This is a genomic window from Streptomyces sp. NPDC001156 (assembly GCF_053598275.1).
The window spans coordinates 1-189,844 of record NZ_JBSFJX010000004.1; the positions used below are offsets into that span (position 1 = coordinate 1).

163 protein-coding genes, 8 tRNA genes and 3 pseudogenes are annotated in these 189,844 nt (G+C 69.1%); 78 read left to right on the forward strand and 96 right to left on the reverse strand.

Annotated features, from left to right (window positions below; translation table 11 throughout):
- Positions 1-827: pseudogene (locus ACWDA7_RS03235) on the reverse strand (hypothetical protein); the annotation flags it as partial.
- Positions 828-1,768: 941 nt separating this feature from the next.
- Positions 1,769-1,855: transfer RNA gene (locus ACWDA7_RS03240), tRNA-Leu, on the reverse strand.
- A gap of 709 nt (positions 1,856-2,564) precedes the next feature.
- Here ACWDA7_RS03240 and ACWDA7_RS03245 point away from each other — a divergent pair.
- The 6 genes from ACWDA7_RS03245 (at position 2,565) to pknB (ending at position 10,691) form a co-directional block, all read left to right on the forward strand.
- Positions 2,565-3,413: an FhaA domain-containing protein gene (locus ACWDA7_RS03245; RefSeq protein ID WP_450602512.1), complete on the forward strand. Its 849-nt coding sequence runs from the start codon at positions 2,565-2,567 to the stop codon at positions 3,411-3,413.
- A gap of 10 nt (positions 3,414-3,423) precedes the next feature.
- Complete coding sequence (locus tag ACWDA7_RS03250; RefSeq protein WP_450602513.1) at positions 3,424-3,936, forward strand: FHA domain-containing protein FhaB/FipA; 513 nt, start codon at positions 3,424-3,426, stop codon at positions 3,934-3,936.
- Between the two features lie 121 nt (positions 3,937-4,057).
- Positions 4,058-5,575: a Stp1/IreP family PP2C-type Ser/Thr phosphatase gene (locus ACWDA7_RS03255; RefSeq protein ID WP_450602514.1), complete on the forward strand. Its 1,518-nt coding sequence runs from the start codon at positions 4,058-4,060 to the stop codon at positions 5,573-5,575.
- Positions 5,576-5,602: 27 nt separating this feature from the next.
- Complete coding sequence (locus ACWDA7_RS03260; protein WP_450602515.1) at positions 5,603-7,048, forward strand: FtsW/RodA/SpoVE family cell cycle protein; 1,446 nt, start codon at positions 5,603-5,605, stop codon at positions 7,046-7,048.
- A complete protein-coding gene (locus ACWDA7_RS03265; RefSeq protein ID WP_450602516.1) occupies positions 7,045-8,532 on the forward strand; it encodes a peptidoglycan D,D-transpeptidase FtsI family protein in 1,488 nt (495 codons plus the stop codon). Before ACWDA7_RS03260 ends, ACWDA7_RS03265 begins: the two co-directional genes overlap by 4 nt.
- 170 nt (positions 8,533-8,702) lie before the next feature.
- Positions 8,703-10,691: a Stk1 family PASTA domain-containing Ser/Thr kinase gene (gene pknB, locus ACWDA7_RS03270; protein WP_450602517.1), complete on the forward strand. Its 1,989-nt coding sequence runs from the start codon at positions 8,703-8,705 to the stop codon at positions 10,689-10,691.
- A gap of 81 nt (positions 10,692-10,772) precedes the next feature.
- Here the strand turns inward: pknB and ACWDA7_RS03275 are convergent, their stop codons facing one another.
- The 6 genes from ACWDA7_RS03275 to ACWDA7_RS03300 all read right to left on the reverse strand — a co-directional run bounded on the left by ACWDA7_RS03275 (position 10,773) and on the right by ACWDA7_RS03300 (position 15,164).
- Positions 10,773-11,495, reverse strand: coding sequence for a class E sortase (locus tag ACWDA7_RS03275; protein ID WP_450602642.1), 723 nt, complete (start codon positions 11,493-11,495; stop codon positions 10,773-10,775).
- 101 nt (positions 11,496-11,596) lie between these two features.
- Positions 11,597-12,781 (reverse strand): class E sortase, encoded by a 1,185-nt coding sequence (locus ACWDA7_RS03280; RefSeq protein ID WP_450602518.1) that lies wholly within the window; start codon positions 12,779-12,781, stop codon positions 11,597-11,599.
- Entirely contained in the window at positions 12,778-13,416 is a 639-nt protein-coding gene (locus ACWDA7_RS03285; protein WP_450602519.1) for an aminodeoxychorismate/anthranilate synthase component II, read from the reverse strand. Before ACWDA7_RS03285 ends, ACWDA7_RS03280 begins: the two co-directional genes overlap by 4 nt.
- Positions 13,413-13,574, reverse strand: coding sequence for a hypothetical protein (locus ACWDA7_RS03290; protein ID WP_359390432.1), 162 nt, complete (start codon positions 13,572-13,574; stop codon positions 13,413-13,415). The genes ACWDA7_RS03285 and ACWDA7_RS03290 overlap by 4 nt, the downstream gene beginning before the upstream one ends.
- Positions 13,575-13,626: 52 nt before the next feature.
- Positions 13,627-14,313: a class E sortase gene (locus ACWDA7_RS03295; protein WP_450602520.1), complete on the reverse strand. Its 687-nt coding sequence runs from the start codon at positions 14,311-14,313 to the stop codon at positions 13,627-13,629.
- Positions 14,314-14,351: 38 nt separating this feature from the next.
- The gene (locus ACWDA7_RS03300; RefSeq protein WP_450602521.1) at positions 14,352-15,164 is read right to left on the reverse strand and encodes a DUF881 domain-containing protein; all 813 of its coding nucleotides are present in this window, start codon (positions 15,162-15,164) and stop codon (positions 14,352-14,354) included.
- A gap of 142 nt (positions 15,165-15,306) precedes the next feature.
- On the opposite strand from ACWDA7_RS03300, the gene crgA reads away from it, so the two are divergent.
- Positions 15,307-15,561: a cell division protein CrgA gene (gene crgA / locus ACWDA7_RS03305; RefSeq protein ID WP_450602522.1), complete on the forward strand. Its 255-nt coding sequence runs from the start codon at positions 15,307-15,309 to the stop codon at positions 15,559-15,561.
- Between the two features lie 302 nt (positions 15,562-15,863).
- Here crgA and ACWDA7_RS03310 read toward each other — a convergent pair whose 3' ends face one another.
- Both ACWDA7_RS03310 and ACWDA7_RS03315 read right to left on the reverse strand, forming a co-directional pair.
- Positions 15,864-16,778: a rhomboid family intramembrane serine protease gene (locus tag ACWDA7_RS03310; protein WP_450602523.1), complete on the reverse strand. Its 915-nt coding sequence runs from the start codon at positions 16,776-16,778 to the stop codon at positions 15,864-15,866.
- Positions 16,779-16,874: 96 nt separating this feature from the next.
- Positions 16,875-17,408, reverse strand: coding sequence for a peptidylprolyl isomerase (locus ACWDA7_RS03315; protein WP_359390448.1), 534 nt, complete (start codon positions 17,406-17,408; stop codon positions 16,875-16,877).
- 449 nt (positions 17,409-17,857) lie between these two features.
- On the opposite strand from ACWDA7_RS03315, the gene ACWDA7_RS03320 reads away from it, so the two are divergent.
- Positions 17,858-18,568, forward strand: coding sequence for a DUF5324 family protein (locus ACWDA7_RS03320; RefSeq protein ID WP_450602524.1), 711 nt, complete (start codon positions 17,858-17,860; stop codon positions 18,566-18,568).
- Positions 18,569-18,686: 118 nt separating this feature from the next.
- On the opposite strand, the gene ACWDA7_RS03325 is transcribed toward ACWDA7_RS03320, so the two are convergent.
- The gene (locus ACWDA7_RS03325; protein WP_450602525.1) at positions 18,687-18,902 is read right to left on the reverse strand and encodes an acyl-CoA carboxylase subunit epsilon; all 216 of its coding nucleotides are present in this window, start codon (positions 18,900-18,902) and stop codon (positions 18,687-18,689) included.
- A gap of 880 nt (positions 18,903-19,782) precedes the next feature.
- A tRNA-Ala gene (locus ACWDA7_RS03330) sits at positions 19,783-19,855 on the reverse strand.
- A 181-nt stretch (positions 19,856-20,036) separates the two neighbouring features.
- Here ACWDA7_RS03330 and ACWDA7_RS03335 point away from each other — a divergent pair.
- Together ACWDA7_RS03335 and ACWDA7_RS03340 are read left to right on the forward strand one after the other, a co-directional pair.
- Positions 20,037-20,585, forward strand: coding sequence for a helix-turn-helix domain-containing protein (locus ACWDA7_RS03335; protein WP_359390457.1), 549 nt, complete (start codon positions 20,037-20,039; stop codon positions 20,583-20,585).
- Between the two features lie 84 nt (positions 20,586-20,669).
- Entirely contained in the window at positions 20,670-22,397 is a 1,728-nt protein-coding gene (locus tag ACWDA7_RS03340; RefSeq protein WP_450602526.1) for a protein kinase domain-containing protein, read from the forward strand.
- A 7-nt stretch (positions 22,398-22,404) separates the two neighbouring features.
- On the opposite strand, the gene ACWDA7_RS03345 is transcribed toward ACWDA7_RS03340, so the two are convergent.
- Together ACWDA7_RS03345 and ACWDA7_RS03350 are read right to left on the reverse strand one after the other, a co-directional pair.
- Positions 22,405-23,889 (reverse strand): hypothetical protein, encoded by a 1,485-nt coding sequence (locus ACWDA7_RS03345; protein WP_450602527.1) that lies wholly within the window; start codon positions 23,887-23,889, stop codon positions 22,405-22,407.
- A 189-nt stretch (positions 23,890-24,078) separates the two neighbouring features.
- The gene (locus ACWDA7_RS03350; protein ID WP_003999697.1) at positions 24,079-24,207 is read right to left on the reverse strand and encodes a DLW-39 family protein; all 129 of its coding nucleotides are present in this window, start codon (positions 24,205-24,207) and stop codon (positions 24,079-24,081) included.
- A gap of 336 nt (positions 24,208-24,543) precedes the next feature.
- On the opposite strand from ACWDA7_RS03350, the gene ACWDA7_RS03355 reads away from it, so the two are divergent.
- Positions 24,544-24,936, forward strand: coding sequence for a DUF6344 domain-containing protein (locus ACWDA7_RS03355; RefSeq protein ID WP_450602528.1), 393 nt, complete (start codon positions 24,544-24,546; stop codon positions 24,934-24,936).
- 662 nt (positions 24,937-25,598) lie between these two features.
- Here ACWDA7_RS03355 and ACWDA7_RS03360 read toward each other — a convergent pair.
- From ACWDA7_RS03360 to dnaA, 12 genes are all read right to left on the reverse strand, one after another.
- Positions 25,599-25,832 (reverse strand): hypothetical protein, encoded by a 234-nt coding sequence (locus tag ACWDA7_RS03360; protein WP_450602529.1) that lies wholly within the window; start codon positions 25,830-25,832, stop codon positions 25,599-25,601.
- Complete coding sequence (locus ACWDA7_RS03365; protein WP_450602530.1) at positions 25,829-26,506, reverse strand: hypothetical protein; 678 nt, start codon at positions 26,504-26,506, stop codon at positions 25,829-25,831. The genes ACWDA7_RS03360 and ACWDA7_RS03365 overlap by 4 nt, the downstream gene beginning before the upstream one ends.
- A 575-nt stretch (positions 26,507-27,081) precedes the next feature.
- Positions 27,082-27,435 carry a VOC family protein gene (locus ACWDA7_RS03370; protein WP_031224050.1) on the reverse strand — a complete coding sequence of 118 codons (354 nt, stop codon included), beginning with the start codon at positions 27,433-27,435 and terminating at the stop codon, positions 27,082-27,084.
- Positions 27,436-27,773: 338 nt separating this feature from the next.
- Positions 27,774-27,850 (reverse strand) — tRNA-Ile (locus ACWDA7_RS03375).
- Positions 27,851-28,153: 303 nt separating this feature from the next.
- Positions 28,154-28,888: a DUF3566 domain-containing protein gene (locus tag ACWDA7_RS03380; RefSeq protein ID WP_450602531.1), complete on the reverse strand. Its 735-nt coding sequence runs from the start codon at positions 28,886-28,888 to the stop codon at positions 28,154-28,156.
- An 18-nt stretch (positions 28,889-28,906) separates the two neighbouring features.
- On the reverse strand, positions 28,907-31,501 hold the full coding sequence (gyrA, locus tag ACWDA7_RS03385; protein WP_359390479.1) for a DNA gyrase subunit A: 2,595 nt from the start codon (positions 31,499-31,501) through the stop codon (positions 28,907-28,909).
- Positions 31,502-31,543: 42 nt separating this feature from the next.
- Positions 31,544-33,628, reverse strand: a complete 2,085-nt coding sequence (gyrB, locus tag ACWDA7_RS03390; protein WP_450602532.1) for a DNA topoisomerase (ATP-hydrolyzing) subunit B — start codon at positions 33,626-33,628, stop codon at positions 31,544-31,546.
- A gap of 362 nt (positions 33,629-33,990) precedes the next feature.
- On the reverse strand, positions 33,991-34,524 hold the full coding sequence (locus ACWDA7_RS03395; protein WP_359390486.1) for a DUF721 domain-containing protein: 534 nt from the start codon (positions 34,522-34,524) through the stop codon (positions 33,991-33,993).
- Entirely contained in the window at positions 34,521-35,642 is a 1,122-nt protein-coding gene (gene recF, locus ACWDA7_RS03400) for a DNA replication/repair protein RecF (RefSeq protein WP_450602533.1), read from the reverse strand. Before recF ends, ACWDA7_RS03395 begins: the two co-directional genes overlap by 4 nt.
- Before the next feature lie 52 nt (positions 35,643-35,694).
- On the reverse strand, positions 35,695-36,570 hold the full coding sequence (gene gnd, locus ACWDA7_RS03405; RefSeq protein ID WP_450602534.1) for a phosphogluconate dehydrogenase (NAD(+)-dependent, decarboxylating): 876 nt from the start codon (positions 36,568-36,570) through the stop codon (positions 35,695-35,697).
- Between the two features lie 183 nt (positions 36,571-36,753).
- Positions 36,754-37,884: a DNA polymerase III subunit beta gene (gene dnaN / locus ACWDA7_RS03410; RefSeq protein ID WP_359390495.1), complete on the reverse strand. Its 1,131-nt coding sequence runs from the start codon at positions 37,882-37,884 to the stop codon at positions 36,754-36,756.
- 1,164 nt (positions 37,885-39,048) lie between these two features.
- Entirely contained in the window at positions 39,049-40,914 is a 1,866-nt protein-coding gene (gene dnaA, locus ACWDA7_RS03415) for a chromosomal replication initiator protein DnaA (RefSeq protein ID WP_450602535.1), read from the reverse strand.
- Between the two features lie 414 nt (positions 40,915-41,328).
- On the opposite strand from dnaA, the gene rpmH reads away from it, so the two are divergent.
- The 9 genes from rpmH (at position 41,329) to ACWDA7_RS03460 (ending at position 48,536) form a co-directional block, all read left to right on the forward strand.
- On the forward strand, positions 41,329-41,466 hold the full coding sequence (gene rpmH / locus ACWDA7_RS03420) for a 50S ribosomal protein L34 (protein WP_003956500.1): 138 nt from the start codon (positions 41,329-41,331) through the stop codon (positions 41,464-41,466).
- Positions 41,467-41,484: 18 nt separating this feature from the next.
- On the forward strand, positions 41,485-41,859 hold the full coding sequence (rnpA, locus tag ACWDA7_RS03425) for a ribonuclease P protein component (RefSeq protein WP_450602536.1): 375 nt from the start codon (positions 41,485-41,487) through the stop codon (positions 41,857-41,859).
- Positions 41,856-42,209: a membrane protein insertion efficiency factor YidD gene (yidD, locus tag ACWDA7_RS03430; RefSeq protein ID WP_450602537.1), complete on the forward strand. Its 354-nt coding sequence runs from the start codon at positions 41,856-41,858 to the stop codon at positions 42,207-42,209. Before rnpA ends, yidD begins: the two co-directional genes overlap by 4 nt.
- A 3-nt stretch (positions 42,210-42,212) precedes the next feature.
- The gene (gene yidC, locus ACWDA7_RS03435; protein ID WP_450602538.1) at positions 42,213-43,550 is read left to right on the forward strand and encodes a membrane protein insertase YidC; all 1,338 of its coding nucleotides are present in this window, start codon (positions 42,213-42,215) and stop codon (positions 43,548-43,550) included.
- Positions 43,551-43,565: 15 nt separating this feature from the next.
- A complete protein-coding gene (locus ACWDA7_RS03440; RefSeq protein ID WP_359390510.1) occupies positions 43,566-44,078 on the forward strand; it encodes a Jag family protein in 513 nt (170 codons plus the stop codon).
- Between the two features lie 164 nt (positions 44,079-44,242).
- Positions 44,243-44,959: a 16S rRNA (guanine(527)-N(7))-methyltransferase RsmG gene (gene rsmG / locus ACWDA7_RS03445; protein ID WP_450602539.1), complete on the forward strand. Its 717-nt coding sequence runs from the start codon at positions 44,243-44,245 to the stop codon at positions 44,957-44,959.
- 416 nt (positions 44,960-45,375) lie between these two features.
- On the forward strand, positions 45,376-46,449 hold the full coding sequence (locus tag ACWDA7_RS03450; protein WP_450602643.1) for a ParA family protein: 1,074 nt from the start codon (positions 45,376-45,378) through the stop codon (positions 46,447-46,449).
- Entirely contained in the window at positions 46,446-47,597 is a 1,152-nt protein-coding gene (locus tag ACWDA7_RS03455; RefSeq protein ID WP_450602540.1) for a ParB/RepB/Spo0J family partition protein, read from the forward strand. The genes ACWDA7_RS03450 and ACWDA7_RS03455 overlap by 4 nt, the downstream gene beginning before the upstream one ends.
- Before the next feature lie 321 nt (positions 47,598-47,918).
- On the forward strand, positions 47,919-48,536 hold the full coding sequence (locus tag ACWDA7_RS03460) for a GNAT family N-acetyltransferase (protein WP_450602541.1): 618 nt from the start codon (positions 47,919-47,921) through the stop codon (positions 48,534-48,536).
- A 128-nt stretch (positions 48,537-48,664) separates the two neighbouring features.
- Here the strand turns inward: ACWDA7_RS03460 and trxA are convergent, their stop codons facing one another.
- The 7 genes from trxA to ACWDA7_RS03495 form a co-directional block, all read right to left on the reverse strand.
- Positions 48,665-48,997 (reverse strand): thioredoxin, encoded by a 333-nt coding sequence (gene trxA, locus ACWDA7_RS03465; protein WP_359390522.1) that lies wholly within the window; start codon positions 48,995-48,997, stop codon positions 48,665-48,667.
- A 42-nt stretch (positions 48,998-49,039) separates the two neighbouring features.
- Positions 49,040-50,011: a thioredoxin-disulfide reductase gene (gene trxB / locus ACWDA7_RS03470; protein WP_450602542.1), complete on the reverse strand. Its 972-nt coding sequence runs from the start codon at positions 50,009-50,011 to the stop codon at positions 49,040-49,042.
- Positions 50,012-50,222: 211 nt separating this feature from the next.
- The gene (locus ACWDA7_RS03475) at positions 50,223-50,705 is read right to left on the reverse strand and encodes a hypothetical protein (RefSeq protein ID WP_450602543.1); all 483 of its coding nucleotides are present in this window, start codon (positions 50,703-50,705) and stop codon (positions 50,223-50,225) included.
- A gap of 446 nt (positions 50,706-51,151) precedes the next feature.
- The gene (gene sigM, locus ACWDA7_RS03480; RefSeq protein WP_450602544.1) at positions 51,152-51,865 is read right to left on the reverse strand and encodes an RNA polymerase sigma factor SigM; all 714 of its coding nucleotides are present in this window, start codon (positions 51,863-51,865) and stop codon (positions 51,152-51,154) included.
- Between the two features lie 283 nt (positions 51,866-52,148).
- Positions 52,149-53,873, reverse strand: coding sequence for a protein kinase family protein (locus ACWDA7_RS03485; protein ID WP_450602546.1), 1,725 nt, complete (start codon positions 53,871-53,873; stop codon positions 52,149-52,151).
- A gap of 118 nt (positions 53,874-53,991) precedes the next feature.
- On the reverse strand, positions 53,992-56,307 hold the full coding sequence (gene murJ, locus ACWDA7_RS03490) for a murein biosynthesis integral membrane protein MurJ (RefSeq protein ID WP_450602547.1): 2,316 nt from the start codon (positions 56,305-56,307) through the stop codon (positions 53,992-53,994).
- Between the two features lie 46 nt (positions 56,308-56,353).
- The gene (locus ACWDA7_RS03495; protein WP_450602548.1) at positions 56,354-58,792 is read right to left on the reverse strand and encodes a DUF6049 family protein; all 2,439 of its coding nucleotides are present in this window, start codon (positions 58,790-58,792) and stop codon (positions 56,354-56,356) included.
- A 221-nt stretch (positions 58,793-59,013) separates the two neighbouring features.
- Between ACWDA7_RS03495 and ACWDA7_RS03500 the strand changes: the two genes are divergently transcribed.
- Complete coding sequence (locus ACWDA7_RS03500; protein ID WP_450602549.1) at positions 59,014-60,456, forward strand: CCA tRNA nucleotidyltransferase; 1,443 nt, start codon at positions 59,014-59,016, stop codon at positions 60,454-60,456.
- Positions 60,457-60,561: 105 nt separating this feature from the next.
- Here the strand turns inward: ACWDA7_RS03500 and ACWDA7_RS03505 are convergent, their stop codons facing one another.
- The 4 genes from ACWDA7_RS03505 to ACWDA7_RS03520 form a co-directional block, all read right to left on the reverse strand.
- Positions 60,562-61,089, reverse strand: a complete 528-nt coding sequence (locus ACWDA7_RS03505) for an LppU/SCO3897 family protein (protein WP_450602550.1) — start codon at positions 61,087-61,089, stop codon at positions 60,562-60,564.
- Between the two features lie 116 nt (positions 61,090-61,205).
- Positions 61,206-62,468, reverse strand: a complete 1,263-nt coding sequence (locus ACWDA7_RS03510; RefSeq protein ID WP_450602551.1) for an MFS transporter — start codon at positions 62,466-62,468, stop codon at positions 61,206-61,208.
- 97 nt (positions 62,469-62,565) lie between these two features.
- Positions 62,566-63,648, reverse strand: coding sequence for an inositol-3-phosphate synthase (locus ACWDA7_RS03515; protein ID WP_359390550.1), 1,083 nt, complete (start codon positions 63,646-63,648; stop codon positions 62,566-62,568).
- A gap of 44 nt (positions 63,649-63,692) precedes the next feature.
- Entirely contained in the window at positions 63,693-64,373 is a 681-nt protein-coding gene (locus tag ACWDA7_RS03520; protein ID WP_360990962.1) for a PadR family transcriptional regulator, read from the reverse strand.
- Between the two features lie 374 nt (positions 64,374-64,747).
- Between ACWDA7_RS03520 and ACWDA7_RS03525 the strand changes: the two genes are divergently transcribed.
- Entirely contained in the window at positions 64,748-67,405 is a 2,658-nt protein-coding gene (locus tag ACWDA7_RS03525; RefSeq protein WP_450602552.1) for a transglycosylase domain-containing protein, read from the forward strand.
- A 128-nt stretch (positions 67,406-67,533) separates the two neighbouring features.
- Entirely contained in the window at positions 67,534-69,042 is a 1,509-nt protein-coding gene (locus ACWDA7_RS03530; RefSeq protein ID WP_450602553.1) for a glycosyltransferase family 87 protein, read from the forward strand.
- Positions 69,043-69,135: 93 nt separating this feature from the next.
- On the opposite strand, the gene ACWDA7_RS03535 is transcribed toward ACWDA7_RS03530, so the two are convergent.
- The 3 genes from ACWDA7_RS03535 to ACWDA7_RS03545 form a co-directional block, all read right to left on the reverse strand.
- Positions 69,136-70,167, reverse strand: coding sequence for an alanine racemase (locus ACWDA7_RS03535; RefSeq protein ID WP_359390562.1), 1,032 nt, complete (start codon positions 70,165-70,167; stop codon positions 69,136-69,138).
- 127 nt (positions 70,168-70,294) lie between these two features.
- The gene (gene femX, locus ACWDA7_RS03540; protein ID WP_450602554.1) at positions 70,295-71,413 is read right to left on the reverse strand and encodes a peptidoglycan bridge formation glycyltransferase FemX; all 1,119 of its coding nucleotides are present in this window, start codon (positions 71,411-71,413) and stop codon (positions 70,295-70,297) included.
- Positions 71,414-71,576: 163 nt separating this feature from the next.
- Positions 71,577-71,894 (reverse strand): hypothetical protein, encoded by a 318-nt coding sequence (locus ACWDA7_RS03545; protein WP_359390568.1) that lies wholly within the window; start codon positions 71,892-71,894, stop codon positions 71,577-71,579.
- Positions 71,895-72,157: 263 nt separating this feature from the next.
- Between ACWDA7_RS03545 and rpsF the strand changes: the two genes are divergently transcribed.
- The 4 genes from rpsF (at position 72,158) to rplI (ending at position 73,905) form a co-directional block, all read left to right on the forward strand.
- A complete protein-coding gene (gene rpsF, locus ACWDA7_RS03550) occupies positions 72,158-72,448 on the forward strand; it encodes a 30S ribosomal protein S6 (protein ID WP_359390571.1) in 291 nt (96 codons plus the stop codon).
- Between the two features lie 77 nt (positions 72,449-72,525).
- Positions 72,526-73,122 carry a single-stranded DNA-binding protein gene (locus ACWDA7_RS03555; protein WP_450602555.1) on the forward strand — a complete coding sequence of 199 codons (597 nt, stop codon included), beginning with the start codon at positions 72,526-72,528 and terminating at the stop codon, positions 73,120-73,122.
- 81 nt (positions 73,123-73,203) lie between these two features.
- The gene (gene rpsR, locus ACWDA7_RS03560) at positions 73,204-73,440 is read left to right on the forward strand and encodes a 30S ribosomal protein S18 (RefSeq protein WP_003949403.1); all 237 of its coding nucleotides are present in this window, start codon (positions 73,204-73,206) and stop codon (positions 73,438-73,440) included.
- Between the two features lie 18 nt (positions 73,441-73,458).
- Complete coding sequence (rplI, locus tag ACWDA7_RS03565; RefSeq protein ID WP_359390577.1) at positions 73,459-73,905, forward strand: 50S ribosomal protein L9; 447 nt, start codon at positions 73,459-73,461, stop codon at positions 73,903-73,905.
- A gap of 156 nt (positions 73,906-74,061) precedes the next feature.
- Here the strand turns inward: rplI and ACWDA7_RS03570 are convergent, their stop codons facing one another.
- Positions 74,062-75,399, reverse strand: a complete 1,338-nt coding sequence (locus tag ACWDA7_RS03570; protein ID WP_450602556.1) for an MATE family efflux transporter — start codon at positions 75,397-75,399, stop codon at positions 74,062-74,064.
- A 458-nt stretch (positions 75,400-75,857) separates the two neighbouring features.
- Between ACWDA7_RS03570 and dnaB the strand changes: the two genes are divergently transcribed.
- A complete protein-coding gene (dnaB, locus tag ACWDA7_RS03575) occupies positions 75,858-77,327 on the forward strand; it encodes a replicative DNA helicase (protein WP_450602557.1) in 1,470 nt (489 codons plus the stop codon).
- A gap of 72 nt (positions 77,328-77,399) precedes the next feature.
- Positions 77,400-78,785 carry a serine hydrolase domain-containing protein gene (locus ACWDA7_RS03580; protein ID WP_450602558.1) on the forward strand — a complete coding sequence of 462 codons (1,386 nt, stop codon included), beginning with the start codon at positions 77,400-77,402 and terminating at the stop codon, positions 78,783-78,785.
- Positions 78,786-78,851: 66 nt separating this feature from the next.
- Here the strand turns inward: ACWDA7_RS03580 and ACWDA7_RS03585 are convergent, their stop codons facing one another.
- On the reverse strand, positions 78,852-79,304 hold the full coding sequence (locus ACWDA7_RS03585; protein ID WP_450602559.1) for an N-acetyltransferase family protein: 453 nt from the start codon (positions 79,302-79,304) through the stop codon (positions 78,852-78,854).
- Positions 79,305-79,359: 55 nt separating this feature from the next.
- Positions 79,360-79,818, reverse strand: a complete 459-nt coding sequence (locus ACWDA7_RS03590) for a MarR family winged helix-turn-helix transcriptional regulator (protein ID WP_450602560.1) — start codon at positions 79,816-79,818, stop codon at positions 79,360-79,362.
- A gap of 163 nt (positions 79,819-79,981) precedes the next feature.
- Here ACWDA7_RS03590 and ACWDA7_RS03595 point away from each other — a divergent pair, with 163 nt between their 5' ends.
- Entirely contained in the window at positions 79,982-81,193 is a 1,212-nt protein-coding gene (locus ACWDA7_RS03595) for an MFS transporter (RefSeq protein ID WP_450602561.1), read from the forward strand.
- A gap of 76 nt (positions 81,194-81,269) precedes the next feature.
- Here the strand turns inward: ACWDA7_RS03595 and ACWDA7_RS03600 are convergent, their stop codons facing one another.
- Entirely contained in the window at positions 81,270-82,139 is an 870-nt protein-coding gene (locus tag ACWDA7_RS03600) for a GNAT family N-acetyltransferase (protein WP_450602562.1), read from the reverse strand.
- 723 nt (positions 82,140-82,862) lie between these two features.
- Here ACWDA7_RS03600 and ACWDA7_RS03605 point away from each other — a divergent pair.
- Positions 82,863-84,284 carry a globin domain-containing protein gene (locus ACWDA7_RS03605; protein WP_450602563.1) on the forward strand — a complete coding sequence of 474 codons (1,422 nt, stop codon included), beginning with the start codon at positions 82,863-82,865 and terminating at the stop codon, positions 84,282-84,284.
- Positions 84,285-84,318: 34 nt separating this feature from the next.
- On the opposite strand, the gene ACWDA7_RS03610 is transcribed toward ACWDA7_RS03605, so the two are convergent.
- From ACWDA7_RS03610 to ACWDA7_RS03630, 5 genes are all read right to left on the reverse strand, one after another.
- Positions 84,319-84,801 (reverse strand): NUDIX domain-containing protein, encoded by a 483-nt coding sequence (locus tag ACWDA7_RS03610; RefSeq protein WP_450602565.1) that lies wholly within the window; start codon positions 84,799-84,801, stop codon positions 84,319-84,321.
- A 163-nt stretch (positions 84,802-84,964) separates the two neighbouring features.
- On the reverse strand, positions 84,965-85,870 hold the full coding sequence (locus ACWDA7_RS03615; protein WP_450602566.1) for a LysR family transcriptional regulator: 906 nt from the start codon (positions 85,868-85,870) through the stop codon (positions 84,965-84,967).
- Between the two features lie 258 nt (positions 85,871-86,128).
- Positions 86,129-87,283 carry a cystathionine gamma-lyase gene (locus ACWDA7_RS03620; protein WP_450602567.1) on the reverse strand — a complete coding sequence of 385 codons (1,155 nt, stop codon included), beginning with the start codon at positions 87,281-87,283 and terminating at the stop codon, positions 86,129-86,131.
- A complete protein-coding gene (locus ACWDA7_RS03625) occupies positions 87,280-87,771 on the reverse strand; it encodes a low molecular weight protein-tyrosine-phosphatase (protein ID WP_450602568.1) in 492 nt (163 codons plus the stop codon). The genes ACWDA7_RS03620 and ACWDA7_RS03625 overlap by 4 nt, the downstream gene beginning before the upstream one ends.
- Before the next feature lie 9 nt (positions 87,772-87,780).
- The gene (locus tag ACWDA7_RS03630) at positions 87,781-88,158 is read right to left on the reverse strand and encodes a phage holin family protein (RefSeq protein ID WP_450602569.1); all 378 of its coding nucleotides are present in this window, start codon (positions 88,156-88,158) and stop codon (positions 87,781-87,783) included.
- Between the two features lie 59 nt (positions 88,159-88,217).
- Between ACWDA7_RS03630 and ACWDA7_RS03635 the strand changes: the two genes are divergently transcribed.
- The 4 genes and pseudogenes from ACWDA7_RS03635 to ACWDA7_RS03650 all read left to right on the forward strand — a co-directional run bounded on the left by ACWDA7_RS03635 (position 88,218) and on the right by ACWDA7_RS03650 (position 90,570).
- Positions 88,218-88,535 carry a cupin domain-containing protein gene (locus ACWDA7_RS03635; RefSeq protein WP_432930033.1) on the forward strand — a complete coding sequence of 106 codons (318 nt, stop codon included), beginning with the start codon at positions 88,218-88,220 and terminating at the stop codon, positions 88,533-88,535.
- Between the two features lie 165 nt (positions 88,536-88,700).
- Entirely contained in the window at positions 88,701-88,913 is a 213-nt protein-coding gene (locus tag ACWDA7_RS03640) for a DUF5326 family protein (RefSeq protein WP_450602570.1), read from the forward strand.
- 396 nt (positions 88,914-89,309) lie between these two features.
- Positions 89,310-90,032: pseudogene (locus tag ACWDA7_RS03645) on the forward strand (IclR family transcriptional regulator).
- 100 nt (positions 90,033-90,132) lie between these two features.
- Positions 90,133-90,570, forward strand: a complete 438-nt coding sequence (locus ACWDA7_RS03650) for an SsgA family sporulation/cell division regulator (protein WP_450602571.1) — start codon at positions 90,133-90,135, stop codon at positions 90,568-90,570.
- A gap of 185 nt (positions 90,571-90,755) precedes the next feature.
- Here ACWDA7_RS03650 and ACWDA7_RS03655 read toward each other — a convergent pair whose 3' ends face one another.
- A complete protein-coding gene (locus ACWDA7_RS03655) occupies positions 90,756-92,198 on the reverse strand; it encodes a YibE/F family protein (protein ID WP_450602644.1) in 1,443 nt (480 codons plus the stop codon).
- 229 nt (positions 92,199-92,427) lie between these two features.
- Between ACWDA7_RS03655 and thiC the strand changes: the two genes are divergently transcribed.
- Positions 92,428-94,230 carry a phosphomethylpyrimidine synthase ThiC gene (gene thiC / locus ACWDA7_RS03660; RefSeq protein ID WP_450602572.1) on the forward strand — a complete coding sequence of 601 codons (1,803 nt, stop codon included), beginning with the start codon at positions 92,428-92,430 and terminating at the stop codon, positions 94,228-94,230.
- 150 nt (positions 94,231-94,380) lie between these two features.
- On the opposite strand, the gene ACWDA7_RS03665 is transcribed toward thiC, so the two are convergent.
- The 3 genes from ACWDA7_RS03665 to ACWDA7_RS03675 form a co-directional block, all read right to left on the reverse strand.
- Complete coding sequence (locus ACWDA7_RS03665; protein ID WP_450602573.1) at positions 94,381-95,247, reverse strand: hypothetical protein; 867 nt, start codon at positions 95,245-95,247, stop codon at positions 94,381-94,383.
- 192 nt (positions 95,248-95,439) lie between these two features.
- Complete coding sequence (locus tag ACWDA7_RS03670; RefSeq protein WP_450602574.1) at positions 95,440-96,546, reverse strand: metallophosphoesterase; 1,107 nt, start codon at positions 96,544-96,546, stop codon at positions 95,440-95,442.
- A gap of 229 nt (positions 96,547-96,775) precedes the next feature.
- Entirely contained in the window at positions 96,776-97,888 is a 1,113-nt protein-coding gene (locus tag ACWDA7_RS03675; protein ID WP_450602575.1) for a LacI family DNA-binding transcriptional regulator, read from the reverse strand.
- 456 nt (positions 97,889-98,344) lie between these two features.
- Between ACWDA7_RS03675 and hisC the strand changes: the two genes are divergently transcribed.
- From hisC to ACWDA7_RS03700, 5 genes are all read left to right on the forward strand, one after another.
- A complete protein-coding gene (gene hisC / locus ACWDA7_RS03680; RefSeq protein WP_450602576.1) occupies positions 98,345-99,424 on the forward strand; it encodes a histidinol-phosphate transaminase in 1,080 nt (359 codons plus the stop codon).
- A gap of 300 nt (positions 99,425-99,724) precedes the next feature.
- Positions 99,725-101,233 carry a cytochrome ubiquinol oxidase subunit I gene (locus ACWDA7_RS03685; RefSeq protein ID WP_450602577.1) on the forward strand — a complete coding sequence of 503 codons (1,509 nt, stop codon included), beginning with the start codon at positions 99,725-99,727 and terminating at the stop codon, positions 101,231-101,233.
- A gap of 20 nt (positions 101,234-101,253) precedes the next feature.
- A complete protein-coding gene (gene cydB, locus ACWDA7_RS03690; RefSeq protein WP_450602578.1) occupies positions 101,254-102,270 on the forward strand; it encodes a cytochrome d ubiquinol oxidase subunit II in 1,017 nt (338 codons plus the stop codon).
- A gap of 55 nt (positions 102,271-102,325) precedes the next feature.
- Entirely contained in the window at positions 102,326-105,868 is a 3,543-nt protein-coding gene (gene cydD, locus ACWDA7_RS03695; protein WP_450602645.1) for a thiol reductant ABC exporter subunit CydD, read from the forward strand.
- A gap of 293 nt (positions 105,869-106,161) precedes the next feature.
- The gene (locus ACWDA7_RS03700; protein ID WP_450602579.1) at positions 106,162-107,118 is read left to right on the forward strand and encodes a peptidoglycan DD-metalloendopeptidase family protein; all 957 of its coding nucleotides are present in this window, start codon (positions 106,162-106,164) and stop codon (positions 107,116-107,118) included.
- A gap of 56 nt (positions 107,119-107,174) precedes the next feature.
- Here ACWDA7_RS03700 and ACWDA7_RS03705 read toward each other — a convergent pair whose 3' ends face one another.
- From ACWDA7_RS03705 to ACWDA7_RS03720, 4 genes are all read right to left on the reverse strand, one after another.
- Positions 107,175-108,074, reverse strand: a complete 900-nt coding sequence (locus ACWDA7_RS03705; RefSeq protein WP_450602580.1) for a Cof-type HAD-IIB family hydrolase — start codon at positions 108,072-108,074, stop codon at positions 107,175-107,177.
- Positions 108,075-108,168: 94 nt separating this feature from the next.
- Positions 108,169-109,071 carry an LLM class flavin-dependent oxidoreductase gene (locus tag ACWDA7_RS03710; protein WP_450602581.1) on the reverse strand — a complete coding sequence of 301 codons (903 nt, stop codon included), beginning with the start codon at positions 109,069-109,071 and terminating at the stop codon, positions 108,169-108,171.
- Positions 109,072-109,149: 78 nt separating this feature from the next.
- Positions 109,150-109,710: an RNA 2'-phosphotransferase gene (locus tag ACWDA7_RS03715; RefSeq protein WP_450602582.1), complete on the reverse strand. Its 561-nt coding sequence runs from the start codon at positions 109,708-109,710 to the stop codon at positions 109,150-109,152.
- 546 nt (positions 109,711-110,256) lie between these two features.
- A complete protein-coding gene (locus ACWDA7_RS03720; protein ID WP_450602583.1) occupies positions 110,257-112,011 on the reverse strand; it encodes an SDR family oxidoreductase in 1,755 nt (584 codons plus the stop codon).
- A gap of 377 nt (positions 112,012-112,388) precedes the next feature.
- On the opposite strand from ACWDA7_RS03720, the gene ACWDA7_RS03725 reads away from it, so the two are divergent.
- The 6 genes from ACWDA7_RS03725 to ACWDA7_RS03750 all read left to right on the forward strand — a co-directional run bounded on the left by ACWDA7_RS03725 (position 112,389) and on the right by ACWDA7_RS03750 (position 116,699).
- Entirely contained in the window at positions 112,389-113,351 is a 963-nt protein-coding gene (locus ACWDA7_RS03725; protein ID WP_450602646.1) for an ABC transporter ATP-binding protein, read from the forward strand.
- Positions 113,341-114,249 carry an ABC transporter permease gene (locus tag ACWDA7_RS03730; RefSeq protein WP_450602585.1) on the forward strand — a complete coding sequence of 303 codons (909 nt, stop codon included), beginning with the start codon at positions 113,341-113,343 and terminating at the stop codon, positions 114,247-114,249. The genes ACWDA7_RS03725 and ACWDA7_RS03730 overlap by 11 nt, the downstream gene beginning before the upstream one ends.
- Positions 114,246-115,157: an ABC transporter ATP-binding protein gene (locus ACWDA7_RS03735; RefSeq protein WP_450602586.1), complete on the forward strand. Its 912-nt coding sequence runs from the start codon at positions 114,246-114,248 to the stop codon at positions 115,155-115,157. Before ACWDA7_RS03730 ends, ACWDA7_RS03735 begins: the two co-directional genes overlap by 4 nt.
- Positions 115,158-115,167: 10 nt before the next feature.
- Positions 115,168-115,887, forward strand: coding sequence for an ABC transporter permease subunit (locus ACWDA7_RS03740; RefSeq protein WP_450602587.1), 720 nt, complete (start codon positions 115,168-115,170; stop codon positions 115,885-115,887).
- Between the two features lie 212 nt (positions 115,888-116,099).
- The gene (locus ACWDA7_RS03745; RefSeq protein WP_432929999.1) at positions 116,100-116,339 is read left to right on the forward strand and encodes an SGM_3592 family protein; all 240 of its coding nucleotides are present in this window, start codon (positions 116,100-116,102) and stop codon (positions 116,337-116,339) included.
- Between the two features lie 274 nt (positions 116,340-116,613).
- Positions 116,614-116,699, forward strand: a tRNA-Ser gene (locus ACWDA7_RS03750).
- A gap of 213 nt (positions 116,700-116,912) precedes the next feature.
- Here the strand turns inward: ACWDA7_RS03750 and ACWDA7_RS03755 are convergent.
- The 9 genes from ACWDA7_RS03755 to ACWDA7_RS03795 form a co-directional block, all read right to left on the reverse strand.
- Positions 116,913-117,731: an HAD family hydrolase gene (locus ACWDA7_RS03755; protein WP_450602588.1), complete on the reverse strand. Its 819-nt coding sequence runs from the start codon at positions 117,729-117,731 to the stop codon at positions 116,913-116,915.
- Positions 117,728-119,005, reverse strand: a complete 1,278-nt coding sequence (gene serS, locus ACWDA7_RS03760; protein ID WP_432929995.1) for a serine--tRNA ligase — start codon at positions 119,003-119,005, stop codon at positions 117,728-117,730. The genes ACWDA7_RS03755 and serS overlap by 4 nt, the downstream gene beginning before the upstream one ends.
- 533 nt (positions 119,006-119,538) lie before the next feature.
- Positions 119,539-120,471, reverse strand: a complete 933-nt coding sequence (gene pheA, locus ACWDA7_RS03765; RefSeq protein ID WP_450602589.1) for a prephenate dehydratase — start codon at positions 120,469-120,471, stop codon at positions 119,539-119,541.
- A gap of 147 nt (positions 120,472-120,618) precedes the next feature.
- Entirely contained in the window at positions 120,619-121,983 is a 1,365-nt protein-coding gene (gene efeB / locus ACWDA7_RS03770; protein ID WP_450602590.1) for an iron uptake transporter deferrochelatase/peroxidase subunit, read from the reverse strand.
- Between the two features lie 8 nt (positions 121,984-121,991).
- Positions 121,992-124,037 (reverse strand): copper resistance CopC/CopD family protein, encoded by a 2,046-nt coding sequence (locus ACWDA7_RS03775; RefSeq protein WP_450602647.1) that lies wholly within the window; start codon positions 124,035-124,037, stop codon positions 121,992-121,994.
- Positions 124,038-124,122: 85 nt separating this feature from the next.
- Positions 124,123-124,575, reverse strand: coding sequence for a copper chaperone PCu(A)C (locus ACWDA7_RS03780; RefSeq protein ID WP_450602591.1), 453 nt, complete (start codon positions 124,573-124,575; stop codon positions 124,123-124,125).
- A complete protein-coding gene (locus ACWDA7_RS03785; RefSeq protein WP_450602592.1) occupies positions 124,572-125,246 on the reverse strand; it encodes an SCO family protein in 675 nt (224 codons plus the stop codon). The genes ACWDA7_RS03780 and ACWDA7_RS03785 overlap by 4 nt, the downstream gene beginning before the upstream one ends.
- 104 nt (positions 125,247-125,350) lie before the next feature.
- Complete coding sequence (locus ACWDA7_RS03790; protein WP_450602593.1) at positions 125,351-126,100, reverse strand: YcnI family copper-binding membrane protein; 750 nt, start codon at positions 126,098-126,100, stop codon at positions 125,351-125,353.
- Between the two features lie 146 nt (positions 126,101-126,246).
- Positions 126,247-127,053, reverse strand: a complete 807-nt coding sequence (locus ACWDA7_RS03795; protein WP_450602594.1) for a hypothetical protein — start codon at positions 127,051-127,053, stop codon at positions 126,247-126,249.
- A gap of 243 nt (positions 127,054-127,296) precedes the next feature.
- Between ACWDA7_RS03795 and ACWDA7_RS03800 the strand changes: the two genes are divergently transcribed.
- On the forward strand, positions 127,297-127,752 hold the full coding sequence (locus ACWDA7_RS03800; protein ID WP_432929981.1) for an ATP-binding protein: 456 nt from the start codon (positions 127,297-127,299) through the stop codon (positions 127,750-127,752).
- A 283-nt stretch (positions 127,753-128,035) separates the two neighbouring features.
- On the opposite strand, the gene ACWDA7_RS03805 is transcribed toward ACWDA7_RS03800, so the two are convergent.
- Both ACWDA7_RS03805 and ACWDA7_RS03810 read right to left on the reverse strand, forming a co-directional pair.
- Positions 128,036-129,493 (reverse strand): aminopeptidase P family protein, encoded by a 1,458-nt coding sequence (locus ACWDA7_RS03805; RefSeq protein WP_450602595.1) that lies wholly within the window; start codon positions 129,491-129,493, stop codon positions 128,036-128,038.
- A gap of 101 nt (positions 129,494-129,594) precedes the next feature.
- Complete coding sequence (locus ACWDA7_RS03810) at positions 129,595-131,112, reverse strand: PP2C family protein-serine/threonine phosphatase (protein WP_450602596.1); 1,518 nt, start codon at positions 131,110-131,112, stop codon at positions 129,595-129,597.
- 481 nt (positions 131,113-131,593) lie between these two features.
- Here ACWDA7_RS03810 and ACWDA7_RS03815 point away from each other — a divergent pair, with 481 nt between their 5' ends.
- Together ACWDA7_RS03815 and ACWDA7_RS03820 are read left to right on the forward strand one after the other, a co-directional pair.
- A complete protein-coding gene (locus tag ACWDA7_RS03815) occupies positions 131,594-132,259 on the forward strand; it encodes a bifunctional DNA primase/polymerase (RefSeq protein ID WP_450602597.1) in 666 nt (221 codons plus the stop codon).
- Positions 132,260-132,315: 56 nt separating this feature from the next.
- Positions 132,316-132,804, forward strand: coding sequence for a hypothetical protein (locus ACWDA7_RS03820; RefSeq protein WP_450602598.1), 489 nt, complete (start codon positions 132,316-132,318; stop codon positions 132,802-132,804).
- A 366-nt stretch (positions 132,805-133,170) separates the two neighbouring features.
- Here the strand turns inward: ACWDA7_RS03820 and ACWDA7_RS03825 are convergent, their stop codons facing one another.
- The 3 genes from ACWDA7_RS03825 to ACWDA7_RS03835 form a co-directional block, all read right to left on the reverse strand.
- Positions 133,171-134,136, reverse strand: coding sequence for a DUF5926 family protein (locus ACWDA7_RS03825; protein WP_450602600.1), 966 nt, complete (start codon positions 134,134-134,136; stop codon positions 133,171-133,173).
- 560 nt (positions 134,137-134,696) lie between these two features.
- Positions 134,697-135,239, reverse strand: a complete 543-nt coding sequence (locus ACWDA7_RS03830) for an ATP-binding protein (protein WP_359390716.1) — start codon at positions 135,237-135,239, stop codon at positions 134,697-134,699.
- Between the two features lie 193 nt (positions 135,240-135,432).
- On the reverse strand, positions 135,433-136,242 hold the full coding sequence (locus ACWDA7_RS03835; RefSeq protein WP_360990842.1) for a glycerophosphodiester phosphodiesterase: 810 nt from the start codon (positions 136,240-136,242) through the stop codon (positions 135,433-135,435).
- A gap of 277 nt (positions 136,243-136,519) precedes the next feature.
- On the opposite strand from ACWDA7_RS03835, the gene ACWDA7_RS03840 reads away from it, so the two are divergent.
- From ACWDA7_RS03840 to ACWDA7_RS03855, 4 genes and pseudogenes are all read left to right on the forward strand, one after another.
- Positions 136,520-137,992, forward strand: a complete 1,473-nt coding sequence (locus ACWDA7_RS03840; protein WP_450602601.1) for a S1C family serine protease — start codon at positions 136,520-136,522, stop codon at positions 137,990-137,992.
- Positions 137,993-138,087: 95 nt separating this feature from the next.
- Positions 138,088-138,172, forward strand: a tRNA-Ser gene (locus ACWDA7_RS03845).
- A gap of 471 nt (positions 138,173-138,643) precedes the next feature.
- Entirely contained in the window at positions 138,644-139,198 is a 555-nt protein-coding gene (locus ACWDA7_RS03850) for a hypothetical protein (protein ID WP_450602602.1), read from the forward strand.
- Positions 139,199-139,266: 68 nt separating this feature from the next.
- Positions 139,267-139,980 (forward strand): annotated as a pseudogene (locus ACWDA7_RS03855) (aldo/keto reductase); the annotation flags it as partial.
- Between the two features lie 220 nt (positions 139,981-140,200).
- Here the strand turns inward: ACWDA7_RS03855 and ACWDA7_RS03860 are convergent.
- Positions 140,201-140,404 carry a hypothetical protein gene (locus ACWDA7_RS03860; RefSeq protein ID WP_450602603.1) on the reverse strand — a complete coding sequence of 68 codons (204 nt, stop codon included), beginning with the start codon at positions 140,402-140,404 and terminating at the stop codon, positions 140,201-140,203.
- 475 nt (positions 140,405-140,879) lie between these two features.
- On the opposite strand from ACWDA7_RS03860, the gene ACWDA7_RS03865 reads away from it, so the two are divergent.
- The 3 genes from ACWDA7_RS03865 (at position 140,880) to ACWDA7_RS03875 (ending at position 144,254) form a co-directional block, all read left to right on the forward strand.
- A complete protein-coding gene (locus ACWDA7_RS03865; protein WP_450602604.1) occupies positions 140,880-142,172 on the forward strand; it encodes an alkaline phosphatase in 1,293 nt (430 codons plus the stop codon).
- A gap of 277 nt (positions 142,173-142,449) precedes the next feature.
- Positions 142,450-142,680: a hypothetical protein gene (locus tag ACWDA7_RS03870; RefSeq protein ID WP_450602605.1), complete on the forward strand. Its 231-nt coding sequence runs from the start codon at positions 142,450-142,452 to the stop codon at positions 142,678-142,680.
- Between the two features lie 611 nt (positions 142,681-143,291).
- Complete coding sequence (locus ACWDA7_RS03875; protein WP_450602606.1) at positions 143,292-144,254, forward strand: DUF5996 family protein; 963 nt, start codon at positions 143,292-143,294, stop codon at positions 144,252-144,254.
- Between the two features lie 211 nt (positions 144,255-144,465).
- On the opposite strand, the gene ACWDA7_RS03880 is transcribed toward ACWDA7_RS03875, so the two are convergent.
- Complete coding sequence (locus ACWDA7_RS03880; protein ID WP_450602607.1) at positions 144,466-145,335, reverse strand: bifunctional DNA primase/polymerase; 870 nt, start codon at positions 145,333-145,335, stop codon at positions 144,466-144,468.
- A gap of 281 nt (positions 145,336-145,616) precedes the next feature.
- On the opposite strand from ACWDA7_RS03880, the gene ACWDA7_RS03885 reads away from it, so the two are divergent.
- The 6 genes from ACWDA7_RS03885 to ACWDA7_RS03910 all read left to right on the forward strand — a co-directional run bounded on the left by ACWDA7_RS03885 (position 145,617) and on the right by ACWDA7_RS03910 (position 151,362).
- Complete coding sequence (locus ACWDA7_RS03885; protein ID WP_450602608.1) at positions 145,617-145,928, forward strand: hypothetical protein; 312 nt, start codon at positions 145,617-145,619, stop codon at positions 145,926-145,928.
- Between the two features lie 235 nt (positions 145,929-146,163).
- Positions 146,164-147,186, forward strand: a complete 1,023-nt coding sequence (locus tag ACWDA7_RS03890; protein WP_450602609.1) for a bifunctional MaoC family dehydratase N-terminal/OB-fold nucleic acid binding domain-containing protein — start codon at positions 146,164-146,166, stop codon at positions 147,184-147,186.
- Positions 147,183-147,608 carry a MaoC family dehydratase gene (locus ACWDA7_RS03895; RefSeq protein ID WP_450602610.1) on the forward strand — a complete coding sequence of 142 codons (426 nt, stop codon included), beginning with the start codon at positions 147,183-147,185 and terminating at the stop codon, positions 147,606-147,608. Before ACWDA7_RS03890 ends, ACWDA7_RS03895 begins: the two co-directional genes overlap by 4 nt.
- On the forward strand, positions 147,605-148,771 hold the full coding sequence (locus ACWDA7_RS03900) for a lipid-transfer protein (RefSeq protein WP_450602611.1): 1,167 nt from the start codon (positions 147,605-147,607) through the stop codon (positions 148,769-148,771). Before ACWDA7_RS03895 ends, ACWDA7_RS03900 begins: the two co-directional genes overlap by 4 nt.
- Positions 148,772-149,031: 260 nt before the next feature.
- Positions 149,032-149,607: a SigE family RNA polymerase sigma factor gene (locus tag ACWDA7_RS03905; RefSeq protein WP_450602612.1), complete on the forward strand. Its 576-nt coding sequence runs from the start codon at positions 149,032-149,034 to the stop codon at positions 149,605-149,607.
- A 99-nt stretch (positions 149,608-149,706) separates the two neighbouring features.
- Entirely contained in the window at positions 149,707-151,362 is a 1,656-nt protein-coding gene (locus tag ACWDA7_RS03910) for a long-chain fatty acid--CoA ligase (RefSeq protein WP_450602613.1), read from the forward strand.
- 85 nt (positions 151,363-151,447) lie between these two features.
- On the opposite strand, the gene ACWDA7_RS03915 is transcribed toward ACWDA7_RS03910, so the two are convergent.
- Positions 151,448-155,632, reverse strand: coding sequence for a PAS domain-containing protein (locus tag ACWDA7_RS03915; RefSeq protein WP_450602614.1), 4,185 nt, complete (start codon positions 155,630-155,632; stop codon positions 151,448-151,450).
- A 187-nt stretch (positions 155,633-155,819) separates the two neighbouring features.
- Complete coding sequence (locus tag ACWDA7_RS03920; RefSeq protein ID WP_450602615.1) at positions 155,820-156,308, reverse strand: SSI family serine proteinase inhibitor; 489 nt, start codon at positions 156,306-156,308, stop codon at positions 155,820-155,822.
- 313 nt (positions 156,309-156,621) lie between these two features.
- Between ACWDA7_RS03920 and ACWDA7_RS03925 the strand changes: the two genes are divergently transcribed.
- Together ACWDA7_RS03925 and ACWDA7_RS03930 are read left to right on the forward strand one after the other, a co-directional pair.
- Positions 156,622-156,712 (forward strand) — tRNA-Ser (locus ACWDA7_RS03925).
- A 217-nt stretch (positions 156,713-156,929) separates the two neighbouring features.
- Positions 156,930-157,002: transfer RNA gene (locus ACWDA7_RS03930), tRNA-Arg, on the forward strand.
- Between the two features lie 80 nt (positions 157,003-157,082).
- Here ACWDA7_RS03930 and ACWDA7_RS03935 read toward each other — a convergent pair.
- Both ACWDA7_RS03935 and ACWDA7_RS03940 read right to left on the reverse strand, forming a co-directional pair.
- Entirely contained in the window at positions 157,083-157,247 is a 165-nt protein-coding gene (locus ACWDA7_RS03935) for a tyrosine-type recombinase/integrase (RefSeq protein ID WP_450602616.1), read from the reverse strand.
- Between the two features lie 184 nt (positions 157,248-157,431).
- A complete protein-coding gene (locus tag ACWDA7_RS03940; protein ID WP_450602617.1) occupies positions 157,432-158,157 on the reverse strand; it encodes a hypothetical protein in 726 nt (241 codons plus the stop codon).
- Positions 158,158-158,564: 407 nt separating this feature from the next.
- Here ACWDA7_RS03940 and ACWDA7_RS03945 point away from each other — a divergent pair, with 407 nt between their 5' ends.
- The 4 genes from ACWDA7_RS03945 to ACWDA7_RS03960 all read left to right on the forward strand — a co-directional run bounded on the left by ACWDA7_RS03945 (position 158,565) and on the right by ACWDA7_RS03960 (position 161,327).
- On the forward strand, positions 158,565-158,780 hold the full coding sequence (locus tag ACWDA7_RS03945; protein WP_450602618.1) for a hypothetical protein: 216 nt from the start codon (positions 158,565-158,567) through the stop codon (positions 158,778-158,780).
- A gap of 800 nt (positions 158,781-159,580) precedes the next feature.
- Positions 159,581-160,267: a TNT domain-containing protein gene (locus ACWDA7_RS03950; RefSeq protein WP_450602619.1), complete on the forward strand. Its 687-nt coding sequence runs from the start codon at positions 159,581-159,583 to the stop codon at positions 160,265-160,267.
- A gap of 72 nt (positions 160,268-160,339) precedes the next feature.
- Positions 160,340-160,693 (forward strand): hypothetical protein, encoded by a 354-nt coding sequence (locus ACWDA7_RS03955; RefSeq protein WP_450602620.1) that lies wholly within the window; start codon positions 160,340-160,342, stop codon positions 160,691-160,693.
- Between the two features lie 202 nt (positions 160,694-160,895).
- Positions 160,896-161,327, forward strand: coding sequence for a DUF5959 family protein (locus ACWDA7_RS03960; protein WP_450602622.1), 432 nt, complete (start codon positions 160,896-160,898; stop codon positions 161,325-161,327).
- Between the two features lie 110 nt (positions 161,328-161,437).
- Here the strand turns inward: ACWDA7_RS03960 and ACWDA7_RS03965 are convergent, their stop codons facing one another.
- Positions 161,438-163,885 (reverse strand): hypothetical protein, encoded by a 2,448-nt coding sequence (locus tag ACWDA7_RS03965; protein WP_450602623.1) that lies wholly within the window; start codon positions 163,883-163,885, stop codon positions 161,438-161,440.
- A 363-nt stretch (positions 163,886-164,248) separates the two neighbouring features.
- Here ACWDA7_RS03965 and ACWDA7_RS03970 point away from each other — a divergent pair, with 363 nt between their 5' ends.
- From ACWDA7_RS03970 to ACWDA7_RS03995, 6 genes are all read left to right on the forward strand, one after another.
- Positions 164,249-165,115 (forward strand): DUF2797 domain-containing protein, encoded by an 867-nt coding sequence (locus ACWDA7_RS03970; protein WP_450602624.1) that lies wholly within the window; start codon positions 164,249-164,251, stop codon positions 165,113-165,115.
- 531 nt (positions 165,116-165,646) lie between these two features.
- The gene (locus ACWDA7_RS03975) at positions 165,647-166,387 is read left to right on the forward strand and encodes a response regulator (RefSeq protein ID WP_433131552.1); all 741 of its coding nucleotides are present in this window, start codon (positions 165,647-165,649) and stop codon (positions 166,385-166,387) included.
- Positions 166,384-168,045: a sensor histidine kinase gene (locus tag ACWDA7_RS03980; protein ID WP_450602625.1), complete on the forward strand. Its 1,662-nt coding sequence runs from the start codon at positions 166,384-166,386 to the stop codon at positions 168,043-168,045. Before ACWDA7_RS03975 ends, ACWDA7_RS03980 begins: the two co-directional genes overlap by 4 nt.
- A 14-nt stretch (positions 168,046-168,059) precedes the next feature.
- Positions 168,060-169,577, forward strand: coding sequence for a glycosyltransferase (locus ACWDA7_RS03985; protein ID WP_450602626.1), 1,518 nt, complete (start codon positions 168,060-168,062; stop codon positions 169,575-169,577).
- Positions 169,574-171,832 carry a glycosyltransferase family 39 protein gene (locus ACWDA7_RS03990; protein ID WP_450602627.1) on the forward strand — a complete coding sequence of 753 codons (2,259 nt, stop codon included), beginning with the start codon at positions 169,574-169,576 and terminating at the stop codon, positions 171,830-171,832. The genes ACWDA7_RS03985 and ACWDA7_RS03990 overlap by 4 nt, the downstream gene beginning before the upstream one ends.
- A gap of 250 nt (positions 171,833-172,082) precedes the next feature.
- Positions 172,083-172,862 carry a TetR/AcrR family transcriptional regulator gene (locus tag ACWDA7_RS03995; protein WP_450602628.1) on the forward strand — a complete coding sequence of 260 codons (780 nt, stop codon included), beginning with the start codon at positions 172,083-172,085 and terminating at the stop codon, positions 172,860-172,862.
- 15 nt (positions 172,863-172,877) lie between these two features.
- Here ACWDA7_RS03995 and ACWDA7_RS04000 read toward each other — a convergent pair whose 3' ends face one another.
- From ACWDA7_RS04000 to ACWDA7_RS04015, 4 genes are all read right to left on the reverse strand, one after another.
- A complete protein-coding gene (locus ACWDA7_RS04000; protein ID WP_450602629.1) occupies positions 172,878-173,351 on the reverse strand; it encodes a PPOX class F420-dependent oxidoreductase in 474 nt (157 codons plus the stop codon).
- A 49-nt stretch (positions 173,352-173,400) separates the two neighbouring features.
- On the reverse strand, positions 173,401-174,222 hold the full coding sequence (locus ACWDA7_RS04005; protein WP_450602630.1) for a YceI family protein: 822 nt from the start codon (positions 174,220-174,222) through the stop codon (positions 173,401-173,403).
- 107 nt (positions 174,223-174,329) lie between these two features.
- On the reverse strand, positions 174,330-176,852 hold the full coding sequence (locus ACWDA7_RS04010) for an MFS transporter (protein ID WP_450602631.1): 2,523 nt from the start codon (positions 176,850-176,852) through the stop codon (positions 174,330-174,332).
- Positions 176,853-176,874: 22 nt separating this feature from the next.
- On the reverse strand, positions 176,875-177,375 hold the full coding sequence (locus ACWDA7_RS04015) for a MarR family winged helix-turn-helix transcriptional regulator (RefSeq protein WP_450602632.1): 501 nt from the start codon (positions 177,373-177,375) through the stop codon (positions 176,875-176,877).
- Between the two features lie 243 nt (positions 177,376-177,618).
- Here ACWDA7_RS04015 and ACWDA7_RS04020 point away from each other — a divergent pair, with 243 nt between their 5' ends.
- Positions 177,619-177,813, forward strand: coding sequence for a hypothetical protein (locus ACWDA7_RS04020; protein WP_360990757.1), 195 nt, complete (start codon positions 177,619-177,621; stop codon positions 177,811-177,813).
- Between the two features lie 44 nt (positions 177,814-177,857).
- Here ACWDA7_RS04020 and ACWDA7_RS04025 read toward each other — a convergent pair whose 3' ends face one another.
- The 7 genes from ACWDA7_RS04025 to ACWDA7_RS04055 form a co-directional block, all read right to left on the reverse strand.
- Complete coding sequence (locus tag ACWDA7_RS04025) at positions 177,858-178,613, reverse strand: hypothetical protein (protein ID WP_450602633.1); 756 nt, start codon at positions 178,611-178,613, stop codon at positions 177,858-177,860.
- Between the two features lie 87 nt (positions 178,614-178,700).
- Positions 178,701-179,612, reverse strand: a complete 912-nt coding sequence (locus ACWDA7_RS04030; protein WP_359404825.1) for an RNA polymerase sigma factor SigF — start codon at positions 179,610-179,612, stop codon at positions 178,701-178,703.
- A 245-nt stretch (positions 179,613-179,857) separates the two neighbouring features.
- A complete protein-coding gene (locus tag ACWDA7_RS04035; RefSeq protein ID WP_450602648.1) occupies positions 179,858-180,751 on the reverse strand; it encodes an RNA polymerase sigma factor SigF in 894 nt (297 codons plus the stop codon).
- 199 nt (positions 180,752-180,950) lie between these two features.
- Positions 180,951-181,244: a Dabb family protein gene (locus ACWDA7_RS04040; protein ID WP_359404828.1), complete on the reverse strand. Its 294-nt coding sequence runs from the start codon at positions 181,242-181,244 to the stop codon at positions 180,951-180,953.
- 49 nt (positions 181,245-181,293) lie between these two features.
- Positions 181,294-181,470, reverse strand: a complete 177-nt coding sequence (locus ACWDA7_RS04045; protein ID WP_450602634.1) for a hypothetical protein — start codon at positions 181,468-181,470, stop codon at positions 181,294-181,296.
- A 304-nt stretch (positions 181,471-181,774) separates the two neighbouring features.
- Entirely contained in the window at positions 181,775-182,122 is a 348-nt protein-coding gene (locus ACWDA7_RS04050; protein ID WP_450602635.1) for a hypothetical protein, read from the reverse strand.
- Positions 182,123-182,517: 395 nt separating this feature from the next.
- The gene (locus tag ACWDA7_RS04055; RefSeq protein ID WP_450602636.1) at positions 182,518-183,027 is read right to left on the reverse strand and encodes a hypothetical protein; all 510 of its coding nucleotides are present in this window, start codon (positions 183,025-183,027) and stop codon (positions 182,518-182,520) included.
- 304 nt (positions 183,028-183,331) lie between these two features.
- Between ACWDA7_RS04055 and ACWDA7_RS04060 the strand changes: the two genes are divergently transcribed.
- Positions 183,332-184,105 carry an enoyl-CoA hydratase-related protein gene (locus ACWDA7_RS04060; protein ID WP_450602637.1) on the forward strand — a complete coding sequence of 258 codons (774 nt, stop codon included), beginning with the start codon at positions 183,332-183,334 and terminating at the stop codon, positions 184,103-184,105.
- Positions 184,106-184,248: 143 nt separating this feature from the next.
- Here the strand turns inward: ACWDA7_RS04060 and ACWDA7_RS04065 are convergent, their stop codons facing one another.
- The 5 genes from ACWDA7_RS04065 to ACWDA7_RS04085 all read right to left on the reverse strand — a co-directional run bounded on the left by ACWDA7_RS04065 (position 184,249) and on the right by ACWDA7_RS04085 (position 187,314).
- Positions 184,249-185,403 carry an NAD(P)-binding domain-containing protein gene (locus ACWDA7_RS04065; protein ID WP_450602638.1) on the reverse strand — a complete coding sequence of 385 codons (1,155 nt, stop codon included), beginning with the start codon at positions 185,401-185,403 and terminating at the stop codon, positions 184,249-184,251.
- Between the two features lie 271 nt (positions 185,404-185,674).
- A tRNA-Ser gene (locus tag ACWDA7_RS04070) sits at positions 185,675-185,759 on the reverse strand.
- A gap of 66 nt (positions 185,760-185,825) precedes the next feature.
- Positions 185,826-186,254, reverse strand: a complete 429-nt coding sequence (tadA, locus tag ACWDA7_RS04075) for a tRNA adenosine(34) deaminase TadA (protein ID WP_359404861.1) — start codon at positions 186,252-186,254, stop codon at positions 185,826-185,828.
- A 66-nt stretch (positions 186,255-186,320) separates the two neighbouring features.
- Positions 186,321-186,854 carry a tRNA adenosine deaminase-associated protein gene (locus tag ACWDA7_RS04080; RefSeq protein ID WP_359404864.1) on the reverse strand — a complete coding sequence of 178 codons (534 nt, stop codon included), beginning with the start codon at positions 186,852-186,854 and terminating at the stop codon, positions 186,321-186,323.
- Between the two features lie 274 nt (positions 186,855-187,128).
- Positions 187,129-187,314, reverse strand: a complete 186-nt coding sequence (locus ACWDA7_RS04085; RefSeq protein WP_450602639.1) for a hypothetical protein — start codon at positions 187,312-187,314, stop codon at positions 187,129-187,131.
- 160 nt (positions 187,315-187,474) lie between these two features.
- Between ACWDA7_RS04085 and upp the strand changes: the two genes are divergently transcribed.
- Entirely contained in the window at positions 187,475-188,110 is a 636-nt protein-coding gene (upp, locus tag ACWDA7_RS04090) for a uracil phosphoribosyltransferase (RefSeq protein WP_450602640.1), read from the forward strand.
- Between the two features lie 145 nt (positions 188,111-188,255).
- Here the strand turns inward: upp and ACWDA7_RS04095 are convergent, their stop codons facing one another.
- Complete coding sequence (locus ACWDA7_RS04095) at positions 188,256-188,903, reverse strand: LytR C-terminal domain-containing protein (protein ID WP_450602641.1); 648 nt, start codon at positions 188,901-188,903, stop codon at positions 188,256-188,258.
- Positions 188,904-189,097: 194 nt separating this feature from the next.
- Positions 189,098-189,394: a type II toxin-antitoxin system VapB family antitoxin gene (locus tag ACWDA7_RS04100; RefSeq protein WP_004943146.1), complete on the reverse strand. Its 297-nt coding sequence runs from the start codon at positions 189,392-189,394 to the stop codon at positions 189,098-189,100.
- Positions 189,395-189,844: the final 450 nt, after the last annotated feature.

Consider the following 189,844-nt stretch of genomic DNA (forward strand, 5'->3'; position numbering starts at 1 on the left):
GGGGGCGGGAGCTGCCACGGAACCGTGAACGTGTACGCAGCCGGCTCCTGCGTCCGGTTCCCGGCCACATCGACCCCGATGACGTAAAGGGTGTGCACTCCCCAGGACAGGGCGGTCGTCAGAGTGCCGTTGCCCTCCGCGTCGGCGGGAACCCGGGCGGCACCGATGCCCGGTTCCTGGTCCAGGGCGTACTCGAAGTGGTCCAAGCCGCTGGCCTGACAGTCCGGGGCCCCCGCCTCGGCGCACCCGCTGGGCAGGGGATCGCTGGTGGAGCTGAAGCTGAACGTGGTGGGCTGCCCGGCAGCCTTCGTGGGCGTTCCCGGGCTGCCCACCGGAGGGAAGTCCGGGTTGGTGACAACCGGGGTGAGGGGCGGGCTCCCGTCCACCCTGAAGTAGCAGGGCTCGGTCGGGTTCGAGTACGCCGTCCCGTCGTACGTCGACGCGTGCCAGCCGTAAGTGTGCCCGTCCGCCAGGGGCAGCGGGACGTACACGGACTGGACGAGCACGGGCTGCCCGGAGACAGACCCGTCGGCCGCCTGCGAACCGTCCACGTCCCACGCGTGGACGACCCCCTGGTACGTCACCCCGTTCACCGTGGGCCGCGGTACGCCGATGGAGACGGTCATTCCCGCGGGAGGTGGACTGGACACGGTCCGCCAGGTCGGGCTGCTGTCGCTGCCGCAGTCCGCTCCGGCCGGCAATGTGGGCGCCGGCAGTGCCGGGTCGATCGGGGTCTCGTCGGCGGCGGCTGCCGCCGGAAACGCTGCCACGATCGCGCCGGCCAGCAGCAGCGCGAGCCTGCCGCGCTGGTGCGCGGTTCGATTCACAGGTGTCTTCCTTCCGGGCCGTGCCCGTACGTCAGTGCCGAATGCCTGCGCTCTCGCGGGGGCAGCGCCCGGGGGCCAGGTTGCGCGCACGGCGATTGCCAGGGCGGCATGCGTCTCCCCACGCACGCGGCCTTCCACCCCCGCTGCTGCGGTACGGGACCGCAGAGCACCCGGACGCTAACACCGCCTCGGAGGACCCCACCGTCCCTTGATCAACTATTTACGGGGCACCGACGAAACGTCCCGATCAGCGGTTGACATCCTGCCCGTGAAGATCGCTTCCTGCCGCCACCGAGATCATTTCCCACACAGCAGATCACGCCACGTGGACCGCGGAGATCACACTCCAGGGCCCTGTCGTCACATTGGCGCCGGTCGCCCGCAGGGCCGCCCCCGCAGCGTCTGCTGCGGTGCATCGCAAGGCGGAAGTCGTCCTCGTAGTGGGCGAGTCGGACGATTCGACGACGCAGCGAGGTGCCATAACGGCTACGCCAAGAACCCTCTGGCCGAAGGGATCGAGTCCGCGGGTTCCCGCCGCATCCGCGGCATCGCGGCGCCGACAATCCTGCTCGCCTACCAGCTGACCCACGCCAACCGCCGCAAAATCAAGAAGTGGTTGGACACCCTGGCACTGAACAGCGAACGACCACGCCGTCGTACCCATCACCGCCGGAAGACCGAAGAACCGAGGTCCTGGACCCCAGCCGGCTACCTGGTCCCGGCGGCGTAGACCGCGCTGACCGGACCGGCCGCCGAAGTGCAAACATTAGGACAAAGAAGCAGGGCCTCGCCGTGAGATGCTTCACATATCGGTGCCCTGACGACGTCTCAGCTCGAGCCGTGCGATGTCTCACATTTTCGACAGAACCCGGCAGAACAACGAGAAACGGGCCTCGTCGTGACATCTGCCACTGACTGAGACCCGTTTCGTCGGTACCTCGTGGTGCGCGAGGGGGGAGTTGAACCCCCACGCCCTTGCGGGCACTGGAACCTGAATCCAGCGCGTCTGCCTATTCCGCCACCCGCGCATTGGGTGTGTCTTCCGGCTCCTGGCTCCTTAGGGTGCCACCGCCTTCCGACATCCAGAACATTAGCACGCTGGAGAGGGTGGGTTCACATCCCTTTCCCGCAGGCCCCCTGGCACCGGACACCATGGCCCGCCCGGCCCGGCCCCGCGTGGAGGCGGACCCATCGGGCGCCTACCCGGCCGTCGCCTCGCACCCTCCGCCCTTCGCCCTGAGCGGCCCGCACCCCGTCCCCGTCCGCTCCGCCGTGCGACACCGGACGGCCCGCGGCCGGCGCCGTCCGCGGACCCGCGGGAGGACCCGTCACCTCCGTGACCGATGGCACTCCCGAACGCGGCCGACCGTCCACTTCCCGGGCCGGCCGGCCCATATCCCCCACGGCGTCCCACAACGTCTCAACGCGACTCTGTTCACGTATCAACCTCGTACCGGTCCCACCCATCTATCCAGGAGGGGACAGGGTCCACAGTCAGGTGCGGGACACTGGTCTACAGCCACCTCTACGATCCATGCCAGGACTACTCCGCGCCGTACGTGCAAGGAGTACGTCCGGGACTGGTTCGAAGAGGTCGTCCCACGGGAACTCCCGAGGCGTCGGCATCGTCGACAGGGCCGTTAGGGGGAACCAGCCGATTTTCCGGCGCGTGGATACGATCAGTAAGCAGTACCAGGTAAGCAGGACGCAGGACGGCAACGACGGAGGAGGTGCCCCATGGGAGTCCTGAAGAAGTTCGAGCAACGTCTCGAAGGTCTGGTCAACGGCACCTTCGCCAAGGTGTTCAAGTCCGAGGTCCAGCCCGTGGAGATCGCCGGTGCGCTGCAGCGGGAGTGCGACAACAACGCGACCATCTGGAACCGCGACCGGACCGTCGTCCCCAACGACTTCATCGTGGAGCTGAGCACGCCGGACTACGAGCGCCTCAGCCCCTACTCCGGCCAGCTCGGCGACGAGCTCGCCGGCATGGTGCGGGACTACGCCAAGCAGCAGCGGTACACGTTCATGGGCCCGATCAAGGTCCACCTGGAGAAGGCCGACGACCTCGACACCGGTCTGTACCGGGTGCGCAGCCGAACGCTCGCCTCCTCCACGGACCAGCAGGCGCCCGCGGCCGCCCCGGCCGGACGGCAGGGCCCTGGTGGGTACGGCTACCCGCAGCCCGCGGCTCCCGCGGGAGTGCCCCCGATGCCGTCCGCGCCGCCGCCCGGCGGGCGCGGCGGCGGATACGGCTACCCGCATCCCGCGGGCCAGCGCCCTGGTGCCGCCCCGGCCTCCGGCGGGCGCACCCGCTACTGGATCGAGATCAACGGCGCCCGCCATCAGATCTCCCGTGCGACGCTCGTGCTGGGCCGCAGCACCGACGCCGACGTGCGGATCGACGACCCCGGCGTCTCGCGCCGGCACTGTGAGATCCGGACCGGAACGCCCTCGACGATCCAGGATCTCGGGTCCACCAACGGCATCGTGGTGGACGGGCAGCACACCACCCGCGCTACGCTCCGCGACGGCTCGCGGATCGTCGTGGGCAGCACCACCATCATTTACCGGCAAGCCGAAGGGTGAAGCGGGGGCAATGTCAGAGCTGACCCTCACGGTCATGCGGCTGGGTTTCCTGGCCGTACTGTGGCTGTTCGTGATCGTGGCCGTGCAGGTCATCCGCAGCGACCTGTTCGGTACGCGTGTCACACAGCGCGGCTCGCGCCGGGACGGCGGACGGCCCCAGCAGGCCGCCCGCCAGACGGCGCCCCCGCCACAGCGCCAGCAGCCCAGCGGCGGCCGGCAGCGCCGTGGTGCCCCCACCAAGCTGGTCGTCTCCGAGGGTTCCCTGACCGGTACGACAGTCGCGCTGCAGGGCCAGACGATCACGCTCGGCCGCGCCCACGACAGCACGATCGTGCTGGACGACGACTACGCTTCCAGTCGGCACGCCAGGATCTACCCCGACCGGGATGGTCAGTGGATCGTCGAGGACCTCGGGTCCACCAACGGCACCTATCTGGACCGGGCCCGGTTGACGACTCCCACACCGATTCCGCTGGGCGCGCCGATCCGCATCGGCAAGACCGTCATCGAGCTGCGGAAGTAGTACGAAAAATGAGCGAGCGGAGCGAGCACGCAGCGGTGGCCCACACCACGGGCCCCGGCGCGCTCCCGACCGGAGGGTGGGCACCGTGCGGATGTACCCGGAGCCGACAGGCGAGGTGCGCATGAGTCTGTCACTGCGCTTCGCCGCCGGATCGCACAAAGGCATGATCCGCGAGGGCAACGAGGACTCCGGCTACGCCGGACCGCGCCTGCTCGCGATCGCCGACGGAATGGGCGGCCAGGCCGCCGGTGAGGTCGCCTCCTCCGAGGTGATCTCCACCATCGTCGCGCTCGACGACGACATCCCCGGCTCCGACATCCTCACCTCGCTCGGCGCGGCGGTGCAGCGCGCCAACGACCAGCTGCGCGCCATGGTGGAGGAGGACCCGCAGCTCGAGGGCATGGGGACGACGCTCACCGCCCTGCTGTGGACCGGTCAGCGGCTCGGCCTCGTCCACGTCGGCGACTCGCGCGCGTATCTGCTGCGGGACGGCGTCCTGACGCAGATCACCCAGGACCACACCTGGGTGCAGCGGCTCGTCGACGAGGGCCGCATCACGGAGGAAGAGGCCACCACCCACCCGCAGCGCTCCCTCCTGATGCGCGCGCTGGGCAGCGGCGACCATGTCGAGCCCGACCTGTCCGTCCGTGAGGTGCGGGCCGGCGACCGGTACCTGATCTGCTCCGACGGGCTGTCCGGGGTGGTCTCCCACCAGACGATGGAGGAGACCCTCGCCAGCTACCAGGGCCCCCAGGAGACCGTGCAGGAGCTGATCCAGCTCGCGCTACGCGGCGGCGGCCCCGACAACATCACGGTCATCGTGGCCGACGTCCTCGACCTGGACACCGGGGACACCCTCGCGGCGCAGCTCTCCGACACCCCGATCGTGGTGGGCGCGGTCGCCGAGAACCAGCATCATCTGCACGACAACGGCATCATGCAGACGCCCGCCGGCCGCGCCTCCGGCCTCGGCCGCCAGGTGCCCGGGCAGGGCGGCGGCCAGTTCGGGCCGCCCGGCAGCGGCGACACCACCGGCTACGTCCCGGCGGGCAGCTTCGACGACTACACCGACGAGGACTTCGTCAAGCCGCGCAAGGGCCGCAAGTGGCTGAAGAGATCCTTCTACACGGTCCTCGCGCTCGGCATCCTCGGCGGCGGGTCCTACGGCGCCTACCAGTGGACGCAGACGCAGTACTACGTCGGCGCCAACGGCGAGCATGTCGCGCTGTACCGCGGCATCAGCCAGGACCTGGCGTGGGTGTCGCTGTCGAAGGTCGAGAAGGACCACCCCGAGATCGAACTCAAGTACCTGCCGCCGTACCAGCAGAAGCAGGTCAAGGCGACCATCGCCGAGGGCGGTCTCCCGGCGGCCCAGTCGAAGGTGTCCGAACTGGCCGTGCAGGCGTCCGCGTGCAAGAAGGAGAACGAGCGCCAGCAGGCCGAGAGTGCGAGCGGCGCCAAGGCCGGCAAGGGCGGGGACACCACGGGAACCACGACCACCTCCCTGACGTCCAAGGCCACGCCGACTCCGAATCCCTCGGCCTCGGCGACCAAGACCCCAACCGCACCCACACCCACACCCGGCCCCACCCTCTCGGAGGAAGAGCAGAAGGTCGTCTCACTGTGCGGTAAGCAGTAAGCAAGCCGTGAGGGGCCCTGTCACACCATGAGCAGCAGTACGAACACGTCGACCCACCACACGTCCACGATCGGCTCGATCGGGGCGCCGAGCCGGCGCAACACCGAACTGGCGCTGCTGATCTTCGCCGTCGCCATCCCGGTGTTCGCCTACGCCAACGTAGGCCTGGCCATCAACGGTTCGGTGCCCGCCGGACTGCTCAGCTACGGCATCGGCCTGGGTCTGCTGGCCGGGGTCGGCCACCTCGTCGTCCGCAAGTTCGCGCCGTACGCGGACCCGTTGCTGCTGCCGCTGGCCACGCTGCTCAACGGACTCGGCCTGGTCGTCATCTGGCGGCTCGACCAGTCCAAGCTGCTGCAGTCGATCCACGTGGCCGGGGGCAAGGCGACCAACCAGCTGATCTACACGGCGATGGGCATCGCGCTCTTCGTCGGCGTACTGGTCTTCCTCAAGGACCACCGGGTCCTGCAGCGCTACACCTACATCTCCATGGTCGTCGCGCTGGTCCTGCTGCTGCTCCCGCTGGTCCCGGGCCTCGGTGCCAACGTCTACGGCGCCAAGATCTGGATCCAGGTGGGCAGCTTCACCATCCAGCCCGGTGAGTTCGCCAAGATCGTGCTGGCGGTGTTCTTCGCCGGGTACCTGATGGTGAAGCGTGACGCGCTGGCCCTGGCCAGCCGCCGTTTCATGGGGCTCTACCTGCCGCGCGGCCGTGACCTCGGCCCGATCCTGGTCGTCTGGGCGATCTCGATCCTCATCCTGGTCTTCGAGACCGACCTCGGCACATCGCTGCTGTTCTTCGGAATGTTCGTCATCATGCTGTACGTCGCCACCGAGCGGACCAGCTGGATCGTCTTCGGTCTGCTGATGTCCGCGGTGGGCGCCGTCGGCGTCGCGAGCTTCGAGCCGCACATCCAGACGCGTGTGCAGGCCTGGCTCGACCCCTTTCACGAGTACCAGCTCAGCCGCGCCGGGACCCAGGACGGCATCGTCCACTCCGAGCAGGCCATGCAGGCCTTGTGGGCGTTCGGCTCCGGCGGCACCCTCGGCAGCGGCCTGGGCCAGGGCCACTCCGACCTGATCCGCTTCGCCGCGAACTCCGACTTCATCCTGGCCACGTTCGGCGAGGAGCTGGGGCTGGCGGGCATCATGGCGATCCTGCTGATCTACGGCCTCATCGTGGAGCGCGGCGTCCGCACCGCCCTCGCGGCCCGCGACCCGTTCGGCAAGCTGCTCGCCGTGGGTCTCTCCGGCGCCTTCGCGCTGCAGGTCTTCGTCGTCGCCGGCGGGGTGATGGGCCTCATCCCGCTGACCGGTATGACCATGCCCTTCCTCGCGTACGGCGGTTCGTCCGTCATCGCCAACTGGGCACTGATCGGCATCCTGATCCGCATCAGCGACACCGCGCGCCGTCCCGCACCGTCCCCCGCACCGAACCCCGACGCCGAGATGACCCAGGTGGTCCGCCCGTGAACAAGCCCCTGCGCCGGATCGCGATCTTCTGCGGGCTGCTCGTCCTCGCGCTGCTCATCCGCGACAACTGGCTCCAGTACGTCCAGGCCGACAAGCTGCGCACCGACCCGGACAACCGCCGTGTCCTGATCGCCCGGTACTCCAAGCCCCGCGGCGACATAATCGTCGACGGCAACCCGATCACCGGGTCCAAGAAGACGTCCACCGACAGCCTCAACGACTTCGCGTACAAGCGGACGTACAAGGACGGCCCGATGTGGGCGCCGGTCACCGGCTACGCGTCCCAGGCGTTCGGCGCCACGCAGCTGGAGTCCATCGAGGACGGCATCCTCACCGGTGACGACGACCGGCTGTTCTTCCGCAACACGCTCAACATGCTGACGGGCAAGGAGCAGGAGGGCGGCAACGTCGTCACCACGCTGAACGGGGCCGCGCAGAAGGCCGCGTTCGACGGGCTCAAGAACGTCGGCGGCAAGGGCGCCGCGGTGGCGCTCGACCCGCAGACCGGGGCGATCCTGGCGCTGGCCTCCTACCCGTCGTACGACCCGTCGTCGTTCGCGGGCAACTCCACCTCGGTGGACTCCAAGGCCTGGACGGGACTGCAGAAGAAGAACAACCCGAGCGACCCGATGCTGAACCGGGCGCTGCGCGAGACCTACCCGCCGGGCTCCACCTTCAAGGTGGTCACCGCGGCCGCCGCGCTGGAGAACGGGCTGTACTCCGACGCCGACCAGAAGACCAACTCGCCGCTGCCCTTCATTCTGCCGAACACCAGGACCGAGCTGAAGAACGAGGGGAACATCCCCTGCAAGGACGCGACCATGCGGATCGCGCTGCAGTTCTCCTGCAACACGGTCTTCGGCAAGATCGGCGCGGACCTCGGCAAGGACAAGATGCTGGCGGAGGCGAAGAAGTTCGGGTTCGACTCCGAGCAGTTCACGCCGGTGCGCGCCAACGCCTCCAACTTCCCGGAGAAGATGGACGCGCCGCAGACCGCGCTCAGCTCGATCGGCCAGTTCGAGACCGCCGCGACGCCGCTGCAGATGGCGATGGTCGCCTCGGCGGTCGCCAACGACGGCAAGCTGATGAAGCCGTACATGGTCGACAAGCTGGAGGCGTCGAGCATCGACACCCTGGTGCAGACCCAGCCGCAGGAGCTGAGCCGGCCGCTGTCCGAGAAGAACGCCCAGATCCTTCAGTCGATGATGGAGACGGTCGTCCAGAAGGGCACCGGTACCAATGCGCGGATCCCGGGCGCCACGGTGGGCGGTAAGACCGGTACCGCCCAGCACGGTCTGAACAACAGCGAGAAGCCGTACGCCTGGTTCATCTCGTACGCCAAGCTCAGTGACGGCAGCTCACCGGTGGCCGTCGCCGTGGTCGTCGAGGACGACAAGGCCAACCGCGACGACATCTCCGGTGGCGGCCTCGCCGCTCCCATCGCGAAGAACGTCATGGAGGCGGTCATCAACAGCAAGAAGTGACCCCCGTCACGTTCCCTTCACATCGGTGCACGTTGCGATACCGGTCCTGTATCGGGTGGCGGATGTGACCAGGTCACTCACAGCGAGCCGGGTACCGTATGCCCGGACAGCACACCGCCGGATCACACGCGGGTGTGGTCGGGACCGACGGAGAGGGCTGGTAGGAAGCTATGGAAGAGCCGCGTCGCCTCGGCGGCCGGTACGAGCTGGGCCAGGTGCTCGGCCGTGGTGGCATGGCCGAGGTCTACCTCGCGCATGACACCCGGCTCGGCCGCACCGTGGCGGTGAAGACGCTGCGGGCGGACCTCGCACGCGATCCGTCGTTCCAGGCCCGGTTCCGCCGGGAGGCCCAGTCGGCCGCCTCGCTCAACCATCCCGCGATCGTCGCGGTGTACGACACGGGCGAGGACTACATCGACGGGGTCTCGATCCCGTACATCGTGATGGAGTACGTCGACGGGTCCACACTGCGTGAGCTTCTTCACAGCGGCCGCAAGCTGCTGCCGGAGCGGGCCATGGAGATGACCATCGGCATCCTCCAGGGCCTCGAGTACGCCCATCGCAACGGCATCGTCCACCGTGACATCAAGCCCGCGAACGTCATGCTGACGCGCAACGGCCAGGTCAAGGTGATGGACTTCGGCATCGCCCGCGCCATGGGCGACTCCGGTATGACGATGACGCAGACGGCCGCGGTGATCGGTACGGCCCAGTACCTCTCGCCGGAGCAGGCGAAGGGCGAGCAGGTCGACTCCCGGTCGGACCTGTATTCGACGGGTTGCCTGCTCTACGAGCTGCTGACCGTCCGCCCGCCGTTCGTGGGCGACTCCCCGGTCGCCGTCGCCTACCAGCACGTCCGCGAGGAACCCCAGCCGCCGAGCGTCTTCGACCCGGAGATCACGCCGGCGATGGACGCGATCGTGCTGCGGGCGCTGGTCAAGGACCCGGACTACCGCTACCAGAGCGCCGACGAGATGCGGCAGGACATCGAGGCGTGCCTCGACGGCCAGCCGGTCGCGGCGACGGCCGCGCTGGGCGCGGTCGGCTACGGCGGCTATCCCGACGACCAGCCGACGACGGCCCTGCGCTCCGACCCGGCCGGCGGCGCCACGACCATGCTGCCGCCCATGAACCCGGACGACGGCGGCTTCGGCTACGAGGACCGCCCCGACCGCCGCCGCCAGAAGAAGTCGAACACCTCGACGATCCTGCTCGTCGTCGCGGGTGTGCTGGTCCTGATCGGCGCGATCCTCATCGGCAAGTGGATGTTCAGCGGCGGGGGCGTGGGCAACGACAAGGTGGCCACGCCCAACTTCGTCGGCCAGTCCAAGGCCGATGCGCAGCAACTGGCGAACAACGCCGAGCTGAAGCTGTCCTTCTCGCAGAAGCCCTGTGAGGACCAGAAGAAGGGCAACATCTGCCACCAAGACCCCACGCCGAACACCGAGGTCGAGAAGAACTCCACGGTCGACCTGGTGGTCTCCACGGGCGCGCCCAAGGTGGCGGTGCCCAACGTGATCAGCAAGGACGTGAACCCGGCCACGCAGCAGCTCGAGAGCAAGGGCTTCCAGGTCAAGACCAAGCAGACGGAGTCCAGTCAGGCCGCGGGCACGGTCCTCAGCCAGAACCCCGACCCGGGTACCGAGCTGGAAAAGGGCTCGACGGTGACCCTCGAGGTCGCCAAGGCGGCGGAGACGGCGACCGTGCCCGATGTGACGGGCCAGACCTGTGACCAGGCCAAGCAGCAGATTCAGGCGAACAACCTGACGCCGGGCGACTGCACCGACGTGGACACCGCCGACCCGAACCTGATCGGCAAGGTCGTCCAGACCTCTCCGGCGAAGGGCAGCACGGTCAAGAAGGGCACCACGGTCGCGATCCAGATCGGCAGGCAGGCCCAGAACGAGCAGACGACGGTTCCGAACATCCAGGGCCAGAAGCTCAAGGACGTCAAGCAGATGCTGCAGGACGCGGGCCTGCAGGTCGGCCAGATCTCCGGCGCCCAGGACGACAACGCCACGGTCGTCGGCTCGAACCCGGCCCCGGGCCAGCAGGTCCAGAAGGGCACCGCGGTGAACCTCGTCGCCATCGACCAGGGCGGCAACGGGAACAACGGCGGCACGAACTTCTTCGGTGGAATCACCGGCAGGAGGAACTGACCCGCCCGGTACGACGACTGAGCCCCGGCTCCCTCGCGAGGGGGCCGGGGCTCAGTCGTGTGTCCGGGGGAAGTACGGCGCTCAGCCCAGTTCCTTCGGCGGGGTCCGCTTGCTGTCGACCTTCTGCACGCGCTCCAGTTCGCCCCACACGATGTAGCGGTACTCCGACGTGTAGACCGGAGTGCACGTCGTCAGGGTGATGTAGTGGCCCGGCTTCTTCACGCCCGCCTGCTTGGGGACGGCGCCGAGGACCTTCACGTCGTACTTCGACGTCTGCGGCAGGATCGAGAAGACCTTGTAGACGTACCAGTTGTCCTTCGTCTCGAAGACGATCGGGTCGCCCTTCCTCACCTTGTCGATGTTGTGGAACTTCGCCCCGTGTCCGTCGCGGTGCGCGGCCAGCGCGAAGTTGCCGGTCTTGCCCGTCATCGGCAGCGTCGCCTTGACGGGGTCGATGTAGTAGCCGGCGACGCCGTTGTTCAGGACGTCCGTCGACGTGCCCTTCTCGACCAGCACATCGCCGTTCTTCATCGACGGCACGTGCAGGAAGCCGATGCCGTCCTTGGTGTCCAGCGCACCCGGCCCGGCGTCCTTCCCGGCCGCCCAGTGGTCGCGCACCTTGTTGCCCTGCTGGTCGGCCTTGCGGTCCGCCAGCACGTTCGTCCACCACAGCGAGTACACGACGAACAGGCCGAGGACCAGGCCCGCCGTGATGAGCAGTTCTCCGAAGACGCTGACGGCCGCGGCCACCCTGCCGCGCCCGTCCTGCCGCGGTCCGGACGGGAAGCCGGCGCCCGGCGACATCGCGCCGGTCTGCTCGTCCTGGTCGGTCGTCACTCCCACTGCATCTGCCCCGTCTTTTCCACGTGCCTGTGAGCCCGCGTGCCCTGCCGAGTCCGCGTGTCCTACGAAATGAGCGCGTCCGGCTTGCCCTTGCTGCGCGGCCGTTCCTCGACCATCTTGCCCCACACGATCAACCGGTACGTGCTGGTGAACTCCGGAGTACAGGTGGTCAGCGTGATGTAGCGGCCCGGCTGCGTGAAACCGGAGCCCTTCGGTACGGGGGCGAGGACGCCGGTGTTCGAGGGCGACGTCACCGGAAGGGTGGACGTCATCTTGTAGACGTAGTACGCGTCCTGCGTCTCCACCACGATCGAGTCACCCGGCCGCAGGCGGTTGATGTACCGGAACGGCTCGCCGTGTGTGTTCCGGTGTCCCGCGAGCCCGAAGTTGCCCGTCTTGGCGTCCGGCATCGCCGTCTTCAGGCTGCCCTCGCCGTAGTGCCCGACCATGCCCTTGTCGAGCACCTTCGTCTTGCTGGTGCCCTCCGCGATCGGCGCGACCACGTCCAGCTTCGGGATGTGCAACAGGGCGAAGCCCTGCCCGGGCGCGAACTCGCCCGGTTCCCGCTTGCCGGTGGCCCAGTCCTGTTGCAGGTGCTGCGCGGTGCTGCCCGCCTCCTGGTGCGCCCGCACATTCGACCACCACAGCTGGTACGTCACGAACAGCAGCATCACCACACCGGTAGTGATGAACAGCTCGCCCACCACACGGCTCACCAGAACGCCCGTGCTGGGCTTCTGGGCCCGTGCGGCCCGCCGGGCCTCCAGACGGGATCTGGGGGCCTCTGCGGGCGTCCCAGCGGCCGTCTCGGCCGTCTCGGCCGTCTGGGGACCGTTCCCACGTCGTCCGTGCCGCCGCGCCGCCTTGCGCCGCGCGGCGCGGCCGCCGGACGGGAGTGCGTCACCGGCGCCACCGATGCGGTCCGCGGCCCGCCGGGCCTCCTCCATGTCCGCGGAGCGCAGCGCGACCGTCTCACTGTCCACGGGCGCCGGTGCGCCGTAGGAGGGGGCGCTCACGGGCTCGCCGTAGGAGGGCGGGGCCCCGGTGGGGTCGTACGCCTGCTGGGGCGCCTGCTGCCCGTACGACGGGTCCGCGTACGCCTGGTCGCCGTAGCCCGCGCTGCCGTGCCACTCCTGCCCCTGCCACGCTCCGGCGTCCCCGTACGGCTGCTGCGCGTACGGGGGTCCCGGTTCCGCGGCGCCGCCGTAGGGGGCGCCGGTCTCGCGCTCGGGGCGCAGGGCGGTCACGCCGTGGCCCTGCCCACCACCGGGGCGAGCCCCGTCGATCTCGCCACGGCTCCCTGGTCACCGCACTCCACCAGCCAGTTGGCCAGCATCCGGTGGCCGTGCTCGGTCAGCACCGACTCGGGATGGAACTGCACGCCCTCCACAGGGAGTTCGCGGTGCCTGAGACCCATGATGATCCCGTCGTGGGTGCGCGCCGTGACCTCCAGCTCGTCCGGCACCGTCTCCGGCTCGGCGGCCAGGGAGTGGTAGCGGGTCGCGGTGAAGGGGGACGGCAGCCCGGCGAAGACACCCTTGCCCTCATGCTCGACCAGCGAGGTCTTGCCGTGCAGGAGTTCCGGCGCACGGTCGACGACACCGCCGTAGGCCACCTGCATCGACTGCATTCCCAGGCAGACACCGAAGACGGGGACGCCGGTCGCGGCACAGTGCCGCACCATCTCCACGCAGACACCCGCCTGCTCAGGGGTGCCGGGGCCGGGGGACAACAGCACGCCGTCGAAGCCGTCCTGGGCGTGTCCCGTCGAGACCTCGTCGTTGCGCAGCACCTCGCACTCGGCGCCCAGCTGGTACAGGTACTGCACCAGGTTGAAGACGAAGCTGTCGTAGTTGTCGACGACGAGGATGCGGGCGCTCACTGGTTGTCCACCGTCACATCGTTGAAGGGCAACAGCGGTTCTGCCCACGGGAAGACGTATTGGAACAGGGCGTAGACCACAGCCAGGACCAGCACGAGGGAGATCAGTGCCTTCAGCCATGCGTTGCCCGGCAGATGCCGCCAGATCCAGCCGTACATGCCGTCCCTTCCGTCTCTCCACGGCACCAGACTCACGCCGTACGCCACCAGACTAACGGCGCAGAGCCGCCGGTTTCCCTGCCTCCACAGGCTGTGTGGAATCGAGGTGCGCCCAGACGATCAGCCGGTGACTGTGCCCCCATTCGGGATCGCACGTGGTCAGCGTCAGATACCGGCCCGGACGCTTGTAACCCGATTTACGTGGTACAGGGTCGATTACTTCAACGTCCGTGGGCACGGTTTTGTATGGGCCTTTGTCGATCCGATACGTGAACCAGGTTGTGCCGTCGGTGAGGACGACGGCGTCACCGGACCGCAGCCTGGGGAAGTCCTTGAAGGGGTCGCCGTAGGTGCGCCGGTGGCCGGCGACCGCGAAGTTGCCCTCCTGGCCGAGCTGGGCCGAGCCCGTGTAGTGGCCGAGCCCCTTCTTCAGGGTGTCCACGGCCGTGTCCTCGAGCACGGGCTTGTTCCACGTGAAACCGAGCCGTGGGATGTACATGACGGCGAACGGCCGGCCGGGGACGTACGGCGCCGGTTTCCGCGGGCTCGCCGGGCCGCCGGCCGCCGTCGTCGGCCGCACCGTCCCCGTCGACCACTGCCGTAGCAACTGGTCGACCTGCTCGTTCATCGCACTGTCGGCCTTCACACCGGTCCAGAACAGCACATAGACGACGAAGAGGACGATGAGGGTGCCGGCGGTGATGCACAGTTCGCTGACGGTCCGGACGATCACGCGCACCGACACAGGTTTCCCCCAGCGGCAGCTGTTCCCGGGCTCTACTCCACGGGCTTCGCGTAGTGCAGATCCACTGTGCCCGAGTAGCCGGGGAGAGTCACCGGCCCGTCCTCGGTGACTTTCCAGCCGAGGCCGTAGACGTTGACGTACACCATGTAGTTCTGGATCGCGGGCGAGGCGGCGACCGCCTTCTGCAGCTTGTCCGGGTCCCCGACGGCGGTGATCTTGTACGGAGGCGAGTAGACCCGGCCCTGGAGGATCAGGGTGTTGCCCACGCACCGCACGGCGCTGGTGGAGATCAGCCGCTGGTCCATGACCTTGATGCCCTGTGCGCCGCCCTGCCACAGGGCGTTCACCACGGCCTGGAGGTCCTGCTGGTGGATGACCAGGTAGTCGGGCTGCGGCTCGGGGTAGCCGGGGAGCTTGGCCGTGGCGTTCGGCGGGGCGTCGTTGAGGGTGACCGTGACGGCCCTGCCGGTGAGCTTCTCGGTGCCCGCGTTCTTCTCCAGCGCCGCGAGCCGGGCCTCCTCGGCCTTGCTGGTGCTGCCGCCCGTGCGCTTGGCCAGGGTGTCCACGTCGTCCCGCAGTGTGGCGTTGGACTCATCGAGCAGGGCGTTCTTGTGGCTGCGGTCGTGGATGAGGTCGGACAGCTTCAGCAGCGAGGAGTCCGTGCGGATGTTGGTGCCCCTGGCCGTGTTGAAGCTGGTGAAGAAGAGCAGGCCGGCGAGCGCGAAGACGCCCACGGTCAGGACGCGCACGGGCCTCAGTCGGCGTGTGCGCGGGGAGGCGGACCCCGTGGACCCCGTTTCCGGGGAGTCGGAACCCGGCTGGGCGGAGTCGGCAGTATTGCTCAACGTACCCTTATCTCCTTCGGCGCCGCGGAAGCACTACGCTAACGGACGCCCGGGGGAGCGCTCAGTGTCCCCTTGTACGCTGCCCCGGAGCCCGCCCCAGTTCCCTGCGCGGCCACGCAGCGCATCGACAGGAGAGACCCTCGTGCCGAAGTCACGTATCCGCAAGAAGGCCGACTACACGCCGCCGCCATCCAAGCAAGCCACGGCTATCAAGCTGAACAGCCGTGGCTGGGTGGCGCCGGTCATGCTGGCCATGTTCCTCATCGGTCTCGCCTGGATCGTCGTTTTCTACGTGACCGACGGCTCACTGCCGATCCACGCCCTCCGCAACTGGAACATCGTGGTGGGCTTCGGATTCATCGCGGCGGGGTTCGGCGTCTCCACGCAGTGGAAGTAGCGGCTCACGCCCGCTCGCGGCCGGCTCTGCCCATGGCTGTGCGCTGAGTTATCCACAGCCTTGTCCACAGAGTCCGCGACCAGTGGAAAAAGAACGACCATCTGTGGATAACCGTTCGGGCGTTGACACCGGTATGACGGAATCACCAGCTCCCGCAAAACTGTTCGCCCCCTGTCCGACCTGGGAAAACTCCGGTCAGTGACAGGGGGCGCGGTCGTTCCCCACCAGGTGCACAAGATCCGCCACAGACTGTGGACAACACTGGGTACAACCTCGGGCTACGGCCCGTGCACATCGGCTGTTCAGGTGAGCTGGGCAGTCCTGAGGACCGTCATGAGGACCACGGCGGCCAGCACCAGCGCGCACACCCCGTACTGCACGAGGGCCCTCCTCTGACGCGGGGCGTGGACCATGGCGTAGCCGACCACCACACCGCCGACGAGTCCCCCGATGTGGGCCTGCCATGCAATATTGCTCCACCCGAACGTGAAGATCAGGTTGATCACCAGGAGCGCGATCACGGGCCGCATGTCGTAGCGGAGCCGGCGCATCAGCACGGCCGTGGCGCCGAAGAGCCCGAAGATCGCGCCGGAGGCACCGAGCGAGGGCTGGTTCGGGGCGGCGATCAGATAGGTGAGCGCACTGCCGGCCAGCCCGGCGGAGAAGTAGAGCGCGAAGTAGCGGGCACGGCCGAGAGCCGCTTCCAGCGGGCCGCCGATCCACCACAGGCTGAGCATGTTGAACAGGATGTGGATAAAGTTGCCGTGCAGGAACATCGCCGTCAGGAGGCGGTACCACTGGCCCTGCGCGATGCCCTCGACCGAGCCGAGCAGCGGGACGTAGGCCTGGCCGAGGAGCTCGAACCGGTCCGTGAAGCGGTCGCCCACCGACAGCTGCACCAGGAAGACCGCCAGATTGATCCCGATCAGGAGCTTGGTGAGCAGCCGGGGGTCGGCGGTGACGGTTCCGCCCGCGAGCGTGCGGGGCGCCGAGGCGGCAGGGGCGTGCCCCGTGCCGGAGCCGCTGCGCACGCAGTCCGGGCACTGAAAGCCGACCGAGGCGTTGACCATGCACTCCGGGCAGATCGGGCGCTCACAGCGGGTACAGCGGATACCCGTCTCACGGTCCGGGTGCCGGTAGCAGACCGGCAGTTCCCGTGCTCCGTGCGGCCCCTGGTGCGGCGGGCCCTGCGGTGGGCTGCCTGGCGCCTGGTCCATGGGTCCCTCACTCTCCGCGTACGACGGGGTGCCCCGCCCTTCCTTCTACGGACGGGCGGGGCGTTTTTGTTCCCTCGTGCGGTGTGCCCCTCGGGCTCAGCCCTCGCGGGACTCGACGACGACCGACTCGATGACGACGTCGTTGACCGGGCGGTCCGTGCGCGGGTTGGTCTGAGTGGTGGCGATGGAGTCCACGACCTTCTGGCTGGCCGCGTCGGTGACCTCGCCGAAGATGGTGTGCTTCCGGGTCAGCCAAGCCGTCGGCGAGACGGTGATGAAGAACTGCGAGCCGTTGGTGCCCGGGCCGGCGTTGGCCATGGCCAGCAGGTACGGCTTGTCGAACGCGAGGTCCGGGTGGAACTCGTCCTCGAACTGGTACCCGGGGCCGCCGGTGCCGTTGCCCAGCGGGTCGCCGCCCTGGATCATGAAACCGCTGATCACCCGGTGGAAGACCGTGCCGTCGTAGAGCTTCTTGGCGGACTTCTCGCCGGTGGCGGGGTGGGTCCACTCACGCTCGCCCTTGGCGAGCTCGACGAAGTTCCGGACCGTCTTGGGCGCGTGGTTCGGCAGAAGCCGGACCTGGATGTCGCCGTGGTTGGTCTTCAGGGTGGCGTAAAGCTGCTCAGCCACGATCTGCCTTCCGTTGTCCTCTGTGACTCCCTGATCCTCGCACGGTATCGCCCCGCGTCGCCCGGCCCCACCTCTGTGTGGACATCCGCGCGTCGCTCCACCGTCATCTGGGGGTGCCGGAGCGGTCGCGGGCGGCTCGGGGGCCCCGGCCCGTGCTCCGGGTGCTTGGAAAACAAGCCGAGTCGTCCCGTCGCGGGGGCGCAGAGCGGCGATCCGTGGCATTGTCGTCGTCAAGCTCCTGTTGCCCGTATTCATCCGCTATTGCATGTGATCGGCCGATGCGCATGATCATTCCCCTCGTCACCGACCCCGGACGCGGACCGGGGCCGTCCGCTATGAGTCCCATGACCCGGATGCCCCTGCTCGCATGCCCGGCGGCTCTTCGAGAGGCATGATCCGTAAAAGGCTGGAAAGTCGAATTACCGTACGCCACCGAGGAGGAGGAACCCGTGACCCGCATCGACAGCGTGCGCGCCGCGACCGGTTCGGCGAAGGACAGCGTGCTGCATGCCGCGGAAGTGGTGGCGCCCTACGCCGACACGGCCAAGGACAAGGCCGCGCACTACGCACACGAGGCGCGCGTCCGACTCGCGCCGAAGGTGTCGCAGGCGGCCGGACAGGCCCGCGTCCAGTACGACGCCTATCTTGCCCCGCGCCTGGAACAAGCCCTGGAACAGGCCCGCACCCATGTGCCGCCCAAGGTCGACCAGGCCGCACAGGATGCCGCGGCCTACACCCGCAAGGCTGCTCGGCAGGCCGCCGACTACTCCCGTCCCCGGCTCGAGCAGGCGGTCGCCGCGGCAGGCCCGGCACGGGACGAGGCAGCGGCCCGCAGTGTTGCGGCGCTGGCCGCGCTGCGCGGTCAGATCTCACCGCGGCAGATCCAGAAGCTGGTGCGCAAGCAGCAGCGGCGGGCGAAGGCCGGCCGCATCGCCAAGGGTCTGGCGGTGCTGGGCGTACTGGCCGGCGGCGCCTTCGCCGCCTGGAAGTGGTGGGACAGGCAGGCGAACCCCGACTGGCTCGTCGAGCCGCCCGCCGCGACCGAGGTCCCGCAGAGCGACCGTCTGACATCGGTGGACGGCAGCGGACCGAGCGTGCTGGACCCCGAGGTGGAGGCGAAGCAGGCCGAGGAGGACTCGGACAACGACGACCGACGCTGACACCGCCTGTCCAACCAGGCGGCAACAGCACCGTGGGGCAGGAGACTTGAGGGTCTCCTGCCCCACGGTGGCGTTTCACGTGAAACGCCACCGTGGGGGCCTCGGCTTCGTGGCGGCCTCAACTCCGCCAACTATGGGGTGCCGAGAATCCATGGGAGCGCTCCGGGCGGCGCCAGCCGGCTTTGCTCCGGCCCCTGTGGGCCGGAGCCCACGTGGACGACCGGGCCGCGGCACGAGCCAGCAGGACGGCCGTGATGGCGGCCACTTCCTCGGGCTCGGCATGGCCCTTCTCTATACGGAGGACGTCGAGGAGGTCTTCGGAGGCAGAGGTCATGGATCGTCCCATCCAGTGGTGGTCCCCGTGGGGGGTGGTCTCCGCAGGATGTGGATCGCGGCTTGCTGCGGTGCTGGTCGTGCAGTAGGCGTTCGGCAGCTTCGCGCCGCGGCGCATGACCCCCGCCATGCCCCTGGTCGGCGCCGGGCGGGAACCCCGGAAGGATCCGGAAGACTTTCCTACGGAATGCTAAAAAGCGTTACATACTCGGACAAAGCACGCAGCTTTTCCGACGCCCGATGCTTGCCCCACGGAACCGATCCGAGCACGTCACGGCACCACTGCCCGGCGCCCCGCCGACCCTGGTGGATGCGGCCCTCGGCGCTACCGCGCTGGTCAGCCGCGCCGCCTAGGAACTGCCGCCGGCGTTCGTCGCCAACGGATCCGCGGATGACCTGATGGTCCGCCAAATGGGTCTGTCGGTCCTCCGAGCCGGGGCGCGGCAGGACCAGCACCAGCACTCAGGGGTGTAGGGACCGGGGGCGCGGGGCGCCGGGCACCGAGTGCGGGGCGCCGGTCGCCGGTCGCCGGTCGCCGAACATCGGAACGAAGCGTGGAGTCGCCGTCGGAGCGTTTACGCCTTCCCCGTTCCATGACGTTTGCAACGCACCATCTGTGCAAGTTCCGTGGAGACTCCCCTCACCGAGCGCACCCCTCCACTCAGCCACGTTTGGGCATCACGCCGGGATGAGTCGGTCCATATCACCTCATGCTGCCAAGCAGCCCGAGTCGCCACCCGGGCAGAAGCCACTGAACCCGTGCCCCTTGCAGGTGTTTGCGCAAAGAAATGCAATGAGTGCAAATCCGCAGGTGTGGCGCGACTCACCCTCACAACAGAACCGGCCAGCCGCCGCGAGGGGCGTCTGGCCGGTCCGAGGTGTGGAGCCTAGGGGAGTCGAACCCCTGACATCTGCCATGCAAAGACAGCGCTCTACCAACTGAGCTAAGGCCCCGGAGGAGGCGCGTCCGACCAGTACAAACTGACACCGGCGGGCGCTGCGGACCAGCGTACCGGGTCACCCCCCGTATCTCACAAAAAGATGGGGCTCCCCGTGGACAACCACTCTCCGTAAGATGCTCGTCGTGGTTCGCGACAGCGAACCACGGTACTTGGGGAAGCGATGGGGAGACGCAATGGACGCCGCACAGCAGGAAGCCACCGCAAGAGCGCGGGAGCTGCAGCGGAACTGGTACGGAGAGCCGCTGGGGGCGCTCTTCCGTAAGCTCATCGACGATCTCGGGCTCAACCAGGCGCGTCTCGCCGGCGTGCTGGGGCTGTCCGCGCCGATGCTGTCACAGCTGATGAGCGGTCAGCGCGCCAAGATCGGAAATCCCGCGGTGGTCCAGCGGGTGCAGCTGCTTCGGGACCTGGCGGGGCAGGTCGCCGACGGCACCGTGAGCGCCGCCGAGGCGACCGAGCGGATGGACGAGATCAAGAAGTCGCAGGGGGGTTCCGTGCTCAACAACACGACACAGACGACGAACAGTTCGGGCGTGCCCACGGTCAAGCGCGTGGTCCGCGAGATCCAGTCGCTGCTGCGCTCGGTGGCGGCGGCCGGGGACATCATCGAGGCCGCGGAGACCCTCGCACCGACCCACCCGGAACTGGCAGAGTTCCTCCGGGTGTACGGCGCCGGCCGCACCTCCGACGCGGTCGCGCACTACCAGTCCCACCAGAACTGAGCGACACCTGCACTGCCGGGGACTCTCGCGCCGGGGGGCGCGGGAGTCCTGACCACTGTCCGGAAGGGGGCACGACGCACGACCATGGGTGAGGTCTTCGCCGGACGGTACGAGCTGGTCGATCCCATCGGACGCGGGGGAGTCGGTGCGGTCTGGCGCGCCTGGGACCAGCGCCGGCGCCGCTATGTGGCCGCCAAGGTCCTGCAGCAGAGCGACGCCCATGCGCTGCTGCGGTTCGTGCGCGAGCAGGCGCTGCGTATCGACCATCCCCATGTGCTCGCTCCCGCCAGCTGGGCCGCGGACGACGACAAGGTCCTGTTCACCATGGATCTCGTCGCCGGAGGCTCGCTGGTCCACCTCGTCGGGGACTACGGCCCGCTGCCCCCGGCCCTTGTCTGCACCCTGCTGGACCAGTTGCTGTCCGGACTCGCCGCCGTGCACGCGGAGAAAGTGGTGCACCGGGACGTCAAGCCCGCCAACGTACTTCTCGAAGCCACCGGCACCGCCCGGCCCCGGCTGCGGCTTTCCGACTTCGGCATCGCCATGCGCCTGGGGGAGCCGCGGCTGACGGAGACCGACTATGTGGTGGGTACGCCCGGCTATCTCGCACCCGAGCAGATGATGGGCGCCGACCCGGACTTCACGGCCGACCTGTTCGGCGTCGGTCTGGTAGCGCTGTATCTGCTGGAAGGCGCCAAGCCGGACACCAGGGCGCTGATCGAGCACTTCATGGCACACGGCACACCGGGAGCGCCCCGCGGTGTCCCCGCGCCCTTGTGGGAGGTCGTGGCGACGCTGTTGCAGCCGGACCCTGCCGCCCGGTTCCGTACCGCCACGGGAGCACGCAAGGCCCTGGCCGCCGCCGCGGAGCTGCTGCCCGAACCCGGACCGGGCGACGAGCAGGTCGAGATCTTCGACCAACTCGGTCCGCTGCCGAAGGGATTCGGGCCTGAGGGACCGCAGCCGGAGGAGAGCGGATCCGCCGGGGTGAACGGCTCCGCCACGTCCCGGCCGCCCACAGCCCCCGCGACGGGCAGCGGCCCCGCGCGGCTCATGTCCGGCGCGATACCGCCGCGGCCGACCGCCGCGCCCAGCGCTTCCGGCACCGGTAGGTCCGCCGCCGCATCGGCAGGGTTCGGTACGTCCACGGCCGGAGGCCCCCGCACCGGCCCGTCCACGCCGCCACCTCCCGGCACCGGCACGTCGTCATCCGTCGCTCCCCACAACGGCCTGCCCACAGCCGACGGCACCAGCAGCGCCGCGACCGCACAACCCGGCACCAGTACGTCCGCACCGGCTGCGCCTGCCGGCACCCCCGCACCGTCGGCGGCTCCCGGGACCCCTTCCTCCGCCGTACAGCCCGGTTCGCCCGAATCCCCCGCCGTGCCCCCCGAGGCCGCACACCTGGCCGTACCGCCCCGCCCCACGGTCGATCCGACGCCGTCCCAGCGGCCCCCGACGATGTCGGACACCGGGAGCTTCCATCTACCGCCTCCGCTGCCGCGAGAGGCGCTCCGGACGGTGCCGCGCCCACCCGAGCAGCCGCCGGTGCCTCCCGCGGCGGCCCACGCATCGCACCCCGAGCCCACACATGTGCCCTCCGGCCCTTCCGCGGCCCCGGTGCTGCGCCGGCCCGCCTACGCGTATGCCGTCCAGTCCCCGCACGCCGCCACGCGGCCGCAGGAGATCGCACGTCACGGCGGAAAACCGGCTGCCCGGCGCCCGGGCCCACCGGCGAAGGTCGCCGTACCGGTTCTGTTGCTCGCGCTCGTCTGCTTCGCGGTGGGGTTCTGGGCCCTGACGCACATCTGAGCGTCGGTCACCCGGCCCACCGGCCGCGCGCCCGCCACCGGGCGACCACCGTCCACAGCGCGAGCCACAGGACCAGGGCGCTGCCGGTGCCGATCCCGCCCATGGCCACCAGCCTCATCGTCCCGGAGCTCTCGTCCTTTCCACCGTCCCCGGCGCCGTTCCGGCCCGGTCCGCCGGAGCCTGCCGCCGCACCCCCTTTGGGTTCACCGGATTCCGCGGAGCCGCCCGGCCCGCCGGAACCGGTGGCATCGCCGCCCGAACCGGCCCCCTCGGACACCCCCGCCGCAGCTTCCTCCCGGTCCGCCGCCGTCACCGTGAACACATCGGGGGGTGCGGACGTCCCTGCGTACGCCGGCCCGGACTTCGGCGCCCCGCTCACCCGCACGCGCAGTGTCAGCCCGAACGGGCCGTCCCCGAACCTGTCCGTCACGGACGCCGCGAGGTGCACGGCGAGGTAGTACCAGCCCGCGAACCGCATCGCGCCCGTATGGTCGCCGACGGCGCGGCGGTTGGCATAGTCGACGGGCGCAGACGGGTCGAGCGCGGCCGAGGTCTGGGCGCCGCTGTAACCGGCGTCGGCGTCGTCGACATGGGCCCGCACGGGGTTGTACAGGGACATGGCGAGCGCGGTGCCGACATAGCCGTCGCCCCCGGTGGAGCTGCCCAGCTCGGCAGTGGCGGAGAGCTGCTGCCCCCAGTCGACGGGCACCTTGTAGAAGAGGGTCTGCCCGGGCTGGATCGCGTCCTGCCAGACCCCCTGGCCCACGGCGCTCGCGTCGGCGAATCCGGCCCCGCCCGCACGCCGCGTGGCGTCCCCGAGGACGGCCTCGGGCGGCGCGGAGTTCCAGCCTCCGGGCGGGGTCGTCGCACCGGGCTGCCGCGGGGCGGGCTCGGAGACGTAGTCGAGCTCCAGGTCCCAGTCACCGGACGAGGGCGCGGTCGGGGTCAGACCACGCCGTTCGATCACGACGTAGTAGACGCCCGATCTCCCGCATCCGTACGTACCGGGACCGGTCTCGCGCGAGGCCGAGGCGGTGATCGGGTGCGGGCTCTGGGTGGGGCCGAAGTGCGCGGTCCCGGTGGAGCAGGTGGTGCCGTCGGCGTCCTGGACGGACAGCTTGAGACCGTCGGAGGAGGAGACCTGTGCTCCCGTCCCGGGGATCGCCGTCGCGGAGACATAGGCGTCGGCCGCGGAGTCGAGTTCCAGGCGGTAGTAGCGCTTGCCGGCGGCGGGCAGGGTGCTCCTGTACGTCTGCCCGGGATCCAGCCGTAGCGCGTCCGTGGTGCCGTCGGCGCCCTCGACCGTCCGGGCGTCACGGGCGAAGGCGTACGGGGTCCTGGTTCCGTCCGCGGTCGCGGAGGCCGGAGCGGAATGCACCGAAAGCGCCGGCGTCGTCAGCGCGAGCGCCGTGGCGCACAGGGTCACCGCCGCCCGCGCCGGTGGCCGCCCGTACGCGAGCGCCCCGCATACCGCACCCGTGCGCCACCCCATCACGCGCCCCCTCGCCGTAGCCGCCCGAACCGCCGCCCATCCTGCCCCGTGGGCCACGGCGGCACCCGTCCCTTGCGCAGGACCGGCCGAAACGATCCGCTCGCGATCCGGCGCCTCACCTCTTCACAACACAAAGCCCCGACCGCTCCGGCGGTCGGGGCCTGCTCCGAATCTGTTGTCTGTCGGACCTCACGAACCCGTGGGCACGGAGTCAGTCGCCTCCGTCCACAGATCCTGCTCGGCGCGATCCGCCTGGATCTGGCGGTACACGAGGAGCCCGCCGATGGCGGCCAGTGCGACCAGGAGAAGCTTCTTCACCGCGCGACCTCGTCTTTCCTTGACGTAGGGGACCTCTGGCGCCCGACTATACACACCGACCGATATCGGTCGGCGACCTGAGTCGCTCCTCAACTCGGGCCCGGGGTACCGCAGTACGGCGTGCCCACCCGTTCCCTGCCTCCACGTGACCATATGTCGCAGACCGCGACCTTCACTGCCGTCCCCGCCTTTCCCGAACTTTACGGACGTCTTGCGCCCATCCGGGTGGTGTTCATCCGAAGAACGACGCGCCACGGCTGTCGGTCCACCACTTCGCGACCTCCTTACACATCATGAGGAAAGTACGCAAATCGCCCGACCCGAAAGTGAGGGGACATGACCGGGAACAAGGTCATGAAGCTGTGGACCGCCATCGTCACCGCCTTCCTGGCACTGTGCACCGCGCTCGGACTGACCACCAGGACCGCCGCCGCGGCGGTACCCCAGGCCCACCCGGAGCGCAACAGCAACGGCGACTGCGACAGCGCCGGCACCAGCGCCGACGAGATGCTGCCAAGACAGTCCACCGCCGGCTGGTCCCACAAACGGTCACTACCCCCCACGATGAAGCAACGCATCAGGGCCGAGGCCCACGGCTCCTCCCCGTCCTGCCGACACCGCCCGCTCACGGACGCCAGCCCGGCCATCCCCCTCGCCCGCTCGGCCCTGGAGTCCCGCTTCGACCCCCTCGTGGCCTCCGCCGAGCTTCCCGCGCACCTCGCGCACTGACCCTCTCCCCGCCGCACCACCACCGCCCACGACGCATCGTGGGCCCACAGGCGAATTGCGTACGCCTCAGGCAGGCTGCCCGGCACCCGCTCCCAGGTGCCGGGCCTTGCGGCCATCTCCGGACAGCATTGACCACGACCCTCCATGCGAGAACCCGCCATGGCCGACAAGGGCGTGCCCGTGCTGTTCACGGCGGCATCGCACCTACGGCCATGGCTCATGGCCACGCGGTTACGGAGACGCGATCTTCGGCCGATGTCAGCCGTAGATGCAAGAACCCCCGATCCTGCTGGATCGGGGGTCTATTCACTGGTGGGGCCAACAGGATTTGAATCCTCCCCCAGCTGAAGCAGGGGGATTCCTGGCTCACGTTGGCTGCGGGTCAGCGACCAGCAGCTCTTACACGATCAACACCAGCCGGGTTGAAACCAGCCCGGTTTTGTACGGCAAAGCTTGGAGGTGCGCGTGCCGTCTTGGTTCTCGATCGGCACGGTGCGCGCTTGGTTCTCGCAACGCACGCACACCTTACCCGATCATGTGGGCGGTCTTTCGCCCTGGGGGCGAAACCCCCGTTTCCTGCCCTGCTCCGCAGGGGTCCCATTCCTCCCCGGCCTGAAGGCCGGGGCGTCCTCGGAGGCATTTGGTGAACCTTTGGCCGCCCGTCATCGCCTTGTCCGGCCCTGCTTGATGCTCTGCTGCTGCGCGACGGCCTTCTTCAGCTGCTCGGTGACATCACCGGTCTGTGCGGCGGGCGGGGCCTTGATCGCGGCCGTGGCGCCGAACTTCTCGAAGTCCATCGTCACCGTCACACTGCCGAACCGCTGCTTCATCCGGACCGGGAAGCCCTTGGCACCGACCCAGATGTCCATGGTGATCGAGTCACCATGGCCGGTCATCGCACCGAAGAGTTCGGGTCGCCATAGACCTTCTTGAACGTGCCCATGTGCTCCTTGTCGACCACGGCCCGGTAGTGGGTCGCACTCTGCCCGTCGACGGTCTCCTTGCCGAGGTCGTCGACATTGTTGGCGTACTTCAGGCCCTTCATCGCGAACGCGGGGCTGCCCGCGGCGGAGTTCCCCTGAAACGCCTGGGCGCCCTTGTCGCCGAACACCGCCGACGCGTCGATCTTCATCCATTCCTTGCCCTTGAGTGGGCCGGAAGGCCGCGGGCCGATGTCGTAGTAGTAGGCGCCGTCCACGAACACCGTGTGGGTCTTGGCGGCGGCGGGCCGGCCCCCGGGCGCCCGCACGGCCTTGGTGTCCATCATGACGTCGAACGCGAGGCCCTGACCCCAGGAGTACGTGCCGTCCAGGCTGATCGGGCCGGACCCCGACCTCTCGGTCGTCATCCTGACCTGGGCGGACCCCACGTTCTCGGTCCGATCGGTCGCCCGCGCCAGCGCCGCCACGGTCATGTCGGCGTTGTCGACGGCCTTGGCGGCCGTCTTCGCGCCCTCCGTGTGTCGGCGGCGGCTGTTTTCACCCGTCGCCGACACCGTGCTGCACGCGGACGTCAGCATCAGCGCCGCCACCGTCACCCCTGCCCAGGCCGCGGTGTGCCGCAGTCTCATCTGTCCCACCCCACTGCTGTGACTCTGCTGTGGACGCCGACTCTAGCGACACCTCTCCTGAGGATTTCCGGGGTAACTCACGCGGCCGGCACCGCCCGCGGCCAGCGTCTCGGCGGCCACGACACGGCACCCGGCTTTTCGCCCTCGGGCGCGGAGGACCTGGCCCGCGTAGTCCGCGGCCGCGTGGGTGTGGATCCGCCCGGAAGCCCGCCCGTCCCGCGAGGTCAGGGGTTGGGTTGCCCAATGGCTTTCAGTTGCCATCCACTGCCCCTGCACCCCTCGGCCAACGGCGGAAAGCGCTCGCGCACGCCGGTGTGGTACTTGTGGCGCTGCCCACAGTCGCATTCGTACATTCCGAGTGCGGGAACGATCTCCCCGGGGTGATAGACCTTCTCAGCCTCTTCGCCCATGGAGCCTGCCTACGCCACCCCCTGGGGTACCGCACGCCACTGGGCGGCGACCGGGTGGATCTCGCAGGCCCTCATATGCGGAAGCCCGGTAGACGCTGATGGTCTACCGGGCTTCTGACCTGGCAATGAGCCCGCCAGGCTGAACACGCGGGCTCTCAGGGGTTCTCACTGACGCCGTTGACCCAGGACACAGAACTCGTTGCCTTCGGGGTCTGCCATGACAACCCACGACTGGTCGCCCTGGCCGATGTCGACACGCTTGGCGCCATGAGCCTCGAGGCGAGCCACCTCGGCGTCCTGGTCATCGGGCCTGAAGTCGAGATGCAGCCGGCTCTTGACCTTCTTACTCTCATCAAGCCGGACGAAGTCCAACCCTGGCAGGCGATCCGGCTCCGGGCGGATCTCGAACTCCTCATCGGAGGAGTGGACCACAACCCAACCAAGAGCCTCGGCCCACCACTGCCCCAAGGCCACCGGATCCACCGAGTGAACAATTACCTGTTCCCATTCCAAGGTCATCTGCCGAGTCTAGGCGTACCGGGGCTTCGGAAACAGGCGCTTGAAACGCTTGGAGGGAGGCCACGCAGGGGCTGACCGGCGCCCCGAGCGGAGCCGGGAAGGCTGCCCGGCAGAGCGGAGCGCAGCCGAGGCCTGATCTTCTCCTTCGAGCACGGCGGCATGATCGATCCGTTGGGTTTCTCCCGAACCTTCGATCGGCTCGTCAAGCGGGCCGGCGTCCACCAGGTCACGGGAAGCGGTCGCGATGCTCACTGAGCTTCGGGAAGATCCGCACATCGGCTGATGTCAGCCGTAGATGTCAAAGACCCCCAACCACAATCGGTCGGGGGTCTTTTCGCTGGTGGGGCTAACAGGATTTGAACCTGTGGCCTCATCCTTATCAGGGATGCGCTCTAACCAACTGAGCTATAGCCCCGCCGCGCTTTGCGGTGTGTGTCCCGCGCGCTGACCCCTGAAGATTAGCGCACGAGGTGGGAAGTCCCAAAATCGATACCGGGGCCCCGCTCCGCCCGCCTCCCAGGGCCCAGCCGGGGCGGCTCGCACGGTGGCCCCGCCCGGAAACAGAAGAGCGCATCCCGTCCGGGATGCGCTCTCACCGCCGAGGCAGCCGACGTGGTGTGTCGACGGCCGGGCGCCGACAAGGACGCCCGTAGCGGTGCGGCGAACGTCCGGTAGGAAAGGCGCGCGCCGTTGACGCCGCGGGCGTTGCGGAGGGCGCCTACTCGTCTTCCGCCAGCGTCAGCTCGACACCGCCCACGAAGCCCGCGGAAACGTTGTAGATGAACGCGCCCAGTGTGGCGAGGGCGGTCGCCAGGACGACATCGATGACCGCGATGATCGTCGTGAACATCAGGACGTGCGGCAGGGACAGGAACGACTGCAGATCGAAACCGTTCGACTCGGTCGAGCCGGTGGCCTCCGAGATCGTGCCGCCGACCGTCGAGAAGACGCCCATCGCGTTCATGACCATCCACAGCACCGCCGCTGCCACGATGGTGCAGATGCCGAGCGCGATGGAGAGCAGGAAGCTGACCTTCATCACGGACCACGGATCGGCCTTCGCCACCCTCAGACGCGCCTTGCGGGTGCGCGGAGTGGTGCTCGCGCCCGTGCGCGGCCGGCGCATGGCGCCCGTCGGCGGCTGTGCCTGATAGGCGTGCGGCGGATGGTAGGGCCCCGCCTGCTGCTGGGTCCGGCGCTCCCCCGGCAGGGGAGACGCGGGCGGCGCGGTGGCCCCCGGCGCAGCGGTCGGCGGCGCTGCCGGCGCGGGCGGTGTGGCGCCGGGAGCGGCCGGGCCCGCTCCAGCCGGCTGCTGGGTCTGCGGGCCTCGGGTGTCCGTCACAGTTCCCCCCTGGGATCCATGAGACTCATGGGAGTAGGTCGATTCCGCGGCGGAGCCACGGCCGCCGTCCGTTTCCGCACCGGTCGATCCGGGGCCGGTGGCTCCGCTCACGCTGACTCACTCCTCGTGCTACTCGGCCGAGGGCGCTTCGCCCTCGTCCGTGCCGGTGATCGCGGCATCCTCGGCGATCTCGTCCACGGCCTCGCCGCCGTCGACTTCCTCCGCCTCGCGCCCCGCCTCGGCGTTACGTGCGATACCGACCACGGCATCGCGCTTGCCCAGATTGATCAGTTGGACGCCCATGGTGTCACGGCCCGTCTCCCTGACCTCGTTGACTCGCGTGCGAATCACACCGCCCGACAGCGTGATGGCGAGGATCTCGTCGGTCTCCTCGACCACCAGCGCACCGACGAGCGAGCCGCGGTCCTCAACGATCTTGGCGGCCTTGATACCGAGGCCACCGCGACCCTGGACGCGGTACTCGTCGACAGCGGTCCGCTTCGCGTACCCGCCGTCTGTGGCAGTGAACACGAACGTACCGGGTCGAACAACATTCATCGAGAGAAGCTCGTCGCCCCCACGGAAACTCATGCCCTTGACGCCCGAGGTGGCGCGGCCCATTGGGCGCAGGGACTCGTCGGTCGCCGTGAACCGGATCGACTGTGCCTTCTTGCTGATCAGAAGCAGATCGTCGTCCGGTGAAACGAGCTCGGCCCCAATCAGTTCGTCGTCGGATCCGTCCGCCGTCTCCCGGAGATTGATCGCGATGACACCGCCGGAACGCGGCGAATCGTAATCCTTCAGAGGCGTCTTCTTGACCAGACCGCCCTTGGTGGCGAGCACCAGGTAGGGCGCGGCCTCGTAGTCGCGGATGGCCAGGATCTCGGCGATCGACTCGTCCGGCTGGAAGGCCAGCAGGTTCGCGACGTGCTGACCGCGCGCGTCCCGGCCGGCGTCCGGCAGCTCATAGGCCTTCGCGCGGTAGACGCGGCCCTTGTTGGTGAAGAACAGCAGCCAGTGGTGCGTCGTGGACACGAAGAAGTGGTCGACGATGTCGTCTTCCTTCAGCTTCGTGCCGCGCACGCCCTTGCCGCCGCGCTTCTGGGCCCGGTAGTCGTCGGTCTTGGTGCGCTTGATGTAGCCGCCGCGGGTCACCGTGACGACGATGTCCTCCTCGGCGATGAGGTCCTCGATGGACATGTCGCCGTCGAAGGGCACCAGCTGGCTGCGGCGTTCGTCGCTGTACTTCTCGACGATCGCGGCGAGCTCCTCGCTGATGATGCCGCGCTGGCGGACGGGCGAGGCCAGGATCTCGTTGTACTCCTGGATCTTCGCCTGCAGCTCGTCGTGCTCCTGGACGATCTTCCGACGCTCCAGGGCCGCGAGTCGGCGCAGCTGCATCTCGAGGATGGCGTTCGCCTGGATCTCGTCGATCTCCAGGAGGCGCATCAGGCCGTCCCGCGCGATCTCGACGGTGTCGCTGCGCCGGATCAGCGCGATGACCTCGTCGATGGCGTCCAGGGCCTTCAGCAGACCGCGCAGGATGTGCGCACGCTCCTCGGCCTTGCGCAGCCGGAAGCGCGTACGGCGGACGACGACCTCGATCTGGTGCGTCACCCAGTGGCGGATGAACGCGTCCAGGGACAGGGTGCGCGGCACGCCGTCCACGAGCGCCAGCATGTTGGCGCCGAAGTTCGTCTGCAGGTCGGTGTGCTTGTAGAGGTTGTTCAGGACGACCTTGGCGACCGCGTCCCTCTTGAGGACGATGACCAGGCGCTGGCCGGTGCGCGACGACGTCTCGTCGCGGACGTCCGCGATGCCGCCGATCTTGCCGTCCTTCACCAGGTCGGCGATCTTCTGCGCAAGGTTGTCGGGGTTGACCTGGTACGGCAGCTCGGTGACCACCAGGCACTGGCGGTTCTGGATCTCCTCGACCTCGACGACCGCGCGCATGGTGATCGAGCCGCGGCCGGTGCGGTACGCCTCCTCGATGCCCTTGCGGCCCACCACGAGGGCACCCGTCGGGAAGTCGGGGCCCTTGATGCGCTCGACGAGGGCGTCGAGCAGCTCCTCGTGCGAGGCCTCCGGGTTCTCCAGGTACCACTGGGCGCCGGCCGCGACCTCGCGGAGGTTGTGCGGCGGGATGTTGGTCGCCATGCCGACCGCGATACCGGCCGAGCCGTTGATCAGCAGGTTCGGGAAACGGGACGGCAGGACCGTCGGCTCCTGGGAGCGGCCGTCGTAGTTGTCCGTGAAGTCGACGGTCTCCTCGTCGATGTCCCGGACCATCTCCATGGACAGCGGCGCCATCTTGCACTCGGTGTAGCGCATGGCGGCCGCGGGGTCGTTGCCCGGGGAGCCGAAGTTGCCGTTGGAATCCACCAGCGGCATCCGCATCGACCACGGCTGCGCAAGACGCACCAGAGCGTCGTAGATGGAGGAGTCGCCGTGCGGGTGGTAGTTGCCCATCACGTCGCCGACGACGCGGGCGCACTTGTAGAAGCCGCGCTCGGGCCGGTACCCGCCGTCGTACATCGCGTACAGGACGCGGCGGTGCACGGGCTTCAGACCGTCCCGCACGTCGGGCAGCGCACGCGAGACGATGACGGACATCGCGTAGTCGAGGTACGAGCGCTGCATCTCCGTCTCGAGCCCGACGGGCTCGATGCGCACAGTGGTGTCGCCGGCCTCTTCAGGCGTCACGGGAGTGTTCTCGTCGGCCATTGCTGGTGAAGATCCTTCCTGGTGCGGTCAGCGGGGACCGACTCAGATGTCGAGGAAGCGGACGTCCTTGGCGTTGCGCTGAATGAACGCGCGGCGTGCCTCCACGTCCTCGCCCATGAGGACCGAGAAGAGGTCGTCGGCCTGGGCTGCGTCGTCGAGGGTGACCTGGCCGAGGACGCGGTGGTCGATGTCCATGGTCGTCACGCGCAGCTCCTCGGCGTTCATCTCGCCGAGACCCTTGAAGCGCTGGATCGAGTCCTCCCGAACCCGCTTGCCGCGCTGGCGGCCCATCTCCAGCAGTGCGTCGCGCTCGCGGTCGGAGTACGCGTACTCGACCTCGTCCCGACCCCACTTGATCTTGTAGAGCGGGGGACGCGAGAGGAACACGTGCCCGGCCTCGACCAGCGGCCGCATGAAGCGGAAGAGGAACGTCAGCAGCAGAGTGTTGATGTGCTGGCCGTCGACGTCGGCGTCCGCCATCAGGATGATCTTGTGATAGCGAAGCTTCTCGAGGTCGAAGTCCTCGTGCACGCCGGTGCCGAACGCGGAGATCAGCGCCTGGATCTCCTGGTTCTGCAGGATCTTGTCGATCCGCGCCTTCTCGACGTTGAGGATCTTTCCTCGGATCGGGAGGATCGCCTGGTACTGCGGGTTGCGGCCGGACTTGGCCGAGCCGCCCGCGGAGTCACCCTCGACGATGAAGATCTCGCACTTGGTCGGGTCGTTGGACTGGCAGTCCGAGAGCTTGCCCGGCAGGGACGCGCTCTCCAGCAGGCCCTTGCGGCGGGTGAGGTCACGCGCCTTGCGCGCCGCAACGCGCGCGGTGGCTGCCTGGATGCCCTTGCGGATGATGTCCGCCGCCTCGTTCGGGTTGCGGTCCAGCCAGTCGTTGAGGTGCTCGTAGACAGCCTTCTGGACGAACGTCTTCGCCTCGGTGTTGCCCAGCTTGGTCTTGGTCTGGCCCTCGAACTGCGGCTCGCTCAGCTTGACCGAGATGATCGCCGTCAGGCCCTCGCGGATGTCGTCGCCCGTGAGGTTGTCGTCCTTCTCGCGGAGCATCTTCTTATCGCGCGCGTACTTGTTGATCAGCGAGGTCAGCGCCGCACGGAAGCCCTCCTCGTGCGTACCGCCCTCGTGGGTGTGGATGATGTTGGCGAAGGAGTACACGCCCTCGCTGTAGCCGCTGTTCCACTGCATCGCGACCTCGAGGGACAGGCTCTTGTCCCTGTCCTCGGCGTCCAGGTCGATCACCGTCGGGTGCACCACGTCTCCCTTGCGGGAGTTCAGGTACTTCACGAAGTCGACGATGCCGCCCTCGTAGTGGTACGTGACGGCCTTGACCTCGTCCTTCTCGTCGGCACCGGCCTCGTCCGCCCCTGCGGTGGCCTTCGCCGACTCCCGTTCGTCGGTGAGCCTGATCGTCAGGCCCTTGTTGAGGAACGCCATCTCCTGGAAGCGCCGCGAGAGCGTCTCGAAGGAGTACTCGGTGGTCTCGAAGATGTCCGGGTCGGCCCAGAAAGTGACCGAGGTGCCGGTGTCGCCGGTCTCCTCGTGCTGGGCGAGCGGGGCCGTCGGGACGCCCATCTTGTAGTCCTGCGTCCAACGGTGGCCGTCGGTCCTGACCTCGACCGACACCTTGCTGGACAGGGCGTTCACGACGGAGACGCCCACGCCGTGCAGACCGCCGGAGACCGCGTAGCCGCCGCCGCCGAACTTGCCGCCCGCGTGCAGAACGGTCAGCACGACCTCGATGGCCGGCTTGCCCTCGGAGGGGACGATGCCCACGGGGATGCCGCGGCCGTTGTCGACGACGCGCACGCCGCCGTCGGCCAGGATCGTCACGTCGATCGTGTCCGCGTGTCCGGCCAGAGCCTCGTCGACGGAGTTGTCCACGACCTCGTACACGAGGTGGTGCAGACCGCGCTCACCGGTCGAGCCGATGTACATGCCGGGTCGCTTGCGGACCGCGTCCAGTCCCTCGAGGACGGTGATGGCGCTCGCGTCGTACGAGGCGGTGACCTCGCCGTTCGAGGAGGTACCCGCGCCGCTCAGGCCGGCGTCGGTGGACGGGATGTTCTCGTTGGGGTTGCCGGAATCGGCCACGAAGCGCCCTTTCTGGCACAGCACGAGCCAGGCTCGTCGGCGGGTTGCCGGAGCGGCTGCGGCATGTTGCGTTGGTAAGCCTTGATCAGCGTTGCTCAGCTTTTCCCGGACGGTCCCCACGTATGGGGCGGGATTGTCTTCCAGTCTACCGGTAGCGCCGACAGTGATGGGGGTTTGCCGGTACCTGAGTCCGCATGTGCCGCCCTCAACCGGTCTCGCCCGACTCCCCATATGCGGAGCGGGGCTCCAAGAGGCTCTACGAGGCACTCAGCGCTTCCGGCTGTCAACCCTTGGCTACTTGAGAGTCAGGTCGGTGTTCGCAACCGCGTGCGGGTATGGCAAAACAACCGCCGGCACCTGCTCCGAGCGGCTTCGAGTGATGTCGGTCACCCGTAGGTGTCACCGGGTCCCGTGCTGCCGGGGGCGCGCAGGGGACCGTAGCGGCGGACGGGACCGCCGGGACCGTGGACCTTGAGCAACCGGACCGTGCCATGGCCGAGGTCCTCGTTCAGGCGTGCGACCAGCTGAGGGGCCAGCAGCCGCAGCTGGGTCGCCCACGCCGTGGAGTCGCAGCCGACGGTCAGCACCCGCTCGTCCTCGTCGTAACGTTCCGGCACACAGTGCTTGGCGAGGTCCTCGCCGACGATCTGGGGCCAGCGGCCCATCACACCGCCCACCGCGGCCGGGGTCTCCCAGCCGCGCTCGGTGATCAGCCGGTTGATCGCGGCGCCGAGGGCCATGGGGTCACGCCCGTCGGCGCGGGCGCCGGAGCGCAGTCCGCCTCGCCGCGCCTGCTTCTTCTGCTGCGCCGCGTCCCCCCGCGCGCGTGCCTGTTCCTTGGCGGCCCTGAGCGCCACGCGCGCGAGGTCCACGCCCGAGAGCTCGGGGGTCTTCTCCGGCAGAGGGTCGTCGGTGCTCATGCGCGCTCCACTGTGCCGTCGGACACGGTGTACCGCGCCCCCGTCAGTACGTGCGGTACGTCGTCGTCGACCGCCGCGGTCACCAGGACCTGCTCGCCGGGCGCCACCAGTTCGGCCAGGCGCTCGCGACGACGGGTGTCCAGTTCGGCGAAGACGTCGTCGAGGACGAGAACCGGCTCGTTGCCCTCGGCGCGAAGGAGGTCGTACGACGCCAGGCGCAGTGCCAGCGCGTAGGACCAGGACTCGCCGTGGGAGGCGTATCCCTTGGCTGGCAGCTGCCCGAGTTTGAGAAGAAGATCGTCCCGGTGGGGTCCCACCAGGGTGACGCCGCGCTCGATCTCCTGTTTGCGGGCCTCGGCGAGGGCGGCTGTCAGCTGCTCGTACAGGGCCTCGCGCGTGTGGGCCTCACCAGGCGCGGACGGCCGGTACTCCAGAGCGGTCGGACCGCCGCCGGGTGCCAGCTGCTCGTACGCCTTGTCGGCGAGGGGCTGGATCGCGGCGACAAGGTCGAGACGCTGGGCGAGCAGCTCGGCGCCGGCGCGCGCGAGGTGCTGGTCCCAGACGTCGAGGGTCGACAGGTCCATGGAGCGACCACCGTGGCGGCGGGCCAGTGCAGCCGTCTTGAGCAGGGTGTTGCGCTGCTTGAGGACCCGGTCGTAGTCGGAGCGGACGCCCGCCATCCGCGGGGAGCGCGCGGTGATCAGCTCGTCGAGGAATCGGCGCCGCTCGCCGGGGTCGCCCTTGACCAGCGCGAGGTCCTCGGGCGCGAACAGCACGGTCCGTACGATGCCGAGCACATCACGCGGTCTGACCTGCGAGGACCTGTTGATTCGGGCACGGTTGGCCTTGCCGGGGTTCAGCTCCAGCTCCACCAGCTGCTGCCGCTCGCCCTGCCTGACCTGCGCCCGGATGATCGCACGCTCGGCGCCCATGCGGACGAGGGGCGCGTCGGAGGAGACGCGGTGGCTGCCGAGGGTCGCCAGATAGCCGACCGCCTCGACGAGATTCGTCTTGCCCTGTCCGTTGGGGCCGACGAACGCGGTGACGCCCAGGTCGAGCGGGACGTCGACCCGGGCGTACGAGCGGAAGTCGGCCAGCGACAGATGCGTGACGTGCATGGTCGTTCACCGACCTCCCCCAGGGTTGTGGACCGCCGGGCGGTCCTGTGGATTACTTCTTCTCGACCGCGTGGCCACCGAACTGGTTGCGCAGCGCCGCGATCATCTTCATCTGCGGCGAGTCGTCCTGCCGCGAGCTGAAGCGGGCGAACAGCGACGCCGTGATCGCCGGGAGCGGCACGGCGTTGTCGATGGCGGCCTCGACGGTCCAGCGGCCCTCGCCGGAGTCGGCCGCCCAGCCGCGCAGCCTGTCCAGGTGCTCGTCCTCGTCCAGGGCGTTGACCGCGAGGTCCAGCAGCCAGGAGCGGATGACCGTGCCCTCCTGCCAGGAGCGGAACACCTCGCGGACGTTCTCCACGGAGTCCGCCTTCTCCAGCAGCTCCCAGCCCTCGGCGTAGGCCTGCATCATCGCGTACTCGATGCCGTTGTGGACCATCTTCGCGAAGTGGCCGGCGCCGACCTTGCCCGCGTGCACGGAACCGAACTCGCCCTCGGGCTTGAGTGCGTCGAAGATCGGCTGCACCTTGGCGACGTTCACGGCGTCGCCGCCGTACATCAGCGCGTAGCCGTTCTCCAGGCCCCAGACGCCGCCGGAGACGCCGCAGTCCACGAAACCTATGCCCTTGACCGCGAGCTCCGCGGCGTGCTTCTCGTCGTCCGTCCAGCGGGAGTTGCCGCCGTCCACGACGACGTCACCGGGCTCCAGGAGCTCGGCGAGCTCGTCGATCGTGGACTGGGTCGGTCGGCCGGCCGGGACCATCACCCACACCACGCGCGGGCCCTCGAGCTTGCCCACAAGCTCTTCGAGGCTGTGGACATCGGCGAGGTCCGGGTTGCGGTCGTATCCGATGACGGTGTGGCCTGCGCGGCGTATCCGCTCGCGCATGTTGCCGCCCATCTTGCCGAGGCCGACGAGACCGAGCTCCATCAGTTGTTCCTTAGGTTGCGGTGTGGCAGGAGGGCACTTCCGTGCCTGCGTCCGAGCCTAGACCCGGGCTCTCCTGCACACTCGGGGGCCTACGCGCTCACCCGTAGGCCCCCGACCTGCGGCTTCGTCCGGCGGACCCGGTGATCCACCGGGTCGATCGGGGCTGTGGACGGCGATCGGCGCTCAGCCGCTGAGCCGCACCGGCATGATCAGGTACTTGTACGCGTCGTCCGCCTCGGCGTCCACAGCCGGCTTGCCGCCGAGCAGCGCGGGCTTCGTGGACGTCGTGAAGGACAACTGGGCCACCGGGGAGTCGATCGCGCTCAGACCGTCCAGCAGGAAGGTCGGGTTGAAGGCGATCGAGATGTCGTCGCCCTCCAGGTTCGCGTCGACCCTTTCCACAGCCTGTGCGTCGTCGCTGGAACCGGCCTCCAGGATCAGCACGCCCTGCTCGAAGCTCAGCCGCACCGGGGTGTTGCGTTCGGCGACCAGGGCCACGCGCTTGACGGCCTCCACGAAGGGGGCGGTCTCGATGGTGGCGACGGAGTTGAACTCCGTCGGGAACAGCGTGCGGTACTTGGGGAGGTCGCCCTCGAGGAGGCGGGTGGTCGTCCGGCGGCCGGCACCCTCGAAACCGATCAGGCCCTCGCCCGCGCCCGAGCCGGACAGCGCCAGGATCACGCTGTCACCGCTGGTCAGCGCCTTGGCGGTGTCCAGGAGGGTCTTGGCGGGCACCAGGGCGACCGCGGACGCCTCCGGGTTCTCCGGCTTCCACAGGAACTCGCGGACCGCGAAGCGGTAGCGGTCGGTGGAGGCCAGCGTGACCGTGTCGCCCTCGATCTCGATGCGCACACCGGTGAGGACGGGCAGCGTGTCGTCGCGGCCCGCGGCGATGGCCACCTGCTGGACCGCGGAGGCGAAGACCTCGCCCGGGACGGTGCCCGTCGCGTTCGGCATCTGCGGCAGAGCCGGGTACTCCTCCACAGGCAGTGTGTGGAGGGTGAACCGGGAGGAGCCACAGACGACCGTCGCCCGTACACCGTCTGTGGAAATCTCCACCGGGCGGTTGGGGAGGGCGCGGGAGATGTCGGCGAGGAGTCGGCCGGAGACGAGGACCGTGCCCTCCTCCTCGACCTCGGCCTCCACGGACACCCGCGCGGAGACCTCGTAGTCGAAGCTGGACAGGCTCAGCTGGCCGTCCTCGGCCTTCAGCAGCAGGCCGGCGAGGACAGGCGCCGGCGGACGGGCCGGGAGGCTGCGTGCCGCCCAGGCAACTGCCTCCGCGAGTACGTCGCGTTCCACCCGGATCTTCACCGTAAGCCGCCTCCTGCTGTTGCCGGCGTTCTCGCCCTGCCTGGCCTTCGTCGTCTGACTCGGTGTCGCGGACCTCTGTGAGGGGAAGGACACCGGGGAACAGTCTGACGCACCGCACCGACAGTAGGTGCCGCTCGGGGTCAAGTCGTGACGAGGGGCAGTCGGAGGCCGGAGAGCGAGTTGTGCACAGCACCCGCTTCGAAGCGAATTCCAGGGTCTCTCTAGTTAGGAGTAGTAGTAGGGGCTGTGGATACCGTGGATAACCGCGTTGTCGCAGGTCAGACGCGAGATTTTGTCCACGGGCCCTGTGGGCACAGCCGGTGGACAACCAGGTGTCTCTGTGGAGAACGGAAAGTTCTGCACACCCCGTGCACAGCTCCAGGGCACTTCTCCCCAGTGCCGTCCCCAGCTTTACCCGTCTTTCCCACAGGCCAACCCAGCCCCTTGGTGTGACGCCTTTCACTCGGGCCGGTGAGAAGACGTGCCGCGTTGCCGAACAGTGGACAGGGATGTGGAGAAGGGTCGGATCACTGGGGACAACCGGCCGCAGCCTGTGGGCCGACGGTGGACAACTCTGCCCACAGCTTGTGGATCTTCAAGTCGTCCACAGTCTGTGGAGATCGTTCGTCCACCAATCCACAGGTGGCTGAGCTGGCCTGATCGTCATTCCACAGCACTGCCTGTGGACGCGGTCTGGACAACTTCGCAGTCCCCAGGATGTGGACGGAAGAAAGTCGCCTGATCTGTGGAGAGTGGCCGTAACCCGGCAGGTATTCGAACAACGGGTGTCATGCACGCGGCCTGCGGGACGGTCCTGCATACGGTCCGCGGGATGGCGGACGCCGGCGTCCTCGCATCGCCGGGCAGGACCCCTGGCCGCCCCCGCACGCGGCTGTCGGGCCCTGGGCCGCCCCGAGTGCCCGCCCCCGGCCGCGACGGACTGAGCCCTGCGACACGTGGCCGTGAGGCTGAACCCTCCGGTACGCGGCCGTGAGGCTGAACCCTCCGGTACGCGGCCGTGAGGCTGAACCCTCCGGTACGCGGCCGAGGCGCTGCGCCTTTCGACGCATGGGAGAAGAGCGACGCAGGGCAAGCGCACAGAAACGCGGAAGGCGCCCTCGGGGAAAGTCCCGGGGCGCCCTCGGTGCCGTGTGCGAGCGGCGGTCAGCCGTTCTTGATGCGGTTCGTCAGCTCGGTCACCTGGTTGTAGATGGAACGCCGCTCGGCCATCAGCGCGCGGATCTTGCGGTCGGCGTGCATCACCGTCGTGTGGTCGCGACCGCCGAACTGCGCCCCGATCTTCGGCAGCGACAGGTCGGTGAGCTCACGGCACAGGTACATCGCGATCTGGCGGGCGGTCACCAGGGCGCGGCCGCGCGAGGTGCCGCACAGGTCCTCCACCGTCAGCCCGAAGTAGTCCGCGGTGGCCGCCATGATGGCGGTCGTGGTGATCTCGGGGGCGGTGTCCTCGCCGCCGGGGATCAGGTCCTTGAGGACGATCTCCGTCAGACCGAGGTCCACGGGCTGCCGGTTGAGCGACGCGAACGCCGTCACCCGGATCAACGCGCCCTCCAGCTCGCGGATGTTGCGCGAGATACGGGAGGCGATGAACTCCAGTACCTCCGGCGGGGCGTTGAGCTGTTCCTGCACCGCCTTCTTGCGCAGGATCGCGATGCGCGTCTCGAGCTCTGGCGGCTGGACGTCGGTGATCAGACCCCACTCGAAGCGGTTCCGCAGCCGGTCCTCCAGGGTCACCAGCTGCTTGGGCGGCCGGTCCGAGGACAGCACGATCTGCTTGTTGGCGTTGTGGAGCGTGTTGAAGGTGTGGAAGAACTCCTCCTGCGTCGACTCCTTCTGCGCCAGGAACTGGATGTCGTCGACCAGCAGGATGTCCATGTCGCGGTAGCGCTTGCGAAACGCGTCCGCCTTGCCGTCGCGGATGGAGTTGATGAACTCGTTGGTGAACTCCTCGGAGCTCACGTAGCGCACCCGGGTGCCCGGGTAGAGGCTGCGGGCGTAGTGGCCGATCGCATGCAGCAGATGGGTCTTGCCGAGCCCCGACTCCCCATAGATGAAGAGGGGGTTGTACGCCTTTGCGGGCGCCTCGGCGACCGCGACCGCGGCCGCGTGCGCGAAGCGGTTGGAGGCGCCGATGACGAACGTGTCGAAGAGGTACTTCGGATTCAGGCGCGCGGTGGGTTCGCCCGGACCGGTCGCCGGCGCAGGCTGCGCGGCCAGCGGGCCGGGCGCGCCGGTGGTCGGGAGGACGGGGCCCACCGGACCGCCCCGGTGCACATGGCCGCCGCCGGAGGGCGGCTCCGGGAGCTCGCGCCGGTCCGGGCGCTGCTGGTCGAAGTCGGCGCGTGCGCTCTCGTACTCCTGGCGCTGCTGCTCGTAGGGCGACCGCTCCATCGACTGCGTGCGGTAGTCGTGACCCGGCGTCGCGTACGGGTCGCGCTCGGGGAAGCCGAGGCGCTGCTGCTGCCAGCCGTAGTCGTCCTGGGCCGGGCGAGGCCAGGCTCCGGGCTCGGGACGCTGGTACTCGCCCGGGTAGGCGGGGCGGGCGGTGGGCAGTTGGTCACCGGGGTTGGTGGGGAGCTGGTCGGGCCTGACGGCACGGTGGTCGTCCGCCCGGTGGCGGCCGTATCCCTCGTAGCCGCGCTGGCCGTCGTAGACATCGCGGCCCTGCGCGGGCGGAAGCTCGGGCTCCTCATAGCGCGGTGGTACGGGCTGGGCCGGTACCGGCGGCTCGCCGGCCGAGTCGTCTACGGTGATCGCGATACGGATCGGGCGGCCGCACTCGCGGCTCAGGGTGTCGCTGACGATCGGCGCGAGCCGGCCTTCCAGCACGCCCTTCGCGAATTCGTTCGGTACGGCGAGCAGCGCGGTGTCCGCCACCAGCGCCAGTGGCTGGCAGCGCTTGATCCAGTGCTCGTCCTTGGCCTCGACACCAGGCCCGCGGCCCTCACCGAGAAGCTGCTCGAGTACTCGTGGCCATACTGCGGCAAGATCGGCAGGTACGTCAGCCACAGGGCACGCTCTCTCACGGGTCCCACGAACGTGTGGTTGTAGGACGGGTCGGGATGTAACTCGGGTCGGTCGGGGGCAGCCCTGCTGGAGCAGGGGAACGAATCGGAGTCCAGCCACGGTAGTCAGGGCGGCCGGTGTGGTTCAAGTTGCTGTCCCCAGCCTGTGGACAAGTGTCTCTCGCGGGTCGTTGGTTTGACCGGATGGCGTAGCCCCGCGTACCGTAACCAGGTCGAGTTGTCGATGGCTGCTGCCGCCTGCCTCCGATGGGCACAGATCACGCACCAGTGTCCTGACCAGGACACATTTCGGTGATCGGAAAGCGGTGCACTCGGGCGTAATGCGAGCTACTCGTGGGCGCACGGTGACAGCTAGGCGACACCCCGCCAACCATCGAATCATTACTGGAGCCCCCGAGTGAGCAAGCGCACCTTCCAGCCGAACAACCGTCGTCGCGCGAAGACCCACGGCTTCCGGCTGCGTATGCGCACCCGTGCCGGCCGCGCCATCCTGGCGTCCCGCCGCAGCAAGGGTCGCGCCCGCCTGTCCGCCTGATCGCGTACAGGTCGTGTCGTGCTGCCTACCGAGCATCGGCTGAGGCGGCGCGAGGACTTCGCGGCCGCGGTACGCCGAGGACGCCGGGCCGGACGCCCGCTTCTCGTCGTCCACCTTCGTAGCGGTGCCACGGACCCGCATGCGCCTGGGGAGAGCGCTCCCCCGACGCGTGCGGGTTTCGTCGTGAGCAAGGCTGTGGGCGGAGCGGTCGTACGCAACAAGGTGAAGCGCAGGCTTCGCCATCTGATACGTGACCGAGTCGCGCTGCTGCCCCCCGGTAGCCTGGTAGTCGTACGAGCGCTACCCGGTGCGGGTGACGCCGACCAAGCACAGCTGGCCCGAGACCTGGATGCCGCCCTCGAGCGGCTGCTGGGAGGAGGGGGCGCGCGATGAAATACCCACTGCTCGCTCTGATCAAGCTCTACCAGTGGACCATCAGCCCACTGCTCGGGCCGGTGTGCAAGTACTACCCGTCGTGTTCCCACTACGGCTACACGGCCATAGACCGGCACGGTGCGATCAAGGGCACGGCACTCACTGCCTGGCGCATCCTGCGGTGCAATCCGTGGTCGCTGGGCGGTGTGGACCATGTCCCCCCGCGCAAGCGTCCGCGGTGGCACGAAATGCTGCGCGACGCTTGGCGTGCACGCAAGGGCGGGCCCTCCGCCGCCGAACCGGCCATCGATGGGTCGATCTCCTCGAGCCCGGCCGCAGAGACCTCGTCCCATGCCCAAGGAGCATGATTAGTGGACACGATTGCCAGCCTCTTCAGTTTCATCACGACACCTGTCTCCTGGGTCATCGTCCAGTTCCACAAGGTGTACGGCGCGCTCTTCGGCGCTGACACGGGCTGGGCCTGGGGCCTGTCCATCGTGTCCTTGGTGATCCTGATCCGTATCTGCCTGGTCCCGCTCTTCGTGAAGCAGATCAAGGCGACCCGGGCGATGCAGACGCTGCAGCCCGAGATGAAGAAGATCCAGGAGCGCTACAAGAACGACAAACAGCGCCAGTCCGAAGAGATGATGAAGCTGTACAAGGAGTCGGGTACCAACCCGCTCTCCTCGTGCCTTCCCATCCTGGCGCAGTCCCCGTTCTTCTTTGCCCTCTACCACGTGCTCAACGGCATCGCGACGGCCAAGCCGATCGGCGTCATCAACGAGCCGCTGCTCGCCAGTGCCCGTAAGGCGCACATCTTCGGCGCACCGCTGGCCGCGAAGTTCACCGACAGCGGGGACAAGGTCGCGGCGCTCGGCGCCTCGCTGACCGACGTCCGGGTCGTCACCGCGATCATGATCGTCCTGATGTCGGCGTCGCAGTTCTACACGCAGCGCCAGCTGATGACGAAGAACGTCGACACCACGGTGAAGACGCCGTTCATGCAGCAGCAGAAGATGCTGATGTACGTCTTCCCGGTCATGTTCGCCGTCTTCGGTATCAACTTCCCGGTGGGTGTCCTCGTCTACTGGCTGACCACCAACGTGTGGACCATGGGCCAGCAGATGTACGTCATCCACAACAACCCGACCCCGGGTTCCAAGGCCCAGGCCGCCTACCTTGAGCGTCTGACCAAGCACGTCACGCACCACGGCAGGATCCGCCGGCGGAGCGAGAAGGCCATCGTCAAGGCGATCGTCGCCAAGGGCCGTGAGCGCAATGAGTTCGAGCGCAAGTTCATCAACGGTCTGAGCAAGGCGGGCCTCGCGGCTCAGGCTGACGGAACCGTGGCGAAGAGTGAAGCCGTGGCGTCCGTCGCCACCCTCGAGGACGGTGTGACGGCCGCCGGTGCCCCGAAGCGCCAGCAGCCCAAGCGGCAGAGCAAGGCCCAGCGCCAGTCGGGCGGTCCGAAGGCCGCGGGCGAGTCCGGCTCCTCCTCCCCGTCGTTGAGCAAGTCCGACGACCTTGAGGATGCCAAGCCTGAGGATGACAAGCCTGAGGATGACAAGCCTGAGGATGACAAGCCTGAGGCCGCCAAGCCGGGCGGAGCTGCCAAGAAGGCGACGTCGCAGCCGGGCAACAGCAGCCGCAGTAGGGCTCAGTCCGGCCGCAAGGGTCCGCAGCGGCCCAAGTCCCCGACCAAGAAGTAAGAAGGAGTCCATCCCGTGACGGAAGGCACCACCTCCGCCGCTGCCGAGGGTGCAGACACCCTGACCCGCCTGGAGCAGGAGGGCGAGATCGCGGCGGACTACCTCGAGGGCCTGCTGGACATCGCCGATCTCGACGGCGACATCGACATGGACGTTGAGGCCGACCGTGCGTCCGTGTCGATCATCAGCGATGCGGGCAGCCGCGAGCTGCAGAAGCTGGTCGGCCGCGACGGTGAGGTGCTGGAAGCGCTCCAGGAGCTCACGCGCCTGGCCGTGCACCGGGAGACCGGGGACCGTAGCCGGCTGATGCTGGACATCGCGGGCTACCGCGCCCAGAAGCGTGCGGAACTCCTGGAGATCGGTGCCAAGGCGGCGGCGGAGGCCAAGAGCAGCGGGGAGCCCGTGAAGCTCAAGCCGATGACGCCGTTCGAGCGCAAGGTCGTGCACGACGCGGTGAAGGCCGCCGGCTTGAGCAGCGAGTCGGAGGGCGAGGAGCCCGAGCGCTTCGTCGTCGTGCTGCCCGCCTGATTCGGTCCGTACGTCTCCCCGGCCCCGTCTGTTACGCAGACGGGGCCGAACTTTGTCAGCCTTGTAGTCCCTCACGGCTGCGCTTGAGGCAGCCGGTAGGTAGTTCCCTGATAGTCCTGGTGGACGGCGCCCAGTGCGCTCATGCGGTACGGAAGGACGGTCCCGTGACGGAGGCAGCAGAGCTTCCCCCTGTGCCCGAGCAGGCACGGGAGGTGTTCGGTGATCGCTTCGCGGACGCGGTCCGCTACGCGGAGCTGCTCGCCGAGGCGGGTGTGCAGCGCGGTCTGATCGGCCCACGGGAAGTGCCGCGGCTGTGGGAGCGACACCTGCTGAACTGTGCGGTGCTCTCGGAGGTCGTGCCCGAGGGGGTGACCGTGTGCGATGTGGGCTCCGGCGCCGGACTGCCCGGTATCCCCCTTGCCCTCGTACGGGACGACCTGAAGATCACTCTGCTTGAGCCGTTGCTGCGGCGGACCAATTTCCTCACGGAGGTCGTCGAACTCCTGGGCCTAGATCATGTGACCGTTGTCCGCGGCCGGGCCGAGGAGGTCATGGGTAAGCTGCCGCCGGTTCATGTGGTGACGGCGCGCGCCGTGGCCCCACTGGACCGACTGGCCACCTGGGGCATTCCGCTGCTGCGTCCCTACGGGGAGATGCTCGCACTCAAGGGCGATACCGCGGAGGAGGAGTTGAAGAGCGCGTCCACGGCGCTGAGCAAGCTCGGCGCCGTGGAGACGTCGATCCTGCATGTCGGTGAGGGTGTGGTGGATCCCCCGTCGACTGTGGTGCGGGTGGAGGTCGGAGAGAGCCCTGGTGGCGTTCGGTTCGCGGCCAAGCGGGCTAAGGCCGCACGCACGGGACGCACCCGACGGCGCCGCTGACGGCGCTGCGTCGCACATAGAGCCGGAGGTGCCCTCCCCGCGATGGGAGGGCACCTCCGGCTCCGCCTATGGGCCCTTTACGTGGCTTCTAGGGGCATCCGGCGGGAGAGGGGAGCGGGCCGCCCCCAGTGCCGCAGGTGACGAACGCCCTCCTCAAGAGGGGTTCCTCGGCGGAGTGTCGCTCACAAAAAGGGCAAATTGTTGTCATCGTGTTTCACGTGAAACGTCGCTCACTGCTGCACGGCATCATCAGTCGCGGTCGGGCCGCGGCCGAGCCCCGGGACCGCAAGCCCCTTGGGTCCCTCAGTAAATCGCCCACAAACGGCATTTCGTCCACCGTGGAGGGCGTGGCGTTGTCCACAGAGGTGGATTTCTCCACAGAAGACCAGACCTCACTGGTTCACGACCCCGAAGGCATGGGAGGCTCTGTTCATAGCGAGCCTGAAGTCGAGGAGAGTGAATCCTTGCGGTCCGACGCCAACATCGCGGGACCGATGACCGATCCGGTCCCTGGTCCCCGTACCGAGTCGATGGGGGAGGATGTTTCACGTGAAACACCGCCCCCGATGGACGACACTCCCATCGGCCGTGCTGCCCAACTTGCGGTGGAGGCACTAGGGCGCGCCGGCGAGGGACTACCGCGGCCCGAACAGACCCGGGTCATCGTGGTTGCCAACCAGAAGGGTGGGGTGGGCAAGACCACGACGACGGTCAATCTCGCCGCTTCTCTCGCCCTGCACGGCGGCCGCGTCCTGGTGATCGATCTCGATCCTCAGGGCAATGCCTCCACGGCGCTGGGGATCGACCATCACGCCGAAGTTCCCTCCATCTATGACGTATTGGTCGAGAGCAAGCCGCTCTCGGAGGTCGTCCAGCCAGTCCCCGATGTCGAGGGTCTCTTCTGTGCACCCGCCACGATCGATCTCGCCGGTGCGGAGATCGAGCTGGTGTCCCTGGTGGCCCGGGAGAGCCGGCTGGAGCGAGCGATTCAGTCCTACGAGCAGCCACTGGACTACGTCCTCATCGACTGCCCGCCCTCGCTCGGTCTTCTGACTGTCAATGCGCTGGTCGCCGGACAGGAAGTGCTCATCCCGATCCAGTGCGAGTACTACGCACTGGAGGGCCTGGGCCAACTGCTGCGCAACGTCGACCTGGTACGGGGTCATCTGAACCCGGCCTTGCATGTGTCGACCATCCTGCTCACCATGTACGACGGACGGACACGCCTTGCGTCCCAGGTAGCGGAAGAGGTGCGCACCCACTTCGGTGATGAGGTGCTGAGGACGAGTATTCCGCGCTCGGTCCGCATCTCCGAGGCGCCTAGCTACGGACAGACGGTGTTGACCTACGATCCAGGTTCGAGCGGTGCCCTCTCCTATCTTGAGGCGGCACGTGAGATCGCGCTGAGGGGTGTGGGCATCCACTACGACGCGCAGCAGGCCCATGTCGGCACCCAGACGGAACAGAACATGGTGGAGGGGATCCAGTGAGCGAGCGACGGAGGGGGTTGGGTCGTGGTCTCGGTGCACTGATCCCGGCTGCCCCGACCCCGGCAGGGGAGAAGACGGTGGCTCCGGGCGGTGCACCCAGCTCCCCCGCAACGTCCCCCGTGCTGACGACGGATCGAGGGGTGGCAGCCGCAAGGCTGGCCACACTTCCGGCGGTTTCACAGGAGACCGAGGAACAGCCGACGAGCGAGGTCATGGAGACGCCCGCGACTCCGCTTGGCGCCCACTTCGCCGAGCTGCCCCTGGACTTCATCAGCCCGAACCCGCGGCAGCCCCGTGAAGTGTTCGACGAAGATGCGCTCGCCGAACTCATCACTTCCATCCAGGAAGTGGGGCTCCTCCAGCCCATCGTGGTGCGGCAGACCGGCCCGTCACGCTATGAGCTCATCATGGGCGAGCGGCGCTGGAGGGCCTGCCGGGAAGCCGGTCTTGACCTCATCCCGGCGATCGTGCGAGCCACGGACGACGATAAGCTCCTCCTGGACGCCCTCCTGGAGAACCTGCACCGTGCCCAGCTGAATCCGCTGGAAGAGGCAGCCGCCTACGACCAGCTCCTCAAGGACTTCAACTGCACCCACGATCAGCTGGCGGACCGTATCGGCCGGTCCCGCCCTCAGGTCTCCAACACTCTTCGACTGCTGAAGCTGTCGCCGGCGGTCCAGCGGCGGGTTGCCGCCGGGGTACTGTCCGCAGGGCATGCGCGCGCCCTGCTGTCCGTCGAGGACTCGGAGGAGCAGGACCGGCTGGCCCACCGGATCGTGGCGGAGGGGCTGTCCGTGCGAGCCGTCGAGGAGATCGTCACCCTCATGGGATCACGGCCGCAGAGCGCCCCACGCTCCAAGGGACCGCGCGCCGGCACTCGGGTCTCTCCGGCGCTCAGTGAGCTGGCGACCCGGCTCTCGGACCGCTTCGAGACCCGGGTGAAGGTCGACCTCGGACAGAAGAAGGGCAAGATCACCGTCGAGTTCGCGTCAATAGACGACCTCGAGCGGATCCTGGGCACGCTTGCACCGGGCGAAGGACCGGTCTTCCAGCCGAACCATGTGGACGGTGACTCCGAGTTCGCCGAGGACTCCGACGAAACTGAGCACTCCGAGGACCTCGAGCACGCCGAGGTGCCGGAGAGCTGAGGCGCCGGATGACGAGATAGGAAGCGCCCGACCATCAGAGCGGGCCGTGTCCGGTGTGTACCGGACACGGCCCGCTCTTTGCTTTCAGGCGGTATCGATGGAATCGCATCATGGATACGATGCGTTCGGGTATGGCGCATCCACCTGGCGACACCTTCATCGGGGAGGCGGGGTCATGCGAACCATGAGCCGCACCGGACTGATGACCGCAGGCCTGGGCCTGGGAGCGGTCGGCGGGTTCGTCGGCAGCCTGCTCATGGAGCGGGGCACTCTGACAGCCGCCCGCGGCGCTGCGGGCGAAGGAAGCGAGGAACAGGCTTCATGGGCCGTCGGCTCGTACCGCTCACGCTGGACAACCTTCAGGACCTTCCCAACCGCTGCCGGTCGTGCGTCTTCTGGGAACTCGACCCCGTCAGTGGTGAAGCCGCGGTAAGGACCGGGACGTCCGCGCTCGAGAAGGAAGCGTGGATCTCCGCCGTCCTGCTGGACTGGGGGTCGTGCGGCCGAGTGGTGTACGTGGACGAGGTACCCGTGGGTTTTGTGCTGTACGCGCCACCGGCCTACGTCCCACGTTCCTCCGCTTTCCCCACCAGCCCTGTGTCGCCGGATGCGGTCCAGCTGATCACCGCCTTCATCATGCCCGGCTACCAGGGCCAGGGCCTGGGCCGTGTGATGGTCCAGACAGTCGCCAAGGATCTGCTGCGGCGTGGCTTCAAGGCGATCGAGGCGTTCGGCGATGCCCGCTGGAAGGAGCCGGCCTGTCTTCTGCCTGCCGACCATCTCCTGGCGGTGGGCTTCAAGACGGTGCGTCCGCATCCGACGTACCCCCGGCTTCGGCTGGAGCTGCGCACGACGCTGTCGTGGAAGGAAGATGTGGAGCTGGCACTGGACCGCCTTCTGGGAGCCGTTCAGAAGGAGCCGGCCCTGCGGCCGCTGTGACCGACGCTGCTCCTCCTCTGCTTCAACATCCTTGTACCTGCGCCATGCGAATGGGCCAGCCCCGGAGGGCTGGCCCATTCGTGTTTCACGTGAAACATCGCCGCTCTGGTTCAGCGGCGCCCGCCGTCTTACTCGGCGATGAAGTCCTCAAGGTCGCGGACGAGCGCGGCCTTCGGCTTGGCGCCGACGATCGTCTTGGCGACCTCGCCGCCCTGGTAGACGTTCAGGGTCGGGATCGACATGACACCGTACTTGGCGGCAGTGGCCGGGTTCTCGTCGATGTTGAGCTTGACGACCTCGATCTTGTCGCCGTACTCGGCGGCGATCGACTCGAGCGACGGCGCGATCTGGCGGCAGGGACCGCACCAGGCGGCCCAGAAGTCCACCAGGACGGGCTTGTCGCTCTTGAGGACGTCCTGGTCGAAGGAGTCGTCGGTCACATTCTTCAGGGTGCCGGCCACGGCGGGCTCCTTAACTTGGTGATGCGGTGGGGCGGAAGGGGGTCAGACGGTGGTCTTCTCAGGCTCGGCCTGCTGCTCGCTGTCCGCCAGAGCGGAGAGGAAGCGCTCGGCGTCGAGGGCGGCGGAGCAACCGGTACCGGCCGCCGTGATCGCCTGGCGGTAGGTGTGGTCGACTACGTCGCCGGCGCCGAAGACACCGGTCAGGTTGGTCCGGGTAGAGGGGGCGTCCACCTTGAGGTAGCCCTCCTCGTCAAGGTTGAGCTGGCCCTTGAAGAGTTCAGTGCGAGGGTCGTGCCCGATCGCGATGAACAGACCGGTCACCGGCAGCTCGCTGAGTTCTCCGGTCTTCAGGTTGCGCAGCGTCAGGCTTTCCAGCTTCGGGTCGCCCTTGATCTCGGCGACCTCGCTGTCCCAGACAAACTTGATCTTCGGGTCAGCGAAGGCACGGTCCTGCATCGCCTTGGACGCCCGCAGGGTGTCCCGACGGTGGACGATCGTCACGGACTTGGCGAATCGGGAGAGGAAGGTGGCCTCCTCCATGGCGGTGTCGCCGCCGCCGATCACGGCGATGTCCTGGTCCTTGAAGAAGAAGCCGTCACAGGTGGCGCACCAGGAGACGCCGCGCCCGGAGAGGGCGTCCTCGTTCGGCAGACCCAGCTTGCGGTGCTGAGAGCCGGTGGCGACGATGACGGACTTTGCCTTGTGCACCGTACCGGCGGTGTCCGTGACGGTCTTGATCTCACCGCTGAGGTCGACGGAGACAACGTCGTCCGGGACGAGTTCGGCACCGAAGCGCTCGGCCTGCGCGCGCATGTTGTCCATGAGCTCAGGGCCCATGATGCCGTCCTGGAAGCCGGGGAAGTTCTCCACGTCGGTGGTGTTCATCAGCGCACCGCCGGCAGTGACAGCGCCCTCGAACACCAGGGGCTTCAGCGACGCACGGGCGGTGTAGAGCGCCGCCGTATAGCCGGCGGGCCCAGAGCCGATGATGATCACGTTACGGACGTCGCTCACGGCTTGGTTCCTCGTCTCTCGAGACTGCTGCTACTCGTGGAGGCTCTCTCAGTACTCTCACCCCACCCAACGGATCCTAAGGGGCCCGCATTCCCGGTGTGCCCGGGCACACGAGGAGAGGGCTCCGCACACAGATGCCAAGCGGTACCTGGGCTCCGGCCAGGCGGCCGGAACGCCTCAGGAGCGGGCGGGCGAGCGAGACGGCAAGAGCTCAGGAGCGGGCGTAGGAGTGGGACAGCAGCACCTTGCCGGGCGACACAGGCACCTGCTTCACGCACGCGGCGTCGACGATGTACGCAGTGACCTTGTCGCTGTCGGTGGCGTTGGGAGTGACCACGAGATAGACCGCGATGCCCTGGAAGACACCCGTGTCGGCGGCGAGCACGGCCAGATTCGTCGGTACGGCCCGCTCGATGCACTCCGGGACGCTGACGGTGGTGTCCTGGAGCGTCGTGTTCGGCTGCATGCCGGACGACTCCGTCATGCCGCCGTCGGACTCGAGGCCGAACGGCTTGGAGCTGCCGGACCGGCCGTCTCTCGTCTTCTTCCTCCCGGCGAGCATGTTCGCCACCTGGCTCTGCAGGGTGCCCTCGGCGTAGGTATGTGCCGCGTCGGTGTGCGCCTGAGGGGTCGCCTGCGGAACCTTTCCGGAGTCGTCGAACAGCGTCTGCACCAGTAGGGTCCCCAGTCCCACAGCGGCCGCTGTGAAGACGGCTGCCAGAGCCACAGTCCTGGGGCGGCCGCGACGAGAGCGCTTGATGCGACCGGGCCCGGTGGTGGCACGACCGTGACCCGGCGGACGGGCGGTCCGGGAAGAGGCCGATGTTTCACGTGAAACATCAGCGTCGGCAGTATCTGGAGAGGGACCCTCCGTGGTGTCGGGCGCCGTCGCGTCGAGCAGAGCCTCCGCGGCGAGTGCCGCGTCAATGCGCCCAGCCACGTCGTCCGGCATCCGCTCGGGTCCGGGCAACGTGCCCAGGAGACCGCGGATCTCCTCGAGGGAGGCGTACACGTCGCGGCAGAGGGCGCAGTCGTTGAGGTGCCGCCGTACGTCCGCGCTCCTGGAAGGCGGGAGAACACCTTCACTGAGGTCGGAAAGCTCTTCGACTTCCGGGTGTCCGGCTGTGCCGGTCGTGGATGTCACGCTCGCCCACCTCCGCCCTTCACAGCAGCTGAATCGCTTGGCCCTGCATCCTGTGGTTCTGCTGCGGGTGGGACGGACGTCCCCTCCGCGCGGTTCCGTCCACCGGCCGACTTCTTGCCGGCCCCGCCGCCACTCTCCGCCCGGAGATGGGTGAGCAGCGGCAGCAGTCTGGCTCTGCCGCGGGCGCAGCGGCTCTTCACCGTCCCGGTCGGCACATCGAGGATGCGGGCGGCCTCCGCGACCGGATACCCCTGCATGTCCACCAGGACAAGCGCAGCCCGCTGATCTGCCGGCAGGGTCCCCAGGGCTTCCAGCAGCTCGCGGTGCAGATCATTGCGCTCGGCCGGAGCGGACGCCGATTCATGCGGTTCCAGGAGCTGCTCCAGCCGCTCTGTGTCATCGACCGGCGAGGTCTTCCTGGAGGCCGCCTTGCGGGCGCGATCGAGGCAGGCGTTCACCGTGATCCGGTGCAGCCACGTGGTGACGGCCGACTGGCCGCGAAAAGTGTGGGCGGCCCGGTAGGCGGAGACGAGGGCGTCCTGAACGGCGTCGGCGGCTTCCTCGCGGTCCCCGAGCGTCCTCAGAGCGACGGCCCAGAGTCGGTCGCGGTGCCGGCGCACGAGCTCGCCGAAGGCGTCGGGATCGCCGTCGACATGACGGGCGAGGAGATCGGAATCTGAGAGATCGGCTTGGCCCCGCCCGCTATCCACGCATTTCCCCCGACTCCCTAGGGGAGGCAACCGTGACGCTGTTACCCGACTCGGAAACTGACCAACAGGATGCCACAGAGTCAGGACGGTCAACGCGGTGGTGCCGGATCTTCCCGACTATGCCCCCGACGCCTCCATGAATTGGCTGAGGGCCTACCGAAACCTCGGCGAGCCCTCCAAGCCGTGCGGTACCGGTCGCGCCCCTGGGTGTCCTGCGAGACCACCCAGGAGCCGAGTCTCGGGCAACAGAGGCGTTGATCGCTCCCTGCCTTCGACGTGGGCGTCAGCCCGTGAACTTCACTTCGGTGATGGCCTGCTTGTAGCCCGGGTCGCTGTAGGCGCTCGCATCCCTTCCCGAGTACGGCACAGCGGTGATCCAGACGAGGACGTACCGCGTCTTCGCCGATGCGGCGACCTTCACCGTGGCGGTGGTGCCGCTCGTCGTGACGGAACCGATCTTCCGCATCGAGTCCATCGAGGCCGGTGTCAGCGAGTCGGCTGTGTACAGGTCGACCGTCGTGTGATCGCCTGCGTAGCGGAGCCCGATGGTCGCCTTGGCGGGTTCCTGAGCCGAGCCGAGGTCGTAGACGATGCCCACGCCCGGCTTGTACGGAGCGAGCGCGGGACCTTCTATGAAGGTGTTGCTCTTCCAGTACGTCGAGCTGTCGCCGTCGTACGTCTTGCCGACGTCCTGGGGGTGCTGGGCGTCGCCCTTGGCCACGAACTCCTGAGCGCCTTGGATCTTGAGAGTCCTGACCGGCTTGGCCGGGCTGCCGCCGTTCTTGTCGTTCCCGTCCGTCGTCTGCGTCTGGTGCGTGTCGTTGGACTTCTCGCCGTGGTCCATGAGCGCTTCCGCCAGCTGCCAGCTCCCCAGCCCCAAGGCGGCGATCAGCAAGGCGGACACGACCCACTTGAGCGCCTTGCCGGTGGGGCTCTGCAGCGGGGGCGGCGGGGCCGGAACGGGTGCGGTGGCGCCCGGATGCGTCGAGGGGCGGCCGTAGGTGCCCTGCTGGTACGTCGTGCGCTGGTACTCGGGCGGCGCGGTGAACGCCGGCTCCGGTGGCCGGATGCGGGGCATCTCGCCGATCGCCTTCACCAGCTCCTCCGGCGTGGTGCACGGAGACTCGTGCCGGGAGGCGGTGGCACCGTCATTGACCAGCGCACGCATGGAGAGCTCGGACAGACCGCGGTGTACGCCTGCGCGCACCTGGTCGGGCGCGATCAGGCCAACGCCCTTGGGCAGCCCGGACAGTCCGTAGGCGTCGTCCTCGTAGGGCCAGCGCTGGGTGAGGGCGGCGTACAGGAGCGCGCCGATGGCCTCGGTGTCGGTGCGCTGCGGGGTGTCGGAGCCGATGCCGCGCAGCGCCGCGTTCACCGCGAGACCGCGGATGCGCCACTGGCCGGAGGAGGTCCGCAGGATGGTGCCCGGGTTCAGGCGCAGATGAGCCAGGCCCTCACGGTGGGCGGCGGCCATCGCCTGGGTGACCTGCGTGACCATCTGGTAGGCGTCGTGCGCTTCCAGTGGCCCGGAGGCGAGCAGGGTGGTCAGCTCGGCGGCGTCGGGCAGCCACTCGTGCACGACATAGACGACGTCGTTCTCCTCGACGGCGTCCAGGACCTGCACAAAGCGGGGGTCGCCGAGCAGTGCTGAGGAGCGTGCCGCGGCCAGCACGGAACGCGCCCGTACGTGGTCCGCCGGCAGGATGTGAACGCCGACAGCACGCCGGAGTTTCTCGTCCACCGCACGCCAACTACTGAATCCGTCCAGACGGGTGACGCACTCTTCGAGGCGGTAGCGTCTGGCGAGTTTGTGGCCGCTGTGCAACTCGGGAGACGAAGCCTTTCCGGGACCCTCGGTCCCGCCACTCCCCTGTGCCTCGTCGCCGTCCGTATCCCGCTCCCGGTCCTGGGCCACCCCGTCGGACGTGGTCTGGTCCGCCTTGGCGGTCAGCGGCTCGTCACCGCTGTTGTCTGCCACGTCGACGGCAGCCGTGCTCCGTTCCGCCACCGTCGTTCCTGCCTCCCCATCCGTTGCGCGCTGACCGACGCAGAAACCAATTGTGCCCACACTCCGTCGCTATGCACGACACACAGCAGCGGGCGATGGTTGTGCGCCTACCCCCGCCTCAGCGCCCGAGACGCCCGCGGATCATGCCGACCATTGAGTTGAGTTCCTCGATGCGCATCTTCCGTGCGGCGACGTAGAAGACACCGAGAAGCAGTGCGCCACCGCACACCAGGGCGGCGAGCGAGCCGCCCACGCCCTGGCCCAGCGTGTGGCCGATTTCGTAGCAGGCCGCACCGCTCAGCAGAGCGGCCGGCACCGAGGCGATCCCCAGCCGTGCGTACGTACGCACCACCCGCGAGCCGTCCAGGTCGCCGTCCAGTCGGTTGCGCAGCCGGGCCCAGGCGACGCCGACACCGATCGCGTACGCCAGGCCGTAGGAGGCCGCCATCCCGACCACGGCCCAGCGGGCCGGGAGCACGAAGTAGCAGACCGCCGAGGCGCCTGCGTTCACGACGGCCACGATGACCGTGTTGTAGAAGGGGGTCCGGGTGTCCTCGTACGCGTAGAAGGCGCGGAGCACGACGTACTGCACGGAGTACGGGATCAGGCCGAGTCCGAAGGCCATCAGCATGAAGCCCATGTTGGTCGCGTCGTTGATACCGGAGGAACCGAAGATCAAGGTGCACATGGGGATGCCGAGCGCGAGGAACCCGAAGGCGATGGGCACGATCGCGACGGCGGTGGTGCGCAGTCCCTGGGAGATGTCGTCCCGGACGGCCCCGTCGTCGCCCTCGGCGGCCGAGCGCGAGATCCGCGGCAGCAGAGCGGCCATCAGGGACACGGTGATGATCGCCTGAGGGAGGCCCCAGATCAGCTGGGCGTTGGCGTAGGCGGCGAAGCCGGTGCCCTTGACGGGGGAAGCCTTGCCCGAAGCCGTGGACAGCTGGGTGACGACCATGGCGCCCGCCTGGTTGGCGAGGACGAACAGGACCGTCCACTTGGCGAGCATCGCGGCCTTGCCTAGGCCGTGGCCCCTCCAGTCGAAGCGCAGCCGGAGCCGGAAGCCGGTCTCGCGGAGGTACGGGATCATCGCCAGGGCCTGGACGACCAGTCCCAGCAGGACACCGATGCCCAGGAGCCGCTCGCCCTCCGGCGGGATGGTGTGGACGGTCATCCCGGAGTCCGCGGCAGTGCCGTAGACCCAGATGAACGCGCCGAGCGTCACGATGATGACGATGTTGTTGAGGACCGGGGTCCACATCATCGCGCCGAACTTCCCGCGCGCGTTGAGAATCTGCCCCATCACCACATGGATGCCCATGAAGAAGATCGACGGCAGGAAGTAGCGGGTGAAGGTGACGGCGACGTCGTTGGCGGCCGGGTCGTTGGCCACGGGGACGGACAGGAACCGGACCAGGAGGGGTGCGCCGAGCATCGCCAGTGCGGTCAGCACGCCCAGTGCCACCATGACGAGCGTCAGCAGGCGGTTGGCGTACGCCTCGCCTCCGTCCTCGTCCTCCTTCATCGCACGGACGAGCTGGGGCACGAAGACGGAGTTGAGACCGCCGCCGACGGTGAGGATGTAGATCATCGTCGGGAGCTGGTAGGAGACCTGGAACGAGTCGCCCAGGAGCCCGAGGCCCAGCGCCGACACGATCAGCGCGGAGCGGATGAAGCCGGTGAGGCGGGAGACCATGGTGCCCGCGGCCATGACGGCGCTGGACTTCAGCAGGCCTGAGGCCCGTCCGCCCTTCGGCGCGGCCACGGGTGCCGGTGCCGGGGCAGGTGCCGCCACCGGCGCGGCGGCCGAGGGAGGCACGGGAGCGTATGCCCGGGCGTCCTGGGCCGGCGGAGCGTACGAGGGCCCCGGGTACTGTCCCGCCGGGCTGTGGTGGGCGGACTGCGCCGGAGCCGGGCCGGGCACGGACGGCTGCTCCATGTAGGGATGGGCGGGATGGCCGCCACCCTGCTGCTGGTCACGGAAGAGATGAGCGAAGGCGTCCGGCTCGTGATGTTCCTCGCCGGCTCGGGTGACCAGGTCGTCGACTCCCACGAACTGCGTCGTGCGGGGGTCGTCGCCGTACGGAAGGTACTGCGAGGGCCCCTCGGGTTCCGGTGTGGGCGGCTGGGCCCACACGCGCGAGTCGGGGGCGTACTGCGGTGGCGACGGCTGTGCGTACAGGGGCTGCTGCGGTTGGTAGCTGCCGGGGGGCGGCGGGGGGTGCGCGGCGCGGTCGTAGAGCGCTTCGGTCACCGGGTCCTGGGCGGCGAGGTCCTGTGCGCGGTAGGGGTCCTGGTCGTAGGCGTCCTGGAGGTACATGTCCGCCGGCGGCTGCGAGGGCATCTGGCCGGGCTCGTGCGGCGGCGGACCCTCGGGGTGGCCCTGGCTGCCCGCGGCACTCTGGCCGCGGTCACCGTCGTACGGCGCGTTCATGGTTACCCCACCTCATTGTCACCAGGCCCACCGGCCACGACATCGCTCAACGGTCCACTCTCTCACCCGCGCCGGACGGGTCGGCGCTTTCCGGTGCGGTGTCCGGTGTCGGGTCACTCGGCTGCTCCGGGGCGTCTGCCCCGGTCTCAGCGTCCGACTCCTGTTCGGGCGCCATGGCGGAACTGTCGGTGTCCCCAGTGTCTACGGGGCCGTCCGCACCCCTGTTCAGACCCCCCTGTTCCGAGTCGGCGTCCGGCCCCTGCGGGCCGCCCTCGGGCTCCTCCTCGGCCTGGCGCGCGGCGATCCGCTTGCGCTGGGTGTACATGCGGAATCCGGCGAGCACCAGCAGGAGGACACCGCCGGCGATGACCAGCATCACCGTGGGCGTGATCTCCGTGACGTTCACATCGAAGGTGATGGGGGGCCCGTACGCCTGCCCGTCCTGTGTGAAGAGCTGGGCGACCACGGCGGCCCGGCCGTTGGCGTTGGCCGTGGTGGTGAACTTCACGGACTGGCTGTGGCCGCCCGAGACGGTGATGCGCTGCTCGGAGTATGGGCCGTTGCCGACCTTCAGGCGGGTCGGCTGCTGCGAGGTGAGCCGCAGCACCAGGTGGTCGACCCCCTGCATCAGGTTGTTCTGCACGGTCACGGGGATCGTGGCGCTGCGGCCCGAGAGCTTGGTCTCAGACTTGTCGATCAGCCGGACCTGGTTGGTGAGCAGCTCGAGGTAGGACCCCACGTCCAGGCGGAACACGGACGCTTGGGTGGAGTGCCCGCGCCATGAGGTGGACGTGGCGCGATCTATGGCGCGGCCGAAGGGAGTGACGACCCGCGAGGGGTCGCTGAGGATCACCTTGAAGTTGTCGAGTTTGTCCTGGGTGTCCTCGATCTGCTGGAAGGTCGACTGCGGAAGCTCGGCCTTGCGTAGTGAGGAGGGGTAGCGGTACGCGGACGGCACCTTTGTCGTGGCGCTCGGATCCGGCCTGACCTTGGCCGCTTCGGACAGCCCGGCGGACTGCGACCAGCGGCTGCTCTGGAGGGCCGTGAGCGCCTGTGCCATCGACTGCGCCTGGCTGCCGGACGGCATCCGCTGCGGCGCCACGACGATGCTGCGTTCCTTGTCCGGCTCCTGCAGGTTGATCATCAGGTTCTGGGCCAGGAACTTTTGTACGGCGAGCGTGGAGCCACCGGCAGAGGTCATGTCGCCCTCGAACGCCGTGGAGAGGCCGGCGTCCGCGACCACGGCCGTCGTCCCGCCGCCGATGGGGCGAGCTGCGGTGGGCGTGTAGGACAGCTGGTTGTCCTGGAGGCTGTCGCTGCGGGCGATCACCTTGTCGGCGCCCGCAGAGGTGGCGACCTTGACGATGGACGGGTCGATCGCGCCGTCCACGGGCCAGGCGAAGTCCGTCTCGGGTTTCACGTGGAGGATGGTCCCCACAGTGCTCCCCGCGACGTCCGTGGCGTCCTTGAGATGACTCAGGGAGCCGGTGACGTTCTTGCCGTCGTGCGCGAACGAGGCGAGGTCGGGGTCGGCGAAGGGGAGAGCGACGACCTCTTTGTTCTGGACCGCCTTCTCCAGGTCGGCGAGCCACTGTTTGGCGACCCCCTGGTTCTTGCCCGGCGTGACGCTGCCGTTTTCGCCCTTGACGCTGTAGGTGCCGGTCATCGCGTCGACGGAGGCAAGAAGATCGGGGTCGATCACCCAGGTGACGTCGAGGCCACTGCCCTGCGACAGGAGCTGGGAGAGACGGCCGCCCGGAGAGAGCTCCTGGGCCAGGTCGTCGTTCTGGAACACGGGTGTCTGCTGCTGGTTGGGCAGCGTCTCGGCGGTCATGTGGACCGGGGAGATCAGCGGCCACAAGTACGTCGTCTTCGTCCTCACGGCGGCGCCGTCGGGCTGCCAGGGCAGGAAGGTCCGCTGGATGCCGAGTACCTGCTCGTACGGCTCCGCGGAGGTCTGGCCGGAAAGCGAGACGCCGAGCTGGTAGACCCCGTCGGAGCCGAGATCCAGATCTTTGACCGGCACGGAGATGTTGAAGGCCTGTGCGATGCCCGGGGGGAGCTTGTCGAACTTCTCGGTGTACTTGTCGCCGATCTCGGCACCGTCGGCGCTCTGCTGGAAGCCGGTGCGGCCGGCGGCGTCGTCGATGGCCGAGCGGCTGGTCAGACGCGTCGGGCTGACCCGTAGTCCCACATGGGCCCCTGTGACGGCCTGCTTGCTGTTGTTGGTGACCGTGCCCGAGACGGTCAGCGTGTCGCCGTCGCTCGGCGCGCTCGGGGTGAGCGAGTCGAGGGAGACACTGACCATACGGGAACCGCCGGCATCCGTCGGGGAGCCCTTCTCCGCGGCGTGCGCCATCGGGCCGGCGGGCAGCTGCAACAGGCCGGCCAGCAGAGGCGCGCCCGCGATCAGCGCTCCGGTACGCCGGAGCCACCGACGGGCAGGTGAGGGACTCATCCCCTGAAAGTCTGCCGCCTCGGCCACGCGCTCGCCCGTCCCTCGTCGTCGTCAGTGGTCGTCGAATGTGCGTCCCCGCATGGTAACGAGATGCGAGGAACGGAAGTGCCGCGGTCCATGCTCGAAGATCGAGACCTGACGTTGATATGTCCCAAACGTTCCCCTATTCAGGGAAGTGTGATGCCGGGCACTTGTGCACGTTTAATGGAGGCGTCCGTCCGGGCCAAGGCCACGTACCCTTTTCTGCTGTGCCGAATGCCAATGAAGACAATCCCAGTGCCCTGAGTCAGGTGCAGCGCCGCGCGGTCAGTGAACTGCTGCGGGTGTCCCCTGTCGCCGACGACCTCGCCCGCCGATTCCACGCGGCCGGGTTCTCACTCGCCCTGGTCGGCGGCTCGGTGCGGGATGCCCTCCTCGGCCGGCTCGGCAATGATCTGGACTTCACGACCGACGCCCGCCCCGAGGACGTTCTGAAGATCGTCCGGCCGTGGGCGGATGCCACCTGGGACGTCGGCATCGCCTTCGGAACGGTCGGCGCGCAGAAGGACGGCTACCAGATCGAGGTGACGACCTACCGGTCGGAGTCCTACGACCGGACTTCACGCAAACCGGAGGTGTCCTACGGCGAGTCCATCGAGGAGGACCTCGTCCGTCGCGACTTCACGGTCAACGCGATGGCCGTCGCTCTGCCGGAGAAGGAGTTCGTCGACCCCCATGGCGGGCTCGAAGACCTCGCCGCCCGTGTGCTGCGCACCCCCGGCACCCCTGAGGACTCGTTCTCGGACGATCCGCTGCGAATGATGCGGGCCGCGCGCTTCGCGGCTCAGCTCGACTTCGAGGTCGCTCCCGAGGTCGTGGCGGCCATGAAGGAGATGGCCGGACGGATCGAGATCGTGTCCGCCGAACGCGTCCGCGACGAGCTGAACAAGCTGATCCTGTCCTCGCACCCCCGCAAGGGACTGAGGCTGGTGGTCGAGACCGGGCTGGCCGACCATGTCCTCCCGGAGCTTCCCGCGCTGCGACTGGAACGTGACGAGCACCATCGGCACAAGGACGTCTACGACCACACGTTGATCGTGCTGGAACAGGCGATGGCACTCGAGAAGGACGGTCCGGACCTCACCCTGCGGCTCGCGGCTCTGCTGCACGACATCGGGAAGCCGAAGACCAGGCGGTTCGAGCAGGACGGCCGGGTCTCCTTCCACCACCACGAGATGGTGGGCGCCAAGATGACCAAGAAGCGGATGACGGAGCTGAAGTACTCCAACGACCTGGTGAAGGACGTCTCACGCCTGGTCGAGCTTCATCTGCGCTTCCATGGCTATGGCACCGGTGAGTGGACGGACTCCGCGGTACGCCGTTATGTGCGCGACGCGGGCCCTCTCCTCGACCGCCTCCACAAGCTCACCAGGTCGGATTGCACGACCCGCAACAAGCGCAAGGCGGCCGCGCTGTCCAGTGCGTACGACGGCCTGGAGCGGCGCATCGCCGAGCTCCAGGAGCAGGAGGAGCTGGACTCGATCCGCCCCGACCTCGACGGCAACGAGATCATGGAGATCCTGGGTGTCGGTCCCGGCCCGGTCGTCGGCCGGGCGTACAAGCACATGCTGGAGCTCCGTCTGGAGCACGGCCCCATGGAGCGCGACGCTGCGGTCTCCGCACTCAAGGAGTGGTGGGCCGAGCAGGGCTGAGACATGGGAGCGGGGTCATGTTTCACGTGAAACATGACCCCGTGGACATGCGAAGGGGCGATGTTTCACGTGAAACATCGCCCCTTCACCGTCTAGGTCGACGTATTACTTGGTTTCCTGCAGGCACAGCACGACGTCGTGGCCGCCGCCGGACTGAATGTAGGAGATCGACGCGTCCTTGACGTTCTGGCACTTGTTCTCGTCGCTGCTGCCGTCAAACTTCTGGACGACCTTGTACTGGGCATCGCTGGAGGAGCAGTCGACTTCCTTGAGGTCGGCGTTGTTGTCCGTACCGTCGTTGTGCATGCATGAGCCGACCGACGTCGTCTCCGCGTCGGTCTCGCTGAACCAGAAGCCGATGCCGAACTTGACGGCGGCGCCGATGACGATGACAGCTATGATCCCGACGATCCGGAGCGCCTTCTTGCCCCCACGCTTGCTGGGGCCGGCCTGCGGCGGTATCGGGGCCGGAGCTCCCTGGTTCGGGAACGGGGCGTACGGGGCACCCTGCGGGGGGACTCCGGGGTAGCCGGCCTGCTGCGGCGGAAAACTCGGCTGGCCAGGCTGCTGCCCCATGGGCGCCGTGGGCTGCTGAGCGTACGGATTCGGGCCCTGGGGCGGCGGAGTAGTCACTTTGGGGGTCCCCCTCGAACGTGAATGCGCATGGCGCGAAGTAAGACGCCCGTAAGTTACCGGTCCGCAGTGTCAACTCTGAAGTTGGATGGGGCTCCGTAGCCTTCATGTGACACTCACTGGCGTTCAAAGCGGTACATAGCCACAGCAACGGCTGCGTAGACCACGGCAACCGTGACCACCAAGGCGACTGAGCGACCGTCAGGAGGCAGCATCAGGGCGGCTACCGCTGCCGCACCGACGAAGGCGACGTTGAAGAGCACGTCGTAGACGGAGAAGACCCGACCGCGGAAGCCGTCGTCGACCGTGTGCTGGACGATCGTGTCCGTGGAGATCTTCGCGCCCTGCGTGATCAGCCCCAGGACGAAGGCGGCTACCAGCACGGGGCCGGTGGCGAACGGAAGGCCGAGCGCGGGCTCCAGCACCGCGGCGGCCGCGGCACACACGGCGATCCAGCCGCCGGGGCCCAGCCGTCCCGCCGCCCACGGGGTCACCACGGCGGCAGCGAAGAACCCGGCGCCGGAGATCCCCAATGCCAGCCCCAGCAGGGTCAGTCCGTGGTCGGCGTCCGAGGACAGGGCGTACCGGCACAGCATCAGCACCAGGACGAGAAGCGCGCCGTAGCAGAACCGCATCAGCGACATCGCGACTAGCGCCCGGGCAGCCTCCCGGCGCTGTGGTGCCGCGAGGTGCCGCACACCGGCCACCAGGTCGCGTGTGGCGTCGGCGAGAGCCGTACCGAGCCTCGGCGGCACCGACTCCCGGTCGGGGCCCAGCCGTTCCGGCGCCAGGCTCAGCGAGGCCACGGCCGACCCCAGATACAGGGCTGCGCCCAGAAGCACCACCGCCGCGTCGGAGTCCGCGGCCACCAGACGGACGAGGAAGGCGAGTCCGCCGCCCGCCGTCGCGGCGAGCGTGCCGGCCGTCGGGGAGAGCGAGTTGGCCATCACCAGTCGCTCGTCGTCGACCACGCGGGGCAGTGCCGCGGACAGTCCCGCGAGGATGAAACGGTTGACCGCGGTGACGCAGAGCGCGGAGACGTAGAACAGCCAGTCGGGGACACCGTCCAGCATCAGAACGGCCGTCACACAGGCCATCAGGGTCCGCAGGAGATTGCCGTAGAGGAACACCTGGCGGCGCCGCCAGCGATCCAGCAGCACGCCTGCGAAGGGGCCGACGAGGGAGTACGGCAGGAGCAGCACGGCCATGGCGGCGGCGATCGCTCCGGCGGAGGTCTGCTTCTCAGGGGAGAAGACCACATAGGTGGCGAGTGCGACCTGGTAGACGCCATCGGCGCCTTGAGACAGCAGACGCACGGCGAGAAGGCGTCTGAAGTCCCTGAAGCGCAGGAGGACGCGCAGGTCGCGCACGACGGACATGGTGCACAGCCTCACACACGCGTCGGTCCCCGGGCACATGGCCCGGGGACCCGAAGAGGACCGGTGGTGCGGTCCGGACGCGGGGGTGGCGCCGTCGTCAGCGCTCGACCTCGCCCCTGATGAACTTCTCGACGTTCTCCCGGGCCTGGTCGTCGAAGTACTGGACCGGCGGGGACTTCATGAAGTACGAGGACGCGGAGAGGATCGGGCCGCCGATACCGCGGTCCTTGGCGATCTTCGCGGCGCGCAGGGCGTCGATGATGACACCCGCGGAGTTCGGGGAGTCCCAGACCTCGAGCTTGTACTCCAGGTTCAGCGGAACGTCGCCGAAGGCGCGGCCCTCGAGACGGACGTACGCCCACTTGCGGTCGTCGAGCCAGGCCACGTAGTCGGACGGGCCGATGTGGACGTTCTTCTCGCCGAGATCCCGGTCGGGGATCTGAGAGGTGACGGCCTGCGTCTTGGAGATCTTCTTGGACTCCAGGCGCTCGCGCTCGAGCATGTTCTTGAAGTCCATGTTGCCGCCGACGTTCAGCTGCATCGTGCGGTCGAGGATGACACCCCGGTCCTCGAACAGCTTCGCCATGACGCGGTGCGTGATGGTGGCGCCGACCTGGGACTTGATGTCGTCACCGACGATCGGGACACCCGCCTCGGTGAACTTGTCGGCCCACTCCTTGGTGCCGGCGATGAAGACCGGAAGGGCGTTGACGAAGGCGACCTTGGCGTCGATGGCGCACTGGGCGTAGAACTTCGCGGCGGCCTCGGAGCCGACCGGCAGGTAGCAGACGAGGACGTCGACCTGCTTGTCCTTGAGGACCTGAACGATGTCGACCGGGGCCTCGGCGGACTCCTCGATGGTGGCGCGGTAGTACTTGCCGAGACCGTCGAGGGTGTGGCCGCGCTGGACCGTCACACCGGTGGACGGCACGTCGCAGATCTTGATGGTGTTGTTCTCCGAGGCGCCGATGGCGTCCGCCAGGTCGAGACCGACCTTCTTGGCGTCCACGTCGAAAGCGGCGACGAACTCGACGTCACGGACGTGGTAGTCGCCGAACTGGACGTGCATCAGACCCGGGACCTTGGACGCCGGGTCGGCGTCCTTGTAGTACTCGACTCCCTGCACCAGCGACGCGGCGCAGTTGCCCACGCCGACGATGGCTACGCGAACCGAACCCATTCCGGTTGCTCCCTGTGTGTACTGGGTGAAGCCCCGAATGGACCTCACGTGGTGGTGTCGTCGGACGGATCCGGCCGGGTGCTGTCCCCGTGCCGGGGCAGGCCGCCCGTCTCTCCCGATGTGCTGTTCGGAGCAGAGCCGTCGGCAGCGGAACCCCTGAGGTCCCGGCCGGCCCGCTCGCTCTCGATGAGCTCGTTCAGCCAGCGCACTTCGCGCTCCACGGACTCCATTCCGTGGCGCTGGAGCTCAAGGGTGTAGTCGTCGAGGCGCTCCCGGGTGCGTGCCAGCGAGGCGCGCATCTTCTCCAGGCGCTCCTCCAGTCGGCTGCGGCGGCCCTCGAGGACGCGCATGCGCACGTCACGGGAGGTCTGTCCGAAGAAGGCGAAACGAGCGGCGAAGTGCTCGTCTTCGTATGCGTCGGGACCCGTCTGCGAGAGCAGTTCCTCGAAGTGCTCCTTACCTTGCGCCGTCAACCGGTAGACGATCTTGGCGCGGCGCCCCGCGAGCGGAGCGCCGAGGGCGTCGTCGGGGCCGCCGCCCGACTCCTCGATCAACCAGCCGTTGGCGACCAGCGTCTTGAGGCACGGGTAGAGCGTCCCGTAGCTGAACGCGCGGAATACGCCCAGTGACGTATTGAGTCGCTTGCGCAGCTCGTAGCCGTGCATTGGGGACTCGCGGAGCAGACCGAGAACGGCGAACTCGAGGATTCCGGAACGCCGGCTCATCCGCGTCTCCTCTCGGTCACTGTCTCGTCCACACGGCCTCTATGTCGAGCTGATGTATCGGCTCGATACATCAAGACGATAGAACGCGCCTCGCGATGCGACAAGAGGGGGCACGGTGAACGGGGTCACATCACTAATTCGCAGGAGGTAAGTTGCCTGTTTTGGGATGAACTTCGGAGCTAGGGGGGTTTTGGCGGTGCGTAGTCTGTGCGGCATGCACATCACCGGGAACCGAGTGACGCCGGGGGACGTCCTCGTCCTTGGTGCAGTACGGGTGAATGACAAAACGACCGCATCCGTACTTCGGGGGGACCGGAAACCAGCCGCCGTTTCCAGGCGCGTCAGGATGCGCCTGCCCGAGGAGTAATCGTTCGATGAGCGAGCACCGTCGCAAACCGCAGCAGCCGCAGGGAGGCGGACGTGCCGCGGCCCGACGCGGCCAGCCGGCGCCCTCCAGCCGCCGCGCGGCACCGCGAGGCGCCACCGGGTCCCCCTCCGACTCCTATGGAGCGGGGGGTGAAGAACGCCCGTACGGTGGCCGTGCCGAGGCCCGGCGGGCGGCACAGAGAAGTGGTGGGGGTGGTCGGCGCAGAGCGCCCGACGGTCCCGGACGTGGCCCCGGCGGCCCGAACGGGCCCGGCCGCGGCAGAGGGCGGGCTTCCGTCCCCGCCAAGAAGCGCATCATCGACTACCCGCGGGCGGGCAAGTACGGAGCCGCGCGCTGGGTGCCGTCGTGGAAGCTGGTGACCGGGATGTTCATCGGCTTCATAGGGGGCCTGGTGGCGGTCGCCGGCATCGGGTACGCGATGGTGAGCGTCCCGAACGTCGCGCAGACCGCGACCGCGCAGAACAACGTCTACTACTGGTCCGACGGCTCCCAGATGGTGGCTACGGGCGGTGAGACGAACCGCCAGATCGTCAACCTCTCGCAGATCCCCCAGGCGATGCGGTACGCGGTCATCTCCCAGGAGAACAAGACCTTCTACACCGACAGCGGCATCGACCCGAAGGGCATCGCGCGCGCGGTCTTCAACATGGCCACGGGCGGTCAGACCCAGGGCGGCTCCACCATCACCCAGCAGTACGTGAAGAACGCGAGGCTGGACGACCAGTCGCAGACGATCACCCGGAAGTTCAAGGAGATCTTCATCTCCATCAAGGTGGGCGCCACCGTCAAGAAGGACGACATCCTGGCCGGCTACCTGAACTCCGCGTACTACGGCCGGAACGCCTACGGCATCGAGGCGGCCGCGCACGCGTACTTCAACAAGCGGGCCATTCAGCTGAACCCGGGCGAGTGCGCCTTCCTCGCGGCGATGCTGAAGGGCGCCACGTACTACGACCCGGCGGGTAACCCATCCATCGACCCGTCCGCGAATGCTGAGGCCAACCAGCGGCGGGCCACGCTGCAAATGCAGGACACCCTCGACAAGATGGTTCAGTACGGCCATCTGAGTGCCACGGACCGGGCCAAGTACAAGACCTTGCCCCATGTCGACAACCCGCGGTCAAACACCCGTCTGAGCGGTCAGACGGGATACCTCGTTGACCTGGCCAACAGCTACCTGGTCACCCACAGCGACCAGACCCACATCACCCAGCAGAAGCTGCAGCAGGGCGGACTCCAGATCTACACGACCTTCGACAAGACGAAGGTCAAGGAGCTCCACGACGCGGTCAAGAACGTCCAGGACAAGAACATCAAACCGAAGGAGCGCCCGAAGACGGACACCTTTGTCCAGTTCGGCGGCGCTTCCGTGGATCCCGCCTCCGGCGCCATCAAGGCGATCTACGGCGGTGAGGACGCGACCAAGCACTTCACCAACAATGCCGACTCGACCGGCGCCCAGGTGGGTTCGACGTTCAAGCCCTTCGTGCTGGCGGCCGCGATGGAGTGGGGGGTGCGCAACAAGAATCTCGGAGAGGAGCAGGCGCAGGACGAGCGCACAGTCGCCTCTCCGAAGAGCCTGTACAGCGGCAAGAACAAGCTCAAGATCAAGAAATACGACGGGACGGTCTGGACTGACAGGGACAACAAGGAGTGGCTGCAGGCCAACGACGGCAACCTGTCGGTCGGAAATCCGCCGGACTACAAGATCGACCTGCGTGAGGCGATGCAGTACTCGGTCAACTCCGTCTACGTCCAGCTCGGCATGGACGTCGGCCTGGACAAGGTCGAGCAGTCGGCCCTGGACGCCGGCATCCTGAAGTCCAGCCTGGCCAGTTCCAACTTCCCCTCGTTCTCCATCGGTACCTCTGACCCGAGCGCGATCCGTATGGCAGGTGCGTACGCGACCTTCGCGGCCAGCGGTCAGCAGAACGACCCCTACTCGGTCGACAAGGTCAGCAGCAAGGACGGAACGGTCTTCCAGCACGTCAAGAAGACCAAGGACGCCTTCACTTCGAAGGTCGCCGACAACGTGACCGACGTTTTGAAGACCGTGGTCGACAAGGGCACTGGTACGGCGGCGCGGCTTGCCGGCCGCGACGTGGCCGGCAAGACCGGTACGACAGACGACAACAAGTCCGCCTGGTTCGTGGGGTACACCCCGCAGCTGTCGACCGCGATCGGCATGTACCGCATGGACGACAACGCGGCGAACAAGAACCGAACCTTCCTGAAGATGTATGGAACGGGCGGTCAGAAGGAAATCCACGGTGCCTCGTTCCCGGCCCAGATCTGGCACGACTACATGGAGCAGGCGCTCCAGGGGCAGGACCCGGTGAAGTTCCCGACCCCCGAGCCCATCGGTGAGGTCATCAACGACACCCCGAGCCCGAGCGTGACCCCGTCGCCCACGCAGAGCGTCACGGACAGCCCGACGCCGACCCCGACGCCGAGTGAGTCGCTGATCTCGCCCTCGCCGACGCCGAGCGACACCTGCCGCAAATTCGACTGGACGTGTGGCAGCAACGGCGGCACCGCCGGCGGCAGCACGGGTGGAGTGACCTCCTCGCCGACCGAGAGCTCCAGCAGCGGAAACTCCCGGGGCAACGGCAACGGCGGTCTCTTCGCAGGACCGAACGGCTAGTCGTCACCGCATGTGTTTCACGTGAAACGCTCCGTTTCACGTGAAACATCGGCCGGAGAGGGCCGTCACACCGAGCAGGTGTGGCGGCCCTCGTCGTTTTCCCAGCCGGATGCGGCAGGATGAGCCCCATGCCCAGTGCAGAGACGACGCGAGCCAGCGTCCACGAGCCGGAGGTCGTGCGGCCGACCCGGGAGGACGCGGTCGCCGCGGCCGGCAGCGAGCTGATCGGCGGTCCTATCGGACGGCGCGCACTGCTCGGGACGTCCTGGTGGACTCCCGTGCGGGTCGTGGCGCTCGTCATGATCGGCATGTTCGCCCTCGGTATGGTCCAGAAGCTGCCCTGCTACGACAGCGGCTGGTTCTTCGGCGCCAGTTCGCAGTACACCCACGCCTGCTACTCGGACATCCCGCACCTCTACCAGGGGCGTGGTTTCGCCGATGGGCTCGTGCCCTACTTCGACAAGCTTCCCGGCGACATGAGCTACCTCGAGTACCCGGTGCTCACCGGTGTGTTCATGGAGGTCGCTTCATGGCTGACCCCGGGCAGCGGCGCCCTGCAGGCCCGGGAGCAGACCTACTGGATGGTCAATGCGGGGATGCTCATGGTGTGCGCCGTGGTCATCGCCGTGTGCACTGCGCGTATTCACCGGCGCCGTCCCTGGGACGGCCTCATGGTGGCCCTCGCGCCCGCCTTCGCGTTGACGGCCACCATCAACTGGGATCTGCTCGCCGTGGCCCTGCTGGCCGCCGCGATGCTGATGTGGTCGCGGGGCCGGGCGCTGGCTTTCGGAGTTCTGGTCGGTCTCGCCACGGCAGCCAAGTTCTATCCGTTCCTGGTGCTCGGGCCGCTCCTTCTGCTGTGCTGGCGAGCGGGCAAGTGGCGTGAGTACGCGACCGCCGCGCTGGGGGCCGTGGGGGCATGGCTCGTGGTCAACCTGCCGGTGATGTTCCTGGCTCCCGAGGGCTGGTTGAAGTTCTACAGCTTCAGCCGTGAGCGCGGCGTCGACTTCGGTTCCGTCTTCCTGTTCATCTCGCGCTGGCTGAACATCGAGATCACCAAGGACACGGCCAACACCAGCGCGATGATCACGATGCTGTTGGCCTGTGCGGGTATCACCGCGATGACGCTCACGGCCCCGCGTCGCCCGCGTTTCGCGCAGCTTGCCTTCCTTATCGTCGCGGCGTTCATCCTCACCAACAAGGTCTACTCGCCCCAGTACGTACTGTGGCTGGTCCCCCTCGCCGTACTGGCCCGCCCGCGCTGGCGCGACTTCCTGATCTGGCAGGCCTGCGAGGTGGCGTACTTTCTCGGGATCTGGACATACCTCGCATACACCACCAGTGGAGATGCCCATAAGGGTCTACCGACGGACGGGTACCAAGTGGCCATCGCCGTCCATCTGCTGGGGACGCTCTACCTGTGCGCCGTCGTCGTCCGCGACATCTTCATGCCGGAACGGGACGTTGTGCGCAAGGCTGGCGACGACGACCCGTCGGGCGGTGTCCTGGACGGAGCGCCGGATGCATTCGTACTGGGAGCCGCCGCTCATCCGCCGCGGCACGCGGCGCACTTCGACGGGCCGCACGTGGAGTGGGGCAGCCAGTCTGTCGAGCCCACGGGCAAGAGTTCGCCCTGAGCGAACGGGACGCAGAGGTGCTACGACAGGGGCCGCACACGGAATCCGTGTGCGGCCCCTGTCGTAGCTGCTGGGCGCTTCAGGCTGTGCCGCTCAGCGGTCGACGAGCCGGTCGAACTGCGTGGTGGTGTGCCGCAGATGCGCCACCAGCTCGTCACCGACCTTGGGCTCCGTCGCATCCGCGGGAACGAACAGGATCGAGACCTGCATGTGCGGGGGCTCGGCGAACCAGCGCTGCTTGCCCGCCCAGACGAAGGGCGAGAGGTTCCGGTTCACCGTCGCGAGGCCGGCGCGGGCGACGCCCTTGGCGCGCGGCATGACGCCGTGCAGGGCCTTGGGGGCCTCCAGACCCACACCGTGCGACGTTCCCCCCGCTACGACGACCAGGTAGCCGTCCGAGGCCGCTTTCTGCTGCCGGTACCCGAAGCGCTCGCCCTTGGAGACGCGTGTGACGTCCAGGACCGCCCCGCGGTACTCGGTGGCCTCGTGGTCCCCCAGCCACAGCCGGGTGCCGATACGGGCCCGGAAGCGCGTCTGCGGGAACTGCTGCTGCAGACGGACCAGCTCCTCGGCCTTGAGGTGGCTGACGAACATCGTGTGCAGCGGCAGCCGGGCCGCGCGCAGCCGGTCCATCCAGCCGATGACCTCCTCGACGGCGTCGGAGCCGTCGGTGCGGTCGAGCGGGAGGTGGATGGCGAAGCCCTCGAGGCGGACGTTCTCGATGGCGGAGTGCAGCTGCGGCAGATCCTGCTCGCTGACTCCGTGCCGCTTCATCGAGGACATCACCTCGATCACCACACGGGCGCCCACGAGCCCGTACACGCCGTCGACGGACGACACCGAGCGGATGACCCGGTCGGGCAGCGGTACGGGCTCCTCGCCCCGCCGGAAGGGCGTCAGCACCAGCAGGTCACCGCCGAACCAGTCCTTGATCCGGGCCGCCTCGTACGTCGTGCCCACGGCGAGCACGTCGGAGCCCAGCCGCGTGGCCTCCTCCGCCAGCCGCTCGTGGCCGAAGCCGTAGCCGTTGCCCTTGCAGACGGGGACGAGCCCCGGGAACTGCTCCTGCACGTGCTTGTGGTGTGCCCGCCAGCGCGCGGTGTCGACGTAGAGCGTGAGCGCCATGGCCGGTCCCGGAACCTTTCTCGTGGCTGGGGTGTGTCAGAGGTCTGAAAGGGAATTGTGACGGATCCGCCGGACCGACGGGGATCGTGCCGGGCCGCACGGGCGTCCCGGCACGGGAACTCCGGCGTCAGCGGCGCGACATGTAGATGTCGAGCGCCTTGTGCAGCAGCTTGTTGAGGGGGAAATCCCACTCGCCGAGGTACTCGGCCGCCTGACCGCCGGTGCCCACCTTGAACTGGATGAGACCGAAGAGGTGGTCGGTCTCGTCCAGCGAGTCGGAGATGCCGCGCAGGTCGTAGACGGTGGCACCGAGCGCATAGGCGTCGCGGAGCATCCGCCACTGCATCGCGTTCGAGGGACGGACCTCACGGCCGATGTTGTCGGACGCCCCGTAGGAGTACCAGACGTGCCCGCCGACGATCAGCATCGTCGCCGCCGAGAGGTTCACGCCGTTGTGCCGCGCGAAGTAGAGCCGCATGCGGTTGGGGTCCTCGGTGTTGAGGGCCGTCCACATGCGCTGGAAGTACGACAGCGGGCGGGGCCGGAAGTGGTCGCGCACGGCCGTGATCTCGTAGAGCCGCTGCCATTCCTCGAGGTCGTGGTAACCGCCCTGGACGACCTCGACACCGGCCTTCTCGGCCTTCTTGATGTTGCGGCGCCACAGCTGGTTGAAGTTCTTGTGGACCTCTTCCAGGGAACGGTTGGCGAGCGGCACCTGGAAGACGTAGCGGGGCTGCACGTCGCCGAAGCCGGCGCCGCCGTCCTCGCCCTGCTGCCAGCCCATACGGCGCAGCTTGTCGGCCACCTCGAAGGCGCGGGGTTCGATGAAGTCCGCCTCGATGTCGCGCAGGCGCTTCACGTCCGGGTCCTGGATGCCCTGCTTGATGGAGGTGGCCTCCCAGCGCCGGATGATGACCGGCGGGCCCATCTTCACCGAGAAGGCGCCCTGCTGCTTGAGGTGGGCCAGCATCGGCCGGATCCAGTCGTCCAGATTCGGCGCGAACCAGTTGATGACCGGACCCTCGGGCAGGTACGCGAGGTAGCGCTTGAGCTTCGGCAACTGGCGGTAGAGCACCAGTCCCGCGCCCACCAGTTCGCCGCTCTTGTCGAACCAGCCGAGGTTCTCCGACCGCCACTCCGCCTTGACGTCTGCCCAGGCCGGGACCTGCATGTGGCTCGCCGACGGCAGGCTCTGGATGTACGCCAGATGCTGCTCGCGGCTGATCGTCCTCAGGGTCAGGCTCATTCGGGGCGCTCCTCGGGCTGGTGTGTCCCCATGGGTACAGGGGCTCCGGCTCTCGCGCCGAAGCCTACTGCGCCCCGTCGCCGCCCCGAATGGCCGTACGGAACCTGTGGGCCCATCGGGACCGTCCGACGGCCCTGCCGGGAGCCGTCGGACGGTCCCGCGCTCAACCGCCGACGATCCCGCCGAAGAGCCCGCCGTGGGCCATGCCGAGGAAGAATCCGATGGCCGAGGCCCCGAGGCCCAGGATCAGCCCGAAGCGCTGCCGGGTCGTGATGGAGACGAACTGTCCGTAGGCACCGGTGATGATCCCCACCAGGCCGGTCCAGGAGCTGATCAGATGCAGGCTGTGGAACATCGCCGTGACGAAGGCCGTGATACCGAGCACCAGGGTCACCACAAGAAGCGTGTCCTGGAGGGGATGGGCCTTTCCGTCCGTGGCGAAGAGAGAACCGGTCGTGTTGGGTCGCAATACCTGTGCCATGGGGCACCTCCTGCGGAAGGCGGCGCATCGTAGCGCCTTACACACCCGATGTGTACAGATTGACGGGCTACGCGGTCGGATTTCAACCGGAAGCTCGTGTGCGGGTACTCTGTACCGTCTGCACCGGTGTCTGCCCAGGCGGAGCCGGGTCAACCGTCGACTGGCCCCGATTGTCAGTGGCGGCCGATACCGTTGCGTACGCATCACAACCCTCCTGCCACGGAACGACCGTGGCCGCTGAGTCCAAAGGAGGTGGGTTCCACATGCGTCACTACGAGGTGATGGTCATCCTCGACCCCGATCTCGAGGAGCGCGCTGTCTCCCCGCTGATCGAGAACTTCCTCTCCGTCGTCCGTGACGGTGGCGGAAAGGTCGAGAAGGTCGACACCTGGGGTCGTCGCCGTCTCGCCTACGAGATCAAGAAGAAGCCCGAGGGCATCTACTCGGTCCTCGACCTGCAGGCCGAGCCTGCGGTCGTCAAGGAGCTCGACCGCCAGATGAACCTGAACGAGTCGGTCCTCCGGACCAAGGTCCTCCGTCCCGAGACCCACTGAGCCTCCCGCTCAGTTGATCCCGGGATTCGAGTAGCAGCACAAGCAGCCAGCAGCAAACCCGCCGAGAGGTTCCCCCAATGGCAGGCGAGACCGTCATCACGGTCGTCGGCAACCTTGTCGATGACCCCGAGCTGCGCTTCACCCCGTCCGGTGCGGCGGTCGCGAAGTTCCGCGTCGCGTCCACTCCCCGCACCTTCGACCGCCAGACGAACGAGTGGAAGGACGGCGAAAGCCTGTTCCTGACCTGCTCGGTCTGGCGTCAGGCGGCGGAGAACGTCGCCGAGTCGCTCCAGCGAGGCATGCGCGTCATCGTGCAGGGCCGGCTGAAGCAGCGGTCCTACGAGGACCGTGAGGGCGTCAAGCGCACGGTCTACGAGCTCGACGTCGACGAGGTCGGCGCGAGCCTGCGCAACGCGACGGCCAAGGTCACCAAGACCGCCGCCGGCCGCGGTGGCCAGGGTGGCCAGGGTGGTTACGGCGGCGGTGGCGGCCAGGGTGGCGGCGGCTGGGGCGGTGGCCCCGGCGGCGGTCAGCAGGGCGGCGCTCCGGCCGACGACCCGTGGGCGACCGGCGCTCCTGCCGGTGGCCAGGGCGGTGGCGGCTGGGGCGGCGGCTCCGGCGGCTCCGGCGGCTCCGGCGGCGGTGGCGGCTACTCGGACGAGCCCCCCTTCTAGGCCTTGGCTCCGGGTCCCCGGACCTGGACCGGTCGAGGGTGGGCCGTACCCCACACTTCTTGATCACACAGGAGAAACACCATGGCGAAGCCGCCTGTGCGCAAGCCGAAGAAGAAGGTCTGCGCTTTCTGCAAGGACAAGGTCACGTACGTGGACTACAAGGACACGAACATGCTGCGGAAGTTCATTTCCGACCGCGGCAAGATCCGCGCCCGCCGCGTGACCGGCAACTGCACGCAGCACCAGCGTGACGTCGCCACGGCCGTCAAGAACAGCCGTGAGATGGCGCTGCTGCCCTACACGTCCACCGCGCGCTAAGGGAAGGGTGACTGACCAATGAAGATCATCCTGACCCACGAGGTCTCCGGCCTCGGTGCCGCGGGCGAAGTCGTCGACGTCAAGGACGGTTACGCTCGCAACTACCTGATCCCGCGGAAGTTCGCGATCCGCTGGACCAAGGGTGGCGAGAAGGACGTCGAGCAGATCCGTCGTGCTCGCAAGATCCACGAGATCCAGACCATCGAGCAGGCCAACCAGGTCAAGTCTCAGCTCGAAGGTGTGAAGGTCCGCCTGGCCGTCCGCTCCGGCGACTCCGGCCGACTGTTCGGTTCCGTCACTCCGGCCGACATCGCTTCGGCGATCAAGGCCTCCGGTGGCCCCGAGGTCGACAAGCGTCGCATCGAGCTGGGCTCGCCGATCAAGACGCTGGGCTCTCACGAGACGTCCGTGCGTCTGCACCCCGAGGTTGCCGCCAAGGTCAACATCGAGGTCATCTCGGCCTGACGCCGTACTCGGCACAGCTGAAAGAAGGGTCGCACCCTCCGGGGTGCGGCCCTTCTTCATGGTTCTTGAGGCAATGCAGCACCCGCGCGGGGCGGTGCCCACGGCGGTGTGTTTCACGTGAAACGGACCAAGCCATGGGGATCGGCTCGGCCGGCGTCAGCGGGTCGCACCCGTCACGATCCAGCGGCCTGAGCGGGAGCGCAGCCACAGGGTGAGCAGCCGCACGGTCATCATCAGCGTCATCGCCGCCCACAGGGCGGTGAGTCCCCCGCCGAGGACCGGGACGAACAGAGCCACGGGAGCGAAGACCGCCAGCGTCAGCAACATCGCCCAGGCGAGATAGGGCCCGTCGCCCGCTCCCATCAGTACGCCGTCCAGTACGAAGACGGCACCGCAGATGGGCTGTGATACAGCCACGAGTACCAGAGCGGGCAGGGCCGCACGATGGACGACCGCGTCACTGGTGAAAAGAGGCAGGAAGAGCGGACGGGTGACAAGGACCAGCAGTCCGAGCACCACCCCGACGACGAGACCCCACTGCACCATGCGCCGGCACGCTTCATGGGCTCCCTGCGGATCATTCGCACCGAGGTACCGCCCGATGATGGCCTGCCCGGCGATGGCGATCGCATCGAGGGCGAAGGCGAGCAGACTCCACAGCGACAGGATGATCTGGTGCGCGGCTATCTCGGCGTCCCCGAGCCGGGCGGCGACAGCAGTGGCGATCATCAAGATGGCCCGCAGTGAGAGCGTACGGACCAACAGGGGAACACCCGCCTGCGCACTCGCACGTATCCCGGCCGAGTCCGGTCGCAGCGAGGCGCCGTGGCGACGAGCGCCCCGGACGACGACACGCAGATACACGGCGGCCATGCCGCACTGGGCGATGACGGTGCCCCAGGCCGAGCCCGCGATCCCCAGGTCGGCGCCATAGACGAGCCCCGCGTTGAGGGCGGCATTCGCCACGAAGCCCGCGACGGCGACGTACAGCGGTGTCCTGGTGTCCTGGAGTCCGCGCAGGACACCGGTCGCCGCGAGCACGATGAGCATCGCCGGGATGCCCAGGGCGGATATCCGCAGATAGGTCGTCGCGTAGGGAGCGGCGGTCTGCGAGGCGCCGAAGAGGTCCACGATGCCGGGGGCCGTGGGCAGAACGACGAAGATGAGGGCCGCCCCCAGCAGCAGCGCCAGCCAGATGCCGTCCACGCCCTGGCGGATGGCTGCCCGCAGGTCTCCCGCGCCGACCCGGCGGGCGACGGCGGCCGTGGTGGCGTACGCGAGGAAGACGAACACGCTCACCGCGGTGGTCAGCAGCGCGGAGGCGATGCCGAGCCCGGCCAGTTGGGCGGTGCCGAGATGACCGACGATGGCGCTGTCGGCCATCACGAAAAGGGGCTCCGCGACCAGTGCGCCGAAGGCCGGAACGGCCAGTCCGAGGATCTCCCGGTCGGGTCGGCGTCGGACGGCGCGGGATGCTGCGGGAGCCTGTGTCATGGCCACCAATCTAGTCGTCCACAGGTAAGAGATACAAAGCAATAGTGCCCCTTACTTCGGTTACGGTGGGACACGGCGCTGTGTACCGTTCGCGGGGATCTTGACCCTGCTGGGGATGTTTTTCTTCTGCACAGCCAGTGGATGGGAAAGGCGCAGGTCAAAGGCGTTTGGGTGAAGCACCCGAGTGCTTGTTCACAGGCCTGTCCACCGGGTTGTGCACAGGTTTTGCGGAGTTCTCCACAGCATCCGGGCGCTCGTCCACATGGCCTGTGGATAACCAGATTGGCTGGCGGTGCCGACGGGCCTACCGTGGTCCGGCGCCCGCTTCATCCTCCGGCCTCGGAAAACGTGCAAAACCGACGCGTCTGAACGGAGCCGGGCCTCTCGATTTGTCAGTGCCGTGCCCTAGAAAAGAGAGGCACGGCGAGGTCCGCGGGGCGGACGGGAGGAGGCGGCTCGTGAGCATTTCCGAGCCCTTGGACGACCCCTGGGCCGACATCGGTCCCGGCGATCGTGTCCCCGCCTCCCGCCGCGGCGGTGGCACCGGGCGTGACGAGCAGCACGAACGCGGGCCGGACAGCAGCGCGTGGGACGGTGGAGGCTCCTCCTTCGAACGCGTGCCTCCGCAGGACCTGGACGCCGAGCAGTCCGTCCTCGGCGGCATGCTTCTGTCCAAGGACGCGATCGCGGACGTCGTCGAGGTCCTCAAGGGCCATGACTTCTACCGGCCCGCGCACGAGACGATCTACCAGGCGATCCTCGACCTGTACGCCAAGGGCGAGCCGGCCGACCCCATCACGGTCGCCGCCGAGCTGACCAAACGCGGTGAGATCACCAAGGTCGGAGGTGCCTCCTATCTGCACACCCTGGTGCAGACGGTGCCCACCGCGGCGAACGCCGAGTACTACGCGCAGATCGTGCACGAGCGCGCGGTCCTGCGCCGCCTGGTCGAGGCCGGCACGCGGATCACTCAGATGGGATACGCGGCCGACGGCGACATCGACGAGATCGTCAACAGCGCCCAGGCCGAGATCTTCGCGGTCACCGAGCAGCGCACGGCCGAGGACTATCTGCCCCTCAGCGAGATCATGGAGGGCGCGCTCGACGAGATCGAGGCGATCGGCTCCCGATCGGGGGAGATGACCGGCGTGCCGACAGGCTTCACCGATCTCGATCAGCTCACCAATGGTCTGCATCCCGGTCAGATGATCATTATCGCCGCCCGTCCCGCCATGGGTAAGTCGACGCTGGCGCTGGACTTCGCGCGGGCGGCGTCCATCAAGCACAACCTGCCGAGCGTGATCTTCTCACTCGAAATGGGCCGCAACGAGATCGCGATGCGTCTGCTGTCCGCCGAGGCTCGTGTGGCCCTGCACCACATGCGGTCCGGCACGATGACGGACGAGGACTGGACCCGTCTCGCACGGCGTATGCCGGACGTCTCGGCCGCTCCGCTGTACATCGACGACTCGCCGAACCTGTCGATGATGGAGATCCGCGCCAAGTGCCGCCGCCTCAAGCAGCGGAACGACCTGAAGTTGGTCGTGATCGACTATCTGCAGCTCATGCAGTCCGGCTCCAAGCGGTCCGAGAGCCGGCAGCAGGAGGTCTCGGAGATGTCGCGAAACCTGAAACTGCTCGCCAAGGAGCTGGAGTTGCCCGTCATCGCACTCTCGCAGCTCAACCGTGGCCCCGAGCAGCGGACGGACAAGAAGCCCATGGTGTCGGACCTGCGTGAGTCCGGGTCGATCGAGCAGGACGCCGACATGGTGATCCTCCTGCACCGCGAGGACGCGTACGAGAAGGAGTCGCCGCGCGCCGGCGAGGCGGACATCATCGTCGGCAAGCACCGTAACGGCCCCACGGCGACCATCACTGTGGCCTTTCAGGGGCATTATTCCCGTTTTGTGGACATGGCGCAGACCTGATCCGCCCTCTGCCGTCGGTGCTGCCGCACATATGCACTCGACGCGGAATCCCGGGCCAGGTGGACTGTAGCCATGACGACATCTCAAGCAGAGCTGCTTCCCGCCACGCGCCGGGCACTGTCGCACCGCATCGCGGTCGCGCAGGCCGAGGGACGGGCGCCGTCGCTGGTGGCCGCGGTCGTCCGGGACGGGCAGGCGGTGTGGCACGGCGCGCGCACCTCCGTGGACGGCCACGCCCCGGACGAGAACGTGCAGTACCGGATCGGATCCATCACCAAGACCTTCACCGCGGTCCTTGTGCTGCGGCTCCGTGATGAGGGCCTCGTGGATCTCGGCGACCCGCTGGAGAAGTACCTGCCCGGCACCGGCGCGGGGGAGGCGACCATCGCCGAACTGCTGGCCCATACGGGAGGCCTGGCGGCCGAGTCGCCCGCGCCGTGGTGGGAGCGCACGCCCGGTTCGCTGCGTCCCGAGCTTGTGGACGTGCTGGGCGAGCAGCCGCTGAGGCATCCCGTCGGCCGTAGATTCCACTACTCCAACCCCGGCTACACGCTGCTCGGCGCCCTGGTCGAGGAGGTGCGCGGAGCCGCCTGGGAAGACGTGCTGCGGCGTGAGGTGCTCGAACCTCTGGGGCTGCGCCGGACAAGTGGCCGATCGCGGGCACCGCACGCGGGCGGATGGGCCGTGCATCCCTGGGCGGACGTGATGCTCCCCGAGCCCGCCGAGGACCTCGGACGGATGGCACCGGCCGGCCAACTGTGGTCGACCACCGGCGATTTGGCCCGTTTCGCCGTCTTCCTGGCCCGTGGCGACGACCGGGTGCTGAGCGCGCAGTCCGTACAGGAGATGCGGACACCCGCTGCTCCGGCCGAGACCGCGGACCTGGCGGCCGGTACCGGCTATGGCCTCGGTCTGCAGCTACAGCACCGGGACGGGCGGCTTCTCGCGGGGCACTCGGGCTCGCTGCCCGGGTTCCTCGCCAACCTCACCCTCAGCGTCGAGGACGACATGGCGGCCGTGGTGCTGGCCAACTGCACATCGGGTCCGCAGGTGACCGCCCTCGCCGCCGATCTGATCGGCATCGTGGCCGAGGCGGAACCCAGGATCCCCGAGCCATGGCGGCCGCTGCCGGAGGTCGATCCGGCCGTACTGGAGTTGACGGGCCAGTGGTACTGGGGAACGCAGGGTTTCATCCTGCGGCTCGTGGCCGACGGAGGTGTCGCGCTGGAACCGCTGTCCGGAGTGGGCCGCCGCTCACAGTTGCGGTCCAACGGTGACGGGACGTGGACCGGGCTTGACGGCTACTACGCGGGAGAGGTTCTGCGGCCAGTACGGCGAACGGACGGATCCGTGAGCCACCTGGACCTCGGCTCGTTCGTGTTCACGCGGCAGCCGTACGACGAGGGCGCTCCCGTGCCCGGGGGCGTGGACCCGGAGGGGTGGAGCGGCATCCGCTAGACGCCGCTGTAGCGTCGCAGGGGTGTGTTTCACGTGAAACGCGCCCCTGCGTCCGGAACGGCGCTGTCAGAGCACCAGCTTGAAGCCCATGTGCGAGGCCTCGAAGCCCAGGCGCTTGTAGAAGCGGTGGGCGTCGGTGCGGGTGGCGTCGGAGGTCAGCTGGACCAACTGACAGCCCTGGCGCCGGGATTCGTCGATCGCCCACTCGATGAACTGCGTGCCGAGTCCACTGCCGCGTTCGTCGGAGTGGATGCGTACGGCCTCGATGATCGACCGGGTCGCACCCCGGCGGGACAGTCCGGGGATGATCGTGAGTTGAAGTGTGCCGACGACACGTCCGTCCCTTTCGCCGACCACAAGGTGCTGGTTCGGATCACCGCTCACCCGCTCCAGTGCGCTCAGATACGGCGCCAGATCGTCCGGCGACTCGCGCTGGGCACCAAGCGGGTCGTCGGCCAGCATGGCGACGACCGATGGAATGTCTTCCGCGACGCAGGGGCGTATCTCAAGGTCTCCCATGCTCGCACCCTATGCGGGTGCCCTGGCTGCCGCGTGTCCAGGGCGCCGGGGCAACCTACGCAGATAGGTGCAACGACTCGACCGCGCGGACCAGGGGCGCCAGCTCGGGGTTCTCGGCCGCGTCGTCCAGCGCCTCCCGCAGAGCGGCGTCATTGGTGGGACGGGCCGCCTCGAGCAGCTGAAGGCCGACGGCGGTGACGTTGGTGTAGATGCCACGACGGTCGGTCGGACAGAGGTAGCGCTCCAGCAGGCCGCGGTCCTCGAGCCTGGTGACGAGCCGGGTCGTCGCGCTCTGGCTGAGGACCACCGCGTCGGCCACCTGCTTCATCTGCAGATGTCCCCCCTCGCCGTCGTGCTGGCGGCTGAGCACGTCCAGCAGGGAGTACTCCCGCACGCTGAGCCCGTGCTTGCTCTGCAGGGCGCGCTCAATACGGGCCTCAATCCTCCCGTGCAGCAAGGAGAGGGCGCACCAGCCCTGGGCAAGGGCGGTGAGCGCAGGGTCCGTCGCTGTCATGGCGTCTTTCCTCCGTCCCAGATGTCGTATCCACCCGTCCCAGAGGTGGTATCCACCCAGGATAGACCACTCTCGCAATAGACTGCGCTTGCATATATCAAGCGTCTGCAATTATTGTGATAGCACGCAAAGCGCTCATGCAATCGCTTGGAAGGTCTTCCTCATGCCTCTCGCGCTTCTGGCCCTCGCGATCGGGGCCTTCGGGATCGGAACCACGGAGTTCGTGATCATGGGCGTGCTGCCCGAGGTCGCAGGCTCCTTCGGAGTCTCCATTCCCACTGCCGGACTGCTGGTGACCGGCTATGCCCTCGGCGTGATGTTCGGCGCCCCGATCATGACCGCGCTCGGCACCAAGGTCTCCCGCAAGCGGATGCTGATGCTGCTGATGGGCCTGTTCGTGCTCGGCAACCTGCTCTCGGCGATGGCCCCGACCTTCGGTCTGATGCTGGCGGGCCGGGTGGTCGCCTCCCTGGCCCACGGCGCGTTCTTCGGCATCGGCTCGGTGGTCGCCGCCGAGCTGGTCGCCCCGGAGAAGAAGGCCGGGGCCATATCCATGATGTTCAGCGGTCTGACCGTCGCCAACGTCATCGGAGTCCCCCTCGGCACTTTCGTCGGTCAGTCCGTCGGCTGGCGGGTCACCTTCGGCCTCGTCGCCGGGCTCGGCGTGATCGGACTGCTCGGTGTCGCGAAGCTCGTACCCGATATGCCCAAGCCGGCAGGTGTGCACCTGCGCCATGAGCTGGCCGCCTTCAAGAACGCGCAGGTGTTGCTGGCGATGGCGATGACCGTCCTCGGCTTCGGCGGTGTCTTCGCGGCCATCACCTACATCGCGCCGATGATGACCCACGTCACCGGCTTCGCGGACGGCTCGGTCACCTGGCTGCTGGTCCTCTTCGGCCTCGGTATGGTCGGCGGCAACCTCATCGGCGGCAAGTACGCGGACCGTGCCCTGATGCCGATGCTGTACGTGTCGCTCGGCGGCCTGGCTCTCGTGCTCGCGCTGTTCACCCTCACCGCGCACAGCAAGGTCCTGGCCGCGCCCACCATCGTGCTGATCGGCGCCCTGGGCTTCGCGACGGTCCCTCCGCTGCAGAAGCGGGTCCTGGACCACGCCCATGGAGCTCCGACCCTCGCCTCGGCCGCGAACATCGGCGCCTTCAACCTCGGCAACGCCCTGTCCGCCTGGCTCGGCGGCATCGTGATCGCCGCCGGCCTCGGGTACACCGCTCCCAACTGGGTGGGCGCGGCGCTCGCCGGGTCCGCTCTGCTGCTGGCGTTCTTCTCGGCCGCGCTGGAGCGGCGGCAGACGGCTCCTGGCAGGCCTGCGGCGGAGGGTGCCGTCTCCGGCGAACCTCACCTGGCCGTGCACCGCTGAGCGGGCAGCTCACGGCCGTTGACGCGAACGCGTGTCTCCGGGACTCCGGAGGCACGCGTTTCGCATCACTGCGGACTCAGCCCGCGGCCACCGTCACCGGAGCGAAGCGCCGCGTCCAGTCACCGGGCAGGTCCGGGACGCCGTACGTCATGACCGCGTTGAAGCCCACGGAGGCGAGCCCGCGCTCCTTCAGCCAGGTGAGCAGGCTCTCGTGGCGTACGTCGACGTCGGTGCGCAGCGGCCGGTCGGTGCAGGCGGCGAGCGATGCGACGAGTGCCTTCGCCGTCTCTGTGTCGCGGGCGATGAGAGGGCCCACGACATGGGTGTCCATGTTGGGCCAGAGGGCCGCGTACCCGATGATCCGCCCGCCCTCCTCGGCGACATGCAACTGATCCGCGAAAGCCGGCAGCCGTGTGATCACATGCGTGCGGTCGACGCCGAACACTTCCTCATCGAGCCGGACCAGATGGGCCAGGTCTTCCCCGGTGGCCGGACGGGTGGCGACGGTCGGCGGAGGGCCTCCGGCCCGGAAGGGGCCACGCACCATCTCGGAGCCGCCGGTGACCTTGAAGCCGAGTTCCTCGTAGAGGGGGCGACCGTATGGAGTCGCGTACAGCGTCAGCGGGGTGGTCGTGTCCGTCTCGGCCACCACGTGCCGCATCAGTCGGCGGCCGATGCCCTGGCGCGCGTGGCGCTGGGCGACGAGCACCATACCGATGGCGCAGAGGTCCGGACGGTGGCGAGACCCGTACTCGGTCACGACGCAGGCGCTGACGAGCCCGCCAGCGGGGTCGTCGATGCCATACCCCCTGCCGGCGGCAAGAAGCAGCCCCCACTTGTGTTCCTCGCGGGGCCAGCCCCGGTCCTCGGACAAGTCGGCGCAGGCGATGAGATCGCGGGGCGTCAGACGGCGGATGGGCAGAGCGGCGAGGGGAGGTGTCGACACGCAGGTCAGGCTGTCCGACTTGGGGCACCGGCGTCCACCGCTTTGCGGTCGAACGCACACGCTTTTAGCCATGTCATGCCGGAGCGCACAGGACCGGATCAGATGTTTCACGTGAAACGGCAATGACCTGATCACGACTGATCGGTACTGGGCTGATGACTCGTCATGACTCAGAGGACCGGGATGAGTCATGCGACGGTGAGAAAGGGAGAGCGCAGATCTTCTCGCACTTGGCGAGACTTCATCGCATCACGGAGCCGAGCAGGATCTCCGGGATGCTGGTGAATGAGTATGCCGTGCCCGGTAATTGACGCAGATTCCGGTTCGCTCGGCCGACACTTCATGGCGGACTGAGGGGGGACTTGTGCATGGCACGGCGACCGGTATGGTCGAGTCCGGTTCGCCTCCGGTGTGATGTGCGCACGTTCCGCAGGGCGCGAACGCAAGCCAATGCAGCCTAACGAGACGGAGAGATCCAAGTCCCGCCTTTCCCGCTAAGCGACCGGGCGTGAAGGCTGAGTGGAAAGCTGCGGTGAGGTTACTGCGGCCTATGTCACACTCCCCCCTTACTTGTCCGTACGCAGCGGGTTTCCGGGTTGACTGTGCCGCATTGGACGTCAAGCGACCGAACGGGGAAAGCAGGGCTGTCAGCGGGGGAAGAAAACACCCTCCGACCGGGGAAGTGCGCAGACCGACCGGAAGATGTTCGAGGCGAGGCACACCATGGACGCTCCGACCACCGCGTCGGCCGACAACGGCACCTCCGGCGACAGCGGCGGGGGCGGCTGGTTCACACCCCACAGCCAGTCCCCGACGCCTCCGGGCGGGGAGCCCCCCACGCCGGAGGGCAGCCGTCTCGCAGCGATGCGTCCCGTCGGCCGTTCGCCCGTCGGCGACGTTACCCAGCAGGGACGAATACAGCCGACGGCGAACACGCCGCAGCACCGGCACAGCGAGCCGGAGCCCGCCCATCAAGGGATCCGCCCCGAGCCCCGCGTCCCGGCCCAGCCCTCCGCCCCGGAGGCTCAGGCGTCTCCGGACGCCGTGCTGATCCGGCAGACCATGTCGGAGATCGGGCCCATCGCGGACAAGGTCACCTCGTACTTCTACGCACTTCTCTTCGTGCGCTATCCCCACTTGCGGTCGCTGTTCCCCGCCGCGATGGACACCCAGCGGGACCGGCTGCTCACCGCACTGCTGACCGCTGCCGAGCACATCGACAACACCGAGGTCCTCGTCGCCTATCTGCAGAACCTGGGCCGCGGCCACCGCAAGTACGGCACGCGGCCCGAGCACTACCCGGCGGTCGGCGAATGCCTCATCGGCGCGCTGAGCAAGTACGCCTCCGCGATCTGGGACAGGGAGAGCGAGGCCGCCTGGGTGCGGGCGTACACGACGATCTCCCAGGTGATGATCGACGCGGCGGCGGCGGACGAGTTGCGCGCCCCGGCCTGGTGGCACGCGGAGGTCGTGTCGCACGATCTGCGCACCCCGGACGTCGCGGTGATCACGGTGCGCCCCGACCAGCCCTACCCATTCCTGGCCGGGCAGTACACGAGCGTGGAGACCCCGTGGTGGCCGCGGATATGGCGGCACTACTCCTTCGCCTCGGCGCCGCGCTCCGACGGACTGCTTTCGTTCCATGTGAAGGCGGTCCCGGCGGGCTGGGTCTCCAATGCGCTGGTGCACCGCGCCCGGCCCGGTGACGTCATCCGTCTCGGCCCGCCCGCGGGCACGATGACCGTCGACCACACCAAGGACAACGGACTGCTCTGCCTTGGTGGCGGCACCGGCATCGCGCCCATCAAGGCCTTGGTGGAGGATGTCGCGGGGCACGGCGATCGGCGCCCCATGGAGGTCTTCTACGGTGCCCGCACCGACCACGACCTGTACGACATCGACACCATGCTGCGGTTGCAGCAGAGCCATCCCTGGCTCTCGGTCCGTCCGGTCGTCGACGCACTGGCGCATGTCCAACTACCTGACGTCATTCGCGAGTACGGGCCCTGGCACGAGTACGACGCTTATCTCTCCGGCCCACCCGGAATGATCCGCAGTGGTGTGGACGCGCTCCGGAACATCGGTATCCCGTCGGAGCGCATCCGCCATGACTCCGTGGACGAACTGGCCGTGGCCGAACGCTGAATGCCGGACGGGAGTGCCGTTCTCGGTCCGGAGATCAGCCCAGGTCGGGTGCGTGCATGGCACGTACGCCCTCGATGTTGCCGTCGAGGTAGTGGCGCAGGGACAGCGGCACCAGATGGACGGACGCGATGCCGACCCTGGTGAAGGGCACCCGGACGATCTCGTACTGGCCGGCGGGCTCCTCGATCTCGGGCCCGTGCCGCAGACGCTCGTCCATGGACTCCAGGCGGCAGACGAAGAAGTGCTGGACCTTGACTCCGGTCGCGCCGCCGCCTTCGCCGATGTGCTCGACGGTGTCGACGAAGCAGGGCACCACGTCGCTGATCTTGGCGCCGAGTTCCTCGTGTACTTCGCGGTGGAGCGCGTCGACGACGGTCGCGTCCGACGGCTCGACCCCGCCGCCCGGTGTCACCCAGTAGGGATCGACTCCGGGCTTGGTGCGCTTGATGAGAATCAGGTCGTCGCCATCGAGCAGGATGGCGCGGGCGGTGCGTTTGACCACGGGGCGAACGGTCATGGGTGGAATGTGGCCCAACCCGTTCCACGTGAAACATCGTGGAGCCCACACGAGGTGGAACCAGATGTGAACACGCGGTGGCGTCGCCTGGCGGACCTGGCCCACGGTCCAGCCCTGTCGCCTCCGTTCGTAGGGTTCGTATCGCCTTCGCTCCTGGTCGGCCTCATCCCCAGTCGGCCGCCGTCCGCAGCAGCCACTCATGGGCTCGGGCGATGTGCGGCATGGCCAGTGTCCCCGTGCGGACGACCAGGAAGTACGTCCGCAGTGGAGGGACGGCCGGCTCATGGAGTGCCACCACATCACCGCGCTCCAGCGCCGCGGCACAGAGGTAGCGCGGCAGCACGGCGAGCCCGGCACCCGTGGTGGTGCAGGCCAGGACCGCACGCAGATCGGGGACGATGACTGTGCCGGGGGCGGTCGGGCGGGAGTCGAAGACGGAGGCCCAGTAGCGGGAGACGAACGGCAGCGACTCGTGCACCTCGACCACCGGGAGGTTATCCAGCCCGTGTGCGTCCGTGCGGCGTGGTGTACCGGGGCCGCCGGTGCGGGAGGCCCAGCGCGGCGCCGCGACCAGAACGTGCTCCTCGTCGCACAGCGGGGTCGCCGTGAGCAGGGCCCCGCGCGGCCGGGCCGTGCTGATGGCCAGATCGTGGTGTCCGGCGGCAAGGCCCTCGAGGGTCTCGTCCGCGTTTCCGAAGGTGGCGCGCAGGGCGATCCCCTGGCTGTCCTCGGCCAGTGCCGCGAGCGCGGGCAGGGCGCGCTCGGCGGTGAACTCGGGTGGTCCGGCGAGATGGAGGGTGCGCGGTGAGGACTGCTCGTCGAGCCCGGTCTCGGTGATCTCCACCAGGGCGTCGAGATGGGGCGCGGCCTTGTGCGCGAGTTCGTCGCCGATGGTCGTGGGAGTCACACCGCGGGCCTGGCGCAGGAAGAGAGGGCGGCCCAGCTGCCGTTCCAGGGTGCGGATCTGGGACGTGACCGCCGGTTGGGAGAGGCCGAGCAGCGCTGCGGCACGGGTGAACGAGCCGGCCCGGTGCACGGTCACGAAGGTGCGCAGCAGGGCCAGATCCATGGTGCTACCTTGCCTCCCCACACCCGCGACCGGGCTCAACTATAAATAAGTCGATAGGTCTCTGTCGCTACTGTGATTGGACACTGACACAGAGTCAACTAGCCTTGTTCGCACGGTTCTTCGCGCGCGGAACCGGGACGGTCCGAGCCACGAGGGGGGAGGCTCGGACCGTCCGTCGTCCGTATACGAGGTTTCGGGGGCGGCCCTCGCCTCCCTGTATGTACGTAGCCGAAGCAGTGGATGCCGCTCAGGAACCGGTCATTCCGCCGACTCGTCGAGTGCACGCAGCACATCGGCCACCAGGTCCTCAGGATCCTCGGCGCCGGCCGAGAGGCGGATGAAGCCCTCGGGCACCGCGTCACCGCCCCAGCGACCACGCCGCTCCGCGGTGGACCGGACGCCCCCGAAGCTCGTCGCGTCGTCGACGAGGCGCAGTGCGTCCAGAAAGCGATCGGCACGCGCCCGTGTCGGCAGCGAGAACGACACCACGCACCCGAAACGCCGCATCTGCTGCGCCGCGGTCTTGTGCGAGGGATCGTCGGGCAGCCCCGGATAGCGCAGACCGGTCACCTCGGCGCGGGCGCGCAGTGCTTCGGCGACCGCGAGCGCGTTGGCGGTCTGGCGGTCGGCGCGCAGGTGCAGGGTGGCCAGCGAGCGGTGCGCGAGCCAGGCCTCCATCGGACCGGGGATCGCCCCGACGATCTTGCGCCAGCGGCGCACGGAGGCCATCAGCCCCGCATTCCGGGACACCACGTACCCGAGCAGCAGGTCCCCGTGCCCGGTGAGCATCTTGGTGCCGCTGGCCACGGAGAAGTCGGCACCCAGCTCCAGCGGGCGCTGGCCGAGGGGTGTCGCTAGGGTGTTGTCGACGGCGACGAGCGTCCCCTGCGCGTAGGCCGCCGCCACGAGCCGCCGCACGTCGCAGACGTCGAGCCCCGGGTTCGAGGGGGTTTCCACCCACAGCAGTTTCGCGCCGTCGAGGACGTCGAGCTGGGCATCGCCGCCGGTCGGCGCGGTGCGCACCTCGATGCCGTACGCGGTCAGCTGCTCGCGCACCAGCGGCAGCACCTGATAGCCGTCCGCCGGCAGCACGACGGTGTCGCCGGCGCGCAGCTGGGAGAAGAGGACCGCCGAGATCGCCGCCATGCCGGAGGCGAAGGCGAGCGTTTCGACGCCGTCCTCGCCGGGCGCCTCCAGCTCGCCGATGGCCCGTTCCAGATGGGTCCACGTGGGGTTCTCGTCACGTCCGTAGGTGTACGGGCCGGTCGGCTCGCCGGGCAGGTGGAAGTGCGCCGCGAAGACGGGCCCCGGCAGAGTCGGCTCGTACTTGACCGGCTCCGGCAGTCCCGCCCGTACCGCGCGGGTGCCGTCGCCGATTCCCGCGCCGGATGTGCCGAAATCCCCTGATGTCATGCTGCCCGTCCCTCCAGGTGCTCGCGTACCGCGGCGAGCAGACCGGTGCTCGCCCCTTCCACCATCTCAAGACACGCCTCGAATCCGTCCATCCCCCCGTAATAGGGATCCGGTACGTCGAGGTCGTCGCCGGCGGCCGGGTCGTACGAGCGCAGCAGCCGAATCTTCGCGGCGTCCTGCGGGGTGGGCGCGAGGCGGCGCAGTGCCTTGAGGTGGCCGGTGTCCAAGGCGATCACGAGGTCGAGGCGGGAGAACCAGGAGGGCTGGAACTGCCGGGCGGTGTGATCGCTGCCATAGCCCTGCTCCTCCAGGGCGGCGACCGTCCGCGGATCGGCGGGGTCCCCCTCGTGCCAGCCGCCCGTGCCGGCGCTGTCGACCTGGACCTGGTCGTCGAGACCGGCCTCTTCCACCCGCGCACGGAAGACGGACTCGGCCATCGGCGACCGGCAGATGTTGCCGGTACAGACAAAGCAGACGGAAAAGGTCATAAGGCCCACTCAGTCCTCGTCGGGCAGCACCACGTGCAGCGCCCAGGAGACGATCGAGATGATCAGGCCGCCGAGGACGGCGGTCCAGAAGCCCTCGACATGGAAGCTCAGATCCAGCTTGCCCGCCACCCACGAGGTGAGCAGCAGCATCAGGGCGTTGACCACCAGGGTGATCAGGCCGAGCGTCAGGATGAACAGCGGGAAGGTCAGCACCTTCAAGATCGGCTTGACCAGGAAGTTGACCAGGCCGAAGATCAGCGCCACGACGATCAGTGTGCCTATCTTCTTGCCGGTGCTGTTACCGGTCAGGGTGATCTTGTCGAGCAGCCACACGGCGACGGCGAGGGCCCCGGCGTTGGCGATCGTCTTGACTACGAAATTCTTCATGTGTCTGATCGTGGCAGACGGGATCACCGGCGAGTAGCGAGCAAGGGCGGTCAACTGCGATGAAGGCATTCCGGCTGGACGAACTGGAGGCGGAGCGGGCTGCCAACGACGGTGCCTATCTGCAGTTCCTCCGGGAGCGGAACATGTCCGTGGGCCTGTACGCACTCGATGCGGGCGACCTGGACTCGCAGAAGCCGCATCAGCAGGACGAGGTGTACTTCGTGGTCAGCGGACGTGCCTCGATCACCGTGGGCATGGAGACCACGCCGGTCGCACGCGGCAGCGTCGTCTATGTACCCGCCGGCGTCGCACACAAGTTCCATCACATCACCGAGGACCTGAGGGTTCTGGTGGTGTTCTCTCCCCCCGAGAGCTGAGGCCGGTCTCAGGGTTCCCTAGGGGAACGGTCAGGGGAGGACGGGGGACACCAGGCCTCCGCTCCGGCCCTCGGCGGCCCTAGCATCGAGGGCAGGACAAGGATCCCGGAAGCAGAGCCCCCGAACTGTGCGTGGGGCAACGGGCGGAGAGACAAGGACAAGGCGATGCGAGAGATCTTCGCGGGTTTGCCGTGGTGGGTGAAGTGGATCGCGGTGCCGGTCATCGCCCTGGTCGTCTTCGGCGGCCTGATCGCGTCCGTCATCGGCTTCGTCATCGGGCTGCTGTTCAAAGTGCTGCTCTTCGTCGCACTGGTCGGCGGCCTGATCTACATCGTGCGGAAGTTCCTGTCGGGCTCGTCGTCGCGCAGCGACTGGTGAGCAGACCGGAGCATGCCGAGCGGGCGGGGCGGGCGACGGTACGGAGCGCGGCCGGACACGTGCCGGGGTGGGCGGACCGGAACAGACGGCCGGTAACAGGAATCTGAGGTTCGCTCGGGCGGGGGAAGTTTCCTCGGTGAGGCCGTCGCAGGGCGCCATTGGACCGTTAGAGTCCGGAGTTCGACGCGCGGCAGGCCCCGCGCGCGGCGCATCCCCTCCCGTGTCCCCGCACGGGAGGCCCTCCTCGCGCTCCGGGAGTGATCCTTGGCCACGGTTGGCACCGCACGCGCAGACTACTCACCCGCGCCGCCCGCCCCGCCCGCGCAGCGGCGCGCATCACCGGCGGAGGAGCGTCTCCCGCCCGTGCAGCCGCAGTCCACCACTCTCATCGGCTCGGTGCAGCGGGCGATGCGGCTGCTGGAGGCCGTCGCCGACCGTGAGCACGGAGCCCCCGCCAAGCAGTTGGCCCGCGAGGTCGGCCTGGCCCTCCCCACGGCCTACCACCTGCTGCGCACCCTGACCCACGAAGGCTATCTGCGCCGGGACAAGGGGCTGTTCTTCCTCGGTGACGCCGCCGAGCGGCTGAGCGGCAGTGCGGTCCAGCAGAAACGTCGCAGCACGATGGACGACGCACTCGCACAATAGCGTGATTCGATCGGTGCTCCTGTTTACTACGCGGTCTATCGCGACGGAGAGATCGACGTCCTCAGCGTCGCCGACAGCCCGGGCAGTCCGGCCGTCGCCGAGTGGGCCGACTTCCGTGAGACCGCCCACGCCCATGCGCTCGGCCAGTGCCTGCTCGCGCAGCTCGACGAAGAGTCCCGGCGGGACCACCTCGACCGCTACCCCCTGCAGTCGATCACCCGATACACCGTGCGCGACGAGCGAACTTTCCTGCGGAGACTGGAACTTCTGGGGCGGATGGACCCCGTCATCGAGCGCCAGGAGTACGCGCTCGGGACGGCTTGCGCCGCGATTCCCCTCACGGCCGGGACGGCGGCGGCTGTTGCCATCTCCCTGCCCTCGCACCAGGCCGACCGGTTGCTGCCGGCGGCACTTCAGTTGCAGGCCGAGGTCGGACGGCTTCCAGGGACACTGACTTTCTCTATCAGCATCTGAAAACTCACTCCTTGTGATATGCCATACACGTTCAGCAAACTTCATGCATGTGTCAGGGGGATCATTCCTGGCCAGTCCACGGCTATTGACGGGGTAGGCGATGCGTGAGTCGGTACAGGCAGAGGTCATGATGAGCTTTCTCGTCTCGGAGGAGCTCTCCTTCCGCATTCCGGTGGAGTTGTCCTATGAGACGTGTGATCCGTATGCCGTACGGCTTACCTTCCACTTGCCCGGCGACGCGCCCGTGACCTGGGCCTTCGGACGCGAGTTGCTGGTCGACGGGGTGGGCAGGCCGTGTGGCGACGGAGATGTGCACATCGCCCCCGCCGAGCCGGACGCCTTCGGCGATGTGCTGATCCGGCTCCAAGTGGGCGCGGACCGGGCTGTGTTTCGCTCGGGCGCGGTGCCGCTCGTGGCCTTCCTCGATCGCACCGACAAGCTGGTGCCGCTCGGGCAAGAAGGCTCGCTGGCCGACTTCGACGCGCATCTGGACGAGGCTCTCGACCGGATTCTGGCCGAGGAGCAGAGCGCGGGTTGAAGCCGCCTGCGGCGCTGTAACGGTTCCTCGTGGACGCGGGGCGCAGCAGGTGCCGTAACGGTTCCTCGGCGCCGTGACGGGCTCCTGGCGCCCCTTCACGAGGGGCGGGAGTGACAGGGCCGCGGAGTCGCCGGCACGGGCCGGACGCGACCGCCGCTGCACGCCCTCGCACGGCTTGGGCCGTCTCAGCGCTTGCGGCGGCGTCCCCTGCCGGCACGGGCCGCTGTCATGGCCGGTGCGACGGCCTCCTGGCGGTCGGCGGAGACGACAAGGGCGGCCAGGGCCGTGGTGACCGGTACCGACGCGACCAGTCCGATCGAGCCCACAAGGGTGCGCACGATCTCCTCGGCGACCAGTTCGCTGTTGGCGACCGACACCACACTGCTCTGCGCGATCGAGAAGAGCAGCAGCAGCGGGAGGGCGGCGCCCGCGTACGCCAGGACCAGCGTGTTGACGACCGAGGCGATGTGGTCGCGGCCGATGCGGATGCCCGCGCGGTACAGGTCACGCCAGCCCATCGACGGATTCGCCTCATGCAGTTCCCAGACGGCCGACGTCTGCGTCACGGTCACATCGTCGAGGACACCGAGTGAGCCGATGATGACGCCGGCGAGCAGCAGACCGCTCATGTCGATGTGCGGATACAGGCCGTGGATCAGACCGGTGTTGTCGTCCGTGTTGCCGGTCAGCGCGGCCCAGTCGATGAACTCCGAGCCCAGCAGGCCGATGAGTGACAGCGAGATCAGCGTGCCGAGCACCGCCACGGACGTACGGGCCGAGAGTCCGTGGCACATATACAGAGCGACGAGCATGATGGCGCTCGCCCCCACCACGGCCACGAGCAGCGGATTCGCCCCCTGAAGGATCGCCGGCAGGACGAAGAGGTTCAGGAACATAAAGCTCACGGCCAGCGCGATGAGCGCCATGACACCACGCAACCGGCCCACGACCACCACGGCGACGGCGAAGATGCCCGCGAGCAGAGCCATGGGGAACTTGCGGTTCACATCGGTGACCGAATACTGCAGGTCCTTCGGAGCGGATGGTTCGTACGCCACCACGACCTTCTCGCCCTCATGCAGTTGGCGTGACTGGTCCGGCTGGACGATTTCCGTGAAGGTGCGACCGCTGTCATTGCCGGTGTCGACGCGGACCGTTGCCTTCTTGCAGGTGCCGCTCGATTCCTGCACCGCGGAGGAGTCCTCGGCGGTGGAGGTGTCACCGGTCGGGGTGTCGCCCGAGGCATTCACGGACTTGCAGTCCACGTCCACGACCCTGGTCACCGTGGCCTGCTGGGTCTGCCGGTCGAAGCCGACGCCGGTGCGCTTGTGCGAGGGCACGCCGCCCGGCCACAGCACCACCAGGCCCACGATGACCGCCGCGGTGAAGGGAATGAGGATCGCGGCGATGACCCTGCGCAGATGCCGGGAGACGGGAGCTGCGGGCCCATGACTGTGCGCATGCGAATGGCCGTGGCCGTCGCCGGATCCAGGTCCGTGGCCACCTCCATGACCGTCCCCGGGTCCCTCGCCGGAGCCGTGACCGCCTCCGGGGCCATGGCCGTGGGTCTCGCCGGGGCCATGGTTGTGCGGTGGTCCGGGAGGCGGATAGGACGGCGGATGCTGCATCGTGGTCACCGACCGATCATCGCAAGAAGGTGTGAGGCGCACTGTGCAGCCCGTGCAATTAGACGCTAGCGTGAGAGGACCTTTGCACACGCGGGAGCTCGGAGCACCGGGCTGAGAGGGCGCTGACCTCCGCCGACGCGATGTTTCACGTGGAACATCGCCGGGCGGAAACCGCTGCGTCGACCGCTGAACCTGTTACCGGGTAATGCCGGCGTAGGGAGTAGGTCTCATGGCCAACAAGGACGTACACACGCCTGCCTCCGATCAGGGGGAACTGTCACCGGAGGCCGGAAGGTCCATCGGATGGCACAAGGCGTATGTCGGGGGTTCACGCCCTGATCTTCGAGTGCCGGTCCGTCAGGTGCACCTCACCAATGGGCAGTCGGCCGCCCTGTACGACACCTCCGGCCCGTACACCGATCCACTCATGGAGACGGATGTCCGCAGGGGGCTGGCGCCGCTGCGGGAGAACTGGATCATCGGCCGTGGCGACACCGAGGAGTACGCGGGTCGCCCGGTCCGTCCCGAGGACGACGGGATCAAGCACACCGCGCCGCGGGGCGGGTTGCGCAACCTCGACGCGGTCTTCCCGGGGCGGCCGCGTCAGCCCCGCTGCGGCCGGGCCGGCACGGCGGTCACGCAACTGGCCCATGCGCGACGTGGTGAGATCACCCCCGAGATGGAGTTCGTGGCGATCCGGGAGAACGTGTCGCCCGAGGTCGTCCGTGAGGAGATCGCGGCGGGACGCGCGGTTCTCCCCGCCAACGTCAATCATCCGGAGACCGAGCCGATGATCATCGGCAAGCGGTTCCTGGTGAAGGTCAATGCCAACATCGGCAACTCCGCGGTGACGTCTTCCATCGAGGAAGAGGTCGAGAAGATGACCTGGGCGACCCACTGGGGCGCGGACACGGTCATGGATCTGTCCACAGGCCGCAACATCCACACCACGCGCGAGTGGGTGCTGCGCAACTCCCCCGTGCCGATCGGCACGGTGCCGCTGTACCAGGCCCTCGAGAAGGTCGACGGTAAAGCGGAGGAGCTGACCTGGGAGATCTACAAGGACACGGTCATCGAGCAGGCCGAGCAGGGCGTGGACTACATGACGGTGCACGCGGGCGTACGGCTGCCGTACGTACCGCTCACCGCGAACCGGAAGACGGGCATCGTGTCGCGGGGCGGCTCGATCATGGCCGCGTGGTGCCTCGCGCACCACAAGGAGTCGTTCCTGTACGAGAACTTCGAGGAGCTCTGCGAGATCCTCGCGGCCTACGACGTCACGTACTCGCTGGGCGACGGTCTGCGGCCGGGCTCGATCGCGGACGCCAACGACGCGGCGCAGTTCGCTGAACTGCGCACTCTGGGGGAGCTCAACCGGATCGCCCGGCGCTTCGATGTACAGACGATGATCGAGGGCCCGGGCCATGTCCCGATGCACAAGATCAAGGAGAACATCGAGCTTCAGCAGGAGATCTGCGACGAGGCACCGTTCTACACGCTCGGGCCGCTGACGACGGACATCGCCCCGGCGTACGACCACATCACCTCCGGCATCGGTGCCGCGATGATCGCCTGGTGGGGCACGGCCATGCTCTGCTACGTCACACCCAAGGAGCACTTGGGCCTGCCCAACCGCGACGACGTCAAGACGGGTGTCATCACCTACAAGATCGCCGCTCATGCCGCGGATCTCGCCAAGGGGCACCCGAGCGCTCAGGACTGGGACGACGCGCTGTCCGACGCCCGCTTCGAGTTCCGCTGGGAGGACCAGTTCAATCTGGCTCTCGACCCGGGCACGGCCCGCGCGTTCCATGACGAGACCCTCCCGGCCGAGCCGGCCAAGACGGCCCACTTCTGCTCGATGTGCGGGCCGAAGTTCTGCTCGATGAAGATCAGCCGAACCATCACCGAGAAGTACGGCGACATCGCGGCCGAACCCGACTACGACGAAGCCGCTCTCGCGGGCATGAAGGCGAAGTCCGAGGAGTTCGCAGCCCACGGCAACCGGGTCTACCTCCCGCTCGCCGACTGACGCTCCGGCCCGGACGTAAGATCCGGCCCGCGCTCGGGAGCGCGGGCCGGACTTCGGCGGGCGGTGCGGGCCGGCCCCCGGGGGGCGGCCCGGAGGGAGGCCAGTGGCCACGCTCGCCGCTGCTGCCGGCGGGCCGTCGGCCGATGGCCGTCACTCCGGCTGATGTTCGGGCCCCCCGAAGTCTGGGCTGGTGAAGTCCGGGCTGGTGAAGCTGGGACGTGGCCCCGCGGCCGGACCGCCGTCGGGACTGCTGAACCCCGGACGGTCGTAGCCGAGATGCGGGATGCGGGTGGGGGCCGTTTCCGGTGCCTTCCGGCTCATCGCGGCCGACCCAGGGTCGGCGAGCGCATCACGGAGGAACGGCAGGATGCCGCGCTCCAGCAGGGCCTCGTGCCAGGCTTCCCGAGCCCTGGCCACTTCCACCGTCAACTCGCTCCCTGCCACCTCCTCCCTTTCCGAGGAACTGTTGCGCAGAGCGGTGAGCAGCAAGCCGACCGCGGCGATCAGGATCGCCGCCGCGGTGACCGCGCCGAAGACCCACCCGGTGGTCAGGAGGGTCCGTGCGAACGTCTGGTCGGGGTCGACCACCTTGAGGATGTAACCCACGAGTAGGAAGATCGCCGCGGCGGCACCGGCGAGGAGGGGAGCGAGGACCGTGACGACGGCACCGGCTCCGGCGCTCGCGGCGGCCTCTCCCACAGTGGCCGCGAGCCCCAGGCCGTCCATCTCCGGATCCACGGAACCGGCGGTGTTCTCATGGACGGACGGGGTGGACGGCGCCGGCCGGCGCAGTTCCTCGCGGACGTTCACATAGCGGTGGTACTCGGCGGCCGCCCCCGCGGTGATGAATGCGGTGGCGTTCAGCGCCATGGTGCGCAGTTGTTCGGGGTTGAGCCGCTGTCCCACAGCGGCCAGTTCCGGGCGGTGTGGTGCGGAGCGCAGCGCCTCATCGAGGACCCGCTCATAGTCTTGGCGGTCCTCGCTCAGCAGGTGCTGCGGAACGCTGTTCATGTGCATCCCCCGATGCTCCGTAGGGCTTGGGACTCGGCATGCTGACGAGCCGTCGGGCAGAAACGGAGGGGAGCCTGCTACGGATAAGGCGATGGTAGAGCGGCGACGGCACACGGTGACAGGGGGTTTCCAGAAATTGGGCCTGGGTCGCGCGGCCTTCGAGGGGTTCCGGGCGGCGGACGCGTGCCTGGTGAACGCCTAGGCGTTCAGGGGAAGTTGCTGGACGAGCAGCTTTCCGGCCATGGTCACTCCGCCGTCCATCGCGATCGCCAGCCCGTCGGCATAGACGTGCGGGCCCTCGACCACCGGACCGGTGGCGTCCTCGCCCTCTTCCGAGCCGACCTCGCCCAGCAGGTACGGAATCGGGCTGTGGCCGTGGACGATGCGCCTGCCGCCGTATGTCTCCAACAGGGACCGCACGGCGTCGGCGCCGCCTTCGTCGCGGAAGGAGAAGCGCTTGGTGAACTTCCGGAACAGGTCCCACACCTCGTCCGCGTCGTTGCGCGTGAGCGTTTCGTGGACGGTGTCGTTGACCGCTTCGATGGAGTCGCCGTAGTCGAGGTAGGCGGTGGTGTCCGAGTGGACCAGAAGATGTCCGTCGACCTCCTCGACCGCGTCCAGACGCGCCATCCACTGGAGGTGGTGGTCCTGCAGGCGGTCCATGTCCGTCTTCTGGCCCCCGTTGAGCAGCCAGGCCGCCTGGAAGGTGGCGGTCCCGGCGCCGGAGCTGACCGGGGTGTCGCCGAACCGCTTGGCGCCGAGCAGCAGCAGCTCGTGGTTGCCCATGAGCGCCTTGCAGTAGCCGCCGGCCGCGGCCGCCTCCGCGGACAGCCGCATCACGAGGTCGATGACGCCGATGCCGTCGGGCCCGCGGTCGGTGAAGTCGCCCAGGAACCACAGGCGCGCCGTGCCCGCGGACCAGTTGCCCGCGGCGTCGATGAGGCCCTTTTCCTGGAGTGCCGCCACGAGCTGGTCGAGGTAGCCGTGGACGTCCCCGACGACGAAGAGCGGACCGGGACCGTCGGTGGGCTGCGGGGCGGGTGCGGACGCGGGGTCGGCGCTCAGCAGGGTGTCACCGCGGTCGATGACCGGGAGGTCCCGCTCGGTGGGTGTGTAGGCGTCGGAGTGCTCGTGGGGGTGTCCCTCGGGCGCGGCGACGGGCTGGGCGAGCTCGCCGGGGGACGTGCTCTGCGCATACGGACCGGTCTCGTGGACGTACGCGGGTACCCGGAAGTCGCGCATCGTCGCCGTGCGCTCCACCTCGGGTCCCTGACCGGCCCCCTGAGTCATCGACCCCTCCACCATCCCGCCGCATCTGCACCGCTTCGGACTGTCTGGTCGCAGCGGCCCGCGGTGTCGTGCGCCCATCATAGGAATGTGGATCGCGCCATGTGATGACCCAGGGGTGGTGAATCCGGGAAGGCCCCAGTTCACCGCGGCATTCGCCCCAAATGGGCGGGGGTTTCCCCGCGCGGGGTCCCGGCCGTCGGCCGTCCGCGGGCAACCTGCGCGCCGCCCGCGGATCATCACCGGGTCACCCGTGCTCGGGCGACCGGGGCGGGCTGACCGTCGTACGGGGCGGACGCCGCTCCGACGACGTACGGATGATCAGCTCCGTCGGTATCACCTGCTCGACCGGCTGCTCGGACTGGACACCCTCGATGGCATCGATGAGGAGCTGGATCACGGCCGTGCCGATCCGGCGCGGCTTCAGCGAGAGCGTCGTCACGGGCGGCTCGGTGTTGGCGTACACCGCGGACTCGCTGCAGCACACGAGCAGCAGGTCGTCGGGGACGCGCAGCCCGTACCGGCGGGCGGCGGCCAGCAGGTCGGTGCCGTTCGGGTCGAAGAGTCCGTAGACCGCGTCGGGGCGGTCGGGGCGGGCCAGTAACCGGTCGGCGGCCACGGCGCCCGCGCACGGGTCGTGGGCCGGGTAGGCCTCGTAGACCGGGTCCTGCCCGACGCGCTCGCACCAGTTCAGGTACGCGGTCGTGGACAGATGCGTGTAGGTGTCCGTGGTGGTCCCGGTCAGCAGTCCGATCCGGCGGGCGCCGGCCTCGGCCAGATGGTCGAGGATGCCGAGGACCGCGGCCTCGTGGTCGTTGTCGACCCAGGCGGTGACCGGCAGGGAGCCGGCCGGCCGGCCGTCGGAGACGACGGGTAACCCCTGCCGGACCAACTCGCTGACCACCGGGTCCTGGTCGGAGGGGTCGATGACGACCGTACCGTCGAGGGCGACGTTCGACCACACGTCGTGGCGCGATGTCGCGGGCAGGATGACCAGGGCGTAGCCCCGGGCGAGCGCGGCCGAGGTCGCGGCTCTGGCCATCTCCGCGAAGTACGCGAATTCGGTGAAGGTGAAAGGTTCATCCCCGTACGTCGTCACCGTCAGGCCGATCAGGCCGGACTTGCCCGTACGGAGGGTGCGGGCCGCTGCCGAGGGGCGATACCCGAGCCGGTCCGCGACCTCGCGGACATGGCGTCGGGTGGCGTCCGGCAGCCGGCCCTTGCCGTTGAGGGCGTCGGAGACGGTCGTGATGGAGACCCCGGCGGCGGCGGCCACGTCTCTGATGCCCGCCCGGCCCGGCCGGCTTCCTCGGCGGGAGGTTTCCGCCCGGCTCACCTGGTGCTTCCCTGCTGCTGTCATGGCGAGCCGATAGTAGGGCTCATGCGGTGGGGTAGTGCGGACGCATATGCACCCGTTGACAGACACGTTTCTGCATGGTCAATAGAGGTCAGGTGCCTTAGATGTAAAGGGACTTGAACGATCTATCCCCAATACGTGCCTTGTCTGCACGCATGGGCCTGCCGAGGTCGCCATATTTCGAAGAGGTCTCAACTCACCTGCACGAGGGATGCGCGCCACGGAGTGAGCCACCGGCGCGTCATACGCGGGGGCGACGCGCCCCCCGAAGCGTGCGCCATCCTGCGGTGATGCGCCCGGGTTCGTACGCCGATGCGGCCGGGCTCCGACGGTGACGCGGAAGGTGGCGGAGACTGTTGTCCACAGCCCGTTCGCACCGGCGCCGAATCCTCATAAGGTGAGAAGCATTGGACGCCGGTGGCGGTCATGGAGCCGGTGATGTGCGCGAGGAGGACTGCGGTGAGCGAGATGAGCCCGAAGCTGCGTGCCGAGCTGGAGGGTATCCCCACCTACAAGCCCGGCAAGCCCGCCGCGGCCGACGGGCCGGTGGCCTACAAGCTGTCCTCGAACGAGAATCCCTACCCCCCGCTGCCCGGCGTGATGGAGGCCGTGACCGCGGCGGCCCATTCCTTCAACCGTTACCCGGACATGGCGTGCTCGGGCCTGATGGCCGAGCTGTCCGAGCGCTTCGGGGTGCCGCAGACCCACCTCGCGACCGGTACGGGCTCGGTGGGTGTCGCCCAGCAGCTGCTGCAGGCCACGAGCGGCCCGGGCGACGAGGTGATCTACGCCTGGCGGTCCTTCGAGGCGTATCCGATCATCACCCAGATCAGCGGTGCCACCTCGATTCAGGTGCCCCTGACCCCGGGCGATGTGCACGACCTGGACGCGATGGCCGACGCGATCACCGACCGGACCCGGCTGATCTTCGTCTGCAACCCCAACAACCCGACCGGCACGGTGGTGCGACGGGACGAACTCGAGCGCTTCCTCGACCGGGTGCCGGACGATGTGCTGGTGGTGCTCGACGAGGCGTACCGGGAGTTCATCCGCGACATCCAGGTGCCTGACGGCGTCGAGCTGTACCGCAAGCGGCCGAACGTCTGCGTGCTGCGCACCTTCTCCAAGGCGTACGGACTCGCGGGACTGCGCGTCGGCTTCGCCATCGCCCAGGAGCCGGTCGCCGCGGCGCTGCGCAAGACGGCGGTGCCGTTCGGAGTCAGTCAGCTGGCACAGGAGGCGGCGATCGCCTCCCTGCGCATGGAGGACGAACTGCTCGGCCGGGTCGGCTCGCTGGTGTGTGAGCGCAGCCGCGTGGTGGAGGCACTGCGCGCCCAGGGCTGGACGGTGCCCGAGACCCAGGCGAACTTCCTGTGGCTGCGTCTGGGGGAGCGGACGACGGCCTTCGCGGCCGCCTGCGAGCAGGCCGGCGTGGTGGTGCGGCCCTTCGCGGGCGAAGGGGTGCGCGTGACGATCGGCGAGGAAGAGGCGAACGATATCTTCCTGAAGGTCGCGGAAGGCTTCCTCCGGGAGCAGTAGAGCAGTAGCCGCCATCGCGGCCTCGCGCACCCTCGCCGGCCCGCATGGGCGAGGGTGCGCGAGGCGTGCCCGGAACCTTCGGAGCATGGCCGAAGTACGCCAGGGGCCCGACGGTCCCGGCTTGAGGACCCTGCGCCCAGCTTCTTAGGGACCCCCCGCCCATCCGGTCTCGAATCCCTATGCGCCATAATTGCTTGTGAATGTGAACGCGTTCACAAACCTGTCCTGATTGCCCCGTGATGTGTGGGACAACCTGGACAAACTGCCGCTTGACCACGGCAATGTAAGGGAGAAGACGACGTGGACATGGCTTTGGCACCGGAGACTCTGGCGCGATGGCAGTTCGGTATCACCACCGTCTACCACTTCCTGTTCGTTCCGCTGACCATCTCGCTGGCCGCGCTGACGGCCGGACTGCAGACCGCCTGGGTGCGTACGGAGAAGCAGAAGTACCTCAGGGCCACGAAGTTCTGGGGCAAGCTCTTCCTGATCAACATCGCGATGGGTGTCGTCACCGGCATCGTCCAGGAGTTCCAGTTCGGCATGAACTGGTCCGACTACTCGCGCTTCGTCGGCGACATCTTCGGCGCCCCCCTCGCGTTCGAAGCCCTCATCGCCTTCTTCTTCGAGTCCACCTTCATCGGGTTGTGGATCTTCGGCTGGGACAAGCTGCCGAAGCGGCTCCACCTCGCCTGTATATGGATGGTCTCCATCGGCACCGTCCTGTCGGCGTACTTCATCCTCGCGGCCAACTCCTGGATGCAGCACCCCGTCGGCTACCGGATCAACAAGCGGAGGGGGCGTGCCGAACTCACCGACTTCTGGCAGGTCCTGACCCAGAACACCGCGCTCACCCAGGTCTTCCACACCCTGTCCGCGGCCTTCCTCACGGGCGGCGCCTTCATGGTCGGCATCGCCTCCTTCCACCTGCTGCGCAAGAAGCACGTGGCTGTGATGAAGACCTCGCTTCGGCTCGGCCTGGTCACCGTCGTCATCGCCGGCATGCTCACCGCGGTCAGCGGCGACCTGCTCGGCAAGGTCATGTTCAAGCAGCAGCCCATGAAGATGGCCGCCGCCGAGGCCCTGTGGGACGGCGAGAGCCCCGCGCCCTTCTCGATCTTCGCCTACGGAGACGTCAGCAAGGGGCACAACACCGTTGAACTGTCCGTCCCGGGGCTGCTGTCCTTCCTCGCCGACGACAACTTCAGCTCCTATGTCCCCGGCATCAACGACACCAACAGGGCCGAGCAGCAGAAGTACGGCCCCGGCGACTACCGGCCCGTCATCCCCGTCACCTTCTGGGGGTTCCGCTGGATGATCGGCTTCGGTATGACGTCCTTCGCCATCGGGCTGGCCGGCCTCTGGCTCACCCGCAAGAAGTTCATGCTGCCCACGCATCTGCGGGTCGGTGAGGACGAGGTGCCGCATCTGGTCCTCCTCCGCAAGAAGGCACTCGGCCCGAAGCTCACCCCGTGGTGCTGGCGTATCGCCGTCTGGACCCTGGCCTTCCCGCTGATCGCGAACTCCTGGGGCTGGATATTCACCGAGATGGGACGTCAGCCGTGGGTCGTCTTCGGCGTGTTGCGCACGCGTGACGCGGTCTCCCCCGGTGTCTCCCAGGGCGAGGTCATCACCTCGATGACCGTGTTCACCCTGCTCTACGCGGTACTGGCGGTCATCGAGGTCAAGCTGCTGGTGAAGTACGTCAAGGCCGGACCGCCGGAGCTCACCGAGTCCGATCTCAACCCGCCCACCAGGATCGGCGGCGACTCCCAGGACGCCGACAAGCCGATGGCCTTCTCGTACTAGGCCGAGGGAGCGCTCACATCATGCAACTTCACGACGTCTGGTTCGTTCTGATCGCGGTCCTGTGGACCGGCTACTTCTTCCTGGAGGGCTTCGACTTCGGGGTCGGCATCCTTACCAAGCTGCTGGCCCGCAACCGGCCCGAGCGGCGGGTGCTGATCAACACCATCGGGCCGGTCTGGGACGGCAACGAGGTCTGGCTGCTCACTGCGGGCGGCGCCACCTTCGCCGCCTTCCCCGAGTGGTACGCCACCCTCTTCTCCGGGTTCTATCTGCCACTGCTGGTCATCCTGGTCTGTCTGATCGTGCGCGGTGTCGCCTTCGAGTACCGGGTGAAGCGGCCCGAGGAGAACTGGCAGCGCAACTGGGAGACCGCGATCTTCTGGACCTCGCTGATCCCCGCGTTCTTGTGGGGCGTGGCCTTCGGCAACATCGTGCGGGGCGTGAAGATCGACCAGCATCTCGAGTACGTGGGGAACATCTGGGATCTGCTCAACCCGTTCGCACTCCTCGGCGGTCTGGTGACGCTGACCCTGTTCACCTTCCATGGCGCGGTGTTCACCGCACTCAAGACCCTCGGTGACATCCGGGAGCGGGCCCGCAAGCTGGCCCTGCGGGTCGGTCTGGTGACCGCCGTGCTGGCGCTGCTCTTCCTCACCTGGGCCCAGATCGATCAGGGTGACGGCAAGAGCCTGGTCGCGATGATCGTGGCGGTGGTCGCGCTCGTGGCGGCGCTTGCGGCGAACCAGGCCGGCCGCGAGGGATGGTCGTTCGCGTTCTCCGGCGTCACCATCGTGGCCGCGGTGACGATGCTCTTCCTGACGCTCTTTCCGAACGTCATGCCGTCCACGCTCAATGCGGGCTGGAGCCTGACGGTGACCAATGCCTCATCGAGCCCCTACACCCTGAAGATCATGACCTGGTGCGCCGGGATCGCCACCCCGCTGGTCCTGCTCTACCAGGGATGGACGTACTGGGTCTTCCGCAAGCGCATCGGCACGCACCACATCGCCGCCGCCGCCGCCGGAGCCGTGCACTGAGTTCTGGTGGGGAGGGGCGTTTCACATGGAACGCCCCTCCCCCGACCGGAAAGGCATGTTTCACGTGAAACCGATCGATCCGCGACTGCTCCGCTACGCCCGCACCACACGCTTCTTCCTCATGGCCGTCATCGGGCTGGGTGCCGTCGGAGCGGCTCTGGTCATCGCTCAGGCCATGCTGATCGCCGAGGTGGTGGTCGGTGCTTTCCAGCATCACCACTCGGTCACCGAACTGCGCACGCCCCTGACGCTCCTGGTGGCTGTGGCGGTCGGCCGGGCGCTGGTCTCATGGCTCGTCGAACTCGCCGCCCACCGGGCCAGCGCAGCGGTGAAGTCCGAGCTGCGGGGGCGGTTGCTTGCTAGGGCCGGAGCCCTTGGCCCCGGGTGGCTGGGTGAGCAGCGGACCGGATCGCTGGTCGCCTTGGCCACACGAGGGGTCGACGCCCTCGATGACTACTTCTCACGCTATCTGCCGCAGTTGGGGCTCGCGGTCGTCGTGCCTGTCGCGGTACTCGCGCGGATCGTCACTGAGGACTGGGTGTCGGCCGCGATCATCGTCGGCACGCTGCCGCTCATCCCGCTCTTCATGATGCTGATCGGCTGGGCCACCCAGTCCCAGATGGACCGTCAGTGGCGGTTGCTGTCACGGCTTTCCGGGCACTTCCTCGATGTCGTCGCCGGACTGCCGACCCTCAAGGTGTTCGGCCGGGCCAAGGCGCAGGCCGAATCCATCAAACGGATCACCGGCGAGTACCGGCAGGCGACCATGCGGACGTTGCGGATCGCGTTCCTGTCGTCCTTCGCGCTGGAACTGCTCGCCACGATCTCCGTGGCGCTCGTCGCGGTGACGATCGGCATGCGGCTCGTCCACGGGGACATGGACCTGTACATCGGTCTGGTCATTCTTGTGCTCGCCCCGGAGGCCTATCTTCCGCTGCGGCAGGTGGGTGCGCAGTACCACGCGGCGGCCGAGGGGCTCTCCGCCGCCGAGGAGATCTTCGCGGTACTGGAGACGCCCGCACCGCCGTCCGGGACGCAGCGAGTGCCGGACGGGGAGGTCGTCTTCGACGATGTGACCGTGCGGTTCCCCGGGAGGTCGTCGGACGCGGTGTCCGGGGTGTCGTTGACGGTGGCACCGGGAGAGACGGTCGCCCTCGTCGGACCGAGCGGTGCCGGAAAGTCGACGCTGCTCAACGTTCTGCTCGGGTTCGTGGCGCCCACGAAGGGGCGTGTACGGGTCGCGGGAGTCGATCTTGCCTCGGCCGACCTGGAGCAGTGGCGCTCCCGGATCGCCTGGGTGCCGCAGCGGCCGCATCTGTACGCGGGCACCATCGCCGAGAACGTACGGCTGGCCCGGCCGGATGCGGGCGACGCGGCGGTCCGGGAGGCGCTGGCCCACGCCGGGGCGCTGGAGTTCGTGGACGCGCTGCCGGCCGGTGCGGCCACGGTGCTCGGCGAGGACGGGTGGGGGCTGTCCGCCGGCCAGCGGCAACGGCTCGCCCTGGCCCGGGCATTCCTTGCCGACCGGCCGGTGCTGCTGCTGGACGAACCGACGGCGTCCCTGGACGGGGCGACCGAGGCGGACATCGTGGAGGCGGTTCGCCGCCTGGCCGTCGGACGGACGGTACTGCTGGTCGTGCACCGCCCGGCGCTGCTCGAGGTGGCGGACCGGGTCGTACGGCTCGACGCGGCGGAGCCCGTCACCACGAGCGCTCACGCACGGATCGCGGCCGCCCCTCGGCCCCGCCAGGCGGAGGACCCGGCCTCGGCCCTCGATGAGCGGCCGTCCGCCGTCGCTCCGGCGCGGCATGGCCGTGTGCTCACCCGGGTCCGTGCCATGGCCGGTCCTCGGCGCGGACGGCTCGCCCTCGCGCTGCTGCTCGGCAGTCTGGCGCTGGGCAGCGCCGTGGGGCTGATGGCCACCTCCGGATGGCTCATCTCGCGGGCGTCCCAACAGCCTCCCGTGCTGTATCTGATGGTGGCGGTGACGGCCACGCGGACGTTCGGGATCGGCCGGGCGGTCTTCCGCTACGCGGAGCGGCTCGTGTCGCACGACGCGGTGCTGCGGATGCTGGCCGACACGCGGGTCGCGGTGTACCGGCGGCTCGAGCGGCTAGCACCGGCCGGGCTGCGGACGACCCGGCGCGGAGACCTGCTCTCGCGGCTCGTCGCCGACGTGGACGCCCTGCAGGACTACTGGCTGCGCTGGCTGCTGCCCGCGGGCGCCGCGTTCGTGGTGTCCGCCTGCTCCGTCGGCTTCACCGGCTGGCTGCTCCCCGAGGCCGGCGCCGTCCTGGCCGTCGGCCTCCTGGCTGCCGGAGCCGGCGTACCTCTGCTGACAGGTGCCGTGGCCCGTCGCGCCGAGCGGAGACTGGCGCCCGCCCGGGGCGAGTTGGCGACCAGGGTGACCGACCTGCTCACCGGGACGGCCGAGCTGACCGTCGCGGGTGCGCTGCCCGGGCGGACCGCCGAAGCGCGACGGGCCGACGGCGTGCTCACCCGCATCGCCTCCCGTGCCGCCACCGCCACCGCGCTCGGCGACGGGCTCACCGCGCTCGTCACCGGGCTGACCGTCGCGGCCGCCGCACTCGTGGGCGCGCAGGCCGTGGCCGACGCACGGCTCGGCGGCGTGGCCATGGCCGTCGTGGTCCTGACCCCGCTGGCCGCCTTCGAGGCGGTCCTCGGGCTGCCGCTCGCGGTGCAGCACCGGCAGGGGGTGCGCAGAAGCGCTGAGCGCGTCTTCGAGGTCCTGGACGCCTCCGAACCCGTACGGGAACCGGACCGGCCACTGCAGGCACCGTCCTCGCCGTTCCCGCTCGTCCTCGACGGACTGACGGCCCGTCACGACGGGCAGCGGCGGGACGCGCTCAGCGGGTTCGACCTCACCCTCGAACAGGGCCGCAGGGTCGCCGTGGTCGGCCCGTCGGGCGCGGGCAAGACGACGCTGGCGCAGATACTGCTCCGGTTCCTGGACGCGGACGCCGGCTCCTACAAACTGGGCGGCACCGAGGCGTCCGCGCTCGACGGCGACGATGTGCGGCGCCTGGTGGGGCTGTGTGCCCAGGACGCCCACCTCTTCGACAGCTCGGTGCGGGAGAACCTTCTGCTGGCGCGGAGGAATGCGAGTGAGCAGGAGCTGCGCGAAGCCCTTGAGCGTGCGCGGCTCCTGGAGTGGGCCGAGGGACTGCCCGACGGCCTCGACACCCTGATCGGCGAGCACGGCGCGCGGCTGTCGGGCGGCCAGCGGCAACGGCTCGCGCTGGCGCGGGCCCTGCTCGCCGACTTCCCCGTCCTCGTCCTGGACGAGCCGGCGGAACACCTCGATCTGCCGACGGCGGACGCACTCACCGCGGATCTGCTGGCCGCCACCCAGGGCCGTACCACGCTGCTGATCACCCATCGGCTCGCCGGTCTCGAGGCCGTCGACGAGGTGATCGTGCTCGCGGAGGGGCGGGTGGTCCAGCGGGGCCCGTATGCGCGGCTCGCGGCGACGGAGGGGCCGCTGCGCGAGATGGTGGAGCGGGAAGCGCGGGGGGATCTGCTGGCGGACCGGACGGGTCACGCGGGCCCGTCGGCACCGGCCTTCGCCGGCGCCTAGGAGGCACCACCCGCGGGCATGGCGGACGGAGCAGTCGCGGCCCCTCGGCCGGGGGACGCCGCTGAGCCATCCGTGGTCGTCCCTTCCTCCAGCCGTAGGAGGTCGACAGGACGGCGGCCGCGACACGGGCGACGATCATTGACATGCATTCATCTCATTGTTCTCGCCTGCTCGTTCCCCTTCTGCTGTGTACCGTCGCGGCCTTACCGGCGGGGTCGGCCGCGGCCGAGAGCGGGACGGGGGGTGGTGGAGCGGATACCAGTGCCAGTGCCAGTGCCAGTGCCAGTGCTCGGGTGGCACGGCTGTACGACGACACGGCCGTGGTGGCCCGGCAGTACGAGACCGGACGCCGTGAGGCCGAGAAACAGCACTCCATAGCGAGGCGGGACGACAAACTCATCGTCCGGGAGCGCACCTTGATCGCGGCCCTGCACAAGGACCTCGGCCGGATCGCGCGAGACCAGTACCGCAAGAGCGGAGGACTGTCCTATGTCCCGCAGACCCCGCTCCCGGACAGCACTCAGGAACTGACGCAGGGGCACGAAGTGCCCGGACGGGTGGACCTGGTGGTCGCGGACGCGGTCGCCAGGAGCCGTCTGGCGGAGACCCGCCTCACCGAGGACCGGGCACGGGCGTCGGCGCAGTGGCGGGCGCTGCAGAAACGGAACGGCGAACTCGCCGCGCGGAAGCGAACTCTGGAGGCGCAATTGGAACAGGCACGCTGGGTACTGCAGAGTCAGGCCAACGCGGCCGCGGCCGCGAGGACGTGCCGGGGTGCCGTCCACCTGGACCAGCCCCGGGGCAGGCTCGGACGCCCATGGGTGACGCCGGTGGAGACGTACCGGCTCTCCGCGGGCTTCGGCAACGGCGGTCAGCACTGGGCGCACCGGCACACCGGACAGGACTTCGCGGTGCCCATCGGGACGCCGGTGCGGGCGGTCGGGGCCGGGAAGGTGCTGCGGGTGACGTGCGGGGGCGCGTTCGGCATGGAAGTCGTGATCGCGCATCCGGGCGGCTACTGCACGCAGTACGCCCATCTCGCGGCCGTCGCTGTCGAACCGGGCGACCGGGTGGCCGCCGGACAGCGGATCGCCCAGTCGGGTACGACGGGCAACTCGACCGGACCGCATCTGCACTTCGAGGTGCGGGCCACCCCGGAGCTGGCCTCGGTCGTCGATCCGGTGCCGTGGCTGGCGGCCCGGGGCGTGAAGCTGTCAGGCGCGTCTCGCCTGGGATCACCCGCGACGTGAGGCGCCGAGGTGTGTGCTCGGCGAACTCCGCCAGGCACCTTTCGCCGAGCCGCCCGTCAGGGATTCGGGGCGTCTTTGGCCGTCTCCCGCAACCGGTCCGCGAGGATCCGTTCGATGATCACGGCCACCCCGTCCTCGTTGTTCGCGACCGTACGCCCGGAGGCGGCGGCTATCACGTCCGGGTGCGCGTTGCCCATGGCGTACGACTGGCCGGCCCAGGTGAGCATCTCCACGTCGTTCGGCATGTCGCCGAAGGCGATGACCTCTTCGTGGGATATGCCGCGCTCGGCGCAGCACAGCGCGAGGGTGCTGGCCTTGGACACTCCTGGACCGCTGATCTCCAGCAGCGAGCTGGGGCTGGACCGGGTGATGGTGGCACGGTCTCCGACGGCGATCCGCGCCAGGGTGAGGAATGCGTCGGGGTCCAGTTCCGGGTGGTAGGCGAGGACCTTGAGCACCGGCTGATGCGCGCCGGGGGCGTCCGGGGCGAGCAGTTCCTCGGCGGACGCGAGCAGATCCGGAACCTCCAGGTGGAGCTTCGGGTACCCCGGCTCCTGGTAGAACCCGTACGTCTGCTCGATGGCGTAGACGGTCCCGGGTGCGGCGTCCCGCAGCAGTTGCACGGCGTCGACCGCGTTCTCCCGGGGCAGCTCCCGGACCTTGACGAAGCGGTGGGCGCCGGAGCCTTTGTGCAGGTCGACCACGGCGGCGCCGTTGCCGCAGATGGCCAGTCCGTGGCCGTGAACGTGGTCGCTGACGACGTCCATCCAGCGGGCCGGACGGCCCGTGACAAAGAACACCTCGATGCCGGCCGCTTCGGCGGCGGCCAGCGCGGCGACCGTGCGCTCGGAGACCGACTTGTCGTCGCGCAGCAGAGTGCCGTCGAGATCGGTCGCGATGAGCCGGGGCGGAACTGCGGAGGCCGGGGTCTCGGGCTGTCTGGTCGCTGAGGTCACGGGCCCCATTCTCGCGCATATGCCCACAGGGTCCTGAGAGGGGCTACACAGACGGGTGTGACGCTGCTCACCAGCGGCGTCACACCTGGGCAGGTCAACGCAGCTGCGCCGGGGCCTCCATGGCGATCCGCTCGAAGACCTTCACATCGGAGGCGAAGTCGGAGTCGGGGATCGGCCAGTGGATCACAATGTCGGTGAAGCCCAGTTCACGATGCCGGCCGGCGAAGTCGACGAACGCGTCGAGGGACTCCAGCGGGCGGCCGCGGTCCGGGGTGAAGCCGGTGAGCAGGACCTTGTCGAGCTCCTTCACATCACGGCCGACCGCGGCGCACGCCTCGGCCAGCTTCTCGGCCTGCGCCCGCAGTGCCTGCACCGACTGCTCGGGGGTGCCCGTCTCGAACAGCTTCGGGTCACCGGTGGTCACCCAGGCCTGACCGTGGCGCGCGGCGAGCTTCAGCCCGCGGGGCCCCGTCGCGGCCACCGCGAACGGCAGCCGGGGGCGCTGGACACAGCCGGGGATGTTGCGCGCCTCGAGCGCGGAGTAGCGGGTGCCCTCGTACGAGACGGAGTCCTCGGTGAGCAGCCGGTCGAGCAGCGGGACGAACTCGCCGAACCGGTCGGCGCGCTCGCGCGGAGTCCAGGGCTCCTGGCCGAGGGCGGTGGCGTCGAAGCCGGTGCCGCCCGCGCCGATGCCCAGCGTGATCCGTCCGCCGGAGACGTCGTCGAGGGAAATCAGCTCCTTGGCGAGGGTGACCGGGTGCCGGAAGTTCGGCGAGGTCACCAGGGTGCCAAGGCGGAGACGCTCGGTGACGGCGGCCGCGGCCGTCAGCGTCGGCACGGCGCCGAACCACGGGCCGTCTCGGAAGGACCGCCACGACAAGTGGTCATAGGTGTACGCGGTGTGGAAACCGAGTTCTTCGGCACGCTGCCACGCGGAACGCCCGCCCTCGTGCCAGCGGAGGTACGGCAGGATCACGGTGCTCAGACGCAGACTCATGCATCGAGCGTAAGGGGAGGTCCGGGTGGTCGTGTCCCGGGCGTGATCGGCAGGGCCCCGGAAATCACAGGTGAGAGGTCAGTGGGGTCCGGCGAAGCGCAGGTACTGCGGCGGTACGGCCTTGGTCAGCCAGACTCCGTTGGCGCTGACGTGGAAGACATGGCCGTCGCGGTGCATGGCGCCGGCGTCCACGGTGAGGACGACGGGGCGGCCGCGGCGGGCGCCGACCCGGGTGGCGGTCTCGCGGTCCGGCGAGAGGTGCACGTCGTGGCGGTTCATCGGCCGGAGACCCTCTGCGCGGATGGCGTCCAGATAGCGCGCCACGGTCCCGTGGTAGAGGAACGGGGGCGGGGTCGCCGGAGGAAGCCCCAGGTCCACCTCGACGCTGTGTCCCTGGCTGGCGCGGATCCGGGTGCCTTCGACGGCGAAGCGCTGCTTGTCGTTGTCGGCGATCACGTGCTCCAGCTCGTCCCGTGTGATCCGGAAGCCGTGCGCGGCCGTCGCGGCGAGCAGGGTGTCGATCTCCACCCAGCCGCCCTCGTCGAGCGTGAGCCCGATCCGCTCCGGCTGGTGTCGCAGGTGTTTCGAGAGGTACTTCGACACCTTCACGGTGCGTCTCTCGTCGTTCCCTTCTTTCATCTCTCCAGCGTGCGGCAGAGACGTGGATCACGCACTTGATTTTGACGCCGATGTTTGATCCACAAGCAAGTGGGGTTATCCACAGGCTACTTGGCGGTTCTGTGGACAACTGACGCCGGATTGAGCATGGTTCGCCAACCCTGCCCTCGTTCAGGCTGTCTGTGACCTCCTGGGGTAAGCGGGTTGAGTGAGGCCATAGTTCAGCGGATGTCCTGGCTGGTGATGTGAGGTCACACTGATCAACGGGGGGCAGCCTGCGGGTGCTTGTGTGCGCGTGTTCGGGAGGCGACGGTAAGGCGCTTGCAGAACTGACAAATCATCAACTACTGCCCCGCACAAGGATGGACTGATGTCACTGTCCACGCACCAACCGTCGATTCAGTTGATCTACTCGAAGTGGGCAGCGCAAGACGTAGAGGACGGGCAACTCACTGCAGACGGGTAGTCAAATATGACGCCAATAAGCCATTTGGCGCCCGGGCCGATCAAATAGCCCAATGATCAACGCCGAAGAGCGAAACAGCCCACCCATGGCCAACCGAGCGCTCACAAAGGCAGGTTCATCCTTCCGAACGCGCGCAGTGCCCTCGGTGTGAAGCGGGACATCAGATGCGCACCTCGTGCCTCAGGAGTCACAGGAACCACGGCCAGGTCGCGTACGACCGCTCGCAGGACCGCGTCGGCGACCTTCTCCGGCGGGTAGCCCCGCAACCCGTACCAGCGCGCCGCCCTCTCCTGCCGCCGCTTCTCCTCCGACGCGTCAATGCCGGTGAACCGCGCGGTCGATGTGATGTTGGTGTTGACAAGCCCGGGGCAGATGGCCGACACCCCGATGCCCTGTCCCGCGAGCTCCGCACGCAGGCACTCACTGAGCATCAGGACCGCCGCCTTGGACGTGCTGTACGCGGGAAGCGTCTTGGATGGCAAATAGGCGGCCGCAGAAGCGATGTTGACGATGTGACCGCCCTGGCCGCGGTCGGCCATCTGCTTCCCGAAGAGCCGGCAGCCGTGGATGACGCCCCACAGGTTGACATCGAGGACCTTGCGCCAGTCGTCCGCGGTCGTGTCGAAGAAGGAGCCGGCCAGACCGATCCCCGCGTTGTTCACCAGCACGTCCACCACGCCGTACTCGGTGGCGACCTTCTCGGCCAGCTTCTCCATGGCCTGCTCGTCGGAGACGTCGGCCGTTTCGGCCCATGCCGCGGCCGCCCCGCCCTGCCGGGCCTGCCCGGCCGTGCGGGCCGCGCCCTCCCCGTCCCGGTCGACGGCCACCACCCGGGCGCCGGCCCCGGCGAACGCGAGCGCGGTGGCCCGTCCGATGCCGCCGGCCGCGCCGGTCACCAGCACCAGCTGCCCGCCGAAGCGGTCCGCGGACCGTCCGCGGGCCGCCGGCGCGGGCCGTCCGTTCTCGACGGCGGTCACGAACTCCGTGATCCAGCCGGCGACTTGATCGGGCCGTGTGCGCGGGATCCAGTGCTTCGCGGGCAATGTGCGGCGGGTGAGCTGCGGGGCCCACCGCTCGAGCTCGTCGTAGAGCCGCTCCGACAGGAACGCGTCGCCGAGGGGGGTGATGAGCTGAACGGGCGCGTGCGCATAGGCGTCGGTGCGGGGGTGGCTCAGCCGGGACCGTACGTTGTCGCGGTAGAGCCAGGCGCCGTGGGCGGCGTCCGAGGGCAGCGACGGGGTGGGGTAGTCGCCGCCCGGCAGCTGCTCGGCCCGCTGCAGGATCCTCGGCCAGCGTCTGCCCAGGGGGCCGCGCCAGGCCAGTTCCGGCAGCACGGGCGTGTGCAGCAGGTACACGTACCAGGACCTGGCACCCTGACCCAGCAGCTGGCCCACCCGGCGCGGGGTGGGACGGCTCATCCGCTGCCTGATCCAGTGCCCGAAGTGATCCAGGGACGGTCCGGACATCGACGTGAAGGAGGCGATCCGGCCCTCGGTGCGCCTGACCGTGACGAACTCCCAGGACTGCACCGAACCCCAGTCGTGCCCGACGAGGTGCACCGGCCTGCCGGGGCTCACGGCGTCCGCGACCGCCAGGAAGTCGTCCGTCAGCTTCTCCAGCGTGAAACCGCCGCGCAGCGGCCTGGGCGCCGTCGACCTGCCGTGGCCCCGGACGTCGTACAGCACGACGTGGAAACGGCCGGCGAGGCGGGCGGCCACCTCCGACCACACCTCCTTGCTGTCCGGATACCCGTGCACGAGCGTGACCGTGGGCCGGCCCGGGTCCCCCAACTCCGCGACGCACAGCTCGATTCCGCCTGTGCGCACCCGGCGTTCGCGCGCCCCTGTGAGCGTCACCTGCCCACCACCCACCTCTGGCCGGCCATGAGGCACTCCTCCTCCGCGTACTCGGTCGTGAGTCGCCGCACCGTTCGGAACTCCCGCAAATCGGCTCGGCGTTCGGCGGACACCTTCGTCGTCACGGCATCGCCCTCGCCATGCCCTCGCCTCTCGGCGGGGGTGGCGACTGCGCTACGTGCCCGTAACGTGACACCGGCGAATCTCGCAGTTGTTAGAGAAGTCGTCAATAGCGCCGCCTCGGCCTGTGGAAACCCCGGTGGGTGTTCGACCTCAGGGTGACCCCTAAGGACCTGTACGACTGGAGTCGGACACGAATACTGCTCTGGGGTCTGACGACGGGCGTGGTGTGTGTCACTACCGTCGGGTACGTGACTGTGATCGCGACCGAAAGCCTGAGCAAGCGGTTCCCGAGGGTGACCGCGCTTGACCGGCTCTCCGTGGACGTCGGACCCGGTGTGACGGGGCTCGTCGGTGCCAATGGAGCCGGCAAGTCCACATTGATCAAGATCCTGCTGGGTCTGTCCCCCGCCACCGAGGGCCGCGCCGAAGTGCTCGGACTCGATGTCGCCACCAAGGGCGGCGCCATCCGTGAGCGCGTCGGGTACATGCCGGAGCACGACTGCCTGCCGCCCGACGTGTCGGCCACCGAGTTCGTCGTCCACATGGCGCGGATGTCCGGGCTGCCCCCGGCGGCCGCCCGTGAGCGCACCGCGGACACCCTGCGCCACGTCGGCCTGTACGAGGAGCGCTATCGCCCCATCGGCGGCTACTCGACCGGCATGAAGCAGCGCGTCAAGCTCGCTCAGGCCCTTGTCCACGACCCGCAGCTGGTCTTCCTGGACGAGCCGACCAACGGTCTCGACCCGGTCGGCCGGGACGAGATGCTCGGCTTGATCCGCCGGGTCCACACGGACTTCGGCATCTCGGTCCTGGTCACCTCCCACCTGCTCGGCGAGCTGGAACGCACCTGCGACCACGTCGTCGTCATCGACGGCGGCAAGCTCCTGCGGTCCAGCTCCACCCGGGACTTCACCCAGACCACGACGACACTCGCGGTCGAGGTCACCGACACCGACGAACACCCGGACGGCACCGCCGCGGTCCGCGACGCTCTCCTGGCGCGCGGGGTGACCACCCACGAGGGCAGCGGTCTGCCGGGCGCCGGGCACATCCTGCTGCTGACCGCGGAGGGCGAGCAGACGTACGACACGGTCAGGGACGTCGTCGCGGAGCTGGGTCTCGGCCTGGTCCGCATGGAGCAGCGCAGGCACCAGATCGCCGAGGTCTTCAAGGACAGCGACGAGCAGCGGAAGGAGGCGGTCGGCCATGGCGGTTGAGCAGCCCACGGTCCGTGAGGCCGAGCAGACCCGGATCCACAACATCGGCTACCGCACGTACGACGGTCCGCGCCTGGGCCGTGCCTACGCGCGCCGTTCGCTGTACTCGCAGTCCCTGCGCGGCGCCTACGGCCTCGGCCGCTCGGTGAAGTCCAAAGTGCTGCCGATGCTGCTGTTCGTGGTGATGTGCGCACCGGCTCTGATCATGGTGGCGGTCGCGGTGGCCACCAAGGCGAAGGACCTGCCCGTCGAGTACACGCGCTACGCGATCATCATGCAGGCCCTCATCGGCCTGTACGTCGCCTCGCAGGCGCCCCAGTCGGTTTCCCGGGATCTGCGCTTCAAGACCGTACCCCTGTATTTCTCGCGGCCCATCGAGACCGCCGACTACGTGCGCGCCAAGTACGCGGCCCTGGCCTCGGCGATGTTCATCCTGGCGGCCGCGCCGCTGCTCGTCCTGTACGTGGGCGCACTGCTCGCCAAGCTGGACTTCGCCCATCAGACGAAGGGATTCGCGGAAGGACTGGTCTCCGTGGCCCTGCTCTCCCTGCTGTTCTCCGGCATCGGCCTGGTCATCGCCGCGGCCACCCCCCGGCGCGGGTTCGGCATCGCGGCCGTCATCGCCGTGCTCACCATCTCGTACGGGGCCGTCTCCACCATCCAGGCCATCGCGCACGTGCAGTCGGCCGGCTCCGACGCCATCGTCTGGATGGGACTGTTCTCGCCTGTCACGCTCATCGACGGCGTGCAGACGGCCTTCCTGGGGGCGGTCTCCTCCTACCCCGGAGGGGAAGGACCCTCGGCCGCGCAGGGCGTCGTCTTCCTCCTCGTCGTCCTCGGGCTCATCGCGGGCAGCTACGGCCTGCTGACGCGCCGCTACCGAAAGGCCGGACTGTGACCACGCTCTCCATCGACCACGTCTCGCGCTGGTTCGGCAACGTGGTCGCCGTCAACGACGTCACCATGAACGTCGGCCCCGGGGTCACCGGCCTCCTCGGCCCGAACGGCGCCGGAAAGTCGACCCTGATCAACATGATGGGCGGCTTCCTCGCCCCCTCCACCGGCACCGTCACCCTCGACGGACAGCCCGTGTGGGGCAATGAGCAGATCTACCGGCACATCGGCATCGTCCCCGAGCGTGAGGCGATGTACGACTTCCTCACCGGCCAGGAATTCGTCGTCGCCAACGCCGAGTTGCACGGCCTCGGCGCGAAGGCCGCCGCGCGGGCCCTCGCCACGGTGGAGATGGAGTACGCGCAGGACCGGAAGATCTCGACGTACTCCAAGGGCATGCGCCAGCGCGTGAAGATGGCGTCCGCCCTCGTGCACGATCCGTCCCTGCTGCTGCTCGACGAGCCGTTCAACGGCATGGACCCGCGCCAGCGGATGCAGCTCATGGAGTTGCTGAAGCGCATGGGTGCCGAGGGCCGCACGGTGCTGTTCTCGTCCCACATCCTCGAAGAGGTCGAGCAACTCGCCTCGCACATCGAGGTGATCGTCGCCGGACGGCACGCGGCGAGCGGCGACTTCCGCAAGATCCGCCGCCTGATGACCGACCGCCCGCACCGCTATCTGGTGCGTTCCAGTGACGATCGCGCGCTGGCGGCCGCGCTGATCGCCGACCCGTCGACGTCGGGTATCGAGGTCGACCTCACCGAGGGTGCGCTGCGCATCCAGGCGGTCGACTTCGGCCGGTTCACGGTCCTGCTGCCGAGGGTCGCTCGTGATCACGGCATCCGGCTGCTCACCGTGTCACCGTCGGACGAGTCCCTCGAGTCCGTCTTCTCGTACCTGGTCGCGGCGTAGGAGGCCGAAGATGTACGACCCCACAGTCGCCCGGCTCACCTACCGGGGCCTGCTCGGCCGCCGCCGGGCCCTCATCCTCGGCGCACTGCCCCTGCTGCTCGTCGTGATCTCCGCGGTCGTCCGGTCGCTGACCGGCGCCGACGACCAGGTGGCGCATGACGTCCTCGGCGGATTCGCGCTCGCCACGATGGTGCCGATCATCGGCGTCATCGCCGGCACCGGCGCGATCGGGCCGGAGATCGACGACGGCTCGGTGGTGTACCTGCTGGCCAAGCCGGTGAAGCGGCCCACGATCATCTTCACCAAGCTGATCGTGGCGATCGCCGTCACCATGGCGTTCTCGGCGCTGCCGACGTTCGTCGCAGGGATGATCCTGAACGGCAACGGACAGCAGATCGCGGTCGCGTACACCGTCGCCGCGCTGGTCGCCTCCATCGCGTACGCCGCGTTGTTCCTGCTGCTCGGCACGGTGAGCCGGCACGCGGTGGTCTTCGGGCTGGTCTACGCGCTGGTCTGGGAGGCGCTCTTCGGCTCGCTGGTCTCCGGGGCGCGCACGCTCAGTGTTCAGCAGTGGGCGCTCGCCGTGGCCCACAAGGTCTCCGACAGTTCCCTCGTCACCTCGGACGTGGGGCTGCCCACCGCGACGGCGCTGCTGATCGCGGTGACCGTTGCCGCCACCTGGTACGCGGGCCAGAAGCTGCGGAAGCTGACGCTGACGGGCGAAGAGTAACCCCGGGCCGGGCTCCGGCCGGGCTCCGGTGGAGGTGCGTCCCGAAAGCGGCCACCTGCCTCCACCGGAGCCGTCTCGTCGTTCCGGTGGCCGTGCTTGCTGTCGTTGTTGCTCGCAGTCGTTCTTGCCTTGTTCGAAGGTTTTTTTGACGGCGGTTTCACACCTGCCCGGGCACACTTGGGCAAGGGGATGCACAGCGGAAAGGAACGGGGATGGCAGCGCAGGCACCAGACGGAAACGGGGCGGGCGAGGCCGGAGACATATTCGATGGCGTCGTGTTCGACGAGGACTTCATACGGTCCGCGCCGACCACCGAGCCTTCGGGACGCGCCCGGATGCTCGCCGCGCGATGGCGCGACCAGGCGCCCGATCCCCAGCCGTGGCGCTCCGACCAGCCGCCCGCCGGCTGGTTCTTCAGCAAGGCGCGCCGCCGTAAGTGGCGGCGCCGGTAGCGGCCCTGCACGCCCTGCGGCCGGCGGATTTATTCAGTGGCGTCCGATCCGGCGGACGGGCACAGTGATGACGTCCACGACGCCGGACGGTCCGGCGCCACGTTCTGGGAGAGGAGCCGGGTGATGTCCATGCACGACAGTTCGCCGGGCTCCCAGCAGGGCGGCCCGCGGCGGGCTCCGGAGTAGTCACCCCTCCGTCGAGCCCCGCCCCCACGGGGAGCTGCCCGGGGCGGCCGCTTCGAGCGCGCGACACGTTCGCGCGGGCCGCCCACCCGGAGGATTGGCCGAGTGGCAAGGCACCGGCTTGCTAAGCCGTGGTCGGGGTCAGTCCCCGCGCGCGTTCGATCCGCGCATCCTCCGCGAGATGTCATGAGTGCGACCAGACAAGTTCCAAGGTCCTGGCCGGGTTCCGAGCGCCTTTTCCGGCCGGGTTCCGAGCAGCTTCCCTGACCGGTTGCCGAGCACGTTCCCCAGACGGTTCTCTCTGGCCGAAGTTCCCGGACCGGGTTTTGGATGGGGCTTCGGATCGGGTTTCCGGTCGGCGTACGCCGTGCACGCCTTCCCGTGCCCCCGCTATCCGAGCAATCGTTCCAGCACCACGGCTATGCCGTCCTCTTCATTGGACAGCGTCACCTCGTCCGCGACCGCCTTGAGCTCCTCGTGCGCGTTGGCCATGGCCACGCCGTGCGCCGCCCAGGCGAACATCGGGACATCGTTCGGCATGTCGCCGAAGGCGATCGTGTCCGCGGCCGTTACCCCGAGGCGGCGCGCCGCCAGCGACAGTCCCGTCGCCTTGGTCAGGCCCAGGGGGAGGATCTCCACGATCCCCTCGCCCGCCATGGTCACCCCGACCAGGCCGCCCGCGGCTTGCCGCGCCGCCTCGGCCAACTCGTCGTCGCCCAGCCTCGGGTGCTGGAGGTACACCTTGTTCAGCGGCGCCGACCACAGGTCTTCCGGGTCCCTGATCGGCTGGTACGGAAGCGGCCCCTCATGGACCCGGTACCCGGGGCTCACCAGGACCTCCCCGTCCAGGCCGTCCCGGCTGGCGGCCAGCAGCAGCGGGCCCACCTCGGCCTCGATCTTCGCCAGCGCCAGGGTCGCGATCCGCCGGTCCAGCGTCACCGACGTCAGCAGCCGGTGCTCACCCGCGTCGTACACCTGCGCTCCCTGGCCGCACACCGCGAGGCCCCGGTAGCCGAGGTCATCGAGGATGTGACGTGTCCAGGGCACCGCGCGCCCGGTGACGACGATATGGGCCGCGCCCGCCGCGGTGGCCGCGGCGAGCGCCTCACGCGTGCGCTGCGAGACCGTCCCGTCGGGGCGCAGCAGCGTCCCGTCGAGATCGGTGGCTATCAGCTGGTAGGGAAAACCCGCGACCTCTGCCGTGCTCACTTGCCCACGGGCTCCAGCAGCTCCCGGCCGCCCAGGTACGGGCGCAGGATCTCCGGGACCCGTACCGAGCCGTCGGCCAGCTGGTGGTTCTCCAGGATGGCCACGATCGTGCGGGGTACGGCGCACAGCGTGCCGTTCAGCGTCGCGAGCGGCTGCACCTTCTTGCCGTCCCGCATACGGACCGAGAGCCGGCGCGCCTGGAAGCTGTCGCAGTTGGAGGTCGAGGTCAGCTCGCGGTACTTGCCCTGGGTGGGGATCCAGGCCTCGCAGTCGTACTTACGCGAGGCGGACGCGCCCAGGTCGCCCGTCGCCACGTCGATGACCTGGAACGGCAGCTCAAGAGCGGCGAGCCACTCCTTCTCCCACTCCAGGAGCCGCTTGTGCTCGTTCTCGGCGTCCTCGGGGTCCACGTACGAGAACATCTCGACCTTGTCGAACTGGTGCACACGGAAGATGCCCCGCGTGTCCTTGCCGTACGTGCCGGCCTCGCGGCGGAAGCACGGCGAGAAGCCCGCGTAGCGCAGCGGCAGCTGCTCCGCGTCGACGATCTCGTCCATGTGGTACGCGGCGAGCGGGACCTCGGAGGTGCCGACCAGGTAGAAGTCGTCCTTCTCCAGGTGGTACACGTTTTCCGCGGCCTGGCCGAGGAAGCCGGTGCCTTCCATGGCACGCGGGCGGACCAAGGCGGGGGTCAGCATCGGGGTGAACCCGGCCTCCACGGCCTTCGCCATCGCCGCGTTCACGAGCGCCAGCTCCAGCAGGGCGCCGACACCCGTCAGGTAGTAGAAGCGCGAGCCGGAGACCTTCGCGCCGCGCTCGACGTCGATCGCGCCGAGCGCCTCGCCGAGCTCCAGGTGGTCCTTGGGCTCGAAGCCCTCGGCGCCGAAGTCGCGGATGGTTCCGTGCGTCTCCAGGACGACGAAATCCTCCTCGCCGCCGACCGGGACGTCGGGGTGCACCAGGTTGCCGAGCTGGAGCAGGAGCCGCTTGGTCTCCTCGTCGGCCTCGTGCTGCTCGGCGTCGGCCGCCTTGACGTCGGCGGCCAGCCGGCTCGCCTTCTCCAGCAGCTCGGCCTTCTCGTCGGCGGAGGCCTTGGGGATCAGCTTGCCGAGCGACTTCTGCTCGGAACGGAGCTCGTCGAAGCGGACACCGGACGACCTGCGCCGTTCGTCGGCAGAGAGCAGGGCGTCGACGAGCGCGACGTCCTCTCCACGGGCGCGCTGGGAGGCGCGAACACGGTCGGGGTCCTCACGGAGCAGGCGAAGGTCAATCACCCCTCAAGGCTACCGGTGCGGAGTTACGGCTCACGACTCTGTATTCGGATCCGCAGGTCATGTCCCGTTATTGGCCAATTACACTGCGTGTCAAGAAAAGGGGCGCCGCTCGCCCAAAAGGGGCACTTCGGTCGCGGAGCGTTGACTCGATTCCCTTGGGGTACACGGGATTTGGCGTGCGCTTGTCCACAGGTGTCCACAGCCCCATGGAGTTATCCACAGGCTGTGCGGAAGATCTGTGGATTTCGGAAGTGATCATTCCGAATGGCCCGCCCGGCGAGGAGAATTCCCAGCCCAAAACCCAACGAGCTGCCCTTTTAGGTTCAAAAGGGTCACTCGAAAGCGGTGATCGAGAGAAACAGGTGGACAACTGTTGCGGACGCGCTGATGGACGAAAGGCGATCCGTAGAGAGATTTGTCGACTGACGGACGCCACATTGTCGACTTGTCCCCAGGTCGAGATGCCAACCTGTGGATAACTTCTGTGGACAACGAAAATCTGCAGGTAGGACCGAACTCCTGGTCTCGACCGCCTAGAAACGGCCGTCCTGGCAGCGCGCCACCCAGTCCGCCGCCGTCATGAACTCGTCGTCCGACGTCCCCGGCAGCGGGGTCTGGACGTCGTCCGGCTTGATGTCCGCGCGCGGGTACGAACCGAGGTACCGCACCTGCAGACAGATCCGCTTGAGTCCCATCAGCGCCTCGGCCACCCGGCGATCCGAGATGTGGCCTTCCGCATCGATGCAGAAGCAGTAGTTCCCGATGCCGGCACCGGTCGGGCGGGACTGGAGCAGCATCAGGTTGACGCCCCGCACGGCGAACTCAGCGAGCAGATCCCGCAGCCCACCGGGGTGGTCGTCGCGCTGCCACAGCACGACGGACGTCTTGTCCGCGCCTGTCGGCGCCGCCGGCCGCGCAGGCCGGCCGACGAGCACGAACCGCGTCTGGGCGTTCTCCGCGTCGTGAATGCCGGTCTCCAGGGCCTTGAGGCCATAGCGCGCGGCGGCGAACTCGCCCGCGAACGCGGCGTCGTAGCGGCCCTCCTGGACCAGGCGGGCGCCGTCCGCGTTCGACGCGGCCGACTCCCAGACGGCGTCCGGAAGATTGGCCTTCAGCCAGTTGCGCACCTGCGGCTGGGCGGCCGGGTGCGCGGTGACCGTCTTGATCTCGGAGAGTCTCGTACCGGGCCGGACCAGCAGCGCGAAGGTGATCGAGAGCAGCACCTCGCGGTAGATCATCAGCGGCTCGCCCGCGACCAGCTCGTCGAGCGTGGTGGTGATGCCGCCCTCCACCGAGTTCTCGATCGGTACGAAGGCGGCCTCGGCCTCGCCGCTGCGGACGGCGTCGAGCGCCGCCGGGACCGACACCATCGGGACGAGCTCCCGGGTCGCGGCCTCGGGCAGCGTACGCAGGGCGACCTCGGTGAAGGTGCCCTGGGGACCGAGATACGCATAGCTGGCTGGCATGACCTCACCCTAATGGGCCGCGGCGGAACCCGGCTCACCGTCGTGACACGGCCGCCCCTCCCGGGGGGCCCTCCCGACGGGGTGAGGCGGCCGGAGGCCCCGCAGACCGCCGAAGCCGCCCTGCCGCGAAGGAAGCGCCGCGCCGGGTCACCCCTCGAGCAGCCGCTGGCCCACGTACTCCCCTGGCGCGGCGCCGCCCGGCACCGCGAACAGGCCGCTCGCCTCGTGACGGATGAACTGGGAGAGCGCGTCCCCCCGGTCGAGCTTGCGCTGCACCGGGACGAAGCCGCGCAGCGGGTCCGCCTGCCAGCAGATGAACAGCAGCCCCGCGTCCGGCGCACCGTCCACGCCGAAACCGTCGTGGTAGGAGAACGGTCGCCGCACCATCGCTGCGCCTCCGTTCTGATCGGGCCGGGTGATGCGCGCGTGCGCGTTCATGGGGACGACCGGATTGCCGTCTGCGCCGGTCTTCTCCAGGTCCATCTCGGTCGTCTCACCACCGCCGCTCAGCGGCGCCCCATCGGACTTGCGGCGCCCGATGACATCCTCCTGGGCCTTGACCGAGAGCTCCTCCCAGTCGTCCAGGAGCATGCGGATCCGGCGCACGACGGCGTACGAGCCGTTCGCCATCCATGCCGGGTCGCCGGACGAGGGCAGGAAGATCCGCTGGTCGAAGTCCGCGTCGGTCGGCTTCGGATTGCGTGTGCCGTCGATCTGGCCCATCAGATTGCGGGCCGTCATGGGGTGTGCGGTCGCGCCCGGGGAGCGGTTGAACCCGTTCATCTGCCAGCGCAGCCGGGCCGCGCTGCCGGCGTCCTTCTGGATCGCACGCAGCGCATGGAAGGCGACGAGCGCGTCGTTGGCTCCGATCTGCACCCACAGGTCCCCGTCGCTGCGGGACTTGTCGAGGTGGTCGGAGGAGAAGTCGGGCAGCGGGTCCAGGGCCGAGGGGCGCTGTTTCTCCAGTCCCGTACGGGAGAAGAAGCTGTTCCCGAAGCCGAAGGTGATCGTCAGGGAGGACGGGCCGGCGTCCCGGGCGACGTCCGTGTCGCCGTGGTCGGCCGCCTCACCCGCCATCAGCCGCTCCGCAGTGGCCGACCAGCGGCGCAGCAGAGCGGCGGCCTCCCGGCGCCCCGCGCCGGCGGCCAGGTCGAAGGCGACGAGGTGGCCGCGAGCCTGGAGGGCGTCGGTGATACCGGGCTGATGTTTCCCGTGAAACATCGCCCGGTCCGAGCCGAGCGAGGCCAGCGGCGTGGCCTTCTCGGACGGTGCGGCGGCGTAACCGGCCGCCCCGCCCGCCGCACCCAGCGCGAGCCCGGTGGCACCCGCCGTGCCGAGGAGCCGCCGCCGCGAGATCACCCCGTGCGAGGGGGCATCGCCGGGCACGGCATCCCCGGGGCCGCGTGGGCCGGGAGCGGGCTTGTCGAGGGCGCGCTTCCCGCCGGAACCGGCCTTCCCCTTCTGGGGCGGAACGGCCTCGGCGGGCGCTTCCGGTGTGGACTGGTCAGCCATGGTGTGTCTCAGCCGATCTTCGCGTTCTTGGTGACGGTCACTTGGTCGATGTCGGACGTCCGCACGGTCACCGCGATCTTCCAGTCGCCCGCCATGGGGATCTGCACGCCGATCGCGGACCAGTGGCCGATGGTGATGTGGTCGGGCGCGACGGGCAGCGGGCCGATGCTCTTGGACTCGAGAGTGAAGGCCACCTTCACTTCGGGGACGTCGAAGGGCTTGCCGTCGGGACGCACCACGTAGAGGTGCATCTCGTTTCCGCCGACGCGGGCCGGGTCGAGGGTGAACTGCACGGTTCCCTTGCCGTCCCGGCCGCCCGTGTCGAAGGGCATCTTCAGCGACAGGGGTCCGGACCGCTGTGTCGCGGAGGCGGTGGCGGCGCTGGCCGCCTCCTCCGTGCGTCCCGGCTCGGTGGTAGTCAGCGCGGTGGTGACGGCGAGCACCACGATCGCCACGGCCGCCTCGGCGAGCACGGAGCGGCGCAGCCCCGAACGGACAGGGTCGGAGTCCCGGGTCCGCTTGGCCCGGGCGACGGCCATCGCGGCCTGCTGCCGGGCCAGCTGCGCGGCGCGCTCGGACCGCTTGGACGCTCCGGACCCCTTGCCTGCGGAGCCGCCCTCCTGGGAGGCCCCGCTCCGGCCCGCAGCCGCATTGGAAACCCTGCCCTTGGCCGACCCACGACCATTGGCCGACGCCTTGGCCGCCACGGGCGACCGCTTCTTCGACGTCGTACGCCGTACCGTCACCCCCGAGGCCGGTGCATCCGCCAACTGGGCGGTCCAGCGTCGTGAGATCCAGGCGAGGCCGACGAGGACGGCGACCAGACCGACCTTCACGAGCAACAGCCGGCCGTAGCCCGTCCCGGTCAGCGCCGACCATGAGCCGAGCTGACGCCACGACTGGTAGCCGCCGGTCACCGCGAGCGTCGCGACGCTCCCGAAGGCGAGCCGCGAAAAACGCCGTACGGACGCCGCCTCGATCGACGGCGCCCAGTACAGGGCGACGAGCAGCGACGCGAGTCCGCCGAGCCAGACGGCGACCGCCAGCAGATGCAGAATGTCCACCGGCATGGCGAGCCCGGTCTGGATGCCGGTCGAGGCGTGCTCGGCCATCGCCCAGGTCGCCGCGAGCCCCGCCGCGACGACCGTCCCGCCGACGGCGAGCCCGAAGGTCAGGTCCTTCTTCTCCGCCGCCCGTGCCGCGTCCTCCCCGTCCGAGGCGTCGTCACCCGGTGTGCTCTTCTCGTTGCCGAGCACACCGGACCCGTCCTCCTCGCCGTCGGCGTCCCGTTTCACATACGCCCCGAAGAGCACCGCGATGAACAGCGCGCCCGCCGCGAGCAGCAGCAGCCGCGAGACAAGGGCCGCTCCCGCCTTCGTCTGCAGCACCGGGCCGATCAGGGAGAGGTCGAAGATGTCCGCGACCTTCCCCGAGCCCGTGTACGAACCGCGCAGGAGCAGCAGCGCGAGCGTGGCGGAGGTGAGCGCCACCCATCCGGAGACCACGAGCCGCTGAACCGCCCGCACGCCGGCGCCCCGCTGCCAGCAGGCCAGCACGAAGGCCGCACCGCCGATCATCACGATGAACCCGGCGTAGGACACGTACCGTGCGAACCCGTAGAGCCCCCCGACCACTCCGCCTCCCGCGCCCTGGCCGGAGGCGACGACCGTGGTCGCGGACGGGGCGCCGATGGAGAAGGTGAAGGCGCCGGAGACGGGGTGGCTGTCCGCGGACACCACCTGGTAGGTGACCGTGTAGGTGCCGCGGGCCAGCCCCGCGTGCAGCTTCACGCCGTACATCGTGCCGCTCAGGTTGGACGCCTGGCCGGTGTCGACGCGCTGTCCCTTCGGGTCGAGGACCCGCAGCGAGCCGTCGGAGAGCGCCACCTTCTCGGAGAAGGTGAGGGTGACCTGGGTGGGCGCCTTGTCGACCACCGTTCCCTGCGCGGGGTCGCTGCCGAGCAGCGCGGCGTGCGCGGAGGCGGGGGCGGCAGCGCCGAACAGCGCGCCCGCGACGGCGAGCAGCAGCGCCAGCAGCACACGGACAGCCCGGATCCGGAGCGTGCGGGGGAACGCCGTGCGGACGGTCCTGGGGACGTGCCCGTCGGAAGCGATGGCCTGCGTCACGGTGATCCCTCTCTCAGTGCCCGGTCATCGGGTTGTACGTCGCCGACTTCACCGGCATCTCGACCGTGACTGTTCCGGACTTGGCAAAGTGCAGTTGCACGGACACCTTCTCGCCCTGCTTCGGCTTGTGGGTGAGCTTCTCGAACATGAGGTGGTTGCCGCCGCTCGCGAAGTCGAGCTTGCCGTCGGCCGGCACGGCGAACGACTTCTCCTCCTCCATCTCGCCGCCCTTGGTGGAGTGCAGCGTGACGTCCGAGGCGAGGCCGCTGGTGACGGAGGTGAGGGTGTCGGCGCCGCCCGAGTTGGCGACGGTGAAGAAGCCTGCCGCCAAGTCGCTGGAGACCGGGGCCGGCATATAGGCGCCGGTCACCTTCAGTTGGGGATGCGCCGAAGCGGAGCCGCCGCAGCCCGCGAGCACCAGCCCCGCCGCTATCGCCGCGGCGGCGCAGCCGAGACGGCGGTTCACGGGTTATCCCCCTTGACGATCTTGGGGAGGTCCTTGATGTAGTCGTCGACGGTCGCGTCCTCGCCGTACACCACATAGCCGCCGTCGGTCTTCGGCGAGAACGCGATGACTTGGGTGCCGTGGGTGGAGACGATCTTGCCGTCCTTCTCCTTCTTCGGCGCCTCGATGCTGATGCCGAGGCTGCGGGCGCCGGCCTGGATGGTGGCGAAGTCGCCGGTCAGGCCCACGACATCGGGATCGATGCCGCCCAGCCAGGTGCTGAGCGCGGCGGGCGTGTCGCGCTCCGGGTCGGTGGTGACGAACACGATGCGCAGCGAGTCCTTCTGCGCCTGCGTCAGCTCCTTGCTCTTCTCCACCTCCTTCTTGGCGACCGCGAGGTTGTTCATGGTCAGCGGGCAGACGTCGGGGCAGTGGGTGTAGCCGAAGTAGATCAACGTGGGCTTGCCCTTGGTCTCGGCCCTGAGGTCGTACTTCTTGCCATGGGTGTCGGTGAGGACGAGGTCCGGCTTCGCGAACGGCTGGTCGAGCACGGTCCCGGCCTTGTCCGAGCCCGGCTCCATGGAGACCTGCGCGACCGGCTTGCCGGCGCCGTCGCCGGAACCGCAGGCGGAGAGGGTGAACGCGGCGGCGGCGAGAAGGCCGACCGCGACGAGCGTTTTCTTCTTGTGCATTGAGAAATGTCCCAGATGTGAGTGCTCGGTGTGAGCCGGGGCCGTGCGCCATGCGGCACGGCGTGTCGCACGACCCCGGCGCGGGCCCGGAGGCGAGATGGAGGTCAGGCCCCGGTGATGCGCCGACGGCCGGCCAGGACGCCGTACGCCACGCCCGCCGCGCCGACGACGATGCCTACGACGCCGAGGACACGGGCGGTGGTGTCACTGCCGCCGGAGGATCCCTCGGCCGTGGTGTCCTTGCCGGGAGAGGTGGCGGAGGCGTCCTCGGCCGTGGAGCCGTGGTGGCCGGAGGAGGAGGCGGAGGCCAGTTCGAGCATCGGGGCGGGGTTCTCGGGCTCCTCCTGGCCGTCCTTCTGGAGTTCGATCCAGCGGACGGTCTCCTTGTTGGAGTACGTCTGCAGGGCCTTGAAGACCAGTTGGTCGGCGTCCTCGGGCAACGGGCCGAGGGAGAGCGGGAACTTCTGGAAGTAGCCCGGTTCGATGCCCTTGCCGGTGGCGGTCCAGGTGATCTTGGTGACGGCCTCGTCGATCTGCTCACCGTGCATCGTGAGCGGCTTGTCGAGCTTGGACTTGGTGATCTGCACCGTCCAGCCGTCGATCGGCTGCGCCATCACCGAGGCGAGCGGGTGGTCGGCCGGGAGGTTGACCTCGAGCTTGGTGGTCGAGGCGTTGTCGCGCTCGTTCGGCACCTTGAAGTCGACGACCGCGTAGCCGCCCTTGGCGGCCTGGCCCTCCGGCTGAACCGTGACGTGCGCGAACGCGGGCGAGGACAGGACGAGCACGGCCGATGCGGCGGCGGCACCGGCGACGGCGACGCGGGAAGCCCGCAGGGACCCGTTGATGGCCTTCATGGCAGAGAACACTCCACTCCGAGTGAGAGTCCGTTGATGAAGAGGGGTACGCGTGCGCAGGGGTGACCTCTGGGGCACACCACGGGCACGCGCGCATGCCGCACGACGGCAGCCCCTCCCCAAAACGGGTGGAGTGGCGCGTCGCGTCAGGCAGCGAGGAACTGAGGAGTGAAGGACGGCGGTCCGCGCCGGATCACCGTGTGCTGCAGTGCGGTCGTCCGCGCCTTCGGCGGAACGAGGAAGACGGTGTGCGGGGCGCGCGGCCCGGCTTCCGGTGTCGCCGGGAGCCCGGCCAGCAGGGCGCGCGCGAGCGCGAACGCCGACCGAAGGGACCTTACGAGCGCCCCCTCCGCGACGCCGTGCGCCGACAGTTGCATGAGCCGGGTCAGCGCCATGTCCCCGTGGCGCAGCACCCATCCGGCGGCGACGGCCGCGAGGACGTGTCCGAGCAGCATGGGCACGGAGGGCAGGACCGACCACCATGAACCGGCCGTGGCCGGGTGGTGCATGGCGGCCATGTCGGGGCCCGTGCCGAGACGTGCGTCGGTGAGGATCTTCTGGGCCTGCGCGGGGGAGATCGCCGCCGCGGTGGCGCCGCACATGATGTGCGCCGCCCGCGCCACGAGCGAGGCGTCGTACGAGGACATCGTGTTCGGGGCCATCGACATGGCACCGGAGTGCTGTCCCAGTCCGAAGAGCGTGTGCAGCGCGACCTGGCCCACCGCGAGGACCGCGGCGATGCCCGGCAGCGAACGCTCCCGCCCGGCGAGCGGAGCGGCGACGGAGAACACACCGAGGAAGCCCGCACCCAGCGTCCACAGCGGAACCGTGGCGCAGGAGGCGAGCCCGTGCCCCGCGGCAGCCAGCACGACGCAGACCGCGGCGAACACCGCGGCCCGCAGGGTCCGGAGATCACCTCCGGTGCGCACCGTGCGCTGGTGGGGGGCACTCATGGCGGCCTCATCATCCCACTGGCCACGCGGGCTTCGTACGGCAGGTCCGCAAGGTGACATCCGTACGGTTGTCGGAGGGGCGATCCGGAAGATCGCATTCTGGTGAGAACGGCCTAGCGCATACACCGGTCCGCTGCCCGGCGCATCCGCCGAATGAGCGGGATCTCGTCCGTCGGGTGATTGCGGTCCGGTACGCGCGGCAATACGTAACGGTATGTCGAGCCGCGGCCAGGAGGCTGGAGCATGAGCATCTGGTGGTCACTCCATCTGCGGCGCGAAGCTGCGAGCGTACCGCTCGCCCGGCGGCTCCTTCTGGGCACGATGGAGACCGCAGGCGTCGACCCGGACATCTCCTACGACCTTTCCGTCGCCCTCAGCGAGGCCTGCGCCAACGCGGTCGAACACGGCGGCGGCACCGCGCACGGCGGTACGTCCGAGGCATACCGGGTCACTGCCTACCTCGACGGCGAGACGTGCCGTATCGAAGTAGCCGATTCAGGCCCCGGTTTCCCCACCGGCAGAACCCGGCCCGTGATCCGGCCGGCCCGCGCCGACGCCGAAAACGGGCGTGGCCTCTGTCTCATCCAGGAACTCGCCGACCACGTCCACATCGGCAACAGGCCGGACCGGACCGGTGCGGTGGTGAGCTTCGACAAGATCCTGAAATGGAAGAAGGACGCCCCGTTGGTCGCCGTGTAGCGAGGGCCGGAGCTTTTCGGGGGAGCGGACGCGACGCGCGGCCGCAGTCCGAAACGCCGGGTAGGCGTGCGTGGGGCACCGCCCGCAGCCTGTCGTTCCGTCAAGTACCCCTCGACGACGAGCTGGTCGTACGCGGCTTTCGCAGTGCGCCTGAGGGGCCCAGCTAGGTCGTGAACCGCCGGAGCACCCGCGGCCGCGTACCCGGTGCTGCGAACGCTGATCCCCTCGTATGCGATCGAACGGCCGGGTACCGCCCTGCGGTACCCGGCCGTTCGATCGCGTATCAGCCCTTCAGGGCGGCCATCCACGCCTCGACCTCGTCGGAGCGCCGGGGCAGACCCGCCGACAGGTTCCGGTTGCCGTCCTCCGTGACCAGGATGTCGTCCTCGATGCGGACGCCGATGCCGCGGTACTCCTCCGGGACGGTCAGATCGTCCGCCTGGAAGTACAGACCCGGCTCGACCGTGAGCACCATGCCCGGCTCCAGCGTGCCGTCCACGTACGTCTCGACGCGTGCGGCGGCGCAGTCGTGCACGTCCATGCCGAGCATGTGGCCCGTGCCGTGCAGGGTCCAGCGGCGCTGCAGGCCCAGCTCCAGGACGCGCTCCACCGGGCCCTCGACCAGACCCCACTCGACCAGCTTCTCGGCCAGCACCCGCTGGGAGGCGTCGTGGAAGTCGCGGTACTTGGCGCCCGGCTTCACCGCCGCGATACCGGCCTCCTGGGCCTCGTAGACGGCGTCGTAGATCTTCTTCTGGATCTCGCTGTAGGTGCCGTTGACCGGCAGCGTGCGCGTGACGTCCGCGGTGTAGTAGGTGTGCGTCTCCACACCCGCGTCCAGCAGGAGCAGGTCGCCGGAGCGGACCGGGCCGTCGTTGCGCACCCAGTGGAGGGTGCAGGCGTGCGGGCCGGCGGCGCAGATCGACCCGTAGCCGACGTCGTTGCCCTCCACACGCGCGCGGAGGAAGAACGTGCCCTCGATGTAGCGCTCGGAGGTGGCCTCCGCCTTGTCGAGGACCTTCACGACGTCCTCGAAGCCGCGCACGGTCGAGTCGACCGCCTTCTGCAGCTCGCCGATCTCGAAGGCGTCCTTGACCAGCCGCATCTCGGACAGGAAGACGCGCATCTCCTCGTCGCGCTCGGCGGTCACCTTGTCGTGCAGCGCCGTCTCGATGGCGGCGTCGTACCCGCGGACGACCCGGACCGGGCCGGTGGCCTCCTTCAGCGCCTCCGGCAGCTTGCGCACGTCCGCCGCGGGGATGCCGTACAGCTGCTCGGACTCGGTGAGCGAGTGGCGGCGGCCGACCCACAGCTCGCCCTGGCCGGAGAGCCAGAACTCGCCGTTCTCCCGGTCGGAGCGGGGCAGCAGGTAGATCGTCGCCGAGTGGCCCTCGGAGGTCGGCTCCAGGACCAGGACGCCGTCCTCGATCTGGTTGCCCGTGAGGTACGCGTACTCGACGGAGGCGCGGAAGGGGTAGTCCGTGTCGTTCGAGCGCGTCTTCAGGTTGCCCGCGGGGATCACGAGACGCTCGCCCGGGAAGCGCGCGGAGAGCGCGGCGCGGCGGCCGGCGGTCTCGGTGGCCTGGGCGATCGGCTGCAGGTCGTGCAGCTCCGTGTCGGCCCAGCCGGACTTCATGTTCTCGGCCAGCTCGTCGGAAACGCCCGGGTACAGGCCGTTCTTGCGCTGCTTGATCGGCTCTTCGGTCTCTTCCGGGGTCTCCGGAGTGAGCTCGTCCGCCACGGTCATCCTCCTTGAATACGGCACTGGGCCTCCTCCATCGTACGGTCGTACTGAAGGGGGCTTCGGGCCCGGAGGACCTGTTACCGCAGGCAGTCGCGCCCTCACTCGAAGCGCGCGGCGAGCAGGACCACGTCCTCGGTGCCCTCCGTCCGGCCGGGACCGTCCGGCAGCACCGTCCGCAGGACGTGGTCGGCGACGGCTCCCGGGTCGACGCGCATCGGTCTCGGCACGTTCGCGGCCGCCGCGTGCAGCCGGGCGAAGGCGCGGTCCATGGGGTCGCCGGTGCGGTGCAGCAGGCCGTCGGTGTAGAGCAGGACCGTCTCGCCGGGCTCGGCGGTCAGTTCGATGCTCGGCGCCTCCCAGCAGGCCAGCATTCCGAGCGGCGCCGACAGGGAGGTCTCCACGAACTCGGTGCGGCGCGGGCCGGTCACCAGCGGCGGGCTGTGCCCGGCACCGGCGAGCGTGAGCTTGCGCAGCGCGGGCTCGCAGTACGCGAACAGGGCGGTGGCCGTCCGGGCGGGTTCGGTGAGTCGCAGCAGCAGCTCGAGGTCCGACAGGACCGCCACCGGGTCCTCGCCCTCCATTACGGCGTACGCCCGCAGGGAGGCCCGGAGCCGGCCCATCGCGGCGACCGCGCTGGGCCCGGACCCGGTGACCGAGCCGACCGCGAGACCGAGCGTGGCGTCCGGCAGGGACAGCGCGTCGTACCAGTCGCCGCCTCCGTAGGGGCCGCTGCTGCGCCGGGCGGCGAGCTGGACGCCGGGGAGCCGGGGCAGCCGGGCGGGGAGCAGCTCTTCGGCGATCGTCGCCATGCACGCGCGCGTGCGCTCGAGTTCCACGATCCGGGCCAGGTGCTCGGTCGCGTACCGGATGTAGAGACCGGCGAGGTGACGCTGGCGCTCGACCGGCTCGGCCGGTTCGTCGTAGAACCACACGGCGGCACCGAGACGGCCGGCCGCGTCGGTGGACAGGGGGAGGGCGTAGCTGGCGGCGTAGCCGAGCCGGGCGGCCACCTCGCGGTGACGGGGATCGAGCCCGTCCTCGGAAAAAAGATCGGGCTCGGCGATCTCGCGTTCACCGCCCGGCAGCCCGTCCAGGATCCGGCCGTACGACATGGAGCTGCGCGGCACGGTCTCGATGTGCCCGAGGTCGGCGCGGGCCAGCCCGAGGCCGATCGTTCTGTCGGGGCCCAGGCCGTCACGCGGTTCCAGCACGAGGAGACCGCGCCGGGCGCCCACGAGGGCGGCCCCCGCGCGCAGCACTTCCTGCAGCGCTTCGGTGAAGGCGGACGTGCGCGCCAGGCGTTCGGTGAGTTCGTGGAGTGTCGTCAGATCGGAGACCCAGCCGGCGAGCCGGTCCTGGAGGAGGGCGACCTCGCCGACGGCCCCGGGTGAGACGGCCGAGGGGACATCCGCGGAGGCAGCCGGCGGCGCGACAGTGTGTGCGGGCGGGAGAACCGTTGAATCGATTCCGGCCACTTTCGAAGGGTGAGGGGCGTTCATGGCATCCGGCTTTCGCACCGGTGCATATTGCTCGATAGCATCGCAAACCCCCATGTCAATCTGCGCCGCTAGCAGTGGCTCCACATGTACACGCACTCGTGAGGAGATGTCCAGCATTGTCCTGCTGGGATTCCTGGTGTCCGAGGGGCGCTCCTTCTCTCCTGCGCCAACGCAAAGTTGGCTTAAAACAGCCTCAGGTATCCGCTAATTGGGGTCGACTGGCCTCGTTCGACGGAGCGTCACAGCGGTCGTGATGGGTACGTACTCGGTGAAGGCCAGGGGCGGTCGGGAGCCACCCGGAACCTGGCGCCGGACCCGGGCGTCTTAACCACCGACGACCGTGCCCCATCCTCCCCTGGCGGAGGCGGAGAAGAAGAGCGGGACGGCAAATCGCCAGGTGCCGCCACCCCACGCCATACCCATGCTTGTGATGGGCGCAGTATGGACGCGGACGCAGCCAACGCTCGACCCATAGGGGTTCCCCTTGTCCAAGACAAGGGCGTGATGCGCCAGTAGGTACGCACAGTGAAGTGATCGACACATGGTGTGATGTGACCCACGGTGTTGCCAGGCGTGCAACGGAAAGGAACGAGCGCTCATGCGCGAGATCCTCGGAAGGCGACGCAGGCTCCTGTCCAGGCGGAACAACGGAAGGCCTGAGTTGATCAGCGCGGCCCTGACCTTCGCGACCCGATGGCAGTGGCCCGTTCTCCCGGGTGTCGCAGCCGACCCGCAGGGGCGAGCCCGCTGCGGGTGCCCCGACCCGGAGTGCACGGTGCCCGGCGCACACCCCTTCGATCCCGGACTGCTCGCGGCCACCACGGACGAGCGCATGGTGCGCTGGTGGTGGACCAACCGGCCGTCCGCACCCATCGTGCTGGCCACCGGGGGCCGGGCGCCCTGTGCGGTGAGCCTGCCCGCCCTCGCGGCCTCGCGGGCCCTTGCCGCACTCGACCGCAAGGGCATGCGCCTCGGCCCGGTCGTCGCGACGCCGCACCGCTGGGCGATCCTCGTGGCGCCCTACTCGATGGAGCAGCTGGGCGAGCTGCTCTACGCCAAGGACTTCGTCCCCGGGTCACTCCGCTTCCACGGCGAGGGCGGCTATCTCGCACTTCCGCCCTCGGAGACCGGCCACGGGGGGATCCGCTGGGAGCGGGCGCCGCTGCCCGGCTCCGCCTCGCCCTGGGTTCCCGATGTGGAGGCGGTCGTGGACGCCGTTGTGGAAGCGCTCACTCGTACGGGTGTGAGTGCGCCCGAGTTGTAGGGGTGTCGGGCGTTCGGCGAACCGGGCGCCCCTGATCGGCCGATATCTTCGGCCCCATGGTGATGCGTCCCGGGGGACACGGGGGTCTGGGGCACGGAAGGGGATCGCGAGCCGTCGACCGACCCGAGACCGGCAGGTTCAGGCTGCTGATGCTCATGGGCGTGGTGGCGGCCGTGGTCGCGCTGCCCCTCGCTGTGACATCCGCCGGTCCGGTCGGCGAAGCGGATCGCGCGGCGCTTCGCGAGCCCGCGCACAATGACGTGAAGCTGCCCGCCTCCGCCCGCTCCCCGCTCCTGGGCCCGCAGCTCACCACGGCCGCCCGCTGCGGTTCCCAACTCTCTTCCGCCAACGGCATCGAGGCGCAGACGTGCGTGATGACACAGGGCCAGGAGACCTGGGCACGCACGTACTACCGCAATGCCACGGGGGAGCGACTGAGTTCCGTGCTGAGCTTCATGGGCCCACAGGGGCGCAGTATCGAGATGCACTGCGCGGTGGCGCCGCGGATGACTCGGGGGCCTGTGAGACGCCACGGCAGCGGCTGAAGGGGGAGCCGGTCGTGTACTCGGTGGTCGCGGAGTTCGCCGGGGCCGAGGGGAGCGGACCGCTGCTGCTGCGCGTCGGAAGCGACACCGCCAGGGGGAACGCAGAGTAATTCGGCAGATCCGCACGGGAGTTGGCGCCGACCCGTGTTCGGGACCGTGCGCACACATGGAAAGACCCGGTTGCTGGCGACGGGGGATGCACCAGCAACCGGGCTACTGGAACGGTAACAAGAGATCGGCGGTTCGCAAATTCGGTCTCGGCTATTCGGACACGGATTCGCCGGTCGCAGACGGGACTTGTGACGGGAGTCACCTATCGCGTGAGCCCACGACGAGCTGACCGGTCGGTCAGCGGAACGCCGTGGCTCAGCTGAGCGTGACCTGGCGGTTGGTCAGTCCGCCGCGCGCCCGGCGCTCGTCCGCGGTGAGCGGCGCGTCCGAGGCGAGGGCGTCCGCGAGGCGCTCGGCGAACTCGGCCGCCGGCTTCTCGACGTCCTCCGCGCTCATTTCGCTCGGCAGGTCCCAGACCGGCACCGTGAGCCCGTGCGCACGGAAGGAGCCGACCAGACGCGTGCCCTCGCCGAGGCTCGACCGCCCGGCCGCGTGCAGCCGCGCGAGAGCGTCCAGAAGCCGCTCCTCCGGGTGCGGCATGACCCATCGCAGATGGTTCTTCTCGAGGGTCTCGCACCAGTACGCGGAGTCCACGCCCTTGAGCTTCACGGTGGGGATGGCGGCCTCGTTGGCCCGCTCCAGCGAGGCGGTCACCTCGGGGGTCGCGTTCTCCACGTCCGGGACCCAGAACTCGAAGCCGCTGTGCACCACCGGCTCGAAGGCGCCCTGCGGGTCGAGCAGATCCTGGAGCCGCGGGCCGCCGGCGGGTGCACGCCGGGCCTGGACCGGGCTGCCCGGTGCGGCGGTGAGGGCACGCTCGAGGACGTCCGCGAGATCGCGGCTGATGTCGCCCGACGCCGTGTCGTTCTGCAGGCCGAGCAGGACCGAACCGTCGTCGCGGCGCAGCGCCGGCCACGCCATCGGCAGCACCGTGGCGAGCGTGACGGAGGGGACACCCTCGGGGAGCTCGTCCCTCAGCTTCAGCTCGACGGTCGCCGCGGGCACCAGCTCGCGCAGCGCCACCCAGTCGCACTCGCTGTGAAGCCCCTCGAACGGGCGCTGCACCAGCTCGGTCGCCGCGTGCGCGGCGGCCCGACCGTGGCAGGCCTTGTAGCGGCGTCCGCTGCCGCAGGGGCAGGGCTCGCGGGCGCCGACGACCGGGATCTCGGCATCCGTGAGCTGCGGGCGCTCGGCCTTGGTCTGGGATCGCTTCTTGGCCATCGTGGATGTCTCCCGGTTACGGCTCGTTTCGTACGGGCGCGAGCCTAGTCGCTCGTACGACGGCCGACGGGATCCTGTGGACAACGCACCGAGTCGTGCCCGAAGGGATGCTTCGGCCCGGGCCGGAATCATCCGTACGGGCCTGCTCGGCGGGCGGTGCGGGAGCGGGCCGCCGTGGGCGCGAGCGCTTCGGCCCCGTTGCCCGTGTGACCGCTTCGGTCCGACTGTCGGTGGGAGTGGGTCGGTTCCGTTGTCAGGGTGACCGCCGCTGTCCGTTTGTCGGTGTGACCGTGTCGGTCTGGTTGGTGATGTGGGGGGATCGGCCCGGTTGTCGGCGCGGGCCGTCGCAGTCCGGCCGTTCAGGTCCGATCGGCTCGGTGCGGCTTTACACAGCCGACCCGTTCGAGTCTGACCGGCTCGGTGCGGGTTTGCGCAGCCGGTCGTTCGGTGCGGACGGCTCGGTCCGGACGCTCGCCGGTGCGTCGGCCGGGTCCGCGGTCACCCCGGTCGCAACGGCCTCAGCCCCGTCCTCCCGGCCGCAGGCTCCGTTCCTCGCGACCTCAGTCCACGTCCTCGAACGCGTCGGTGAAGTCCAGGTCGGGTATCTGCGACACGGGCGGCGCCGTGATGCGCGTGGCGAAGTCGTCCCGGCGGTGAGCCGTGCCGACGTCGTCCTGCACCACCACCCAGACCGTGACCTCGCCGCGGGCGTCGTCGCGTACGCCCCAGTCCTTGGCCAATGCCGTGATGATGTTCAGCCCGCGACCGCCGTGTGCGGTGACCGAGGGCGTCGCCGGTACGGGACGGGTGGGACCACCACCGTCCGTCACCTCGACCGTGAGCCGCCCGGAGACGTCGACACGCCATGCGGCGAGTACGTCCCCGTCTCCCGTCAGCCTGTCGCCGAGCGGCCTGCCGTGCCGGCAGGCATTGCTGAGTAGTTCCGAAAGGATCAGTACGGCATCGTCGATGACCGATTCCGACACGCCACCGGTTCGCAGTTGATCACGCATCCGGTGTCTTGCTTTCCCCACGCCCGCAGGACCATGGGGTACGGCCATGCTCGACGACGTGGGCACCTCCTGTGCCACCACCAACGCCACCCCCGAGACCTCCTTCGCCCCACGCCACGGTGTGAATGCCCCAATGGACTGGGGCGGAAACCGTCCGCGTACGTGTGCTGACGCACTCGTAACGGTCGAACACCATCCGAACGCGCCGGAGCACTCCTCGTAATGGAGGTGGCCGGATTTCGACGCCTATGGGGAGCAATAAAGGACCCGGAACCGATGCCTCTCAGCGACCGAGCTGGCTCAGCACCGCGCGCGGCCGGTTGGTGATGATGGCGTCGACGCCCAGCTCGAGGCAGAGGTCGACGTCCTCCGGTTCATTCACAGTCCACACGTGCACCTGGTGACCGACCTGCTTCAACCGCTGGATGTACGCCGGGTGACTGCGCACGATCCGCATGGAGGGGCCGGCGATCCTGACACCCGCCGGAAGGCGTCCGTCGCGCAGCCGGGGAGAGAGGAACTGCAGCAGGTATACGGTCGGCAGCGTCGGGGAGGCGGCCCGCACCCGGTGCAGCGAGCGCGCCGAGAAGCTCATGACGCGCACCGTCGACTCGGCCGGGGAGGCCGGGGACTCCAGGCCGAATCGCTTGAGCAGGAGCAGCAGCCGCTCCTCGACCTGTCCCGCCCAGCGCGTCGGATGCTTCGTCTCGACGGCCAGGTGGATGGTGCGTCCGGCGTCGGCGATGAGTTCGAGCAGGCGCTCCAGGGTGAGAACCGAGGTGTCCTCCGGGTCCTGAGGGCGGTGCTCCCAGTCCGGCTCCTCGTCGCGGCTCTTCCAGGAACCGAAGTCCAGGGCGGCGAGGTCGGCGAGCTCCAGCGCGGAGACCGCCCCGCGGCCGTTGGACGTACGGTTGACGCGTCGGTCGTGAACGCAGACGAGATGTCCGTCCGCGGTCAGCCGGACATCGCACTCGAGGGCGTCGGCACCGTCCTCGATCGCCATCTTGTACGCGGCCAGGGTGTGCTCGGGGGCCTCTTCGGAGGCTCCTCGGTGGGCCACCACCTGGACCAGGTGCTGTCGTGCGTGGGTCACCGCGTCATGGTGCCACCGTCACGGGGCATGTGTGGGGTCGGAAGGCGACGCCAGGGCGTCGGCGAGGCGTCGGGAATGCAGATTTTTGTTCGGACAGATCCCATATAAAGGTAGGTCGGCGACTCACAGCCACCGCTTATGGTGGCCTGACGTCCGGTGGGAAAAGCTTGACGGCGTACAACAGACTGGCACAGCTGAACGCGCCCGGCGCCGCGCAGGGTGAGCGAAGGCGCCGGAACGAACCCAGAATGACTGCCGTGGAACGAGGAGAAGAGCTGTGAGCACCGAGAACGAGGGCACTGCGGTCCCCCCGGCCCCGTCTGCACCCCCCGTGCCGGTGGACGCTCCCGCTTCCGCGCCGGGCGCGGCTCCCGAAGGGCACACGCCCGCGGCGGATGCGCCCCGGCACGACGGGGGCAGCGCCGCGCCCGCGGGGAGCACACCGTACGGGCCCGGCGCGCCGCAGCAGGAAGGCGCGCCGACCGCTCAGTTCCCGCAGGGACAGCCAGGAGGTTTCTCGGCCGCCGAGGCAGGCTGGCCCCCGCCTCCGCCGGCCACTCCTGCCTACGCGGGTGGCGGCGCGGGCGGCGCCTGGGGTGCCTCGTACCAGGCGCCCGCACCGAAGCCGAGGAACGGCCGCGGCGGTCTGGTCGCGGCGGTCCTCGTCGCCGCGCTGGTCGCGGGCGGTGTCGGCGGCGGCATCGGTTACCAGCTGGCCAAGAACGACGACTCCGGCGGTTCGACGACCGTCTCGGCCGCGACCAGCGGCGGTGACGTCAAGCACGACAACGGCTCGGTCGCGAGCGTGGCCGCCAAGGCGGTGCCGAGCACGGTGACCATCGAAGCCGAGAGCTCGAACGGCCAGGGCGGCACCGGTACGGGCTTTGTCTTCGACACCCAGGGCCACATCGTCACCAACAACCACGTCGTCGCCGACGCGGCCGACGGCGGCAAGCTCACGGCGACGTTTCCGAGCGGCAAGAAGTACGACGCCGAGATCATCGGCCATGCGCAGGGCTACGACGTCGCCGTCATCAAGCTCAAGAACGCCCCGTCGGACCTCAAGCCGCTCCCCCTCGGTGACTCGGACAAGGTGTCGGTCGGCGACGCGACGATCGCGATCGGCGCGCCCTTCGGCCTGTCGAACACGGTGACCACCGGCATCGTCAGCGCCAAGAACCGCCCCGTGGCCTCCAGCGACGGCAACTCCAGCAGCAAGTCGTCGTACATGAGCGCCCTTCAGACGGACGCCTCGATCAACCCGGGCAACTCCGGCGGCCCGCTCCTGGACGCCCGGGGCGCGGTCATCGGCATCAACTCGGCCATCCAGTCCACGAGCAGCGGCGGGCTGGGCAGCAGCAGCCAGTCCGGCTCGATCGGCCTTGGCTTCGCGATCCCGATCAACCAGGCCAAGTACGTCGCCCAGCAGCTGATCAAGACGGGCAAGCCGGTCTACGCGAAGATCGGCGCCACGGTGTCGCTGGACGACAGCACCGACGGCGCGAAGATCACCGACCAGGGCTCGGGCGGTTCCTCCGCGATCGAGGCGGGCGGCCCCGCGGCCAAGGCCGGCCTCAAGCCGGGCGACGTGATCATCAAGCTGGACGACAGGGTGATCGACAGCGGCCCGACCCTGATCGGCGAGATCTGGACCCACCAGCCCGGCGACAAGGTCACCATCACCTACCAGCGCGGCGGCCAGTCCCACACGGTGGAACTCACCCTGGGCTCCCGGGCCGGCGACAGCTGATCCCGGCCATGGGGCCGCGCGACCGACGCTGAACCACGCGCGCGTGTGCCACCCGTTACTCTTGTCCCCGCGCCCGCCGATCCCGGCGGGCGCGGGGTGGGTTGCCCGAGCGGCCTAAGGGAACGGTCTTGAAAACCGTCGTGGCGCGAGCCACCGTGGGTTCAAATCCCACACCCACCGCGCAGGTGAACGGCCCCTGACCAGTAGAGATGGTCGGGGGCCGTCGTGCTGGGCGGTGCCCGTCCGCCACCGCGATTCCCCGTGGTTCCCCGTGCGATCGGGCACGGATGGGGCACGGCACCTTCTGATCCGTAGCTCTACAGAGATCGGTCATTGAAGGTCATACAGGCTGCCGGGCGGCTCATGAGGGCGGGTGTGGGGCGCTGCCGGTTGCTGGGGTTGCTGTACTTCGCTGCTGTACAGCCGCGCACCTCCAAAGCACAGGTCGCGGGAGTGATACGCCCTGATCACGCTTGCGTCGCGGCTGGAACCCCGTTCACATTGCGACCTTGACTTAAAATCGCACTTAGGTCAGCCTTACCTAAATCTCGCCTGTGATTGCCCTATGAGTCGTCTGTGTCCGTGCTGCCCTCGGAGTCATCCGTGTCCCCTCAGGCGGCGTCATCCGTGTCCCCTCAGGCGGCGTCATCCGTGTCCCCTCAGGCGGCGCCCGCCCGGCGGCTGGGGCTGTACGACACATGGTGGACAGTCGGAGCGGCCGCGCTCGCCGCCTGCCTGGGCCTCTCGGCCTGCGCCTGGATATCCCTGCACCTGCAAGTGGACGCCGCCCTCCACACCGTGGTGCTTTTTGCTCACCTGGCCTCGCTCGTGCTCGGCTTCGGGGCTGTCTTGGTGACCGACTACTACGCGCTCCTGTATCTGACGGGCCGGTGCACCCTGCGCGATGCCCTGAACAGCACGGCCCACCTCCACGTCCCCATCTGGACCGGCCTTGCCGGTCTCGTGGCCAGCGGCGTGATGCTCCACCCAAACCTTGGCTCTGCCCTCACCCGCATCAAGTTGGGGCTGGTGCTCGGCCTCACCCTCAACGGCCTCCAGGCCGGCCTCCTGAACAGACGCATGCTGCAACAGGGCAGTGGTGTGTTCACGCCGCGCCTCTTGGCCTGGGGAGCCGCGACGGCTCTCGTGTCTCAGGCCTGCTGGTGGGGCGCCGTGGTCATCGGATTCAGCAACAGTCAGCACTAAGGGCGGCGGAGTCTTAATGACCCAGTCAAGCGCCGTTGGCCGGAGCTGCTTTGGCGCGAGTGATCATGGGGCATGACGGCCGTCCCGAGGCGGTGAAGAACTTCCTCGCCTACTCCCTGACCCGGCTGGGCACCGACCACATCGACATCTACCGTCCCGCCCGGCTGGACCCGGCGGTACCCATCGAGGAGACGGTGGGCGCGATCAAGGAGATGATCGACGCCGGCTACGTGCGGCACCTCGGCCTCTCCGAGGTCGATGCGGCGACGATCCGCCGGGCGCACGCCGTGCACCCGGTAGCCGACCTGCAGATCGAGTACTCGCTGATCTCGCGCGCGGGGGAGGCGGACATTGTGCCAACACTGCGGGAGCTGGGCATCGGCCTGACCGCCTACGGTGTCCTCAGCCGCGGCCTCATCTCCGGGCACTGGTCCGCCGACCGCACCGCCGACCCCGGCGACAGCCGCGCCTTCAGCCCACGGTTCACGAGCGGGAACGTGGAACACAACCTCGCGCTCGTGGAGGCTCTGCGTCGGATCGCCGAGGCGAAGGGGTGCACCATCGCCCAGCTCGCCATCGCCTGGGTCGCTGCACAGGGCGAGGACATCGTGCCGCTGGTCGGCGCTCGCACCCGCGAACGGCTGGCCGAGGCGCTGCCCGCGCTGGAGTTGGACCTCACCACGGACGACCTCGCCGAGATCGACAAGGCGGTGCCGCCGGGCTCGGCGCGCGGCGATCGATACCCGTCCGCGTTCATGTCCAATCTCGGCGCGGGGAACTGAGTCCGGCTCTCCCGGCGGGGTCCGCTCCGGGGCGGGTTCCGTCGGGCTTTGAGCCACGGTCAATCGCACCGCCCAGGCGAACGGCCCCTGACCAGGCACTTCGGTCAAGGGCCGATGCGTTGTGCGGTGCCCACTCGACACCGTGGTTCTCCGTGATCCCCCACACGATCGGGCACGGATGGGACTCGGCAACTTCTGATCCGTAGCCCTACGGGCACAGTCAGCCTTCGCCGTGACTGGGTGCCGTGAGGTCCACCCATATCCACGGCTCGTACTGCCACGTGCGTACTTCGCCGATGACGAGGTCGACGGTCGCTCCAACTGGCGGCAGTTCCTGGGCGAGTCGCTGCACTCCGGGTTCCCTGCCGCGGGGAATGACGTCCAGCGAGGCGCCCACGGGCTCGTATTCATGGAGTTCTGCCATGAGGCCCCATGGCTCGTGACTGGTGATTGTTGCCTGGACTGTCTCGCCTTGACGGAGCTCGCTGAGGGGGCGCCTCGATTCATTTGCCATGGCGGCATCGTCCCTCCTCGACCCACCACCCGCTCCGGCTCCCAGCACTACGGAAGACGGGCACAGCGCCGCGCACACCATGCGACCGAAGAACGCGCCCAACCCCTGGTCACGCCCTCGACCCCGCAGCGGAATGCGGAGTCCCGACACAGTGCTGACCTGCGACATCAACCGGATGGGGCGTGCCGTCGCGGGGGTGCGGGGCGTGCGGCCGGGAGGGGACGGAGTCCGTTTTCGCGTGAGCTGTTCGAACAAGTATGGCCTGCGCCTTTACCTCCCCCTGAAGATCTCGTCGCGTGCCGGACATCTTCTCTTGGTCAATCACCTCCCAAAGCTCCTTATGTTCGCGGTCAAGCAATGGGCAAGAACACCAACGGAGGATGTTGTGTCCCAGGATGTTCGTAGGGCGCGGCGGTTCGCCGCTCCTGCGGCTGCCGCAATCGCCGCGGCCGTCGTGACGATGGTGGTCAACCCGACGCTGGGCGCGTCGGCTTCGGCTCCGCACGCCCCGGCCAAGGCCAAGGCCCCGGCTGCCAAGAACGTCATCTTCATCAACGGTGACGGCATGGGCGCCGCGATGCGCCAGGCCGCCCGCCTGCACTTCACCGGCCTCGGCGGCCAGCTCGCGATGGACAAGCTCCCCGTCTCGGGCCAGCTGACCACCGAGCCCGACGACCCGAAGGCCGTCGTCACCGACTCGGCCGCCGCCGCCACCGCGTGGGCCACGGGCGAGAAGACCTACAACGGCGCCATCAGCGTCGACGTCGACGGCAACCCACTGGCCACCCTCGGCCAGCAGGCCAAGGCGGCCGGCAAGGCCACCGGTCTGGTCACCACAGCGCAGGTCACCGACGCCTCGCCGGCGGCGTTCTTCGCCAACACCGCCAACCGCTCGGCGCAGGACGAGATCGCGCGCCAGTACATCGAGGTCAGCAAGCCCGACGTCATCCTGGGCGGCGGCGAGGACTGGTGGCTGCCCGCGGGCGACGCCGGCGCGTTCAAGGACCAGCCCGCCGAGGACCCGTCCGAGGCGAGCAAGGGCACCAAGGGCGACCTCATCAAGAAGGCCCAGAAGGCCGGTTACTCCTACGTCTCCAGCGCGGATCAGCTCAACCGCGCCAAGGACGGCAAGCTCCTCGGCCTCTTCGCCAACGAGGAGATGTTCCAGCAGCGCCCCGAGGGCCAGGGCGACGTGTACAGCCCGGTGGTCGGTCTGTCCATGATGACCAGCAAGGCGCTGAGCACGCTGGACAAGAACAAGAAGGGCTTCTTCCTCATGGTCGAGGAGGAGGGCACCGACGAGTTCGGTCACTCGAACAACGGCACCCGCGTCCTGCAGTCCATGCAGGAGCTGGAGAAGGCCGTGGCCGTGGCCCGCGCCTACGTCGCCACCCACCCCGACACCCTCCTGGTCGTCACCGGTGACCACGAGACCGGCGGCCTGGCCGTCGAGGAGTCGGACGCCGCCGACGAGTCCGGCACCGGCATCTCCGCCGAGGACGGTCCGTTCACCATCCACGGCAGCGAGAAGAGCTTCTACATGGACTGGACGACGTCCGGCCACACCGGTGTGGACGTGCCCGTGACCGCGGCCGGCCCGCTGTCCGACCGCTTCACCGGCAAGCACGCCAACACCTACGTGTACGACGTGCTGCGCCAGGCCCTGACGCGCCACTGAGTGACGCGCTGAAGGCGGATCCCCGGGGTGCGATCACCCCGGGGATCCGCCGTCTTCACTGAGCGCGGGGCGACGTCACCTGTCCCGCGGCCGTCCTGTGGCCACTTCGGCATCTGCCAGGTGCGCACCACAGGGGAAGCCCCGGTGGCGCGCTTCCCCGTCCGGGCATCGATGCTGGTTCAGCGGCCGTGGCCGATGGGTACGCTTCCGGGCAGCCTCTGATGATCAGTGCCTGGGCGCCATGTCGCGCGGCGCAGAGGTGGAGGAGGGGGTGACCATGGTCTACCTGGTACTGGCTGCGTCGGCGGTCGGGGCCGTCATGGCGGCCGCCATGATCGTGCTGGTGCGTCGTGAACGGCGCCGGTCGGTTTCGAGTCCGGAAGCGCGGCGAATCGAAGCGGCGGCTACGAGGGGCCTGCGTGATGCGCGCCGCCAGGCGCATGCCTACCAGCACTTCAGCGACTCCAGCGGCGTCAGTGCCCTGCGGGATCGTGACTCCCGCTCGTAAGACCGTCCGCTCGTAAGACACCGTCAAACTCTGCGGCGGCACCCGAGCGGTCTTGAAAGCAGAGACAGCCGCCCCCGACAGAGATCGGGTCGCGGTCGGCCTGGTCGCCGACACTCCCACCATCACGACCGCCGTCGCGGCATGCGTGCTGGCGGCGCGGCCGGCATCGTCTTCCTCACCGCAGGGAACGTCACGATCCAGCTCGCCTCCGATCCCGACCACCGCGGCCGGGTGACCGCCCGCGTTCATCGGCAGCACCCCCATCGGCTCGCCGATCATCGGCGCACTCTCCGACGCGGCCGGCGCCCGCTACGCGCTCCTGCTCGGCACCGTCGCGTGCCTGTGCGCCGTGGTCATCGGCAGCCGGCCCCCGGGCAGAGCCGCTGACCAGCACAGGGAATGACCGCCGCGAACACCGCGCGCCGACCGCCCACCACATCGGTCCCTTCTGGTCGGTCCTGACCCTGGGGAATAGTCTGGGCATATCGGATGTTTTTGGGCAGTCTGCTCGTCGGTGCGGGTGCCAGGGGCGGTGATCGGGGCACGGTTTCGGCCACGCCGGGAGCGGGCGACTGCGAGCCGCCGGAGCGGTGGGGCCCGTGGGAGGCACGATGGCCGCGCACAAAGCACACACCGGGCACAAGACGGAGCAGGTCGGGACCTGGCCACGATTGCGAGTGGCCGACTGGGTCGAGGCCCGGGACACACTGCACATGTGGACCCAGATCGTCGGCAAGATCCGGCTGGCCCACGCACCCATGGTCAACCACTGGTGGCAGGTCGCCCTCTATGTCACCCCCCGGGGGGTCACCACGTCCTCGATCCCGTACCGAACCGGGGCGTTCGAGATCGAGTTCGACTTCGTCGACCACCGGCTGGGCATTCGTACCAGCGACGGAAGCAGGCGTGAGCTGGTGCTGGAGTCCAAACCGGTGGCCCGGTTCTACGCCGAGATCATGGGTGCGCTGGGAGAGCTGGGCATTCAGACGCGGATCCACCCGCGGCCCAACGAGGTGGAGCCCGCCATCCCGTTCGCGGACGACTACCGGCACGCCTCCTACGACCCGCACGCCGTGCGGCTGTTCTGGGGCCAACTGCTGCAGGCGAACCGGGCTTTCGGCGAGTTCCGGTCCCAATTCGTCGGCAAGGCAAGCCCGGTGCACTTCTTCTGGGGGTCGATGGACCTGGCCTGCACCCGCTTCTCCGGGCGGCCCGCGCCGCCGCATCCCCCTGGCGGTCTCCCCAACGTGCCGGACTGGGTGACGACGGAGGCCTACTCCGTCGAGTTGGCCAGCTGCGGGTTTTGGCCCGGCGGCGGTGAGGAGGGCGCGTTCTACGCCTACGCCTACCCCGAACCGGCCGGCTTCCCCGGGTACCCGGTCCGGCCCGCAGCGGCGTCGTACCAGCGGGTGAGCGGTGAGTTCGTGCTGCCCTACGAGGCGGTTGCCGCGGCCGCCGATCCGGACCGGGCGCTGGGTGAGTTTCTGCACAGCACCTATGAGGCGACCGCCGAGCTGGCCCACTGGGACCGGGCAGCGCTCGAGGTCCGCCCCCACCACTGGGAACACCACTGACGGCGGAGATGCGGCCTGGCCGCCTCGGCACCGGCCAGGCGGTCAGTGACGCCCACTCGATCATGGGTGCGGTGCGTGGTCACGGAACCCCGCCCCGTAGCCGCCGGCCGCCCGAGAACCGGACCCCCGGCGGCCGGCGGATGTCATGACTGCCGTCGTCGTGTACGCACCGTCGACGCACGCGGCCGACGCCGGTGGCCGGTGAAGCCGGTCATGGTCGCGCCGTCATCCGGGCCGCCGACGCGATCGTCGAATGGGCCTCGCGCGGGGTGAGACCGGTGCGGACCGCCGCGTCGATCAGGGCAGAGGTCAGTTCGGGGCCGATGCCGTTCTCGTACGCCCGGCAGGCGGCCCAGAAGAGGCGGGTGTTGCGCTGGCCCTCGTGCGCCGCGAGGACGAACTGGACCAGGCCCTGGCCGTGCCGGCCGGTGGACGACGGCGTGGGGTGGCGGGTGCGCGGCGAGGGTGTGAGCAGGTGCAGCAGGGCGGGCGGGCAGGGTGCGGGCGGCAGGTGCGCGGTGCCCGGGGCGGTGCCGTACACACCGCGCTCGGTGCGCGATCCGGGGCCGACCAGATAGCCGCCTGCGCCGCGTACGTCGATGCCGGGGGCCAGGCGGCTCGCGGAGTTCGGCACGACGACGTCCGGCGGTCCGCTCAACCACAGGTGGCGGCCGCCGCTCGGGGTCAGCACGACCACGGTGTCGGGGATGGTGAACAGGTGGCGCAGGGCGAGTTCGCGCAGCGCCACCGAGGAGTCGGTTCCGGACTTGGTGTCGAGGTCGATGCCGATGAGGTGATGGGGATGGAGGCCGCAGGCGATGCCGTAGCCGGTGGCCCAGGGCGCGGCAGCGAACAGTTCGCGGATGCGGCGGGGGTCGATGGAGGCGTCGTACACACCGTGTCCGAATCGGCCACATTCGCCGTGGCAGGCGCGGGCCGTCGGATCGGGGTCGTCTCGGTGGGGGGAGCGCAGGGCCGGCAGCTTCGTCCGGGACAGCGGGATCACCGCGAGGCCGCGCTCCGCGGCGGACAGGGCGTGGGCCAGGGCCAGAGTGGTGGCCTGCCGGTCGATGGTGGCCATGCCTCTATGTTCGTACGCATGTTCGAAAAAAGGAAGGGGGTGAGGTGGTCGAACGCCGGTCAAGAAAGGTGAAGCACGGCGAAAGGGGTTTATCGACATTTCCTCACGCTTGAGGGCGAATCACGTCTTGAGGGGCGATTCGGCGGGGGTCCGGGGGGCAACTCTGAAGTCGCGACGTCGTACACCGTCCGGGGCAGTCGGCCAACTCCCCTGGAATCAGAACTACTTCACGCACGTGCCGGCCACCGCGCCGGAACATACGGGGTCCTGGAGGAAAGAACATGGCAACCATCCGTACCGCCCGCGTCCTTGCCGCCGTGGCGGCAGTGCCGCTGGCCGCGGCGCTCTTCACGGGCGTCGCCTCGGCAGACAACGGCGCCTACGCGGACGACGGATCGAACGCGGCGGCTGCGAGTGTCTCCCGCAGTGGGGTCGGACGCGACAACAACGGCAACTCCTCCACCACGCAACAGCAGGCAGTCGGCTTCGGCGCCTCGAACCGGAGCAACACCGCCCAGGTGAACCGCTCGGCGTTCACGGCCATCGACCAGAGGAACGAGAACGTGCTCATCAACTTCAGCCACCTGTGGTGAGCGAGGGGCCGGTGCCCCGACATCGGTCCTGAACTCCCGTGACATGTGCTTTCAAGGGTGATCACGCGTTCGCGCGGCGGTACTTCGGTGCCGCCGCGCGGGCGTTTCCGCCCCACGAGTTCTGGTGCACGGGGGTGCGTGCGGCTGTCCCGCGCGTCCACGGCGACCTTGACAGCCACCGATGTCTGACGGACAGTCAGCAAACGGCCGGGGAGCGGACGAGGGGGCAGCGGCGATGAGGGGCGGGAGCAACGAAAAGGTCGAGGCGCCGCCCGACGAACGCGGCGCGCCCCGACGGACGACCGCCGAGAGGCCCGAGACGCGGCCTCCGAAGCCAGAGGAGTTCGCCGCGCGGCTGAAGACGTACGAGGGGCGGGCCGCGGCGGTCGCCGGAGTCGGCAAGGACGCGGTCAATCTGCCGATGATCCGGCACTGGTGCGAGGCGATGGGCGACGCCAACCCCGCGTACACCGGCCCGGACGCGATCGCCCCGCCCACCATGCTCCAGGTGTGGACGATGGGCGGCCTGTCGGGCCACGCGGGGCGTTCGGACGCGTACGACGAACTGCTGGGACTGCTCGACGAGGCCGGTTGCACCTCGGTCGTCGCCACCGACTGCGAGCAGGAGTATCTGCGCCCTCTGCGGCCCGGGGACGAGGTCACGTTCGACGCGGTGATCGAGTCAGTGTCGGACCGGAAGCGCACGAAGCTCGGCGCCGGGTACTTCGTCACGACGCGGATGGAGGTGCGGGTGGACGGGGAACCGGTGGGAACCCACCGGTTCCGGATCCTCAAGTACGCCCCCGCCCGTGAGACACCCCGCGGCAGAAGGCCCCGGCCGGTGATCAACCGGGACAACGCCGGATTCTGGGAGGGCGTGGCCCGCCACCGGCTGTTGATCCAGCGGTGCGCCGGCTGCGGCACCCTGCGCTTCCCCTGGCTACCGGGGTGCAACGCGTGCGGCTGCCAGGACTGGGACACGATCGAGGCGAGCGGCGAGGGAACGGTCTACTCGTACGTCGTGATGCACCACCCGTCCTTTCCGGCCTTCGACCCTCCGTACGCGGTCGGTCTCATCGAACTCGCGGAGGGCGTACGGATCGTCAGCAACGTCGTCGGGGTGCCCTGCGACACGGTGCGGATCGGCATGCCGGTGCGCCTCGAATTCCTGCGGTGCGACGAGGAACTGGAACTCCCTGTCTTCCGGGCCCGGGACGAGGAACCGGTGCCCGTCGTCCGGGAACGGGGTGCGGAATGAGGGAGCCCGGACCGGAGGCCGGTGCGCTGGAGCCCGGTACGCGCCTGCCGCCGCTCGAGATCGAGATCACGCCCACGCTGATCGTGGCCGGGGCGATGGCCTCGCGCGACTACCAGGACGTGCACCACGACGCGGAGCTCGCCCGCCGCAGGGGCTCGCCGGACATCTTCATGAACATCCTGACCACCAACGGCCTGGTCGGGCGGTACGTCACCGACCACTTCGGGCCGGACGCGGTCCTGCGCAAGGTGGCGATACGACTCGGCGCTCCCAACCACCCGGGGGACACGATGGTGTTGACCGGCACGGTGGAGGAAGTGGACGGGGACACGGCCGAGGTGCGGGTCGTCGGGACGAACGGCATCGGCCGGCATGTCACGGGCACGGTCACGGTCACCGTCCCGAGCGGGAGGGCCGGATGAGCGTACGGAGGAAGGACGCCCTCGGCGGCCGGGCGGCCGTCGTGGGGATCGGGGCCACCGAGTTCTCCAAGGACTCGGGACGCAGTGAGCTGCGGCTGGCGGTGGAAGCCGTGCTCGTCGCGCTGGACGACGCGGGGCTCGAACCCGCGGACGTGGACGGCATGGTCACGTTCACGATGGACACCAGCCCCGAGATCACCGTTGCCCAGGCGAGCGGTATCGGCGAGCTGTCCTTCTTCTCGCGGATCCACTACGGGGGCGGGGCGGCCTGCGCGACGGTCCAGCAGGCCGCGCTGGCGGTGGCGAGCGGAGTGGCCGAGGTGGTGGTCTGCTACCGCGCGTTCAACGAACGCTCGGGCCGTCGCTTCGGCTCCGGCGTGCAGCATCGCGAGCCGTCCGCGGAGGGCGCCGCGCTGGGCTGGTCCCTGCCGTTCGGGCTGCTCACCCCCGCCTCCTGGGTCGCGATGGCGGCCCAGCGGTATCTGCACACCTACGGACTGACCCCTGAAGCGTTCGGCCAGGTGGCCGTCGTGGACCGCGGGTACGCGGCGACGAACCCGGCGGCGTACTTCCACGGCAGGCCCATCACGCTCGCCGACCACGCGGCCTCGCGCTGGATCGTGGAGCCGCTGCGTCTGCTCGACTGCTGCCAGGAGACGGACGGCGGGCAGGCATTGGTGGTGACCTCGCTGGAGCGGGCTCGCGATCTGCCGCAGCCACCGGCCGTGGTGACGGCGGCCGCTCAGGGCGCGGGCCGCGCCCAGGAACAGATGACCAGCTTCTACCGGGACGACCTGACCGGACTGCCGGAGATGGAGGTCGTGGCCCGCCAGCTGTGGCGCACGTCGGGGATGGGTCCCGCGGACATCGATGTGGCGGTCCTCTACGACCACTTCACGCCGTTCGTGCTGATGCAGCTGGAGGAGTTCGGCTTCTGCGAACCGGGCGCCGCGGCGGACTTCGTGGCCGCGGGAAGGCTGCCGCTGAACACCCACGGAGGGCAGTTGGGAGAGGCGTATCTGCACGGGATGAACGGCATCGCGGAGGCGGTACGGCAGCTGCGCGGCACGGCGGTGAACCAGGTCCCCGGTGCCGCCCGCACCCTGGTCACTGCGGGCACCGGCGTCCCCACGTCGGGTCTGATCCTGACGGCCGACCGCTGACGCCGACGAGGCTGGGTCCTCACGCCCGGGGACCGACGCCTGCGGACCGACGACCGATGATCCATGAACTGATGACTCACGTCTGAGGACCGACGCCCGGCGCCCCGCCCCCGTCTCTCAGGGGTGAACCCTCAGGGGTGCGCATCGTCTCGTCCACCTTCAGTAGGTGGGGTCAACCCCCCGCCTACAACCTGAGGCGGAGGCCGCTTCGGGACCTGCGGGCGATCCGCCGGAACACGTGGTGAACCTAGCGTGGAGCCATGACCACACCCGTCTGCACCAGCGCTTCGAACGCTGCTACGTCAGCGAGGCAGACTCTTCCGTACCCGTCCTTCTCGTCCTATGTGAGGGCCCGCCAGCCGGTGCTGCTGCGCACCGCCCGGTCGCTCACCGCGAACCCCAGCGACGCGGAGGACCTGCTGCAGACCGCCCTGGCGAAGACGTACGTCGCCTGGGACCGGATCGAGGACCACCGCGCCCTGGACGGGTATGTGCGCAGGGCGCTGCTGAACACGCGGACTTCGCAGTGGCGCAAGCGCAAGGTCGACGAGTTCAGCTGTGACGAGCTGCCCGAAACCGAGGGGATACCCGAGGCGGATCCCGCCGAGGAGCAGGCGCTGCACGACGCCATGTGGCGAGCGATCATGAAGCTGCCGGCACGCCAGCGGGCGATGGTGGTCCTGCGCTATTACGAGGACCTGAGCGAGGCGCAGACCGCCGAGGTGCTCGGTGTCTCCATCGGTACGGTCAAGTCGGCGGTCTCGCGGGCCCTTGGGAAACTCCGGGAGGATCCCGAGCTGGAGCCGGTGCGCCGGACACCACGGTGCGACGCCTGATCGATCATGCCCGGGCGTAGTGACATACCACGCGGTATGTGCGCAGAATCAGCGCAACCCCCTACTACCGCGTAGGCAACGTCGCCCCGGGAGGACTCCGTGCAGAGCACGATGCAGGACGTACCGCTGCTGATCTCCAGGATCCTGACCCACGGGTCGACAGTCCACGGAACTTCCCAGGTGACCACCTGGACCGGTGAGGGCGAGCCGCATCGCCGCTCCTACGCGGAAATCGCCGCCCGTGCCGCCCAGCTGGCCCACGCCCTGCGCGAGGATCTCGGCGTCCAGGACGACGACCGGGTCGCCACGCTCATGTGGAACAACTCGGAGCACGTGGAGGCCTACTTCGCGATCCCGTGCATGGGTGCCGTTCTGCACACGCTGAACCTGCGCCTTCCGGCCGATCAGCTGACCTGGATCGTGAACCACGCGGCCGACCGCGTCGTCATCGTCAACGGCTCCCTGCTGCCGCTGATCGCCCCGCTCCTGCCGCAGTTGCCGACGCTCGAGCACGTGGTCGTGTCCGGTCCTGGTGACCGCTCGCTGCTCGACGGTGCCTCCCTCCAGGTGCACGAGTACGAGGACCTCATCGCCGGCAAGCCGACCACCTACGACTGGCCCGCGCTGGACGAACTTCAGGCCGCCGCCATGTGCTACACCTCCGGCACCACCGGCGATCCCAAGGGCGTCGTCTACTCCCACCGTTCCGTCTACCTGCACTCCATGCAGGTCAACATGACCCAGTCGATGGGGCTGACCGACCAGGACACCTCGCTCGTCGTGGTCCCGCAGTTCCATGTCAACGCCTGGGGTCTGCCGCACGCCACCTTCATGACCGGCGTCAACCTCCTCATGCCCGACCGCTTCCTCCAGCCCGCGCCGCTCGCGGAGATGATCGAGCGCGAGCGGCCGACGCATGCCGCCGCCGTCCCCACCATCTGGCAGGGCCTGCTCGCCGAGCTGACCGCCCGGCCCCGCGACGTCTCCTTCCTCGGCCAGGTCACCATCGGCGGCTCGGCCTGCCCGCCCTCGCTCATGACGGCCTTCGACAAGCTCGGCATGCGTGTCTGCCACGCCTGGGGCATGACCGAGACCTCCCCCCTCGGCACGGTGGCCCGGCCGCCGGCCCATGCCGTCGGTACCGACGAGGAGTTCACCTACCGGCTCACCCAGGGCCGCTTCCCGGCCGGCGTCGAGGCCCGGCTCACCGGCCCCGGGGGCGAGCGGCTGCCCTGGGACGGCAAGTCCGCGGGCGAGCTGGAAGTACGGGGTCCGTGGATAGCGGGGGCGTACTACAACGGCCCGGACGCCGAGCCGCTGCGTCCCGCCGACAAGTTCAGCGAGGACGACTGGCTCAAGACCGGAGACGTCGGCACCATAAGCCCCGACGGCTTCCTCACTCTGACCGACCGCGCCAAGGACGTCATCAAGTCCGGTGGCGAGTGGATCTCCTCGGTGGACCTGGAGAACGCCCTGATGTCCCACCCGGATGTCGCCGAGGCCGCGGTCGTCGCCGTGCCCGATGACAAGTGGGGCGAACGCCCGCTGGCCACCGTGGTGCTGAAGCAGGGCGCCACCGCGGACTTCAACGCTCTGCGCTTGTTCCTCGCGGAGGAAGCCAAGATCGCCAAGTGGCAGCTGCCGGAGCGCTGGACGATCGTCGAGGCGGTGCCCAAGACGAGCGTCGGCAAGTTCGACAAGAAGGTACTGCGCCGACGGTACGCGGCGGGCGAACTGGACGTCACAAAGATCTGACAGCAGAAACAAGGGCGTTGGGGTGGTGTTTCACGTGAAACGCCACCCCAACGCCCTTATGTCCCTATGTTCCAGGAATGTCCGGTCAGTTGGTGCCGACCCTCGCCAGCAGGTCCACGATCCGATCCTGCACCTCCGCGCTCGTCGAGCGCTCCGCCAGGAACAGGACCGTCTCCCCCGAGACCAGCCGGGGCAGGTCGGCCTGATCGACGGCAGCGGTGTAGACGACGAGCGGGGTGCGGTTGAGCAGGTTGTTCGCGCGCAGCCAGTCGACGACTCCGGCCTGGCGGCGGTGCACCTGCATCAGGTCCATCACCACCAGGTTCGGCCGCATCTGCGCGGCCAGCGTGACCGCGTCCGCGTCCGAGGCCGCCCGTGCGACCTGCATTCCACGCCGCTCCAGCGTCGCCGTGAGCGCCAGCGCGATCTCCGCGTGCTCTTCGATGAGCAGGACACGCGGCGGGTGCTGCTCCGAGTCGCGCGGGGCGAGCGCCTTCAGGAGCACGGCCGGATCGGCACCGTACGCCGCTTCACGCGTGGCCTGTCCGAGTCCCGCTGTGACCAGCACGGGCACCTCGGCGGCCACCGCCGCCTGGCGCAGCGACTGGAGCGCCGTCCGCGTGATGGGGCCGGTCAGCGGGTCGACGAAGAGCGCGGCCGGGAACGCGGCGATCTGGGCGTCGACCTCCTCACGGGAGTTGACGATGACGGGCCGGTAGCCGCGGTCGCTCAGCGCCTGCTGGGTCGTCACGTCCGGCGCGGGCCACACGAGCAGCCGTCGCGGGTTGTCCAGCGGCTCCGGGGGCAACTCGGCGTCCATCGGTCGCGCCTGGGGCTGGTCGGCGACCTCCACGGCACCGCCGGGACCGTCGAGCGGCTCGGGGCCCTCGTCGGCGTTCTTGTCCGGTGCTCCTATGGCGTACGACCGCCCAGCGCCCTCGCTGACCTCGGCCGGACGGGACTGCCCGGCCCGGGTGGACTGGGCCGGGAGGGAAGACCCCGCGCCCTGCGGGTGCGCGCGCGCCGCCGTCTCCGGCCGCTCGCCGGCGGGTTCGGGAGGCGTGCCGAGCTTGCGGCGGCGGCCCGCACCGTTCGACTGGTGCGGGGGAGGCGTCGGCGTCTGGGAGCGGGGCTGGGCCTGCGGCTGTGCGCCCTGGCGTGCGAACGGCACACCCTGGCCGAGTGTCCGCACACTGATCGCCCGCCCCTGGGTCGAGTTGGCGTCGACGGGTGCGGCCGACTCGGCGGGCAGCGGCTGAGCGGTCCGGGGTCGTGGGGCGTGTTCCGGAGGGAGCGGGGTGCCTGCCGCAGGAGTCGACTGCGCCACGGGAGCGGCCGCGCCGGAAGCGGGCCAGGTCTGCGGGGGGACCGGGGTGCTGGGGGCGGGCGTCGCTGCTCCCGGAACACCGCCCGCCGGAGTGGACTGCGGAGGTACGGGCTGCTGCGGGACCGGCTGGGCCTGCGGCGCGAGGGCGGGCTGCCCCGGAAGGGGCTGAGCGGGAGCGACGGCGGACACCTGCTGACCCGGCGCCACCAGCGCGGGCCGACCGTCGGGGCCGGGAACGGGCTGCCCCGGAAACGCCTGCCCGGGCGCCACCGGAGCGCCCTGAGCCGGAAGGCCGTGCGGGGGAACGGCCCGGGCGGCGGCCGCGGGCAGGCCCTGTGCGGGAACGGGCTGCGGGCCCCCCTGCACCGGGACGCTCCCGGCCGGAGTCCCGGGCGTCATCTGGGCGGGCAGGCTCTGGGGGGGCGTCGGCCGGACCGGTACGCGCTGGGGAGGGACCGTCGCGGTTGTGCCGGCCTCGGCCGGCTGCTGCTCGGGCGCCGAGGCCGGGCGGGCCCGGCGGCGGCCCTTGGGCGAGGGCGCCGGGTGCGGCTGCGGCGGCGTGTGGTCCTCGGTCCGGTCGTGCGGGACCGCGTCATGGCGGCCCTCGTCGTCCCAGCCGGGAGCGGGAGTGCTCTGCTGCGGGGCGCGGTCCGCCTCGGCGGGCGGCAGTGCGAACACCGTCCGCGGCGCGGCATCCGCCGCGGCGGCACGCTCGTTGGCGGCGGCCAGGGCGCGCCGACGGCGTCCGCCCCCGGAGGAGGCATCGGGGTCGTCGGCGGACGGGGTGTCCGAGGCGGCGGGCAGAGCGGGCGGCAGTGCCTGGGGCTCGCCGTCCCGGCGGGCACGCCGTCCCGTGGGCCCGGGCACGCCCTGCGGCGGCACGGTCTCCCCCAGCCCGCTGGCCGGGGCGCCCGCGGCGTGCTCGGCGGCGGTCACGACCGAGCCCTCGGCCGTCCCTTCGGCCGGGCTCGGACGTCCGCGCCGCCGTCCCGTGCCGCCGGACGCCGGGGACTTGGCGGTGCCGTCCTCGGACGCGGTCGCCTGTGCGGGAACCGACGCCTCGGCGGCGGGCTCCTCCGCCGCGCGCCGCCTGCGCCGTCCGGTGGGTGCGGTGGTCGTGTCGGCGGGCGCGGCTTCGCCCCCTTCGCTCTCCAGGAAGGCGTCCACGGACGACCGGCGGGCCCGCCGCCGTCCACCGCTTTGCTGCGGGGCCTGCTCGGGTGCCGGGCCGGTGCCGGGCTCCAGCGCGAGAGCCGTGGCAACAGGCGGCGGGACGGCCCCGGCACCGCCGCCGATCGGCACTTCGAGCACGTAGGCGTTGCCGCTCATGCCCGGCACCTCGTGCGTCTGCAGCACACCGCCGTGCGCGCGCACGATGCCGCCGACGATCGGCTGGTGCACCGGGTCTCCCCCGGGGTACGGGCCGCGCACCTCGATCCGGACGACCTCCCCACGCTGGGCGGCCGCCACGACCACGGTGCTGTCCATGTAACCGCCCGCCGAGACGGGCGCGTTGCCGGTGGCGTCGACGCCCGCCACATCCGCGACGAGATGCGCGAGCGCCAGCGCGAGCCGTTGCGGGTCGACCTCGGCCTCGATGGGCGGGGCGTGCACGGCGAACTGCACGCGCCCGGGCCCGATCAGTTCGATGGCGCCTTCGACACCGGCGGCGACGACCGCGTCGAGCATGACGGCCGTACGGACGAGCTCGTCGTCACCGGCGTCCAGCCGCTGGTAGCCGAGCACGTTGTCGACGAGGGTGGTGATACGCGAGTAGCCGGCCGAGAGGTGGTGGAGCACCTGGTTGGCCTCGGGCCACAGCTGGCCGGCGTCGTCCGCGGCGAGCTTCGACAGCTCCCCGCGCAGCTGGTCGAGGGGGCCGCGCAGCGACTGAGCGAGCACCGCGAGCAGTTGATCGTGCCGGGCGGCCAGCGCCTCGTAGCGGTCCTTCTCGCGCTCACCGAGGGCGGCGTAACGTTCGTCGCCCGCCGCGATGTCCTCCGCGTGCCGCTCGCACAGCTCGGCGAACTCGGCGGCGTGCTCCTCGCGCAGCCGCTCCAGCTCCTCCTTGTGCTTGCCGGCGATCCGCTCGAGCTCCTGCTCGTGCTGCTTCGCGGCCTCTTCCTTCTCCGCGACGAGCGTGTCGAAGGGGCGCCGGTCCGTGAACGTCAGCACGGCGCCGACGAGCTGATCGCCGTCGCGCACGGGCGCGGTCGTCAGGTCGACGGACACCTTGCCCCCGGCCTTGGACCACAGCACCTGTCCGCGCACCCGGTGCTTGCGTCCGGAGCGCAGGGTGTCGTGCAGCGGCGACTCCGTGTACGGGAAGGGCGAGCCGTCCTCACGGGAGTGCAGCACCAGGGTGTGCAGCTCCTTGCCGCCGAGGTCGCTGGCGCGGTAGCCGAGGATCTGGGCGGCGGCCGGGTTGACGAGCACGATCCGCCCGTCCGTGTCCGTGCCCACCACGCCCTCGGCCGCGGCTCGCAGGATCATCTCGGTCTGCCGCTGGGAGCGGGCGAGTTCGGCCTCCGTGTCGACGGTGCCGGACAGATCACGGACGACGAGCATCAGGAGCTCGTCGCCGGTGTAGCCGTAGCCGTCGTACGCCTGGCGGCCGTCCTCGAGATTGGCGCTCGTGACCTCGACGGGGAACTCGCTGCCGTCCGTCCGGCGGGCGATCATCCGCGTCGGCTTGGTCCGCCCGCTCGGGTCCACGGAGTCGGGTCGCCGCATGGACCCGGGGATCAGGCGCGAGTCGAACTCGGGCAGCAGATCGAGCAGGCCGCGCCCCACCAGGGCGGTGCCCGGGGTCTCGAAGGCCTCCAGGGCGATGGTGTTGGCGTTGACGACGGTTCCGTTGGCGTTGACCAGTACCAACGCGTCGGGAAGCGCGTCCAGTATGGCAGCGAGGCGAGCAGCGCCTCGGGATGGCCTGCTGCTCACGAGACGCTTCCTCCCTGTTACCGCACCTTGCCGACCGCGGGGGCCATCTTGCCAACCGGCCCGCAGCGTGTCACGTGAGCGAGTCTACGGGCAGCGGCCCAGCCTGCGGCGCCGGATGAGAGGGAGGTCGCACGCGGAAGTGACGCAGAACGTGTGACTGCACAGGTGACCGGGCGGAACCCGGACATTACCCGTGGCGCCGGCCGATGCCCGAGGTGGTCCGACTGGGCACTTTTTGCGAGCGAACGTCCGGAAGCAGCGGCACGAGGTCGTTCCAGCGTGTGATCTGGCAGCCGTCGCTGCGGTCGTAGCGGGCGTCGACCGGACGTCCCGCCCAGACCCCCGTGATGCGCGCGGTGGCGGGGCCGCCGTACTGCATCGTGCACAGGCTGCGTGGCGGGACGGGCGCGAAGGGGTCCCGGCCCCAGACGGTCCGCCGGTCGAGCGCGCCGCAGGCCTCCAGGGCTCTTGGATGGCTGCCGCCCCCCGGATGGCAGCGCAGGACGTACGTTCCGTCTGCCTGCCCCGCGTGGCGCACGGTGAGGACGAGCCGGTCGGTGCCCGGTACCCGGGGCCGGCTGTGGGCGTCCGCCGCGACGGACACGGCGGGCACGGCGGACGCGGAGAGAAGGGTGAGGGCCCCGATGATCAGGCCGCGCGAGGTGAACTGGACCATGCCCTGACCAACGGCGGAGAGGCGGAACGGTTGCGCCCCAGGCCCCGCTGTCCGCCTGTCGGCGGAGTGACGGATGGGGCCGGTGGGGCGCGGCACACGCCCGGCCGGCCAGGTCCCGCGAGCGCACCGCCGAGGGAGAAGCCGCCCGCGGCGGCCCGCGGGGTGACGTCGCCGGATCGCGCCCCGCGGTTTGCGGCCCAGTGCTTTGCCCTGTGGCCTTTCCGCCTAGTACCGTGGGGGGCGATTGGTGACAGCACGCTCAGCTGTGTCATCATCTGCACGCACCACTCGCGCTCGCGCGGGCGGTTGTGCTGGAGGCGTCGCCTAGTCCGGTCTATGGCGCCGCACTGCTAATGCGGTTTGGGCCTTAAAGCCCATCGAGGGTTCAAATCCCTCCGCCTCCGCGCTTGATCACCGAAGCCCCGGTCCGTACGGCCGGGGCTTCGGCGTTTCCAGGGCCGCTCGGAGCCTCGCCCTCGACTCCCCGGCTGAGGGCGTTTCCGCAGGTCACAAGGGGTAGGGCAAATGGATTTCACATGGCGGCGGCAGTCATGTAATGTTCTTCCTGTCGCCGCGAGCGGGCCGGAAGGGCCGGGAACGGCGGAGAAAAAAAGAGAACAAGCACTCGTAGCTTAACGGATAGAGCATCTGACTACGGATCAGAAGGTTGCAGGTTCGAATCCTGCCGAGTGCGCACCGATCAAAGACCCCCCGGGCTCAGCCCGGGGGGTCTTTGACATCAGCCGGTGACATCAACGTGGCCGGAAACCGTGCTCAGTCGTCGGTGCCGGGCTCCACCACGTCCTCCGAACCCTCGTCGGAGTCATCGAGGCCGAGAGCGTCGTCCACCTGATCGGCGGCGGCCCGCAGCGTCGTCCCAAGCACATGAGCGTACGTGTCGAGCGTCATCGTGATCGTGTCGTGACCGAGCGTCTCCATGATCGTGCGAGCATCGGTTCGGCCGCAGGCGCGTTCTGGGAGACCTCGTAGGTGTTGTCGGGGTGGTGCTGCCTGGGGCGATGACGTAGCCGCCCCATGCGCGTGTGTCGATGTACGGTCCGAAGTCGAAGCAGACCTCCACCTCGGTGGGCGAGGTCACCCCGCTGAGGTGGGGCGATGGGCCTCAGCCGGTGACCCCGAACGGGGTGATTGCGATTTTTCCGTGGCAAGGCGAGATGGGCAGCGGGGTCACGACCACAGGCGCGGAGTCGCCGGGCACCCAGATGTCCGCGGCGTACGGCGGGTCGTAGAAGTCGGCGCCGTTGCAGACCGTCTCCGTGGCCGACTTCCAGACGAGGCTGAACGACGTGCTCCGCCCGGGAGCGAGCCGGACAGCTGTGGGGCGCCCCGGACCGTAGCGCGTCACCGACAGGGGCCGCCGGGTCGTCGTGTCGATGCGGCCGAGGCACTGCGGGCCCGGATAGCCCGGCACGCACTTCGTGGGGGGCTCTGCCTCCCCACCGACGAAGACGACGCCCGGCCACCCGTCGAGTACACAGCTGATGCCGGAGCGGTTGCGCAGCCGCATGTCCATGGCCACATCCCCCGGGTTGCCCAGGACGGCCCGCCTCGGCTTGTCGGAAGTGAGTACCAGATCGCGCGTGGCGCAGTCGTTCGCGGGGGATGGGGACGCGGCGGATCGCGTCGGGGACGCGCTCGGGGCGGGTGTGGCGCTCTGTCGGGCCGTCGTGGGAGCCGCCGACGGGGTGACCGCTGCGTGCGGCGCGCTGGAGCGCGGAGCCGGAGCCACGACGGTGTCGTCGGGCGGCGGCGTGACGTCGCACGCGACGGCGCCCACGGCCGCGAGAAGGCAGAACAGAAGGGCGGTGATGCCCCGGGGATGTATCACCGCCCGCACGATAGGCAGGTGATCGTCTCCACACGAGCCCACGCGGAATCCGGCCGGACATTCTTCATCGGGCGTTCACCGCTCCCCGGCCCCGGCCCCTCGCCCCCTCCGTCGCGGCTGTTGCCGTTGTCCTTCCCGGCTGGGTCGTGCTTCTCGTGGCCGAGGTGATCGGTGATCTCGCCTTCAAAGGAAGGACTCCAGCACCCGTTCGGTCAGCGGCCGCAACCACTCGCCCTGGCCGGAAGCGGCATCGTCCGACTGTGTCCTGCACCTCGGGCTCCACGGCGACCTCGCCCATCTCGCTCTGTACCGAGGGGGATTGACCGCGAGGCTTTTGGTCTAGGCCGCCACCAGGTCCATCGCTATCATCCGAACTGAGCACTGATGCCGCTCACAACGGGGGTTTCATGATCGAGCTGGGAGTCCTGTTCGGACTCATGGTGACGTTGGCGATCCTTCTGATCGTCAAGCTCGTACGGCGCAGAAGCGGTACCACTGAGAGCGCCGAAGGGCTCCTTGTCGAGCAGGCACGACGGGTGCAGGCGTACAACGACCGGGTGTCCTTCAACGCCAACACGATGCACGGCTCCTCGCCCACCATGACCGACCATTACCGTAAGTAGGCCCACATCCACGCACGATTGGGGTGCCGAAGGTCGGGAGAACGCCATCGGTGCCCTCTGCGTGCCCGGTCCGGCGGCGAGCGTCGGGGAAGCCGTGAACCGCTGCCGGTAGAACCTGTGTTGGTCGATCCGCCAGTGGGATCTCGCGCCAGACATGCATGAGTTGTACGAGCGGTGGCCCTACAACTGCGTGGATGCTGCGCGCGGCGGATGAAGCGGTCAGCATGACCGTCTGCAAGTTCCCGGGAAAGCGTGCGCCTTCACTCGACGTACGACAGTGATGGGTGCGCGGTCGGCACTGGCAGGTCTCACTCTTGGCCATCGGCGAAGCCCGACCGTCGGTTAGGTCCCGGGTTGGTCCCGGTCCGCCCCCGGACAAAGCCGGGGATGCAGCTGCTCTACAGAGCTGGACACCTCGGAGGCCGACCGCGCGTCCGCGAGCCTAGCCATGGGGACTGACAAGCCGCCCTACGCCCGTGGCGTCCCTCGATCGTGCGCAGCTCAGCCCGCACCACCAGGTTTGCTGCCGTGGATCACCCGCCTGCCATTGATCACCCTGCGTGGAAGAGGAGCGCATCACCACCTCGGGGTCCCGCGCGGACCGGGTCTTCGTCTCCGCTCTTCGGCTGTCCGAGGACTTGTGCTCATCGGTTCGGGTGACTATCTGCGACGCCTTCGCTCCTGACGGTTGTACCGCGCATGAAATGAGCCCTGTCCGATGAGGCCGGCAACTGGTGACCGACACCGGCTGCCCGCCCCCAGGCGGCGCCGGGTTGGCGCCGGAAGAGAAGGGACACCGAATGCGCGTACTGCGCGCCTTCATGGGGAGTGCTCTCGCTTCGCTCCTCCTGCTGACCGGCATCTCACCGGCCACGGCCCAAGCCGTCCATCCCCGTGCGGGGAACACCGCGCACTGCCCGACCGAGAACCGCAGCCGCGGGTCCAACGGCGCCCCGGAGACGACAGATCAGCGCTACTACCGCAACGACTGGCGGCTGGGACCGGCATACCTTCCTCAGAGAGGTGCCCTCGGCAGGATGCTGAGGGGATATGAGCACACTGACTACCTCTCCGTGTCCCAGTTCCTCGTGTGTTACTGGCAGACGGATCCCCAGACAGGGAAGTCGGGCTGGTGGTATCCCGGCAACAATGGCTTCGTGCTGAGGAACGGCAAGCCGGTCGAGCATTCCACGACGCTCCACAGGGGCCAGTTGGTCGACCTCTTCGGCAGCGGTTTCGGCAATTTCCTCGCCCCCGCAGGCACGCCGTACGCCAGCCGTGCCATTCCGCCGAGCAATCTCGACACCTACACCGAGGACTATCCGTACAGTTACCACCTCTACCGGGTCATCAGGCCGTTCACCGTCGAGGCCGGCCCGATCAGGCCCTGGTTCGGCCAGCGTGGGCTCGGTCTCCGGTACGTGACGAAATCGGCGGTCTCCGACCTCGTCACGTCGAAGTATCTGCAAGCATTGCCGGTGACCTGACCCGCGGCGTCCGGGGTGGCCTCAATCCCCTGCGTCGGGGCCTACCTTGAGCCGGGCGACGGGACGAACCTGATGGACAGCGCAGAACTCGTCGAAAGGCTCCGCGAAGCGGACGTTCCCGAGGCGTTCTACGAGATTGCCGACGTCCACGATGTGCCCGTCCAACCGGACGCCTACTACTTCCTGCGCCGTGAGGCGGATGCCTGGACCGTCGGCCTGCGCCAACGCTCCCAGGACAGGGTCATACGGCGTTTCGGCACCGAAGCAGAGGCCTGCGAGTACCTGTACGACACGCTCACCCAGATGCCCGCTCCTCCTTCAGGGGCCGCGGAGCCCCTGGAGAAACTCCTCGCGAACGCCGACGAGATCCAGCGGCAAGCAGGGGAGGACTTCTACAGTCGCCGTGGGCCGGCTGACGAGGGTTGAACACCGGCTCTCGTCACCGCCCCGGCAAATTCGGACCCTGTCGAACACGCAGGGATCAGTCGGCCCGCCGGATCATCCGGCGGGGCATCTGACATGGGTGGGTGGCACAAGCCCCCGACCCACTCTTGGTCACCTCTCGGTCGCCTTCGCGTGGCTGCCGACGATTAGGGTTCGGCACATGCGCGAGCCGGGAGGGGTAGTCATGACTGAGGATCCGATCGACCTGATCCGCCTGGAGGGCGAAGGCAACAGCGTCGTTCTCCGGATCATGGGGAGGCAGAAGCGGACGAGCCCGACGGAGGCCGATGTGCTGGTCGGGGAGTTCCTGGTCGACACGCCCTTCGTACGCGGCAGTCTGAAGACCTGGATCGGGCCCGAGGACCTGCGGCAGTGGCAGAAGGCCCTGGACATGCTCGACGCAGGGCTGGACATCGCCTGGCGTGAGCGCACACGTGCCCCGTGGCTGTTCATCGAACTCGACGAGGACGATGACCGGTGCCGTGCCACGATCGAGGACCACTCGATGTCCCTGACCACGGTGACCGTGACCGTCCCGTTGAACGATGCCTGGTTCGATGACGCCTACCGGCGCCTTGACTCGGTCTGGGAGACCTGGCGCCTGGACGAGGACTGAACCACGGCCCCGGAGCCCCGCTGAACGGGCTCGAGGGCTGTGAACCCGGCGGCACTCCAGTGACGGCGAGGCCCCGGCCCGTGAGGCCGGGGCCTTACGCGGTCGTGACGTCAGCGGACGTCGACGAAGTCGCCGCCGGCGTTGACGGGAGCCGTGGTGGAGGTGCCCCCGTAGCTGTAGCGCCAGTAGCCGTCCACGGATGCCTTCGCCGTGGTCTTCAGGTTTCCGGAGCTGTCCGTCGTGACCGTCTTGACGGTCGTGTACGTGGACGATCCCTTCTTGCGGAACTGGAGCTGCACTTTCTGGCGGGGGTTCCCGTGATAGCCGCCGAGCGTCTCCCAGTCCACGATGGAGAGCTTGCCGGTGACGGTGAGCGTCTTGCCCTTGGTCACCGGCTCGGGGGACGCGTTGGCCGACAGGGTCGTGTCACGCAGCAGGGACTGCGTGGCGGCTGCGTGCAGGTCGATGCGTCCTGTGCCGTCCGCGGACTCGGCCCAGGCCGCGACCTTCCAGGAGCCGGCAAGGGAGTTGCGGCCGAGGGTCCAGCGCGGCTCGATGTAGGCGAAGGACACCTGGCAGGTGGACGTGGTCGCATTGACCTTGGTGCACGCTCCCGGCCACGGGCTGTAGAGGACGGCGTCTGGAGCGTCGTAGGAACCCCGGTAGAGGTACATGTCCCCGCGCGCGATCCCCGAGGGGTCGGTGGCGGTGAACTTCGCCGTGAAGTTCTGGAGCGGCTGGTCGGTGAGTTCGGCCGGTTTGCCGCCGTTCACGACGATGTTCGAGATGCGGGTGGAGCCCGCGGTCTCGTCGCTCTGCGGGGCCGGCCCAGCGAACGCCCGCTCGATGGTGCGGCTGAGGCTGCCGCCCTGGTCGTCGACGGCGGTGACGCGCAGGGTGATGAAGGAGGCGGCGGCAGGGACGTCCAGCGTCGCCGAGCCGTCGGCCGCGACGGGGAGATCGGTCCACGTGGTGCCGTCGTCCGTGGAGTACGCCAGGCCCGTGATTCTGGTGTTCGCCTGGACCGCGTCCGTGGCGCGGGTGGTGGCGCTCGCGTCGATCCGGACCGGCCCGGCGGCCGCACGTCCCATCGCGTCGAGCCCGGAGACCTTCAAATCGGTGTCGATCAGCGGGAGTTCTTTGCCGCTGGCGTAGCCCGACCGGAACGTCCACTGGTTGTGTACGTCCGTGGACAGCCGGGAGTAGGGGACATGGCGGTGCACGGTCTGGTCGAGGGCGTAGGTCTGCGGTGACGTCGGCACAGTCGACGACATCAGAGAGTGGGACGAGTCGAGACCCGACGCCTGGGCGTAGGTCACGCCGTCGGAGCCGGTCAGCTTGTACGAGTACGTAGCTCGGAAGTCGTGGCCCGTGTGGCCCGCGGTGTCGCTGAAGGTGTGTCCCTCGTTCAGCGAAGCCCTGCCGCTGTACCACTGCGAGCCGCGCGATGACCCGTGCACCGGCTGCAGCGGAGCCGCGCCCAGGACCTCGCCCGCGCTGGCCCCTGCAGGCAGGGCGCGGTCGGTCAGGATCAGGTTCAGATCACCGGTGCCGTAGTCCAGCAACCGAGCGTAGCTGACGCCGGGGGTGACGTACTCGGTGAGGGAGCCTGCCACCGGCACCGAGCTGCCGAGGAACACACCTGTCCACTCGCCGAAATCCGGGACCGTCTCCAGGGTCGCGGTCGTGCGGGTGCCGGGTGCGTCGACCTGCGTGATGGTTTTTGCCAGCGCCGAGGTACGAACCGTGGCGACGGGCGAGGTCGGCACCGTGCTGGTGAAGCTGTGCGTGAGGTCGTAGCGGTAGGGGCTCGGCACGCTTGCCGAGGCGCCCTTCTTCCCGAGCACCTCGTGGATGCGCAGCGCGACGCCCGGCATCGAGAACGGGGTGACGTACACCTTGTCGGCGCCTCCGCCGGCGAAACCCGCCAGGTCACCGCCCGGGACGCGGATCCACACGGACGAGTCCAGCCGCGTGGCGGTGGTGTCGTCGGACCGGATCCCGGCCTCCTTGGCTGCACGCTGGTCGAAGGTGACAGTCGTGGCGGCCGATCCGACCGTGAAGGTACGGGTGAGGAGATAGCTCGGCTGTCGCCAGTCCATGTGCAGAGCCACCGAGAAGTAGTCACCCGGCGGCAGCTTCACGGTCGCCGTGGGACCGGTGGCGTCGCTGTTGACCAGGTATGCCGCCCAGGTCTTGCGGTTCCAGACATAGAAGTACTTGCTCGTGACGTCGGCGTTCGTGATGCTCAGCTTCACCGGGTACGTCGACGTGGCGGCGCTCAGCGCGGTGGGACCGCTCCGCGTGGCGGGCGTGCGCGTGGCGTCGGCACCCGCCGAGGTCAGCGCGAGGTTCGCGGCCCTACGGTCTGCCGTGTGCGGCCCGGCCGGCCGTACGGTCACCGTCCCGTTCATGGCGCCGAAGGCATAGCGGGCCGCTTGACCCGCGACGCCCCTCGGCTGCTTCGTGACGTGGATGTCGTGACCACCGACGAGTTCGACGCGTCCGCCGTCCCCCAACTCGGCGTTCGACGCTCGGTGGTCCACCGTGTTCGTCACGTCGGAAACCACTCCCACGGTTCGCCCTGCGGCGGGCTCCCCGCCCGACGCTGTCGCGACGGGCGCGACCAGCACCGAGGCAGCCAACAACGCGCCGCACAACCCCACTTCGGCAGGTCTTCGGATACGCCAGTGCAGAACCTCGGACATGAGACGCCCCCCAGCCCTTCCCCTTGAGCACCGCTCCCGACTCATCCGTCAGAGCAGTCGATCGTCTTACTCTAAATCCGCATCACCGCCGAGGGGCAGGCCGTTTCCCTCGGCTGACGCCGTCCATGAGCTCCCCGGCTGGGACGGCGCGGGCCACTGCCGGGGCCTCACGCCCCCGTGCGTTGTCAGTGGTGGCCCCTACTGTCGAGAGTGATGACTCAGGTGTGGAGATGCACGGGGCTGCGGTGGGGTGAGGACGGGCCCGTGCTCGGATGGGAAGGCGGGCGGCGCAGTGGTGTCGGGCGCGGAAAGCGGGTGGCCTTCGCGGTCGTGGGCGGGGGCGTGCGGACGTGTGTGGGCGCCCGCGGCCACGCATGTCCGGTGCGGGCCGAGGTGTCCGGGCGCAGTACGGGGGCGCGGTGCGAGGAGTGCGCTCGCCTCGACCGGGCGCATTCCGTCGCCGCCGATACCGTCGCCGACGATCCGCGGCCTTACCGGGTGTATCTCGCCTGGTTCGGGCCCGGTCTGGTCAAGGTCGGGATCACCGCGGCCGAGCGCGGTTCGGCGCGGCTTCTTGAGCAAGGAGCGGTCTCCTTCAGCTGGCTGGGGCGCGGGCCGCTGATGGCGGCTCGGCGCGCGGAGGAGCTGCTGAGGGCTGCGCTCCGGGTGCCGGACCGGATTCCGTACGCCGGCAAGCGGGCCGTGCGGGCCGCGCTGCCCCCGGCCGGGGAGCGGGTCGCCGAGTTGGCGGAGCTGCACGCGCGGGCGGTGACACTCGATGGCTGGCCGGAGTCGCTGGAGCGGGCGCCGTTCCGGGCCGTCGACCACAGTGCGGTGTTCGGCCTCGACGGGCTGCCCCGTGCGAACGGCGTGGTGAGCGAGCTCGTGGCCGACGGGGTGCTGAGCGGAGAGGTACTGGCCGCCGCCGGACCCGATCTTCACCTGCTGACGGGACGCGGGGTTCTCGTGCTGGACACGCGGCTGATGACGGGCTGGGAGCTGACGGCCGCCACGCGCGACGAAGTCACCGTGCCGGTGCGGAAGATGGGGGAGGCGGAGGTGCAGGACGGTCTGTTCTGAGGGCCTCGCCGCAGGACATGCGCATACCCCGGGCGGGCTCTCGATCACCGTCTGGTACTTCCGGGACCTGGCGCCGTCGAGGAGCGGCGGAGCGATCTGGAGCACCGCGCGGCCCAGGAGCACGGGCGCGCGCACTGGTACGAGTCGTACACGCTGCACGTGGCCAGGGCCGAGCGCAGCCACACGTTCCGGCGGGCGCCGGAGTGAGCCACGCGCCGGGCCACACCGGGTCCGGCCTCGCGGAGGCCCTCGAGATGCTCCGGCAGGCTCGGGCGGCGCATCGGGCGGCGCATCGACGTCCCGGGCAACCCCCTGCCTGAGTCCCCGTCAACCCAGAGCGCTCACAGGGGACTCACGACGACGCCCGCTCATCCGCGTCTCATCTCTGTGCCCGGGCCGGGTCACGGACCCCGGAAACCAGGCCGCTTCGCGATCTTCCCAGGAGTTCCCTGAAAGACGTCTGTGCGTTTCTCAGGGAAATCACAGATTCGTGAAAGGGCGCTCTCAGAGGGTCCGGACATCGTGTCCATCATGACCACGACCTCGCCCCAGGGGCGCACCGAACTGCTGAGGCCGGACGGGAGCCCCGTCCGAGTGCTGGTGGTGGACGACGAGCTGTCCATCACCGAACTGCTGTCCATGGCCCTCCGCTACGAAGGCTGGCAGATCCGCAGCGCGGGGGACGGACACGGCGCCATGCAGACCGCGCGCGAGTTCCGGCCTGACGCCGTCGTCCTGGACATGATGCTCCCGGACATGGACGGCCTGGCCGTGCTGGGGCGGCTGCGGCGCGAACTGCCGGACGTGCCCGTGCTCTTCCTGACCGCCAAGGACGCCGTCGAGGACCGGATCGCGGGTCTGACCGCCGGTGGCGACGACTACGTCACCAAGCCGTTCAGCCTCGAAGAGGTCGTGGCCCGGCTGCGCGGGCTGATCCGGCGGGCCGGTGCCGCCGACCGCCGTTCCGACTCGGTGCTGGTCGTCGGTGACCTCACCCTCGACGAGGACAGCCACGAGGTGTGGCGGGCCGGTGAGAGCATCCATCTCACGGCCACCGAGTTCGAACTGCTGCGCTTCCTGATGCGCAACCCACGGCGCGTGCTCAGCAAGGCGCAGATCCTCGACCGCGTGTGGTCGTACGACTTCGGCGGCCAGGCCAATGTCGTCGAGCTGTACATCTCCTATCTGCGGCGGAAGATCGACGCGGGACGCGAGCCGATGATCCACACCAGGCGCGGAGCCGGCTATCTGATCAAGCCAGCGGCGTCATGAGCAGTCGGCGACGGCCGCGTACGCAGAAGCAGCGAGGACGACAGCCGCGCACACTGCGAACGCGGCTCGTCGTCTCGGCGGTCAGTCTGATCGCCGTGGTGTGCGCCGTGATCGGCACCGTGACGACCATCGCGCTGGGTCAGCACCTGTACGGGCAGTTGGACGGGCAGGTGGCCGACACCGGCACGCGGGTCTCCGGCCCGCCAGGGAAGCTAGCAGGCCTGGGCAACGGCAGTCCTGACCCGGGCAACCGGTACGGCGACCTGTCGGCGGCCGGCTCCGGCAGCGCCTCGGGGCAGGACAGGCTGAGCGAGTTCGTCACCAGGGGCCCGACCCAGCTCGACACGGTCGCCGCCGAGGTCGACTCCAGTGGCGCGGTCACCAAGGCGGTCATCGCCAAGGCCGTCTCCTCCGACAGCGGCGGCTTCGAGCGGATGAACGCCGTCCTGCTGTCCGGGGCGCAGACCACCGCGCTCACCTCCGTCCCCCGAGACGACAAGCTGCACACCGTCACGCTCCCGGGGCTCGGCGAGTACCGCGTCAAGTACGTCACCGGCGGCCGAGGCACCTTCTATGTCGCCCTGCCCACCCGGTCCGTCACCAACACCATCAACACCCTCATCGTCGTCGAGGTCAGCGTCACCGCCGCCGGGCTCGTCGCCGCCGGGATCGCCGGATCCGTACTGGTCGGGATCGCGCTGCGCCCCCTGCGCAAGGTCGCCGTGACCGCCACCCGGGTGTCCGAACTGCCGCTGCACAGCGGTGAGGTGACCCTCGACGAACGGGTGCCGGAGTCCGAGACCGATCCGCACACCGAGGTCGGGCAGGTCGGGGCGGCGCTCAACCGCATGCTGGACCACGTCCATGGCGCCCTGCACGCACGGCAGCAGAGCGAGACGCGGGTCAGGCAGTTCGTCGCGGACGCCAGTCATGAGCTGCGCACGCCGCTCGCCTCGATCCGCGGGTACGCCGAGCTGACCCGGCGGGGACGCGAGGAGGCCGGGCCCGACACCCGGCACGCCCTGCAGAGGATCGAGTCCGAGGCCGGGCGTATGACCCTGCTCGTCGAGGACCTGCTGCTGCTCGCCCGGCTGGACGCGGGCCGCCCCCTCCAGTTCGAGCGGACCGACCTCGTACCGCTCGTCGTGGATACCATCAGCGACGCACGCGCGGCCGGACGTGACCACAACTGGCGGCTGGAACTGCCCGACGAGCCCGCGCTCGTGTCGGCGGACGCGGCACGGCTGCAGCAGGCGCTCGTCAATCTGCTCGCCAACGCGCGCACCCACACCCCGCCCGGTACGACCGTCGTCGCACGTGTGCAACGACGCGGTGCGTGGCTGTGCGTGGACGTCCAGGACGACGGCCAGGGCATCCCGCCGGATCTGCTGCCGCACGTCTTCGAACGGTTCGCGCGCGGTGACTCGGCACGCTCCAGGGCCACCGGCTCGACCGGCCTGGGCCTCGCCATCGTGCAGGCCGTCGCGACGGCGCACGGCGGCGCGGTGACCGTCGACAGCGCGCCCGGCCGGACGGTATTCACCCTGCATCTGCCGGCGCTCAGCCCCTACGTGCCCTCGCCCGCGCCCGAAACAAGCCGGCAGCGGCACTCACAGGCGCACCACAGCACCACCACATGGGTGCGACAGGGCGCTTGAGAAGAGTCGGTGCCATGCGAACCGACTCTTCTCCCGGCACCCTGCCGGCGCGGGAGCACCTCCCGGCCGGCGACGCCGGTACGCCTGTCCTGGACGTAGTGATCCCCGTCTACAACGAGGAGAAGGACCTTCGGCCATGTGTGCTCAGACTGCACGATCACCTCGAGCGCACCTTCCCGTACGCGTTCCGGATCACGATCGCGGACAACGCGTCCACGGACGCCACCCCCCTGGTGGCCGCGCGGCTGGAGGCGGAGATCGCCGGGGTGAGGTCCTTCCGGTTGGAGCAGAAGGGTCGCGGCCGCGCGTTGCGCACCGTCTGGTCCGCCTCTGACGCCCCGGTCCTTGCCTATATGGACGTGGACCTGTCCACCGACCTCAACGCGCTGCTGCCGTTGGTGGCGCCGCTCATCTCGGGTCACTCCGATCTGGCGATCGGATCCCGGCTGGCCCGTACCTCCCGCGTCGTGCGCGGTCCCAAGCGCGAGTTCATCAGCCGGGCCTACAACCTGATCCTGCGTGGCTCGCTGCAGGCCCGCTTCTCGGACGCCCAGTGCGGATTCAAGGCGATCCGCCGGGATGTGGCCCAGGCGCTGCTGCCGCTGGTCGAGGACACCGGCTGGTTCTTCGACACCGAGATGCTGGTGCTCGCCGAGCGCGCCGGACTGCGCATCCACGAGGTGCCGGTGGACTGGGTCGACGACCCCGACTCCACGGTGCACATCGTGAAGACCGCCACCGAGGACCTCAAGGGCGTGTGGCGCATCGGCAAGGCACTGGCCACCGGTTCGCTTCCGCTGGACCGGCTCGTCCGGCCCTTCGGCGACGATCCGCGTGACCGAGACATCACGGACGTGCCGCGGGGCCTGGCCCGCCAACTGGTGGGCTTCTGCGTGGTGGGCGGCCTGTCCACCCTGTTCTACCTGGTGCTTTACAGCCTCTTCCGGCAGTTCTCGGGCTCGCAGATCGCCAACGCGCTCGCCCTGCTGGTCTCGGCGCTCGCCAACACGGCGGCCAACCGCAGGCTCACCTTCGGGATCCGCGGCCGTCGGGGTGCGGTCCGCCACCAGGCGCAGGGCCTGGTGGTCTTCGGGATCGGCCTCGTCCTCACCAGTGGTTCGCTCGCCGCCCTGAACGTGGCGACGGCCGACCCCGCGCACTCCACGGAGCTGGCAGTGCTGATCGCCGCCAACCTCGCGGCGACGGTGCTGCGCTTCCTGCTGTTCAGGGCCTGGGTGTTCCCGGACCAGCGCGAGGACTGCCCGGCGACCGCACGGTCCGTCGTCGCTCAGGAACCGTCCTCGCCCACCCGCTGCACGACGGCGACCCAGCACGGCGGGCCGCACCGGCAGCTGTACGAGCCCTACGAGCAGCATGCGCCGCTGCCCCGGCGGACCGCGCCGCCGCAGTCCGCGTACGACACGACCCGGTTCCGCGCCGGTGCCGCCGCGGACGACACCACCTGGGGGAACGCGACCACGCCGCTGCAGCCGGTGCACCCGCAGGACACCGACCCGAGGGAGTACCGATGACCACCCATTACGAACAGTCGACCCACCAGTCGGGGGCGGGCCACCACTCCTGGGGACCACCCCAGGCCGCTCCCCCGCAGGAGCCCGCCGTACCGTCGGCGCCCGCTCCCGGCTCCGGTGAACCCGAGCAGCCGTTCGCGCGCGGAATCCGGCGCGGCCGGCCCGAGGACCCGCGCTGGGTACGCCCCGCTTTTCTTGGTCTGCTGCTCGCCACCGCGCTGCTGTACCTGTACGACCTGAGCGCCTCCGGGTACGCCAACTCCTTCTACTCGGCTGCGGTCCAGGCGGGCAGCACATCCTGGAAGGCGTTCTTCTTCGGCTCGCTGGACGCGGGCAACGCGATCACCGTCGACAAGCCTCCGGCCGCGCTGTGGCCGATGGCGCTCTCGGTGCGGATCTTCGGCCTGAACTCGTGGGCGATCCTCGTCCCCGAGGCCGTCATGGGCGTCCTCACGGTCGCCGTGGTCTACGCGGCCGTGCGGCGCCGGTTCAGCCCCGCGGCCGGCCTGATCGCGGGCGCCGTGCTCGCGCTGACCCCTGTCGCGGCGCTGATGTTCCGGTTCAACAACCCGGACGCACTGCTCGCGCTGCTGATGGCGCTCACCGTCTACTTCGTCGTCCGGGGCCTGGAGGACGGCCGCACCAAGTGGCTGGTGTGGGCGGGGGTGGCGGTCGGCTTCGCCTTCCTGACGAAGACCCTCCAGGCCTTTCTGATCCTGCCGGCGCTGGCGGTGGTGTACGGCGTCTGCGCGCCCGTGAGGCTGAGGAAGCGGCTCGTACAGCTGGGGCTCGCGACCGTCGCGATGGTCGTCTCGGGCGGCTGGTGGGTCGCGATCGTCGAGCTGTGGCCCGCGTCCTCGCGTCCCTACATCGGCGGCTCGCAGAACAACTCCTTCCTTGAACTGACCTTCGGCTACAACGGGTTCGGCCGCATCAACGGAGACGAGACCGGCAGCGTCGGCGGCATGGGGGGCGCCGGCGGCGGACAGTGGGGCACCACCGGCTGGAACCGGATGTTCAACTCGGAGCTCGGCAGCCAGATCTCCTGGCTACTGCCGGGCGCGCTGATCCTGCTGGTGGCGGGCCTCGTACTGACCAGGAAGGCGCAGCGCACGGATCTGGTCCGCGGCTCGTTCCTCGCCTGGGGCGGCTCGCTGCTGATGACCGTGATCGTCTTCAGCTATATGGCGGGCATTTTCCACCAGTACTACACGGTGGCCCTGGCCCCCTATATCGCCGCCCTGGTCGGCATGGGCGTCACGGTCCTGTGGGAGGAGCGGTCGAGGACGTGGGCGTCGCTCACGCTCGCGGCCACCGTCACCGCGACCGCAGCCTGGGGTTACACGCTCCTCAACCGCACGCCGGACTACCTGCCCTGGCTGAAGTGGCTCGTTCTCATCGGTGGTCTGGCCGGCGCCCTCGGTCTGATCTTCGTGACCCGGCTCGGCCGGCTACTCGCCCTCGCCTCGGTGGGCCTGAGCCTGGTGGCGTCGGTCGCGGGTCCGACGGCGTACACGCTTACCACGGTGAACCAGGGCCACTCCGGTTCGATCGTCACGGCCGGCCCGGCGGGCGCGAGCATGATGGGCGGTCGCGGCGGCCCCGGCCGCGGCGGCATGCGCGGCGGTTTCGGCGGTGGTACGGCCGGCGGCTTCGGCGGCGGCGCACCCGGCCAGAACCAGCAGAACAGCAACGGCAACACGCAGGGCCTCCCGGGCGGCGGCTTCCCCGGCGGCGGCACCGGCCGGTTCCCCGGCGGTGGGATGCCGGGCCAGAACGGCCAGAACGGCCAGAACCAGCAGGGCAACCAGCAGGGCGGCTTCCCCGGCGGCGGCCGGGCGGGCGAGGGCGGCATGGGCGGAGCAGGCGGTGTCGGCGGACTGCTCAACGGCGCGAACGTCGGCTCCGCGGCCAAGAAGCTGCTGACGAAGGACGCCGGGAAGTACACCTGGGTCGCCGCGTCCATCGGCTCGCAGAACGCCGCGAGCTACCAACTCGCCACCGGCGACGCGGTGATGGCGATCGGCGGCTTCAACGGCAGCGACCCGTCTCCGACGCTCGCCCAGTTCCAGAAGTACGTGACGGAGGGCAGGATCCACTACTTCATCGCCGGGGGCGGCTTCGGCGGTCGCGGCGGCAGCAACGGCGGCTCGGATGTCGCCTCGCAGATCAGCTCGTGGGTGGAGAAGAACTTCAAGAAGGTGACGGCCGGTTCGGCCACCTTCTACGACCTCACGCAGAAAACGAACGGCTGACGGTTCGCGTCCCAGGGGCGGGCGTCCGGGCGCGCTCGCCCGGGCCACCGCCCCTGTGTCGTTCGTCGCGAAGACGGTGTGCCGGGGGTGGAGCGGGCAGACTCGAAGATGGTGTCGCCCGGCAGCTCGGTGGGCGAAGTGGTCGTCGGGCCGCCCCGTTCGGGGCCGGCCGCGCCGTTCCCCGGGTACCTGCCGGGGCCGGGGCGCCTAGCATCGTGATCAGCGGTCGGAGTCTCGAGGAAGGTGCGCCATGGTGAAGGCAGCCCGGCAGGCGGGACGTCCGGCGCGTGCCAGCGTCTGGCTGGACGGCAAGGCACCCAGGGGCGGCGGGACGCGAGGCGGCGGTCAGCCGTCCGGCCTGGACCGCGACCGGATCACCGACGCGACCGTCCGGCTGCTGGACGCGGAGGGACTCGCGAAGTTCTCCATGCGCCGGCTCGCCGCGGAACTCGACGTGACGGCGATGTCGGTCTACTGGTACGTGGACACCAAGGACGACCTGCTGGAGCTGGCGCTGGACGCGGCCTTCGGAGAGGTGCGATTGCCGGCCGCGGACTCGGACGAGGACTGGCGCGAGCAGCTGCGGGGGCTCGCCACCGAGTACCGGGCGCTGCTGGTCCGCCATCCCTGGCTCTCGCCGCTCGCCGGGCGGTTCCTCAACATCGGCCCGCACTCCGTCGCCTTCTCGCTCGCCGTGCAGCGGGTCATCCGGCGGACCGGGCTGCCCGCGCACGGCCGGACGGGCGCCATCTCGGCGGTCTTCCAGTTCGTGTACGGGTTCGGCACGATCGAGGGCCATTTCATCGACCGCTGCGCGGCGGCCGGCACGAGCCAGGACGAGTACTTCCACCAGGCGATGAGCGCGGTGACGGAGAGTCCGGAACTCGGTGAGGTGGTGCGCCGGTCCGCGGACCTCATGGAGGCCCGCGGCGGTGACACGGTGGAGGAGATGCGCGACCGGGACTTCACCTTCGCGCTGGAGACGCTGATCGCGGGGATCGAGGCGATGGTCGCCCGGGGCCGGTCCTGACGGCCGCCGCGGTGGTCAGTCCTCCGACTGCACCAGGCGGGACGGGAAGCCGCCCGTCGCCACCGGGCCCCAGCGCACCGGGGTGACCCGGATGATCGACTTGCCCTGCTTGACCATCGCCTCCCGGTACTCGTCCCAGTTCGGGTGCTCGCCCGCGATGTTGCGGTAGTACTCGACGAGCGGCTCGACGGAGTCCGGTGAGTCGATGACCTCGGCGGTGCCGTCGATCTGGACCCACGGCCCGTTCCAGTCGTCGCTGAGCACGATCAGGCTGACCCGCTCGTCGCGCTTGGCGTTGCGGGTCTTTGCGCGCTCGGGGTAGGTGGAGACTACGACCCGTCCGGCATCGTCGACCCCGCAGGTCAGCGGCGAGCCCTGGGGGCCTCCGTCGGTGCGCCGGGTCAGCAGGATGGCATGGTGCCGGGGGCGTACGAAGTCGAGCAGTTCGTCCAGCGATACGGCGGTGTTCGTCGCGATGTTCGGTGCCATGGGGGCAGCCTAGGGGCAGACGCGGCGATTCAGGGTGACCCTGCTGTGCCTACGCCTGCGGCAGCGAGTCGCCCTGCACCGCCTGGATGTCCAGTTCGACCTTGAGAGTGGTGCCGACCAGAGCCACGCCCGCCTGGACCACCTGGTTGTAGTTCATCGCGAAGTCCTCCCGGCGCAGTTCCGCCGTTGCACGGAAGGCCGCCCGGGTGCCGCCCCACGGGTCGGACCCCGTGCTGAGGTAGGCGAGGTCCAGGTCCACCCGACGTACGACACCGCGCATGGTCAGCTCGCCGTGGACCGTCCAGCGGTCGGCGCCGGCGGCCGTCAGGCCCGTCGAGCGGTAGGTGATCTCCGGGTACTTCTCGATGTCCAGGAAGTCGGCGGACCGCAGGTGGTTGTCGCGCATCCCGTTGCCGGTGTCGATGGACGCAGCGCGGATGACGGCCTCGACGCGGGACTTCGTCACATCGTCCGGGGCGATCTCGATGAGCCCGGAGAACTCCGTGAAACGGCCGTGCACGCTGGAGATCCCCAGGTGCTGGGCGACCGCGCCGACGGAGGAGTGCGCCGGGTCGATGGTCCACGGTCCGGGCGGCGGCAGTTCCGTACCGCCCTGACGGGCCAGTGTCACCGTCCCGATCTCGGCCCGCCCGCTCGCCGTGACGATCGCGCTGGAAGCGACGGGTGCATACCCGACCGCGGTCACGATCACGGTGTACGCGCCGGGCGCCAGGGCGGTCGCGTCCCGTACGGCCCCGTCCCCGTCGGCCTCGGCACGCAGCACCTGCGTGCCGGTCATGTCGGTCACGGTGACGACCGCGTGCGACACGGCCCATCCGTCCCGCGTACGGATGCGTGCGGTCAGTGCCATCGTGTGGTCTCCCTCTAAATCCTTGAATATCCCCGTAGAAGGCTCAAAAAACCCCGACCCGTGGGGGCACCTCCGCTCGGAGCGCGCCCCCACGAGCCGGGGTCCTCCTACTCGCCCGGGTGGGCCAGTTCGATGTCGTGGTCGTCGACGCCGCGGCCGCTCACCGACACCGCCGTCGCGGCCGGCGGGTAGCCCGTCGCGATGACGGTGTACTCGCCGCTGTTCAGGTCGGTGAAGGCGTACGCCCCGTCCGTGCCCGTCGTGGCCGAGCCGACCACATTGCCCGCCGCGTCCACCAGCGTCACGCGGGCGTCCGCCAGGGGCCCGTGCGGGGCCCGCACGACGCCCTGGACCCGGGCGCCGGAGTCGAGGTCGACCTCGAGCCGGGTGACCCCGGTGGCGCCGATCTCGACGGGCAGGGCCCGCGGCCGGTGGCCGGCGGCGTTCACCGCCACGGTAACGGAGCCCGGCACCAGGTCGGCGAACGAGAACTCGCCCTGCTCACCGGTGGCCACGGTGGCAAGCAGCTCGCCCCGGACGTCCGTGACGATCACCATCGCGTCCTTGACCGGCAGCCCGGTCTCGGTGGCCCGGACGACACCGCTCAGACCGCTGGTGCCGCTGAGCAGGATGTCGTAGGAGACCGGTTCCTCGTGCACGAGGATCGTCGAGGCCTGCGGCTGGTAGCCGTCGGCGGAGGCGATCAGGACGTAGCTGCCGGCGCCGGGGGCGTCCACCCCGTAGGAACCGTCCGGCCGTGCGACCGACCGGCCCAGCTGGCGTCCCCCGAGGGAGATCAGCGTGACGGCCGCCTGCGGAACCGGTGCGCTCTCGGCGCCCCGGACGAATCCGCGGACCGGCACGCCACCGCCCTCACCGGCGGAGGTGGGCGGGGCCAGAGTGGCGACCGCGGCCAGCTTCTGTGCGCCGTCGGGAGCGGCCTCGGTGCTCGACACCGCCCAGCTCGGGACGTGCTCCTCGACGGGCGCGGCAGCCTGGGCCGCGGCAGCCGGGGCCTCCTCGGCCTCGGACTCGGCGGCCGCGGCCTGCGCCAGACCGCCCTTGGTCTTCAGCGGGACCTCCTTGATGAACAGCGTGATCACGAAGGCCAGGAACGCCAGGCACGCCGCGATCAGGAAGACGTCCGCGATGGCGTGGCCGTACGAGCTCTCCATCAGGGTGCGCAGCGGCCGGGGCAGCTTGGCCAGGTCCGGGATGGCGCCGTCGGAGCTCGCGTGGGCCGCCAGCCGCGCGTACTTCGGGCTGAGGTCGGCGAGTCCGTCCGTGAAGTAGGTGGTGATCCGGTGGGCCATGATCGCGCCGAGCGCGGAGACGCCCACCGCACCGCCGAGGGACCGGAAGAAGGTGACCGTCGAGCTGGCCGAGCCGAGGTCGGTGGGCGCCACCTGGTTCTGCGTCGACAGCACCAGGTTCTGCATCATCATGCCGATGCCGAGACCCATCACCGCCATGAAGACGGCCACCTTCCAGTAGGCCGTGTCGTAGCGGATCGTGCCCAGCAGACCCAGACCGGCCGTGACGAACAGACCGCCGGTGACCAGCCAGGCCTTCCACTTGCCGGTCTTGGTGATGATCTGGCCGGAGACGGTGGAGGAGACGAACAGACCGCCGATCATCGGGATGGTCAGCACACCGGACAGCGTCGGGGACTTGTCCCGGGCCAGCTGGAAGTACTGGGCGAAGAAGACGGTGCCGGTGAACATCGCGACGCCGACGAAGAGCGAGGCGAGGGACGACAGGGTGATGGTGCGGTTGCGGAACAGACGCAGCGGGATGATCGGCTCGCTGGCCTTGGACTCGACGAGGATGAAGATCAGGCCGAGGACGATCGATCCGGCCACCATCGTGTAGGTCTGCCAGGACAGCCAGTCGTACTTGTCACCGGCGAAGGTGACCCAGACCAGCAGCAGGGAGACGGCGGCGGAGACGAAGAACGCGCCGGCCCAGTCGACCTTGACGTCCCGCTTGACCACGGGCAGGTGCAGGGTCTTCTGCAGCACGATCAGTGCGATGATCGCGAAGGGGACACCGACGTAGAAGCACCAGCGCCAGCCGAGCCACGAGGTGTCGGTGATGACACCGCCGATCAGCGGGCCTCCGACGGTGGCGACGGCGAAGGTGGCACCGAGGTAGCCGGAGTAACGACCGCGCTCACGCGGGGAGATCATCGCGGCCATGACGATCTGTGCCAGAGCGGACAGACCGCCGACGCCGACGCCCTGGACGACACGGCAGGCGATGAGCATGCCGGGGTTCTGCGACAGACCCGCGGCCATCGAGCCGAGCACGTAGACGATCAGGGCTATCTGTACGAGCGCCTTCTTGCTGAACAGGTCCGCGAGCTTGCCCCACAGCGGGGTGGTCGCGGTCATGGCCAGCAGGGACGCCGTGATGACCCAGGTGTAGGCCGACTGGCCGCCGCCGAGGTCGCCGATGATGTGCGGCAGCGCGTTGGAGACGATCGTGGACGACAGGATCGCCACGAACATGCCGAGCAGCAGCCCGGAGAGCGCCTCCATGATCTGCCGGTGCGTCATCGGAGCGCCGTCCGGGGAGCCTCCCCCGTGCTTGGCGTGGGCCCGCACACCGGCTGGTGTGGTCGTTGCCATGGGCTTCCTTTTCTTACGTTCGTTATGCGGGTGTACGGGTGGTCTGTTCTGCAACGATCTCCGCCGCGGGGGCGAACTGTGTGAGCCGGGGGGCCGCGCGGCAGTCGAAGCTCTCTCGCAGGCGTCCCATCAGCTGGATGAGCCGGCCGACGTCGTCGTCCGACCAGTCGCTCAGCCGTTCGGCCAGCACTTCGGCGGCTCTGCGGGACAGCTCGTCGAGCTGGACCTTGCCGGGCGCCGTCAGGCGGAGGATACGGGAGCGTTTGTCCGCGGGGTCGGGAAGGCGCTCGATCCATCCGCGGTCCACGACATGCGCGACATGGCGGCTGGTGACCGACATGTCGACGGCGAGCAGTTCCGCGAGCTTGCTCATGCGCATCTCGCCATGGCGGCCCAGCAGAGTCAGCACGGCGGCGGAGCCGGTCGAGCAGTGGTGCGGCAGGATGCGCCCCATGTCCCTCTTCACGGCGCCGATGGCGCTGAGCTGACGCGCAAGTTCCTCGTACTGCGCTCGCGCGGCCATCACACCTCCCAGGTTGTTGCTTAGGGCAACCATAAGGAGATTGGTTGCTGCAGGCAAACTAAATCGGGGTCACAGAGCTAAAAACTTGGCAAAGGCAAGTATTGGCAACCGTAAACTCGCTGGTGGAGTGACGCCTGAGCACTCTGAGGCGTGTGGGGGTGGGGTGTTCACGGCGGAGCAAAGCTGTGGGGACGCGGGCCCCCACTTGGGCTGCACCCCACGTATTCGCTAGGGTCCGGGGCCATGGCTAACACCCAGGGCCCTCAGGGCAACTACGACCCCGCGGGCAACACCCAGATGTTCCGTGCCTTCGTCGACGAGGCCCCGCAGGGCGGCCCGCAGGAGACCGCCTCCTCGGGTTCCCGCGTCGGACTGATCATCGGCGTCGTCGTCGCCGTGGTGGTCGTCGCCGCAGTGGCCTGGCTGGCGCTGAAGTAGTACGGCTTCAGGGGCGCGGCTGCCGCGGTACGGCAGACCGGGCCCTACTTCCACTGGACGGAGACGTCCCGGGTCTCGATGTGCATGCCCAGCGGTACACGCCATGCGTCGACGCACACCGTCCAGGTCTTCTTCACCGACGCCCCGGCGGCGATCGGTGCGGGAAGCGCGTCCTTGGACTCGATCGTCGCCCAGTCGATCCCGAGTGCTCCGATGACGTGCGTGCCGAAGGTCACCGTCCCCGAACGCACCGCGCTGCCACCGGTGTTACGGAAGGGGACGGTCACCTTTTCGCACCAGCGTTGGTCTGTCGTCTCCCGTACGGTCTCTCCCACGCTCAGCACGGCCGGTCCGCTCGGCGTCGCGCGGGGGACCGTCGGTGTGGGCGAGGGTGAACCCGTGCCCGCCGGAGCGGGGTAGGGCGAGGGCTCGGCGGGGTGAGCGGAGGTGTCCCCGCCCGCAGGTCCACCGCTCGGGCCGAGGGCGCCGGCTGAACCCGGGGCAACGGTGCCGGCTGCACCAGGGCCAGGAACAGGGGGGCCGGAGGCGGTGGACGCACCGCTGCTCGCCCCGCGCCTCTCACTGCCGGCCCGCTCCAGCGGCACCAGCGTCACATCGCCCGTCGGCGCCACCGCCGAACCGGAGGCGCGAGGAGAGTCGCCCGCCGGTCCGACCGCCACATAGCCTTCGCCGCCCGCGCCACCCGCGGACGCGGCCAGCACTCCGCCCAGGCACACGACCGCCGTCGAGGCACCGATCACGGCCCCTCGACGGCCCCGCAACCACGTCGCTTGCAGCATCGCGCCAGTGTGACTGACGCCCCGTCAGTTAGGAAGCCCCCGGGGCGGACGGTGAATCCGCGGGGTGTTCCAGGGGCCGACTGCGACTCAGTCCGAGATGAGACCCTCGCGCAGCTGCGCCAGCGTGCGGGTGAGCAGCCTGGAGACATGCATCTGGGAGATGCCGACCTCCTCGCCGATCTGCGACTGCGTCATGTTCGCGAAGAAGCGCAGCATGATGATCCGCCGCTCGCGGGGCGGGAGCTTGGCCAGCAGCGGCTTGAGGGACTCGCGGTACTCCACGCCTTCGAGGGCCGAGTCCTCGTAGCCGAGGCGGTCCGCCAGGGAGCCCTCGCCGCCGTCGTCCTCCGGCGCCGGGGAGTCCAGCGAGGAGGCCGTGTAGGCGTTGCCCACGGCGAGGCCGTCGACCACGTCCTCCTCCGACACGCCCAGCACGGCGGCCAGTTCGGTGACGGTCGGGGAGCGGTCCAGCCTCTGCGACAGCTCGTCGCTGGCCTTGGTGAGGGCCAGGCGCAGCTCCTGAAGGCGGCGCGGTACGCGCACCGACCACGACGTGTCCCGGAAGAACCGCTTGATCTCGCCGACGACCGTCGGCATCGCGAACGTCGGGAACTCCACGCCTCGTTCGCAGTCGAAGCGGTCGATCGCCTTGATCAGCCCGATCGTGCCGACCTGGACGATGTCCTCCATCGGCTCGTTGCGGCTGCGGAAGCGGGCGGCCGCGTACCGGACGAGCGGGAGGTTCAGCTCGATGAGCGTGTCCCGGACGTAGGCACGTTCGGGGCTGTGTTCGTCGAGGGCGGCGAGCCGCAGGAAGAGGGAGCGGGACAGGGTGCGGGTGTCGATGGCTCCGGACGTCGGAAGGTCCTGGACCTCGGGGGCCGGAAGGGTCTCGGCATCCGGGAGGTCCTGCGGGGCCTGAAGGTCCTGAAGCACATCGGGCGCGGAGTCGCTCTGCATGAGCGTGAGCACCTTCGAGCTGCCCTGGTCTGCGGACATGCCACCCCCTTTGGGTCGCGGGACGGTCGCGGCGGACGCTCCCGTCGGAGGAACGCAGCCTCCACCTGAATACCGGCCGCGAGGCTGCGGCAAACGCGCTCCCGGAAGAATGTCACATGTCGGCAACGCGCTGTAGTGACATGTCGATATGCGAGATGAGAATACGCCCTGCTTGGAAGGGTTCTGAGGGTTTTTCGGCGCAGAACTGTCAGGAAGCGCCCTTGCGGGCGATTCGCTCGTGCGAGCTAGGCGTCGATCCTGTTTGCGGATCTAAGTCGCGCGAAACTCCTGGCGAGGAGCCTTGACACATGCATCTGGGAGACTCCCAGCTCGGCACTGATCTGCGACTGGGTCAGATTGCTGTAGTAACGGAGCAGCAGGATCCGCTGCTCCCGTTCGGGCAACTGGACGAGCAGATGCCGTACGAGGTCACGGTGTTCGACCCCGTCGAGTGCCGGGTCCTCGTAGCCGAGCCGGTCGAGCAGGCCCGGCAGGCCGTCCCCCTCCTGGGCGGCCTCCAGTGAGGTCGCGTGGTACGAGCGGCCCGCCTCGATACAGCTCGTCACCTCCTCCTCCGTGATGCGCAGTCGCTCGGCGATCTCGGCGGTGGTGGGGGAGCGTCCGAACGCCGTCGTCAGGTCCTCCGTCGCGCCGTTGACCTGCACCCACAGCTCGTGCAGCCGGCGCGGCACGTGGACCGTGCGAACGTTGTCGCGGAAGTAGCGCTTGATCTCGCCGACGACGGTCGGCATCGCGAAGGTCGGGAACTGCACGCCGCGGTCGGGGTCGAAGCGGTCGATCGCGTTGATCAGGCCGATGGTGCCGACCTGGACGACGTCCTCCATGGGCTCGTTGCGGGAGCGGAAGCGGGCGGCGGCGTAGCGCACGAGCGGGAGGTTCGCCTCGATGAGCGCCCCGCGCACGCGGTGGTGCTCCGGCGTACCCGGCTCCAGGTCCTTGAGCTCGGCGAAGAGCATCTGGGTGAGGGCCCGGGTGTCGGCGCCTCGGCGCTTGGGGGTGATGTCGGACGGAGGGGTTTCCTGAGAGAGGGCATCGGTCGTGGCGGACTCCTGGGGCCGGCCGGGAGCGGGGGCCGAAGCCTCGTCCTGAGGCGGCGCGGTACTGGCCGACACGGTCAACGCCACCTCTTCATCCGTTTACGTATCCCTTAAATTCACCGTCAAAAGCGGTCATAGCATCACAAGAAATGGACACTCTGTGCAAGCACCCCATAACTCCGTGTTGAGGGAGAGTTGGGCACATCACGCAGGAAACCCCCCACCGTTTCCGGTGAGGGGCTCCGCGGCGGTGTCGCCCGGAATTGGCGGGCGGTGTCGCTCAGATTTCGTAGTCGGCGATCACCCAAGTGGCGAACTCGCGCCAGAGCGCGACGCCTGCCTGGTGCGCCGGATGCTCGAGGTAGCGCCGCAGCGCGTCCGGGTCGTCCACCGCCGAGTTGATCGCGAAGTCGTACGCGATGGGACGGTCGGTGATGTTCCAGGCGCACTCCCAGAACCGCAGTTCCTCGATCTGGTCGCCGAGCGCCTCGAAGGCGCGTACGCCCGCCACGACCTGCGGGTCGTCGCGCTGGACGCCCTCGTTGAGCTTGAAGAGGACCAGATGCCGGATCACGGGCGCTCCAGGTGCGACGACGACGGTGGCCGCACGGCCGCGGGAAGCCTCACTTGGCCCCGTTGGCGAGCCAGGTCATGAAGTGGCCGATGGCCTTGGCGGCGTTCGAGATGCCCTCGAACCCTATCTGGACGTAGTCGGCGGCCTTGGCCGGGTCCGTGATGATCAAGTAGAGCACGAAGACCACGACACCGTACAGCGCGATCTTCTTTCCCTGTACCGCCACAGCGGCCTCCCCCGTCTGCTGCGCCCCACGGGCCCGTTCGCCGGCGTGAGTGTAACCCGGCCGAGTGTTCGAGGCTCGCAAATGATCACGTATGCACTACATCCTCACGCCGTTCATGCCCGCGCGACCTCGATGCCGAGACGTTGACCGCCGGGCGCTAGTCAGTGGTCGTCATGGCTTCGAGCGTGCCGTCCGAGACGGCGCGGAACGTCGGCCGGGAGTTGACCTCGGGTTGATCGCCCGGTCAACCCCCGGGTTGAGCCGCCCGGTCCCCGAGACCCGGCGCAGTGCTGCCGGCCGGCTGTCAGCGCCCGAGTGAGGAAGCCTCGCCGACAGCGGCGAGCAGCTGGAACGGCCACTCCGGGTCGGCCTGACCGATCGCCAGCGCGAGCCGGCGGCCGGAATCCGGCAGACGCCACATGTGCATGTTGACGGCGACGCCGGACAGGAAGTCGAGCGGCTTGGGAGTCGTGAAGCCGGGATCGGGGGTGTCTAGCTCGAGGTACGGCGACAGTGCGACCAGCTCGGGACTGCCCCAGCGGCCGGTCAGAGTGGCGGCCAGTACGGCGAGATCGGCTTCCAGTTCCCGCTCCGCCGACTCGACGATCTCCTCGCTCCGGTCATCCCGGAAGTCCTGGCTCTCCCGGAGCACGGCCACGTGATACCCGGGCCCACTCCACCGGCCGTCTTTTCCCGGCCTGCTGTCCTGCCGGGATACGGCAGCGCGATCAGGCCGTCGATGATCGACAACCGATGCTCAGTGGAACCGCTGACTCGTGCTGACTGGGCATGGCCGTCGGTTCACCTTTCACGCTGTCTTCCAGCGGTTCGGGGGGCGAGCAGAGCTCGACCGTCCGGGTTGCAGCGGCATGGGCGGTTCCCCGCCCTATCGGGCACGGATGGGGCACGGGCGTCTTCAGATCCGTAGCTCCATGCGGATGGGTCAGTGGCGGGCCATAGCGGTCGCTTTGAAGGCGCTGAAGGACCATCCTGGGCGATGACGGTTGCTGCAGTTGCTGTACTTCCGTGCTGTACCGGGCGCGGCGGCTACCCCACTTGCTCAAGGGTCAGGCCGCTGCGAATGGGCTCGGCTCGCCACATGGCCGCCAGCTGGGGGTAGGACTCGATGAACCGGCGCACTTCTCTCAGCGCGGCGATCCTGGGCGCGCCGATCTCGTCGTGGTCGAACCCGGTGTCTTGGTGCCCGAGGCTGTCGACATCTGCCCATGCCGGCTCCTCGGCGAAGATGAGTTGCAGGTCCACTTTCCAGTACTCCGGCTGCCAGTCGGGGTCATCACGGTCGTCGGCGTCGTTGACCGCAAACAGGCGCCCGAAGGAGAACGAAGGCTGGTCGTCGTTCCAACTCCACCTGCCCCATTCGACGATGAAGCCGTCACCGTCGTTCTCGGGCTGCTCGATCCCCTCGACCTCGATCTGAAGAAACTCGACGAAGGCATCCCAGGCGGCGTCGACGTTGCCTACGGCATCGGGCTCGACCCCGTGCTGTCTCAAGATCTGCGCGAAGACGTCCGCGCCGGATTTCCATGGAATGGGCATGCGGGAGGCTATCGCGCCGCCGGTGCGGCACCGCCGGATCCCCCCTCGAACTGCTCACGCAGCCGCTGAGGGTACGGGCCGAACCTGCCGACCGGCAGGAACGGTCCCAGGAACTCCCACTTGCTGTCGGTGAGCTGAGTATGCGTTACACCGCAGTTCCGTCGGACCGACACCGCACCCCGGGCTTGATCCCAACCGAAGGCAGTCCCTGGGTGACCTGCTCTCTTCGGCCAAGGCTACGGCCGATGGTCGACGTGTCGTGGCAGAACCGGTGCCCGGCGTGGCCCGGGCGTACGCTGGGATTGTGATCGGTTCCGAGCGTGTGATCGTGTCCACCCGGGGCGATTTCACCTGGGTCACCCTGAATCACCCCGAGCGTAGGAATGCCCTGAGCTGGGACATGCTGCAACAGCTGCAGAAATCCCTGACGGACGCGGCCGACTCCCCCGCGCGTGGGATCGTGCTGGCGGCGAAGGGACCGGTGTTCAGTTCCGGGCACGACTTCGCCGACATGCTGGCCCTGGATCTTCACGGCACGCGCGAACTGCTGCAGCTGTGTACCGACGTGATGCGGCTGGTCGAGTCCGTTCCCCAGGTGGTGGTGGCCCGGGTGCAGGGGCTGGCCACGGCCGCCGGGTGCCAGCTGGTCGCATCCTGCGACCTGGCCGTGGCCGCAGAGTCCGCCGGGTTCGCGCTGCCCGGCGGCAAGGGGGGCTGGTTCTGCCACACCCCTGCCGTGCCGGTGGCCCGGTCCATCGGGCGCAAGCGGCTGATGGAGATGGCCCTGACCGGCGACGTGATCGGCGCCCGCACCGCACTGGAGTGGGGGCTGATCAACCGCGCGGTACCGGACGACGAGCTGGACGAGGCGGTCGAAGAACTCCTCGCCCGGGCCACCCGTGGCAGCGCGGCCAGCAAGGCCCTCGGCAAACGCACCCTGTATGAGCAACTGGACCGCCCTGAGGCAGACGCCTACGCCATCGCCCGCGAGGTCATGGCCGACTCCTCACAGACCCCCCAGGCCCGCGAGGGGATCGCGTCCTTCCTGGGCAAGCGCCCGCCCGTGTGGCCCGAGTAACGCGAACAGCGGGCGGCCGCCGCCCACGGTGGCACAAGGAGAGGCGGGTCATCGCCGCCGCGATTCCGGCGGTGCAGGCGCCGCCCCGCGCAGCACGCCGTCATCGCCGCCAGCCGGCGTTCCGCACGGGCCGGGCTCTCGCGTCATCCCAAGCGGGCCTGGAGGTGACGCACAAGGATGGTGGCCGAGGCCGGGGCGGCTTTGACGAAACCCAGAAACGGGCCGAAATCCTGGGCGGCCGCAAAGCCGGTGAGGTAAAGACCGGGAACGGATGTCTGGAAGTTCTCGTCCAGCACGGGGAAGCCCTCGCGGGTTGCGATCCGGTCGTGGAGGCCGGCGAGGTAGGGGACACGTGCCAGGTCAGGTGCGTATCCGGTGGCAAAAATGACCTGATCAACCGTCAGGGAGTCGGCACCGGACAATGTCACCCGCGCCCCGTCGTCCCCCTCGCCGCCGCGCGCATGGACGACTTCTGCATTGGGCCAGACGTGCACCACTTCGGGGTTCAGCCGGGCGGGCAGCCATGGCTCCAGCGTCCCCCGCCCGGCCTCCCAGCACTGCGTGATGATCGCCTTCCGCTCCGTGGCCGTCAGCCGACGCCACCACCCCGGCACCTGCACCGTGCCCTCGACGCAGTCGTCGAAGAACTTCCAGCTCACTGCCTCGAAGCGGGGAACGGGGTGGCGGTGGACGATGTCGACGCGGCCACCACCGTGCTCGGCCAGCAAGGCCGCCCACTCGTACGCGCTCTGCCGGCCGCCCACGATCAGGACACTCCGGCCCGCCAAGGCGTCGAATCGGACCAGGTCACCGCTGTGAGTCGCCCGCGCTTCCGGCACACCGGCCGCCCAGCCGGGCATCTGCTGGAAATATCCCACGCCGGGAGCGGCGACCACGGCCTGGGCACGGATGCGTCCCCCGTCGGTGAGTTCCGCATCGAACCCTCCGTCGCGTTGCGCGATGTCCAGCACGTGTTCGAGCCGGACGGGCACCTGCTTGACACGGCGAAACCACTCGGCGTAATCACGGAACAGGGCGAGGGGGATCGGGACGGCCTCGTCGCGGCTGAGGCCTCGTTCGCGCAGGTAAGCCTCGAAGGTGTGTACGTCGGCTGCGTCCAGGTGCCAGTCCGTCCCCGAGCGCAGCAGCATCCCCTCAGGCATGTGCTCATGCCAAAAGCCCATCGGCCGTCCGACCACCTGCGTATCCATGCCGCGCTCGCGGGCGAGGGCGGCCGCCGACAGTCCGTACGGCCCGGCACCGACAATGAGCACACCGGTGGAGAGGACGTCGTTCATACCGGGCTCCTTTCCGGCCTGCGGAAGGCGGAGCCCGGTGAACCAGGACCCCACGGTGCCGTCAGACCCAAGGCCAGGCCGGTCCTGCACAACCCGCGGGGCGGGCCGGCCGGATTCGTTCCCTGAGGACATTCCACCGCACGCATCCCGCACGAGCATCACGACGCGGCCCCTGTCGCCCTGGGCGGGGCAGCGTCGGTGAGGGCTGCCTAGGGCAGGCAGCAAGACGACGAAGGGGCGGCCCCAGCGGGGCCGCCCCTTCGTTCACGAGCGGTAGCGGAGGGATTTGAACCCTCGGTGACTTGCGCCACACTCGCTTTCGAGGCGAGCTCCTTCGGCCGCTCGGACACGCTACCGAGGGAGACCCTACCCCAAGGTGGGCCGTGGTCTGAAATCCGTTTCCGGTGGTCGTCGGCGTGGGCTCAGCGGCTCCGGAAGAAGTCTGTGAGAATCCTGGCGCACTCGTCCGCGAGCACGCCGTCGATGACCTCGGGGCGGTGGTTGAGGCGCCGGTCGCGCACCAGGTCCCAGAGCGACCCGACCGCACCGGCCTTCTCGTCGCGCGCGCCGTAGACCAGCCGGTCCACCCGGGACTGCTGCACCGCGCCCGCGCACATCGTGCAGGGCTCCAGCGTGACGACGAGTGTGCAGCCGGGCAGCCGCCACTCGCCGAGCGCCGCCGCCGCCCGGCGCAGCGCGACGATCTCGGCGTGGCCCGACGGATCGCCCGTCGCCTCGCGTTCGTTGTGACCGGTGGCGAGCACCGCGCCGTCCGGGGACAGCACGACGGCGCCGACCGGGACGTCACCGCCTTCGGCGGCCCGCCCGGCCTCGTCCAGGGCGAGCCGCATCGCGGCCCGCCACCGGTCGCGCACCGGATCGGGGGCCGGCGTCCCGTCCTCGGTCACCCAGGGGCCCTAGCGGACGGTCTCCAGGACCTCCGAGGCGCCCAGGGCTTCGGCGATGGAGCTGAGCGCGTCCTCGGCGTCCAGGATGCGCAGCTCCTTCTCGCTGACACCGAGGTCGTCGAGGATCTCGCTGTCTCCGACGGGGCCGTGCGGCACGGCGTTGTCCGCCGTGGGCCCGTCCTCGTCGGCGTCGTCGTCGGGCTCACCGTCCTCGGTGCCGTCGAGGTCGAGGGAGTCCAGGTCGGCGACGTCGTCACCGGGCTCCCTTCCGAGCAGTTCGTCGGTGAGCAGGATCTCGCCGTACGAACTGCGGGCCGCGGCCGCGGCGTCCGAGACGTAGATACGAGGGTCGTCCTCGCCGTCCAGGCGGACGACGCCGAACCACGCGTCCTCCTGCTCGATGAGTACGAGCACCGTGTCCTCGTCGACGGAGACATCGCGGGCCAGGTCGGTCAGGTCCGACAGGGTCTCCACATCGTCGAGCTCTGTGTCGCTCGCTTCCCACCCGTCTTCGGTGCGCGCGAGCAGTGCGGCGAAGTACACCGTGACTCTCCCACTGGTCATAGGCGTGCCGGTTGGGGTTCCCCCCGGCGGAGGTTGCGGGCGGGGAGTGCTTCTCCGAGCCCCGCCCACTCGGAATCGTGGCAGAAACAAGGCGCTCAGGGGACGTCTTCGGCTCCCTGTGTCTGGCCGTTTTGATCGCGGTTGCTCCGATCAAAAGCAGTGCACTCACCAGCACACTCATTGCCGCCACCTGCGGATCGTACGCGGCCCGGGGCGCTGTGGCCGCACGGCCACCCCCAAGGCGGCCGAGTCGCTACCAGCGGAAGGTGCGCATGCGCATGGCGCGACGCAGCCGCACGGCCTTGGCACGGCGGGGCCGGACGCGGTCGCGCAACTCGCGTGCCTCGGCGAGTTCACGCAGGAACCGGGCCCTGCGTCGGATGCGGTCGGCATCCGTCTCCAGCGTTGCGGGCTCCTCTTGGGACTCCCCGTCGGACATAGACACACCACCCCAGTTGTGTCCCTCTCACTTTCCCTCTGATGGGGGGTTCGATGCCACAGACGGAGTCGTGCGAGGCGGACGGTCCGCCGAGCGGGCCGGTGTGCGCGTGCGTACGGGGGCGCGTCAGGGGCCGTGAGGCCCGGTTACTGTTATGGACATGCGTCTCCACGTCGTCGACCACCCCCTGGTCGCCCACAAGCTCACCACGCTGCGCGACCGGCGCACCGACTCCGCGACCTTCCGTCGGCTCGCCGACGAGCTCGTCACGCTGCTCGCCTACGAGGCCACGCGTGACGTGCGCACCGAGCAGGTCGACCTCGAGACCCCCGTCGCCGCGACCACCGGTGTGAAGCTCGCCCGCCCGCGTCCGCTCGTCGTGCCGATCCTGCGGGCCGGCCTCGGCATGCTCGACGGCATGGTCCGGCTGCTGCCGACCGCCGAGGTGGGCTTCCTGGGCATGATCCGCAACGAGGAGACCCTCCAGGCCTCCACGTACGCGTCGCGCATGCCGGAGGACATCTCACGGCGCCAGGTGTACGTCCTGGACCCGATGCTGGCGACCGGCGGCACGCTCGTCGCGGCGATCCAGGAGCTGATCAAGCGCGGCGCGGACGATGTGACAGCCGTGGTGCTGCTCGCCGCCCCTGAGGGTGTCGAGCTCATGGAGCGCGAACTGGCGGGTACGCCGGTGACCGTGGTGACGGCCGCGGTCGACGAGCGCCTCAACGAGCACGGCTACATCGTGCCGGGACTGGGCGACGCGGGTGACCGGCTCTACGGGGCCGCGGAGTAGGCGGCGTTCGGCACGCATCACGGGGCGCGTTCCGTAGAGGAACCGCGCCCCGTTCGGCTTTCCGGTCGCGTACGGGGCCGGGTCCCTCAGCTGTTCGCGTGCGGGGGCCGGCTTCCCCAGCGATTCGCGTACGGTGCCGGCTTGCTCAGCAGTTCTTCCCGGCTTTCTTGTCGGCCACCGGAGCGGGGGCGGTCAGTGCGGCCAAGGCCTTGTCCGCGTCCGTCTTGCTGCTCAGTGACTTGAACTTGTCGCCCAGGATCAGGTCCACCGACGCGCCGGTGCGGGAGATGTCGGTGCGGCGGTCGACGCCCGCGAGCTGAGTGCCGAGCACCGGCAGGGTGGTGTTGAGGGCGGTCTTGGGGCCGAGCAGCACTCCGACGCCCTTGACCTTCTTGTCGAACTCCTGGGTCGCGTTGCCCACGGTGCCGATGTGGAAGCCGCGCTTCTTCAGCTCGTCCGCGGTCTCCTTGGCCAGGCCGCTGCGTGGCGTGGCGTTGAGGACGTTGACCGTGATCTGGGCGGGCTGAGGCAGCGCCTTGGCGTTCGCCGCGGGCGACGGGCTCGCCTTCGTCGCGCAGTCGGCCTTCGCACCGGACGCCGACGACTTGCCGCCGCGACCGGTGAAGACGTCGATGAGCTGCAGGCTCCCCCAGCCGATCAGCCCGACGGCGGCCGCGGAGGCGACGATGGCGAACACCAGCCTGCCGCGGCGCCGGGGTCGGCGCATGCGCGGGTATTTGTCCCCCGTGATCCGGTACTGGCCGCCCATGCCGGGGGGAGTCAGCATGCTCATGAGGCGCAGCGTAGTGCGCCGGGACGGCAATGCCTACTAGATGATCATTGGGTGCTGCCCACTCCAACCCGAAAGGGTCAAAGAGGCGCCCGCGAGCGGGCTAGGGCGCACAGGAGTGCGGAACGGTCGCAAGGACGAAGCGGCCTGCCGGGCAGGGTGGAGCGGCGTTCCGGAAGAGGCGGGCGTACCCGGGATCAGTCGAGCTCGAGCACTCGGGCGTGCAGGACCTGGCGCTGCTGCAGCGCGGCACGGACCGCGCGGTGGAGGCCGTCCTCCAGGTAGAGGTCGCCCTGCCACTTCACGACGTGTGCGAAGAGGTCGCCGTAGAAGGTCGAGTCCTCGGCCAGGAGGGTCTCGAGGTCCAGCTGCTGCTTGGTCGTCACGAGCTGATCGAGGCGGACCGGGCGCGGCGCGACGTCCGCCCACTGCCGGGTACTCTCCCGGCCGTGGTCGGGGTACGGCCGGCCGTTTCCGATGCGCTTGAAGATCACACGGAAAGCCTACCGGTCAAGACGTTCTGGGCGCAGCCATGGCGACGGAGTACGGCACGGGAAAAGCTGCGGTAAACATGGGCAAAACGGCAGCTGGGCGCGGACGGGTCACAGCCGGAGTGCGCCCGGGTGCTTCGCGCCGGGCGCACTCGATGGCGCTTCCGCGCACCCTGGAACGCCCGGATGCGCCCCCACGAACAACCCGGATGCGCCCCCGGTCGATTGGGTACCCCCGGCCGATCGGGTACGGCGGACCCGAGACGGCCAGGGCTCGTCGGAAACGTTCCTTTCCGCTGGAAGCCGGTCCGCTTGTCAGCCCGGACCCCTGGGAGCCTGACGCGGCCGCCCGGGGGGGGGGGGGGAGGGGGTGAGGGCGAGGCGGCGGCGCCGCCCCCCCCCCCCCCCCACCCCCCCCCCCCACCCACAAACGACACACAGCGCCACGACGCA

Coding starts and splice junctions, on each gene's coding strand:
- ACWDA7_RS03255 (WP_450602514.1), top strand. CDS start 4,058: ATGAGTCTGTCACTGCGCTTCGCCGCCGGATCGCACAAAGGCATGATC.
- ACWDA7_RS04085 (WP_450602639.1), bottom strand. CDS start 187,314: ATGTCCGACGGGGAGTCCCAAGAGGAGCCCGCAACGCTGGAGACGGAT.
- ACWDA7_RS03880 (WP_450602607.1), bottom strand. CDS start 145,335: ATGGCCACCATCGACCGGCAGGCCACCACTCTGGCCCTGGCCCACGCC.
- ACWDA7_RS03250 (WP_450602513.1), top strand. CDS start 3,424: ATGTCAGAGCTGACCCTCACGGTCATGCGGCTGGGTTTCCTGGCCGTA.
- ACWDA7_RS03795 (WP_450602594.1), bottom strand. CDS start 127,053: ATGAGTGCCCCCCACCAGCGCACGGTGCGCACCGGAGGTGATCTCCGG.
- ACWDA7_RS03950 (WP_450602619.1), top strand. CDS start 159,581: ATGCGCGTACTGCGCGCCTTCATGGGGAGTGCTCTCGCTTCGCTCCTC.
- upp (WP_450602640.1), top strand. CDS start 187,475: ATGCGTCTCCACGTCGTCGACCACCCCCTGGTCGCCCACAAGCTCACC.
- ACWDA7_RS03945 (WP_450602618.1), top strand. CDS start 158,565: ATGATCGAGCTGGGAGTCCTGTTCGGACTCATGGTGACGTTGGCGATC.
- ACWDA7_RS04055 (WP_450602636.1), bottom strand. CDS start 183,027: ATGCCCATTCCATGGAAATCCGGCGCGGACGTCTTCGCGCAGATCTTG.
- ACWDA7_RS03960 (WP_450602622.1), top strand. CDS start 160,896: ATGACTGAGGATCCGATCGACCTGATCCGCCTGGAGGGCGAAGGCAAC.
- ACWDA7_RS03355 (WP_450602528.1), top strand. CDS start 24,544: ATGACCGGGAACAAGGTCATGAAGCTGTGGACCGCCATCGTCACCGCC.
- gyrA (WP_359390479.1), bottom strand. CDS start 31,501: ATGGCCGACGAGAACACTCCCGTGACGCCTGAAGAGGCCGGCGACACC.
- ACWDA7_RS03310 (WP_450602523.1), bottom strand. CDS start 16,778: ATGGACCAGGCGCCAGGCAGCCCACCGCAGGGCCCGCCGCACCAGGGG.
- ACWDA7_RS03785 (WP_450602592.1), bottom strand. CDS start 125,246: ATGCACAAGAAGAAAACGCTCGTCGCGGTCGGCCTTCTCGCCGCCGCC.
- ACWDA7_RS04020 (WP_360990757.1), top strand. CDS start 177,619: ATGGCTAACACCCAGGGCCCTCAGGGCAACTACGACCCCGCGGGCAAC.
- ACWDA7_RS03710 (WP_450602581.1), bottom strand. CDS start 109,071: ATGAGTCTGCGTCTGAGCACCGTGATCCTGCCGTACCTCCGCTGGCAC.
- ACWDA7_RS03555 (WP_450602555.1), top strand. CDS start 72,526: ATGGCAGGCGAGACCGTCATCACGGTCGTCGGCAACCTTGTCGATGAC.
- rpsF (WP_359390571.1), top strand. CDS start 72,158: ATGCGTCACTACGAGGTGATGGTCATCCTCGACCCCGATCTCGAGGAG.
- ACWDA7_RS03595 (WP_450602561.1), top strand. CDS start 79,982: ATGCCTCTCGCGCTTCTGGCCCTCGCGATCGGGGCCTTCGGGATCGGA.
- ACWDA7_RS04015 (WP_450602632.1), bottom strand. CDS start 177,375: ATGGCCGCGCGAGCGCAGTACGAGGAACTTGCGCGTCAGCTCAGCGCC.
- recF (WP_450602533.1), bottom strand. CDS start 35,642: ATGCACGTCACGCATCTGTCGCTGGCCGACTTCCGCTCGTACGCCCGG.
- ACWDA7_RS03570 (WP_450602556.1), bottom strand. CDS start 75,399: ATGACACAGGCTCCCGCAGCATCCCGCGCCGTCCGACGCCGACCCGAC.
- ACWDA7_RS03625 (WP_450602568.1), bottom strand. CDS start 87,771: ATGACCTTTTCCGTCTGCTTTGTCTGTACCGGCAACATCTGCCGGTCG.
- thiC (WP_450602572.1), top strand. CDS start 92,428: ATGGCCAACAAGGACGTACACACGCCTGCCTCCGATCAGGGGGAACTG.
- ACWDA7_RS03290 (WP_359390432.1), bottom strand. CDS start 13,574: ATGTACGGCTGGATCTGGCGGCATCTGCCGGGCAACGCATGGCTGAAG.
- ACWDA7_RS03955 (WP_450602620.1), top strand. CDS start 160,340: ATGGACAGCGCAGAACTCGTCGAAAGGCTCCGCGAAGCGGACGTTCCC.
- ACWDA7_RS03890 (WP_450602609.1), top strand. CDS start 146,164: ATGAGGGGCGGGAGCAACGAAAAGGTCGAGGCGCCGCCCGACGAACGC.
- ACWDA7_RS03245 (WP_450602512.1), top strand. CDS start 2,565: ATGGGAGTCCTGAAGAAGTTCGAGCAACGTCTCGAAGGTCTGGTCAAC.
- ACWDA7_RS03815 (WP_450602597.1), top strand. CDS start 131,594: ATGCGCGAGATCCTCGGAAGGCGACGCAGGCTCCTGTCCAGGCGGAAC.
- ACWDA7_RS03985 (WP_450602626.1), top strand. CDS start 168,060: ATGCGAACCGACTCTTCTCCCGGCACCCTGCCGGCGCGGGAGCACCTC.
- ACWDA7_RS03360 (WP_450602529.1), bottom strand. CDS start 25,832: ATGACCGGCCATGGTGACTCGATCACCATGGACATCTGGGTCGGTGCC.
- ACWDA7_RS03260 (WP_450602515.1), top strand. CDS start 5,603: ATGAGCAGCAGTACGAACACGTCGACCCACCACACGTCCACGATCGGC.
- ACWDA7_RS04000 (WP_450602629.1), bottom strand. CDS start 173,351: ATGGCACCGAACATCGCGACGAACACCGCCGTATCGCTGGACGAACTG.
- ACWDA7_RS03980 (WP_450602625.1), top strand. CDS start 166,384: ATGAGCAGTCGGCGACGGCCGCGTACGCAGAAGCAGCGAGGACGACAG.
- ACWDA7_RS03370 (WP_031224050.1), bottom strand. CDS start 27,435: ATGACCTTGGAATGGGAACAGGTAATTGTTCACTCGGTGGATCCGGTG.
- ACWDA7_RS03605 (WP_450602563.1), top strand. CDS start 82,863: ATGGACGCTCCGACCACCGCGTCGGCCGACAACGGCACCTCCGGCGAC.
- ACWDA7_RS04030 (WP_359404825.1), bottom strand. CDS start 179,612: ATGTCCGCAGACCAGGGCAGCTCGAAGGTGCTCACGCTCATGCAGAGC.
- ACWDA7_RS03975 (WP_433131552.1), top strand. CDS start 165,647: ATGACCACGACCTCGCCCCAGGGGCGCACCGAACTGCTGAGGCCGGAC.
- ACWDA7_RS03885 (WP_450602608.1), top strand. CDS start 145,617: ATGGCAACCATCCGTACCGCCCGCGTCCTTGCCGCCGTGGCGGCAGTG.
- ACWDA7_RS03870 (WP_450602605.1), top strand. CDS start 142,450: ATGGTCTACCTGGTACTGGCTGCGTCGGCGGTCGGGGCCGTCATGGCG.
- ACWDA7_RS03740 (WP_450602587.1), top strand. CDS start 115,168: ATGTACGACCCCACAGTCGCCCGGCTCACCTACCGGGGCCTGCTCGGC.
- efeB (WP_450602590.1), bottom strand. CDS start 121,983: ATGGCTGACCAGTCCACACCGGAAGCGCCCGCCGAGGCCGTTCCGCCC.
- ACWDA7_RS03970 (WP_450602624.1), top strand. CDS start 164,249: ATGACTCAGGTGTGGAGATGCACGGGGCTGCGGTGGGGTGAGGACGGG.
- ACWDA7_RS03535 (WP_359390562.1), bottom strand. CDS start 70,167: ATGGCGCTCACGCTCTACGTCGACACCGCGCGCTGGCGGGCACACCAC.
- ACWDA7_RS03580 (WP_450602558.1), top strand. CDS start 77,400: ATGACGACATCTCAAGCAGAGCTGCTTCCCGCCACGCGCCGGGCACTG.
- ACWDA7_RS03675 (WP_450602575.1), bottom strand. CDS start 97,888: ATGACAGCAGCAGGGAAGCACCAGGTGAGCCGGGCGGAAACCTCCCGC.
- ACWDA7_RS03325 (WP_450602525.1), bottom strand. CDS start 18,902: ATGACCTCTGCCTCCGAAGACCTCCTCGACGTCCTCCGTATAGAGAAG.
- ACWDA7_RS03335 (WP_359390457.1), top strand. CDS start 20,037: ATGGACGCCGCACAGCAGGAAGCCACCGCAAGAGCGCGGGAGCTGCAG.
- ACWDA7_RS03450 (WP_450602643.1), top strand. CDS start 45,376: ATGGGAGGCTCTGTTCATAGCGAGCCTGAAGTCGAGGAGAGTGAATCC.
- ACWDA7_RS03510 (WP_450602551.1), bottom strand. CDS start 62,468: ATGTCCGTCGTGCGCGACCTGCGCGTCCTCCTGCGCTTCAGGGACTTC.
- ACWDA7_RS03895 (WP_450602610.1), top strand. CDS start 147,183: ATGAGGGAGCCCGGACCGGAGGCCGGTGCGCTGGAGCCCGGTACGCGC.
- tadA (WP_359404861.1), bottom strand. CDS start 186,254: ATGCGGCTCGCCCTGGACGAGGCCGGGCGGGCCGCCGAAGGCGGTGAC.
- ACWDA7_RS03585 (WP_450602559.1), bottom strand. CDS start 79,304: ATGGGAGACCTTGAGATACGCCCCTGCGTCGCGGAAGACATTCCATCG.
- ACWDA7_RS03515 (WP_359390550.1), bottom strand. CDS start 63,648: ATGGGTTCGGTTCGCGTAGCCATCGTCGGCGTGGGCAACTGCGCCGCG.
- ACWDA7_RS03520 (WP_360990962.1), bottom strand. CDS start 64,373: ATGAGCCGGCGTTCCGGAATCCTCGAGTTCGCCGTTCTCGGTCTGCTC.
- gnd (WP_450602534.1), bottom strand. CDS start 36,570: ATGGAGCTCGGTCTCGTCGGCCTCGGCAAGATGGGCGGCAACATGCGC.
- ACWDA7_RS03275 (WP_450602642.1), bottom strand. CDS start 11,495: ATGTCGCCGGGCGCCGGCTTCCCGTCCGGACCGCGGCAGGACGGGCGC.
- ACWDA7_RS03875 (WP_450602606.1), top strand. CDS start 143,292: ATGGCCGCGCACAAAGCACACACCGGGCACAAGACGGAGCAGGTCGGG.
- ACWDA7_RS03620 (WP_450602567.1), bottom strand. CDS start 87,283: ATGACATCAGGGGATTTCGGCACATCCGGCGCGGGAATCGGCGACGGC.
- ACWDA7_RS03640 (WP_450602570.1), top strand. CDS start 88,701: ATGCGAGAGATCTTCGCGGGTTTGCCGTGGTGGGTGAAGTGGATCGCG.
- ACWDA7_RS03460 (WP_450602541.1), top strand. CDS start 47,919: ATGGGCCGTCGGCTCGTACCGCTCACGCTGGACAACCTTCAGGACCTT.
- ACWDA7_RS03655 (WP_450602644.1), bottom strand. CDS start 92,198: ATGCAGCATCCGCCGTCCTATCCGCCTCCCGGACCACCGCACAACCAT.
- ACWDA7_RS03545 (WP_359390568.1), bottom strand. CDS start 71,894: ATGGCACAGGTATTGCGACCCAACACGACCGGTTCTCTCTTCGCCACG.
- ACWDA7_RS03610 (WP_450602565.1), bottom strand. CDS start 84,801: ATGACCGTTCGCCCCGTGGTCAAACGCACCGCCCGCGCCATCCTGCTC.
- cydB (WP_450602578.1), top strand. CDS start 101,254: ATGCAACTTCACGACGTCTGGTTCGTTCTGATCGCGGTCCTGTGGACC.
- yidD (WP_450602537.1), top strand. CDS start 41,856: ATGAAATACCCACTGCTCGCTCTGATCAAGCTCTACCAGTGGACCATC.
- ACWDA7_RS03615 (WP_450602566.1), bottom strand. CDS start 85,870: ATGGATCTGGCCCTGCTGCGCACCTTCGTGACCGTGCACCGGGCCGGC.
- ACWDA7_RS04025 (WP_450602633.1), bottom strand. CDS start 178,613: ATGCTGCAAGCGACGTGGTTGCGGGGCCGTCGAGGGGCCGTGATCGGT.
- ACWDA7_RS03630 (WP_450602569.1), bottom strand. CDS start 88,158: ATGAAGAATTTCGTAGTCAAGACGATCGCCAACGCCGGGGCCCTCGCC.
- ACWDA7_RS03790 (WP_450602593.1), bottom strand. CDS start 126,100: ATGAAGGCCATCAACGGGTCCCTGCGGGCTTCCCGCGTCGCCGTCGCC.
- ACWDA7_RS03635 (WP_432930033.1), top strand. CDS start 88,218: ATGAAGGCATTCCGGCTGGACGAACTGGAGGCGGAGCGGGCTGCCAAC.
- ACWDA7_RS03860 (WP_450602603.1), bottom strand. CDS start 140,404: ATGGCAGAACTCCATGAATACGAGCCCGTGGGCGCCTCGCTGGACGTC.
- ACWDA7_RS03665 (WP_450602573.1), bottom strand. CDS start 95,247: ATGCACATGAACAGCGTTCCGCAGCACCTGCTGAGCGAGGACCGCCAA.
- ACWDA7_RS03395 (WP_359390486.1), bottom strand. CDS start 34,524: ATGAGCACCGACGACCCTCTGCCGGAGAAGACCCCCGAGCTCTCGGGC.
- ACWDA7_RS03935 (WP_450602616.1), bottom strand. CDS start 157,247: ATGGAGACGCTCGGTCACGACACGATCACGATGACGCTCGACACGTAC.
- murJ (WP_450602547.1), bottom strand. CDS start 56,307: ATGAACGCGCCGTACGACGGTGACCGCGGCCAGAGTGCCGCGGGCAGC.
- ACWDA7_RS03900 (WP_450602611.1), top strand. CDS start 147,605: ATGAGCGTACGGAGGAAGGACGCCCTCGGCGGCCGGGCGGCCGTCGTG.
- ACWDA7_RS03800 (WP_432929981.1), top strand. CDS start 127,297: ATGAGCATCTGGTGGTCACTCCATCTGCGGCGCGAAGCTGCGAGCGTA.
- ACWDA7_RS03730 (WP_450602585.1), top strand. CDS start 113,341: ATGGCGGTTGAGCAGCCCACGGTCCGTGAGGCCGAGCAGACCCGGATC.
- ACWDA7_RS03905 (WP_450602612.1), top strand. CDS start 149,032: ATGACCACACCCGTCTGCACCAGCGCTTCGAACGCTGCTACGTCAGCG.
- ACWDA7_RS03920 (WP_450602615.1), bottom strand. CDS start 156,308: ATGGTCCAGTTCACCTCGCGCGGCCTGATCATCGGGGCCCTCACCCTT.
- rpsR (WP_003949403.1), top strand. CDS start 73,204: ATGGCGAAGCCGCCTGTGCGCAAGCCGAAGAAGAAGGTCTGCGCTTTC.
- femX (WP_450602554.1), bottom strand. CDS start 71,413: ATGAGCCTGACCCTGAGGACGATCAGCCGCGAGCAGCATCTGGCGTAC.
- ACWDA7_RS03995 (WP_450602628.1), top strand. CDS start 172,083: ATGGTGAAGGCAGCCCGGCAGGCGGGACGTCCGGCGCGTGCCAGCGTC.
- pknB (WP_450602517.1), top strand. CDS start 8,703: ATGGAAGAGCCGCGTCGCCTCGGCGGCCGGTACGAGCTGGGCCAGGTG.
- ACWDA7_RS03365 (WP_450602530.1), bottom strand. CDS start 26,506: ATGAGACTGCGGCACACCGCGGCCTGGGCAGGGGTGACGGTGGCGGCG.
- ACWDA7_RS03345 (WP_450602527.1), bottom strand. CDS start 23,889: ATGGGGTGGCGCACGGGTGCGGTATGCGGGGCGCTCGCGTACGGGCGG.
- ACWDA7_RS04065 (WP_450602638.1), bottom strand. CDS start 185,403: ATGAACGACGTCCTCTCCACCGGTGTGCTCATTGTCGGTGCCGGGCCG.
- ACWDA7_RS03525 (WP_450602552.1), top strand. CDS start 64,748: ATGAGCGAGCACCGTCGCAAACCGCAGCAGCCGCAGGGAGGCGGACGT.
- ACWDA7_RS03745 (WP_432929999.1), top strand. CDS start 116,100: ATGGCAGCGCAGGCACCAGACGGAAACGGGGCGGGCGAGGCCGGAGAC.
- cydD (WP_450602645.1), top strand. CDS start 102,326: ATGTTTCACGTGAAACCGATCGATCCGCGACTGCTCCGCTACGCCCGC.
- ACWDA7_RS03670 (WP_450602574.1), bottom strand. CDS start 96,546: ATGGTGGAGGGGTCGATGACTCAGGGGGCCGGTCAGGGACCCGAGGTG.
- ACWDA7_RS03650 (WP_450602571.1), top strand. CDS start 90,133: ATGCGTGAGTCGGTACAGGCAGAGGTCATGATGAGCTTTCTCGTCTCG.
- ACWDA7_RS03715 (WP_450602582.1), bottom strand. CDS start 109,710: ATGAAAGAAGGGAACGACGAGAGACGCACCGTGAAGGTGTCGAAGTAC.
- ACWDA7_RS03990 (WP_450602627.1), top strand. CDS start 169,574: ATGACCACCCATTACGAACAGTCGACCCACCAGTCGGGGGCGGGCCAC.
- ACWDA7_RS04095 (WP_450602641.1), bottom strand. CDS start 188,903: ATGAGCATGCTGACTCCCCCCGGCATGGGCGGCCAGTACCGGATCACG.
- rplI (WP_359390577.1), top strand. CDS start 73,459: ATGAAGATCATCCTGACCCACGAGGTCTCCGGCCTCGGTGCCGCGGGC.
- ACWDA7_RS03530 (WP_450602553.1), top strand. CDS start 67,534: ATGCCCAGTGCAGAGACGACGCGAGCCAGCGTCCACGAGCCGGAGGTC.
- ACWDA7_RS03590 (WP_450602560.1), bottom strand. CDS start 79,818: ATGACAGCGACGGACCCTGCGCTCACCGCCCTTGCCCAGGGCTGGTGC.
- ACWDA7_RS03825 (WP_450602600.1), bottom strand. CDS start 134,136: ATGGCCAAGAAGCGATCCCAGACCAAGGCCGAGCGCCCGCAGCTCACG.
- ACWDA7_RS04010 (WP_450602631.1), bottom strand. CDS start 176,852: ATGGCAACGACCACACCAGCCGGTGTGCGGGCCCACGCCAAGCACGGG.
- ACWDA7_RS03810 (WP_450602596.1), bottom strand. CDS start 131,112: ATGCTGGACATCTCCTCACGAGTGCGTGTACATGTGGAGCCACTGCTA.
- pheA (WP_450602589.1), bottom strand. CDS start 120,471: ATGCCAGCCAGCTATGCGTATCTCGGTCCCCAGGGCACCTTCACCGAG.
- ACWDA7_RS03340 (WP_450602526.1), top strand. CDS start 20,670: ATGGGTGAGGTCTTCGCCGGACGGTACGAGCTGGTCGATCCCATCGGA.
- ACWDA7_RS03820 (WP_450602598.1), top strand. CDS start 132,316: ATGGTGATGCGTCCCGGGGGACACGGGGGTCTGGGGCACGGAAGGGGA.
- ACWDA7_RS04005 (WP_450602630.1), bottom strand. CDS start 174,222: ATGGCACTGACCGCACGCATCCGTACGCGGGACGGATGGGCCGTGTCG.